Raw genomic sequence first — 225,404 nt, 5'->3', positions numbered from 1 at the left:
CGTCCCGAGCACCTTCGTCGGCAACCACGACGTCACCCGCATCGCGAGCGCGGTGGGGGAGCGCTTCGCCGGTCACGCGGCCGCCGTGCTCTTCACGGTCGCGGGGACGCCGAGCGTGTGGGCCGGCGACGAGTACGGCTGGACCGGGGTCAAGGAGGAGCGCGTGGGCGGGGACGACGCCGTCCGTCCCGAGTTCCCCGCGACGCCGCCGGACGCGGTCGGGATCACGCACGTGCACGAGGCGCTCATCGCCCTGCGCCGCCGCGAACCCTGGCTGCACCGGGCGCACACCGACGTGACCCACCTCACGAACACGGCCGTCGTCCTCCGGACCGCCACCGCGGCCGCCGCCGTCGTGACCGCGCTGAACCTGTCGGACGACCCGGTGACGCTGCCCGCGGCCGATGCGACGCGGGTGGAGGCGGGCGGTGGCGACCTGCGGGACGGGACCATCGGCCTCCCGTCCGGGGGTTGGGCCGTCCTGACCAGGTGAGTGCGCAGGAACGGGTGGGTCCCGGATCAGAACCCACCCGTTCCTGCGCACTCGACCTCGGCCGCGGCGGCCGTGGCGCGGCCGCTACTTGCGCGCGGACGCCGCCCGGCGCTTGTTGAACACGTCGAACGCGACGGCCGCGAGCAGCACCAGGCCCTTGATCAGGGACTGGAACTCCGTGCCGACGCCGAGGATCGACATGCCGTTGTTCAGGATCCCGATGATGAGACCACCGACGATGGCCCCCGGCACGGTGCCGATGCCGCCCGTGACGGCGGCGCCACCGATGAACACGGCGGCGATGGCGTCGAGCTCGAAGCCGTTGCCCGCGCTCGGCGACGCCAGGTTGAGCTGCCCGGTGAAGACCACGCCGGCCAGTGCCGAGATGACCCCCATGTTGACGAAGAGCAGGAACGTGACGCGCTTCGTCTTCACGCCGGACAGCTGCGCCGCCAGGGCGTTGCCACCGATCGCGTAGATGTGCCGGCCGAACACTGCGCTGCGCATCACGAGCGAGTACACGACCACGAGCACACCGAGGATGACGAGCACGATCGGGGTGCCGTTGTAGCTGGCGAGCAGCAGCGCGACGTAGATCACGAGGGCGACGGTGAACGCGAGCTTGGTGATGAACCAGGCGACGGGCTCGTCCTCGAGCTGGTACTTCCGGCGGGTGGCACGACCGCGGAACGCCGTGACGACCAGGATCGCCGCCGCCGCGAAGCCGAGGATCATCGTCAGCGGCTCGTAGCCCGACGACCCGAACGCGGGCAGGAAGCCGGAGCCGAGCGAGCGGAAGCCCTCCGGGAACGGCGAGATCTGCTGGTTCTGCAGCGCGATCTGGGCCGCACCGCGGAACGCGAGCATGCCGGCCAGGGTGACGATGAACGCCGGGATCCCGAAGTACGCGATCCAGAAGCCCTGCCAGGCACCGACGAGCGCGCCGATGACCAGGCAGAGCACGACGGCGACGGGCCACGGCACGTGCCACTGCGTGATCATCACGCCGGCCATCGCGCCGGTGAAGGCGACGACCGACCCGACGGACAGGTCGATGTGGCCGGCGATGATGACCATCACCATGCCGATGGCGAGGATCAGGATGTAGCTGTTCTGGACGATCAGGTTCGAGACGTTGATCGGGGCGAGGGTGATCCCGCCGGTCGTCACCTGGAAGAAGATGACGATGACGATCAGCGCGATGAACAGGCCGATCTGTCGGAGCTGCCCGGTGAGGTAGCCGGCGGCGGACTTAAGCGCGTTCATTGACAGGGGTCTCCCGTTCCTGGGTCATGTACTGCATGAGGACCTCGGGCGTCGCCTCGGAGCGCGGGACGTCCGCCGTGATGCGGCCCTCGGAGAGCGTGTAGATGCGGTCGCAGATGCCGAGGAGCTCGGGGAGTTCGGAGGAGATCACGATGATCCCCTTCCCCTGGTCCGCGAGCGCGTTGATGATCGTGTAGATCTCGTACTTCGCACCGACGTCGATGCCGCGGGTCGGTTCGTCGAGGATGAGGACCTCCGGGTCCGCGTACATCCACTTCGACAGGACGACCTTCTGCTGGTTGCCGCCGGAGAGCTTCCCGGTGACGACGTCGACGTTCGGCGCCTTGATGTTGAGGTCCTTGAGGAACTTCCGCGCGACGGTGGTCTCCTGCGAGCCGTTCACGAACCCCCACTCGGCGAGCTTCCCGAGCGCCGAACCGGAGATGTTCCGCTTGATGTCGTCGAGCAGGTTGAGCCCGTAGCGCTTCCGGTCCTCCGTGGCGTAGGCGATGCCGTGGTCGATCGCCTGGGACACCGTGTGCGTCTTGATCGGCTCGCCGCGCTTGTAGACGGTGCCGGTGATGCCCGTGCCGTACGAGTGCCCGAAGACGCTCATCGCCAGCTCGGTGCGCCCGGCGCCCATCAGGCCCGCGATGCCGACGATCTCGCCGGCGCGCACGTTCAGGTTGGCCTGGTGGATGATCTCGCGGGACGCGTCGAGCGGGTGGTGGACGGTCCAGTCCTCGATCCGCAGGAGCTCCTCGCCGACGTGCGACTCGTGCTCCGGGTAGCGGTTCGACAGGTCGCGACCGACCATGCCCCGGATGATCCGGTCCTCGGAGACGTCGTCCGCGTGCATGTCGAGCGTCTCGATCGTCTTGCCGTCGCGGATGATCGTGACCTTGTCCGCGATCGCCTTGATCTCGTTGAGCTTGTGGCTGATGATGATCGCCGTCATGCCCTCGGCCTGCAGCGACCGGATGAGGTCGAGCAGGTGCGCGGAGTCGTCGTCGTTGAGCGCCGCGGTGGGCTCGTCGAGGATGAGGAGCTTCACCCGCTTCGACAGGGCCTTCGCGATCTCGACGAGCTGCTGCTTGCCGACGCCGATGTCGACGATCTTCGTGATCGGGTTGTCCTTGAGCCCGACCCGGCCGAGCAGCTCGGCGGCGGCCAGGTTCGTCTTGTTCCAGTCGATGAAGCCGCCCTTGGAGCGCTCGTTGCCGAGGAAGATGTTCTCCGCGATCGACAGGTAGGGGCTCAGGGCGAGCTCCTGGTGGATGATCACGACGCCGGAGGCCTCGGAGTCGTTGATGTCCGAGAACGACACGGCTTCGCCGTCGAGGAGGATCTGGCCGTCGAACGTCCCGGCCGGGTAGACCCCGGACAGCACCTTCATGAGCGTGCTCTTGCCGGCGCCGTTCTCGCCGCAGATCGCGTGGACCTGGCCGCGTTCGACCTCGATCGAGACGCCCTGCAGGGCCTTGACCCCGGGGAACGTCTTGGTGATGTCCCGCATCTCGAGGATGGTGTCCGTCACGTGGACCGCCTTCCGTTGTGCGCGCTGCGCGCGCGGGTGGGAGCGGACGGGAGGCTCGGCGCGGTCTGGCACCGAGCCTCCTGTCCGACAGGTGGTCAGGACCTACTTGAGGTCGGCTTCGGTGTAGTAGCCCGAGTCGACGAGGACCTTCTCGTAGTTCTCCTTGGTCACGACCGTCGGCTGGAAGAGGAAGGTCGGGACGACCTTCACCTTGTTGTCGTACGTCGTCGTGTCGTTGACCTTCGGCTTCTTGCCGGAGAGCAGGTCCTCGGCCATCGACGCCGACTTCTCGGCGAGCTGGCGGGTGTCCTTGTAGATCGTCGAGTACTGCTGCCCGGCGATGATCGACTTCACCGATGCCTGCTCGGCGTCCTGACCGGTGATGGTCGGGAGCGGACGGCTGGACGTGCCGTAGCCGGCGCCCTGCAGCGCGGAGATGATGCCGATCGACATGCCGTCGTACGGGGAGAGCACGCCGTTCAGCGTGGTGCCGCCCGAGTACGACTTCGCGATGAGGTTCTGCATGCGGGCCTTGGCGGTCGCCGGGTCCCACTGCAGCGTGGCGGCCTGCGTGAAGCCGTCCTGGCCGGAGCCGATCTTCAGCGTGCCGTCGTCGAGGTACGGCTTGAGGGTCTTCATCGCGCCGTTGAAGAAGAACGTGGCGTTGTTGTCGTCGGGCGAACCGGCGAAGACCTCGATGTTGAACGGACCCTTCTCGCCCGTCTTCTTGCCGTCGGCGTCGAGCACACCGAGGCCGGTGAGCAGGCTGTTCGCCTGGTCCACGCCGACCTTCTCGTTGTCGAACGACACGTAGTAGTCGACGTTCTTGTTGCCGGTCAGCAGGCGGTCGTAGGAGATCACCTTGATGCCGGCCTTGGCGGCGGCGTCGAGCTGGTCGGAGAGCGACCCGCCGTCGATGGACGCGACGATCAGGATCTTCGCGCCCTTCGTGATCATGTTGCTGACCTGCTGGACCTGCTGCGGGATCTTGTTGTCCGCGTACTCGAGGTCGACCTTGTAGCCGGCCTTCTCGAGGTCGGACTTGACCGCGTTGCCGTCCTTGATCCACCGCTCGGAGACCTTGGTGGGCATCGCGACACCGACGAGTGCGCCCTTGTTGTCGCTGCTGCTGCTGCCCCCGTCGTCGGTGGCGGCGCGTCCGCCGGCCGAGCACGCGGCCAGGGAGATGGCGATGCCGAGGGCGGCGACGCCCGCGACGATCCTGCGCTTCATCATCGAAGTACCTCTGTTTCCTCTCGCGTCGACGTCGACGCGCTCGGGTGACCCGGCTGCTCTGCCGGTGTCGGAGATGTGATCGCTCTGAGTGAGCGCTCACATCCTGGGCTTTGTGTACCGCCCTGTCAACTCCACCAGGTCCGTTCATCCGGGGAGTGCGGTTTCCGTGCCGCGCGGTACGGTTGCCCCGTGACGACCACCGCGGCCGCGAACGGCAAGGGGCGCAAGGCCCCGACGATCTTCGACGTCGCCGAACGCGCGGGGGTGTCGCACCAGACCGTGTCCCGCGTGATCAACGGCGACCCGACGGTCCGCGACCACTTCCGGTCCCGCGTCACGACGGCGATCGGGGAGCTCGGGTACCGCCCGCGCGCCGCTGCCAGGGCGCTCGCCGGGGGACGGAGCAAGGCGATCGGGCTCGTCACCGCGGGCGATGCGCTCTACGGTCCGTCGAGCACCGCGATCGGGTTCGAACGCGCCGCTCGGCACGCCGGCTACCACGTGCTCCTGTCCACGCTGCCGGAGGACCCGCGCCCGGGGGACCTCTCCAGCGCGCTCACCTCGCTGCTGGCCCAGGACGTCGCCGCGGTCGTCCTCGTCGCGGCCGACAACCGGGTGCTCGGCGCCCTGGCGTCGCTGACCGTGCCGATCACCGTCCCGGTCGTCGTGTCGAACGCGGTGCAGCGGGACGCGGTGCCGGCGGGGTCCTCCGCCGGCCGTCTGCTGCCCTCGCTGGCCGCGGTCGCGATCGACCAGGCCGCGGGGACGACGCTCGCGATGCAGCACCTCTTCGACCGCGGGCACCGGCGCATCGTGCACATCGCCGGGCCGTCGGTGTCGCAGGAGTCCGAGGTCCGCCGGGCGACCTACACGCGGTTGATGCGTGACGCCGGCCTGGAGCCCGTCGTGCTCGACGGCGACTGGACCCCGCGCAGCGGTTTCGCGGCCGGCCGGTCCATCGACGTCACGGCGGTGGACGCGGTGTTCTGCGGGAACGACCAGATGGCGCTCGGTGCGCTGCACGCGTTCGCGGACGACGGGCTCCGCGTGCCGGACGACATCGCCGTCGTGGGGTTCGACGACATCCCGGAGGCCGAGCACTTCACGCCGCCGCTGACCACCGTGCGCCAGGACTTCATGGCGATGGGCGAGGGCGTGCTCGCCGCCGCGAGGTCCCTCATCGAGGGCGGCCCCGTCGACGAGACGCTCCTGCAGCCGTCCCTGGTGGTGCGCCGCAGCGCGTAGCGCGGGCGTCCCGTTCGTCCCGTCCCGTTCGACGCTGAGATCGCACTTCGTGTCGGGTGCCCGCCAGGACAACCGACACGAAGTGCGATCTCGGCGAGCAGGGCAGGCCGCCCGCCCCGCCCGCGCGCTCAGCCCTTGAGCGCGCCGGACCACAGGCCGGCGACGTAGAACCGCTGCAGGCCGACGTAGAGCGCGATGCACGGGATCATCGCGACGACCGACCCCGCCACGAGGTTCCCGTACGACACCTGCCCGTACGCCCCCGTCTGCAGGTTGAGCAGCGCGACCGGCAGCGTGTACAGCGAGTCCTTCGTGAGGAACGTCAGCGCCCCGAGGAACTCCGTCCACGACGCCAGGAACGCGTACAGCGCTGCCGTCGCCGCACCGGGCAGGAGCAGCGGGCGGAGCACCGACACGACGACCCGGAAGCGGGACGCCCCGTCGACGAACGCAGAGTCCTCGAGCTCGGTCGGGATGGACTCGAACGCGTTCCGCATCACGAACACCCCGAACGGCAGGTTCACCGTCGTGTAGAAGAGCACCAGGCCGAGCAGCGAGTTCGTCAGCCCGAGCGCGTTCATCTCCAGGTACAGCGGGGTCAGGATCGCCTGGAACGGCACCATCATCGTCAGCAGCACCAACCCGAACACGAGCCCGGAGCCGCCGAACCGGAAGCGCGCGAACCCGTACCCGGCCATCGTCGCCAGGACCGCGGTCAGCACGGCCGTGCACACGGAGACGATCACGGAGTTGAGCACGCCGGTGAGCAGGTGCGACGACGACCCGAAGACGGCGGCGAAGTTCTGCCAGCCGAGCTGGAAGAAGGTCGCGGCGTCCGGGGCCGAGGTGATCACGGCCTCGGACTGGAACGCGCGGAGGATCGACCAGATCAGCGGGACGCCGAAGACCAGCGCGGAGCCGATGCCGGCGATGGCGTAGAGGGTGCGCTTGACGGTCGTGTCGCGGGGGTGCTGCACGCTGCCCTGCTGGTGCCGGCGGCGTCGGCCGGGGTCGGTCGTCATCGCTCGGGTGGACGTGTCCGGACCGGGTGCGACCGCACGGGTGGTGGTGGTGCTCATGGCGTCAGTCCTTCTCTCGCAGTGCCCAGAACTGGAACAGGGTGACGGCCGCGATGACGACCACCAGGGCGATCGACTCCGCGGTGGCGGCACCGAGCTGCAGGTTCACGAACCCGCGGTTGTAGATGGCGTTGACGATCGTGGTGGTCTCGGTGCCGGGGCCGCCCTGCGTCAGGATGTAGAACTGGTTGAAGGCGAGCAGCGAGCCGATCACCGAGATGATCACGCTCAGCGCGATGGTCGGACGGATCATCGGCAGCGTGATCAGCCGTTCGGTCTGCCACCAGGACGCGCCCTCGAGCTGCGCGGACTCGTACACCTCGTCCGGGACGCCCTGCATCGCCGACATGAGCAGCACCATGGTCAGGCCGGACACCGCCCAGACGACGAGCACGCAGATGAGCAGTGTCGCGAGCGGGCCGTTGACGAGCCAGGCGGTCGAACCGTCGGTGATGTGCAGCGCCTGCAACACGATGTTGACGGCGCCGGACCCGGGCTGCGCCTCGAGCACGAGCATGAAGCTCAGCGTCGTGAGCCCGACGACGTACGGCAGGAAGAACACCGTCCGCAGCAGTGTCGAACCACGACGTCGGGCGCGCACGAGGACCGCCAGGAAGTACCCGAGCACCAGGATCGGGACGGTGACGATCGCGGTGTAGAGCAGCGTGTAGCCGATCGCGTGCACGAACGTCGGGTCCTGGAACAGCGTCGCGTAGTTCTGCAGGCCGATGAACCGGTACGGCCCGATCAGCGGCCAGTTCGTGAACGAGATGTACAGCGCGAACAGCAGGGGCGCGAGCACGAAGACCGCGACGAACGCGATGGCCGGGGTGACGAGCAGCGCGCCGGCGCGCGGCGGGTGGGTGAGCGAGTTGCGGGACGGTCCGCGGCCGCGCCCGAGTGGACGTCGGCCGACGGCGGAGCGTCGGGCGGAGATGGTCGACATGGCGTGCACCTCACTGTGCAGAGCGGAGCAGGACGGAGCAGGACGAGAGCGGAGCCGGACGCGAGCGAACCGGACGAGAGCGAACCGGACGAGGAAGGAGCCGGACGGAGCCGGACGACGAGCGGGACCCGGTCAGGCCTGGACCTGGTCGAGGATGCGCTGGTAGTCCGACTGCGCCGTCCTCATCGCGCTGGAGACGCCGGCGCCGAACACGGCCTCGCGGAACATCGCGAAGTACGGCGAAGACGGCTGGTTCACGAGCAGGTTGTACGCCAGGGTCTGGGGCGCGTAGCCCTTGTCGATCGCGTCGAGCGGCCCGAACGCCAGCGGGAACTGCTTCCGGTAGGCCGGCGTCGCGGCGTCGGCCCTGGTCGGGAAGTACCCGCCGTTCGGCAGGAGCTGCTGCTGCTGGAGCGAGTTCGCGTACTGCATGAACGCCCATCCGCCCGAGGGGTTCGCGGCGCCGTTCGGGATGCACATGTTGTCGCCGCCGTCGAAGAACGACCGCCGGCCGTCGGCACTCGGGATGAGCACCGTCCGCATCTTCGCGCGCATCGCCTTCGTCGCCGCCGGCACGGCCGCGCCGTACGAGGTCGGCATGATCCCGACCTTCCCCGCACGGAAGTCGGCGCCCCACGTCGTCCCGGCGTCCGAGTAGGTCGCGCGGCTGAGCACGCCGTCCTTCCAGAGCTGCCGGTAGAACTCGAGCATCTGCTGCAGGGCGTCGTTGCCGGTGATGTTCGCCTGCTGCTTGCCGACCTCGCCCGACATCATGTCGACGCCGGTGGCCCACACGTGCGGCTGCGTGACGAACCCGATGATGCCGGCCGCGTTGCCGGAGATCGTCCACCCGTACACGTCGTCGCCGAGCTTCCGCAGCGCCTTCGCGGCGGCGAGCAGGGAGTCGAGGTCCTTCGTCGCGTCGTCGACGTCGAGCCCGGCCCGGTCGAACAGCTCCGTGTTCACGAACAGCTGCGAGTTGTCGGCCAGGTAGGGCAGCCCGTAGAGCCGGTCCCGGTACTCGAGCAGGCGCAGGTGCCCGGTCGAGAGCTCGTCGTAGTAGTCCAGCCCCTTCACGACGTCGGTCAGGTCGGCGAACGCCTCGCGGAAGATGAACAGCTGCGAGTTGATGTCGTCGAGGTCCACGACGTCCGGCGGCTCACCGCCGCGGATCGCGGTCGCGAGCTTCGTCACGTACTGCCCGTCCGGCACCGGGGTCAGCTCGACCTGCAGGTGCGGGTGGCTCTTGTTGAAGCCGGCGACCGCGCTGGTCAGGCCGGCCTGGGTCGCCGACCGGCACCAGACGTGCACGGTGCCGGTCGCGGTCGTCCCGAAGCCGGCGACCTGCGCGTCCACCTTGGGCAGGGTGCCGGAGCACCCCGCCAGGGCGAGGGCCGCCCCGCCGGCGATGCCGCCGACGAGGAACGCTCTGCGGTCCACGGTGTCAGTCCGCGCTCAGCGGGAGCCACACCCGCATCGGGACGGCGCCGCGGTTGGCCCAGGCGTAGTACGGGATCGCGACGGCCGTGACGGACGTGTCGGACGGGAGGCCGGGGTCGGCCCCGCCGTCGGCCGTCGCGTCGTCGACGCTGGTCGCGTCGCGGACGCCACCCGGGCCTCCCGTCCGGGTCGCGGTGTCCAGACGGCGGTACGGCCAGGCCGCCTGCGCGTGTTCCGCCGGCGCGTGCGCCGGCACCCGCAGGGTGACGATCCCGTCCAGGAGGTCGTTCCGGGGTTCTTCGCTGATCGGCGCCGACGCGTCGATCGTCAGGTCGTCGACGGTGAAGCCGTCCTGGTCGGGCTGCTCGACCGCGTAGACGAGGGGCCCACGCTCGATGGCGACCTGCCCTCGGGCGGCGTCGATGCGTGCGTCGGCGACGAAGCGGTGCGGGGTGGTGTCGAAGACGACCTCGACGGTGTCGCCCGCGTGCCACTCGCGGTCGATCGTGTGGAGACTGCCGGCGGACGCGTGCTGCGTGTCGCCGTCGACGGTGATCGTCGTCGTGTCCGACCACGCCGGCACCCGGATGCCCAGGGTGAGGGGGCCGTCCTGGGTCGCCGTGATGCGCACCCGGCCGTCGTGCGGGTACCCCGTCTCCACGGACACCGGACCGAGGTCGGCGGTCGCGTACTGGTGGATCTGCAGGCCGCCGTCGGTCGCGGTGGCGAGGTAGCCGTCCAGGCTCGCGAACGTCCGCATGATGTTCGGCGGGCAGCACGCGCAGTCGAACCAGCCCCGGCGCCCGTGGGCGGGGGAGCGGTTCTCGTCGGCGTGCGCGTGGTCGCGGTGCTGGAGCGGGTTGACGTAGAAGTACTCGGTGCCCGCCAGGCTCACGCCCGGCAGGAACGCGTTGTACAGCAGGCGCTCGACGGCGTCCGCGTACTCGGGCTTCCCGGTGGCGAGCAGCAGTCGCCAGGCCCACTGGACCCCGCCGATCGCGGCACACGTCTCGGCGTACCCGCGGTCCGTCGGGAGCTCGTACGGGTCGCCGAACGCCTCCCAGTCCCAGCGCGCTCCGAGGCCACCGGTGATGAACGCCTTCGTCGCCATCATGTCCGCGAACTGCCGCTCGCTCGCCGCGAGGAGCTCGGCGTCGCCCGTCTCGATCGCGACGTCCACCGCGCCTGCCGCCAGGTAGACGGCACGGACGGCGTGGCCCTCGACGGTCGTGGCCTGGCGGCTCGGGACCCGGTCGGAGAAATACGTCGGCTCGCCGCCCGCCCGCTCGATGATGCCGTGCCCGCGGGCGTCGACGAACCAGTGCGCCAGGTCGAGGTAGGCGCGGGTACCGATCTCCCGGTACAGCTCGACGAGGCCCATCTCGACGACCGGGTGGCCGTCGATGTCCCGGGTCTGGCCCTCCCCGCCGCCGAAGGTCCGGACGAGGTGGTCGGCGTTCTTGACCGCGACGTCGAGCAGGGCCGAGTCGCCCGTCGCCCGGGACTGTGCGACCGCCGCCTGCATGAGGTGGCCGGCGCAGTACATCTCGTGGCTCCACTTGAGGTCCGAGTACCTCGTCCCGTTCCCACGGACTTGCTGCACGGAGTCGATGTAGCCGTCGTCGGCCTGCGCTGCCGCGACGAGCTCGGTGACCTCGCGCTGCAGGTCCCGCAGGTCGTCGGCCGGTTCGCGTCCGAGCTCCCAGGCGACCGCCTCGAGCCACTTGTAGACGTCCGAGTCCATGAAGATCGGGCCGACGACCTCGCCCTCCTCGGTGCCGGCGGCGATGCGGAGGTTCCGGAAGTTGCCGGCCGTCTCGAGCTGGCGGTACCCGTCGCGGATCGCGTCGCGGCCGTTGCGTTCCTGGCGGAGGTGCCAGAAGCCGCCGGTGATCCGGGCCGACCCCTCGGGGAGCGGGCGGAACGCGAGGTGCGCGTCCGCGGTCGGGAGGACCGGAGTCGCGGTGCGCGCCCGGTGCTCGGTCGCGAGCGTGGTGGTCATGTCGTCTCCTGGTGTCGTCGTTGACAGGTCCGCTGGTCACGTCGTGCGGTGTCGCGTCGTGCGGTGTCGCGTCCTTGCGGAAAACGCTTTCTGTGGCGTGACGCTACGACAGGTCCCGGCGGTGCGCAAGAGGTGCTTCCTGAGATGATCGTATGATCGAGGCCTCGTCGACGATCCGGAAAGGGGATTGCCGTGACTCTGGAACGACCCGCGCGGATCACCGACGTGGCGGCGCTCGCCGGGGTGTCGATCGGCACCGCGTCGAAGGCGCTGAACGGCACCGGGCAGTTGCGGGACGCCACGCGTGCGCGGGTCAAGGAAGCGGCCGAGAAGCTCGGGTTCGTCGGGGACGCCAGGGCCCGTGCGCTCTCCTCGGGTCGGACGTACACGGTCGGCATGATCACCACCGACTCGTTCGGGCGGTTCTCGATCCCGGTGCTCCTCGGCGCCGAGGACGTCCTGTCCGCCGGGCAGATGGCCGTGCTGCTGTGCGACACCCGGGACGACCACGTCCGCGAGTCGCACTACCTCCGCTCGCTCGTCGCCCGCGGCGTCGACGGCATCATCGTCACGGGGCGCTCGGCCGACGCCCGGCCGCCCATCGACGTCGCCATCCCGGTCGTCTACGCGTTCACGCCCTCGACCGACCCCGAGGACGTCTCGATCACCGTCGACGACGAGCACGGGGCCGGGCTCGTCGCGTCGCACCTCGTGTCGCTCGGGCGGCAGCAGGTCGCGATCGTGACCGGGCCGGCGCGGCACCGCTCCGCGTCGCGCCGGGTGTCCGGCGCCGCCGAGGTGCTCGGGTCGCGCCTCGTGGTGCCGCCGATGTACGGGGAGTGGTCGGAGCGCTGGGGGCGCCAGGCCACCGACGTGCTGCTCCGGGGGGATGCGCAGGTGGACGCGATCGTCTGCGGGTCGGACCAGATCGCCCGCGGCGTGTGCGACAGGCTGCGTGAGGCCGGTCGCTCCGTGCCCGAGGACGTCGCCGTCACCGGGTTCGACGACTGGGCCGTGATGGCGCTCGCGAGCCGCCCGCCCCTGACGACGGTGGACCTGCGGCTCGAGGAGCTCGGACGGGTCGCTGGCCGGGCGCTGCTCGACCGCATCGAGGGCGCTCCCGCCGCCTCCGCCGTCGTGACCCCGTCCCTCGTCATCCGCGAGAGCACCGCGGGCGCGTAGTGCGCGGCGCGGCGCGGCGCCCTCCCTCCTTCCCGCCCTCCCTCCCTCCCTCCCGAGATGCCGTAATTGCGGCATCTCGGCGCCGGGAACATGTGCTTGGTGGCATCTCGACGAACTTGAGCGGTGAGTTGTGGAACCGCGGGAAGCGCTGGCTGCAGGCTCGGCGATGCTGTGCCGTGGCCGCGCGCTCCGCCCGCGCCACGCCCGCGCGCTGCTGAGATCGCGGTACGTGTCGTCCGCTCGGCGGCGCAAGCGACACCAAGTGCGATCTCAGCGGACGGCGTCGCGGGGCGCGCGGCGTCGCGCGGCGCGCGCCCGCCGCGGGGCGGGGCGCGTTGCGAGAGTGAGCGCTCACGTGGCAGGATGTGAGCGCTCACCCCACGCCGGGTGCACGGACGACGGAGTCTCGGGAGGACAGCATGGGCGAGGACCGCCGACAGGGCATCGCGGAGGGGCGCACGACCCTCGGGATCGAGCTCGGATCGACCCGCATCAAGGCCGTCCTGGTGGACGAGGACCTGGTGCCCGTCGCGAGCGGGTCGCACGAGTGGGAGAACGAGTTCGTCGACGGGCGCTGGACGTACTCCCTCGAGGCCGTCGAGTCCGGCGTCCGCGCCGCCTACGCCGACCTCGTGGCCGACGTGGAAGCGCAGTACGGCCTCCGCCCGACGACCTTCCGAGCGCTCGGGGTGTCCGCGATGATGCACGGGTACCTGGCCTTCGACGCCGCGGGGGAGCTGCTCGTCCCGTTCCGCACCTGGCGCAACACCTCGACCGGGCCCGCGGCCGAACGGCTCTCCGAGGCGTTCGGCTTCAACGTCCCGCTGCGCTGGTCCATCGCGCACCTGTACCAGGCGGTCCTCGACGAGGAGCCCCACGTCGCCGAGGTCGCCGGCATCACCACGCTCGCCGGGTACGTGCACCGGCGCCTGACCGGCCGGAACGTCCTCGGGGTCGGCGACGCGTCCGGAGCGTTCCCGATCGACCCGGCGACCCACGACCACGACGCCGCGATGCTCGCGACCGCCGACGCGCTGCTCGGCCGTCCGGTCCGCCCACTCCTGGCCGAGGTGCTCGTCGCCGGCCAGGACGCCGGCACGCTGACGCCCGAGGGGGCGGCGTGGCTCGACCCGACCGGCACGCTCGAGCCCGGCGTCCCGCTCTGCCCGCCGGAGGGTGACGCCGGCACCGGCATGGTCGCGACGAACGCCGTCGCCCCCCGGACCGGCAACGTGAGCGTCGGGACGAGCATCTTCGCGATGGTCGTCCTCGAGCGTGCGATGGCGACCCCGCACGAGGAGCTCGACGTCGTCACCACCCCCGCCGGGGACGCCGTCGCGATGGTGCACTGCAACAACGGCGCGAGCGAGATCGCCGCGTGGGCCCGGGTGTTCGGCCGCTTCGCCGAGGCGGCGAACGCACGGACCGGCGGTCCCGCGCTCGACACCGACGACGTCTACGCCACGCTGCTCGCCGAGGCCGACCGCGCCGACCCCGACGCCGGCGGCCTGCTGTCCTACAACTACCTGGCCGGCGAACCCGTCACGCACGTCGACGCGGGTCGACCGCTCCTGGTCCGCGGCGCCGGCAGCGACTTCACGCTCGGCAACCTCGTCCGCGCGGAGGTGCAGGGCGCGTTCGCGACCCTGGCGATCGGCATGGACGTGCTCGCGACCGAGGACGTCCGCGTCGACCGGATGACCGCGCACGGCGGACTGTTCCGCACGCCCGGCACCCCGCAACGTCTCCTCGCGGCGGCGCTCCGCGTGCCCGTCGCCCTCGAGGAGACCGCCGGCGAAGGCGGGGCATGGGGGATCGCGGTGCTCGCGGCCTACCTCGGGCACGCCGCCGACACCGACCTGACGACGTACCTCGCGGAGCACGTCTTCGCCGGGGACGCCGTGCACGTCGCCGACCCGGACGAGCGCGACGTCGAGGGATTCCGCGCGTACCTCGAGCGCTTCCGTGCCGGCCTCCCGCTGCAGGCCGCGGCCGTCGCCGCGACCCAGCCGGCGACGGCCGGAACGCGGGCGCCCACGCAGGGCGACCCGACGACGGCCGGAACGCGGCCGCCCACGCAGGGCGACCCGACGACGCAGGCCGAACCCAGCCTCTCCCCACCGGCACGGCCGGATCCCCGCTGGCGCGGTGACCCGGAACCGGCGGCGGGGGCCCAGACCGAGAAGGAGCCGACCCGATGACGGACGCGAGCCACCACGACCCCACCATCCAGGAGGCCGTGGCCACCACCCGCGCGCGCGTCGCGCGCCTGCACGGCGAGCTGGTGCGCTACGGCCTGGTCATCTGGACCGGCGGCAACGTCTCCGAGCGCGTGCCCGGCACCGACCTGTTCGTCATCAAGCCGAGCGGCGTCGCGAGCGAGGACCTGACGCCCGAGAACCAGGTGGTCTGCACGCTCGACGGCGTCCCCGCCGACGGCTGGGGCAACGCCCACGGCCCGAGCTCGGACACCGCGGCGCACGCGTACGTGTACCGGAACATGCCCGAGGTCGGCGGTGTCGTCCACACGCACTCGACGTACGCCACCGCGTGGGCGGCCCGCGCCGAGGAGATCCCCTGCGTGATCACCGCGATGGCCGACGAGTTCGGCGGTCCGATCCCGGTCGGCCCCTTCGCGATCATCGGCGACGACTCGATCGGTCACGGCATCGTCGAGACGCTCACCGGGCACCGCTCCCGGGCCGTCCTCATGCAGAACCACGGCGTGTTCACGATCGGCAAGGACGCGAAGGACGCCGTCAAGGCCGCGGTGATGTGCGAGGACGTCGCGCGCACCGTGCACATCGCCAAGCAAGGCGGCGACCTCGTGCCGATCGCCCCCGAAGACATCGATCGACTCTTCGATCGCTACCAGAACGTCTACGGACAGAACCCCGAAGGAGCCATGCGATGACGCAGGTGGACCCGCAAGCAACGCTCGACAGCTACGAGATCTGGTTCCTCACCGGGTCCCAGGGCCTGTACGGCGAGGAGACGCTGCGCCAGGTCGAGTCGCAGAGCCGCGCCGTGCACGCCGAACTGGCGCCGCACGTGCCCGTGAAGCTGGTGTGGAAGCCGGTGCTCAAGGACGCGGACGGCATCCGTCGCGCCCTGATCGAGGCCAGCGCGGACGACCGGGTCATCGGCGTCACCGCGTGGATGCACACCTTCAGCCCCGCGAAGATGTGGATCGGCGGCCTCAACGCGCTGACGAAGCCGCTCCTGCACCTGCACACGCAGGCGAACGTCGCGCTGCCGTGGGCGGACATCGACTTCGACTTCATGAACCTGAACCAGGCCGCGCACGGCGACCGCGAGTTCGGGTACGCACTGGCGCGCATGGGCGTCCGGCACGCGACCGCCATCGGCCACGTGTCCGACGAGCGCGTGCAGCAGCGCGTCGCGGACTGGAGCCGCGCCGCCGCCGGTGCCGCCGCGATCCGCACGCTCAAGCTCACCCGGTTCGGCGACAACATGCGCTACGTCGCCGTCACCGAGGGCGACAAGACCGAGGCGGAGATCGAGCTCGGCGTGCAGGTGAACACCTGGGCGGTGAACGACCTCGCGGCATCCGTCGCGGCGGCGACCGACGACCAGGTCGACGAGCTCGTCGCCACGTACGAACGCGACTACGACGTGGACCCGTCCTTGCGCCGCGACGGTGGCGACCGACACAGCGCGCTCCGTGACGGCGCCGCCATCGAGCTCGGCCTCCGGGCCCTGCTCGAGCAGAACGACAGCGCCGCGTTCACCACGAACTTCGAGGACCTCGGCGCGCTCAAGCAGCTGCCCGGCCTGGCCGTCCAGCGCCTGATGGCCGATGGCTACGGCTTCGGCGCCGAGGGCGACTGGAAGACCGCGGTGCTGGTCCGCGCGATGAACGTCGCCGGCGCCGGGCTCCCCGGTGGCGCGTCGCTCATGGAGGACTACACCTACGACCTCACCCCGGGTGCGGAGAAGATCCTCGGCGCCCACATGCTCGAGGTCTCGCCCACGCTGACCAGCGCGACGCCGACGCTCGAGATCCACCCGCTCGGCATCGGCGGCAAGGACGACCCGGTGCGCCTGGTCTTCACGGCCGACTCCGGCGAGGCCGTCGTGGTCGCGCTCTCGGACACCCGCGACGGCTTCCGCCTCACCGCGAACGTCGTCGACGTCGTGCCGCCCACCGAGGCGCTCCCGAAGCTGCCGGTCGGCCGCGCCGTCTGGGAGCCGCGTCCGTCGTTCCCCGTCGCCGCCGAGGCCTGGCTGACCGCCGGCGCCGCGCACCACACCGTCATGACGACGGCCGTGGGGCTGCAGGTGGTCGAGGACCTGGCGACGATGCTCGGCACCGAGTTCCTGGTGATCGACGAGCACACGACGTCCCGTGGGTTCCGCGACGAGGTGCGCGGCCAGCAGACGTGGCACCGTCTCGACCGCGGGTTCTGAGGGTCCGTACGATGAGCGACGTGATCGCGACGCAGCGCACCAACTGGGCCGGCAACCTCACCTACCGGGCGTCGTCGCTGGCGCGCCCCACCTCTGTGGCAGAGGTCCAGGAGCTGGTCCGCGTCACGCCGCGCCTGACGGCGCTGGGGTCGACGCACTCGTTCAACGAGATCGCCGACACCGACGCCGTGCAGGTGTCGCTCATCGACATGCCGCAGGTGCTCGAGATCGACACCGCCCGCCGCGTGGTCCGGGTCGCCGCCGGCATGACGCACGCCCAGGTCGCCGCCGGCCTGGAGGCTCGTGGCTGGGCCCTCGGGAACCTCGCGTCCCTGCCGCACATCTCCACGGCCGGGGCCGTCGCCACCGGCACGCACGGCTCCGGTACGCGGAACCCCTCGCTGGCGCAGGCGGTGGTCGGGTCGGACGTGGTCCGGGCGTCCGGTGACGTGGTCCACGTGTCGGCGGACCAGCCCGACACCCGGCTCGACGCCCACCGGGTGGCACTCGGGGCGCTCGGCATCGTGACCGCCGTGGAGCTCGCGATCGAGCCGACGTTCCAGGTCGCCACGACCGTGCACCTCGACCTGCCGTGGGACGCCGTCTTCGCCGAGTTCGACGCGGTGATGTCGTCCGCGTACTCCGTGTCGATGTTCACGTCGTTCGACGACCGCGGAGCGCGTCAGGTCTGGACGAAGCACCGCGTCGACGAACCCGCGCCCTCGGTCGACCTCGTCGCGCTCGGGGCGCGTCGTGCCACGGAAGCCGTGCACCCCGGCGAGAACGACGCCGCCAGTGTCACCGAGCAGGGCGGCGTCCCCGGGCCGTGGTCCGAGCGGCTGCCGCACTTCCGGTCGACGTTCTCGCCCTCGACCGGTGCGGAGATCCAGGCGGAGTACCTGGTCCCCGCAGGGTCTGCGGTCCCGGCGCTCCGGGCGCTGCGGCCGCTCGCCGACCTGTTCGCCCCGATCCTCATCGCCGCCGAGGTCCGCACGATCGCGCCGGACAGCGCGTGGCTCGCCCCGTCGTCGGAGCGGCAGTCGGTCGGCATCCACTTCACCTTCCGGCGGGACGCCGAGGCCGTCGCCGCGGCGGTCGTGCGGATCGAGGACGTGCTCGCGCCGTTCGACCCGCGGCCGCACTGGGGGAAGGTCTCGGCGGCCACGCCGGAGCGGTTGCACGAGGCGTACCCGCACCTGTCGGAGTTCGCTGCGGTGGCCCGGGAACTCGACCCGACGGGTCGGTTCCGCAACCCGTTCCTGGAGCGCGTGCTGTCCTGACGGAGGCGAGCCGGGCCTCCCGTCCGTCGGCGGTGCCTACGGCACCAGGGGCGGGCGGTTGCCGCGCGCCACCTCGCGCGCCGCGAGCGTGCGCATCTCGTCGTGCACCAGTTCCAGGAGCCGGTCTGCCGCGACGAGACCGTCGTGCTGCCGGCGGAGCACCGAGAGCGGCGTGGTGGCGTGCTCGTCGGTCACCGGGATATAGCTGACGCCGTCGAAGGCGTGCAGCGTCGACACGTAGGGCATGAGCGACACGCCGAGGCCGCACGCGATGGACGACAGCATCGCGACGTCGTCGAGGGAGTACGTCCGGATCTGCGGCGAGAACCCGGCGCGTACGCAGGCGCTGACGATGGCGTCGTAGCCCGGGATCCCCTCGTCGCGGTGGAACAGCACGAACGGGTCGTCGCGGAGCTCCACGAGGACGATGCGCTCGCGGGCGGCGAGCGGGTGCGTCGACGGCACGGCGGCGACGAGCGGCTCGTGCGCGACGAACGAGAAGTCGACACCCTCCGGTGCTTCCGAGAGCCGTCCGAACGCGAAGTCCACGCGGTGCTCCAGGACCGCGCGGGTGACGTGGGTGTCGAAGACGCTCATCAGTGAGACGCGGACGTCCGGCATCGCGGCTCGGAGTCGCGGCACGACGCGCGGGACCAGGCCGGCGAAGGTCGACGAGATCGAGGAGACCTTGAGCGGCACCGTCGCGGTCGGTTCGTCCACGACCGAGGCCTCGACCTGCTCGGCGTGGTCGAGCAGCGCCTTCGCCTGCGCGGCGAGGACCCGGCCCTGCGGGGTGAGCTCCGGTGCGCGCCGCTGGCCGCGCTCGAAGAGCGACACCCCGAGCTCTCGTTCGAACCGCGAGACCGACTGACTGAGCGCCGACTGGCTCATGCCGAGCCGGGCGGCGGCGTCCTTGAAGGAGAGGTCCTCGGCGACCGCCGTGAACGCTCGGAGATCGCGCAGTTCCATGACCTGATGGTCGCACGGTAATTCCACGGACTTGCGATACGACGCCGTAAAGGTCGTGTTACTAAATTATTTCCGAACGTTTTTCGGGCGCTTGCGTCGCTTACGGTGATTTTGCCCGCCCCACCCATCCTCCCCAGCACAGGAGTCACCATGCGACGCACCCACTCCAAGGCCGCCGCGGTCGCCGTCATCGCGGCCCTCGCCGTCGGGCTCACGGCCTGCTCCACGACCTCCTCCGCCTCGACGTCCGGATCCTCGAAGGACTACGGGACCCTGACCGCCGGCACGCTGAAGATCGGCACGCTCAGCGACGCCAAGCCCTACGCCTACACCGAGAACGGGAAGCTCACGGGCTTCGAGGTCGACATGGCCACCGCGATCGCGAAGCACATGGACCTCAAGCCGGTGTTCGTGCAGCAGGAGTTCTCCACGCTGCTGCCCGCGGTCGCCGCCGGCTCGCTCGACGTCGCCGCCGCGAGTACGTCGGTCACCGCCGAGCGCAAGAAGTCGGTCGACTTCTCGGACACCTACTTCATCGGGTACATCTCGATCATCACGCCGTCCGGGTCGACGATCACCGAGAAGGCCTCGTCGCTCAAGGGCAAGCGCCTCGGGCTGATGCAGGGCACGCTCGAGGACCAGTACGCCCAGGACCACTTCCCCGGCGTCCAGATCGTCCGCTACCCCGACAACAACGCCGCCAAGGCCGCCATGCAGGCCGGCAGCATCGACGCCGTGTTCCTCGACTACCCGATCGCCCAGGACTTCGTCGACAAGGACGACTCGATCGAGATGCCGGTGAACATCGAGCTGCCGGAGTACCCGGTCGCGATGAGCATGCACAAGGACAAGCCCGCGCTGAAGAAGGGCATCAACAAGGCCATCAAGGAGATCATCGCGTCGGGTGAGTGGCTGAAGATCGAGAAGCAGTACTACCCGGACGCCCCGGTGCCGGACCAGTTCCAGCCGACCGACAAGTAGGCCGCGACCATGGACCAGCTCCAGACACTCCTGCAGTCGTTCTTCAACGTCCCGGACATGCTCGTCGTCGTCCCCGAGATCCTCGGGTACGGGCTCTGGAACACCCTCCTGCTCGCCGCCGCCGCGACCGTCGTCGGCATCGTCATCGGCCTGGGCCTCGCGGCACTCGCCGTGTCCCGCAGCCGTACCCTCCGGGTGCTGTCGGGCATCTACACGGACGTGTTCCGCGGCCTGCCGGCGATCCTCACGATCCTGGTGCTCGGGCAGGGGCTCGCGCCGCTGTTCAACCCGATCACCAAGGGCAACCCGTACCCGCTCGGCATCCTCGCCCTCGGCCTGATCGCCGGCGCCTACATCGGGGAGATCTTCCGGTCCGGCATCCAGAGCATCGACAAGGGCCAGCTCGAGGCGGCCAGGGCGCTCGGCATGGGCTACGGCCCGGCCATGCGGCTGGTCGTCATCCCGCAGGGCATCAGGCGGGTGCTGCCGGCGCTCGTCAACCAGTTCATCGCCATCGTCAAGGACTCGTCGCTGGTGTACTTCCTCGGCCTGGTGACCTCGCAGCGCGAGCTCTTCCGGGTCGGACAAGACGCCGCGGTCACCTACGCGAACCTCTCGCCGCTCGTCACCGCGGGGATCTTCTACCTGCTCATCACGGTGCCCCTCACCCACCTGGTGAACGTCATCGACCGCCGTCTCCGCACCGGCCGCGCCGCGGTCGACGCGAGCGACGAAGGCGGACCCCGGTCCTCGGGGACCCCAGCCACCGCTCCTGCCGGAGCCGTCACGATCGGACAGGACGGATGACCATGACCACGCCCACCAACGGCACGACCACGCCCGGCATCGACACCGGGGTCACCGACCTCGTCGGCGACATCCGGGGCGCCGGACTCGAGCTCCGCGGGATCACCAAGCGCTTCGGTGCCAACGAGGTGCTGCACGGCGTCGACCTCGCCGTCCGACCCGGCCACACCGTCTGCATCATCGGCCCGTCGGGCTCCGGCAAGTCCACGCTGCTGCGCTGCGTCAACCGGCTCGAGGAACCGACCGCCGGCACGATCCTGCTCGACGGCGACGACATGACGACGGGGGACCCGGATCGCCTCAGGAGCCGCGTCGGCATGGTGTTCCAGCACTTCAACCTGTTCCCGCACAAGACGGTCCTCGACAACATCGTCCTGCCGCTCCGGAAGGTGCGCGGACTCGGTGTCGAGGAAGCCAGGGACCGCGCGGTGCGCTCGCTGGCGGACGTCGGACTCGCCCACAAGCGCGACTTCCGCCCGGCGAGCCTCTCCGGCGGCCAGCAGCAGCGCGTCGCGATCGCCAGGGCGTTGGCGATGCGACCGGAGGTGATGCTCTTCGACGAGGCGACCAGTGCCCTCGACCCCGAACTCGTGAAGGAGGTCCTCGACCTGATGACCGGGCTCGCGACCGCCGGCATGACGATGCTCGTCGTCACCCACGAGATGGGATTCGCCCGCCGGGCCGCCGACCACGTCGTCTTCATGGACCAGGGCCGGATCGTCGAACAGGGTGAGGCCGCGACGATGTTCGAACGCCCCGAGTCCGAGCGGCTCGCCGGGTTCCTGTCGAAGGTCCTCTGATGCCGCGCGGACCCCGCGTCGCCGTCGTCGGGACGGGCACCATGGGCGCGATGACGCTCTGGCAGCTCGCTCGGCGCGGGGTCGACGCCGTCGGCTTCGACCGCTGGGCGCCGGGGCACGCCTTCGGCGCGGCCGGCGGCGAGACCCGGCTCTTCCGCAGCGCGTACGCCGAGGGGCCGGAGTACGTCCCGCTCCTCGCCGAGTCGCTCCTGGAGTGGCGAGCGCTCGAAGCGGAGACCGGTCTCGACCTGCTCACGCTCACGCGCGGCCTGATGATCGGTCGGCCGGAGTCCGCCTTCATGCGTGGCGTCGTCGCGTCGGTCACCGAGAACGACCTGCCGCACGAGGTGCTGACCGGCCCGGAGGCTCGTGGCCGGTTCCCCGAGACCGTCATGGACGACGACGAGATCGCCGTCCTCGACGAGCGGTCCGGCGTGATCCGAGCGGAGGTGTCCGTCTCCGCCGCGGCGCGCGCCGCGACCGACCGTGGATCGGTGCTCCGCGTCGGCGACGCGGTGGTCGCGGTGGAGCCGGGGCCCACCGAGGTGACCGTCGTCACGGCGAGCGGGGCGCGCCTCCCGTTCGACCGTGTGGTGGTCGCCGCCGGAGCCTGGTCGAACCACGTCGGGGGCATCGAACTGCCGCGGCTCGACGTCCAGTCGATCGCCGTGCACTGGTACCCGGTCCGCCACCCGGCACGGTTCGCCGCCGACCGGTTCCCGTTCGTGTGCCGCGACGCCGGCCTCGACTTCTGCATCTGGCCGACCACCGACGGGGCGACCGTCAAGGTCGGCCTCGCGGCGGGGCTCGACCACCTCGCGAACGCCGACGACCTCGACCAGCGCATGCCGGACGAGCTCGTCCCCGTCGTCGACGAGTACGTGCGCCGCTACGTGCCGGACGCCGTCCCCGCCGCGGTCCGGCACGCCGTGCAGGTCGACGCCTGGACCGCCGACCACGACTTCATCGTGGACACCGTCGGCGACGACCGCATCGTCGTGCTGGCCGGGTTCTCCGGGCACGGCTTCAAGATGTCGCCCGTGATCGGCCGCGCCGCCGCCGACCTCGCGCTCACCGGGGAGACCGCGCTGCCGGTCGGCCGGTTCCGCGCGGACCGCTTCGCACGGAACCCGACGCTCCGATGACCAGGTTCGACGCGGAGGTCGGTGTCGTCGGCGTCGGCACCATGGGGGCGCAGACGATGTGGCAGCTCGCCAGGCGCGGCGTCTCGGCGATCGGGTTCGAGCAGTTCGCTCCCGGACACGACCGGTCCGGTGCCGGCGGTGAGTCCCGGTTGTTCCGGACCGCGTACCTCGAGGGCAGCCACTACGTCCCGCTCCTGCGCCGGTCCCGCGCCGAGTGGGAGCGACTCGGCGCCGACACGGGCGTGCGGCTGCTCCACATGACCGGCGGCCTGATGATCGGGTCCGACGGATCCGCGTTCCTCGACGCCGTCGGCCGGTCGATCGACGAGCACCGCATCGACCACGAGTTCCTCGACACGGACGCCCTCCGCAGCCGGTACCCGCAGCACGCCGTCCGCACCGGGGACGTCGCGTACCTCGACCACGAGTCGGGGTACCTGCGCCCCGAGGTCGCCGTCGCGCTCGCCGCGTCCGAGGCCGAGCGCCTCGGCGGTGTCGTGCACCGACGGGCCCGCGTGACGGAGATCCGGATGACCGACGCCGCGGTCGAGGTGCACACGGACGAACGCGTGTTCCGGTTCCCCCGCCTCATCGTCTCGGCCGGCGTCTGGACGTCCCAGCTCCTGCCGGGCATCACACCCCTGCACGAGGTCATCCGGATCGTCATGACCTGGTTCCCGACGGCGACGCCGGAGCGCTTCACCGAGGACGTGTTCCCGATCTTCGTCCGCCAGTCCGACGGGTTCGACATCTCCGGCTGGCCCTCGATCGACGGGGCCACCGTCAAGATCGGCCTGAACAACGGGTGGGACCGGGTCGCCGACCCCGACCTCCTCGACCGCACACCCCCGGACGCGTTGTTCGACGAGGTCCGGGACGCGATCCGCACCCTCGTCCCCGGGGTCGTCCCCGAGGTGGTCCGCGCCGGCGTGTACATGGACGGCTACACCGCCGACCACGACGCCTTCGTCGGACCGCTCGGATGGGACGACCGCGTCACCGTCCTCGGCGGCTTCTCCGGACATGGCTTCAAGCTCGCCCCCGCGATGGGCATCGTCGCCGCCGACCTGGCGACGACGGGGCGCACCGACCTGCCCGCCGACTTCCTCGACCCCTCCCGCTTCGCCGTCAACGTCACCGCGGCCGACCGCCTGCGCTTCGGCCGCCGGGTCAGCCGCTGATCCAGCACCCCCTCGAAAGGAACCCCATGGAGACCATCACCACCGACGTCGTCGTCGTCGGACTCGGCGCGTTCGGATCAGCGGCACTGTGGCGTCTCGCCGCACGTGGCGTCGACGTGGTCGGCGTCGACCGGTACGGACTCGGACACCACATGGGCTCCTCGCACGGCGCCACCCGGCTGTTCCGCATCGCCTGCCAGGAGCACCCCGGCCTGACCCCGATCGCGCAGAAGTCCCTCGAGCTCTGGACCGCGCTCGGCGAGACCACCGGCGAGACCTACGTCCGCCAGACCGGCTGCCTGTCGACCGGTGCGCCCTCGTCCCGCCCGGTCTCCGGCGTCACGGCCGCCGCGGCACGCGCCGGTCTCGACGTCACGCACCTCGACCACGACGAGCTGCTCCGCGACTTCCCGCAGTACGGCGGCACCGCCGAGGACACCGTCGGCGTGCTCGACCCCGGAGCCGGCATCTGCTACCCCGAGAAGAACGTCCGTGCGCAGGGCGAAGCGGCGATCGAGCTCGGCGCCCGGGTGTTCACCGACACCCGCGTCACTGCGGTCGAGCTCGTCGACGGCGGGGTGCGCGTCACCACCCCGACCGTCGTGATCGAGGCGGCGCAGGCCGTGGTCGCCGCCGGCGCCTGGAACGGCAAGCTCGTGCCGGGACTACCCCTCCGCCCGCGTCGCACACCGCTGTACTGGTTCAAGCCGAAGGACGACGCGTCCGTGTCGTTCTCCCTCGACGCGTTCCCCGCGTTCATCCACGAACTCCCCGACGGCCGGCACCTCTGGGGGCACGGCTCCGACGAGGACTACCTGGTCAAGATCGGCATGGAGGACTCCGGCGAGAACTTCGCCGACACCGACGCGGACACCGTCGACCGGTACATCCACCCGCGCGACGACATCGAACAGCTCTCGTCGTGGGTCGCGGACGCGTTCCCGGAGATCGACCCGGTGCCGGTCAAGGCGATCCCGTGCATGGTGACGAACTCACCGGACGGGCAGTTCCTGGTCGGACGACCTGCCGGGGACCCGCGCCTCCTCATCGCCGGCGGGGACCACGGGCACGGCTTCAAGCACGCCGCCGGGGTGGGTGAGCTCCTCGCCCAGATCGCCGTGGGGGAGACGCCGTACACCGCCATCGACTTCCTCGACCCGGACCGGTTCGCGAACGGGGCAGCGGTCGACGCAGGGACGGTGCACGCGGGGTCCGTGGCGCCGGTCGGCGTGTGAGCGCGCGACCGGTCGCGCTCGTCACCGGAGCATCGCGAGGCATCGGCCTCGCGATAGCCCGTGACCTGGCGCGCACCCACACCGTGGTCGTCGGAGCCCGGTCGGCGCGGGCGCTCGCCGGTCTCGTCGACGAGCTGCCCGACGTCGTCCCCTTCGTCTGCGACGTGGGCGACGGGGACTCGGTCGCCGCTGCCGTCAGCACGCTCGGGGCTGACCGGCTCGACGTCCTCGTGCACTCCGCGGGCATCGCCGACGAGCGACGGTTCGACACGTTCACGCGCGACGACTGGCGCCGGTCGTTCGAGGTCAACGTGTTCGGTGTCGCCGACCTCACCACGCGGCTGCTCCCGGCACTCCGCGCGGCGCACGGCACGGTCGTGTTCCTCAACTCCGGGTCCGGGATGTTCTCGTACCCGGACGGCGCCGTCTACTCGGGCACGAAGTTCGCGCTCCGCACGATGGCCGACTGCCTGCGGGAGGAGGAGCGCGAGCACGGCGTCCGCGTCGTCTCCGTGCACCCGGGGTTCGTCGACACCGACATGGCGCGGACGATCCGGCGCGAGGCAGGGCGGGAGGGGCCTGACGAGTCGTACGTGCAGCCGGAGACGATCGCCGCCGGGGTCCGGGTCGCCGTCGATGCTCCGCACGAAGCGCAGTTCGAGACGATCTCGATCCGTCCGACGCTGCGCGCCTGAGCGGGCGTCCGCAGAGGCGACCGGGCGGACGGGGCCGAGCCGGGCCTCCCGTCCGGTCCGCCGCCGGCCGCGGTCGGGCCGCGCTAGGTCACCCGGGTGAGCGCCTGCCCGAGGTCGCTCCGGTAGTACAGGACCGCCCGGCCGTACCGTGTCCGGTTGAGCAGGCCGCTGCGCTCGAGCACGCGCAGGTGCTGGTTGACGGCCGACGTCGAGACCCCGAACCGCATCGCGAGGTCCGTCGACGACGCCGGCTCGCCGAGGGCCTGCAGCAGTGCGGCCCTGGTCCCGCCGAGCAGGTCGCGAACAGCGCTCTGGTCCGGGTGCGACGTGGTCGACCACATCGCACCCTGCCCCCGCGCCGGGTACATGATCGTAGGCGGCAGGTCGTCGTCGATCGGGGTGGACGCCCGGACGACGAAGATCGACGGCACCAGGGTCACGCCCTCGCCGAGCACCGGGCGGTCGCGGGCGATCGGGCTGGAGAGCCGGACGTCGAGGTTCCGGCCGTCGAACCGTACGGATTCGGCGAGCCCGCGGAGCACGGAGCCGACGCCCTCGTGCGCTGCGATCCGGCCGCGGTGCGTGATGTCGGACTGCATCACCGCGCGCATCCGGAGCCAGTACGGCGCGAAGCAGAGCCGCCACGCGGTCGCCAACGCGTGCTGCAACCGTTCGACGACGGCGTCGTGGCGCCCGGCGAAGACCGCGGGGACCGTCCCGTGCACACGCTCGAGGTCCCCGTGCAGACGCGCTCTGGAGATCCGACCGAGGGCGACGAGCTCGTCGTCGAACGACGTCAGCGGCGACTCCGGACGCGGGTTCACGAAGTCGGCGACCCAGCGGCGCTCGTCGACCAGCCCGAGCAGGACCTCGTCGTCGAGGAGCGGTCGGACGGCGGCGATGCCGTCGAGCCACGGCCGTTGCAGCGGGTAGCGCTCGGGGTCCCGGAACGCCCGCAGGCCCAGGCCGAGTTCGGAGAGCGGCGAGATGCCGAACCGGATCGTCGAGACGTCGGACGCCTCGAGCTGGTACCGGATCATGAAGCCCGAGGCTACATCGATTCGTCCATGCGCCCGGATCGGCGAGAAAGGGACGGTGAGCACCACCGCAACCCCCGAGGTCCCGATCCGCAGTCTCGTCCAGCAGGACGCGACGCTCCGACGTCTGCTGGTCGTCACCCTCGTGGACACGGTCGGCCGTGGGGCGTTCTTCACCCTGACCTCGCTGTACCTGACGACCATCGTCGGGATCCCCGCGGTGGCCGTCGGTCTCGGGCTCACCGTCGCCGGTGCGGTCGGGGTGGTCAGCTCGCTCGGGTTCGGCCACCTCGCGGACCGCTGGAGCTCGCGGCGGATGCTCGTCGGACTGCACCTCGTGCAGGGACTCGCGCTGGTCGGGTACGTGCTCGTGCGCGACCTGCCGACGCTGGTGGTGACGGCGTCGATCGTGACCCTCGCGCAGCAGGGCGGCTCGTCGGTGCGGTCGGCCGCGATCGGGCGCGCGTTCCCGGGTGGCGAGCGGGTCCGCGTCCGGGCCACCATGCGGACGGTCACGAACATCGGGATCGCCACGGGGACGGCGTTCGCGGCGATCCCGCTCGCCGTCGGGACCGGGGCGGCGTACCGGGTGACCATGGTCGCCGCGGGTGTGCTCTTCGTCGCGTCGGCGTTCATGCTGCTCGGGCTCCCGGCGCTGCGGGTGGACGCGGCGCGGGCCGAGCGGACCGAGACGGGGTCGATCGTCCGGCCGGACCACGGCGGGCAGTCGCCCTACCGGGACCTCCGCTTCCTCGGCGTCACCGCACTGACGGGGGTGTTCGGCATCCAGTTCGGGCTGTTCGAGGTCGCCGTGCCGCTCTGGGTCGTCGGGCACACCGTCGCGCCCGACGTCCTGGTCTCGCCGCTCCTGCTGGTGAACACCGCCGTCGTCATCGCGTTGCAGGTCCGGATGGCCCGCGGAACCGGCACCATCGGAGGCGCCGCGCGGGCGATGCGCCACGCCGGGTGGCTGATGGCCCTGGCCTGCGGGCTCTGGGCGGCCGCCGGCTGGGTGCGGGGCGACGACTGGCTGCCAGCGGCGATCGCCGGAGCGGTGCTCGTCGTCGCCGCGGTCGCGCACTCGCTCGCGGAGATCACGTCGAGTGCGGCGGGGTGGAGCCTGAGCTTCGAGATGGCACCGGCGGACCGGGTCGGGGCGTACCAGGGCGTGTACGGCACCGGGTACGCGGTGGGTGCGATGGTCGCTCCGGCTGTCGTCACGCTCACCGCGATCGACCTCGGGACGCTCGGGTGGGCGGTGCTCGCGGTGGTGTTCCTGTCCTCCGCGCTCGGCACCGCCGCGATCGCCCGTCGTGCCGTTCGCGCACCGGCCTGAGCGACGACGAGGAGTGGCCGCGCCGCTGGCTGCGGCGCGGCCACCCGTGTCACTGGCCCCTGCGGGAGACGTCGTACAGGAACCGGGCGAGGGTCACGAGCAAGCTCGCGATCCCGAACCACGGCACCTGACGCCTGGGCCGGCGCTCGTCGTCGTTCGACATCGAGTACCTCCTGGTGTCGTCGCCGGCGGACACGAGGAGCAGTGGGCCAGGGGTGTGGAGCCGACCGGGGTCGGCTACGCTTGCACCCGAGCGAAGAACTCGGGGGAAGTGTCGTTTCCCCTGGCTTTCCACTCGGAGAGCGAATCGAAGCCCGGGACTGTTCCTGCAGTCCCGGGCTTCACGCATTCGCCCTGGGGCCCACGATCCGGCGGTGTCACCGGTCCCGCTCAGCAGCCTACCGAAACTGCAGTATCAGTCCGGCCGCGGTGGATCGGGAATGCCCGGCCGTAACAGGCGACTTGGATTGTTTCGTCGTGCGTCCTGCCCGTGTGCCCGGTGTCCCCAGCCGGTGCCAGGATGGACGCCGCCACAGCAGCACAGCAGCACAGCAGCACAGCAGCACGGCAGCACACAGCAGCACAGCAGCACAGCAGCACCAACCCACGAGGAGCACCCCCGTCATGAGACGCCCGAAGCGCCTGACCATCACCGCGGCCGTGGCCGCAGCAGCAGCACTGGTCCTGACGGGCTGCTCGGGCGGCGGCGCCTCGGACGACGCCACGAGCGCGACGTCCAAGGGCGGCACGCTGAACATCCTCACGACGGCGACCGCGGTGCACCTGGACCCGGCGACGAGCCAGAACCTCAACATCACGACGCTCGGCCTGGTGCTCCGCCGCCTGACCGCGTGGGACGTCGAGCCGGGCAAGACCGCCAAGGTGGTCCCCGACCTCGCGACGAACACCGGTGACTCGAGCGACGGCGGCAAGACCTGGACGTACCACCTCAAGAAGGGGCTGAAGTTCCAGGACGGCACGGCGATCACCACGAAGGACATCAAGTGGGGCATCGAGCGCTCGTTCGCGCCGACCCTCACGGGTGGCCTGAGCTACCACAAGTCGCTCCTGGTCGGCGGTGACACCTACAAGGGCCCGTTCGACGGCAAGAGCCTCGACAGCATCGAGACCCCCGACGACTCCACGATCGTCTTCAAGCTGAACGCGGCGTACGGCGACTGGCCGTGGCTCGTGTCGATGCCGGCGTTCGCGCCGGTCCCCGATGGTGACGGCACGGACACCGGCGCCTACGACGCCAAGCCGGTCGCGAGCGGCCCGTACCAGGTGCAGTCGAACCAGCAGGGCTCGCAGATCACCCTGGTCCGGAACAAGTCGTGGAGCGCGAAGACCGACTCGGTGCGCACGGCCGGCCCGTCGAAGGTCGTCTTCAAGGAGTCGCAGGACCCCTCGACCGTGACGCAGACCCTGATCGCCGACAACGGCGACGCCAAGAACTCCTTCGGCGCCACCTACCTGGGTGCTGCCGAACTGAACCAGGTGCGCTCGAACCCGTCGGCGCAGGACCGCCTCGCGACCTCGAAGGCCGGCCCCATCCAGTACATGGCGATCAACACCCAGAAGGGGTCGCTCAAGGACCTCAAGGTCCGCCAGGCCCTGCAGTACGCCGTGGACAAGAAGTCCTACCGGATCGCCGCTGGCGGCGCCCTCGCCGGCACGTACGCGTCGACCCTGATCACGCCGGGCATCGCCGGGCGGCAGGACTACGACCTCTACGAAACGAAGGCCACCGGCGACGTCGCCAAGGCCAAGTCGCTCCTGCAGGAGGCCGGCGCGACCGACCTGAAGCTGACGCTCCTGACCCCGAACGACCCCTCGTCGCTCGCCGAGTCCCAGGCGCTGCAGTCCGGCCTGAGGCGTGCCGGCATCACGGTGACCCTGAAGCCGGAGGACTCCGACTCGTTCTACACGGACGCGACGAACGGCAGCGACTACGACCTCGCCCTGTTCGGCTGGCAGCCGGACTTCCCGAGCGCGAACGCCAACATCCAGCCGCTCTACGACTCGTCGCAGATCGGTGACGGCGGCTACAACGTCTCGCAGTACAGCAACCCGGACGTCGACAAGCTGATCGACGAGGCCACGGGCACGGTCGACCAGGACGCGGCGCAGAAGCTGTGGGCGCAGGCGGACAAGAAGATCATGGAAGACGCACCCGTCGTCCCGCTGATCTACGCGAAGCAGTCCTTCCTGGCCGGGTCGAACGTGCAGAACTTCCAGATCGCGGACTTCCCGGCGTACCCGAACTACCTCAAGGTCTCGCTCGGCAAGTGACGGATCCGATCCTGCAGGTCGAGGGGCTCCGCGTCGCGTTCGGTGACGCGGAGCCCGTCGTCCGTGACGTCTCCTTCGACCTGACCCCCGGTCGTGTGCTCGCCCTGGTGGGGGAGTCCGGCTCGGGCAAGTCCGTCAGCGCCATGAGCGTGCTCGGACTGCTGCCGCCGCAGGCCCGTGTCTCGGGCAGCGTGCGGTTCCGCGGTGCCGAGCTCGTCGGGGCGTCGGTGGACGAACTCCGCACGGTCCGGGGTGCGGGCATCGGCGTGGTCTTCCAGGAGCCGATGAACTCCTTCACGCCGGTCCTGTCGATCGGCACGCAGATCGCCGAGGCGGTCCGGGCGCACCCCCGCGGGCTCGACCGAGCCGGGGTGTCCGCACGCATCGACGAGTTGCTGCGGTCCGCTGGCCTCGCCGACCCCGCGCGCATCCGGAAGGCCTACCCGCACGAACTCTCCGGAGGACAGCTCCAGCGCGCGATGATCGCGATGGCGCTCGCCGGTGACCCGGTCGCGCTGATCGCGGACGAGCCGACGACGGCACTCGACGTGACCGTGCAGGCCGGCATCCTCGACCTGCTGCGGACGCTCTGCCGGGAGCGCGACCTGGCGGTCCTGCTCATCACGCACGACATGGGCGTGGTGGCGGACGTCGCGGACGAGGTCCTGGTGATGCGCCGCGGCGAACCCGTCGAACACGGTGCGGTGGACGCGCTGTTCGCAGCGCCGCAGGCCGCGTACACGCGCGCACTCCTGGCAGCCGTTCCCAGCCTGGAGGCTCGGGTTGCCCCCGCCAAGCCGGCAGCGGCTCTGGACGCGGCCGGCTCGCAGGGCCGCGCCTCCGTCGCGGAGGCGACCCCGGCCTCCCGTCCGGTGGTCGCGCGTCTGCGCGACGTGAGCGTCCGCTACGACCGTCGCGGTGCGCCCACCGTCTCCGGCATCGACTTCGAGCTCCGTGCCGGCGCGACCCTCGGGCTCGTGGGGGAGTCCGGTTCCGGCAAGTCCACGATCGGGCGGGCGCTGGCCGGCCTGGTGCCGGTCGTCGGCGGCTCGGTCGAGGTGGACGGCAGCGACCTCCGGACCGCCCGCGGACGACGGCTGCGTGAGATCCGCAGTCGCGTCGGGATCGTCTTCCAGGACCCGGCCTCGTCGCTGAACCCGCGGCAGACCATCGGGTGGAGCATCGCGGAGCCACTGCTCGTGCACGGCTCGTCGCCGGCCGACCGTGCGGTGCGGGTCCGCGACCTGCTCGACGCCGTGCAGCTCGACCCGACCTGGGCCGAACGCTTCCCGCACGAGCTCTCCGGTGGGCAGCGCCAGCGCGTCGCGGTCGCGCGTGCCCTCGCCCTGCGGCCCGCCCTGGTGATCGCCGACGAACCGACGTCGGCACTCGACGTGACCGTGCAGGCCGCCGTGCTCGACCTGCTGTCCGCACTGCAGGACGACTTCGGGTTCGGCATGCTGCTCATCAGCCACGACCTGGCGGTGGTCCGCCAGCTCGCCGACGAGGTCGTCGTGCTGCACGACGGACGCGTCGTCGAACGCGGCGTCACCGAGGCCGTCCTGGACGACCCGCAGGAGGACTACACACGCACGCTGCTCGCCGCCGCTCCCGTGGCCGACCCCGCCCGTCAGGCGTCGCGCCGCGAGGCGTGGCGCGAGCTCGTCGGGGGTGCCTCGTGACCGCGAACGTCGTCGAGCGGCCCGTCGCCGCGTCGGCCGGACGCTCGACCGGCTTCCGCGCGGTCGTCCGGCGCGTGCGTCAGGACCGCTGGGCCGTCGTCTCGGCGATCGTCATCGTGGTCTTCCTGGTCGTCGCGGTGTTCGCCCCGGTGATCGCCGCGATCAGCGGACAGGACCCGTACTCGTACCACATCAACGCACTCAACTCGTTCGGCGCCCCGCGTGGGTCGCTCGGCGGGGTGAGCGGGACGCACTGGTTCGGCGTGGAGCCGCTGACCGGGCGCGACCTGTTCGCCATCGTGACGTACGGTGCGCGGACGTCGCTCGGGATCGGGCTCGCCGCGACCGCGACGTCGATCGTGATCGGCGTGCTCGTCGGCGTCACGACCGGGTTCTTCGGAGGCTGGTACGACCGCGTGGTGTCACGCGTGGTGGACGTCATGTTCGGGTTCCCGTCGCTGGTGTTCATGATCGCGCTGACCGCGATCGTCCCGACGTCGTTCCCGAAGCCGCTGCTCGTCGTCCTGGTCATCGGGTTCTTCGGCTGGCCGTCCGTCGCCCGCGTGATCCGCGGCCAGACGCTGTCGCTGCGTACCAGGAACTACGTCGTCGCCTCCACCGCGCTCGGCGCCGGACGGTGGCACGTGATCCGGACCCAGCTGCTGCCGAACCTCGCCGCGACGATCACGGTCTACGCGACGATCTCCATCCCGTCGATGATCGGCGCCGAGGCCGCGCTGTCGTTCCTGGCGGTCGGCGTCACCCCGCCGACGCCGTCGTGGGGGCGGAGCATCGGCGACGCGATCGGCTGGGTGCAGACCGACCCGATGTACCTCGTGTTCCCCGGTGCCGCGCTGTTCGTCATCACGCTGGCGTTCAACGTCCTCGGCGACGCCCTGCGCGACGCACTCGACCCACGAGGAGGCTCCCGGTGAGCACGCTCCGATTCCTGCTCTTCCGTGTGCTCGGCGCCGTCGTCGTGCTGCTGGTCGTCGCCGCGGTGACCTACGCGCTGTTCATGCTGCTGCCGACGAACCCCGCCAGGGCGATCTGCGACAAGCCGTGCACGCCCGACCGGCTGCGCGAGGTCCAGGCGTTCCTCGGCACCGACAAGCCCTGGATCGCGCAGTTCCTGGCGTACCTCGGCGGCATCTTCACCGGACGGACCTTCGGCAGCGGCGTCTCCGCGATCCAGTGCGCGGCGCCGTGCTTCGGGTACTCGTTCCAGCTGCACGACAGCGTCACCTCGCTCATCGTCACGCGCCTGCCCGTCACCGCCTCGATCGCCGTCGGGGCCGCGGTGCTGTGGCTCGTGGCCGGGGTCGCCGGGGGAGCGGCATCGGCACTCCGCCGCGGCTCGGCGCTCGACCGCACCGTGATGGGCATCGCGGTCGCGGGGGTCTCCGCGCCGTCGTACCTGGTCGGGCTGCTCGGGATCCTGCTGTTCGGGTTCGTCCTCGGGATCCTGCCGACGAGCGGGTACGTGCCCTTCACCGAGGACCCCGTCGGGTGGGTGACGCACCTGGTGCTGCCGTGGTGCGTCCTGGCGTTCATCAGCGCAGCGATCTACGCGCGGCTGACCCGTGGCGAGATGCTCGAGGCGATGTCGCAGGACTTCGTCCGCACGGCCCGCGCGAAGGGCATCCGCGAGCGCCAGGTGATCGTGCGTCACGGGCTCCGGACGGCGATCCTGCCCGTGGTGACGCTGTTCGGGCTCGACCTCGGGTCGCTGCTCGGCGGGGCGGTCATCACCGAGAAGGTGTTCTCGATGCAGGGCCTCGGGGCGCTGCTCATCGACGCGGTGCACACGCTCGACCTGCAGGTCGTCGTCGGGTTCACGCTGTTCTCGGCGTTCCTCGTGGTGACGGCGAACGTCATCGTGGACATCGTCTACGCCTTCGTCGACCCGCGGGTGCGGCGCCGGGCGTAGGTGCGCTTCCCGCGCGCCGTCGCTGAGACTCCCCACACGTTCACCGCCGTTCCCCGCCTGGTTGGCGGGATCGTCCGCGGTGTCCGCAGAACGGAGGACTTGTCGCCCCGGGAGACCGAGGTGAACAGTTCGATCGTGGACAACACCAAGGGGGACCGCGACACGTCGCGGTCGGTCCGTCTCCGGACCAGGAACAGGTTCATCACGATCGCGGTCGCCGCGGTCGCCGTGGTCGCCGCGATCGGGACAGCTGCTCCCGCTCTCGCCGGGCAGCCCGGCCTCAACACGGGCGGAGGGCCGTCCGCGCAGGCGAACAGCGCGATCGCCTACGCCGAGAGCATGTGGAGCACCAGCAACGGTGGCCCGAACTCGAGCACGTACTACGCCCTCGGGGGCAACGGCCCGAGTGCCTGGGACTGCTCGGGACTCGTCTGGAAGGCCTACCTGCAGGCCGGCATCGACCTGTCGAACGGGGCGTCACGCCCGGTCGTCGGTGACGAGTACAACGCGCTGAAGAGCCACCTGGTGGCACGGTCGGCAGCGCAGCCGGGTGACATCCTGTTCTGGACGAGCAACGGCTCCACCAGTGGCAACTTCCTGCACGACGGCATCTACATCGGCAACGGGTACATGGTCGCGGCAGCCGCTCCGGGTGAGGGCGTCAAGGAGCAGACCCTGTGGTCCGAGCCGGGCGAGGAACTCCTCGACGTCGTCGGCCGGCCGACTGGGTCGCTGACCGGCTCCGGGTCCGGCGGCACCACGGTGTCCAACACCTCGTACGTGAGCGCAGCGCAGGTCAACACCGGCAAGCTCTGGAGCATCACCGCGAAGAACGCGGCGACCGCCTACGACGTCGGCGTCGCGGCCGGCACCAGCCCGGCGATGGCGACGCTGCCCGGCGGCAAGTACGTCACGGCGTTCCAAGCGCAGGGCGGGAGCCTCTGGAGCATCACCTCGGACGGTGCGGCGACGTCGTTCCCGGTCGGGATGAAGACCGGGACGAGTCCCTCCATCATCGCGACCGCGGGCGGTGGGTACGTCATCGCGGTCCAGACGAACACCGGCAAGCTGTGGACGATCACGAACACCAAGGCCGCCACGGCGTTCGACATCGGCATGAAGGCCGGGACGAGTCCGTCGATCGCGGCGGTCGGCAGCGGGTACGTCGTCGCGGTACAGACCAGCACGGGTGACCTGTGGAGCGTGACGAACACCAACGCGGCCACCTCGTTCGGGATCGGCATGATGACCGGGACCAGCCCGGCGATCACCGCCACCGCCGGCGGGGGCTACGTCATCGCGGCGCAGACGAACACCGGCGACCTGTGGAGTGTGACGAACACGAAGGCGGCGACGTCGTTCTCGGTCGGCATGAAGGCGGGCACGAGCCCGGCGATCCTGCCGATCTCGAGTGGCGGCTACGTCATCGCGGCGCAGACCAACACCGGGAAGCTCTGGACGATCACCAACGGCAAGGCGGCCACCGCGTTCGACATCGGCATGGCAGCGGGCACGAGCCCGGCCATCGCCTCGGTCGGGAGCGGGTACGTCGTCGCGGTCGAGACGAACACGAACGCACTGTGGACCGTCACGAACGACGACTCCGCGACGGCGTTCTCCGTGGGGATGAAGGCCGGCACGAGCCCGGCGATCCTCGCGCAGTGACGTCGATCTGGTGACGCGCGGCGGGCCGTCCCTCCGGGACGGTCCGCGGCGCGGCCGGCGCGGCCGGCGCGGCGCCGCCGCGCCGCCGCGTCGCCACCGCGGCGCCGATTGGCGCCGCACAACCAAAAGCACCGCGAACCACGGGAATCCGTGGTTCGCGGTGCTTTTGGTTGTGCGAGAGCGCAGCCCGCGCAGCCGCGCAGCCGCGCAGCCGCGCGCCGCGCCCCCGCCCCTCAGAAGTACGTGATCCCGTGCGGCGTCCGCGCCGGCAGCAGCATCGCCCGGAGCAGCACCGGCGCCGCCGGGTCCGCCGCGCGCAGCAGCCCCGCCGCCGCGAGCGTCACCGGCGACACCGACCCGAGCAGCAGCGCCCCGAGGTCCGCCACGTCGAGCGCGACGTCCACCGGCACGTCGGACACCCGCATGACCGTCCCCGCGCCGGACACCACGTCGAGCCGGTACGTCCCCGCCGCGAACCCGAGCGAGTCCGAGACCTCGAGCACGATCGAGCCGTCGACCGCGTACGGCCGCGACCCGAGCGACGCCGCGACGTCGAGCACCCGGAGCCAGACGTGGTCCTCCTCGTGGTCGACGTCGTACGCGCGGTTGTCCCCGAGCGCCGCGACGATCGGGTCGTCCAGCCGCGAGCGGTTGTACTTCACGACGTCGTTGAGGTCGATCGACAGCAGGAACTCCCAGAGCGACAGGTACGCGGCGTCGGTCGCGTACACCAGGTCCACGATCTCGACGGCCGTGTCCGCACCGGACTGCTTGACGCGCCACGTCACGTACCCGTCGACGACGTCGGAGCCCTCCGCCCGGTGCACGGCGGCGCGGACGTCCTTCGCCTTCTCGCCGTCGCCGGTGAACTCGCCGAACACGACCGGCCACGTCCCGGTGTTCCGCACCATCGACCCGGGGGTGCGCTCGTGGAAGCGCGCGAAGACGTCCTTGCCGACGCCGTCCGCGAGCCACGCGAGCGGCACCACGGACACGGTGCCCGACGTCGGCGCCAGGAAGGGGAGCGCCCGGTTCCGGCGGACGCTGACCGCGCGTTCGCGGATCGCGCTGCCGAAGCCGAAGCGGCGGTAGATGGTGCCCTCGGACGCGGTGAGCGATGCCATCGCGTAGCCCGATTCGGCACCGCGGGTGAGCGCGTGCGTCATCATCGCGCGGAGGATGCCACGGCGCCGTTCGGTCGGGCGGACCGTCACGGCGGAGATCGCCTGGGTGTCCACGGCCGACCCGTCACCCCAGCTGAGCGCCTTGCGGAACCAGGTGAACGTGCCGGCGGGCCAGGTCTCGTCGACGGAGCCGGCGAGGGGTTCGCGCACGTACACGCCGAGGAAGGTCTCCTGGTCGGCCACGAAGTACGACGCCATCCTGGCGGCGTTCTCCGGCGACCCGGTGTTCTCGTGGAAGCCCATGGCGACGGCTTCCAGCCAGGCGGCCGTGCGCGCGTCCGGTGCCCCGTCGGCATCGGTGCCCGGGGTGAACTCGCGCAGGTCGAAGCGGTCGGTGAAGTCGTCGTTGATCTGAGCCACGTGCCGACCCTACCGGTGGGGATCGAACGGACGACGCGAACGATTCGGTAACGCCGCCGCCGTCCGGGCACCGACCCTGTCAGGATGCCCGCATGGGGGAACGAACGAGACGCGTGGGGCTGGTGCTGACCGTGCTGACCGCGATGACGCTCGCCGGGTGCGCGGTCCAAGCCGGTCCGGCAGCGCTCGAGACGCCGAGCAGCACCACGAGCAGCGCACCCGTGAGCGCCGGGGACGGTCCGCCGCAGTACTCCCTGAACAAGCGTCACCACGAACGCACCGAGGTCCGCGACGCCGACCGCCCGGCACTCCAGGCCGCGGCGGACACCGTCCTCGACGCCCTCGCCGACGCGCCCCGCCCCGTCACCGAGTCGGCAGCGCGCCAGGCCCTCGCCGATGCCGGTGCACCCGACCCGTGGATCGTCGTGGACCAGGCAACCGGTTCCGTCCGGTTCGAGGCACAGGTCGACCAGCACGGCTGTCTCGTCGGCGGCGTCGACGACGACGGCACCGTCACCGCGGAGCCCGACGGTTTCGTGCTCGACGGCGGTTGCCACGCGCTCGACGGCCACTGACCAGCCCACCCACCAGGCGTGCCGGCTCACCGGGCCGCGTGGCCGGGTCGCAGACCGGACGGGAGGCCCGGCTCGCTCCCGCCCCGCCGGTGGCGGTCCGTCGTCGGCCGGCCCCGGCACTCAGTCCGTCGCGCCTGCTGGTGGGTCGACGAGCAGGCCGACGCGGTCCTCCAGGTAGTCGGCGAGCGGCACGGTCGACCCGGCGGCCGGGGACCAGCGCACGAGCGGCAGGTCGTCCTCGACCAGGAGCACCCCGTCGGCGCCGACGAGCGTGTCGTCGAGCGGGATCGGTGTGGCACCGTGGTTGACGGTGTCCCCGGCGTCGAAGTGTCCGCGGGCCGCGGCGGCCCGGTACGCCCGTCTGGTCTCCGCCGAGACCGACTGGAACTGCGCGCGACCCGGGTCGGTGACGCGCGTGATGGTGCCCATCGCCCACACCCGTCCGCCGGTCTCGATCGAGGACCCGAGGAGCAGCGCGCCGACCCGCCAGACGCGTCCGAGTGACCGGATGGTCGGCTCGCGGCGGATGCCGAGCACGGCCTTCGGCTGCACGTACTCGCCGAGCGCCTCGTCGTGGACGCCGGCGGCTCGCAGCCGTCGTGCCGCGTCGTCGAGCAGCTCGCGGGTCCGCGTCACACCGTCCGTCACGACGCCTGAGCCTAGACCGAGTGCGCTCCACGGTGTCGGCCCCGACCACGGTCGCGAGCACGTCGCCGTCTGGACGCCGACACGATGCCGATCGTCACCATCACCGCTCCGTAGGCCAGCAGGACCCCGGCGACGGTCGGGATGAGCCAGCTGCGCGAGCCGTTGACGAGCTGGTTGACGTAGCCGACCTCGGGGACGCTGTACCAGACCACCCCGCGGACCTGCGCTGCCGTCACCGGCTGCGCGTCGGGGGCGGCGTTGTTGTCGCCCTTGAGCACGAACGTCCGGGAGCCGTCGGACGAGGACGCGATGGAGACGACGCGGTGGCTGATCACCGCCGGCTGCCCGGACACGATCTGGTACGTGACGACGTCGCCGACGCGGATGTCCTCGATCGGCGTCGGGCGCACCACGAGCAGCGTCCCCGGCGGCAGCGTCGGCTCCATCGACTGCGTGAGGACGGTGAGAGGCATCGACCCCGATGCCTTCGGGACGACGATCAGCACGACCGCCAGACCCGCGACGAGCAGCAGGAGACCGGTGCTCGCGCCGAGGACGACCGCGTGCAGGACGGCCCGCCAACCGGTGCGCGGCGCCGGGTCCGGCGACGTGCGCATCAGGCGCCGCATCGGATCGCCGCCCCGTCGTTCTGGGTGAAGAGGGTCACGGGGCCGCTGCCCGCGACGGTGGAGGTCGCGTTCCCAGCGCTGTCGATGACCTTCACGGTGACGGTGACGGTGCCGCTCGTCGCGACGCTCGAGGGGATGTCCTGCGGAGCCAGGGTGATCCGCGCCGAGTAGTCCTGCGCCTTCTGCCCGACCATGGTGGTGCCGACGAACGCTGCGTACCACGTGTCCGTCGGGCGGGACGACGCCGGCCAGGTGACGTCGACGTAGTTCCCGCTGTGGTCCGTGCAGGTGAGCGCAGCTGCCGCCGCGGACGTGTTGAGGTAGAAGCCGCCCTGCAGCACGCCGGAGGTCCACGTGCCCGCGGTGAGCGTGAGGTTGACGTTCACGTTCGTCGTGGTCGACGGCGGCGCGGACGAGGTGGGGGTGCTGCGCGTGCACCAGACGGCGCTGGCCCCGGCTGCGAGCTTCGAGGACATGCTCGGGAGCGACGCCCAGGTGCCGGTGACGGAGCCGCTGCCGACGGCCGCGGAGTCCGTGCACGCAGCGGTCGACACGACCGGCCACGCGACGACGGACACCGCCTGCGCCAGTGCGGTCGAGCTGCCGGAGACGACCGAGACCGTCGTGGAGGTGGTGCCGGCGATCGACCCCGAGTTGGTGAAGGTGACGGGCTTCGTCACCGAGGTCACCGTCGACGAGAACGTCGTCGTGATCGCACTCGTGCCGGTGATCGACGCGGACACCTTGCCGATCGTCACACTCGACGCCGTGGTCGCCGTCGCCGTCCAGAGTGCCCAGGCGGCGCTCGAGCCCCCGGCGACGAACACCGCGGTGAGGAGCGCGGCGAGCAGGACGCGGACCCGGCGGCTCACGGGGCCACCTGCGTCCCGGTCACGGTGAGCGTGAAATCGGTGACGGCGCCGGCGACGCTCTGCGGTGCGTCGGCGTCGAGGACCAGCTCGACGCACCCGACGCCGCGGGCGCCGACGGGGAGCGTGTAGTACCCGGACCCGGTGTCGAAGGCCGCCACGCGGGCGCTGGCGCCCGAGAGCCCGGTCCGGCAGTCCGAGGCGGTCGCAACGACGGACAGCTTCAGGGTCTCCTCGCCGAGCACGGTCGCACTGGAGGCACTGGTCGCGTACGCCACGTTCGTCGCGGTGGTCGCGACCCGCATCGAGAGCGGCACGGTGCCCGTGTTCGCGACGGTGAACGTCCCGGTCACGCCCGTGCCGGGCGCGAGCACGGCGGAGTTCATCGTGGACAGGGCGCCGACGGTGATCGTCGCCGTCCCGGACTTCACGGTCGACGCCGAGGTGTTCGCGGCGCCGTTCCAGAGCGCGTACGTGCCGCCGGTGCCGACCAGCGCGACGACGACCGCGACGACCAGGCCGAGCACGGTGGGCCAGACCCAGCGGGCGCGGCGGGGCGCACGGTGGCGTCCCCTCCTCGTCGCTGTCCCGGTCATGCTCGTTCCCCTGGTCGTCGTGGTCGTGTCGATGTGTCGGCGCGGTGAGCGGATCAGGGACCCACCGCGCCGAGGATCAGGACGGGATCGCGGTCTGCGTCAGCGTGAACGCGAGGGCGCCGACGTTGAGCGTGCCGCCCTGGCCGTTCGTCGCGGAGCTCGGCAGGGCGATCGTGAAGACGACCTTGACGGTCGAGGTCGCCGTCGAGGGCGACACCACGAAGGTGTTCGTGTTCGAGCTGGACTGCACGACGGAGGCGCTGGAGGACGTCACCGCGAGGGTCTTCGTCGTCGCCGCGAGGAGCGCCGAGTCGCCGGTGATGCTCTGGCTGGCGTAGGTCAGGTTCGCCTTGAGGTCCTGCCCGGTCGCACCGATGGTGAGCGTCTGCGTGAACTGGTACGTGTTCCCCGGGACCATCAGCGCGGTCGTCGGGTTGATCGCCGCGGAACGGCCGTTGGTGATGTCGGTCCAGGCGCCGTCGTTGTTGGCGCTCAGGGTCAGGGTGCCCGAGCTGATCGAGGACGCGGCGCTCGACGCACTGGCGTTCCAGAGCGCGAACGTGCCCGCTCCGCCGAGCAGGAGCGCGACGCCGGCGGCGCCGGCGATGGCGCCGGTGACGATCTTGTGCATGGGGGTGTCCGTTTCTGCGCAGGGAGGAGCGCTGAAGGCCACGGGCACGGTGGATCGGGTTTGCGTGCCGGTGGGACGGTGTCATCGACCCCGGGGTTCGAGGGGTCGCGGCTGACCTGTGCCGGGAGTGGATCGCCGGGCTCCGAGGCTCTGAGCGACTCGGGCGGGCTGGATCCGCTCCGGTATCGAAACTACCGGTCCCCCAAAGTGCCGACAAGGGGGAACATGTGATCGCATGGACCCAGTCCGGGGTGATTTTCGTCCTCGACAGTGCGGACACAGTTTGTACCCCGATCGTCTGGGCGGATGCGGTGGAATGCGGTCGGGGCCCATACCGTTGCATCGACCGGAAACGAGGAGGGCCCATGGGCATCGTGCGGTGGCTGTTCGACGCGCAGATCGTCATCGGCGACCAGACCGTGCTCTGGCGCGAGGTGATCGGCAACGTCTTCGGTCTCCTCAGCGCGCTCGGCGGCATGCGCCGGAAGGTCTGGGCGTGGCCGGTCGGCATCGCCGGCAACGCGCTGCTCTTCACGGTCTTCATGGGTGCGCTCTTCGACACCCCGAACCCGGTCAACCTGCTCGGCCAGGCCGGCCGCCAGGTCATGTTCGTCATCGTGAGCACCTACGGCTGGTACCGCTGGACGCACCGACCCGCGGAGTCCGCCAGCGTGATCGACCCGCACTGGGCCTCCTGGCGGACCCGCGTCCTGCTCGTCGTCGCGATGGTGGGCGGCACCGCCGTCCTGACGCCGCTCTTCCGCGCGCTCGGCTCGTACGAGCCGGTGTGGTCCGACGCCTGGATCTTCGTCGGCTCGCTCCTGGCCACCTACGGGATGGCGAAGGGCTGGGTGGAGTTCTGGCTCATCTGGGTGGCCGTCGACCTGGTCGGTGTCCCGCTGCTGTTCTCCGCCGGGTACTACGCGTCGGGCTTGATGTACGTGTTCTACGGCGTCTTCACGCTGACCGGGTTCTTCGTGTGGGCGAAGCAGCGCACGAAGCCCCCGGCCGCGCCGGTCACCGTCGGCTGAGCGTCGCTCGCGTCCGCGCGGCATGATGGGCGCATGACCGACGGCGCCCTCGTGACCGGCCTCCGCGTGTTCCGTGCCCGTCGGCACGAGTTCCTCGATCCGGTGCGGACACGGCGCAGGACCATCGTGTGCGGCTCGGTCGCCGTCCTGGTGGGTACGGTCGCGATCGTCTCGGACGTGCTGACGGGATGGGTCGGCACGCCCCTCCCGCAGACGATCGTCATGGCGGTCGCGTTCGCCGCGGCGATCGGGTGCATCTCCGCGGTGTTCTTCCGGACCGCGCGGGGATCCCAGGCGCAGCGATGGCAACCGTCCCCCGGTGGCTGGCGCCGTTCCGAGCGCATCGGCCAGCAGTTCGCCGCCCGCCCACCGGAGCTCCTGCCAGAGGACCGCGACGACGTCCTCGAGCGGGCGGCCCGGATGGTCGGGCCCGCGATCGCGAGTGTGGACCGGTTGCGGTGGCTCCCCGTCGGGTGGCTCGCGATCTGGGTCGGTGCGCTCGTCAGCGGGTTCGCGACGACGGAGAGCCTCGTCGTCCTGCTCATGCCGCCGGTGTTCCTGCTGCTGCAGGGTGGGACTGCTGCCACCACGGTCTTCTGGCTCGGTCGCGCGGAACTCACGCGCCGCCGTGTCGAGGCCACCCCGCCGTACACGCCGCCGCCGCGCTCCGGCGAGCGGAACACCGAGCCGCGCGGCTCGAAGCTGGCGCTCCCCGACGACTGAGCCGCCCGAGACGCCGCCCACCACCCGAGACGCCGCCCACGGGCCGGAACGCCGCCGAAACTTGCGGCGTCTCGGGCATTTGGCGGCGCCTCGGCGGGAACCCGGTGCCGCCGCACGCTGCACGCCCGAGACGCCGCACTCTGGTCGAGACGCCGCCCGCCGCCTGTGACGCCGCTCACGGGCCGAGACGCCGCCGGAACTTGCGGCGTCTCGGGCACGTGGCGGCGCCTCGGCGGGGGAACAGGGCGCCGCCGCACGGCGCCGCCGCACGCCGCCCGCCGCACGGCCACTGCACCAGCCGGACGGCCCCCGCTCTGGGACGAGACACCCGGGCGTCCGTGCGGTGAGATGGTCCTGTGGAGACCCTCACTGACGACACGATCGTCGACGAACAGACGACCGCGGAGCGCCTCATCCGGGCAGCGATCCGCGCGTACCGCCTGCACCCCTTCAACCAGGTCGACGCCGCCGTGATCGCGGACGTCGCCGGTCTGCCGCTCGACGCCGTCGCCAGGGCCTTCCCCACGTGGGACGCCCTGCTGCTCGTGACGTACGACCGCTGGACGGACCTCCGCGGCTCGACCCGGCTCCGGAAGCCGACGTGCACCATCGACCACGTCCGGATGACCCTCGCCGAGGACGTCGCCGACCCGGGCCTGGTCCGGGTCCTCGCGGGCGTGATCAACATCGCCGGGGCCGACACGACCTTCGCCGGGCTCTTCCGGAAGCGCTACGAGGAGTACGCGTCCGCGCTGACCGCCGGCCTGCAGCGTGACTTCGACCGCGGGGCCGAGGACTTCGTGGTCCCCGCCGACCGTGCCGCGACGCAGCTCCTCGCCCTCTACGAGGGGCTGCAGATCCAGCTCCTGGTCCGCCCGGGCCTCGACGTGCTGGCCGAGTACGACCACGCGGTGCATGCCCTGCGTGAGGGCTGGCGCCGCCGCGAGGTCCCCGCATGGGACCTCGACCTGTTCCCGTCGTCGGCGGTGCCGACGTCGCCGGTCCTCCCGAGCTGACCCGTCGGACGTGATGGTGGCCGCGGGGTCACCACGTGACGGACGGGAGGCACGGTGCCTGCCCGCACCGTGCCTCCCGTCCGTTCCCTGGTCGCGTCCCTACGCGCGCAACCAGGCCGTCCCCACGCCCGCCAGGGCGCCGTCTGCCACCGGCGCCGAGGCGAGCAACAGCTCACCGGCGGGGAGGTCGTAGGGCTCGTCGCCGAACACCGTCACGCTCGTCCAGCCGTTCGGCCGCCGGAACGCCAGGACGTCGTCGCGGCCGGTCTCGAGCCACTCGAGGTGCTCCTCGGACTGCAGCTGCCCGCGCAGGCCGAGTGCCTTCCGGTACAGCGTGAGCGTCGAGTCCGGGTCGCCGTCCTCGGCCTCCACCGAGGACGCACCGAACCAGGCCGGCTGCGGCAGGTGTGCGCCGCCGGCACCGAAGCCGAACGACGGACCCGATCGCGTCCACGGCAGCGGCACACGGCAGCCGTCGCGACCGACGTCGACGCCCGGGTTGCGGAAGAACGCCGGATCCTGACGATCGGCGTCCGGGATGTCGCCGACCTCTTGCAGACCGAGCTCCTCGCCCTGGTACAGGTAGGCGGACCCGGGCAGGGCGAGCTCGAGCAGGGTCGCTGCCTGCGCCCGCCGGAGGCCGAGCGAGCGGTCGAGGGCGTCCTGGGAGCCGCCGGCGAGGAGCCATGCGCCGCCCTGCTTCTCGGACGCGCCGTTCCGGGCGGGCAGGGCGTACCGGGTGGCGTGCCGGACGACGTCGTGGTTGGAGAACACCCACGTCGTCGACGAGCCGGACTGCTCGGCGAGCCCGAGGTTGAACTCGATGATCGTCCGGAACGACGCGGCGTCGAAGTCGGCCTCGAGCAGGTCGAAGTTGAACGCCTGACCGAGGCCGTCGGCGCTGGCGTACCGCGCGCGGCGGTCCGCGGCGACCCAGGCCTCGGCGACGGCGGTGCGCGCCGGGGTGTACTCGTCGAACACCGTCCGCCACTCCGCGTAGATCTCGTGCACGTCGTCGCGGTCCCAGAGCGGGTGGGTGCCGTCCTTCGGCAGTTCGGAGAGCTCGGCCCAGGTCGGCAGTACCTCGCCCAGGTCCTTCGCGAGCCCGTGCGCGACGTCGATGCGGAAGCCGTCGACCCCGCGGTCCGACCAGAAGCGGAGGGTGTGCAGGAAGTCGTCGCGGACCTCGCGGTTCGCCCAGTTCAGGTCGGGCTGCTCCTTCGCGAAGGAGTGCAGGTACCACTGGCCGTCACCCACGGCGGTCCAGGCCGGGCCACCGAAGATCGAGACCCAGTCGGCCGGTGCCTCGGAGCCGTCCGGTCCGGTGCCGTCGCGGAAGACGTACCGGTCGCGGGCGGGGGAGCCCGCCGGGCTCGCGAGTGCCTCGCGGAACCACGCGTGCCGGTCGCTCGTGTGGTTCGGCACGATGTCGACGATCACGCGGATGCCGGCGCCGTGCAGGGCGGACACCATCCCGTCGAAGTCGTCGAGCGTCCCGAGCTTCGGGTCCACGTCGCGGTAGTCGTCCACGTCGTAGCCACCGTCGGCGAGGGCGGACGGGTAGAACGGGCTGAGCCACACCGCCTCGATGCCGAGCGACGCCAGGTACGGCACGCGTTCGGTGACGCCGCGGAGGTCGCCGATCCCATCGCCGTTCGCGTCGGCGAAGGAGCGGGGGTAGATCTGGTAGACGCTCGCCTGGCGCCACCAGGTCTCGTCGGTGCTGGTGGTGGCCGGCTGGTCCAGGATGTCGGTCATGGGGTCCTCTCTGGGGTCTGGTCGGTCACTTGATGGCACCCTGCGTCACACCGGACATCACCCATCGCTGGGTGAGCACGTAGACGATGATCGACGGGGCCATCGCCATGAGGTACGAGGCGAACGACACGTTGTAGTTGTTGCTGAACTGGCTCTGGAAGATCTGCTGCAGCACGGGGAGCGTCTGCAGCGCGGGGTCGGCGGTGATCAGCGCCGGCATCATGTAGTCGTTCCACGACGCCAGGAACGCGAAGATCCCGACGGTCGCGCTCATCGGTGCGAGCAACGGGAACAGCAGGCGCCAGAACACCTGCCCGACGCTCGCGCCGTCGATGCGTGCGCTCTCCTCGAGCTCGCCCGGGATCGACCGGAGGAACGCGGTGAACAGCAGCACGCTGAACGACAGCTGGAACATGACGTGCAGGATCGCGACGCCGAGCGGGTTGTCGAGGCCGACCATGCCGGTGAGTTTCACCTGCGAGAGCGCGAGCACCGGGAACGGCAGGAACATCGCCGCGAGCAGGTAGAAGAACGACCACCGGAACAGCCGGTGCTGCCAGTTGTGCGAGATCGCGTACGCCGCGAACGACGCGAGGAGGATCGTCCCCGTGACCGTGATCGCTGCGACGAACACCGAGACGCCGAAGGCGCGGGGGAAGTCCGTCAGCTCCCAGGCCCGGACGAACCCGTCCATGCTGAACGGCGCCGGCAGCGAGAACGCGTTGCCGTCGAGGGCCTGCGACGTCGTCTTGAACGCCATCACGATCGTGACGTAGAGCGGGACGAAGACCGTCAGCGAGCAGATCGCCAGGATGATCGTCAGCGGCCAGTTCCACCCGCCGGAACTGGCACGGCGGCCGCGGGGTCGGTCGGCGTCGACGGAGCGCATGCTCCCGGTGCGGGTGGTGCCGGGCTGGAGCGGTGCAGGGAGCGTCATGAGAAGAGGGCCTTCCCGCGGCTGAGCCGCAGCTGGACGAGCGCGAGGATGACGGTGATGACGAAGAAGATCGTCGCGTTGGCCATCTGGTACGAGTAGTCACCGCTGTTGAAGCCGTTGAAGATCGACATCGCGACGCTGGTGGTCGACGTGCCGGGACCACCCGCCGTCAGACCGACGATGACGTCGTACGCGTTGAGGAAGTTCTTGAACCCGAGGATCAGGTTGATGACGATGTACCCGGCGGTGAGCGGCATCGTGATCGAGACGAGCTGGCGCCATGACGACGCACCGTCGATCGCCGCCGCCTCGTACACCTCGCCGGGGATCGCGAGGACGCCGGCGATGTAGATGAGGAGCGTCCCGGGGATCGCCTGCCACGTCGTGACGACCACGATCGCGACCCAGGCGAGGTCCGGGTTGGCGAGGATGCTCGTCTCGAGCGGTGCGATCCCGAGCGTCGTCGCGAGGGCGGGCAGGCTGTTCGAGAACAGGAACGAGAACACGTACGCGATGACGATGCCCGAGATGACCATCGGCAGCACGAACACCGCACGGAGTGCGACCTTCGCCCGGATCCGACTCGTCAGCGCGATCGCGAGCAGCAGGGCGAGCGCGTTCACCACGAGCACGGTGACCAGGGAGAACCCCATCGTGAACAGGTAGGCGTGCAGGATCGCGGGGTCGGAGAAGATCGCGAGGTAGTTGGTCAGTCCCGTGAAGCCGAACTCCCCGAACCCGACGGAGTCGGTGAAGCTCAGGACGATGCCCATCACCGCGGGCACCGTGATGGCGAGCGTGAAGACGACCAGGGTCGGCAGCAGGAAGGCGAGGAACACCGGCTGGATGCGGTGTCGACCGGAGCGTGCCGGTCTCGGGGTGCGGGGACTGCCCGTGGTGGAGCCGTCCGGAGCGGTGTCCGGGCTGCCGGGGGCGGATGCGTTCCGGCGGTTGCCGCCGGAGGACGTCGTGGCGATGGCCATGGTGATCGTCTCCTCGGTCGCGGGACCGGGTCAGGCCTTCCGACGCGCGACGCGCGCCCAGTCGGCATCGAGTGTGCGGAGCTGCGGTGCCGGAGCGCCACCGAGGGCGATCGACTGCGCGTAGTTGGCGACGGGGATCTCGGCGGGGACCAGCTGCGACGGGCCGAGGTAGAACGCGGCGTCGTCGTAGTACTGCTGCATGCCCTTCAGGGTCGGGTTCGCCACGGGTGGCGAGTCCCGCCTGGTGCCGAAGCCGTTGTTGTCGGCGTTGTACTTGTCCGCGATCTCGGGCGACATCAGGAACCGCAGGAACTCGCGCGCCGACTCCTGCTTCTTGGACGCCTTCGGGATCCAGAGCGCCAGGTCGACGTTGACGCGGACCTTCAGGTCGTCGGGGTCGTCCGTGGCGGGGAGCGGGAACGTGCCGAGGTCCATGTCGGGGTTCGTCTTCGCGATCTCGATGAGCGCCCACGGCCCCTGCAGGTACATGGCCGACTCGCCCTTGGCGAACGCGAGGTTGCCGTCGCCGTACGCGCGGCTCGCGGCGTTCTTGTTCGACCACTTGGCCAGTTGCGCCATGCGGTCCATCGGCGCCGCGAAGTCCTTCGAGAACGAGACCGGGGAGGACGGGGTGAGCGACGTGCCCTCCTTGTCCAGCGCCGCGAAGGTCTTCCGGATGTCGAGCATCCCGCCCAGGGAGTAGTCGAACATGCCCTGCGCGAGGGTCCAGGTGTCCTTGTACGTGTTGTAGAAGGGCGTGACGTCCGCGGCGAGGAGCTTCTCGCAGACAGCGGTCAGCTCGGTCCACGTCGTCGGGATCTCGATGCCCTGGTCGGCGAAGATCTGCTTGTTGTAGATCACCGACGCCGCGGTCACCGAGTACGGCAGCGCGTTCCGTTCGCCCGGGTAGGACGCCGTCTGCTCCATGAGCGTCCAGAGGTCCGGGTTGATCGCCTTCGCCTCGGCCATGTCGGAGAGGTCGGTCAGGGCGCCGTGCTCCACGAACGACACCATCGCGTAGTTGTAGTTCAGGCATCCGAGGTCCGGGGGCGAGCTCCGGACGAAGTCGGCCGGCAGCGACGACGTCGAGTCACGGATGACCCGGATCTTCGACTGGCTGTCGTGGAACTTCGCGATCACGTCGTCGAAGTACCCGATGACCTCGGGCTTCGAGACGTAGAACGTGATGGTCTCCCGGCCCGCGGACGACGAGCGCATCGGGGCGCATCCGGCGAGTGCCAGACCCGCGCCGACCGCGCCGGTGCCGAGGAGGAAGGACCGGCGACTCAGGGCCGCCCGGGTCGGACCTGCGGTGGTGCGTGCGTGCACGTTGACTCCGTCCAACGGTCTCGGCGCCCTTGCCGTCCCGTCATCCCGACCGCTCCGATGCCGTCGGTGGACTAAATATAGCGAGAATATTTACGAACGCAAGGAACACTGGGCGCGGTATCTTCGCCCAGTGACCATGCCCACCGACCCGCTGCGCCGCTCGAGCCTCGAGACGGTGCTCGACGTCGCGTTCACGGAGCAGGCGTTCACGGCGAGCATGGCGATGGAGCACACCGGACTCACGCGGTCCACCGTGCACGCGGCGTGCGAGGAACTCGTCCGGCTCGGCTGGATCACCGCCCTCGACGACGCCAGGACCGCGGGCGAGTACCGGCTCGGCCGCCCGGCGAAGCGCTACGAACTGCTGCCGACGGCCGGTGTCGTCGTCGGCGTCGACGTCGGGCAGGCACGGGTCGCCGCGGTCGTCGCCGACCTCCGCGGAGCCGTCCTCGCGCACGCCGAGGGGAGCGTCCGGCAGTCCGGCGACGAGGTCGAGGACCGCCGGAGTGCCGTGCGCCGCTGCGTCGCCGAGGCCGTCGACGCCGCCGGGGTGCCGGCCGCACCGGTCCTCGTCACCACGGTCGGGGTCGCCGCACCGGTCGACGCGCACGGGCGGTCGCCACGCGAGGACGACGGGTTCTGGTACCGGATGAACCCCGGCTTCGAGGGGGCACTGGACGGGTACGGCGAGGTGGTCGTGGAGAACGACGCCAACCTCGCGGCCATCGCCGAACGGGCACGCGGCGCCGGCGACTCCTTCGCCGCGCTGATGTCCGGGGAGCGGTTCGGCACCGGGCTGATCGTCGACGGTGTCCTGCTGCGCGGTGCACACGGTGGCGCCGGGGAACTGCGCGTGCTCAACCTCGTCGAGGGCGTCGGCACCCCGGAGGGTCTCGGAGCGGCGTGCCGGACCCTCGCGGCCGAGGCGCTCGCCGCTGGGCGGATCGCCGCCGGGACCGCGCTCGCACGTGCGGCCGAGCACGGCGTGCTCGAGGCTCCGGCCGTCTTCGCCGCGGCCGAGGATGGTGACGCGGTCGCCGCGGGGATCGTCGAGCGGCTGGGTGACCGGCTGGCGAAGGCGTGCATCGTGCTGGCGAGCCTGCTCGACATCGAGCGCGTGTACGTCGCGGGCGCGATCGCCCAGCCGGCCGCGGCCGTCATCGCGCAGGCGAACGCGGCGCTGCGCGGCGGTGCGTTCCGTCCAGTACCGGAGGTCGTCGCGTCGACGCTCGGCGCGGACGTCGTCCTGGTCGGAGCCGCTCAGCGCGCGCTCGACGTGGTGCGCGAGGCACCGTTGGCGCTCAGCCTGCCCGCCGGGACGCGGTGGACACCCGACCTCACCGCCGCCAGGAGAGCACCTGGCGGACGGTGACCTTCGACCCGTACTGGGCGACCGAGTGCCGGAACAGGTACTGCGCGAACCACAGCAGCACGGCCGCGACCGCGAACACCTCGAGGACGCAGATCACCGACTCCACCGGGGACAGCGCACCGACCGCGTTCCGGACCATCGCGGTCACCGGTGTGAAGGTGGGGAAGTACGTGAAGAACGTCGCGACCGGTGACGACGGGTTCGTCATCACGAAGAACGCCGCGTACACCGGGATGATCAGCGAGAAGATCGCCGCCGACTGCAGCGTGGATGCGTCCTTGATCGAGGGGACCGCGGCACCGACGGTCACGAAGAGCGCGGACGCGAGCAGCACGCCGCCGAGCAGCAGCAGGGCGCCGACGAGCATCCGCCACGGGTCGATGACCACGTGTCCGAGTCGGCCGGCGACCAGCGGGACGACGACCACGAGCGAGAGCAGCCCGGGGACCAGGAACACGCCGATCTGCACGAGGCAGACCAGCAGCATGGCGACGACCTTGCCGCGGATGAGGTCCCCGGCGGTCACCGTGGTGAGGATCATCTCCGAGATCCGGTTCTCCTTCTCCTCGACGACCACCGTCACCATGCGGGCCGCGAGCAGGATCACCAGGCCGAAGAACGCTGCCACGTAGACCAGCGGCGGCACGATCGACAGCCACCCCGGCGCGACCTTGCCGTGCGCGTACGCGGTGACGTCGGCGCTCGGCGGGGAGCGGAGGATGCTGACGGCCTCCGGGTCGTCGACGTTCGCGGCCACGCTCTGTTCCAGGACCCGCTGCGCGAGTGCGGAGTACCCGCCGTTCTCGAACAGCCCACGGTCCTTCGCGGTCACCGTGATCGAGTCCGTCGACGGCGACTCCGGGAAGACCACGAGTGCGTCGAGCCTGCCCGCGACGACGTCGGCTCGGTCCCCGGACTCGTCCGTCGACGGCGTCCCGCCCCAGCGTGCCGCGACGGACTCCGAGACCAGGCCGGATCGGTCGACGTAGTGGAACGGCGTCTTCGTGGCCGAGGAGCTCGACACCGCCGAGTCCGTGCCGGCGGCCTGCCCGACCCCGACGAGCAACGACACCACGATGATGACGAACGGGAGCGCCAGGGTGCCGATCCAGAACGCCGGCTTCTTCACCGCGCGGACGAACTCGAACCGGATGACGGTGCCGATGCGGCTCATCGCGTGCCTCCTGCCATGCGTTCGTCGGCGCCGGCGTCGTGGCCGTAGACCTGCACGAAGATCTCGTCGAGGGGGATCCGGCGCATCTCGAAGCCGGTGACGTGCACCCCGGACGAGACCAGGGACGCCAGGATGTCCGAGCCGTCCGCTGCGGCCGTCGTCGCGGGCACGAGGTAGGCGACGTGGCCGTCGTGGCGGGCGAGCTTGTACAGCGGGGACGGCGGCACCGCACCGTCGAGCGCGACCTTGGCGACGGCACCGCCGAAGGTGTCCTGCACCTCGGGGATGGAGCCGTACGCGGCCGCGGTGCCGTCCTTGAGCAGGAGGATCCGGTCGCAGAGCCGCTCGACCTCGTCCATGTGGTGCGTCACGAGGACCACCGTGGCACCGTCCGCCTTGCGCTCGTCGACCAGGTCGAGGAGCAGCCGGCGGTTCACCGGGTCGAGGCCCTTCGTGGGTTCGTCGAGGATGAGCAGGCGGGGCCGGTCCATGATCGTGATCCCGAGCTGCACCTTCTGCTGCTGGCCGCCGGAGAGCTTGTCGACGCGGAGCTTCGCCCGGTCGGCGAGTCCCACGCGCGCGAGGTAGTCCATCGACCAGGCGGTCGCGGCTGGGCGCTTCATGCCGCGGAGCGCCGCGAAGTACGTCATCACGTCGATGACGGACTCCTTCCGGTACAGCCCGCGCTCCTCGGGCAGGTACCCGATCCCGCCGGTGGCCGGCCGGTACGGGTGCCCGTCGATCGTGAGGGTGCCCGCCGTCGGCGTCGTGATGCCGAGCAGCGCACGGATCGTCGTCGTCTTGCCGGACCCGTTGCTGCCGAGCAGCCCGAAGGTCTCGCCGGGGGCGATGTCGAACGAGAGCTCGTCTACCACCGTGCGGTCCCCGAACCGCATCACGAAGTCCTGCACGCTGATGCTCGCCCCGGCCATGGAGCCCCCTTCTCGCACCGCCGACCCTACCGGCCCGCCCTGGACCGATGCGGCGGCCGGGCCGCGCCCGGCCCGGCCCCCGGGCTACCGGGCGAGCGGCACCAGACGCGCCAGCTGCGTGACGTGACCGGGCTCGAGCTCCTCGAGCGACGCGACCCCGAGCAGCCGCATCGTGCGCTCGATCTGCTCGGTGAGGATCTGGATCATCCGGTCCACCCCGGCCTCGCCGCCGGCCATCAGCCCGTACAGGTACGCCCGGCCGACCATCGTGTACCGGGCGCCCAGCGCCACGGCGGCGACGATGTCCGCGCCGGACATGATGCCCGTGTCCAGGTGCACCTCGGTGTCGTTCCCGACCTCGCGCACGACCTGCGGCAGCAGATGGAACGGGACCGGAGCGCGGTCGAGCTGCCGGCCGCCGTGGTTCGACAGCGTGATCCCGTCCACGCCCATGTCCGCCAGCCGCTTGGCGTCCGCCAGGGACTGCACGCCCTTGACGACGACCTTGCCCTTCCACTGCGAGCGGATCCAGGCCAGGTCCTCGTAGGTGACGGTCGGGTCGAACATGTGGTCGAGGAGTTCCCCGACGGTGCCGGACCAGCGGTCGAGCGAGGCGAACGCCAGCGGCTCGGTGGTGAGGAAGTCGAACCACCACCACGGCCGGGGGATCGCGTTGACGATGGTCTTCGCGCCGAGCTGCGGCGGGATCGAGAACCCGTTGCGCTTGTCCCGGAGCCGGGCGCCGGCGACGGGCACGTCCACGGTGACCAGGAGCGTGTCGAAGCCGGCCTTCTCGGCGCGGGACACCAGCGCCATCGACTTCTCGCGGTCCTTCCACATGTACAGCTGGAACCAGTTGCGGCCGTGGGGGTTGGCGTCGCGGACGTCCTCGATCGCCGTGGTCCCCATCGTGGACAGCGCGAACGGGATGCCCGCACGGCCGGCGGCCCGGGCCCCGGCGCGCTCGCCCTCGGTCTGCATCATCCGCGTGAAGCCGGTCGGGGCGATGCCGAACGGGTACGCGACCTGCTGGCCGAGCACCTCCCAGTTCGTCCGCACGGTCGACACGTCGCGGAGGATCGCCGGCGTGAACTCGATGTCCTCGAACGCCTGGCGCGCTCGGGCCAGGGAGATCTCGGCCTCGGCGGCGCCCTCGGTGTAGTCGAACGCGGCCCGCGGGGTCCGGCGGGCGGCGATGTCGCGGAGGTCCCAGATCGTCAGGGCCTGGTCGAGCCGTCGCCGGCGGGCGTTCAGGTCCGGCTTCTTGAACTGCATGAGCGGCGCGAGGTCGCGCACCGTCGGCAGCTGCCGCTTGACCCGTGGCCGTGCGGTCGACGCGCTCCCCGGGCCGGGGAACGGTGCTCCGGTCGCGGGGTCGATGCGCTTGCCGTCGTCGGTGGTGGTCATGCGTGGCTCCTGACGTTCGTCCGGTCGGGGTCGGCGCGCGACGGCGCCGTGGGGGAGTAGCGCACGGGCTCCACGGTCCGCGCGACGATGCTCCGGAGTGCCTCCAGTGAAGCCCCTCCGAGCCCTGCGAGTCCAGCGGCGCGCGCCTGGACGAGCACGTTGCCGAGCGCCGTCCCCTCGACGGGCCCCGCCAGCACGGGCAGCCCGGTGCGGTCGGCGGTGAGCTGGCAGAGCAGCCGGTTCTGGGACCCGCCGCCGACGACGTGGACGACGCGGACGTCCTTGCCGGTCACCTCGGTGATGGTCCGGAGCGTGGTCGCGTACGCCGCCGCCAGCGACTCGAGGATCGACCGGACGTACTCCGCCCGGTTCGCAGGTGCCGAGAGTCCGTGAGCGGTGCACCAGGCGGCGATCCGCGACGGCATGTCGCCCGGCGGCGTGAACGACTCGTCCGCGACGTCGAAGACGGGGACCGGGGCGGTGACGGCCGCGGCGGAGGCGAGCAGGGCCTCCAGGTCGATGCGCTCCCCGCCCCGTTCCCAGGTCCGGACGCTCTCGGAGAGCAGCCACAGACCGGACACGTTCTTGAGGAACCGGACCCGGCCGTCGACGCCGCCCTCGTTGGTGCAGTTCGCGTCGCGCGCCGCGTCCGACAGGACGGGCGCGTCGAGCTCGACGCCGACGAGCGACCAGGTGCCGCTGGAGATGTAGGCGAAGTCGGGCTCGGTCGCGGGGACCGCGGCCACGGCGGAGGCCGTGTCGTGCGACCCGACCAGCGTGACCGGCGCACTGCCGCCGACCAGGTCGGCGACGGCCGGCAGCAGGGGACCGAGTCGGTCACCCGGGTCGCGCAGCGTGGGCAGGAGTCCGGACGGGAGGCCCGCTGCAGCCCGCAACGCCGGATCCCACCCACGGGTGGTCGCGTGCAGTGCCCCCGTCGTCGACGCGTTGGTGCGCTCGGCCGCCTCGACGCCGGTGAGCCAGTACCCGAGCAGGTCCGGGACGAGCAGCGCCCGGTCGGCTCCGCCGAGCGCCGGGTCCGCCGCCCACTGGAACAGGGTGTTGAACGGCAGGTGCTGCAGGCCGTTCCGCGCGTACAGCTCGCGGGCGTCGAGCGCCGCGTGCACCGGTGCCACGCCGTGCTCGTGCCGCTCGTCGCGGTAGGCGTACGGCAGCCCGAGCAGACGGCCGTCGCGGAGGAGTCCGTAGTCGACGGCCCACGAGTCGATCCCGATGCTCGCCAGGTCGGGATGCTGCCCGAACGCGTCGCGCAGCCCGGCGGTCACCTGCCGGTAGAGCTCGACGACGTCCCAGTGCAGGGCCTCGCGGTCGTGCTCGTGGAGCGTCACGGGCCCGTTCGGGAACCGGGCGACGTGCTCCATCCGCACGCCGTCCGTGTCGACGTGCCCGACGATCACCCGGCCGCTCGTGGCGCCGAGGTCGACCGCGGCCACGCTGCCGCTGGTGCGCATGGCCCGCTACCTCAGGAACGCCGCGGCGACGCCGGCGTCGACCGGCACGTGCAGCCCGGTGGTGTGCGAGAAGTCGTCCGTGCAGATCGCGTAGACGGCGTTCGCGACGTTCTCCGGCACGACCTCGCGCTTCAGGATCGTCCGTTGGGCGTAGAACTTGCCGAGGTCCTGTTCCTCGATGCCGTACGTCTTGGCGCGGTTCGCACCCCAGCCGGACGCGAAGATGCCCGAGCCGCGGACGACGCCGTCGGGGTTGATGCCGTTGACACGGACACCGTGTTCCCCGAGCTCGGCCGCCAGCAGCCGGACCTGGTGGGCCTGGTCGGCCTTCGTCGCGGAGTAGGCGATGTTGTTCGGGCCGGCGAACACCGAGTTCTTGCTCGAGATGTACACGATGTCCCCGCCGAGGCCCTGCTCGATGAGCACCTTCGCCGCGGCCTTGGACACCAGGAACGAGCCCTTCGCCATGACGTCGTGCTGCAGGTCCCAGTCCTGCTCGGTGGTCTCGAGCAAGCTCTTGCTGAGGCTCAGTCCGGCGTTGTTCACGACGAGGTCGAGGCCGCCGAAGTGCAGCAGCGTCTGCTGGATCGCCTGGTCGATCGCGGCGGCGTCGGTCACGTTCACCGCGACGCCGACGGCCCGGTCGGTGTCCCCGATCTCGGCGGCGGCGTCCTGCGCCTTGGCGAGGTCGAGGTCGGCGATCACGACGGCAGCACCCTCGGACGCCAGGCGCTTCGCGATCGCCTTGCCGATGCCGCTCGCGGCCCCGGTGACCAGGGCGATCCGCGTGGCGAGCTGCTTCGGGGCGGGCATCCGCTGGAGCTTCGCCTCTTCCAGGGCCCAGTACTCGATGCGGAACTTCTCGGCCTCGTCGATCGGGGCGTAGGTGCTGAGGGACTCCGCGCCGCGCATCACGTTGATGGCGTTGACGAAGAACTCGCCGGCGACCCGGGCGGTCTGGGCGTCCTTGCCGTACGAGAACATCCCGACGCCGGGGACCAGCACGATGAGCGGGTCGGCGCCGCGGATCGCGGGGGACCGCTCGTCGGCGTGGCGGTCGTAGTAGGCCTGGTAGTCCTCGCGGTAGGTCGTGTGCAGCTCGTGCAGGCGCGCGAGCTGGTCCTCGACGGACGCGGTCACCGGCAGGTCGAGGACGAGCGGCTTCACCTTCGTCCGGAGGAAGTGGTCCGGGCAGCTCGTGCCTCGCGCGGCGAGTTCCTCCGCGCGAGCGGACGCCAGGAAGTCCAGGACGACGTCGCTGTCCGTGAAGTGCCCCACCACGGGCTTGTCGTGGCCGGCGATGCCGCGGATCGTCGGGGCGAGCGCGGCCGCACGGGCTCGGCGCTCGTCGGTCGGGAGTGCCTCGAAGCCGGGTCGGACGGGGCCGAACGGCTGTTCCTTCCCGTGCTCGGCGATGAACGCCTCCGCGGTGTCGATGATCCAGCGGGAGTTCGCCTCGGCCTCGGCGCTGGTGTCGCCCCAGGCGGTGATGCCGTGACCGCCGAGGATCGTGCCGATCGCCTCGGGGTGCTCGCGCTTGATCGCGGCGATGTCGAGCCCCAGCTGGAACCCGGGCCGGCGCCACGGAACCCACACGACCTTCCCGCCGAAGATCGTCTCCGTCAGGGCGGGGCCGTCCGCCGCCGTCGCGATCGCGATGCCGGCGTCCGGGTGCAGGTGGTCCACGTGCGGGGCGTCGACCAGGGCGTGCATCGCGGTGTCGATGCTCGGGGCGGCGCCACCCTTGCCGTGCAGGCAGTAGTCGAACGCCGCGACCATCTCGTCCTCGCGCTCGACGCCGGGGTAGACGTCCTGCAGGGCCCGGACACGGTCGACCCGCAGCACGGCGAGGCCCGCCGGGGTGAGCGTGCCGAGGTCGCCCCCGGAGCCCTTCACCCAGAGCAGCTCCACCGGTTCGCCCGTCACCGGGTCGGTGTCGGTGCCCTTCGCCGAGGTGTTCCCGCCGGCGTAGTTCGTGATCCGCGGATCCGAGCCGAGCGCGTTGGAACGTGCGATGAGGGCGCTGATCGTGGTGTCTGCATCGGTGCCGTGCGCTGCGGGGTCCACCCGGGCCTCCAGTCCTGTGGTCATCTGTCTACGCGCCCCAACCGGCCTGGACGCCGCCGACGCGGTCCTCGGCGATCGAGCGCTGGTACCCGGAGTCCAGGTACGCGCGCATCGGGTCGGCCGGCAGGCCGCGGGACGCACGCCAGGCGGCGAGGTCCTTCCGGACGTCCGTCTGGTAGGCGTCCATGAAGATCTCGTTCGCGCCGAGGACGTCGTGCGCCTCCTGCGCCGCGGTGAGTGCGACGCGGTCGAGGAGCAGCGCGCGGGCCGTCATCTCCTGCACGTTGAGGACCGAGCGGATCTGCCCGGGGATCTTGTCCTCGATGTTGTGGCACTGGTCGAGCATGAACGCGACGTCGGGGTTGTCGTAGCCGCCGCCGCGGATGACCTCGACCAGGATGCGGAAGAGCTGGAACGGGTCCGCCGCGCCCACGATGAGGTCGTCGTCGGCGTAGAAGCGCGAGTTGAAGTCGAAGCTGCCGAGCTTGCCGAGGCGCAGGAGCTGCATCACGATGAACTCGATGTTCGTGCCGGGGGCGTGGTGGCCGGTGTCGAGGCAGACCATCGCCTTGTCGCCGAGCGCGCTCGTCTGCACGTAGCTCGTGCCCCAGTCCGGAACGTCCGTGTGGTAGAACGACGGCTCGAAGAACTTGTACTCCAGCACCAGGCGCTGGTCGTCGCCGAGGCGGTCGTAGATCGTCGTCAGGCTGTCGTGCAGGCGGTCCTGGCGGGAGCGCATGTCCTCTTGGCCGGGGTAGTTCGAGCCCTCGGCGAGCCAGATCTTCAGGTCGCGGCTGCCCGTGGCGTCCATCACGTCGATGCAGCGCAGGTGGTGGTCGATCGCCTTCTGCCGGATCGTCTCGTCCACGTGGGTCAGGGCGCCGAACTTGTAGTCGTCGTCCTGGAAGGTGTTCGAGTTCACGGTGCCCAGGCTGACCCCGTGCTCTTCGGCGTGGCGCTTGAGGTCCGCGAAGTCGTCCACGAGGTCCCACGGGATGTGCAGCGCCACGGTCGGGGCGAGGCCCGTGTACCGGTGCACCTGCGCGGCGTCGGCGATCTTCTCGTAGGGGTCGCGGGGGGTGCCCGGCGTGCTGAACACCTTGAAGCGGGTGCCGGAGTTGCCGAACGCCCAGCTCGGCAGCTCGATCGCCTGCCGTGCCAGTTGCTCCGCGATGGAGCCGAAGTCTGCGGATGTCATCGTGTCACTTCCTCGTGGTCGATTGAATCGTTTCATACCGTACTCGGCCGCGCCGCGTCGCGCAAGCGGCGCGGCGGCGCCGCCGCGGCGTGCCGCGTCGCGCAAGCGGCGCGGCGGCGCCGCTGCGCCGCCGCGCCGGGCCCGCTGGTGCGGATCGCCGCCGCACAACCGAAAGCAGTCCGAACCACCCGATCCCGTGGTGCGGACTGCTTTCGGTTGTGCGAACCCGCGCCGCGCGCCGGCGGGCGGGGGCGCGCCGCGCGCCGCGGGCGCGCCCGCGCCGCGCGCCGCGCTCGCGCCCGCGGCGCCTCAGCGCTCCCGGACCGTCGACTGTCGGACGACGAGCTCCGGGGTGAACTCCACGTGCTCGAGCTCGACGTCCTGCCCGTGCTCGACCTGGTTCACCAGGAGCTCGATCGCCCGCCGCCCGAGGTCCTGCGCCGGCTGCCGCACCGAGGTGAGCGGGACGACGGCGGCCTCGGCGAACGCGATGTCGTCGTACCCGACGATCGCGATCTCGTCCGGGACCGCGACCGACCCGCGCATGATGAACGCCTGCTCGAGGCCGACCGCGATGAGGTCGTTCGCCGCGAACACCGCATCCGGGCGTTCAGCGGGGGGTCGCCGCTGGATCTCCTCGCCGATCCTGCGCCCCTCGAGCACGGACAGCGACGAGGTCGGCAGTACCTCGAGCGATGCGCCCCCCGCCGTCGCCGCGGACGATGCTCCTGCGTGTCGGTCCGCCACCTGCCGGATCCCGAACGGCCCGCCGACGAAGGCGATGCGCCGTCGCCCGATCGCGAGCAGGTGTGTCACCGCGATCCGGCCTCCGGCGACGTCGTCCACCGACACCGAGGCGAAGTGCTCGTCGTCGGCACGTCGGTCCACGAGCACCACCGCGGTGCCCTGGTCGCGGAGCCGCGCGAGCCGTGCCAGGTCATCGCCGGCGGGGGAGATCAGGAGCCCGGCGACCCGGCGCTCCTCGAACAGGTCGACGTAGGTCGTCTCACGCTCGGTGGATTCGTCCGAGTTGCCGATCAGGACCGCGAGGCCCTTCGACATCGCGGCGTCCTCCGCTCCACGTGCGACATCGGTGAAGAAGGGGTTGCCGCCGTCGAGCACGATCAACCCGACGGTGGAGCTCCGGCCCGCCCGCAGCTGCCGTGCCGAGTCGTTCCGCACGAAACCGAGTTCGGCGATGGCGTTCTGCACGCGCTCGACCGTCCCAGGGGCGACCTTCTCGGGGCGGTTCAGGACGTTCGACACCGTGCCGAGCGACACGCCCGCGAGTGCTGCGACCTCACGAACGCTCACCGTCATGCGGTCATCCTGGCATCCCGGCGGCTCCGCACGGTGCGAGGCGCGCCCCGGCTGCACGTTCGTTCCCATCGCGCCCGCGCTCGGAAGCGGAATCGCGCGTGGTTGGTCGGAAGAACCGACTGACCACGCGCGTTTCGACTTCCCGCCCGGCTCGGCGCCGCGCGACGCCGCGCGCGCCCCCGTCCGGCGCCGCGCGCCCGCGACCCCGTGCGCGGTCCCCGCGCGGCCCCGCCGCGGCGCACCCTGTACGGAACCTCGCACGATGCGGTATCCTCTTCGCTGCAGCGTTGAAACGATTCACTGACGAAACGGACGAACGGAGGACCAATGGCGGTCCGCATCGGAGCGAGCAACACCACCGGCTGGAGGGCCACCATCTCGGTGGCGATGTCGAACTACATCGAGTCCGGGTCGATCATCGCGATCGCCACGAGCCTGGCGTTCTGGCAGGCGCAGTTCCACATCGGCGACCTCGGTGTCGGCCTGCTCGCCAGCCTGTCCTCGAACGCCTTCGGAGCCGCGGTCGGCGCTGCCATCGGCGGCCCGCTCTGCGACCGGTACGGCCGGAAGTTCATCTACACCTACGACCTGCTGCTCTACATGCTCGGTGTCGTCCTCGCGGTGTTCGCCGGCAACTACGGCATGCTCCTCACCGGCTTCGTCCTGTGCGGCATCGCGGTCGGTGCGGGTGTCCCGGCCAGCTGGACCTACATCGCCGAGCAGGCGCCGGCCGGCAAGCGCGCGGCCCACGTCGGCACCGCGCAGCTGGCATGGTCGATCGGCCCGATGGTCGGCTTCGCGCTCGCCATCGCGGCGGCTCCGCTCGGGCTCCTCGGCAGCCGGCTCATCTTCGCCCACCTGTTCGTCGTCGCCGCCGTCGTGTGGTGGCTGCGCCGCGGTCTCCCGGAGTCGAACATCTGGAAGGACGAGCGCGCCGCCACCGGGAAGGTGAGCTTCTTCCACGGCGTCGGACAGCTCTTCAGCAAGAAGATCAACCTCGTCGCGATGCTGTTCCTGTTCGGCGTCTACGCGATGTGGAACACGGTCGCCGGGCAGGCCGGCATCTTCCAGCCGCGCATCTACGCCGCGACCGGGGTCACGAGCGTGATCGAGCAGGACTCGCTGCAGGTCCTCGTGTGGTTCTGCACCGTGCTGACGACGTACTTCGTGTTCATGCGGTTCGGCGACCGGATCAGCCGACGGGTGCTCTTCGCGATCGGAGCGGCGCTCGCGATCGTCACCTGGGCGGTCCTCATCTACGGCCCGGCGAACCTCGGCACCCTGCTGTTCTTCGCGATCGGGTGGGGGATCTCGTCCGGCATCGGCGCGCAGGCCTTCTACGGCCTCTGGACGAGCGAGCTCTTCGCCACCCGGTACCGGGCCAGCGCGCAGGGCGTCCTGTTCCTCGCGGCCCGGGTGACGGTCGGACTCCTGAGCATGTGGTTCCCCGTGCTCCTCTCCGACATCGGCCTCCGCCCGCTCGGCGGGCTCATCATCGGGCTGCTCGCGGTGTCGTTCCTGGTCGGCACGATCTGGGCCCCGGAGACGCGGGGCAAGACCCTCGAGGAGATCGAGGCCCAGCGCTACGGCACCGTCACCAGCCCGACGGGGACGGTCCGCACCGTCGAGGAGCGCGCGGAGACGTCCCGGTGAGCGGGCCCACGGCCCACCATCGGACGGGAGGCCGGGCTCACGTCACGCGCGTCTGCTTCCGTCTGCAGGTGGCCCAGCAGCACATGGACGCCTACCGGGAGCGGCACGCCACGGTGTGGCCGGCGATGCTCCGGGCGATCGCCGGCGCGGGTCGACGGAACTACTCCCTGTTCCTCGACGACGACGGGCTCCTGATCGGCTACTACGAGACGGACTCGGTGGCCGATGCCGACGCGTCGCTCGCTGCGAGCGAGGTCGCGACCGCGTGGGAGTCGCACATGCAGGACCTCTTCGACGGCGCGACGGGCCGGGCCGACCAGACCGCGAGGATCCTGCCCGAGGTGTTCAACCTCGAGGACCAGCTCGTGGCGGCCGAGGCCCCCGACTGAGCCCCACCCTCCCCCTCGCACCGTGCGAGGGGGAGTCCCCGTGCCCCCTCGCACCGTGCGAGGGGGGAGACCACCGTGCGAGGTTCCGGACAGTGTGCGAGGGACGAGCCCGCGCACCGTGTCCGGAAGCTCGCACACTGCGGTGCGGCGCGGGGCGGCGCGGGGTCAGGACGTGCGGAGCGTGTCGTTCGACGTGGCCGGCACCGGTTCCTCCGGGGTCCAGCCGTACCAGCGGCCGTCGACCTCCGCAGTGATCCGGCCGTCGCCGCACGTCACGAGGCCGGTCGTCGGGAGCGTCTTCGGCAGGAATCCCGCGCGCATCGCCGGCCCGCCGTGTGCACCGTCGACCGGCGTGCACGCGTCGGTGTCGACGCCGCTCGCCGAGGTGAAGCCGATGACGTACCCGGGGTCGCTCGTGTCCAGGCGGACGTCGATGTCCTTCGCGTCCTCCGGCACCCACGAGGGCATGAACCAGGCCACGTCCTCCGAGTTCGCCTTCGAGGGGGCGTCTGCGTAGGTGTCGTAGTGCTGCTGCTGCTGCGGCATCTGCTTCGCGATCACGCTGCACCCCGTGAGGGTGAGCACGACGAGTCCCATGCCGATGACGGCGAGGGCGGAGGTGACGGCGGAGCGTTCGGTTGCGGAGGCGCGTGACGTGGTCATGTACCCATCGTCGTTCTGGGATGTCGACGGTGAAATACGGTTGCCCTCCGGATCCTGGGTGGGGGTGACCCCCGGACCGGGCAGTGCTCGGGATGATCCGGGTACGGTCCTCGCCATGGCAGACGTGACGCACGCGGAGGACCTCGGGATCGACCTGTCCGACGGCGGGCCCCAGCAGCTCTACCGCTGGTTCCTGGCGAGCATGCTCTTCGGCAGGCCGATCCGGCAGCAGCAGGCGGCGGACACGTACCGCGCCCTGATCGAGCACGGGTTCACGAGTCCGCGGAAGTTCGCGGGCGCCGGGCGGGAGGCGCTCCGGAAGGTCCTCGACGAGGGCGGCTACGGGCGCTTCGACTACCAGATGACGGACGCGCTGCACGAGACGATGCACACGCTCGACGCCGACGAGGGGTCGGTGTCGCACCTGGTGACGACGGCGTCGTCCCGGCAGGAGCTCCGCGACCGACTCGGCGAGCTCAAGGGCGTCGGCCCCAAGACGATCGAGATATTCCTCCGGGACATCCCGGACGCGGTCCTGCCGGACTGACGGTCCTGCCCGACTGACGCCGGGCAGGACCGCCCGTCACACGGGGACGGACGCCTCCCACGTGCCGTGCGCGAGGTCGATCGGCGTGGCACCCGGCAGGTCGAGCACCGCCGTCGCCCCGACCGGCACCGTCGCACTGACGGACAGCGTGCCGTCCGAGACGGACCAGTCGATCGACGCCCGGCCGTACGGGGTGTCGAGCGTCGCCCCCGCCGAGGTCAGCCCGCCGCCGGGCCGCGGCGCGAAGCGGATCGCCCGGTACCCGGGTGCGGTGGGTGCGATCCCGGCGACCACGCGGTGCATGAAGTCGGCGACCGACCCCAGCGCGTAGTGGTTGAACGAGGTCATCCCGCCCGAGTTCACCCGTCCGTCCGGCAGCAGGGAGTCCCAGCGCTCCCAGATCGTGGTCGCGCCCTGCGTCAGCGGGTACAGCCACGAGGGGCACGAGTCCTCCAGGAGCATCCCGTACGCGTCGTCGAGGTGCCCGGCCAGCAGCAGCGCGTCGCAGACCACCGGGGTCCCGGCGAACCCGGTCCCGATGCGGTGCCCGTTCTCGCGCACGAGCTCGGCGAGCCGGTCACCGACCGGACCGCTGGCGTCGACGAGCCCGAACACGATCGCGATCGCCGACGACGCCTGCGAGTCGTCGACGACCGTCCCCGAGGGCGTCAGGAACCGCTCCTGCCACGACGCCCTGATCCGAGCAGTGACGGTCTCGTAGTGGGTGGCGTCGTCGGTGTACCCGAGCTCGGCCGCCCAGGACGCGAGCACCGAGGTCGACCGGAACGAGTACGCCGTCGCGAGGCAGTACCGGTCCGCCTTCGCCGCGGCCGCGTCCTCCGGCGGCGCGAGCGGGTCGAGCCAGTCGCCGAACTCGAAGCCGTCCACCCGGACGAGCGCCTCGTCCGAGGTGGCGAGCACCCCGTCCACCCAGGACTTCGCGGACGCCCACTGGTCCTCGAGGAGCCCCCGGTCGCCGAACGCCTGGTAGAGCCCCCACGGCGTCAGCGTCGCCGCGTCGCCCCACACGGCGGCGTGGTGTCCGGCCGGGTCCGAGTCGGGCAGCGTCGGGACGAAGAACGGCACGCCGCCGTCCGGCCGCTGCTCGAGTGCGAGGTCGCGGAGCCACGACCGCAGCACGCCCGAGCAGTCGTAGAGGAACGCCGCGGTGGGCGTGAAGACCTGCAGGTCCCCGGTCCACCCGAGGCGCTCGTCGCGCTGCGGGCAGTCGGTCGGCACGTCGACGAAGTTGCCCCGCATCGACCACACGACGTTCTCGTGCAGCTGCTCGAGCCGCGGGTCGGAGCAGCGGAACCAGCCGGTGCGGCGCATGTCCGAGTGGATGACCTCGGCGACGACGTCACCCGGTTCCAGCGCTGCGGCCGGCCAGCCCTCGAGCTCGGCGTAGCGGAACCCGTGCACGGTGAAGCGCGGCTCCCACGTCCCGGTGCCGTCGTCGTCCGGCCCGGAGTAGTACACGTCGGTGGCCTTCGCGGTGCGCAAGGGGCGGGTCGCGAGCTCGTCGTCCTGCATCACCTCGGCGTGCCGCATCGTGATGCCGAACGGCCCGACCTCCTTGTTGCGGATGCGGAGCCGCCCCGGCAGGTTCTGGCCGAAGTCGAGCTGGATCGCGCCGGCGTCCCAGCGGCGGGACCAGACCGCTTCGCGCTCCTCGGTCACGCGGACCACCGGCCCGTCGAAGGGGACGAGCGCCGCCGCGGGCCGGTCGAGGACCTCGACCGCGTCCCACGCGGCGTCGTCGAACCCGACGGCCTGCCAACCGTCGGGTTCGACCCTGCCGTCCCACTTCTCTCCGTCGTAGAGTCCGGAGAGCAGGATCCCGCCGCGCGACGCGCGCCAGGAGTCATCGGTGCCGAAGGTCTCCGTGGAGCCGTCGGCGTACTCGACGTCGAGCTGGGCGATGAGCGCCAGCCGGTCGCCGTACACGTTGCGGACGCGGTCGTCCCAGGTGATCCGGCCGCGGTACCAGCCGTCACCGAGGCGTGCGCCGATCGCGACGGTCCGCGGCCCGCCGCCGAGCAACCCCGTCGCGTCGTGGACGAGGTAGCGGACCCGGTGGCCGAACGAGGTCCAGCCGGGAGCGAGCTCTGCGTCGCCGACGCGGGCGCCGTCGATCGTGACCTCGTGCAGCCCGAGGCTCGCCACGGCGAGCCGGGCGCGCACGACCTCGCCCGTCAGGGTCACCTCGCGGCGCAGGATCGGGGGCGCCTGGTCGACGCGGGTGTTCTCCCGCCAGGGCGCGGCGACGAACGCGGCGGTCCAGTCGGTGTCGGACAGGAGGCCCGCCTCGACTTCCAGGGGTGCGCTCCACTCGGTCGCGGTGCCGTCCACCCCGATGGCGCGGACCCGCCAGGTGGCGCGTTCGCGGGAGGCCAACGGGGCGAACGGCCACGGGACCAGGACCCCGGAGACGTCGACCTCGGCCACGGTGCCCGCGTCGTCTCCGGCGGAGCGCTGCAGGAGCTCGACCTCGGCGAGGCCCGGTTCCCAGCCGGATGCGGCCTCGGGGACGTGCCAGGAGAGCCGTGGTTCGGCCGCACCGATGCCGAGGGGTTCGCGGACGTGTTCGACGGCGAGTCCCGTCGGGGCGAGCGCTCCCGTGGGAGCCGAGCCGGGCCTCCCGGCCATGTCGGGACCGGCCACCCGCCGGGCCGTGACGATGTCTGTCGTGTCGGTCATGCGTGGTCCTTTCGTCAGTCCTTGATCCCGGACATCGTGATTCGCCCGGGTTGGATTGCATGAACGTCTTCTGCGCTCAGTCCTTGATCCCGGACATCGTGATTCCCTGGATGAACGTCTTCTGGGCGAAGAAGAACAGGACCACGATGGGGATGAGGATGATGGTCGAGACGGCCATCAGCGGGCCGACCGCGGTGTCACCCTGGGCCCCCTGGAAGAACGTCAGGCCGAGCGACAGCGTGTACTGGCTCGACTTCGTGAGGTAGAGGAGCGGCCCGAGCAGGTCGCTCCACGACGCCAGGAACTGGAACAGCATCACCGCTGCCAGCGCCGGCTTGCAGAGCGGCAGGATCACCTGGATGAAGATCCGCAGCTCGCCGGCGCCGTCGATCCTGGCCGCGTCGGACAGGGCCTCCGGGATGCCGAGGAAGAACTGCCGCATCAGGAAGATGAAGAACGGGATGCCGAAGAACGTCGGGACGATGAGCGGCAGGTACGTGCCCGTCCAGCCGATGTCGCGGTAGGCCACGAACAGCGGGACCATCGTGACGTAGAACGGCACCATCATCGTCGCGATGAGGATCGTGAAGATGCCGTTGCGCCACGGCCAGCGGATCTTCGAGACGCCGTAGCCGACCATCGCGCTGGAGAGCGCGGCGCCGATCATCGACGGCACGCAGATCACCAGGGTGTTCCAGAAGTACTGGAGGAGCGGGAACGTGGCGAGCCCGTAGGAGAAGTTGCCCGTCGTGATGGTGTCCGGGAACCACTTCACGGGGAACGCCCCGATGTCCGCCTGGGTCTTGAAGGCCCCGGTCACCATCCAGAACAGCGGCATCAGGAACACGATGCTGAGCACGATGAGGACGGAGTGCTTCGCGATCGACTCGGCGATCTGCGGCCACGTGCGCCGGCGGTGCTGGGGGATCGGCTTGCTCGGGGCGGTGTTCCGCCCCGGCTCGCGGGCGGCCGCTGCGGCGGCGGTCGGGTTCTGGATGGCGGTCATCGCGCCTCACCTCCGTAGTAGACGCGCCGGCCGATGATCCGGTACGCCAGGATCGAGACGGCGGCGATGATGATGAACAGCACCCACCCGACCGCGCTCGAGAATCCGAGTTGGTAGTGGTAGAACGCCGACTGGTACAGGTAGACGCCGGACACCAGGGTCGAGCCGGCTGGATCGCCGTACCCGCCCGTCATCACGAACGCCTGCGTGAAGTACTGGAAGCCGGCGATGAGGCCCGTGATCGTCGCGAAGAGCAGCTGCGGGCTGATGAACGGCAGCGTGACGTTCCGGAACTGCTGCCAGGTGCCGGCTCCGTCGAGGGCGGCCTGCTCGAGGAGGTCCTGCGGGACGCCCTGCAGGCCGGCGAGCAGGATCACCATGAGGTTGCCGACGCCCCAGAGCCCGAAGAGGATCAGGGCGGGCTTGGACCAGTTCGGGTCCGAGAGCCATCCGGGGCCCTGGATGCCGAACAGCCCGAGGACGTTGTTGATCACGCCGTACTGCGGGTTGAGGACGTACGCCCAGATCACGGCGCTCGCGACGATCGGCACGATCGAGGGCACGAAGAAGACCACGCGGTAGAAGCCGAGGCCCTTCACCCGCCAGTTGAGCAGGAGTGCGAGCCCGAGCGCGACCGCGATGCCGAGCGGCACCGAGATCACCGTGATGAACAGCGTGTTGCCGAGGGAGAGCCACCACTGCCCGTCGGCGAACAGCTGGCGGTAGTTGTCCCAGCCGACCCACTGCCGCGCGCCGCCGAGCAGGTTCGCGTTCGTGAAGCTGTTCACGGCGCTGGTGATGATCGGTCCGCCGGTGAAGGCGATGAGCCCGATGATGGCGGGTGCGGTGAAGAAGAGCCCCCACAGGAAGGTCTGGCGCTGCGCACGGGTGCGCGGGATCCAGTGCGTGAACCAGGTGTCCTTGCCGGAGCGGGACCGGGGTGCGCTCGTCGTGATGCTGCGTGTGACGCTCACGGGTGCTCCTTCCGGAACTCGTCGAGGGCCGAGTTGACCTGCGCCGCGACGCTCTTCATCGCACGCTCCGGCGTCGTCTTGCCGTAGATCGCGCTGCTGACGGCGACGTCGAGCGCGGTCGCGTAGGTGCTGGCGACCGGGATGGTCGGGCGGATGTTGCGGGCGGTGAGCAGGCCCTCGCGGTAGATCGCGACGTTCGGGTCCTTGCGGAACTCATCGAGGACCGGGGACTTCGTGTACCCGGGCAAGAGCGTGCCGTACTCGAAGTTCGACTCGGTGCCCTTGTCCGACACCGTCGCGAACTGCAGGAAGTCCCATGCGGCGTCGTGCTCCTGGGACTCCTTCGGGATGAAGAGGTCGTACCCGCCGAGCCACGTGGCCCCGCCGGGCTGGCCGAGCCCCTCGGCGTACGGGAAGAGCGCGGCGCCGAGCTCGACCTTCGCCTTGTCGCCCTGCTTGTAGACGTTCGAGCTGTCGGTCGTGGTCATCGGGGCCATGCCGACGTTGCCGCTGGCGATCGACGGCAGCGTCTGCGACGGCGCCGTGACGGCCAGCTGGCTCGCGCCGCCGACCTTCTTCGCGTAGTCGCACATCCACTGCAGCGCCTGCACGATGTTGTCGTCGTCGGGCGTCGCGACCTGGTTGTCGTCGCTCATGAACTTCCCGCCGAAGGCGAAGCCCATCGTGAACATCGAGTTGCTGAAGCCGTAGTAGTCCCACGGGATGGTGCCGATCCGGGTGACCCGACGCCCGTCCTTCTGCAGGATCGCGTCCGAGAAGCGGTCGAGCTCGTCGATCGTCTTCGGCGGCGTCTCCGGGTCGAGCCCGGCGGCCGCGAAGACCTTCTTGTTCCAGAACAGCGGGAAGTTCACGTCGACCAGGATCGGGTGCGCCCAGATGCCGTCGGTCGCGGTCATCTGCTTCCAGACGGCCGGCGCGTAGTCCGCCTCGCCGAGGCCGGCCTTCGCCATGTAGTCGTCCAGGCGCGTCACGACGCCGTAGCCGGCGAACTGCGGGTACTCCTCTGGCGTGCAGAAGGCGAGGTCGGGCGGGGTGCCGGCGGCGATCGCGGTCTGCAGGCGGATCTGCGTGTTGCCGGACAGCGGGGCGTAGGTCACGCGGACCCCGGTGTGGGACTGGGACTTCTCGTACAGCTCCGCGAGCAGGACCCAGGCGTTGCCGAGCGTGCCGCCCCAGATGTTGTACATCTCGACGACGTGGTCGCGGCCCGCTGCCGGGTCCTTGCTGAGGCGGATGCCCTGCTGGTCGGCAGCGACCGCGCCGCCGGAGATCACGGTGCACCCGGCGAGTCCGACGGTGGCGGTGCCGGCAGCGAGTGCGGCGAGGAACGCCCGTCGGGACACGTCACGTGCCGCGGGCCTGGTGGGCGGGAATGGTGGTCTCGTCATCGAGTACCTCCGGTCGTCGTCGTTGATGATCGGGTGCCGTGGGTGGCGTTCATCGTGCGTGATGAATCGTTTCAGCGGTGTGGCGATGAATATACGCAACCGAGGTCACGCACGCCAGCCTTAATTCAGAATGATGGATGAAGTGGTGTCCGCGCGGTCCCAGTCGACGATCACGGCACCGGCCTCGTAGGTGGCCACCGGGTTCGCGAAGGGCAGCGGCCGCAGCTGTTCGGCGTCGACCAGGCGGAGCCCGGGCAGGTCGGTCAGCAGCCGGGTGATCGCCAGGCGGATCTCGAGCCGTGCGAGCTGCTGGCCGATGCAGCCGTGCGGACCGTGCCCGAAGCCGAGGTGGCCGAACGCGTCCCGGTCCACGTCGAAGCGCTCCGGGTCCTCGAAGTGCCGAGGGTCGCGGTTCGCGCCGACCGGGGACACCGACACGGTCTGCCCCGCGCGGACCCGCACACCCTCGATCTCCAGGTCCTCGGTCGCGGTCCGCGGGAACAGCGTCAGGAACATCGCGCCGGTGCGCATGAACTCCTCGACGGCCGGGGCGACCCATGCCGGGTCCGCTCGGAGTCGCTCGAGCTGGTCGGGGTGGGTCAGGAGCGCGACCGTCGCCGTCGCGATCAGGTACGCGACCGAGTCGTGCCCGGCGCTCATCAGCTGGAACACCAGGCCCTCGACCTCCTCGCGGGAGAACTCCGAGGCGAGCAGGTCGGTGATGACGTCCTCGCCCGGGTCCGCGGCGCGACGGTCGACGACCAGGCGGATGTGGTCGAACCGCTCCTGCGTCGTGGTGCCCAGGACGAAGTGCCGGGAGAACTCGGGGACCAGGTCTTCGGGCACGCCGATCACGCTGCAGTGCGTCCGCGCTGCGATGGGCTGGGCGTACTCGGCGAAGAGGTCGACCGGGCCGCCGGTGTCCCGCAGGTGTGCCAGCTGGCGGTCGACCGACGCGCGCACCTCGGGTTCGCGGCCGCGCACCTGCTTCACCGAGAAGCGGCCGGTCACCCCGCGGCGCATCCGCTGGTGGACGTCGCCGTCGAGGGCCAGGAGGTTCGCGGCGTCGATGGAGCGCCGCGCGGCGGCGTCGAGCGGCGGTGCAGGCGGTGGTGCGAGTGCCGGTGCGGGTCGCGGCGCGAGTGCCGATGCCGGGTCCGGGTCGTGGTCGGGCGCGGCACGCTCGGCGGGGTCGGTCGCCGGTCCTCGTGGCATCCGGTGCGGCATCTGGCTGAACCGCGGGTCGCCGAGCACGGCCCGCGCGGCGTCGTACCGCGTGACGACCAGGCCGACGTGCCCGTCCTGGTACTCGAGCGGTGCGGCGGGGCCGGACTCGCGCCACTCGGCGAAGCGCGGGGACGGGGTCAGTGGGGTGCTGTCGGCTGGGAGCTGGTGGAACGGACATCCGGACACGGTGGCCTCCTGGGGGTTCATGCCTGGACCGGCATGGATCGGACGAGTTCGGTGCGGGCGCTCCGGAACGCCCGTGGGGCGCCCCAGCCCACGATGCCGGTGATCGCGCCGGTGTCGTCGCGCTGGACGAGCACGTCGGCATCGGTGTGCGGGTCGGGCGATCCCGACCAGCGCGACAACGAGGACGCGGGGTCGAAGGTGCCAGCGGCCTGGATCCGGACGCCGTGCACCTCGGACCAGAAGAACGGGGTCGGCGCCGGCGTCGGAGCACTGCCGGCGATCGTCGCCGCGACCGAGAGCGCCTGTTCGACGGCGTTCGTCTGGTGCTCGACGCGGACTGCCCGGCCGGAACGCGGGTCCCGCCAGCGGGCGACGTCCCCGACCGCGTACACGTCCGGCGCGGCACGGCCCTGCTCGTCGCACCGCACACCGTCGGACACGTCGAGCCCGGACCCGGCGAGCCACGAGGTCCGTGGCCGGCCGCCGGTCGCCGCGACGACGAGGTCGGTGACGATGGACCCCCCGTCCCCGAGCGAGACGACGGAGCCGCGCCCCGCGACGCCGTGCCCCGCGACGCCGCGCACACCGGCTGCCGGGCGGACGTCCACGCCGTGGTCCCGGTGCAGGGCGAGCAGCCGATCGGACAGCAGCGTCCCGACGGTCCCGGCCGACAGGCGCCCGCTCCGCCCGACGAACACGACCCGGTGGTCGTCCCGTCGCGCGGCGGACGCGATCTCCGACCCGAGGACACCCGTCCCGACGACCGTCACGTGGCGGGCCGTGGACCAGGCCGCCCGGAGCGCGAGGGCGTCGTCGAGCGTCCGGAGCTGCCGGACGCCCGCGGCACCGGGGAACGACGGTCGCACGGCCTCGACCCCGGTCGCGATGACGAGCACGTCGTACGACAGCACCTCGTGCCCGCGCACGTCGTCCTCGACGGCAACGCGGTGTGCCAGGGGATCGAGTGCCGTCGCCGTGACCCCGGTCCGGAGCGTCACGTCGAGGTCGTGCAGCGCGGCGGCCGTCCGGAGCGTCGCCCGCGAGGGCTCCCACGAGCCGTCGAGTACCTGCTTCGACAGGGGCGGTCGGGCGTAGGGGGCGTGCGGTTCGGCGCCGAGGAGGGTGATCGGCCCGGTGTGCCCTGCGGCACGGAGCCCCTCGGCGCAGGTGACCCCCGCGACCGAGGCGCCGACCACGACGACGTGCACGCTCACTCCTCGATCGTGATCGCGCGCGCCGGGCAGAGGGCCGCCGCGCGCCGGGCCGCGGGCTGCTCCGCCCCCTCCGGCCGCTCGACGAGGAGCTCGACGATGCCGTCGTCGTCCTGGTCGAAGAGCTCGCCGGCGACGAGGGCGCACTGCCCCGCCCCGACGCACGCACTGGTGTCCGCGATGATCCGCATGGTGCCTCCCGTGGCTCCGTCGGCCTGGTGTCGACCGGTGCCACCGACGCTAGGTGGGCACGGGAGCGCGGCACATGGGCTGGCGACGCAGAACATGGACGTTCCGGTCAGCAAGGGCGCGATGTAGCCTCGCGGCATGGACGAGGGCGTCGGGCCCGTGGTGGTCGCGGCGAACTGGTACCGCTTCCGCGCGGGGGAGCGGATCCGGCACGAGCGCGTGCTGAGCGAGTGCTGGCTCTGGGTGCTCGGCGGCACCGGACGGGTGCGCTCGCACGGGGTGTGGTCCACGCTCGCCGCGGGCTCGGTCCTGCGGCTGCCGTGGGACCACGACGTCGAGTACCGTGCCGATGCGCGGTCGCCCTTCCGTCTCGGCACCGTCCACGTCGTGCCGCGGCACGCACGCGGGGTGCCGGTGGTGCCGGCGGTCGCCCACCAGCCCGGCGACCCGCTGTACGCGTCCACGGCGCGCGACGGCGACAGCGGTCGCCCCGAGGTCTCCGGTGCGTCCTCGGCGCGGGCGCGTCGGGTCGCCTCGCTCGGTCGGTACACGGTCGAGCGGTTCGTTGAGGGGCCGTGGGACGAGTCGACGTTCCGCGCGCTCGGCGAGCTGTTCCGCGCGGAGTCGGCACGCGCCGAGTCGACGAACCCGGCACCCCGGGGCGACGGCGGCCCGGCCGCACTCGAACGCATGACCGCGTTCGTCGTGGCACACCTCGACGTGCCGTTCCGCGTCGCGGACGTCGCCGCCGCGGGTGGGTGCAGCGTGTCGACGGCGGGTCGTCTGTTCACGGCGCACCTCGGCACGTCGGTGTCCGGCTGGGTCCGCGGCGCACGGATGCGCGAGGCCGCCGAGCTCCTCCGCACGAGCGGACTCCGTGTCGGCGAGGTCGCCCGGGCCGTCGGCTTCTCCGACCAGCTCTACTTCTCGCGGGTCTTCCGCGCCACCTTCGGGGAGGCGCCGAGCCGGTACGGACGCGGGCAGATCCGCCCTTGACACCGGACGCCCACACCGTGAATCGTTTCAGGCGGTCGGTGCGCCGGTGCACCGCGGCATGGAGGAGCGATGGAGCCCCTGGGCACCACGGACGGACGGATCGACGCGGTCGGCACCGCTGGAGCGGGGGTCCGGTTCGCCTGGACGCCGACCGGACCGCAGGCCGCAGCGCGGGTCGTGGTCCGGGACGGCGACGTCGTCGTCTGGGACTCCGGCCCGGTCGCGACGTCGGAACCGTGGCTGCGATCGCCGAGCGGCGTCCGGTTCGCACCGTGGCGGCGACACACATGGGAGGCCCGGATCGAGTCCGGCGGTCCGCCCACCACCGCGCGCGGTGGGTTCACCCCCGCCCCCACCGACGAGCACGCCTGGCACGGCGCCGAGTGGGTCGCCGCGACCGACGGCGCGCCAACCACGGACGGTGCCAGGAACCGTTCGCGGGACGGCAGCCTCGCCGCTCCCGTGCTCGAGCGGACGATCGGCGCCGGGGCCCCGGTGACGCGTGCGCTCCTCGCCGTCGCCGCCGGCGGGCACGTCGACGTCCGCGTGGACGGGCACCTCGCCACGGACGAGGTCCTCTCGCCGAGCACCACGCACTGGGACCGTCGGGTCCAGGTCGTCCTGCACGACCTGACGGCCGCCTTCGCCGACGGTGCCCGACATGACCTGGGTCTCGAACTCGGCCGCGGCTTCCACGGCATGACCAACGCGAACGTGTGGTCCTGGGAGCGTGCGCCGTGGCACGCCGAGCCGCGCGTCCGGGCAGTGCTGCGACTGGAACGCGCGGACGGGGCGGTGGAGGTGGTGCCCACCGGGCCGGACTGGACCGCGCGACGCGGGACGATCCTCCTGGACGACCTGTACGGAGGAGAGGTCCACGACCTCCGCCGTCGACCCGGCCGGCCGTCCGCCGGACCCGCGCGCCCCGCCGTCGTCGTCCCCGGCCCCGCGGGCCGGCTCGAAGCACGGCTCGAGCAGCCGATCCGGGTCGTCGAGGAGCTCCGGCCGGACGCCGTCGCCGAGGCCGCGCCGGGGGAGTGGGTGGTCGCGTTCCCCCGGGTGGTCGCCGGGTGGGTGCGCCTCCGGTTGCCCGGCGGCGCTGCCGGCACCACGGTGCGGATCCGGTACGGGGAACGCCTCCGCGCCGACGGGCTGCCGAACGCGGACGACGAGAAGCACTACTTCGCGGACGGGTTCCAGACCGACGAGGTGACGCTCGACCAGGACGCGGTGACCTGGGAGCCGCGGTTCTCCTACAAGGGCTTCCGGTACGTCCAGGTGTCCGGCTGGCCCGGTGCCGCTGGTCCGGCGCCGTCGGACGTCGTGGCCTGCGTGGTCCGGACCGACGCCGCCGTCACGAGCACCTTCACGGTCGACGACGACCTGCTGCAGTGGATCCACGACGCCACCGTGCGGACGATGGAGAACAACCTGCACGGGTACCCGACGGACACCCCGAAGTACGAGAAGAACGGGTGGACCGGGGACGCGGCCGTCGGGGCCGACATGTTCCTGACGAACCTCGACGCCGCCGCCGTCCTGACGAAGTGGGTCGGCGACCTCGCGGAGACCACCGCTCCCGGGCACCCGCCGGCGCTGATCGCCCCGAACGCCGGCGTCTTCGGTGTCGACGAGCGGGCGCCCGTGTGGCACGCGGCACTCGTGACGGTGCCGTGGGACCTTTACCGGCACACCGGCGACCCGACCGTGCTCGAGCGGCACGTCGAGACCATCGAGGAGTACGCGCACTTCGAGCTCGCCCGCTCGCCCGGCGGCATCGCGGACACCATCCTCGGCGACTGGGTCGCCCCGGGCACGGACCCCGGTGGCGGCAACCCGCCCGAGGACTCCCGCGTCCCGGCGACCGCGTTCCTGGTGCGGATCCTCGACACGGTCGCCCGGATCGACGACGTGCTCGGGCGGGACGGCGCGTGGGCGGTCGCCGCGGCCGACGATGTCCGCCGCGCCTTCGTGGACGCGTTCCTCGTCGACGGCGTGGTGCGCGGCCCGCGGGACGAGGGCTTCCGGCAGTCGCACCAGGTGCTCGCGCTCGCGTTCGACGTGGTGCGCTCGCCCGCCGACCGGGCCTCGATCGCCGCGTCGCTCGCCGCGGACGTCCGGGCGCGCGGCGACCACCTCGACACCGGGGCGATCGGGACGAAGTGGCTCCTGCCGGTGCTCACGGACGCCGGGTACGCGGACGTCGCACTCGCGGTCGCCCGGCAGACGACGGTGCCGTCGTGGGGTGCGTGGCGGGCGGCCGGCGCGACGTCGACGTTCGAGCACTGGGACCTCGCGGCGCGGTCGCACGGGCACTACTTCCTGGGCACGGCGGACGACTGGCTCACCGGGTACGTCGCCGGGCTGCGGCCCCTGGAGCCCGGGTGGCGGCGGTTCCTCGTCGCGCCGGCGGTGTGCGGGCCCGTGCGGGCGGCGTCCTGCACGGTGCGGACGCCGTACGGCAGTGCCGGGGTGCGGTGGTCGGCGGACGGTGCTGCGGTCTCCGTGACGGTCGACGTGCCGCCGGGGACGACGGCGGCGGTCCGGTTGCCCGAGGGGTCCTCGACGGAGTTCGGTGCCGGGGTGCACACGGTCTGAGCGCGTCGGCCTGAGGTCCGCGGGACGATCCCGGCGGGGGTTGCGCGCTCACGGCGCATCGGCCAGTATGCGAGATGTTGCACGCAGGACACCAGGAGGCCGTTGATGTCCACCATGACGAAGACCCGCACCGTCGCAGCGGTGACCGTCCTCGCCGGAGCCGTGCTGCTCGGCGCGACCCCGGCGCACGCCGACCCGGACGCGCCCGGCTGCACCGTCACCTCGGCGGAGGCGGACCACGTCCACGGGGTCGTCGTGTTCGACCTGCGGTGCGACGAGCCCCGCGACGTCGTCGTCGACGCGACCGCCTGGCACGGCGACGCCGACGACCACGACCTGGTCGATGCGCAGACCGTCTCGAAGCACGTGGCTGCCGGGGAGCAGTGGAGCTCGGCGATCGCGTTCGCGACCGACACGGACCCGTCGACGGACCAGGTCACGGCACAGGTGCTCTCCTGGATCGACCAGGGCGACACCCGCGAACGCCCGGCCGTCCTCGCCACGCTCGCCGGCTGACGCTGCCGGGTCCTGTCCAGGCGGCTGCTGGCGGCCGTGGCTAGCGTGGTCGCCATGCAGACCCCCGCTCCCGGCACGCTCCGCGTCCTGCACCTGTCCGACACCCACCTCACCGGCGACGGCGCCCTGCACCAGGGCACCGTCGACACCACGGCGGCGCTCGACACCCTGCTCGGACGGCTCGACGAGGTCGAGGGAGTCGGCCTCGTCGTCGTCTCCGGGGACGTCTCCGAGGACGGTTCCGCGGAGTCCTACGCGGTCTTCCTCGAGCGCGTCGGGGGCTGGGCGACCCGGCACGGGGCGGCACTCGTCACGGTGCCGGGCAACCACGACCAGCGCGAGGGGTTCCGCCAGGTCCTGGCGAACGGGCACGTCCTCGGCGAGGGCGGCCGCCCCCTGATGCACACGATGGAGTACCACCCGCCGACGGTCCCGGTCTGGGGACAGTCGCTCGTCGCCGGGCGCCGCGTCGTCACCGTCGACACGAGCGTGCCCGGCGCCGGATACGGCGCGCTGAGCGGGGAGACGCTGGACCGCCTCCGGACGGCGCTCGCCGAGGACGCGGGCGCGCCGTACGGGTCGATCGTCGTGCTGCACCACCCGCCCCTGCCCGCGCCGACCGCACTGCACGAGGCGCTCCGGCTGCAGGACCCGGGCGCCCTGGCCGACGTGCTCCGGGACACCGACGTGCGGGTCGTCCTGGCCGGGCACTACCACCACCACTTCGCGGGGAGCATCGGCGGGGTGCCCGTCCTGGTCGCGCCCGGCGTCGCGAACGACACCGACGTGATCGGGCCCCACGGCGCCGAGACGGCCTACGTCGGCACGGGCGCGCTCGTCGTCGACGTCGCCGAGGACGGCTCGCTCTGGTCGACACCCGTCCGCGTCCCCGTCCCCGGATCGGACACGGTGGCCGTGCACCACGACCCCGACGCGGTCGCGGCGATCATCGCCGCGGCCGGCGTGCACTGAAGCCGGCCCTCCGATCGCCGCAGGGCGCGAGGCGGACGCGCACCGAGCCTCCGGACCGATGCAGCGCAGCTTCGCGGGGCGCGAGGCGGACGCGCGCCGAGCCTCCGGACCGATGCAGCGCAGCTGCCGGTACCCCGGACGCGCAGGCAGTTCCGCGGCAGCGCGAGTAGGCCGGTGCAACAACGTCCGAAGGAGTGCGCCATGCGAACCGGCAGTGCAGTGCAGTACGACCGCTACGGCGGATTCGACGTCGTCGAGCTCGTCACCCAGGAACAGCCGAAGCCCGGTCCGGGCGAGGTCGTCGTCGAGGTCTCGGTCGCCGGCCTGAACCACATCGAGCGGTTCCTCCGCGAGGGGCGGCTGCAGGACCACATCGACCTCGAGTTCCCCGCGCACCAGGGTGTCGACTTCGCCGGTGTGGTCCGGGCCCGTGGCGCCGAGGTCCGGGACCTGCACGTCGGCGACGAGGTGATGGGGCACGCACCCCACGGCGGCGCGCACGCGACGTGGGTGACCGTCCCGCGAGGCGCGGTCGTGAAGAAGCCGTCCACCATGACGTTCGAGGTCGCGGGCAGCCTGTACCTCGCCGGGTGCACGGCGCTGTCCGTGGTGCGCTCGCTGAAGCTCGGCCCGGACGACACCGTCGTGGTCAGCGCTGCCGCCGGCGGGGTCGGGCACATCGAGTGCCAGCTCGCCCACGAGGCCGGCGCCACCGTGATCGGCCTCGGGAGCCCGCGCAACCACGACGCCCTGCGGCAGATCGGCACGCTCCCGGTGGCCTACGGCGACGGGGAAGAGGACCGGATCCGGGAGATCGCCGAGGGCCGGCCGATCACCGCCTTCATCGACAACCGCGACGACGGGGAGAACGCCGCTCTGGCCGCCTCCCTCGGCGTCCCGGAACAGCGGTTCGTGTCGAGCGAGGACCGGCGCGACCTGGAGATCCGGTTCCTGCGGGCGCCGGGGGACGACCAGGAGGCGGCCGAGATGCTCACCACGCTCGGGGACCTGGTGCAGCGGCACAAAGTGCAGTTCATCATCTCGGGGTACTACCCGTTCGAGTACATCGTCGACGCCTACGAGGACCTGGCGGAGATGCACTCCCGGGGGAAGGTCGTGGTCGGGATGCAGCCGGTGGAGACCGGCTCGCGCCTGCACTGGTACAAGTCCGAGAAGTCGCGGGACCTGCGGGACCCGGTGCCGAGCGGGACGCCGGCGCGGCCGGAAGCGCAGTAGCGGGACCGCGGAGCCCCGGCGCCCTGCGCCACGGCGGCCGCCCCGTTGCCGTCTAGCTCAGGACGTCCTTCGTCGCGAACCGGCCGTACGCCAGGGTGCCGAACACCGCGACGTAGCCGAGCTGCAGCAGCGCGTTGCTGCCGAACGAGTCGAACGCGATCGGGTCGCGGAGCAGGTCCCCGAACCCGAGCCACTGGTGCGAGAACAGGAACGGGTGCAGCCAGTCCAGTTGCGGCAGCTGGTCGAGCACCTGGGAGGCGCCCGCCAGCACGACCGTCGCGGCCATGGCCCCGACCGGGACGTTCGTCAGCGACGACGCGAACAGCCCGATCGCGGACAGCCCGAGCATCGACAGCGTGACGTAGAGCGCGAGCAGCAGTGCGCGTCCGGCGTACGACCACCCACCGACCTGGGTGCCGGAGAGCAGCGTCACCGGTCCGATCGGGAACAGCACGGCACCGATCGCCGCGCCGACCAGCACGATCAGCAGCGTCGCGGCGAGGCAGAACGCGACGGCGCCGGCGTACTTCACGAGGATGAACCGCAGGCGCCCGGTCGGTGCGACGAGCAGGTACCGGATCGTCCCGTGGCTGGCCTCGCCGGCGACCGTGTCACCGGCGACGACCCCGACCGTGAGCGGCAGGAACAGCGGGATCGACACCGTCAGCGCGGTGAACGACACGAACAGGCCGTTGTTCGTGATGTCGCCGAGGAACGCCGGGCCGCCGGAGTCGTCGCCCGTGGTCAGCCGGACGGCGACCGCGATGAGGATCGGCACCAGGGCGAGTGCCCCGAGCATCGCCCACGTGCGGCGACGGCGGAACACGAGAGCGAGTTCGGAACCGAGCAGCGCGAACGGCCGGGAGCGCACCGTGCGCTCAGGCTGCGACATCGAAGCCCTCCCCGGTGAGCGCGACGAAGAGGTCCTCGAGCGTGCCGCCACCGACGGCGAGCCCACGGACCCGGACATCGGCGCGGACGAGTTCGGTCACGATGGTCTCCGGGAGGAGCTCGGCGGGCAGGTCGGCCTCGAGGGCGTCGGCGCCGCCGTCGTGCCGCGGGGTGAGTCCGAGCCGCATCAGCACCGACCCGGCCTGTCCGAGGTCCGGCGTGCGGACCGTCACGGTGCGTGCGCCGGCCGAGCGGAGGTCGTCGAGGGTGCCCTGCGCGACGAGCTTCCCCGTGCGCATCACCCCGGCGTGCGTGCAGACCTGCTCGATCTCGGCGAGCAGGTGGCTCGACACGAAGACCGTCGTGCCGTCGTCCGCCAGGGACCGGATGAGGTTGCGGACCTCGCGCGTGCCCTGGGGGTCGAGGCCGTTCGTCGGCTCGTCGAGGACCAGCAGGTCGCGCGGCGAGAGCAGCGCGTTCGCGAGCCCCAACCGCTGCTTCATGCCGAGCGAGTACGCGTGGGCCTTCTTGTCCGCCGCGTGCGACAGCCCGACGCGGTCGAGCGCGGACGCGACACGGTCCTTCCGGCTGCGGGGGTCCGACGTCGGATCGGCGGCGTCGAACCGACTGAGGTTCGCCCGCCCGGAGAGGTACGGGTAGAACGCCGGGCCCTCGACCAGGGCCCCGACCCGCGGCAGCACGCTGTGCAGCGCCGACGGCATGGACTCGCCGAGCACCTCGATGGTGCCTCCCGTCGCCGACGACAGCCCGAGCAGCATCCGGATGGTCGTCGTCTTCCCGGATCCGTTCGGCCCGAGGAAGCCGAAGACCGCACCCCTCGGGACGGCGAGGTCGATGCCGTCGACCGCGCGCTGCTTGCGGAAGACCTTCTGGAGGCCGTTGGTGCGGATCGCGAGGTCGCTCGCGGTCACCGGGATGGCCGCGCTGGTCGGGTCGGCCGCCCCGGTCGGGTCGGCTGCCGGTTCGGTCGGGCTCACTTCGCGGCGGCGACCAGGCTGGACACCGGCACGGCGCCCGCGATGACACGGCCGTCGTCCGTCAGGTACACGGACACGAGCGAGGTCTGGATCGCGCGGCCGCCGTCGACGGACTTCGTCAGCTGGTCGAGCAGCGCCGATGCGTCGTCACCGAGGCCGCTCTGGTCGGCGGTGCCTGCGGGCAGTTCGGCGATCGTGGACCAGCCGGAGCCGGTCAGCGTCGGAGCGCCGTCGTGGCCGCCCGCGTGCTGGCCCTTCGCCTGACCGGCGTGGTCGGCGGCGTCCGAGAGGTCCTTCGTCGTCACCGTCGCGCCGGACGGCGGCGTGAAGTCGAACAGCCGGGAGGCGGGGGCGCCGTAGGACAGGCTGGTGAACCGCACCTGGAACGCCGGGTCGGACTGCCCCTTCGCCGCGATCGTGGCGCGGAGCGGCAGCCCGCTCTGCTTGTCGACCGCGAGCTGGACACTGCCCACCAGCGTGCCGGACGACTTCGGCGTCAGGGTGATCTGCCAGGCGCTCTGCCCGGCGACCTTCGTCGTCATCGGCTTCGAGACCGTGGTGCTCGGGCGGATCGCGGCGATCGCCTGCTCCGCGATGTCCGCGGGGGTCGTCGTCCCGCGCTGCAGGGACTCGGCCGTGCCCTTCGGCAGGGTCACGTGCGTGGCCTCGCGCGCCTTCGAGTCCCATGTCCAGACGTCGCTGCCGTTGCGGACCAGGTCCTGTTCGGCGAGCTGTTCGGTGACCTGCACGCGCTGCTTCGTCGCCCCGTCGACGTACACGCGGGCGGTGTGCGACGCGGTGAGGAGGCTGAGCGCGTCGGACGCGTCGCCCTCCAGGGAGGAACCGCCGGACCCCGTCGGGAGCTCGGGCAGCCCGAGGTCACTGGTCTGCGAGAGCTTGCCCGAGTACTGGGCGTCCGAGGACTTCGCGACGCTGGCGATCACATCCGCCGCGGTGGGGTCCGCCCCGGCGATCGGCGTGCTCGCGGCGTTGGCGAGTGCCGGCGCGGCGATGGCCCCGGCGACGACCACCGGTGCGATGACGGCGGGCAGCCATGCGGACTTCTTCATCGGGTTCCCCTCGGTACGGCGTGCGGGTGATCAGCACACTAGGTCGGGCAACCGACAGTCCGCTGTGCACCGAGGCCGCTGTGCACCGACGCCCGGACCGCTCGGGCTACGCCGACGCGTCCACCCCGGCCGGGGCGCTGCCGTCGTAGGAGCAGATCGCGGCGACCTTCTCCGCCGACGCCGACGACGTGTCGAACTCGTACCCGAGCCACTCCTTCGCGAGGCGTCGGGCCAGCTCCACCCCGATCACGCGCTGTCCCATGCAGAGCACCTGCGCGTCGTTCGAGAGCACCGACCGCTCGACGCTGTACGAGTCGTGCGCGGTGACGGCCCGGATGCCGGGGACCTTGTTCGCGCTGATCGCGACACCGAGTCCGGTCCCGCAGATCAGGATCGCCCGGTCTGCCTCGCCTGCGGCGACGAGTCGAGCGGCGTCCACGGCCACGTGCGGGTAGGCGGTGTGCCCGTCGGCGTCGACACCGACGTCCACGACCCCCGAGACGCGGTCGTCGGCGAGCAGGTCGCGCTTGATGATCTCCTTGTAGTCGAACCCGGCATCATCCGAGCCGATCACCAATCGGTACGTCATGCGCCCAGTCTGCGCGGGGCCGGGACATTTGTCCAGCACACAATTTCTGCACCGGGCGGCGCGCTACGATCGCCCCATGTCGGCCGAGACCCCCACCCCGGACGGCGCCCGCAGCCGTTTCCCGCTCGACACCGTCTACCAGGCGGCGCGGATGTACTACCTCGAGGACGCCACGCAGGTCGAGATCGCCTCCCGGCTCGGTGTCTCCCGCCCGACGGTGTCGCGCCTGGTGTCCGAGGCCCGACGCGCCGGACTGGTCCGGATCGAGGTCGTCGACCCGTTCCAGGACGAGACGGTGGCGCTCGCCGAACGGCTGCAGGTCGTGCTCGGCCTCCGGGCGGTGCACCTCGCCGCGGTCACGCACGCCGCGACGCTCGGGGCCGACCTCGCCGCGCCGGTCGCCGCGGCCGTCGAGGGCATGGCGCTCCAACCCGGCGACGCGGTCCTGATGTCCTCCGGCCGCACGGTGTACGACGTCGCGCGCTCCGGGATGCCGCAGCTCCACGGCGTGCAGCTCGTGCCGACGGTGGGTGGGCAGGCGGACCCGATGCCGTGGTTCCAGACGAACGAGATCACCCGGACGGCCGCCGAGCGCTCCGGAGCGATCCCGGCGTTCCTGTTCGCGCAGGCCCTGCCGTCGGGGGCGATGCGCGCGACGCTCGACGAGGACCCGGCGTTCCAGCACGTGATCGGGCTCTGGGGTCGGGCGAAGGGCGCGATCCTCGGCATCGGGGCGCCGATCCCGACACGGGACGCGATGACCCGTGGCATCCCGGTCGAGGACGAAGCGCTCGACCGCGCCGCCGGCGACGTCTGCCTGAACTTCTACGACGCCGACGGCCGCGCGATCGAGTTCGCCGGCAGCGACCGGATGGTGCGGACCTCGCGCGAGGTCCTGTCCGCCGTCCCGCACGTGGTCGGTCTGGCGGTGGGGGAGTCGAAGGTCCCGAGCATCGTCGGGGCGGTCCGCGGCGGCCTGGTCAACGAGCTGGTGACGGACGCCGCGACGGGGCGCGCCCTGCTGGACGCGCTCGCCTGAACCGGCCGCCGCCGATCGCCGGCCCGCCTACACGCGACCGCGCCGCACGTCCCAGAGGTGGTGCACCGGGTCGTGCGCGTAGTAGGTGGCGAGCGTCGCGACCGTGAACGCGCTGCCGTCCGAACGGAACCCGGTGCGCTCGAGCTGGTCGTCGCGGACGTCGTCGAACGCCCGTGCGGCCCGGTGTGCCGCCTCGCCGAGCTCCCGCGCGACCGTCGCCGGGTCCTGCTCGCCGTAGCGTTCCTCGGCCGCGGTCACGTCCTGGTCCCAGTTCGGGAACGTCGGGCCGTCCTCGGCGAGCATGAGCTCCAGGCGCTCGGCCATCTTCCGGTGCACGTCGCGGACGTGGGCGCCGTACTCGAGCGGCGACCAGGTGTGGTCGTCCGGTCGTTCCCGGACGTCGTCGCGAGCGAGTTCCCCCGGCCAGCCGGACGTGTTCGCATCGATGATGCCCGGCACGTCGCGGATCGTCACCGTGCTGCCGTCGTAGCCGCACTCCGGGCACGCCGCCTCGATGACCCAGGTCCAGTTCTTCGTGTCCGGTTCGATCGCCATGACGCGATGGTATGACCTCCCTGCGGCCCAGGAGTGCTCCGGTCGGGCTCACAGAACTCTTGCGACACGGTAGGGGTCGGTCGACTCGTGCCGTGTCGAACTGCCACCGACCAACTGGGCACGGACGCGCGTTCCGTAGGGTGGCAGCATGCGACTGCTGCTCATCCGACACGGCCAGACCCCCGCGAACGTGAACGGCGTCCTCGACGCCGAGGTCCCCGGGCCCGGGCTGACGGAGCTCGGGCAGCAGCAGGCGGCTGCGTTGCCGGAGGCCCTGGCCGACCGTGGCATCGAGAAGCTCTTCGTGTCGAGCATGATCCGGACGCACGTCACGGCGGCACCCCTGGCCGCATCACTCGGGATCGACCCCGTGGTGCTCCCCGGGCTCCGCGAGATCGAGGCCGGCGACCTGCAGGGAGCGCGCGACGCGACCTCCGTGCAGCGGTACCTCGCCGCGTGCTACGCGTGGGCGTCGGGGGAGCGCGAGGCGCGGATGCCCGGCGCGGAGACCGGCGAGGACTTCTTCGACCGCTACGACGACGCGATCCGGCAGATCGAGGACACGGGCGCCTCGGTGGCCGCCGCGTTCAGTCACGGCGCGGCGATCCGGATCTGGTCGGCCGTGACCGCGCAGAACACGCCCAACGACCTCGGCGCGAGCCGGCACCTGGAGAACACCGGTGTCGTGGAGCTCGAGGGATCCAGTGCCGACGGCTGGCGCCTCGTCGACTGGGAGGGTGAGCCGATGGGCGGCGACGACCTCGTCGACCGGACCGCGCAGGACCCGACCGGCGAGCGGTTCTAGCCACGCGCGTGGGCGGGACCGCAGACGGACGGGAGGCCCGGTGCCAGCTGGCACCGGGCCTCCCGTCCGCGCGCGCTCCGCGTGTTGCGACGCGCCAGCGGCGCGCGGCGCCAGCGCCGACCGAGCCTGCGAGGTCGGTCGGAGGACGCGCTACGACGCGTGGGCCGCCGTCGCGGTCAGGGGCACGATCACGCCGTGCGACTCGCGCAGCACGTCGAGGGTGCGCTGGACCTCGTCCGCGCGCTCCTCCGGCGTCCAGCCGAGGACGCCGGCGAGCACGTCCGCGAGCTCGTCGAGCAGGTCGATGGTGACGCCGCCGACGAACGCGAGGTTCGTCCGGCGGAGTACCACGTCCACCAGGTGCACGGCGTGCTCGTGCTGTGCGAAGTACGCGACCTCGGCGCGGGTGAGGGCGGGGTCGGACTCGAGCGGCTCGACCGGGCCGTCCGTCAGGACGTCCACGACCTCGGCCGCGCGGGTGCCGTAGCGCTCGAGCAGCCCCTCGACCAGTCCGGCGTCGAGACCGTCGCGGTGCGACTTGACCCAGAGCGCGCGCTGCGCGTCCGTGGTCGGGAACTCCTTGCCGCCGCCGATCGCCATGCCGGTCGTGTCGACCTTGCGGGCGACGCTGAGCTTCGTGGTGGCCTCGGTCGACAGGTGCGCGGCGAGGGCGCGGAAGGTCGTCCACTTGCCGCCGACGAGCGACAGCACGGTGCTCTTCGGCAGGCCCGCGATCGGGGTGTCCACGATCCGGTAGTCACGGGAGACGAAGCCGGGGGCGGTGTCCTCGTGGCGGGGGAGCGGACGGATGCCGGAGTAGCTGTAGACGATGTGCTCGCGCGTCACGTCGATCTGCGGGAAGACGTGCTTCACGAGGCCGAAGAAGTAGTCGATCTCCTCGTCCGTCGTCGTCACCGGCTTCGACGGGTCGGCGTCGATGTCCGTCGTGCCGATGAGCACCCGGCCCTTGAGCGGGTAGATCAGCACGATGCGGCCGTCGTTGTTCTCGAAGAACAGCTCGCGGCCCTTCGTGGCCTCGAGCAGCTCGTCGTTGTGCACGACGATGTGGGAGCCCTTCGTGCCGCCCATGAACTTCGTCTCGCCGCCGAACGCGCCGTTGGTGAGGTCGGTCCAGGGGCCGGAGGCGTTGATCACGACGTCGGCCGTGAAGACGAACTCGTCGCCGGTCTCGCGGTCGCGGAGCAGGACGCCGCCGTCACGGGTGCCGGCTGCCTCGACGTAGTTCGTCGCACGGGCGGTGCTCTGGGCGTCGGCGCCGGTGCCCGCCGCCAGGCCGTCCTTGAGTACGTCGAGCGCCAGGCGCTCCGGTTCGTGGACGGAGGCGTCGTAGTAGGTGCCGGTGTACTTGAGGTCCTTGTTGAGGGCCGGCATGTCCTCGAGCGCGGCCTTCTTGGTGCGGAAGACGTGCTTCGGGACCGAACCGCCGTCGCGCGAGAAGGAGTCGTAGATCGTCATGCCGATCTTGATGAGCATCGCGCCGCGCTCCTTCGTGGAGCGCTGCTTGTGCGTGAGCATGCGCAGCGGGGCGTTCATGATGCCCGAGAAGGTGGAGAAGATCGGCATCGTCGTCTGCAGCGGCTTGACGTAGTGCGGGGCGATGCGGATCAGGCCGTTGCGCTCCTGCACGCTCTCGCGCACCAGACGGAACTCGCCGTTCTCGAGGTAGCGGATGCCGCCGTGGATCATGTGGCTCGACGCCGCTGAGGCGCCGGAGGCGTAGTCGCCACGCTCGACGAGCGCGACGTCGACGCCCTGCAGGGCGAGGTCGCGGAAGGTGGCGATGCCGTTGATGCCGCCACCGACGATGAGGACCTGTGCGTTCGGGCGCTCGGTGAGGTTCGTCACCGTGCGTCGGGGCTGCGTCGTCTTCGACATGTGCGTACGCGTCGCTTTCTGGGGTCGGTTCGCTGGGTTCGAGATCGATGGTGCTCCTCGGTGAGAGGTCGGGCAACTCGCGTGCACGAACGTGCAGAACACCTGTGGCGGTGTCCGATCGCCGTTCGCCGTGGGCGGTCGGGCTTGCAACGGCCGTGCACGTCCGTGCATGGTTGCTCCATGAGCGATGCCGCCCAACCGATGCGCACGCAGCAGGCCCTCCGAGCCGCGCACCTCTACTACCTGCAGGACCTGACGATGGACGCCATCGCCGACGAGCTCGGGACGTCCCGGTCGTCGGTGTCCCGCCTGCTCAAGCACGCCAGGGACACCGGGCTCGTCGACATCCAGATCCGCTCCCCGCTGGACCAGGCGGCCGCGCTGAGCCGGAACATCCGGGCGCGCTTCGGGGTGCACGCGCACGTCGTCCCGGTGCCGGACCACACGAGCGACGTCGACCGGCTGGAACGGGTCGCGCTGTCCGCCGCACGGATCCTCACGCAGTACATCGAGTCGAACATGGTGATCGGGATCTCCTGGGGCTCGACGGTGAGCGCGGTCAGCCGGTACCTCGTGCCGAAGACCACGCACGGTTCGACGGTGGTGCAGGTGAACGGCGCGGCGAACACCCGCACCACCGGCATCGTCTACGCGTCCGAGATCCTGCGGCGCTTCGGGGAGGCGTACGGGGCGCTCGTGCAGCAGTTCCCGGTTCCGGCGTTCTTCGACGACCCGTCGACCAAGGCGGCCCTGTTCCGGGAGCGCTCGATCCGGCGCGTGCTGGACCTGCACGAGCGCATGGACGTCGTCGTGTTCGGTGTCGGTGCGCCGCAGGCCCCGGTGCCGTCGCACGTGTACTCCGGCGGGTACCTCGACCCCGCCGACCGTGAGGAACTCGCGAAGGCCGAGGTCGTCGGCGACGTCTCGACGGTGTTCTACCGCGCGGACGGGTCGTGGCGCGACATCGGGGTGAACGCGAGGGCCGGCGGACCGGACCTCGACACGATCAAGCGGGCGCCGCGCCGGATCTGCGTGGTGGCCGGGCGGGGCAAGGCGGCGTCGCTCAAGGGTGCGCTGGCGGCCGGGCTGATCACGGACCTGATCCTCGACGAGAGCATCGGGCAGGCGATCCTGCAGAACTGACCGGGTCCGGTCCGGGGGACGCGGATCGTGGGTGGATGTCGGTGGTGCGGGGTACCTTCCCGGACATGGTGCTTCCCACGGACTCCCGTTCGCCCGTCTCACTGGCGCGCACCACACCCGTGTCCCCGTTCCGTGCCGACGAACGACCCGACCGGCGGTGGTCCAGGCGGCTGGCCGGCTCGGACGTCGACCAGGCGCTGGCGTTCTTCTCCGCCGGCTACGACCTCCGGTCCCCGGCCGTCCGGCGCACCTCGTCGCGCAGCGCGTGGAGCTTCGCCGGGGTCGGCGACGAGCGGATGTCCCTGCGGACCGCCCGCTTCGACGTCGACCTGCGCAGTGAGAGCCGAGCGGACGACGAGTTCATGGTCGTCTGGATGCGCTCCGGCACCAGCACCCTGACGTACGGCGGCCAGTCCGTCGACCTGCAGCCGGGCGTCCCGGTCGTCCTGCCGATCGACGACACCTGGGACCTGCACCACCGGGACATCTCGCTCAACATGGTGCAGCTCGACCGGACCTTCCTGAGCTCGCTCGCCGGGGACGCCGACTTCGCCTTCGAACCGATGCAGCGTGCGTCCGGTGACGGGCTCCGCGCCTGGCAGCACGTCGTCCGGTCGTCCTCGGCGACGTGGCTCGACATGGAGCACGTCCTCGGGGACGTCGAACGCCGCGAGATCGCCGAGGCGTTCGGCAGGGCGGCGCTCCGGGCGTTCGCACCCCGGACCGTTTGGCGTGCCTCGGTGCCCGGCACCGGTCCCGAACACGAGCGACTGCGCCGCGCGCTCGAGTTCGTGCACGCCCATGCGAACGAGCCGATCGGCACCCCGGAGATCGCCGCGGCGGCCGGGCTCAGCCCGCGCGGCCTGCAGCAGTCCCTGCGCAGGCACCTCGACCAGACCCCCGGCGACCTGTTGCGGCAGGTCCGGCTCGACGGCGCCCACGCGGACCTCCGTCGGGCCGAGCGAGACGAGGTCTCGGTGGCGGAGATCGCCCGGGCCTGGGGCTTCGGGCACCTCGGCCGGTTCTCGGCCGCGTACCGGTCCCGCTTCGGGGAGCTCCCGAGCGAATCACTCCGCGCCCGGAGCTGACCCACCGAATTCCTTCGCACGATTCGCGCGTGGACCAGCCGGATGTTCGGCTGTAACACGTCGGACACGCACGAGTGGCTGGATGGTGGTCGCCCGCCGCTCGCAGCCCACGAAGGAGTCCGCCATGCTCATCGGCGTCCCCACCGAGATCAAGAACAACGAGTTCCGCGTCGCCGCCACCCCCGCCGGTGTCGCCGAGCTGACGATGCACGGGCACGAGGTGCTCGTGCAGGCGGGAGCCGGTGACGGCTCCTCGTTGCCCGACGCCGAGTACGCCGCTGTCGGGGCGACGATCGTCCCGTCGGCTGCCGAGGTGTGGAGCCGTGCCGAGCTCGTGCTGAAGGTGAAGGAACCGGTCGCGTCCGAGTACGCCGCCATCCGCCCCGGGCAGGTCCTGTTCACCTACCTGCACCTGGCGGCGGACCGCCCGCTGACGTCCGCGCTGATGGACTCCGGTGCGACGGCGATCGCCTACGAGACCGTCCAGCTGCCGGACCGCTCCCTGCCGCTGCTGTCGCCGATGTCCGAGATCGCCGGCCGCCTGTCGGCACAGGTCGGCGCGAACCACCTGATGCGGGCCAACGGTGGTCGCGGGCTGCTGCTCGGCGGCGTCCCCGGCACGCCGAAGGGCCGGGTCGTGGTGATCGGGGGCGGTGTCGCCGGCGAGCACGCCGCGGCCATGGCGCTCGGGCTCGGTGCCGAGGTCACGGTGTTCGACATCAGCCTGCCGCGGCTGCGTGCGCTGGACGCCCGCTTCGACGGACGCATCACGACGCTCCGGTCCTCGTCGCACGCGATCGCCTCGGCCCTGCAGGACGCCGACCTGGTGATCGGGTCCGTGCTGATCCCCGGGGCCTCGGCGCCGAAGCTCGTCACCGACGCCATGGTGGCCGACATGCGCCCGGGTTCGGTGCTCGTCGACATCGCGATCGACCAGGGTGGGTGCTTCGAGGGCTCCCGGCCGACCACCCATGACGACCCGACGTTCCGGGTGCACGACGCCGTCTACTACTGCGTGGCGAACATGCCCGGTGCCGTTCCCCGCACGTCGACGATCGCGCTCACGAACGCGACGCTGCCCTACGCCGTGGCGATCGCGAACCAGGGCTGGGAGGCGGCGCTGGAGTCCGACCCGGCGCTCGCCCGCGGGCTCAACGTGCACGACGGCCACGTGACGAACGAGGCCGTGGCCGCCGCACACGGGCTGACGGCCGCCGCGCGCTGACGGCCGGGCGCGGCTGGCGGGGCTGGGCCGCGCCGGGCGGGGCCGCGCCGGGCGGGGCTGGCCGGGCGGGGTTGGCGGAAGCGACAGCGCGTACACGATTGCGCCGCGCGATCGTGTCCGTGGTGTCGCTTCCGCCACCACGCGGATGATGCACGCGCATCGGGCGACATCCGGTACAGGAATGCGCGGCGCTTTCGGAAGCGCGGTGTCGCTTCCGCCGTAGTCCGGCTGCCGCACGCCGCATGCCGCACGCTCGCAGCGGCCGCCGCTAGCGAACCGTGCGCGGCGCCCGTGCGACCGGCGCGCGGAAGCCCGCGCGCGAGCGCACGACCAGCGTCACCACGACGGCGAGCGCAGCGGCGACGATCGCGGCGACCGCCGTCGGCACCGACACCAGGGGGCCGTCGAGCCGAGCGACCGCGACCCACGCGAGCCCCCACGCGAGCGACACGGCCGGCGCCAGGCGGCCACGGCCGGTGACCGCGAGGAGCACCCCGACCAGCCCGGCGACGAGGGCCACGACGACACCCCAGACGTCCTGCGACAGCCCGAAGCCCCGGAAGCCAGCAGCCGTCAGGACCGCTGCCGTGTTCGCCGCCGTCGCGACGCACACCCACCCGAGGTAGAGCCCGAACGTGCCGTCGGTGACGATCGCCTCGACGACGCCGGAAGGACGCGTGCGCCGCAGGACCACGAACGTCCACGCGAGGACGGCCAGCAGCGCGACGATGATCGGCTCGCTCAGCCAGAGGAAGCCGAACTGCACGGACAGGATCCACGCGGCGTTCAGCAGCAGGGAGAGCGTCGCGGGGACGGCGAGTCGGTCGTGGCGGGCCTGGTCACCGCGGCGGGGCAGGAACTGCCACACGGCGAACGCGATCAGGCCGACGTAGATGACGCTCCAGATGCCGAACGCCGGCCCGTCGGGAGCGATCGCCGTGGACGACGCCGACAGTGCACCGCCCGCGGCGTCCTGGATGGGCGTGCCACCCGCGGCACCGGACCCGATGAACGAGCCCACCACGGCGATGACGGCACTCGCCGCGATCACGATCTTCCGGAACCATCGCATGGTCACTCCCTTCGACGACACGCCTTCGTCAGCATGCTGATGACCTGCACGGTAGACGGCCGGCCGCGCAGGCGTGCAGGGAGGGTCCAGCGAGCGGGGGACATGCCGCACCCGGACCTGCGTAGGTTGGGGTCGTGACCGTCGAGCTCAACACCGCCTACATCGACCGCATCGCACCGATCGCGAGTCCGACGCTCGACGACACCTTCCAGATGATGCAGGACCAGGACGCCAGCGCCTGCGTCGTCCTCTACCAACCCGACGCCGTGGAGCTCGGCGACGTCGCGGTCGCCCTCGGCCTGCACGAGCTCGCCGTCGAGGACTCCGCCGAGGGGCACCAGCGCCCGAAGCTCGAACGCTACGGCTCCACCCTGTTCGCGGTGCTCAAGCCGGCGCTCTACAACGACCAGCGCGAGGAGGTCGAGTTCGGGGAGGTACACGCCTTCGTCGGGGAGGACTTCTTCCTGGCCGTCGTGCAGGCGGACCCGCGCGGCCGGAGCGTCGTCCCCCGGGCGCTCCAGCGGATGAGCGGCAAGCCGGGGCTCGTGACCGCCGGTCCGCAGGCGCAGCTCTGGGCACTGATGGACTCGATCGTCGACGACTACATCCCGGTGATCGAGGGGCTCGAAGAGGACATCAACCAGATCGAGGACCAGCTCTTCGCCGGCGTCGCGGGTGTCTCCCGCCGCATCTACGAGCTCTTCGGCGAGGTCGTGGACTTCCAGCGCGCTGCACGGCCGCTCATCCACATGATCGAGAACATCCACCGCGGTGCCGAGAAGTACCACCTGCCGGTCGAGATGCAGCGGCGCTTCCGCGACGTCCTCGACCACGCGATCCGAACGGTCGAGCGCATCGACACCTTCCGGCAGCTGCTGCAGAACGCGCTGACGGTCGACGCGACCCTCGCGGCGCAGAAGCAGAACGACGACACGAAGAAGATCTCCGGATGGGCGGCGATCCTCTTCGCACCGACCCTCATCGCGGCGATCTACGGCATGAACTTCACGCACATGCCGGAGCTCACCTGGACGTGGGGGTACCCGTTGGCGGTGATCGCGATGATCGCCTTCGCGGCGGCGCTGTTCGTGGTCTTCAAGGTCAAGCGCTGGTTCTGACATACTTACGCGACAAAAGTAAGCCGACCAGGAGCTCCGATGACGCACTCCCTCGTCCACCTGTCCACCGCCGGGGTCTCCCTCGTGCTCGACTGCACCGAGGGACGCCTGCCGTCGGTGGTGCACTGGGGTGCGGCCCTCGGGCCGTTGTCCACCGACGACCTGCAGGCGATCGTCACCGCGGGCCTCGAACCGATCGTGTCGAACGCCGTCGACGAGCCGATCCGGCTCGCGATCCTGCCAGAACCGCACGCCGGCTGGTCGGGCAAGCCCGGGGTGAGCGGACACCGTGACGGTCGGGACTGGTCGCCGAGGTTCACCACGACGAGCATCGACGTCGTCGGAGAAGCCCACGAGACCGAGCCCCACGAGACCGAACCCCACGAGACCGGGACGTCAGGCGGCGCCGCACCCGCCCGCATCGACGCCGGCCCCGCGACCGTCGTCGTCGAGGCGGCCGACGACACCGCGCGCCTCGCCGTCCGCCTGGAGATCGAGCTGCTGCCCTCCGGGCTCGTCCGCACCCGCGCCGCCCTCACGAACACCGGCACCGGCACGTACACCGTCGACGACCTGACCGTCGCGCTCCCGATCCCGACCCGGGCCCGCGAGATCCTGGACTTCGCCGGCCGCTGGGGCAAGGAGCGCACCCCGCAACGCCGCGAGCTCGTCGTCGGCATCCACGAGCGCGAGGGCCGGAAGGGGCGCACCGGAGCCGACGCCGCCACGGTCCTGAGCGTCGGCGTCCCCGGCTTCGGGTTCGCCGACGGGGAGCTCTGGGGCGTGCACACCGCGTGGAGCGGCAACCACCGGCACTTCGCGGAGCGCCTGTTCAACGGCAAGCAGGTCATCGGCGGTGGCGAGCTCCTGCTGCCGGGCGAGGTCCGTCTGGGGACGGGGGAGACGTACGAGGGCCCGTGGCTGTACGGCGCGTACGCGAACGGCCTCGACGAGCAGGCCCGTCGCTTCCACCGGCACCTGCGCAGCCGACCGCAGCACCCGCGGAGCGCCCGCCCGATGACGATCAACGTCTGGGAGGCCGTCTACTTCGACCACGACCTGGCGCGCCTGCAGGACCTCGCCGACCGGTCGGCCCGCCTCGGCGTCGAGCGGTTCGTCCTCGACGACGGCTGGTTCCGGCACCGTCGCGACGACTTCGCCGGCCTCGGCGACTGGTTCGTCGACGAGGGGGTCTGGCCGGACGGGCTGGGGCCGCTCGTCGACCACGTCCGCGACGCCGGCATGCAGTTCGGCCTCTGGTTCGAGCCGGAGATGATCAACGAGGACAGCGACCTGGCCCGGGCGCACCCGGAGTGGATCATGCAGGCGGACGGTCGCCTGCCGGTCCGGTCCCGGCACCAGCAGGTCCTCAACCTGGCGATCCCGGAGGCGTACGAGTACGTCCTCGACCGGATGACCGCGATCATCGACGAGTACCGCATCGACTACGTCAAGTGGGACCACAACCGCGACCTGGTCGAGGCGGGGCACCCGGGCGGCGGGGCGGCCGTGCACGAGCAGACCCTGGCGGCGTACCGGCTGATGGCGGCGCTCAAGGACCGCTTCCCGGGCTTCGAGATCGAGTCGTGCTCGTCGGGCGGCTCCCGCGTGGACCTCGGCGTGATCGAGCACACCGACCGCGTCTGGGTCTCGGACTGCATCGACCCGCTCGAGCGCCAGCAGATGAACCGCTGGACGATGCAGCTGCTGCCGGCGGAGCTCCTCGGCTCGCACATCGCCAGCGGTGTCAACCACACGACGGGACGCTGGCACGACCTGTCGTTCCGCGCGGGCACGGCGCTGTTCGGGCACCTCGGCATCGAGTGGGACCTGTCAACGGCCACCGCGGCCGAGGAGCGCGACCTGGCGGAGTGGATCGTGCTCTACAAGGACACCCGCTGGCTCCTGCACGGCGGCGACCTGGTCCGCGTCGACCAGGCCGACGACACGCTGAACGTCTACGGCGTGGTCGCGCCGGACCGCCGGGAGGCGCTGTTCTTCCTGGCCTCCCTGGCCGCCCCGGAGGTCAGCCTGCGCGGCCGGGTCACGTTCCGCGACCTGGACCCGGACACCCGGTACCGCGTCGACCCGGTGCTCATCGGCAGCGGTGCCGACGGTGTCCGGGCACCGCAGTGGTGGTCCGGCGAACGCGTCTTCACCGGGCGCGTCCTCATGACGGTTGGCCTCGAAGCCCCGGCCACCTCCGCGGAGCGCGTCGTCCCGTTCCGGCTCACCGCGCGCTGATCCCGGCCCACCGACCGACTGGAGGCCCGGGTCGGCGCCGACCCGGGCCTCCAGTCCGTCAGCTGGTCACCATCTCGATCTGGCGACCTCTTGACACCGCTTTCTTTTGTGGCGACACTAAAGCCGTCCGGGGCTGCCACCCGGACGGCAACCACGTTGACGAAGGAGTCACGATGGCCACCGAAACACCCTTGACGGTGCCGGTCCGGCGAAGCCGACCGAGCGCCGGCACCGACACCGCGGCCAGGACCGCCGCGCCACGGAAGCGCCGCCCACGGAACGACCTCTGGCTGGCGCTGGTCTTCATCGCCCCGGCGGCGGTCGGCTTCGCGCTGTTCCTGCTGTGGCCGACGATCCGCGGCATCTACCTCAGCTTCACGTCCTACAACCTGCTCACGCCGCCGGTCTTCACCGGGCTGCAGAACTACGAGCGCCTGGTGCAGGACTCGATCTTCTGGCACTCGATGGCGGTGACGGTCGAGTACGTGCTGCTGAACATCGGGTTCCAGACGGTGCTCGCGCTGTTCATCGCCGTGATGATGCACCGGCTCACGAAGTCGACGTTCGTGCGGGGGATCGTCCTCGCGCCGTACCTGGTGTCGAACGTCGTCGCCGCGCTCATCTGGCTGTGGATCCTCGACACGCAGCTCGGCATCGGCAACGAGGTGCTCTCCGCCATCGGCGTCGGACGCATCCCGTTCCTGCAGAGCGACGTCTGGGGCATCCCGACGATCGCGTTCATCAACGTCTGGCGGAACGTCGGCTACACGGCGCTCCTCATCTTCGCGGGGCTGCAGGCGCTCCCCGAGCAGGTCTACGAGGCCGGCCGCATCGACGGAGCGAGCGAGTGGAAGATGTTCTGGCGCATCACGGTGCCGCTGCTCCGCCCGATCCTGTCCCTCGTGCTCATCATCACGATCATCGGGTCGTTCCAGGTGTTCGACACCGTCGCGGTGACGACACAGGGCGGACCCGCCAACGCCACCAACGTCGTGCAGAACTACATCTACAACCTGGCCTTCGGCCGGTTCCAGTTCGGCTACGCGTCCGCCGTCTCGGTGGCCCTCCTCATCGTCCTCAGCGTCATCACGTTCATCCAGTACCGACTCTCGCGCTCCGGCGAGAGTGACCTGGACTGAGCGGCCGACGGACCCCGAAAGCGACTCGAAGATGACCAGCACACTGCCCCCGGTGGCCGACCCCACGACCACTCGCGCCGTCACCACGCGCGGCGCGAAGCCACCGCGCCCGAAGCCGTCCGTCGGCCGCGTGTTCGCCTGGATCGCGATGATCGCCGTGATCGTCGTGACCCTGTTCCCCTTCTACTGGATCCTCCGCACGGCGCTGTCGTCGAACGGTGCGATCTCCGCCGACCCCACCTCGCTGCTGCCGACCGGGTTCAGCCTGGGCGGGTTCGAGCGGGTCTTCGGCCTGCAGTCCACGAAGGAGGCGCTCGCGCAGGGCGGCTCCGGTGCGGCGATCAACTTCTGGCAGTACCTGCTCAACTCCGTGATCACCGCGACGATGATCACCGTCGGGCAGGTGTTCTTCTCCGCCGGGGCCGCGTACGCCTTCGCCCGGCTGCGGTGGCCGGGGCGCGACAAGGTGTTCGTCGTGTTCCTCGCCGGGCTCATGGTCCCGACGATCTTCACGCTCCTGCCGAACTTCGCGCTCATCAAGTCGCTCGGCCTGGTCGACACCCTGCTCGGGATCTCGCTGCCCTCGATGCTGATGACGCCGTTCGCGGTCTTCTTCCTGCGGCAGTTCTTCCTCGGCATCTCGAGGGAGGTCGAGGAAGCGGCGCTCATCGACGGCGCCGGCAAGGTCCGGGTGTTCTTCCGGCTGATCCTGCCGATGGCCTCGGCAGCGATCGCGACGCTCGCCGTCCTGACGTACATCACCGCGTGGAACGACTACTTCTGGCCGCTGATGGTGTCGTACACCGACAGCTCCCGGGTGCTCACCGTCGCGCTCGGCGTCTTCAAGTCGCAGGCCCCGCAGTCCGGTACCGACTGGTCCGGGTTGATGGCGGCCACGCTCGTCGCGGCGCTCCCGATGATCGTGCTGTTCGGCGTCTTCGCCAAGCGCATCGTCAACTCCATCGGCTTCTCCGGCATCAAGTAGGGACGCTCCCATGACGAACTCCATCACCCGCCGCGCGCTCTTCGCCGGCGGCGCATCCGCCCCGGCCCTCGGTGCCCTCGCCGCGTGCTCCTCGCCCGGCCGCGCGTCGTCCACCGGCGGAGCGACCGGCACCGTGTCGTACTGGCTGTGGGACTCGAACCAGCTGCCGGCGTACCAGGCGGTCGCGAAGGCCTTCGAGCAGCAGAACCCCGGCATCAGGATCGAGATCACGCAGCTCGGCTGGAACGACTACTGGACGAAGCTCACCGCGGGGTTCATCGCCGGGACCGCGCCGGACGTCTTCACCGACCACCTGACGAAGTTCCCGCAGTACGCGGACCTCGACGTGCTGTACGAGCTCGACGAGCTCGAGGCCACCGCGTCCATCCGGGACGCCGACTACCAGTCCGGGCTCGCCGAGCTCTGGAAGGGCCAGGACGGGCACCGCTACGGGTCCCCGAAGGACTGGGACACCATCGCGATGTTCTACGACACCAAGGCGATGGCGAAGGCCGGGGTCACGGCCGAGCAGCTCGCTGCGCTCGAGTGGAACCCCGACGACGGCGGCACGTTCGAGCAGATGCTCGCCCACCTCACGATCGACGGCAAGGGCCGACGCGGCGACGAACCCGGCTTCGACAAGACCGACATCGCGGTCTACGGGATGAGCGCGAACGGCAGCGGCGGCGACGGCTTCGGGCAGACGCAGTGGTCGCCGTTCACCGGGTCGACCGACTGGTTCTACACGAACAGCAACCCGTGGGGGAACAAGTTCCGCTACGACGACGCCGGGTTCCAGAAGACGATCTCCTGGTACTTCGGGCTCGCCGAGAAGGGCTACATGCCGAAGTACGGGGTGTTCTCCACGACGACCGGTCCGGACGTGCAGCTCGGTGCGAAGAAGGTCGCGCTCTCGTTCAACGGCTCGTGGATGATCGGCGCGTACGGCAACCTCGCCGGCATCGACGTCGCCATCGCGCCGACCCCGTCCGGGCCGGTGGGGCACCGCGCGTCGATGTTCAACGGGTTGGGTGACTCGATCACGAAGCAGGCCCGGAACCCGGAGGCCGCGGCGAAGTGGGTCGCGTTCCTGGGCGGGTCGACCGCGCAGCAGATCGTCGGCAGGGCGGGCATCGTGTTCCCGGCACGCCCCGAGGGCACCGCTGCGGCCGTGGCGGCGTTCGAGAAGCAGGGCTTCGACGTGTCCGCGTTCACCCAGCAGGTGGCCGACAAGACCACGTTCCTGTTCCCGGTGACGCGGAACCCCGGCGACATCCAGGCGCTCGTGCAGCCGGCGTTCGACGACATCTACGCGAACGGCAAGCCCGTGAGCACGCTGACCGGGGTCAACGACCAGGTGAACACGCTGTTGCAGCTGACGTAGGCGTGGGCCGCCCCCTCGCACCGTGCGGGGCGAGGGCACGCACTGTGCGAGGTTGCGTACACGGTGCGAGGCGCCGCACCTCGCACCGTGTACGGAACCTCGCACGCTCCGGGCGCGGATCGCACGGTGTGAGGGGCGCGGGGCGGGACGGTCAGGCGCCGAGCGCGTGCATCTGGATGGCGACCGCGGCGGCGCCCCTGGCCCACTCGTTGAAGCGGAAGGGCTGCGCGATCACGGTCGGCGCCGGCGTCGACCAGTGCCGGGCCGCCTCGACCGAGCGGTCGAGCGCGGCCCGGCCGACCTCGGCGACGGTCACGAGCTCGCCGGAGAGCAGGACCACCTCGGGGTCGATCACGTTCACGACGTCCGCGACGAGCAGTCCGAGGGCCTCGGCCGCGGTGTCGACCACGGCGCGGGCAGCGGGTGCGTCGGGGCCGTCGCCGCGCGCCACGTCGAGGAGCTCCGCGGCGGACACCTGACGGCCGAGCGCCGCACTGCCCGCGAGCACGATGGCCCTGGCGCTGATGACGGCGCGGGCACAACCGCGGTGACCGAACTCGCAGCGGAGGTCCGTCGTGCCCGCAGCTCCGCCGAGCCGCTGGTGCCCGATGCTGCCGGCTGCCCCGTGTGCGCCCGCGACGACGGTGCCGCCGACGACCAGGCCGAGACCGATGCCGGCGCCGATGGTCAGCAGCGCGAACGACCGGTGGTCGCGGCCCTCGCCGAACCAGTGCTCGGCGTGCGTGAGCGCCCGGACGTCGTTCTCCACCGTGCAGGGCAACCCCGTGGCGTCGGCGAGGAGTGCGGCGAAGGGGACGTCCTCCCAGCCGAGGAACGGTGCGCGCCGGACCGTCCGTCGGTCCTCGGTCGCACCGCCGAGCGCCACGCAGACGCCCCGCACCCGGTCGTCGGCAGCCGTGATGGCGGCGACGACCTCGGCGACCCGGGCGACCACGGCGCCGACGTCGGTGTCGGTGAGCGGTTCCTCGCGCTCGGTCAGGACCTCGCCGCGGTGGTCGGTCGAGACGGCGAAGAGGCTGTCGCCGGTGAGCTTCACGCCGATGAAGTGGTGGGCGTCCTGGTCGATGTCGAGCGGGATCGACGGGCGACCCGTGACGGTCTGCTGCACGCCCTCGCGCTCGACGAGGATCCCGGCCTCGAGCAGGGGCTTCGTGATCCGGGACAGGCTCGGGCCGGAGAGGCCCAGTCGGGCGGCGAGTTCGGTGCGCGGCCGCGGGCCGGCGCGGAGCACCTCGAGCACGACGGACTGCGCGCTGCCGACGAGCGGCTCCCAGCCGCGCTGAGGTCCTGCGTCGGGCGTCTCGGGCACGTCGCCAGCCTAGGGCGCGGGCGGCGGCGGGCACGGCAGCGCCGTGCGGTGGACACCCCGGTGATCCACAGGGGTCCTCCAGGGGTTCCGCACGGGCGGCACACACGTGCCCGACAGGATCGAGGGCAGTGCGCACCCCGCGCCGATCGGAAGGACATCCCCATGCAGTGCCCCAACGACCAGGCGACCCTCGTGATGTCGGAGCGGTCCGGCATCGAGATCGACTACTGCCCGGAGTGCCGCGGCGTGTGGCTCGACCGCGGTGAGCTCGACAAGATCATCGACCGGGCAGCGCCCACCCCATCGGCCGCTCCGGCTCCGGCGCCGGCCCCCGGACCGCACGCGGTCCCCGGCGTGCCCGCTGCCCCGGCGTACGGGTCGGTCCCGGGCTACTCGCCGGGCATGGCGGTGCCGCGGAACGGCTACGCGTCGCCGGGATCGCCCGGGTCGCCGGGGTCCTGGGACAAGGGACGCCGCGGCGGGTACGGGCAGCCCGGGTACGGGCAGCCCGGGTACGGCCAGCCCGGCCACGGGCAGCAGCCGTACGGCAGGAAGCGCCGCGGGAACTGGCTGAGCGAGCTCTTCGACTGACCGCTCGTCAGCGCTCGCATCGGAGCGCGGCCGGGGCGGGTGCAGCGCGGCCGATAGGGTTTCCGATATGCCGCACACCGCACACACGACCCCGGGCTGGGTGCTGAAGCTCGTCGTCGTCACCGGACTCGTCGGGGTCGCGGGTGGCATCGCCGGGGTCTCGGTGTGGCTCGCCCTGCAGCTCATCCAGTTCGTCGCGTTCGGGTACCCGTTCGCCGGCCACCTCGAGGCCGCCGACGCCCCGTCCGCGCTGAACCGCTTCCTCGCCCTGGTCGCCGCCGGTGTCCTCACCGGGTTCGCCTGGTGGGCCCTCCGCCGGTGGGGCCGCCCGATCGTCTCCGTCCCCGGCGCGGTCAACGGCAAGCGGATGCCGACGCTCGCGACCCTGGCGAACGCCGGTGTCCAGATCCTCGCGGTCGGCCTCGGCGCGTCCATCGGCAAAGAGGTCGCGCCGCGTGAGATCGGCGCCTGGCTCGCCCAGCTCGTCACCGCCCGCGCGGGGTTGTCGAAGCGCGAGACGAAGATCCTCGTGGCGTGCGGCGCCGCCGCCGGCCTCGCCGCAGTGTACGACGTGCCGCTCGGTGGTGCGCTCTTCGCGGTCGAGGTCCTGCTCGGCGAGCTGACCTTCGCCACCGCACTGCCGGCCTTCGCGACGAGCGCCGTCGCGGCCTTCGTCGCGCGCCTGGTGATCCCGGACGAGGTCCTGTACCACGTGCCGGCGATGCACATGTCGCCCTCCCTGCTCGTCTGGGCCGTCGTCGTCGGGCCGGTGCTGGGGTTCGCCGGCGTCGGGTTCGTGAAGCTGACGAACCGGCTGCAGGGCATCGCGCCGAAGGGCTGGCACCTGCTCGTCGTCCTGCCGGTCGTCTTCGCGATGGTCGGGCTCATCGCCGTGCCGTTCCCGGAGATCCTCGGCAACGGCCGGGCACTCGGCGTGCTGGCGATGAACACCTCGGTCGACGACGGCGCGATGCTCGGCTTCGCACCGATCGTGCTGCTCCTGGTGCTCGGCATCATCCGGACGATCACCACGTCGGCGACGATCGGCGCTGGCGCGGTCGGGGGCACCCTGACGCCGTCGATCGCGATCGGGGCGGCCTTCGGTGGTTTCCTGGGCGGCGCGTGGATCCTGCTCTGGCCGGCGGACGGCCCCGGGCTCGCGTCGTTCGCGTTCATCGGCGCGGCGGCGTTCCTCGCGACGACGATGCGGGCGCCCTTCACCGCACTCGTGCTCGTCGTGGAGTTCACCGAGCAGGGGACCGACATCCTCATCCCGTCGCTCCTGGCGGTGTCGGGCTCCGTCGCGGTCGGCTACGTGCTCGCCCGCCGACGCAGTGCCCAGATGGCCTGACCGTCGGACCGGACGTCCGTGGCGGACGCATGCCGGGCCTCCCGGCCAGAGCCGCGCCGAGCGGCCTACGATCGGCCGCACGCGGCGGGGCGACCGGCTCCGCGCCGAACGAGAGGCACGCACATGGCGGGGTTCGACGACATCACGAAGAAGGCGCAGGACTTCCTCAAGGACGGCAAGGTCCAGGACGCCCTGAAGAGCGAGAAGGCCGAGGGCATCAGCGACAAGGTGCTCGACGGCGTCGCCGATGCGGTGAAGAAGGCCACCGGCGGCAAGTTCGACGACAAGATCGACGGTGCCCGCGACTCCGCGGACAAGCACGTCGGGAACGAGTAGCCCGAGCGCACGACGGCCCCGACCCCGCCCAGGGTCGGGGCCGTCGGCTGGACTCCTGGCGGAACAACGGGGACCATGGAGCGGTTGTCCCCGACGACAGCAGGAGGACGGCGCAGTGACAGGAACGAGCGCAGTGACAGGAACGGGCACCGGGGCGGTCGTCGCACCGCACCAGCCACTCACCGAGGACGAGGTCGCGGTGATCAGGCAGGACTTCCCGATCCTGCAGCAGCAGGTGAACGGGCAGCCGCTGGCGTACCTGGACTCCGGAGCCACCGCCGAACGGCCGCGGCAGGTGCTCGACGCCGAACGCCGCTTCCTCGAACACGACAACGCCGCCGTGCACCGCGGTGCGCACACCCTGGCAGCACTGAGCACCGACGCCTACGAGGACGCCCGCGCCACCGTCGCCGGCTTCATCGGCGCCGCGAGCCCGAACGAGGTGGTGTGGACGAGCAACGCCACGGACGCACTCAACCTGGTCGCGTACGGCATCGCCAACGCCAGCCGCGGCCGCGGGGGAGCGGACGCCGAGCGGTTCCGCATCGGACCGGGCGACGAGGTCCTGGTGACCGAGGCCGAGCACCACGCGAACCTCGTCCCCTGGCAGGAACTCGCCATCGCCACCGGAGCGACCCTGCGCTGGGTGCCCGTCGACGACCAGGGGTGCTGGACCGCCGCTGACGCGATCGCGCTCATCTCCGAGCACACGAAGGTCGTCGCGTTCGCCCACGTGTCGAACGTCACGGGCATGATCGCCCCCGTCGCCGAGGTCGTCGGGGCCGCACACGCGCACGGCGCCCTCGTCGTGCTCGACGCCTGCCAGTCCGCGCCGCACCGGCCCGTCGACGTGCAGGAACTCGGCGTCGACTTCGCCGCGTTCTCGGGCCACAAGATGCTCGGCCCGAACGGCATCGGCGTGCTCTGGGGACGGGCCGCGCTCCTCGACGCGCTGCCGCCGTTCCGCACGGGCGGCTCGATGATCACCACCGTGACGATGGAGCACACCGACTTCATGCCCGCACCCGAGCGCTTCGAGGCCGGCACCCAGCCGGTGTCCCAGGCGGTGGCGCTCGCCGAGGCGGTCCGCTACCTGCAGGGCATCGGCATGGAGCGTGTCCGCGCCCACGAGGAGCACCTCGCCCAGCGCATGCTCGACGGCCTCGCCGCCGTCCCGGGCATCGCCGTCGTCGGCCCAGCGGCCGGTGTGCCGCGCTCGGGCCTGGTGTCGTTCGACGTCGACGGCGTGCACGCGCACGACGTCGCGCAGTACCTCGACGCGCAGGGCATCGCCGTGCGCTCCGGGCACCACTGCGCACAGCCGCTGCACCGGCGCCTCGGGCTCACCGCCACGAGCCGCGCCAGCACGTACGTGTACACGACCGAGACGGACGTCGACCGCTTCGTGCAGGCGGTCAGCGAGATCCGCGGGTACTTCGGTGCCGACGGAGCGGCCTCGTGAACGCGCTCGACTCCCTCTACCAGCAGGTCATCCTGGACCACGCGAAGGCCCGGCACGGCGACGGCGAACTGCCCGACGCCGATGCGTCGCACTTCGAGCGGAACCCGACGTGCGGCGACGAGATCACGGTCAGCGTGCGGCTCGAGCCGGGCTCGGACCGGATCGCCGGTCTCGCGTGGCAGGGCGACGGGTGCTCGATCTCGATGGCCTCGGCGTCGGTGCTCACGGACATGGCGGTCGGCCGGACCGTCCCGGAGCTGCTCGCGCTCACCGAGGAGTTCCGCAGGATGATGCGCTCCCGTGGCGTCGGCGAGCCGGACGAGGACGTCCTCGAGGACCTCATCGCCTTCCACGGGGTCTCCAAGTTCGTGATGCGGGTGAAGTGCGGGATGCTCGCGTGGGTGGCTGCGGAAGCCGCCGTTCGCGAGGCGGTAGCGGCCCGCTGACCCGATCCGGAGCCGTACGGTGATCGGATGCGTTCGCTCATCCGCCTCGACGACTGGTCCGCCTCCGACATCGAGCAGGTCTTCGACCTCGCCGACGCGTACCGCGACGGCCGCGGACCCGTCACGTCCGGGTGCGCGGTGCTGTTCTTCCCCGCGTCGAGTCTGCGGACGCGGGTGACGTTCGAGCGCGGAGCGGCGCTGATGGGACTGCAGCCGATCGTGTTCCCGGAGACGACGCTCGACAAGCCCGAGGCGCTCGCCGACGTGGCGGCGTACCTCGACGCGTGGGCCGACGTCGTCATCGCCCGGCACCCGGACCTCGCGGTGCTGGACGGGCTGGCCGCGGTGCCGTCGCTCCCGGTCGTGAACGCCATGACCGACGTCAACCACCCGTGCGAGGTCCTGTCCGACCTGTACGCCCTGCGGCAGGGCGCGGACCTCCGGTCGCTGCGCCTCCTGTTCGTCGGCGCCGACGGGAACATCGCGCGGGCCTGGCACGAGGCGGCACGGGTGCTGGGACTCGATCTGGTGCAGTGTGCTCCCGCGTCGCTCGCCACACCGGGTGCGCGGTCGACGGACGACCTCGAGGTGGCGATCCGCTCGGCCGACGTGGTGCTCACGGACGGTCCGGGCGTGCACGCCGAGGCGCTGGCCCCGTACCGGATCACCGCGGCTCTGCTCGACCGGGCACCGGCGGGCGTCCGGTTCAACCCGTGCCCGCCGTTCCAGCGCGGTCGCGAGGTGGCCGCGGACGCCCTCGAGCACCCGGCGTTCGTGGGGCATGCGTTCAAGGCGTCGCTGCTCCCCGTGCAGCAGGCGGTGATCGCCTTCTGCCTGGGCTTGCGGTAGCGCCGGCGGCAGGTCGCGCCGGGGCCGCCGTCACCGCCCGGCGGCCGTGACGATGTGCGTGACCCCGTACTCCCACGCCCGGTCGATGTCCCCGCCGAGCCGGAACGCCCCGTTCAGCTCCATGCTGATGAACCCCGTCGCCCACGCGGTGAGCAGCCGTGCCGCCTCGAGCGCGTCGGACTCGCCCGCCAGGTCCGCCGCGACCCGGAGGATCGCCGCGCTGGCGGCCGCCTGCACCGCGGTGTCGGCGACCGGCGTGCCCGCCCCGGGGGTCATCACCAGCCGGAACGCCGCCGGCCGCTCCTTCCCGAACGCCCGGTACGTGTCGAGCAGAGCGCGGGCGTCCGTGGTGGCATCCAGGCGCGACGTCAGGTCGACCAGGGTCTGCTCGGCCACGAGCTGCACGAGCCGGTCGCGGCTCTGCACCCGCTTGTACAGCGACGGTGCGCGGACCCCCACCCGGACGGCGACGCCCTGCATCGTCACGCCGGGCAGCCCGTCGTCCTCGAGCAGGTCACGGGCGGCGGCGACGATGGCGTCGAGGGTGGTGCGGTCCGGAGTGGGCATGGCCTGAGTATAGCTATTGACAGTAGCCATGATGGCTATGTAGCGTAGCCATCATGGAACTCACGCCCACCCTCCACCGCATCGGCAACGACGTCGTCTCCGCGTACCTCGTCGCCACACCCGACGGCGTGACCGTCATCGACGCCGGGCTGCCCGGTCACTGGCGCGACCTGGTCGCCGAGCTGCGGTCGATGGGTCGCTCGCTCGACGACGTGCGGGGTGTCGTCCTCACGCACGGCGACTCCGACCACGTCGGGTTCGCCGAACGGCTCCGACGTGAACGCGGTGTGCCGGTGTACGTGCACGCCGACGACGCCGAGCGGGCGAAGGGCGGGCCGAAGCCCAAGGGCGGCAAGCAGCGGATGCGGATCGGCGCGCTCCTCGGGTTCGTCGCGTACTCGCTGCGGAAGGGCGGGGTGCGGCCGGTGTGGCTGCAGGAGGTGGTCGAGGTGCACGACGGTGACACGCTCGACCTGCCGGGTGCCCCGCAGGTGATCGGGATGCCCGGGCACTCGCCGGGGAGCATCGCGGTCTGGGTGCCCTCGGTCGACGCGGTGTTCGTCGGCGACGCCCTCACCACGCGGCACGTGCTGACCGGTGCGGTCGGCCCGGCGCCCGCTCCGTTCACCGACGAGCCGGCCCGGGCGATCGCGTCGCTCCGCGCGCTGCTCCCCACGGGAGCGACCTGGGTGCTGCCGGGGCACGGTGCGCCGTTCCGCGGCGGGGTCGCAGCGGCGGTCGCGGCGGTGGAAGCCGCCGCGAACTGACCGAGCGGGCCGACCCGCGTCTCCGGTTGGATGGGGACATGCGTCAGCCGGGGGAGACCACACAGGATCGACGTCGACGGCGGATCGTCATCGTGCTGACCGTCGTCGCGGTCGTCCTGTGGGCCGTCGCCGTCGGGCTCGCGACGCTCGTGCTCGTGCTCATCGGGCGTCTGCCGGGCTCTGACCCGGACCGGACGGCGCGGGGGCTGGTCATCGCGGCCGGCGCCTTCACGTCGTTCGCGATCCCGGCCGTCGGGGCGACGATCGGGGCCGTCAGCGCCCGCATGGCACGAGCGCGGGACGCCGACATGTGAGGGTCCGGGCGACGACGGACCCCGATCTCGACGATCAGCCGATCCGCCGACGCTGGACCAGGAGCGCGGCGCCGAACGCGACGAGCAGGATGCCGGCGCACCAGGCGAGCGCGATCCAGAGGTCCGCGTGCGGGGACTGCCCGGCGAACAGTGCCCGGATCGAGTCCACGATGGACGTCACCGGTTGGTGCTCCGCGAACCAGCGGACCGGACCCGGCATGGTGTCCGTCGGGACGAAGGCCGAGCTGATGAACGGCAGGAAGACCAGCGGGTACGAGAACGCGCTCGCCCCGTCGACCGACCGCGCCGACAGGCCCGCCACGACCGCGATCCAGGTGAGTGCCAGCGTGAAGAGCACCAGGATGCCGAGCACACCGAGCCACGCGCCGACGCCGGCGCTGCTCCGGAAGCCCATGACCAGGGCGACCCCGACCACCACGGTCACCGAGACCAGGTTCGCGACGAGCGAGGTCAGGACGTGCGCCCAGAGCGACGCCGCGCGGACGATCGGCATGGACCGGAAGCGCTCGTCGATGCCCGACTGCAGGTCGAGGAACAGCCGGTACGAGGTGTACGCGACGCCGGACGCGACCGTGATGAGCAGGATCCCGGGCAGCAGGTAGTCGACGTACGAGGTGCTGCCCGTGTCGATCGCGCCGCCGAAGACGTACACGAACAGGAGCAGGAAGGCGATGGGCATCACGGCGGTCGTGATGATCGTGTCCGGGCTCCGCCAGACGTGCTTGAGGGAGCGGCCGGTCAGGACGGCGGTGTCGTGGATCGGGTGGGTGGACATCAGGCGACCTCCTCCTGGTGCGGCGCGGTGGTGGCTTCTCCGTGTGGTGCAGCCGTGGCTGGGCCGTGACCGATGACGGCGAGGAAGACGTCCTCGAGCGTGGGACGCTTCTCGACGTACTCGACCCGTGCGGGCGGCAGCAGGCGTCGCAGTTCGGCGAGGGTGCCGTCGGCGATGATCCGGCCCTCGTGCAGGATCGCGATGCGGTCCGCGAGGTGCTCGGCCTCGTCGAGGTACTGCGTGGTGAGCAGGACCGTGGTGCCGCTCGCTGCCAGTGCGCGGACGGCATCCCAGACCTCGAGCCGGGCCTCGGGATCGAGTCCGGTGGTCGGCTCGTCGAGGAACACCACCTGCGGATCGCCGATGAGGCTCATCGCGATGTCGAGTCGACGGCGCATGCCGCCCGAGTAGGTCCCCGCCCGACGCGAGCCGGCCTCGGTCAACGAGAACCGTTCCAGGAGCTCGTCGGCGATGCGGCCGGCGTGCGGGAGGTGCCGGAGCCGGGCGACGAGGACGAGGTTCTCGCGGCCCGTGAGCACCTCGTCCACGGCCGCGAACTGTCCGGTGAGGCTGATCGCCTCGCGGACCGCGCCCGGTTCGGCGGCGACGTCGTGCCCCGCGACGGTGGCCGAGCCGCCCGTGGCCTCGGCGAGGGTCGCGAGGATGCGGATCGCGGTGGTCTTGCCCGCGCCGTTCGAGCCGAGCAGGGCTGAGACGGTGCCGGCCTCGACGTCGAGGTCGACGCCGCGGAGGACGTGCAGGTCGCCGAAGGAATTCGTGAGCCCCCGGACCCGGATGGCGTCCGTCACGACGGCTCACCTCCTCGAGGAGCGTCCGCCCGGTCTGCCTCGTCGATCGCGGTGACCAGGCGCTGCTGCTCCTTGCTCAACCACGAGCCGAGGCCGTAGTTCGCCTTGAAGTCCTCGGCGAAGGCGATCGGGTCCTCGCCGACGACGGTGCGGACGCTCGTGCCGTCCGCGGCGCTCTGCTCGAACAGGTCCGCGAGGTCGTCGAGCATGCGCATGAGCTGGTCGCCGTCGCTCGGGCCCGTGTACATGAGGTACCGCTCGATGCCGTCGACGGCGGTGCGGTGGCTCGTCGGCAGGGTCGCCGTCCGGGCCTTGTACGCCCGCCAGCGCTTCTTGTCGCCGATGAGCTTGGTGGTGATGTCGGAGATCGAGATGGCCATGGTCAGTCCTGTCCGTTCGTGCTGGTCGCGTTGTGCAGGTGCTCGAGGCGGTCGGCGAGGAAGGTCCACGCCGACCAGAAGTCGTCGAGCTGTCCCCGGCCGCGGGCGTTCAGGGTGAACACCTTCCGCGGCGGCCCCTTCTCGGAGGGGACCTTCTCGACGTCGACGAGGCCGCGCTGCTCGATGCGGACGAGCAGGGCGTAGACGGTGCCCTCGGCGATGTCGGTGAAGCCCTGCTCCCGGAGCGAGGCGGTGATCTCGTACCCGTGGGCCGGACGGCCGACGAGCACGGCGAGGACGATCCCCTCGAGGATGCCCTTGAGCATCTCCGTCTCCTGCTTGGCCATGGTGCCTCCCGGTCGGTGTGGTACTCAATGTTGCTGACTACCGGTAGATAGTAACACTGAGTACCGCGAGCGCAAGCGTGGCCGCCGGGGTCGGGGGACCATGATGGGACCGTTCCGCACGAGGGGATCGACCAGGACTGGTTGCGGGCCGTCGTGCAGGGTCTCGGTGGGTCCGTCGACCGCGTCGTGCCGTTGCGCGGCGGTGCGGTGAACCACACCTACCTGGTGGAACGGGCGGGTGCTGACGCCGTCGTCCTGCGGTTCCCGGTCGACCCGCTCCGCGCGGACGAGTACCCGGTCGAGTCGTGGGCCGCGGGGGAGGCGGGACGCATCGGCATCCCGGTCGCGGCACCGCTCGCGCACGGGACCGAACGCGGGGTGCCGTTCGCCGTGTCCGAGTACGTGACGCCGGACGAGCGTGTGATCGACCACCCCTGGACGTGGCTCGGCACCTTCGCCCGTGCCGTCGCGGCGATCCCGCTCCGCGATGCGCCGCCGTCCCTGTACTCGCGGTTCGGCGCGGACCTGCCGCGTGCCTGGTCAGCACACGTCGACTACAACGTCCGCGCACTCGGGGACGACGATCGGCTCCTCCGTGACGGCTCGTACACGGAGCCCGAGCGACTGCGCGATCGCCTCGGCTCGTTGCGGGGCGGCGCGGACGAGTTCGGACTCGCGCACGGTGACCTCGCGCCGCGCAACCTGCTCTCCCGAGGTCCCGATCAGCCGCCCGTGCTCATCGACTGGGGAGCCGCCGAGACCGGACCGTCACCCTGGACCGACGCCAGACGGGTCTTCGAGTGGGCGTTCGTCGACGGGTTGATCAGCCTCCAGGAGCACGACGAGTTCGCTGCCGCCGCGGGGTTGGCCTCGAGCGCCGACCACCGGCGTCTCGCCGTGATGACGGAACTGCACCTGCTGGACGTGACTCGATGGGCGCTCGACAAGCGGCCGGACCTGTACTCCGAGTACCGGGATCGCTGCCGAGCCGGCCTCGAGCGGATCCGGCAGGCCGTCGGGTAGCCGACCAGGACGCGCCTCGGGTGGGCGGTCGAGGCTCCCGGTTCCCACGCCGCCGGGAGGTCCGGTGACCTACGAGGAGCGCGCCGGGTCCTCGGCGCGCCCAGGTGCGCGCTCCGGCACGCGCTCCGGCACGCGCTCCGGTGCGCCGAGGGTCCGGGTCCAGATCGTCGTGACGATCGCGGCGGCCTGGTCGAGACCGGTGCCCGATCGCGAGGCGTCGTAGAACACCCGCTCCGTCATGCCGACCAGGGCCGCCACCAGCGCGCTCGTGTCCTGGCCGTGCTCGTCGACGGCGTCGGCGAGCATCGCGGTGACGCTCCGGACGGTCTCGTCCCGCGCGTCGGACCACAGGTGGTCGATGCCGGGGACCGTGGGCGAGAGCTCGACGGCGGCGCGCATGACGGCGCCGTGCCGGTCCCAGAGGTCGCGGGTCAGGTCGATCGCACTGAGCAGCGCCTGGTGCGGGGAGTCCGGCAGCGCATTGCGGCGGGTGGCCACGGCACCCCGGAGCTCGACGGTGACGCGCTGGACCAGGGCAGCGAGGACGTCGTTCTTCGATCGGAAGTAGAAGTAGAGCGCGCCCCGGGTCAGGCCCGCGGCGGTGGCGATGGTCTCGACGGTCATGGCGTCCGCCCCGAGCTCGGCGAGCTGCTGTTCCGCCTCGTCGAGGATCTTCCGCTCTCGCATCTCACCCTTGGACGGCGCCACGACGCGCCGGCCGTTCTCGTCGTACACGTAGGGAGCCATGCGGTGAGCCTACGACGTCGGTAAAAATCAACACTGCGTTGACTTTTGCAGACGCAGCGTCGATCCTGGTTGCATGACGAAGAACTTCTTGATCACCGGTGTCAGTTCGGGCTTCGGCCGGGCGTTCGCCGAGCGGGCCCTCGCAGCCGGCCACACCGTCGTCGGCACGGTCCGGCGCGACGACGACGCCGAGGCGTTCGAGGCACTCTCCGACGACGGCCGTGCACGCGCGGTCCTCCTGGACGTGACCGCCGACGATGCGGTGCTCGCCGCGGTCCGCGCGGTCGAAGAACGGCTCGGCGCGATCGACGTCCTCATCGCGAACGCGGGCTACGGTCACGAAGGCGTGCTCGAGGAGTCACCGATGCACGAGCTCCGTCGGCAGTTCGACGTGAACGTCTTCGGTGCCGTCGCCGTCATCAAGGCCGTCCTGCCGGGGATGCGAGCCCGGCGGAGCGGCCACGTCCTCGGCGTCACGTCCATGGGTGGTCTCATGACCGTGCCCGGGCTGGGGTACTACTGCGGCAGCAAGTTCGCCCTCGAAGCGATCCTCGAGACGCTCGGGAAAGATGTCTCCTCGTTCGGGATCCACGTCACGGCGATCGCTCCCGGTTCGTTCCGCACCGACTGGGCCGGGCGGTCCATGGTCCGCACCGAGCGCTCCATCGATGACTACGACGAGCTCATGGACCCGATCCGCGCGAACCGGGAAGCGGCAGACGGCAACCAGCTCGGGGACCCCGGGAAGGCTGCCGAGGTCGTGCTCGAGGTCATCGAGAGCGACGCGCCCCCTGCACACCTGCTCCTGGGGTCCGACGCGGTGCGGCTGGTGACGGCGGGACGGCAGGCCGTCACGGACGAGATCACGGCATGGGCCGCCGTGTCGCGGTCGACGGACCTCCCGGAGGGTGCCCAGATCGGATGAAGTGGGTCGTCGCGCCGCACGGCACCCCTCGCGCTCGCCGTGGTGCTCCTTCTCGCCGTCACGGTTCGTCACCTTGCGTGACCCTCCGAGCATCGGTCCGTAGCGTCGCGATCGTGACGGACTCGACGAACCCGACCCCGACGACCCCGCGGCAGATCCGCTTCAACGCGTTCGACATGAACTGCGTGGCGCACCAGTCCTCGGGCCTCTGGCGGCACCCCCGGGACCGCTCGCGGAACTACCGCGACCTGACGTACTGGACCGACCTGGCGAAGACGCTCGAGCGCGGGGCGTTCGACGGGATCTTCATCGCGGACGTCCTCGGCACGTACGACGTGTACGGGGGCTCGAACGAGGCCGCCCTGCGCACGGGGTCGCAGGTCCCGGTGAACGACCCGATCCTGCTGGTGTCCGCGATGGCATCGGTCACGGAGCACCTCGGCTTCGGGATCACGGCGGGGACGGCGTACGAGCACCCCTACCCGTTCGCTCGGCGGGTCTCGACGCTCGACCACCTCACGAAGGGCCGCGTCGGCTGGAACGTCGTGACCGGGTACCTGCCGAGCGCGGCACGGAACATGGGCCAGACGGACCAGCTGAGCCACGACGACCGGTACGACGTCGCCGACGAGTACCTCGAGGTCCTCTACAAGCTGTGGGAGGGCTCGTGGGAGGACGACGCCGTCGTGCTCGACAAGGAGAACGGCGTCTTCACGGACCCGGCGAAGGTGCACCCGATCGAGCACCACGGCAAGCACTTCGACGTGCCGGGGATCCACCTGTCGGAGCCGTCGGTGCAGCGCACGCCGGTGATCTACCAGGCGGGCGCGTCGCCGCGGGGCGTCGCCTTCGCGGCCGAGCACGCCGAGGCCGTCTTCGTCGGGGCGCCGACGCTGCCGCAGCTCGCGGCGACGGTGACGAAGATCCGCGACGCACTCGAGGCAGCCGGGCGCGACCGGTACGCGGCGAAGATCTACACGCTGCTCACGATCATCACCGACGCGACGGACGAGCTGGCGCAGGCGAAGTACGAGGACTACCTCTCCTACGCGTCGGAGCTCGGCGCGCTGGTCCTCAACTCCGGGTGGATGGGCGTCGACCTGTCGCAGTGGGATCTCGACGAGCCGCTCGGAGACGTGGAGTCGAACGCGATCCAGTCGGCGGCGGCGAACATCTCGGCGGCGACGGGGGAGGACGGGTCGGCGTGGACGATCCGCGACCTCGCGCGGCACACGGCGATCGGCGGACTCGGACCGGTGGCGGTGGGCGGCGGCGCCACGATCGCCGCGCAGCTGCAGGAGATCCAGGAGCACACGGACGTCGACGGCTTCAACCTGGCGTACGCGGTGACGCCCGGCACGTGGGAGGACGTCATCGAGTTCGTGGTCCCGGAGCTCCGCGCCCGCGGGGTATACCCGGACGGCTACGAGACCGGGTCGCTCCGGCACAAGCTCCACGGACGCGGGGACCGGCTGCCGGTGGAGCACCGCGGTGCCGACTACCGGATCGGCACCGACTCGGTCGTAGGCTGACCGGGTGATCGAGTCGTCCGTGGTCGTGCGTCCCGCCGCCCCGGACGAGGTCACCGCCTGCATCGACCTGTGGGCGGCCGCGGTCGCAGCGCGCGACGGGATCCCCGAGCACCCGGCGACACGGGCTCGGGCGCAGGAGAAGTTCACGGCGCCCCGGGTCGCGTGCCTGGTGGTGATCGGCCCGGACGGGAGCCTCGACGGCTTCGTGCTCGTCACCGCGCCGGGGACCGGACGGCCGACCGACCCGGACGATGCCGCGTACCTGTCCCTGCTGGCGGTGCGGCCGGGGCTCCAGGCGCGCGGCGTCGGTCGGGTTCTGCTGACGGCGGCGGTGGACGCTGCGCGGGAGGCCGGGCACGCCGGTGTCGCGCTGCACGTGCTCGCCGACAACCACCGCGCCGTGCGGCTGTACGAGGCCGGCGGCTTCGTCCCCACCGGTACGGAGTTCCCGCACGCGATCACGGGCGTGGCGACGCGGACGTACGTCCGGCGCCCCGCTGCGGAGCGGTGACCGGGCGCGTGGGGTGACCGGACGCGCGGGGGTGACCGGGCGCGTTCCTTCCCATCTCGGGCGCGTTACGAAGTCGAATCGCGCGTAGCGGGTCGGAACTTTCGACCTCCTACGCGCGATTCGACTCACCACACCCGGAACCCACCCACCCAGCCCACCCACCCAGCCCAGCCACCCACCCCACCCACCAACCCCCACCCACCAACCCCCACCCACCAACCCCCACCCAGCATCGTGCGGTTGCGCGATGCCGCACGTCTCCGCCAGCGAGTTCCGGCGCGCCACCACCCGGTGTCAGCATGTGCGCAGCCTCGACACAGGGAGCCGGGGACGAGAAGGGGTCCGACATGTACAGAGCCGCACTGACCGCCGTGGCAGCGGTCGCGCTCATCGTGGGAGGAGCACTGCCCGCGCAGGCCGCACCAGCGGCCGCGACGCCGGGCGCTCCGACCAGCGTCAAGGTCACCGGCGTCGGCGGCGACGCCGACGTCACCTGGGGTGCACCGCGCTCCGGGGCCAAGGTCACGGGCTGGCGCGTCACGATCTCACCCGCCGAGCAGCAGCCCACCCACGGGGTCGACCGGCTCCGGGCCTCGGCGCGGACGGACCACTTCGGCGCCCTCACGGCACGGACGACGTACTCGTTCGCCGTGCGCGCGGTCGGCGCGAAGGGCCTCGGCCCGGCGGTCACCGTGCGGCACACCGCCACCGGGACCACGACCGACCCGACCGTGCAGTCCCTCTTCGCACTGAACGCGGCCGGCGCCGTCGTCCGCTTCCCCGCGAGCGGCACCGGCACCCCCACGACGATCGCGGCGAAGGGCGCCGGCTACACCGCCGACGACCGTGGCGACGTGTTCGTCCCGTCCGCGGATCTGAAGTCCATCGTGATGTACCCGGCCGACGGCGGCGCGGCGAAGACCGTCGCGACCGGACTGCACCTGACAGCGGACCTGCGATCCGACGTCCCCGGGAACCTGTACTGGGTCGACTCGGTGTCGGGTTCGATCGTGAAGCTGCCGGTGACCGGTGGCGCGGCGAAGCCCCTCGTCGGGTTCAGCGCCCCGACCACGTCGTCGCAACGCGCGTGGGCGGTCGGCCGGGACGGCACGGTCGCGACGCAGGCCGGCGACGCCAGCACGCTCGTCGTGAACACGGCCTCGCCGGCCGGCACGGTGACCTCCCGCACGCTGACGTACGCGGGCGGCAACGACACGCTCGGCTACCCGTCCGCAGCGCTCGTCGACGGGCACGGTGACGTGTACCTCAACGAGCGGTCGCCGGGTGGCGCCGGGTACTGGGGCTGGTACGTCCTGAAGCCGGGGGCCACGGTGCAGCAGCACGTCGGCACGCACCTCGCCTTCGAGTACGCCGCGACGAACTCCGGGACGTTCTCGCTCCTGCAGTCCGCCGAGTGGTGCACGAGCCCGGCGGAGTACGGCACCCCCGGCGGATGCGCGATCGACCGGAGCGTCCCGGACGTGCTCGTCCTCGGCGTGGACGGGTCCTCGAAGTCCGTGCCGGTCTCCGGGATCACGGCGGGTTCCCGCGGCGCGAACACCGGCGCAGCCACCGAGTCCGGTGACGTGTACATCGACATCGACCAGGCCCCGACTGCCGGGCTCTGGCGGGTGCCGGCGGCCGGCGGCGCCGCGCAGCAGGTCTCGGCAGCGCAGTTCACGCGCCTGCTGGTGATGTGATCGTCACCCCGTGACGGACGGGAGGCCCGGTGCCAGCTGGCACCGGGCCTCCCGTCCGTCGTGTCGTCAGCCCAGGGCCGCGGTGGCGTCGCGCAGTTCGGCGAGCGCAGCGAGCGTGTGTCGGGCGAGCCCGTCGTCGTCGTCCCGCGCCGCGCCGGACCAGCGGTCGAAGCCCTGCTTGAACGCGAGCACGCCGATCTCGCTCGCCAACCGCGCGGGTGCCTCGGCGACGCCCCTGGCGACGAGTGCGGTCGTCATCGCCGCGGCCATCCCGACGCTCTTCAGTGCGTCGCGTTCCTGGAGTTCGGCGCTCGCGGCCACGGCGGCCCTGAGGCGCGGTCCGAGTTCGCGGTTCACGGGCCCCATCTCGCCGGAGGCCCGCTCGAGCCCGGCGGCGACGGCGTCGAGCGGGGTGGTGCCCTCCGGGGCGTCGGCGATGCCCTGCGCGAGGAGGCGGCTCAGGGTCTCCTGGCCGGCCACGAGGAGTTCGCGCTTGTCCGGGAAGTGCCGGAAGAAGGTGCTCTTCGTCACGCCGGCGCGCTCGGCGATCTGCGTGACGGTGGTGTCGTCGTAGCCCTGCTCGGAGAACAGGTCGACGGCGGCCAGGACGAGCCGCTCGCGTGCACCGGGTTCCCATCGCGCCATGACGACCATCCTAGGCGATGGGACAAGAGTGCCATCACGGGCGTATGGTGATGGGACAAGAGTGCCATCACGGACGTACAGTGACGGCACAACAGTCCCATCATCTGAGGAGTCCCCATGCACGTCTTCGTCACCGGCGGCACCGGCACCATCGGCACGGCCGTCGTCGCCGAACTCATCGCGGCCGGCCACCGCGTCTCGGCACTCGCACGCTCCGACCGGTCCGCTGCCGCGCTCACCGCGGCGGGCGCGGTACCCGTCCCCGGTGCGCTCTCGGACCTCGACGTCCTGCGGGCCGGCGCCCGCGACGCCGACGGCGTGGTCAGCCTGGCGTTCTCGAACGACTTCAGCTCGCCGGAGGCGCTGTCGCGGGCGATCGACGAGGAGTCCGCGGCGATGGCGGCCCTGGGCGAGGAGCTCGTCGGGACGGACCGGCCGTTCGTCATGGTGTCCGGCACGCCGTGGATCACCGGGCGCCCGTCGGTGGAGACGGACCCGCTGCCGCTCGAGGGGCCCGTCGCCGGGCGCGCGCGCTCGACCGGCACCGCCCTGGCACTGGCCGACCGCGGTGTGCGCTCGTCCGCGATCCGCCTGCCGCGGACCGTGCACGCCGACGGTGCCGGGGGCTTCGCCGGCATCCTCACCGAGACGGCCAGGCAGAGCGGGGTCGCGGGCTACCCGGGTGACGGGGAGCAGCGGTGGCCGGCCGTGCACGCGCGGGACGCCGCCGTGCTGTTCCGGCTCGCGCTCGAGGGGGCACCGGCGGGGACGGTCTGGCACGCGGTCGCGGACGAGGGCGACCGGGTCCGGGACATCGCGGCGGTGATCGGCCGGCGGCTCGGTCTGCCGGTCGAACGCGTGGCGGACGAGACGTTCGGCCCGTTCGCGCCGATCTTCGCGGCCGACCAGCCCTCGTCGAGCGCGTACACGCGCCGGACCCTGGGGTGGGAGCCGGTGCACCCGAGCCTGCTGGCGGACCTGGAGCACGTGCAGCCCTGATCTCGGACCGACCGTGGAACGCGCGTTCCGGGCGCTGCCTGGAACGTGCGTTTCAGTGAGGGTGGTGTGACACACGGTCGTTACACGAGGGAAACGGCCGAGGCGAACGGGGTCCGTAGCTTTCTCGACAAGCAAGCACCGCCCCGCTTCCCACTCCCATCGGAGGACGCCATGGCTACCGAGATCGCGACCCCTGTCGCAACGCCCCACGCCCCCGTCACGCCCGACGCCCCCGCGGGCGCCGGCGTCATCAAGCCCGGGTACGACCCGGCCCTCACCAACGAGGACCTCGCTCCGCTCCGCAAGCAGTCCTGGACGAGCTACAACATCTTCGCGTTCTGGATGTCCGACGTGCACTCGGTCGGCGGGTACGTCACCGCCGGGTCGCTCTTCGCCCTCGGGATCGCCAGCTGGCAGGTGCTCGTCGCGCTGGTCGTGGGCATCCTCGTCGTGCAGGTGTTCGCCAACCTGGTCGCGAAGCCGTCGCAGCGCACCGGGGTGCCGTACCCGGTGATCAACCGTGCGGTGTTCGGCGTGCTCGGGGCGAACGTGCCCGCGATCATCCGCGGCCTGATCGCGATGGCCTGGTACGGCGTGCAGACCTTCCTCGCCGCGCAGTCGCTCAACATCATCTTCCTCAAGTTCATCCCCGCGTCGGCCGGGCTGCTGGAGCACTCGTTCCTCGGCCTGTCGGCACTCGGCTGGATCTCCTACGCGATCCTCTGGGTGGCGCAGGCGGCCCTGTTCTCGATGGGCATGGAGGCGATCAAGAAGTTCATCGACTGGGCCGGTCCCGCCGTCTACGTCGTGATGATCGCGCTCGCGATCTACCTGGTGAGCAAGGCCGGCATCGGGAACATCTCGCTCGACCTGTCCGCGGGGGAGCCGCTGTCGTTCGGCGCGTCGATCCCGGTGATGCTCTCCGCTATCGCCATCGTCGTCAGCTACTTCTCCGGCCCGATGCTGAACTTCGGCGACTTCTCGCGGTACGGCAAGTCCTTCGCGGCGGTGAAGCGCGGGAACATGTGGGGCCTGCCGGTCAACTTCCTGTTCTTCTCGATCCTCACGGTGCTGTGCGCCAGTGCGACCGTCCCGGTCTTCGGCAAGCTCATCACCGACCCGATCGAGACGGTGCAGGCGATCGACGCGCCGTTCGCGATCCTGCTCGGCGGGCTGACGTTCGTCACGGCGACCGTCGGCATCAACATCGTCGCGAACTTCATCAGCCCGGCGTTCGACTTCTCGAACGTCGCCCCGCGGAAGATCAGCTGGCGGATGGGCGGCATGATCGCCGCCGTCGGCTCCGTGCTCCTCACCCCGTGGAACTGGTACGGCAACGACCAGGCGATCCTCTACACGCTCGGCATCCTGGGCGCGCTCATCGGCCCGCTGTTCGGCATCCTCATCGCCGGCTACTACCTGGTCTCGAAGCAGCGCGTCGCGGTCGACGACATGTACACGAAGGACACCGGGGCCCGGTACTGGTACCGCCGCGGGTTCAACCCGAACGCGATCTGGACGCTGGTCGGGACCGGTGTGGTCTCGGTGGCGAGCGCGGTGCTGCCGCCGGCCCTCGGGATCCTGCCCGGCCTGAACAACTACAGCTGGTTCATCGGTTGCGGCCTCGGACTCCTCGTCTTCTGGGGGCTCGAGCGGACCCGCCCGAGCATGCCGGTGCTCGACGCGGACGACCCCACGGTCGACGACGGCGCCGCCCTCGGTCGCGCCTGAGCGCTGACGCCGCGGCCCGTCCTCCACAGGCGGGTCGCGGCGTCCGTCCGTCCACAGTCCGGCTCTCCGGCCTGGAGGCCCGGCTCGGCCCCGCCACGATGGTCACGTCCGCCTCGTCCCGTGTCCGTGTTCCACCTGCTCCACCCGTTCCACCCGTTCCACCTGTTCCATCTGTTCCACCGGAAGGACCCCGATGCGCATCCGCGTCGTCAATCCCAACACCACCGCCTCGATGACCCGCTCGATCGGCGTCGCCGCGTCGGCCGTCGCCGGCGTCGGCACCACGATCGAGGCGGTGAACCCGACGATGGGGCCGGCCTCGATCGAGAGCCACTACGAAGAGGCCCTGGCGGTCCCCGGTCTCCTCGAACAGATCGCACTCGGCGAGCAAGAGGGCGTCGACGCGTACGTCGTGGCCTGCTTCGGTGACCCGGGGCTCGACGCCGCGCGGGAACTCGCGACCGGCCCGGTGGTCGGGATCGCCGAGGCCGGCTTCCACGCCGCGGCGATGCTCGGCCGCCGCTTCGGGGTCGTCACGACCCTGGCCCGCACGACCGGCCGGGCGCACGAGCTCGCGGAACGCTACGGCTTCGCCCCGCTCGTCACTGAGATCCGCGCGTGCGAGGTCCCGGTGCTCGAGCTCGACGACCCGTCGTCCGGGGCACGCGCGCTCGTCATCCAGGAGTGCCGCGCCGTCATCGCGGGCGGCGCCGATGCCGTCGTCCTCGGGTGCGCCGGGATGGCGGACTTCTGCGCCGAGGTGTCCCGGGCGATCGGTGCGCCCGTCGTCGACGGGGTGTCCGCCGCGACGGTGCTCGCGGAGTCGCTCGTGCGGCTCGGCCTCACGACCGGCAAGCGCGGTGAGTACGCGGCCCCGCCGGCCAAGGCGATGTCCGGCGTACTGGCACCGTTCGAGCGCGCCGCCGGGGTGGACGCATGACCGTGTTCCGCGCCCGACAGGCCTGGATCGACGGGGCGCTCCGACCGGCCACCGTCGTGGTGCGCGACGGCCGTGTGGCCGAGGTCCTGGCCCTCGACGCGGCGGTCCCGGACCCGGACGAACAGGTCGTGCCGGACGGCCACGTGCTGCTCCCCGGGCTCGTCGACACCCACGTGCACGTCAACGAACCCGGCCGCACCGAGTGGGAGGGCTTCGCCTCCGCCACCCGGGCTGCGGCGCTCGGCGGCGTGACGACCATCGTCGACATGCCGCTCAACTCGATCCCCGCGACGACCACCCCACAGGCCCTCGCGGTCAAGCGGTCCAGCGCCGAGGGCCGGGTCGCGGTCGACGTCGGCTTCTGGGGTGGGGCGGTCCCGGACGTCCTCGGGTCACTCGACGCCCTGCACGAGCGGGGGGTGTTCGGGTTCAAGTGCTTCACGGCACCGTCCGGCGTGGACGAGTTCCCGCACCTCGACGCCGCGCAGCTCCGGCTCGCGATCGCCGAGGTCGCCGCGATCGACGCGCTCCTCATCGTGCACGCCGAGGACCCGGAGCACCTGGTGGCCCACGACGGGCTCGGCAGTCACTACGCGGACTTCCTCGCCACCCGCCCGGCCGCGGCCGAGCGGTCCGCCATCGCCCAGGTCATCGACGGCGCGCGGGCGACCGGCGCGCGCGTGCACGTCCTGCACCTCTCCGACGCCGGCGCACTCGGGATGATCCGCGCGGCGAAGGACGACGGCGTGCGGATCACCGTGGAGACCTGCCCGCACTACCTCGCGTTCGAGGCCGACGGCGTCCCGGACGGCGCGACCGAGTTCAAGTGCTGCCCGCCGATCCGCGACGACGCCAACCGCGACGCGCTCTGGCAGGGGCTGGTCGACGGCACGATCGACATGGTCGTCTCGGACCACTCGCCGTCCACCGCGGACCTGAAGGTCGACGACTGGGGTCTCGCCTGGGGCGGGATCGCCGGACTCCAGGTCGGCTTCCGTGCCGTCTGGACCGAGGCGTCGCGACGCGGCATCCCGCTCGAGGTCGTCCTGCCGTGGTTCACGACCGGGCCCGCGGCGCTCGCCGGCTTCACGGATCGCGGCCGGATCGCGCCGGGCGCGCTCGCCCACCTCACCGTGTTCGACCCTGCGGCCACGTCCGTCATCGCGGTGTCCGGACTGGCGCACAAGAACGCGGTCTCGGCGTTCGCCGGCCTGGAGGCGACCGGTCGCATCACGGAGACGTGGTTGCGCGGGCAGCGGATCACCGCCGAGGCCGACGGCGTCACGACGGTCTCGGTGACGGCAGGGGAGCTGGTCACCCGTGGCTGACCACCTCGGCTCGACGCCGGACGACGTGCTCTGGGGGCGGCTGCCGTCCCGCGCGGACGCACCCGCGCTGACCCTCGACCCCGGCGCCGTCGTGACGGTCGACACCGTCTCGCACGAGGGGATCCTCGCCGACCAGGGGTCGGACCCGGTGGGGTTCTTCGGTCGGCACGGTGTGGAGCCGACCGCGGTGCTGGCGGACGCCGTCGACATCGCTCGCACGCTCCGCCGCGACCCGGCCGACGGACCGCACGTGGTCTCCCGGCCGATCGCGGTCGCGGGTGCCGAACCCGGGGACGTGGTGTCCGTGACGGTCCTCGACGCCGTGCCGCGTGTGCCGTACGGCGTCGTCTCGAACCGGCACGGACGCGGCGCCCTGCCCGGTGAGCTGCCACGGGCGCAGGAGTCGGTGTCGGTGTTCGCCGACGTCGTCACGCGCGACGGCGTCGACCACGGACGGCTGCCCGTCGTCGAGGGCGGTCCGCGCACGATCACGTTCCCGCTCGCTCCGTTCCCGGGCATCGTCGGGGTGACACCGGACTCCGACGTCCGTGCGCACTCCGTGCCGCCGGGACCGCATGGCGGCAACGTCGACATCGCCCTGCTCACCGCCGGGGCGACCCTGCACCTGCCCGTGTTCGTGCCGGGCGCGGGCGTCTACGTCGGCGACCCGCACTTCGCCCAGGGCGACGGCGAGGTCGCGCTCACGGCGCTGGAGGCATCGCTCCGCCTGACCCTGCGACTCGACCTGGTGCCCCGGGCGGTGGCGCTGCGGCGCTTCGGCGAACTCGTCGGGCCGATCGCGGAGACCACCGACCACCTCGTGCCGACGGGCATGCACGAGGACCTCGACGAGGCCGTTCGGCGCTGCGTCCGTGCTGCCATCGCGCTGCTCCGGGCGCGGTGGGGCGTCGACGAGCACATCGCCTACGCCTACCTCAGCGCCGCGACCGACTTCCGCATCTCCCAGGTGGTCGACCTGGTCTGCGGGGCCCACGCCACCGTGCGCAAGGCGGACTTCGCAGCGGTCGGGACGGTGGGGTCGTGATGCTCGTCGGGCAGTGGCCGGACGGCCTGGAGCAGGCGTTCGCGGCGTACGAGGCCGCCCTGATGGCCGACGACACCGACGCCCTCGACGCACTGTTCGAACCCGGGCCGGGGACGCTCCGCGGTGACGACGCCGGACTCCTCCGCGGGCACGACCGGATCAGTGCGTTCCGCAGCGGCCGAGGCGGCGTCGCCCGGCGGACCATCACCGCGGTCGACGTCCAGCAGCTGACGCCGGACGCCGTGCTCGTCGTGGGGGAGTCACGGTTCACGGGCGGCGGCCGCGGCCTGCAGACACAGCTCTGGTGCCGCACCGAGGGCACCTGGCGGATCCGCACGGCCCACGTCACCGGCCGGCCGAAGGCGTTCGACCGGTCGATCTGGCGGGTCGTCGGCGACCCCCTCGTGCACGGTGCCGTCGACGGTCCGCTCGCAGGGGTCCGGGTGGCCGTGAAGGACCTGTTCGCCGTCGCCGGGCACGTCGTCGGTGCCGGCAACCCGACGTGGGAGCGCTCGGCACCGGTGTCGGCGCGGTCGGCTCCGGCCGTGCAGGTGCTCCTCGACGCGGGTGCCGTCGTCACCGGCATCGCCCGCACCGACGAGTTCGCGTACGCGCTCGCCGGGCGGAACGCCCACTTCGGCTCGCCGCCGAACGGGGCGGACCCGTCGCGGATCGGCGGCGGGTCGACCTCGGGCTCGGCGTCGGCCGTCGCGCTCGGGCAGGCCGACCTCGGCCTCGGGACCGACACTGCGGGGAGCCTCCGGGTGCCGTCGTCGTACCAGGGGCTGTGGGGGCTCCGGACGACCCACGACGCCGTCCCACGCGACGGGGTGCTGCCGCTCGCGCAGTCGTTCGACACCGTCGGGTGGATCGCCCGGTCGTCGTCGGTGCTGGCCGCTGCCGCCGCACTCTCGCTGCCCGGGGCCTGCACCGCGGTCGACGACGGGGAACTCCTGGTCAGCGACGCCCTGCTCGCCGCCGCCGAGCCGGGGACCCGCACCGCCTTCGACGAGTGGCTCCAGCGGCACGGACGGCCCGTTCGGCACATCGACCTGCCGGCGCTCGACGACCTCGCGGAGACGCTCCGGGTCGTCCAGGCGGCCGAGGCCTGGCGGAACGACGGCGCCTGGGTCCAGGCCCACCCCGGTGCCCTCGGCGACGACGTCGCCTCCCGGTTCGCCGCAGCCGCGACGATCACGACGCACGCCGAGGTGTCGGCGCGGGCGCGTTTGGCGGACCTGCGCACCCTGGTGCGTGCGGCGATCGGCGGCGGCGTGCTGTGCCTCCCGACGGTGCCGGGCCCGGCGCCGGGGCGGACCGCATCCAGCGACACCGTCCTGCGCACCCGTGCGGCCACCCTGCGGATGACGGCCGTCGCAGGCGTCGGCGGCCTGCCCGCCGTCAGCGCGCCGCTGCTCACCGTCGACGGCGCGCCTGTCGGTATCGGCCTGATCGGACCGGCCGGCTCGGACCGGGCGATCGTCGAGCTCGCCGAAACACTGTCGTAACGATCGTTTCGATACGATCGATCACGGAACGGAGATACCAATGCACCCGGTGAACCCACCCGCTCGACTCCTCATGGGCCCCGGCCCGATCAACGCCGACCCCCGCGTGCTGCGGGCCCTGTCGACGCCGCTCGTCGGGCAGTACGACCCCTGGATGACCGGCGCGATGAACGAGACGCAGGCGCTGTACCGCCAGGTGTTCGGCACCACCAACGACGCCACCGTGCTCGTCGACGGCACCTCCCGTGCCGGCATCGAAGCGGCGCTCGTGTCGCTGCTCGCCCCGGGTGACCGCGTGCTCGTGCCGGTGTTCGGCCGCTTCGGGCACCTGCTCGCGGAGATCGCCGGCCGCGCCGGAGCCGAAGTCCACACCATCGAGACCGAGTGGGGACGGGTGTTCCCCACCTCCGCGATCCAGGACGCGATCGTCCGCGTCCGACCGAAGCTGCTCGCGATCGTGCAGGGTGACACCTCCACGACGATGAACCAGCCGCTCGACGAACTCGGCGCGATCTGCGAGCGGCACGGCGTGCTGTTCTACACGGACGCCACGGCGACGATCGGCGGCAACCCGCTCGAGGTCGACGCCTGGGGGATCGACGCCGTCAGCGCCGGGCTGCAGAAGTGCCTCGGCGGACCGTCCGGCAGCGCACCGCTGACCCTGTCCCCGCGCGCGGTGTCCGTGCTGGACGAGCGTCGCAGCGTCGAGGCCGGCATCCGCGAGCCCGGGGACGACGTGTCCGACGATCCGATCCGCTCCAACTACCTCGACCTCGCGATGATCCTGGACTACTGGGGGCCGCGACGGCTCAACCACCACACCGAAGCGGCGTCGATGCTCTACGCCGCGAACGAGTGCGCCCGGATCCTGCTCGACGAAGGCCGCGCCGCAGTGGTCGCCCGACACGAACTGGCCGGCCGGGCGATGCTCGCCGGGGTGCAGGGGCTCGGACTGCAGGTGTTCGGTGACGTCGGACACAAGATGCACAACGTCGTCGCGGTCACGATCCCGTCCGAGGTCTCCGGGGACGCCGTCCGCGGGTCCCTGCTCGAGGACCACGGCATCGAGATCGGGACGTCGTTCGGGCCGCTGCACGGCAAGGTCTGGCGGATCGGGACGATGGGCTACAACGCCCGCAAGGACGCCGTCGTGACGACGCTCGCCGCGCTCGAGCAGTCGCTGCGTCGCGGGGGGTTCGCGGTACCGCAGGGCGGTGGCGTGGACGCTGCGCTCGACGTCTACGCCGCCGCCGCGCCCGTCGCGCCCGCTGCACCCGTCGCACCCGCTGCGCTCGACGCGACTGGTGCGGCGGCTGCGCCCGGTCCGCTGGTGCGCTCGTGAGCGCCGCGACGCTCGCCGCCTCGGCGACCGCCCGGCAGCAGGCATCGACGATCGTGGGGTGGTGCGACGAACTCGCCACCGTGAGCGCGACACCGGGCCACCTGACCCGCGTCTACCTCTCCCCGGAGCACGCCCGCGTGAACACGATCGTCGCGCGCTGGATGCAGGACGCCGGGATGACCACCTGGCAGGACGACGCCGGCAACCTGCACGGCAGCGTCCCCGGATCCACGCCGGACGCCCCGGTGCTCCTCATCGGCTCGCACCTCGACACCGTGGTGGACGCCGGCCGCTACGACGGGATCGTGGGGGTGCTCATGGGCATCGCGACCGTCGCCCGGCTCGCCGCCAGCACCCCGCTGCCGTTCGGCATCCAGGTGATCGCGTTCTCCGACGAAGAAGGCACCCGCTTCGGCAAGGCGCTCCTCGGGTCGTCGGCGGTCGCCGGGGTCTGGGACGACGCCTGGTGGGAGCTCGTCGACGAGGACGGCACCACCCTCCGCCAGGCCTTCACCGACTTCGGGCTCGACCCGGCCCGGGTCACCGACGCCGCGGTCGACCCGTCGCGGCTCGTCGGCTACCTCGAGGCGCACATCGAGCAGGGGCCGTACCTCGAAGCCGCGGACCAGGCCCTCGGCGTCGTGACGAGCATCGCCAGCGCACGGCGCTTCACGGTCGAGGCCGTCGGCGAAGCCCGGCACGCCGGCGGTACCCCGTACGACCGACGCCACGACGCACTCCTGGCCGCGGCAGAGGCAGCGCTCGCCGTCGAACGCATCTGCCGGGCATCGCAGCACGTCGGCACGGTCGGCACGGTCGGCACCCTGACCGTCGAGCCCGGAGCGGTGAACGTCGTCCCCGGCCTCGCGCGGTTCTCGGTGGACCTCCGCGGCGAGTTCGACGACGGCCGCGACCGGGTGTGGGACGAGATCACGAAGGCGTTCGCGCTGATCGGCGAACGTCGCGGCGTGAGCGTCGAACCGACCGAGGTGCACCGGGCGCCAGCGGTGTTCTGCGCACCCCGGCTGATGGACGCGGTCCGCGCCGGGATCGTCGCCACCGGTGAGCAGCAGCCGCTGGAGCTCTTCTCCCGTGCCGGCCACGACGCCATGTCGCTCGGACTCGTGACCGACGTCGCGATGCTCTTCCTGCGCAACCCGGATGGCATCAGCCACCACCCGGACGAGTTCGTCTCCGAGGATGACATCGCCCTCGGACTCGACGCGCTCGCCGCAGCGGTGCTGCACCTGGCGGCCGACCCCGCGTTCGAGCCGACGCCGTGACCGCCGCCCAGCCCGATGTCTGCGGGCGCATCGACGCCGTGTGGGAGCAGCTCTCGCCGGCCGAGCGCCGCGTGGCCGCGATGGTCCGGCACGACCCGGAGCTCCTGCTCGTCGGCACCTCGGCGCAGCTCGCGGCCGAGTCGGGCACCTCGAAGGCCACGGTGTCGCGGTTGGTCCGCTCCCTCGGCTTCCAGGACGCCGCAGAGGTCCGGCAGGAACTCATGTCGGCCCGTGGCACGGGGCTGCCCTGGGCCGCGGAGGACGCCGCCCACGTCGACCAGCGAGCCGTGGAGTCGCGGAACCTCGACGCGGCGTTCGCCTCGCTCGCACGCGCCGAACGACCACGACTTGCCCGCCGCATCATGCGCGCGCAGCGGGTGCTCGTCTTCGGTGAACGCGGTGCGCACCCGATCGCCCTGCAGCTCCGCGCGCAGCTGGCACAGGTCCGGCCCGACGTCCGGGTGGGGCCGGCGCCTGGGCAGCGCCTCGGGGAAGAGGTGGCCGACCTCGACCGCCGGGACCTCGTCGTCGTGGTCACCGTCCGACGGCACGCGGCGGGGATCGACCGGCTCGTGCGGCACTGCGTGGCGTCCGGCGCGGACGTCGTCGTGATCGGCGACCCGACGGCCGCGGTCATCGCGGCCCCGGCGGCGACGACGATCCTGTGCCCGGTGGACTCACCGTCCGCGTTCGACTCGCTCGCGGCGCTGTTCGCGGTCGTCGCGGCGATCGCGAACGACGTCTACGAGGCCTCCGGGCCCGCGGGGCGTTCCCGGGTCGACGCGGTCGCTGCCGCCTACGACGCGCTCGGCGAGCTCGCCGCTCCCTGAGCCGCGAGGCGCGCGCCTCGCGCTTGCGCCCGCCGCGCCGCGCCGCACAACCGAAAGCACTTCGCACCACGCAATTGCGTGGTGCGAAGTGCTTTCGGTTGTGCGACGGGTCATCGGGCGCGCCGCCGCCCGCCTACGCGCAGTTGGCCCGGCGCAGCTCGGCGGCCAACGCCCGGTTCCGTGCCTCGAGCACGCGGGGCATGTACCGCGCGAGCACCAGGACCTCGGCGAGCCGCCCGAGCGGACCGAACGGCGCGCGGAACGTGACCTCGTCGACCATCCGCGTGCCCGGACCAGACGGCTCGAACCGGTGCTCGTGGTGGAAGTGGGCGAACGGACCACGGACCTGTTCGTCGACGAACCGGTGTGGGGCCTCCACCGCGGTGACCTTGCTCGTCAGCCGCCAGACCACCCCGAGGTGCCGTGCGCGGAACGTGACCGTCTCGCCCAGGCCGATCGTCCCCGAGACCGTGCCGGCCACGGCGCGTTCGCCGGTCGCGGCGAGCGACCGCTCGTGGGCGCCGATGTCGAGCGACAGCGCGAAGGCCTCGGCCGGGGGCGCGTCGAGCAGCGTGACGAGGCGGAACGACACGGTCATGGGGCCATTCTCCCGCCGGCGGTACGGTCGATGCCATGACGTTTCCGTTCCCGGTGATCGACGGCCACAACGACCTGCCCTGGGAGCGCCGTGCGTCGCACGACTCCGGGGTCGAGGACATCGACACCGAGGCCGGCTCGCTGCACACCGACCTCCCGAAACTGCGGGCCGGCGGGGTCGTCGGGCAGTTCTGGTCGGTGTTCGTGCCCGCGGACGAGCCGGACCCGGTCCGCACGACGCTGCAGCAGATCGACGTCGCACACCGGCTGATCGAGCGGTACCCGGACGACCTCGCGCTCGCCCGCACGGCCGCCGAGGTCCGTGCCGCCGTCGCGGAGGGCCGCATCGCGTCGCTGCTCGGTGCGGAGGGCGGGCACTCAATCGGCGACGACCTCGCGGTGCTGCGCGACCTCGCCCGCCTCGGCGTGCGCTACATGACCCTGACGCACAACGACGACACCCCGTGGGCGGACTCCGCGACGGGTGCTCGGGCGCACGGCGGCCTGACCGACCGCGGACGGCAGATCGTCGCCGAGATGGAGCGGATCGGCATGCTCGTCGACCTCTCGCACACCGCGCCGACGACCATGCGCGACACGCTCGACGTCGCCACGCAACCGGTGCTCTTCAGCCACTCCTCGACCATCGCCGTCGACGACCACCCGCGGAACGTGCCGGACGACGTGCTCGCTCGCCTCGGCGACAACGGCGGCGTCGTGATGATCACGTTCGTGCCCAAGTTCGTGTCGCGCGCCTGGGCCGACTGGGAGGAATCGGGTTCGGTGGGCGAGGGACCGCTCGTCACCGTGTCCGACGTCGCCGACCACGTCGAGCACGCGCGTGCGGTCGCCGGCGTCCGGCACATCGGACTCGGCGGCGACTACGACGGCACGCCGGTGCTGCCGCCGGACCTCCGGGACGTCTCGCGGTACCCCGTGCTCGCCGCGGAGCTCGAGCGCCGGGGCTGGGGCGCCCCGGACCTCGAGGCCCTCGCGAGCGGCAACGTGCTCCGCGTGCTCGAGGCCACCGACGAACGGTTCGCCCGGACCGCGCTGGTGCGCTAGCCGCGGCGGGGTCCGGTCCGTCGGAAGCGACACCGGGCGGGGAGATGCGGCGCGCGAACGCGGGCGTGCTGTCGCGTTCGTCCACGGATCCGGTGGCTAGGATCGGGCGCACACCGCGCCTCCGGAGAAGGGTCGCGGACGTGACCCGAGTGAGGACGGAACCGATGACCGGCACCATCTACGACAACATCTCGCAGGCGTTCGGCAACACCCCGTTGGTGCGGCTGAACCGGCTGCCCGCCGACGGCGGCGCCGAGGTGCTCGCGAAGCTCGAGTTCTACAACCCCGGCGCCAGCGTGAAGGACCGGCTCGGCGTCGCGATCATCGACGCGGCAGAGGAGTCCGGCGAGCTGAAGCCGGGCGGCACCATCGTCGAGGGCTCGTCGGGCAACACGGGCATCGCGCTCGCCCTGGTCGGCGCCGCCCGGGGGTACCACGTCGTCATCACGATGCCCGAGACGATGAGCGTCGAGCGCCGTGCCGTGATGCGTGCCTACGGCGCGGAGATCGTCCTCACGCCCGGGGCCGAGGGCATGAAGGGCGCCGTGTCGAAGGCCGCGTCCATCGTCGACGAGACGCCGGGAGCGATCCTCGCGCACCAGTTCGAGACCGCGGCGAACGCGGCGATCCACCGGAAGACCACGGCGGAGGAGATCCTCCGCGACACCGAGGGACACGTCGACGTGTTCGTCGCGGGTGTCGGCACGGGTGGCACGATCACGGGCGTCGGGCAGGTGCTCAAGGAGCGTGTCCCCGGCGTGCAGATCGTCGCGGTCGAGCCGAAGGACTCGCCGCTGCTCACCGAGGGCAAGGCCGGCCCGCACAAGATCGCCGGCATCGGCGCGAACTTCATCCCGGAGGTCCTCGACCAGTCCGTGATCGACGAGGTGTTCGACGTCGAGCTCGACGACGCCCTCCGCGTGGCCCGCGCACTGGCGACCGACGAGGGCATCCTCGCGGGGATCTCCTCCGGCGCGATCATCCACGCGGCGCTCGAGATCGCCGCCCGGCCCGAGAACGCCGGCAAGCGCGTCGTCGCCATCGTCTGCGACACCGGCGAGCGCTACCTGTCCACCGTGCTGTTCGAGGGACTCACTGCGTGACCCCTCGCCGCCGAGGCGTGCTGCGGACCATCCGGGAGGACCTCGCCGCAGCACGCCGTGGGGACCCCGCTGCCCGCGGAGACCTCGAGAACGCCGTCGTCTACTCCGGACTGCACGCCATCTGGGCGTACCGGGTCGCACACCGGCTGTGGATCGCGCGTGACCTGCCCGGGTCCCGGTTCGCCGCCCGGGTCGTGGCGCAGGCCGCCCGAGCGCTGACCGGCATCGAGATCCACCCCGGAGCCCGCATCGGCCGGCGCTTCTTCATCGACCACGGCATGGGCGTCGTCATCGGCGAGACCGCGGTGGTCGGGGACGACGTCCTCGTGTTCCACGGTGTGACGCTCGGCGGACGCGGTGGTGCGCACGGACCGGGTGCGAAGCGGCACCCGACCGTGGGGGACCGGGTGGTGCTCGGTGCCGGGTCCTCCCTGATCGGGGCGATCACCGTCGGGCACGACTCCGTCGTCGGGGCGAACACGGTCGTCACGAAGGACGTCCCGGCGGGGTCGGTCGTGACCGGGGTCGCCGGGACGGCGCGGCCGCGGTCCGGTGGCGAGGGCGTGCCCTCGCTCTGACGCACGCGCGGCAGCGGCAGCGCGCGGCGGCGGCGGCGGCAGCGCGCGGCGGCGGCAGCGCGCGGCGGCGGCGGCGGCAGCGCGCGGCGGCGGCAGCGCGCGGCAGCGGCAGCGCGCGGCAGCGGCAGCCGCGCGCGTCAGCTCTTCTCGCAGGCGATCCCGTCGGCGTCGGCGTCGAGCTTCTTGTTCGCGTTGTAGAGCGCGTCGTCCTTCTTCACGGTGCCCTTGAAGGCGCGGTGCGTGACCTTGCCACCGGAGCGGACGGTGTTGTCCTTCGTGGACTTCTTCGCGATGCCGCCGGAGTACACCTTGTGCACCGCGTCGCAGTTCTTGTAGGTGGTCGTCGCGGCCTCGGCCGACACCGCGGTGCCGACGGAGACGGTGGTGGCGAGGACGATCGCGGTCGCCGCGATGCCGATGGTCCGGATGATGCGCATGGTTCCCCCACGGGTGTTCCGTGCCACGTCGGGTACGTGGCAGGCCGATCGTAACGATCCCTCGGGTCGATGTGCCGTCCCCAGTCCAGGGGAGCCTGCCGTCCGGTCCGGAGGTGCGGCGTCGGACGTCTGCGGCATGCTGGGTGCATGGACGGCGATGCACTGCACGAGGCCGCGGCCCGCACGGCGCTCGCGCTGCCGGCGACCGAGGAGACCCAGCCCTTCGGCGAGGGCGCCTTCGTCTACAAGGTCGTCGGCAAGATGTTCGTGATGACGTCGGAGCTCCGCGGCGTGCCCATCGTCAACCTCAAGTGCGCGCCCCCGCACGGTGCGGCGCTCGTGCGTGACCACGAGGAGATCACCCCGGGCTGGCACATGAACAAGCGCCACTGGATCACGCTGTCGCCGGGGGCCGGCATCGACGAGACCCTGGTCGAGGACCTCGTGGCGAACGCCTACGACCTCGTGGTCGCCGGGCGGCCACGGGCGAAGCGGCCCATCGACCCGACCCGGGGCCGCGACCGGGCCTGACGTCCCGCCGCGACCACGACCGTCCCGCACCCGCGACGGGCACCGCCGCGTCTGCCAGTCTGGGGGCATGCTCTGGCGCACCGACAGGATGATCCTCGACGCGGCGACCGCCGCGGCCGCACGACTCCCGGGAGACGGGGCGCACGGGGGAACGCACACCGTCGCCGCCGCGGCGATCGACCTCTCCGGACGCGTCCACACCGCGGCGAACGTCTTCCACTTCACCGGTGGGCCGTGCGCCGAACTCGCGGTGCTCGGTGCCGCGGCAGCCGTCTCCGACGACCCGGTGATGGCGATCGTCGCGGTCGGGGACGGCGGCCGCGGAGTGCTCGCACCGTGCGGTCGCTGCCGGCAGGTGCTGCTCGACCTGCACCCGCACGTCCTGGTCCTGGTGCCCGCGCCGGACGTCGACGGCGCCGGGCACGGCGAGCCCGAGGGCGTCCCGGTCCGCAGCCTGCTGCCCCGTGCCTACGCGTGGCCGGACCGTCCGGCCCCGCGCATCGTGCGGTTCAACGGTCGCTACCGTGACGACGTCCTGGCCGGCCGGAAGACCGCGACGATCCGCCACGACGACCCGCTGGGCACGGGGCCGACGACGTTCGTGTTCGAGGACGAGCACGCCGAGGGGTTCACGACCGTCGGTGCGGTGATCGAGTCGGTCGTCCGGAAGCGCGTCGACGCGATCGACGCCGACGACGCCCGGGACGAGCACGTCGGCTCCGTCGCCGACCTGCGCGCTGGACTGCGGTCGCACTACCCGGCGCTGCGGGACGACGACGTCGTCGACGTCGCCCGGTTCCGGACCGTGCGCTGAACCCGCCCGACGCTCACACCCCGGCGCGCGCCAACACCTTCGTGACCTCGCGCAGGACCTTCGGCGCCAGCGGACGCCCACCGGCCCCGGGTGCGGACGCGTCCAGCACGGCCTGTGCCTGCGTCGGCGTCAGCCCGGCGAACACGTCCCCGATGGTCACGCCGTGCTCCGGCCGGGACAGGACCTGGATTGTGTCGCCCGCGGCCACCGGCCCGGACTTCACGACCCGGAAGTAGGCACCGGGGCGCCCTTCCTCGGTGAACCGCTTGACCCACTTGTCCACGCCGATGCGGCGGGCGAAGGTGCCGCAGGGGATCCGCGGGATGGTGACCTCGAGCTCGAGGGTGGCCCCGACCCGCCAGCGTTCCCCGGTGACGGCGCCGGTGACGTCGACGCCGGTGGTCCGGAGGTTCTCCCCGAAGAGCCCGGCGGGCACCGGACGGTCGAGCACCGCGGCGAAGTGTGCGGCGTCCTCGTCGGCGTAGGCGTAGACGGCCTGGTCCTCACCGCCGTGGTGCTTGCGGTCCGCCTGCACGTCGGCGTACAGGCCGAGCGGCCGCACCCGCACGGGTCCGTCGACGGGGCGCTTGTCGATCGCGGTGATCCCGATCGTGCCCGAGTCCGGGAGCAGGCGGTCGACGCGGCAGACGGCGGTGACGAACGACATGGTCCCACCCTGCCACCAGGCATCACGCAACCGCGACCGGTAGAAGGAAACCGTGCAACACCCACCGAACCGGACGCCACTGGCGGAACTCGACGACGGCGTCCTCGCCGGTCGGTCCGCCGACGGCGACGTCCGTGCCTTCGAGGTCCTGATCCGTCGGCACACCCCGCTCCTCCGCGCCTACGCACGCCGTACCCTCGGGTCGACCGACGAGCTCGACGACGTCGTCCAGGAGACCTTCATCACGGCCTGGAACCGGCTCGACTCGCTCGAGGACCGCGCCCACGTGAAGGCCTGGCTGATGCGGATCCTCAGCCGGAAGTGCCTCGACCGGATCCGTGCCCGCCGTGACCACGACGACGTCACCGAGCTCGAGGTCGCCGCGCCCGACGACGGCGCACCCGAACGGGTCGCCGAGGCCCGTGACCGCGAGCACGCGGTCGAGCTCGCCCTCGCGGCCCTGCCGGAGGCGCAGCGACGCTGCTGGCTGATGAAGGAAGTGCTGGAGTACCGGTACGAGGAGATCGCCGAGGAGCTCGACGTGCCGCTCTCGACCGTCCGCGGATTGCTGTCCCGCGCCAGGAAGAACATGATCCGACTGATGGAGGGATGGCGATGACCGACGCACCCGAGAACGTGGTCCTCTCGGCACTCGAACCCGAAGACCTCGACGGTCACACGATCGACGAGCTCGCCGACTACCTGGACGCCGGGATGCAGCCGGCAGACCCGGGCATCGACGGCTCGCCGGCCTGCCAGAACGCCCTCGCGGCGATCATCCGGCTCCGGCAGGCGTCGCTCGGTTCGCTCGAAGCCGCCGCGCGGGACGAAGCCCCCGCGGACGACTCCTGGATCGGCGGGGTCCTGGCGAACATCTCGCTCGAGGCCCGGTCCGGCCGCGACGTCCCGCTCCGCGCCGAGTCCGAGACCGAGCACCCGGTGATGACCGAGGGTGCGATCCGCTCCCTGGTCCGCCGCGCCGGTGACGCGGTGCCCGGCATCGTCGTCGCACGGTGCTCGATCGACGGCGACGTGACCGAGCTCGCGGCACCGGTGCGGGTCGCGGTCGAGGTCGCGATCGTCGCCGGACCCTCCATCCCCGCGACGGCCGACCTGGTCCGGGCAGCCGTCGCCTCGGCGCTCCGTGAACAGACGGACCTGGTCGTCGAGGCGATCGACGTGCTGGTCCGTGACCTCATCGTCGGACACCAGCCGACGGACACCACCACCGAGACCGCCGAGGAGACGGGCGCATGAGCGACATCGAGCAGGCACCAGCACTCGTCGCCGTCGAGGCGGCGGTGCTCGCGGTCCCCGGCGTCGCCGAGGTGTACCGGGCGCGGCCGACGCTCCAGAGCACGGTGACCGCGGTCCGGCAGGCGGCCGGGTCCGCGCGCGTCGTCCTGGACGGTGACGTCCTGCGCATCGTCATCGGGACCGACGGCGTCCTGCCGGCCCCGCAGGTCGCGCGCGCGGTCCACCACGCGGTGCTCGCGGAGTGCGACCGCCACGGTCTCACCCTGGCCCGGGTCGACGTCCGCATCGCCCGGGTGGGCTGACACCGACACCGACACTCACGCAGACCGCGAACGCGGGTGGGTGGCCGGCCACGTGACGGACTGGAGGCCCGGTGCCAGCTGGCACCGGGCCTCCAGTCCGTCACGGGGTGGGCCGCAGGGCCGCGACCTCCAGCACCACGACGATCGCCACGACCAGCAGTGCGGTCGCCACGAGCGACAGCGCGGGCACCGCGATGCTCGCGAGGATCGCGAGCGTCAGCACCACGACGACGACGTTCCACCGGGTGGACAGCGACGGGCGGAGCGCGAGCGCCCAGATCGACGCCACGAACAGCGCGACCGGCACCGCCACGGTTGCCGCGACGGACGCGTGGGACAGGTCCGCCTCGCCGGCGTCGGCGCTGACGGCGACCTCGATGCCCGCCGGCAGTGCCGCAGCCGCTGCGAAGACGAAGTAGTGGCCGTACCCGAACACCAGCGCGCTCGCCAGCCCGCGGATGTGCTCGTGCTGCTCGCGGGAGAAGTAGATCCACCACAGCCCGGCGACGATCACGAGCCCGCAGGCGGCGAGGACGAGCAGCGGTCCGAGGTGCTCGGCGTCCCGCAAGCCGTCGATGACCGCGCTGGCTGAGGCGACGAGCCCCTCACCGAGGACGATGAGCGTGAACAGGGAGTAGCGCTCGGCGATGTGGTGCCGGTGCCACGGCGTGGTCTCCGCGCGGGACTCCGACCAGATCGGGACGAGGACCTCGAGGAGCACGAGCACCGGCGCGACGAACAGCTGCCAGTGCGCGGGCAGGAACAGCATCGCGACCCAGAACACCTGGACGACGGTGATGCCGACCACGTAGTGCAGCGCGGTCGACCGGTAGCGCGGGGACGACGCGGCGACGCGGATCCACTGGCCGACGAGCGCCAGCCGCATCACCACGTACCCGATCACGACGATGGTGAACGAGCCGTCCTGCATCGCCGGTCCGACCCCGGCGGCGAGCACGAGCACGCCCGCCATCTGGACGAACGTCATCACCCGGTAGAGCCAGTCGTCGATGTCGAACGACGTGGCGAACCAGGAGAAGTTCAGCCAGGCCCACCAGATCGAGAAGAACACCATCGCGAACGACAGGATCGCTGAGCTGACCTGTCCCTCCGACTCGATCTCGTGCAGGTTCGTCGCGGCGAACCCGACGGCGACGACGAACACCAGGTCGAAGAGCAGCTCGAGGGGGCTGGCGGCGCGGTGCCCCTCCGCGGGGTCGCGCGGTCCCATGCGGCGGAGTCCGATCGTCGTCACTGTGCATGACTACACGAGAACGGGGCCCCTGGGGAAACCCAGGAGCCCCGTCGCGATGCGTGCTCAGTAGAAGTTGGTGGCCTGCGAGTGCGCCCAGGCCGAGCACGGCGTGCCGTACGCGTCCTTGATGTACTGGAGACCCCAGGTCACCTGGGTCGTCGCGTTGGTCTTCCAGTCGGCCGCGATGGTGGCCATCTTCGACCCGGGGAGCGCCTGCGGGATGCCGGTCGCGCCCGAGGCGTTGTACGCCTGGTAGTCCCAGCCGGACTCCTTGGTCCAGAGGCTGTCGAGGCACTGGAACTGGTCGGCGCCCCAGCCGTACCGCGACGCGGCGAGGGAGCTCGCGGTCGCCTTGGCCCCGGCGGGGGTGTTCGCGGCCGCCTGGGCCTTCGCCTTCGCGGCCGCCGCGGCTGCTGCCTCGGCAGCGTCCGCCTTCGCCTTCGCTGCTGCGGCCGCTGCTGCTGCGGCGGCGTCGGCGTCGTGCTTGTCCTGGTCGGCGCTCGCCTGGGCGACGTCCTGCGTGGTGTCGACCGTGGACTCGATCCGTGCGCTGAGCGCTCCGCCGGAGAGCTTCGTGTAGCCGGACAGTGAGCTGATCCGCTGCTCGAGCGCCGTCGTGTCGGTCTTGTCGTTGGCGTCCTGGACGACGGTCTTCGCGGTCTCGATCGTCGCGGCGGCCTGCGCACGGTCGAGTGCGGTGCCGCTGAGGCCCGGCGTCGGGGTGGCGGTCGGCATGCCGATGGCCTCGCCGATCGCGGGCTGGGTGCCGACGGTCAGCGCGCCGCCGGCGATCGCGAGCACCGCGGCGCCGCCGGCGATGAGCACGCCGCGCTTCCGGAGTGTCCGGCGCATCCGGCGGCCCGGGGAGTCCAGTGCCGCGCGGCGGGTGGTGGTGGTGTCGGTCGGGAGTTCGGGGTTGTGTCCTGTCATCGATTCCGGTTGTCGGGCGGTTCGTTCGTGCGCGCTGCGTCGTCGCGAGGGGGCATGGGTGAGCCGGGGGAGACCGGACGGTGGTGTGGGGCCCGTCCGTCGCCGGTGCGCAGCCGTGTGGGGCGGCTGCCGCGGTGGCGAAGCGGCAACGATGACGACCCTGCCTGGACAGGTCGTGCACGAACACTGGCAGAACCGTCCGTCCACCCCCGGGTGGCGTGTCGGTAACGGTTCGGTAACGCCCGGCTCAGCCGGCCGAGCTGGGGTTCTCCTGGGAGGTGTGACCCTGCGCCACGCGCTCGAGTGCCTCGAGGGCGCCGGCGATCGCCGCGACGTCCGCGGCGGGGAGTTCCTCGATGAGCTCGGCGACGATCCCGGTGCGCTGGGAACGGGCCTGTTCGACGGCCGCGATGCCCTCGGGGGTGGCGCTCACCATGAACGCCCGGCCGTCCCGCGGGTCGGCCTCGCGCGCGATGAAGCCGCGCTGCTCGAGCTCCGTCAGGATGCGGGTCATCGTCGGTTTCGTCACGACCTCGAGGCGGGACAGGTCGCCCGGGCGCAGGGGTCCTTCGCGCTGGATGGTGGCGAGTGCGGAGACGATGCCGTAGCCGAGCGAGGCCGAGTCGGTCCGCGCTCGTCGGTTGATGCGTCCGACCGCCGCGGCGAGCCGGGCTGCGATCTCGGTGCGGTCCTGCTGCCGAGGGCTCATCTGCTGCTTTCGGGTTCGGGTTCGTGCGGTCCTGGCGATGGTAGCGCGGCGCTTCCTGTACCGATGCTCAGTGCAACAGCAAGGACACGCCTCGGTGTCAGTGCTTCTCGCCGGGGAGCTGGTGGATCGCCTCGGTCGCGAGCTCCGCCGCGATGTTGTCGCCGTTCTCCGTCGCGGTCCGGAGCCGCTTGAAGTCCGCCGTCATCTGGTCCCAGTCGACCAGCTCGTCCAGGTTCGGCAGGCGCAGGCGGAACGCCAGGCCGTCCATCGTGTCCGCGCACACCCGGCGGAGGTTGTCGTTGCCGCACTCGTCGACGTACAGCGCGAAGACCCCGAGGGCGTCCTTGTTCACGCCGCTGACGTCGTGCGACTCGAACTCCTTGATGGTCTTGTCGAGCGCCGACAGGATCTTCTTGCGGGACGCGGCACCGAGACGGGGCACCGCGAGGCGGACGACCCCGCCGAAGAGCACCCCGAGGGTCTGGAGCGCCTCGATCACCTCGGTCGGCTGCGGCGTGGTGACCCGCGTGTAGCGGTTCGGTGCCATCTCGATCAGGCCGGCGCGGGCGAGCTGGCTGAGGGCTTCACGGATGGGGGTCCGGGAGACGCCGAGCCATGCGATGAGTTCCTCGTCGTTGAGTCGCTCGCCGGGCTCCAGGGTGCCGTCCATGATCGCCTCGTGGATCTTCTGGCGGACGGTGTCGCGGAGCAGCTGGTGTTCGGTCGGGGCGCTGCTGGGGACCGGCATGTCGTTTCCTTCGAGTTCAGGAGTCCGGCGGCCCGACGAGTGGTCGGTGCGGACGCATCGGTCACGATACCTGATATGCGAACGGCGTTCCGGTCGGCTCAGCGTGTGTCGTGTTCCGCTGCCGGCCACCACCGGTCGAGCACCGCCCGGAAGGGTCCAGGGTCGGCTGCGACGGCCGCGAACAGGGTCATGGAGGACCGCAGCTTCAGCGCGTCGACCCCGCCCATCAGGGCATCGACCGAGCGCGCGGGAGCGGTCGCGGCGGCATCGGCGACCTCGAGCAGGCGGGGGCCGAGGACCGGGTCGGCGAGGTAGGCGCGGGCCTCGTCGTCGCTCCGGATGGCGTACCGCTCGGACATCGCGCTCCTCCCGAGCCCGTCGCGCTGCGGGAAGACGAACCACATCCAGTGCGAGGTCTTCCGGCCGCGGCGCAGCTCGGCGAGCGCGACCTCGTGCACGCCCTCCTGGGCGCGGACGAACCGGGCGAGGTCGAAGGGGTCGGAACTCACCGGACCACCTCGCCCCACGCGTAGCGGACCGTCGTGCCGTCCAGGACCAGGAGCGAGTCGGGGTGCCGGTCGAGCAGCCCGGGCAGGCCGACGGCGTCGGGCAGGTCTCCGTCGAGTCGTTCGAGCCGTGCGCTCCGGAGCGTCAGCGGGTCGTGCTGGCGCTGCCAGAACACGGTCTGCGACAGGTACCTGGCGTGGATGCCGGCCCGGGTGGTGAGGTCGGCGGCCAGCGGCGAGTCGTCGACGGGCCCGGCCACGACCCGGACGGAGGCGGCATGCCGGGCAGGCACCGAGCCTCCGGACCGGTCGGACCGGACCACCGGCGCCCGCAACCCGCTCCGGTGTCGCACCGACCGGTACGTCAGGGTGTCCCCGCGGCGCCTCGCTCGCGCGTGCGAGAACGTGTACGGCACCCCGAGCAGCGCGTGCGCCGCCACGATCGCCGGAACGTTCCCGGTGTCGACCGTCCGGTAGACGACCCCGTGCCGTCCGGCGTCGTCCACCGTCAGGATCTCGACCGTGACCTCGGTCATCGTGCCGAGCCGGCCGGACGGCGGGAACGGCGGGACCCGCGTCTCGCGGAAGACGTACGCCGACAGCCCGGCCCAGGCGCTGCCGTCGACGACGTCCGGGCGGGTGCCGCGGGGGACCAGGTCGGCGAGCGCCCCGGGGTCGTGGCGCCAGTGCGCGAAGACGACGTCGTCCCACGCGTGCACGGTCACGGGGCGGTGCAGCAGCGGCACCGCGGCCCGGTCCCGCGCGGCGGCGGTCATCCCCGGGGTGCGTGCCGACCGACGCGCAGGGCCCACGCGACGAGCGGTGCCTGCAGCGGGAGGCGCAGCACCGAGACGATGCGCATGGTCCGGGTGGAGCGGGGGCTGTCGAGCAGGTCGCGCGCCATCTTGAGGTTCGCCGGGAACACCGCGACGAACAGCGCTGCTGCCGCCATCCCGGCCGCACGCCGGGTCGCCGGGACCACCAGGCCGGTCGCGATGCCGAGCTCGGCGACGCCGGACGCCAGGGTCGTGACCCGCGGCGGCAGGCCAGCCGGGACGATGCGGTCGTAGCCGCGCGGACGGAGGAAGTGCGTGACGCCGGCGCCGCCCAGGATGACGGCGAGCACGCCCGCCGTCCTGGTGGCGCGCCTGGCGCGTTCGGAGCGTCGTCCCATGCACCCACCGTGGCACGGGAGACCACGACGGTTCCCAGGTCGCGGCCGGGTTCCGGGCTCAGGTCAGCGCGGTCGCGATCAGGTCCAGGAGCACGGAGGCGACGTCGGCCTTGGTGCCGGAGGCCTCGCGGACGACCTCGCCGCCGGGGACGAGCACCTCGATGGCGTTCTCCTCGCGCTCGAACCCCTCGGACCAGCCGACCCGGTTCACCACGAGCAGGTCGGCCGGCTTCCGGGCGATCTTGGCGCGGCCGAGCTCGATCCGGGCGTCCCGGTCCGGTTCGGTCTCGGCGGCGAACCCCACGACGACCTGCCCGGTGCGACGCGCGGCGACGAGGTTCGCGAGCACGTCCGGGTTCCGCACGAGCTCGAGCGTCATCCGCTCGCCCTGCGCGTCCTTCTTGAGCTTCTCGCCGAGCACCTCGGCGGGGCGGTAGTCGGCGACCGCCGCGGTCATCACGACGACGTCAGCCTGGGCTGCGGCTGCGTGCATGGCGTCCGCGAGCTCGAGTGCGGAGCCGACCGGGACCACGCGCGCGTCGAGGTCCGCCGTGAGGCCGCCGTCCACGTTCGCGGCGACGAGCGTCACGTCGGCGCCGCGGGCGGCCGCAGCCGCTGCGATCGCGATGCCCTGGCGGCCGCTCGAGCGGTTGCCGACGAAGCGGACGGGGTCGAAGGGCTCGCGGGTACCACCGGCACTGACGACGACGCGGACGCCGTCCAGGTCGCCCTGCTCCCCGCGGGCGCCGGCCCCGCGGTTGCCGGCACCGTCCGACGGGAGGCCGTGCTCGGCTCCGTCGGTCGGGCGTGCGTCCGCCGTGCGGTCGAGCACCGACAGGGCAGCCGCCACGATCGCGTCGGGTTCCGACATCCGCCCGATGCCGGCGTCGTCGCCGGTGAGCGCACCGACCTCGGGGCCGACGAACGCCACACCGCGGGACCGCAGCGTGGCGACGTTCGCCCGGGTCGCGGGGTGCTCCCACATCTGCGGGTGCATCGCCGGGGCGACGAGGACGGGGGCCTCGGTCGCCAGGAGCGTCGTGCCGAGCAGGTCACCGGCCAGGCCGGCCGCCATCCGGGCGAGCGAGTCGGCGGTGGCGGGGGCGACGACCACCAGGTCCGCGCGGCGGCCGAGCGAGACGTGCCGGACCTCGGCGACCTCCTCGAAGACACTCGTGGTGACGGGGTTCCGGCTCAACGCCTCGAGGGTCGGCAGCCCGACGAACCGCAGGGCGCCCTCGGTCGGGACGACGTGCACGTCGTGGCCGGCCTTCACGAACTCGCGGACGACCTGCACGGCCTTGTACGCCGCGATCCCTCCGGTGATGCCGACGACGATGGTCCTGCGCGCTGCGGGTGCTCCGTTCACGCCCGCCACGCTACCCGGGCGGCCGCTCGCGTCGCTGCTCGTCGTGCGCTCGGCGGATCCGTTCGTCGTGCGGTCGGCGGACCCGCTCGTCGAGCGCCCCACGCACCGTGCGCTCGGCGCACCCGCTCGGCGCACCGTGCGAGGATCGACGCCATGTGCACCGTCGTCGTCCGTGTCGAACCCGGTTCGGCGTGGCCGGTCACCATGCTCGCGATGCGGGACGAGTCCCCGGACCGCCCCTGGGACCCGCCGGCCGCCTGGTGGCCCGACCGCGACCCGACCCTGCGGGGCGTCCGCGACCGCGAGGCCGGCGGCGCCTGGCTCGCCGCCTCGGACCAGGGCGGGCTCGCCGTCGTGCTGAACCGCTGGGAGGACGTCCCCGCCACCGACGGCACCTGGACCACCCGGGGTGTGCTGCCCCTCGACGCCGTGGCGGACGGCGCGCTGCCCGGTCACGACGGCATGGTGCCGACCACGCGTGCGTTCAACCTGGTCCGGGCGACGGCGTCCGGCGCCTCGGTCGTGACGTGGGACGGCACCGAGGTCCGCACCGTCGAGCTCGGCCCCGGGGTGCACATGGTCACGCACGGCGAGCCGGACGACCCCGCGGCACCGCGCATCGGCCGGTGGCTCGGGCCCTTCCGGGCCGCCGCGGCGCCGAGCGGCCCGCCGGAACTGGCCCCGTTCGACGAACTCCGTGCCGCCGATGCGGGGACGGACCCCGGCGACGGCTGGAGCCCGTGGTTCCAGGTGCTCGCCGAGTCCGCGGCGCTGCCCGCGGACGACGCGGACGCCATCCTGCGCGACGCGGTCGAGCCCGAGGGGCACTTCGCGACGCTCTCGATCGTGGCCGCAGCGGTCGGGCCGGGCCGTACGGTCCTGCAGCACGCGCGGCTCGCGGACCCGGGCGACATCGACGGCAGCGTCGAGCTCCACCACGCCTGACGCCGCGCGCGGCGAGCCCGCAGTGTGCGAGCTTCCGGACACGGTGCCCGCCCGCGCGGCCCGCACCGTGTCCGGAACCTCGCACACTGCGGAGTCGACCTCGCACGGTGCGGGGACCGCACGGTGCGGGGCCGCCCCGCGCCGCGTCACGCGGGCAAGTGCGTCCCCGTGAGGTCCTCCGCGACCGCCCACAGGCTCCGCGCCAGGTCCGCGCTCCGCGCCGACCGCGGGATCGACGCCGTCGTCGCCGGCCCGACGATGCCGAACGGCCCGGACGGCCCGTAGTACGCGCCTCCCGTGGCGCCCGGCCCGACCGCGGCGTACAGGATCGGCTCGCTGCCCTGCTCGACACCCTGCGTGAAGGGCCACGCACGCTGACTCGAGGCGACCGGCTTCGACCGCCCGAGCGACCGCCCCGCCGACTGCAGGTTCGTCCGCGTGTAGCCCGGGTGCGCGGCGGTGGACACGAGCGGCCAGTCGAGCTCGACCGAGAGCGTGTGCAGGTGCAGCGCCAGGAGCAGGTCCGCGAGCTTCGACTGCGCGTAGGCCCGCCACGGGGAGTACCCGCGCGTCCACTGCAGGTCGTCGAACCGGATCCGCCCGGGGACGGCCGCGATGCTCGACATCGTCGCGACGCGGGGTGCCGACGCACGGAGCAGCGCCGGCGCCAGCAGGTTCGTCAGGGCGAAGGGGCCGAGGTAGTTCGTCCCGAACTGCAGCTCGGACCCGTCGACGGTCTCGAACCGCTCGGGAGGCGCCATCACGCCGGCGTTGTTCACGAGCACGTCGAGCGGACGGTCGTCCGACACGATGCCCGCAGCGAACCGTCGGACGCTCGACAGGTCCGCCAGGTCGAGCTCGCGCACCTCGACGTCGGCGTGCGGGAACGACCGGCGGATCTCGCTCGCGGCCTCCTCGCCCTTCGACGGCGTCCGGACGGCGAGCACGACGGACGCGCCGGCTTCGGCCAGGCGCGTCGCGGTCTCCTTGCCGGTGCCGCTGTTCGCTCCGGTGACGACGATGCGGCGTCCGGTCTGGTCAGGGATCTTCGGCATGCGCGAGACCGTACACGCGGGCCCTGACTGTGCTAGATTCATGCAAACGCATTTACTTGGAGGTCGCCATGAGCAACGCATTCGGCACCGGTCGTCCGTCGGACGTCCCGCCGCCCGCTCCCGACCGCGTCGGGCCGGTCCAGCTCGGCCTCGACACCTTCGGTGACGTCACCGACCACCTCGACGGCTCGACCCGCACGCACGCGGAGAGCATCCGGAACGTCATCGACGAGGCCGTCCTGGCGGACCAGGTCGGCATCGACTTCATCGGCATCGGCGAGCACCACCGCGTCGACTACGCCGTCAGCGCGCCCGAGGTCGTCCTCGCCGCGATCGCCGCCCGGACGGAGCGCATCCGGATGGGCTCGGCCGTGACGGTGCTCTCCTCGGACGACCCGGTCCGCGTGTACGAACGCTTCGCCACGGTCGACGCCATCTCGAACGGTCGCGCCGAGGTCATCCTGGGCCGCGGCTCCTTCACCGAGTCGTTCCCGCTCTTCGGCTACGACCTGTCCGACTACGAGGTCCTGTTCGAGGAGAAGCTGCAGCTCTGGGCGGCGCTCCGCGGGGGCGACCCCGTCACGTGGAGCGGCACCAAGCGTGCGGCCCTGACCGACCAGGACGTCTTCCCGAAGCTCGAGCACGGCCCCATCCCGACCTGGGTCGGCGTCGGCGGCTCGCCGCAGTCCGTGATCCGGGCGGCCTCGTACGGGATGCCCCTGTTCCTCGCGATCATCGGCGGGCAGCCCGCCCAGTTCGCGCCGTTCTCGCGGCTCTACCGTCAGGCGCTGACCCAGCTCGACCTCCCGCAGCAGCCGATCGCGATGCACTCGCCCGGGTTCGTCGCGGCCACCGACGAGGAAGCGGCCGAGCGCTACTGGCCGTACCACAAGGACGTCACCGACCGGCTCGGCCGGGAGCGCGGCTGGCCGCCCCTGGACCTCGGGCAGTACCAGGCCGGGCTCTCCGCCGGTGGATCGCTGTACGTCGGTTCGCCGGAGACGGTCGCACGGAAGATCGCCCGCAACATGCGGATCCTCGGCGTCACCCGGTTCGACATGCGCTACGCCACGGGGCGCCTGCCGCACGAGGACATGATGCGCTCGATCGAGCTGTACGGCACCGCGGTCGCGCCGCGGGTCCGGGAGCTCCTGGCGGAGCCCGTCCCCGTCCCGTAGGCGGCGGTCCGGCACGGGGCCGCGTCGCGCCGGACGGGAGGCCGGGGTCGCGCCCGCCTCGCGGGCTCACGGGAGCGCCGCGTACCGTCTCCGGCATGCCGTCGCGCCCCAGCACCGTCGAACGCCGTTTCCGTGGCCGCATCATGGGCGTCGGCACGACGTCGGGCGTGCGACTCGTCATCGGGATGTGGGAACGCTCCCCGTTCGGTGCGTTCACGGACGTCTTCGTGGAGCTGGCCGACGGGTCGAGCGTGTTGCTCGCCCCCGACGAGATCGTCGCCGCCTACGTCTCCGGCACCTACCGCTTCGACGCCGTCGACGTCGTGCCCGTCAGCGCCCGCCGTACCGCGACCGGCCTCGAGCTCGACGCCGGACAGCTCCGCGCCACGATCGACGTCGGCACGATCTCGCCGCTCGGGCGCGTGCTCCGCATCGTCCCGAAGCGCATCGCCCGCGACCCGCGGTGGCTCCGCGCGATCGACCCGGTCGCCCGGCTCGTCGCGCCCGGTGCCGGCACCGCCGGGTCCGCAGGGGGCGGCCGACGCGAGTACTACGGCGTGACCGGGGCGCACGACGTCACCGGCGTCCGCGGGACCTGGGCGGGGGAGCCCCTCGGGGCCTTGGCGCCGCTCGACCCGCCCGTGCGGTTCGGCTTCGCGTCGATGCCGCGCATCCCGCAGGTCGTCGACGTCGAGACGACGATCCACGAACCCGCCTGACCCGCACCACCGAGCCCACGCCGGGCGTCCCCGGTACCGCGCACGCCGAGCGCACGCCGGACGCGCCCAGGTCCGAGGGGCAGACTGGCCGGAACGGTACGGCCCCGGGTCTGCCCGGCAACGTCGCGGTGGATGTGGGGCGCACGATGCGAAGGAGCACCATGACCGACACGCAGGCGGACCAGCGCGCCGCCATCTCCGACATCGTCCACGGGGCCCACACGGCCCTCCTGACCACGGTCAGTGAGGACGGCTCCCTGCACGCACGTCCCCTCGCGGTGCAGGACAAGACCTTCCACGGCACCCTGCGGTTCCTCGTGCAGGACGGCAGCGAGAAGGTCGACGACATCGCCAGGAACCCGCACGTCAACGTCGCGATCGAGTCGCAGGGCGGCTACCTGTCCATCGCCGGCACCGCGACCGTGACGCAGGACGACTCCGTCATCGACGAGCTGTGGTCGCCCTTCGCCGAGGCGTGGTTCCCGGACGGCCGGGACGACCCGAGCATCCGGCTGCTCACCGTCGAGGGGGACTCGGTCGAGTACTGGACCCAGGACACCGGCCCCGTCGGGAGCCTCGTGCAGACGATGAAGGCCGCGCTCGGCAAGGAGTCCCAGCCGGACATCGGCTCCCATGGGACGGTCGAGCTCTAGCGACACACCGCCCAGACCACGAGACGCCCCCGAGTACCCGAGACGCCGCCGGATCCGGCGGCGTCTCGGCATGTCGGGGGCGTCTCGGCCCGTCAGCGGCGCGTCAGGGCGGGCCGAGCAGCCACAGCACCGCGACGAGGACCGGCTGGCCGGCGAGCGCGCACGTGACGAGCGTCCAGCGCATCCAGGGCTTCGCGACGAGCTCGGGCGACCCGAGCAGCGGCGCGAGCGGCATCAGCAGCCGGGGCGTCGACGCCATCGGCAGCGACACCGCGAAGACGTAGAGCGCGTACGCCCCGGAGAACACGAGCGTGGTGAGCCCGAGCTTCCGGGTCGACCGGCGCAGCAGCCAGATCGGGTAGCCGACGAGCAGCCCGACGACGATGAGCACCCCGCCGACACCGAGCCACTTCGCGGTGGTCAGGAACCACGGCGACAGCGGCACGAAGTCCACGCGGCCGATGAAGTTCACCCACCACGACATCTCCGTCGCCAAGTAGGCGTCGGAGCGGCCCGTCACGTGCGACGCGATCACCGGCCACGCGAGCCCGGCGACGACCATGACGACCCCGGACGCCACGACCTTGGCCTGCTCGCGGAGCGGGAACCCCTCGAGCACGCGGGAGCCGCCGCGGCGCAGCTGGATCCACCGCACCAGGGCGACCACGCCGAGGGTCAGGGGCAGCGCGAGCGCCCCGGGCCGGGTGAACGCGGCGGCGACCCCGAGCACGGTGAGCAGCCCGTACCGCCGGTGCTCGAGCGCCAGGAGCGCACCGAACACGAGCGCCAGGAACATGCTCTCGGCGTACCCGACCTGCAGCAGGAACGACAGCGGGCCGCACGTGAAAAAGAACACCGCCCACATGGCGGCCGTGTTCCCGGCGCGCTCGCGGACCAGTCGGTGCAGCAGGAACGCGGCGACGAGCCCGGCGCCGAGCGCGATCGCGGGTGCGGCGACCTCGAAGGTCATGCCGGTCCAAACGGTCACGAACCGGATGGTGAACGGGAACGCCGGCAGGAACGCCCACGCGTTCTGCGCCACGTGTCCGACGGCGTCGAGCGGCAGCGTCGTCGGGTACCCGTGCAACGAGATCTGTTCGTAGTACTGGCCGTCCCACGCGGTCAGGAACCGGAGGAACCCGTGGTCGTTGGTCCAGATCGCGTTCTCCGGCAGCGCGCGCCCGGCGAGCGGGTACACGAGTGCGAGCCAGAGCGTCGAGACCATCCGGCCGCCGAACCAGACGAGGACGACGGCGGCCCATGCGGGGAGACTCGTGACCGAGTCGATCGCCCGGCGACGGCCGGACGCGATCGACTGCGTGAGGGTTCCGTCGGGCGGCACGCCACGACGATAGTCACGATGGCTGGGTGACGCACGTCGTGCACCGGTCTGGAGGCCGTACTCGCGTTGTGCAGTGCGGAAAGCGACCGTCGCGTGGCCGGCCCGCCGAGCCGGGCTCGCCCTAGCCTGGAGGCACCCGTCCACCGTCCCACCAGGAGGAGCCACCGTGCCGAAGACCGCCATCGTGACCGAGAACGCCCCGAAGCCCGCGGGCCCCTACAGCCAGGGGATCGTCGCGAACGGCTTCCTCTACACCGCCGGGTTCGGCCCGCAGGACCCCGCAACGGGTGCGATCGCCGACGACGTCGCCGGACAGACCGCCCAGGTGCTGGCGAACGTCGCGGCCGTCCTCGCCGAGCACGGCGCGACCCTCGACGACGTCGTGAAGTCGACCGTGCACCTCGAACACTCGGACCGCGACTTCCCGGCCTTCAACGAGGAGTACGCCAAGCACTTCACCGCGCCGTACCCGGTGCGCACCACCGTGCAGTCGCACCTGGCGGGCATCCTCGTCGAGATCGACGTCGTCGCGGTGCTGCCGACCGCCTGAGCGAAGCCTCAGTGCCCCCGGTCAGGACGCTCTGCGGAGCCCCTGGCCGGGGGTCTCCTGCGTCAGGGCGCCGTCCCGCAGCACGGGGACGCCCGCGACCACGACGTCGTCGATGCCCTCGGCGAGCCGCATCGGCTGGGCGTACGTCGACCGTGCGGCCACGCGTACCGGGTCGACCACGACGAGGTCCGCGACCGCCCCGGCCTCGACGGTCCCGCGCCTACCGAGCCGGTACCGCTCCACCGCCGTGGCCGCGAGGCTCCGCTGCGCCTGGGCCCACCCCAGACGCCCCGGGACCGCGTACTCCTCGAGGTACCGCGCGAACGTGCCGTAGGCGCGCGGGTGCGGGTGCGTGCCGACGAAGATGCCGTCCGAGCCCGCGGTGTGGCCGGGCAGGCGGAACAGCGGGGTCAGGTCGTCCGCGGTCCGTGGCTGCGGGACGCGCATCACCACGGTGACCTGGAGCGCCGAGTCCACCAGGACGTCGAGCGCGAGGTCGACCGGGTCGGTGCCGGTCAGCGCCGCGGCCTCGGCGAGGGTGCGGCCCTGCAGCGCGTGGAACTCCGGCGCAGGCACGTGCGACAGCGTGATCTGCTCCGCCCACCCGGTGCCGAGGTCCGCGCGACCGAGGACCCGGTCGAGCACCGCTCCGCGGACCCGGGTGCGGCCGTCGACGTCCGCGACCGCCGCGGCGAGGTCGCCCGTGCCCGGCCGCGCCAGGTCGGCGGGCAGCAGCAGCATCGACAGGATCGTGCACCCGCGGGAGTACGGGTACGCGTCGAACGACATCGAGGCTCCGGCGCGTTCGAGGTCGGCGAGGGCCTCGATCGCGAGCGCGACCGGCGCGTGCAGGTGCGACACGTGCGCCCGCACCCCGGACGCCAGGACGATCTCCGCGATCTCATCGAGCCCGGCGCGCACGTTCGCCTCGTAGCCGCCCCGCATGTGCGACACGTACAGCGCGTCCGCGTCGGCGACCTCGATGCACAGGGCGGCGAGTTCGGCGGTGTCGGCGTGGAGCCCGGGGACGTAGTCGAGCCCGGTCGCGAGCCCGACGGCACCCGCCTGGAGCCCGTCGCGCACCATCGTCCGCATCGCCCGGCGCTCCTGCGGCGTCACCGGACCAGGGTCGTCCCCGTGCACCTCGTGCCGGACGGTCCCGGCGGGGACGAGCGTCGCCACGTTCAGCGGCGTCGTGCCGTCGTACGTGGCGAGGAGCCCGCCGATGCCACTGCCGTCGTACCGCGGGTGCGGGCCGTCGATCGCGGCGAAGTACGTGTCCGCGAAGGCACCGCCACCCGGAGCCGGTCCGACGCCGTCCTGCCCGGTGACGATCGTGGTGACGCCCTGGCGGAGGAGCGCGAGCTGGACCTCTGGCTCGAAGACGAGCGACCCGGCGTGCGAGTGCGCGTCCACGAACCCGGGCAGCACGAGGCGCTCGCCGCAGTCGACGACCGTGGCACCGGCCGGCGCGGCGATGTCCGGCTCGACCCGGACGATGCGGTCGCCCTCGACGAGGACGTCCGCGCGCTCGACGTCGGAGCCGGTCGCCACACCGACGACGGACCCACCGCGGAGGAGGACGGTCATCGGTGCACCGCGGCGACGAGTCGGTCGGCGCGGGACCGGAGGGCGTCGAGGTCGCCGGAGGTCAGCGCGTCGCCGACGAGCGGCGAACCGAGCCCGACGGCCACGGCGCCGGCGTCGAGGTAGTCGCAGGCGTCGTCCACACCGATGCCGCCCGTGGGGATCACGTCGACGAAGTCCAGCGGGGCGAGCACCTGCTGCAGGAACGCCGGGCCGCCGAGCTGTGCCGCCGGGAACACCTTCACCGCACGGGCACCCAGCTGCCATGCGCGGACGATCTCGGTCGGGGTCGCCGCTCCCGGGTACCACCCCAGGCCGCGCTCGTGGGCACGCTCCCCGATGGCCGCGTCCGTGTGCGGGCTGACGGCGAAGGTGGCACCGACGGCCGCCGCTTCGTCGAGCTGCCGGGTGTCGAGCACGGTGCCGACGCCGACCGTCGCCGCCGTGCCGTACTCCGCCGTGGCCCACGCGATGCCCTCGCGCCACCGCGGGGTGTTCGTGGTGATCTCGATCGCCCGGACGCCGGCCTCGACCAGCGTGCGGATGACGCCCTCGACGTGCTCGCCCGTCCCGCCGCGGAGGATGGCGATGGCGGGCCCGGCCTCGTGGCGGTGCCGTGTGGGCTCGGTGGTGGTCGCGGTGTCGGTCATCGTGTCGTTCTCCATCGTGGTCATCGGTCGACGCGGTCGTGGACGGCGTGGTCGATCCCGGTCGCGTCGACCAGGCCGAGCGCCGCGGGGTCCGGCCGGCGCCAGTCGCCGTCGACCGTGCAGGCGAGGGCTCCGGCGTCGGCGGCGAGGTCGAGCGCGGTGGCGGGGGAGGCCCCGCCGAGGTCGGCGGCGAGCCAGGCCGCGACGAACGCGTCTCCCGCGCCGACCGGGTCGACGACCGCGACCGGGCTGGCGTGGCGCCGGTACAGCGTGCCGTCGATCGAGGCGACGGCGCCGCGGGACCCGAGCTTCACGACCGCGCGGCCGTTCGCCAGCGCCGCGAGCTCGTGGGCCAGTGTCGCTTCGTCGTGGTCGCGTTCCGGGCGTCCGAGGACCAACCGGGCTTCGTCGTCGCCGGCGAACACCACGGCGGCGTGGGCCGCGACGGCCCGGTAGTGGGAGCGGCCGGTGTCGTCGTCGACGAGCTTCGGCCGGTGGTTGACGTCGAACGACACCGGGACGCCGGCGTCGTCGGCGCGGACGACCGCGGCGTGCACGGTCTCCCGCGCGGTGTCCGAGAGCGCGAGGGTGATGCCGGTGAGGTGCAGGAGCGCGGCACGTTCGACGAGGCCGGACGGCACGTCGGCCGGGGTCAGGGCGGCACCGGCGGAACCGCGGCGGTGGTACGTGACCCGGGTGCGGCCGCCGTCGAGCCGTTCCTTCATCATGATGCCGGTCGAACGGTCGGGGTCACGCACGGGGACGACGTCGACCCCCTCGGCGGCGACGTCCGCGAGCACGCGGTCCCCGGCGGGGTCGGCACCGACCCGGCCGATCCAGGTCGCGTCGACGCCGGCGCGGGCCAGCCCGATCGCGACGTTGCTCTCCGCGCCGCCGGTGTCGACGCCCATCGCGTCGAGGTCGGTCACGGCACCGCGCCCGGCGAGCAGGAGCATCGTCTCGCCGAAGGTCAGGACGCCGGTCACCGGGCACCCCTGGCGAGGGCGAGCTGCGCCGAGGACGAGCCGAGGGCGACGGAGATCTCGAGCGCGGTCCGGACGACACCGCCCCCGAGGTCGCGGACGGCCGAGGCCTTGAACCGGGAGGCGAGCCCGGAGATGCTCATCGCGCCGACGACCTGGTTCGCGTGGTCGAGCACCGGGGCGGCGACGCACCGGATGTCGGGCTCGTTCTCACGGTCGTCGATGCCGTACCCGCGCTCCCGCGTCCGGCTGATCTCCTGGCGCCAGCGGTCGTCGTCCGTGATGGAGTGCTCGGTCATCGCCGCAGCGGGGTGAGCGAGCACCCGGTCGAGCAGGTCCGGCTCGCCGAACGCCACCATCGCCTTGCCGGACGCGGTGTTCCGCATCGGCAGGCGGTTCCCGATCCGGGAGCCCATCCGTACCGTGCCGCGGGTCTCGACCTTGTCGACGTAGACGATGTCGGTGCCGTCGGGCACGACGAGGTGGCACGTCAGGCCGGTCTGCTCGGCCGTGCGCCGGAGGAAGGGTGCGGCGGCGGCGCGGAGGTCGATGCCCTCGAGGTAGCTCTGCCCGAGCAGCAGCGACCCGAGCCCGAGCGTGAACCCGGCATCGGCGGTGCGGCGCAGCAGGTCGTTCTCGAGCATCGGCGCGGTCAGTCGCAGCACGGTCGACTTCGAGGTGCCGAGCGCGGTGCTGAGCGCCGTCAGGCTGACCGAGGGGTCGCCGTTCCGGGTGCGGTCGGCGACCAGGTCGAGGATCGCGAGGCCGCGGCGGAGGGACAGCGCCGCGTTCCGGGCCGGCAGCTCCGGTGCTTCGGCGGTGCGCATCAGAACCATGTCGCGATCGTCTCGAGCACGGTGTCGTCGTCGTCGACGACGTGTACCTGTCGCCACTTGTCGAACACCGTGCACGGGTGCGAGATGCCGAACACGACGACGTCGCCCGGCGTCAGCCGGACCCCCGTCGCCAGCGCGAGGTAGCAGTGCTGGTCGTCCAGGCGGGTGACGGTGACCGACCCGGGTGCCGGGACGCTCTGCGGGGCGTGAGCCGAGCCTCCTGTCCGGATCTGCCGCACCACGGGGAGACCCTCGTCGAAGGAGATGTCACGCTTGCCGACCGCCACCAGGGCCAGGCCGGGCTCGGGGCAGGACGTGACCCGCCCCCACACCGCGATCGCGGGGCGGAGCGCGCCCTCTGCCGGATGGCGGTGGAAGGGCGTGCGCGCCTCGTAGAAGCCGTCGTCGTGGGTGAGGTACGCGCCGGAGCGGAGCAGGACGTCCAGGTCGTCCGGGCGGGCCGCGACGGCGTCCGTGACGGCGTCGAACCAGGCGCTGCCGCCCATGCTGAGGAGTGCACGGTCGCCCGCGACGAGGGGCCGGACGCTCCCGGCGATCGCCAGGACCCCGGCGACGTACGCGCGTGCCTCGTCCACACCGGGCAGGCCGCCCTCGTAGCCGGAGACACCGCGGAGGGTCAGACCGGCGTCGACGGCCTGCTGCGCCAGGTCCGAGGCGGTCGCGGCGTCGCGGACCCCGGTGCGACCGCCGGGGAACCCGACCTCGACGAGCACGTGGAGCTGTCCCTCGACGGACTCCGACGCCGCTGCCGCCGCGGTGATGCCCGCGGCCGAGTCGACGTAGCAGAGCACGTCCGAGTCCGGGTCGACGGTGCGCCGGGACGCGAGCCAGGCGAGGCCGGCGGGGTCGAGGACCTCGTTCGCGACGAGGACGTGGTGGATGCCGTGCTCCCACGCGACCATGGCCTGCTGGACGGACGCGACCGTGACACCCCAGGCGCCCGCGTCGATCTGCCGTGCCGCCAGGTCTGGTGACATGTGCGTCTTCATGTGCGGGGCGAACAGGAGTCCGTGCCGCTCGACGTACGCCTGCATCACCGCGGTGTTGTTGACCAGCGCGGATTCACGGAGCGTCATCACCGGCAGGTGCGCTGCGTCGAGCACGTGGTGCGGCGTGCGGGCGCCCGGGGCCCATGCGCCCTTGGTGCTGACGGTGGCGGGGGTGGTCGGCATCGATCCTCCTTCGACGGGGTCCACGCTGCTGCACGGACGATCGTCCGGACAACGCTGTCCGTCCCACCGTTCCACATTGCAGAACGGACCGCACGACGCTGGGCATAGCATCCGTGGTGACATGACGACGACGACGACATCGGCCAGACGACGGACGGGCAGCACGGCGGTGGCCGTGCTGGTGGCGGGCACCTTCTTCATGGAGCTCCTCGACGGGACCATCCTGGCCACCGCGGCCCCGGCGATGGGGCGCGACCTCGGCGTCGACTCCGCGGCGATCGGCATCGCGATCACCGCCTACCTGGTGACGCTCGCGGTGTTCATCCCGGTGAGCGGGTGGCTGACCGACCGGGTCGGGTCCCGCACGGTGTTCGCCGGCGCGATCGCGGTGTTCACGATCGCCTCCGGGCTGTGCGCCGCGTCCAACGGACTCGTCGACCTGACGATCTGGCGCATCGTGCAGGGCATCGGCGGCGCGCTGATGGTCCCCGTCGGCCGGCTCGTGGTGCTCCGGAGCGCCGGGAAGGACCAGCTCGTCACCGCGATCGCGATCCTCACCTGGCCGGCGCTCGCGGCCCCGATCATCGCGCCGTTCATCGGCGGGGTGCTCGTCGACACCCTGTCCTGGCACTGGATCTTCCTGATCAACATCCCGCTCGGCGTCCTGGCGCTCGTGGCCGCACTGGTGCTCGTCCCGCAGGAGCGTGCGCCGCAGCGCGTGCCGTTCGACTGGCGCGGCTCGTTGCTGGCGTGCTTCGGGCTCGGCGCGCTCGTCGTGATGGCGTCCCTGCTCGCGCTCGACACCGTGCCCGTCGTCCCGGCGATCCTCGCGGGCGTCGTCGGGGCCATCTGCACGTGGTTGGCGATCCGGCACTTCCGGCGGGCGCCGCACCCGATCATGGGGCTCGACGCGTTCCGTCTCGAGACCTTCCGGGTGTCCCACGCCGGCGGCAGCCTGTTCCGGCTCGCGGTGTCCGCCGTGCCGTTCGTGCTGCCGCTGCTGTTCCAGGACGCGTGGGGGTGGACGGCGCTCGAGGCGGGGTCCGCCGTCCTGTGGGTCTTCGTCGGCAACCTCGGCATCAAGCCGGCGACGACCCCGTTCCTCCGCTGGTTCGGGTACCGGCCGGTCATCGTCGTGTCCGCCGCCGTCGCCGCGGCCACCGTCGTCGCGATGGCGTTCCTCACGCCGGCGACGCCGTTCTGGGTCCTCGCCGTGCTGCTCGCGGTGAGTGGTGCCGCGCGCTCGGTCGGGTTCACGGCGTACAACACCATCGCCTTCGCGGACGTCGAGCAGGCCGACATGACCCCGGCGAACACGCTGTCCTCCACGCTGCAGCAGACCGCGGCCGGGTTCGGGGTCGCGGTCGCCGCGGTCGTCATCCGCGCGGCCGCCGGCCTCGGGGGATCGGGGCCGTACGCGGTCGCGTTCTGGGTGATCGCGGTGCTGCTCGTCGTCGCGTGCGTCGAGGGGATCGTGATGAGCCGCACCGCCGGCGACACCATCCGCCCGGCGCGGCGGGTCCGGACGTGATCGTTCGTGTCCGCGTCACGCGCACGAAACCAGCCAGGCGCTACAGTCTCAGCAACTGCTTGCGGACGCCGAGTACCGTTGCCGCGGCAGACTGAGCGGGACGCAGGGACCCGGCTCCGGAAGGAAGGCAGCATGCCCGTGCCAGACCAACAGGGGACCATCCCGATGGACACCGACGTCCAGCCCACCACCATCCGCGTGGTCAGCTACAACCTGCGTGAGCACGCGGCGAACGGCGAGCTCGCCGCGCTCGCCGAGGCATCGGACGCCGACGTCCTGTGCGTCCAGGAGTGCGACAGCAACGACCTCGCGCCGTCCGTCGGGGGACTGACCCTCGCGGCGTCGACCAAGGCGAACCGCCTGGGTCTCGCGATCTACAAGCGCGACGACCGCTTCGAGGTGCAGGACTTCAGCATCCACTCGCTGCAGAAGTCGTTGCACGACCGGGTGCTCGCACCTGCGCACGAGCGGCTCATCGCGATGCACCTGCACGACAAGCAGGCGTCGACCGACGTCATCGTGGCGTCCTTCCACGCCTCGCCGCTGACCGCGACGAACTCGCTACGGCGCAAGCAGATCGAGGCCGCGCACCAGTTCGTGCGCGACCTGTCGAGCGAGGCCCCGGCGATCATGGTCGGCGACTTCAACTACCCGTGGTTCCAGACGAACCTGCGCCGGAAGATCGAGTCGCACGGCTTCGCGCTCTCGCTCTCCGACCAGCCCACGTACCTGCGCTACCGCAAGTTCACCGGGCACTTCGACTTCGCCACGAGCGTCGGGCTGCACATCGCCGGGGTCGAGACGCTGCCGGCGGGCATCTCGGACCACCGGCCGATCCTGGTGCGGGCGCACTACGAGGCGCCGGGCGCCGCGGCCGCCGACAGCGTCGCCGCCGACAGCGCCGCGTGACGCGCGGGGGCGCGCGCGTCACGCCCCGTCCCGCCCCCGCCTCGTCCCGCCCCCGTTGAGGTTCCGTAATCACGGCATCTCGCGCCGCCGCACGGTCGGTCTGCGGAACCTCGCCGAACCTGAGCGGTGAGTCGTGGCATCTGGGGATCCGCCTGACACGCCGCCTCACCCCGCCGCACCCCGCCCCACCCCTGGACCCGCAGACGGCCGGGAACGCACGAGGGCCCGAGCTGGGAGCGCGGGCCCTCGCACGGACGGGAGGCTCGGGTCACCGACCCGGTCAGCACGCGTCCCCGACGTGGCCGGGTCAGCGGCGGAGCGTCGCCCGGGCCAAGCGGTTCCCGATGAACTGGCCGAGTTGCACGATGACCACGATCGCGGCCACCGAGACGTACACGATCCACCAGTCGTAGCGCTGCGACCCGTACGTGATCGCGTACTCGCCGAGGCCACCGCCGCCGACGAGCGCACCCTGCGCGGTCATGTCCACGATGCCGATGAAGATGAACGTGTACCCGAGGATGAGCGGCCCGAGGCCCTCCGGGATGAGCACGGTCAGCAGGATCGAGACCGGGTGCGCTCCCGATGCCCGCGCGGCCTCGACCACGCCCGGGTCCACCGCCAGCAGGTTCTGCTCCACGATGCGGGCGACCGCGAACGCCGCCGCCAGCGAGATCGCGAACGTCACGGCCGGGACGCCGATCGTCGTCTGCACCACCACGCGCGAGAGCGGGGCGATCGCGGCGAGGAAGATCACGAACGGGATCGGGCGGACGATGTTCACGAGCAGGTTGATCACCGTGTACGCCGTGCGGCTGCCGAGCAGGTTGCCCGGTCGCGTGGCGTACAGCGCCAGGCCGAGCGCCAGGCCGATGAGACCCGCGATGACCAGGGACACGAGCGACATCACGATCGTGTCGCGCACCGAGGACAGGAAGACGTCGAACGTGTCGATCACGCTCTGGAAGGAGTTGTTCACGCGCCTGCCTCCTCGTCGGTGGTGACCCCGCCGGAGCGGAGTGCGGAGACCGCGGAGTCGATGCCGGGCCCGGTCAGCTCGTACGTCAGCGACCCGATCCGGCGCTCCCGGATCTCGCCGACGCCGCCGTAGACGAGCTCGGCGGTGACACCGGCGTCCCGGAAGACCTGGTCGATGCGGTTCTGCAGCCCGGCCTCGTCCGTGATCTGCACGGTGACGAGCCGGCCGGGGTGACGCTCCCGCAGCCGGGCCAGCGTCTCGGCCGACGGCCGGTCGTGCAGCGCCGTCCGGACGAACCGCTTCGTCGCCTGGTTGGTCGGTGTCGAGAACACGTCGTAGACGTCGCCGACCTCGACAACGCGGCCCTGCTCCATCACGGCGACCCGGTCCGCGATCTGCCGGACGGCGTCCATCTCGTGCGTGATGACGATGATCGTGACGCCGAGCTCCCGGTTGACGCGGCGCAGCAGTCCGAGCACCTCGGACGTCGTCTCCGGGTCGAGCGCGCTCGTCGCCTCGTCGGCGAGGAGCAGCTCCGGGTTCGATGCCAGCGCCCTGGCGATGCCGACGCGCTGCTTCTGCCCGCCGGAGAGCTGCTCGGGGTAGGCGTACGCCCGGTCGAGCAGCCCGACGAAGTCGAGCAGCTCGGCGACGCGGCGGTCACGTTCCTCCTTCGGGACACCGGCGACCTTGAGCGGGTACGCCACGTTGCCGGCGATCGTGCGGGACCGGAACAGGTTGAACTGCTGGAAGATCATCCCGATGCGGCGACGCGCCAGACGGCGATCCCGCTCGGGGATCGCCGTCAGCTCCTGGCCCGCCACCGTCACCGTGCCTGACGTGGGCAGCTCGAGGGCGTTGACCAGGCGGACCAGGGTGGACTTGCCGGCACCGGAGTACCCGATGACGCCCAGGACCTCACCCTGCTCGACGTCGAGGGACACGTCCTCGACGGCGACCACGGTCTCGCCGGTGTCGGCGCGGCGGTAGCTCTTCGAGACGCCGCGGAGTTCGACGAGGGCAGCCACTACTCCGTTGCCGCCTTCGCGTCCTTCTCGACCGCCGCGAGCTCCTTCTGCAGGGACGCAGCGCTCTCGTCGCTCGGGACGGCGTCGGGGTAGTCCTTCGCGAAGACCTTCTGCACGGCGTCGTCCTGGAACAGCTTCGCCAGGTCGAGGTAGGTCTTGTCGGTCTTGTCGGCGTCACGCACCGCGAAGACGTTCACGTACGGGGCGGCCGAGGCGCTCTTCGGGTCGTCCTGGAAGATCGCGTCCTTGGTGTCGAGCCCGGCCGAGGTGGCGTAGTTCACGTTGACGATCGCGCCCTCGACGGAACCCTGCTGCAGCGCGTTCGCGGTCTGCGAGGCGTCGAGCGTCTGCACGTCGACCTTGTGCGAGGTGATGTCCGAGACGGTCGAGAAGGCGTTGCCGCCGTCCTTGAGCTCGAGCAGGTCGGCTGCCTGCAGGACCAGGAGCGCACGCGCCTCGTTGATCGCGTCGTTCGGGATCGCGACCTTGGCGCCGTTGCTGAAGTCCTTCACGTCGGAGACCTTCGTGGAGTACAGCGGCAGCGGGTAGACGGCCGTCGCGCCGATCGGCTGCAGGTCGTCGTCCGAGGTGACGTTGTAGTTCGCCAGGTACTGGATGTGCTGGAACTGGTTGATGTCGATCTGCTTGTCCTTGAGCGCAGGGTTCGGCAGCGAGTAGTCCGAGAAGTTCTGGAGCTTCACGGTGACGTTGAGCTGCGACTTTGCGAGCTTCACGTACGTGTTCCAGTACGGCAGCGACTTGTCCGACACACCGATCGTGACCGTCTTCGGCGCGTTCCCCGAGGACGCTGCGTTCGAGTCGTCACCGCCGGAGCGGACCGCGACGGCGACGACGGCGATGATGATGGCGACGACGACGATCGCCGCGGCGACGATCCAGCCGATCGGGCGCTTGCGCTTCGGCTTGTCGGGCAGTGCGGGTGCGGTCATGGGGTGCTCCTCGTGGGGCGGGGCCTCGCGGGCCGTGCAGTGGGGGTCACACGCTCGTGGACTGACACGAGTGTGACGGCCAGGGCGGGCACGGGCGACTTCCGTTCCGCCGTGTTACATCGGCGGGCAGACTCGAGGTGTGCGGAGCATCGAACTGACCCTCGACGAGCCCTCGGACGCGGCGGTCCGGACGCTCTGGCAGACACTGGTCGCCGCGGAGCTGCCGAGCCTCGGGCACGCGGGCACGAACGACCCGCACGTGACGCTCGCCGCGGGGGAGACCCTGCCGGTCCCCACCGACGTCGCCGCGGCCCTGCCCACGGAGCTCCGCGTCGCCGGCGTCCTGCTCTTCCCCGCCGGGCCCGGTCGGCACGTGCTCGGCCTCGGCGTGGTCGTCGACGAGCCCCTGGCCCGCTTCCACCGGACCGTCCACGGTGTCGCCCCGGGCTCACTCGACCCGTCGCTGCCGGGCCGGTGGGCACCCCACGTCACCCTCGCGCGCCGCATCCGGGACGTCGACCTGCCCGCGGCCCTCCGCGCCCTCACGGCGGACGGCCCGATCCCCGAGGTGCTCACCGTCGGCGGACTCCGGCACTGGGACGGGCAGGCGAAGGCGGTCACCCGCCTGGCGTGAGCGGCGGGGCGGGGCCGACCCGGGCCTCCCGTCCGGTGGGTGGCTCGGGACGCGTCGGACGGGAGGCCCGGGTCAGGTCCGCAAGGACCGCTCGCCGAAGGCGGACGCGAACGTCCGGTCCGGGTCGGCCCGGGCCACCAGCGCGCGGAACGCGGGTAGGCGCGGGTACAGCTCGGCGACGGCGTCCGGGCCGAGGGAGCTCATCTTGCCCCAGTGCGGGCGGGCGCCGAGGGGTGCGAGGCGGGCCTCGAGGTCGGGCAGGAGTGCCGCGACCTGCTCGGGGTGCTTCTTCCAGGTGAAGGCGATGCAGAAGACGTCCTCGCCCTGGGTCGGGCTGAGCCAGAGGTCGTCGGCCGCCATCGTGCGGAGCTCGGCGACGTGCAGGTGCGGCTGGATGCGGTCGGCCAGGCCGCGCAGGGCGTCGAGCGCTGCCGCGGCGTGGCGGAGCGGGACGAAGTGCTCGCTCTGGACCTCGGAGCCGTGCGAGGGGACGGAGCCGATGGGGAAGTGCGGCAGCCGGTCCCACCACGGGCCGAGCGAGCCGTCGCGGGCGGTGCGGGAGGCGTCGCCCGGGGTCCCGGGGAGCCGTGGTGCGCCGACGAGGTCGTCCGGCACGTGCTCGGCGCGGCTCTTCACGAGGACCTCGCTGATCTCGTCGCCGAACCGGGTGTACGAGCAGACGGAGTAGCCGGCCGCGTGGATCTCGGCCGCGTGGTCGAGGAACGTGCGCCACGGGAACGGGCCGTACGAGTCCTGGCGCATCAGGTACGCGGGCTCGACGTCGAGGGTGACGCGGGTCACGATGCCGAGCAGGCCGAGGTGCAGGATGCTGCCGGCACCGTCCGGGTCGTCGCGGTGGACCGTGCGGGTCGTGCCGTCGGGGCCGAGCAGCTCGAGGGCGCGGACGGCGGTGCTGAGCGAGCCGAGGGTGGTGCCGGAGCCGTGGGTGCCGGTCGCGACGGCGCCGCCGACCGAGATGTGCGGCAGCGAGCCCATGTTGTGCAGGGCGAGGCCGGCGGCGTCGATGTCGGGTGCGACCACGCCGTAGCGGGTACCGGCGCCGAGCGTCACGGTGGGCGTGCCGTTCCGCTCGATCACCAGGTCGGTCGGGATCGCGGTGAGGTCGAGCAGCACGCCGGGGCCGTCGGCGACGTCGTTGAACGAGTGGCGGGTGCCGAGGCCGTGGACGCGGCGCTCCCGCGCGACGATCTCGGCCGCCTGGTCCAGGGAGGTCGGGCGTTCGACGCGCTCCGCCGTGTACGTCACCGTGCCGGACCAGTTGAGCTCGCTCGTCGTCGACCGCATGCGCCCACGATGCCACGCGCACCCGTGGGTGCGGCCGCGCGGGGCCGCCGCGCGGCCGCGCGGGGCGCCGCGCGCCCGCGGCGGCGCGCGGCGCTGCCGCGCGCGCTGCCGCCCTCACCGATGGTGCGGAGTGCCTCCGCACAACCGAAACCAGCGCGCACCACGGAAGACCGTGGTGCGCGCTGGTTTCGGTTGTGCGAGCGCGGCGAGCGCGCGCCGCGCCGCGCCGCCGCGGCGCCGCCGCGGCGCTAGTGCGCGGCCGGGGGCGTCGGCGCGCCCTCGGGGGTGACGGGCTTCCGCACGAACGCGGCCGTCAGGATCCCGAACAGGGAGATGATCCCGCCGACCAGGAACGCCGTCTTCACGCCGGAGGCCGTCGACTCGGCCAGGCCGTCGGCGCCGGAGCCCGCCGTGGCCGTCGCTGCGCCGATGGTCAGGAGCGTGATGAACAGTGCCGTCCCGGCAGCGCCGGCGAGCTGCTGGGCCGTCCCGAGCACCGCGCTGCCGTGCGAGTAGAGCTTCGGGGGCAGGCCGCCGAGCGCCGCGGTGAACAGCGGCGTGAAGGTCAGGGCGAGTCCGATGCTCAGGACGACGTGCGCCCCGAGGACGAACCACACGCTCGTGTCCGTGCCGACGGTGGACAGCGCCCACATCACGACGCTGATGATGATCGTGCCCGGGATGAGGAGCACCCGCGGACCACGGCGGTCGTAGATCCGGCCGACGATCGGGGAGAGCAGTCCCATCAGCAGGCCACCGGGGAGCAGCAGCAGGCCGACGTTCAGGACGGCGAGCCCGAGGACGCGCTCCAGGTAGATCGGCAGCAGGATCAGCGTGCCGAGCATCACCAGGAAGCTCAGGCCCATCCCCACGATCGGGACGGTGAAGCCCTTCGTCCGGAACGTCCGCAGGTCGAGCAGTGCACGGTCGGTGCGCTGCAGCCGCGTCTGCCGCAGGATGAACAGCGTCAGCGCGACGGCGCCGACCACCAGGGCCGTGACCGGGACGACGGGGCCGGTGGTGGCGATCTCGCCGATGCTCGACAGGCCGTAGACGATCCCGCCGAACGCGAAGGCCGACAGGACCACGGAGAACACGTCGAGCGGGGCCTTGCGCGGGGTGCCGACGTTCCGGACCTTCACCATGCCGAGGACCAGCGCGGCGAGCGCGATCGGCAGCACGAACCCGAAGAGCCAGCGCCACGAGAACGCGTTGAGGATCAGCCCCGAGATCGTCGGGCCGATGGCGGGCGCGACCGAGATGACGATCGAGATGTTGCCCATCACCCGACCGCGGTGCGCGGGCTCGATGAGGGTGAGGACGGTCGTCATGAGCAGCGGCATCATGATCGCCGTGCCGCTGGCCTGCACGATGCGGCCGAGGAGCAGCATCGTGAACCCGGGCGCGAGCAGCGCGATCAGGGTGCCGGCGGAGAACAGGCTCATCGCCCAGACGAACACCGGGCGGGTGTTGAAGCGCTGCAGCAGGAACCCGGTGATCGGGATGACGACGGCCATCGTCAGCAGGAACCCGGTGGTGAGCCACTGCCCGGTCGCCGCGCTGATGTCGAGGTCGTCCATGAGCCGCGGCAGCGCGACACCCATGATCGTCTCGTTGAGGATGACGACGAAGGCCGACACCAGCAGCAGGCCGATCACCAGTCGGTCGTCGGCCGCGGAGCGCACCGGCTGCGACCCGCTGCCGTGCTGCGGGACGGCGCCCGTGCGCGGGGCGGCGTCGGTGGCGTGGTCGGTCATGGGAGCTCCGAACGAGGGTGGGTTGGCGGGGACGAACGGTGCAGCACCTGAACGAACTCGATTATTCCGCGCCGCACCGACATCGCCGGATGAACGCTCAGTGCAGGATGTCGAACGTCTCGGCGTCGCCGTGCGGCACGACGGGCCGGGTCGTGACCTCGGTCACGGTCGCCGTCGGCGGTCCACTGCGGAGCATCTCGACGAGGGCGTCCACCGCGGGTGACGGCCCCTCCGCCTCGACCTCCACCGTGCCGTCGAACAGGTTCCGCGCGTACCCCGCGAGTTCCAGCCCGTCGGCCTTGCGTGCCGTCCAGTAGCGGAACCCGACCCCCTGGACGGTCCCCGTCACGACGGCGTGCACCCTGGTCACCGTTGTCATGCCGCCACCGTATGCCTGGCGGGTTTCTGGGTGATCACCGGAGTTTTTCGGGACGGAGACGGTTTGTTTCGGCAACGTGTCGGCGTCCGGGCCGTGCGGTGATACAGTCATCAGAACCCGAACACTTCGAGTCAGACTGACCTGAACCAGGACCGAACCCCATGGCAGACGACATCCGCGTCGCGGTCTCCACCGTGATCGTCGCGCTGCGCCCGCACCCCGACACCGGGGCGCCCGCGCTGTGGATGCCCCTGGTCCGCCGCACGGCCGAACCGCACGAGGGATCGTGGGCGCTCCCCGGTGGCTGGGTCCGACCCGAGGAGGGCCTCGAGGACTCGGCGGCCGCCCGGCTCCGCGAGACGACGAACGTGCAACCGCGGTACCTGGAGCAGCTCTACGCGTTCGGCGACGTCGACCGTTCCCCGACCCGGGTCGTCTCGATCGTGTACTGGGCGCTCGTCCGCCCGGACGAAGCGAGCTCGGTGCCGGAGGACTGGAACGTCCGCTGGTTCCTCGCCGACGAGCACCCGCCCCTGGCGTTCGACCACGACCGCATCGCCGAGTACGCCCTGTGGCGGCTCCGCAACAAGATGTCGTACTCCCGCATCGCCCAGGCGTTCCTCGGCGAGCGGTTCACCCTCGCCGAACTCCGCGCGGTCTACGAGGCCGTGCTCGGCCGCACCCTCGACCCGGCGAACTTCCGCCGGCAGGTGGCGCAGTCCGACGCGGTGATCGCCACCGACGAGACCACGAGCGGGGACCGGCACCGTCCGGCCCGGCTGTACCGCTCGAACCCCGACCTGGCCTACGCGGACAACGGCCCGCTGCAGCAGGGCACGAAGCCGAAGAACCGATAGGAACGCCCGGTGTCCATCGCAACCACCATCGAACTCATCTCCAACGGCAAGGCCCACGGCAGCACCTGCACGCCGGACCTCGCGATGCCGACGTGGGACTTCGACGCCCGCCCCGGCTACGGCCCCGGCTCGTCGATGTCCGACGTCATCCCGACGAGCGCCCCGCGCCAGGGCGTCATCCCGGACGAGTACAAGACCGCCCCGGTCGAGGAACTGCACGAGCGCATCGAGCGGGCGAAGGCGACCCTGGGGGACCGGGTCGTGGTGCTCGGGCACTTCTACCAGCGCGACGAGGTGGTCCGGCACGCCGACTTCCTCGGCGACTCGTTCCAGCTCGCCAACGCCGCCCTGACGAAGCCCGACGCCGAGGCGATCGTGTTCTGCGGCGTGCACTTCATGGCGGAGACGGCCGACGTCCTCGCCCGCGACGACCAGCGCGTCATCCTCCCGAACCTGGCGGCCGGCTGCTCGATGGCGGACATGGCGGACATCGACAGCGTCGAGGCGGCCTGGGCGGAGCTCGAGGCGGTGTACGGCACCGAGCCCGACGCCGACGGCCGCGTCCCGGTCATCCCGGTCACGTACATGAACTCCGCCGCCGACCTCAAGGCGTTCTGCGGACGGCACGGCGGCATCGTCTGCACCAGCTCGAACGCCGCGACCGTCCTCGAGTGGGCGTTCGAGCGCGGGCAGCGCGTCCTCTTCTTCCCGGACCAGCACCTCGGCCGGAACACCGCGAAGGCGATGGGCATCAGCACCGACCTGATGCCGATGTGGAACCCGCGGCTCCCCGGCGGCGGCAACACCGCGGCCGAGCTCCTGGCCGCGAAGGTCGTCCTGTGGCACGGCTTCTGCTCGGTGCACCGCCGCTTCACGGTGGACCAGATCGAGCAGGCCCGGCGCGACCACCCCGGCGTCCAGGTGATCGTCCACCCGGAGTGCCCGATGGCCGTCGTCGACGCCGCGGACGCCGCCGGCAGCACGGACCTGATCCGCAAGACCGTGGCCGCGGCGACCGAGCCGACCACGTTCGCGATCGGCACCGAGATCAACATGGTCAACCGGCTGGCCGCCGAGTACCCGCAGCACACGATCTTCTGCCTGGACCCGGTCGTCTGCCCGTGCTCGACGATGTACCGGATCCACCCCGGCTACCTCGCGTGGGTGCTCGAGGCACTCGTCGACGGCGAGGTCCTCAACGAGATCGTCGTCCCCGACGACGTCAAGTCCGACGCCAAGGTCGCGCTCGAGCGGATGCTCGCGGCGAAGCCCCGCTGACCCGGGCGACCCGAGCACGACGCCCCGCTGACCCGGGCGCCCCCCGAGCAGGACGCCCCGCGCAACCCCGAGCAGACAGGCCCCACCATGCACGTCGTCATCGTCGGCTCCGGCATCGCCGGACTCACCGCCGCGATCCGCGCGAGCGCCCGCCACGACGTCACCCTCGTGACCAAGGGCGCGCTGGCCGACGCGGCGACGAGCCACGCCCAGGGCGGCATCGCCGTCGCGCTCGGAGCCGACGACACCGCCTCCCTGCACCAGGCCGACACGCACACGGCGGCCGCCGGCAGCGCCGACGCGCGCGCGGTCGAGGTGCTCTGCACCGACGGCCCGGCGCGGGTCCGGGACCTCCTGGCGCTCGGCGTGCCGTTCGACCGCACGGACGACCCGGCGAGCCTCGACCGGTACGGCGACGACCTCGCCCGCGGACGCGAGGCCGCGCACGGGCGCTGGCGGGTGGTGCACGCGGCCGGTGACGCCACCGGGGCGGCCATCGAGCAGACGCTCATCGCCGCCCTGCACCGGCAGCACGTGACCATCCTGGAGCGCACGTGCCTCACCGAGCTGGTGCTCCGCGACGGTGCGGTCGTGGGGATCGACGTCCTGGACCTGCTCGGCGAACCGCGGCGGATCGCCGCAGACGCCGTCGTCCTGGCGTCAGGGGGAGCCGGCCACCTCTACCGCGAGACGACGAACCCGCTCGTCGCGACGGGGGACGGCGCCGCGGCGGCGTGGCGCGCCGGAGCCGTCCTCGCCGACGTCGAGTTCATCCAGTTCCACCCGACGCGCCTGGCCGTCCCCGGCGGGGGCCTCGTCTCCGAGGCGGTCCGCGGCGAGGGCGCCGTCCTCCGCGACGCCCGCGGTCGCCGCTTCATGACCGCCGTGCACCCGGACGCCGAACTCGCCCCGCGGGACGTCGTCGCCCGCGGCATCGCCGCCGCGCTCCGCGACACCGGCGAGGTCCTCCTCGACGCGACCGCACTCCCCGCCGGCTTCCTCGCCGCACGGTTCCCCGGCCTCACCCGTGCCACGCGGGCCGCCGGGTTCGACTGGACCCGCGACGGCGTCCCCGTCGCCCCGGCAGCCCACTACTTCATGGGCGGCGTCGCCACCGACGCCGAGGGACGCACGAGCATCCCTGGCCTGTCCGCCGTCGGCGAGGCCGCCTGCACCGGCGTCCACGGCGCCAACCGACTCGCCTCCAACTCCCTCCTCGAGGGACTGGTCTTCGCGGTCCGCGCAGCGGACGCGCTCGGCGCACCGCGACCCGGCCTGCTCCGTCTCCGCGGCGACGCGACGCTCCCCGTCACCACGGTGCCGACCGTGGCGGGGTCGCCCCGGGCCTCCCGTCCGGCGATCGGTACGGACCACCGGACGGGAGGCCCGACCCACCCCGCCAGGACCGCCGACGTCCGGCAGACGGTCCAGCGGGTCATGACCGACCACGTCGGTCTGCTGCGCGACGCGGACGGACTGGCGGCCGCACGGCGCGAACTCGACACGCTGGCGGTCGGGGCACCCGCGACCGTGCGCGCACACGAGGACCGCGCGCTCCTCGACCTCGGACGGCTCGTCGCCCGCGCCGCGGAGGCGCGCACCGAGTCCCGCGGCGCCCATGCCCGCACCGACCACCCCGACACCGACCCGGACGCCCCCGCGTCGTCCGCGTGGGTCGCCGCGCCGGCGACCGCGCCCGTCCCCCTCCCCGAGGAAGCACTCGCATGACCATCGACCCCGGCTCCATCCCCCCGCACGCACTCCGCCGCGTCGTCGAGACCGCACTCGAGGAGGACGCCCCCTGGGGCGACGTCACGAGCGAGACCCTCATCCCGGCCGACGCCACGGCGACCGCGACGCTCGGCGCCCGCGAGCCCGGCGTCCTCAGCGGTGGCGCGGTCGTCGTCGCCGTGATGCACGCCGTCGACCCCGCGATCGACGTGGTGGCGCACGTCGCCGACGGCACCGCGTTCGCGCCCGGCGACGTGCTCGCCACGGTGACCGGCCCGGCCCGGGCGGTGCTGCGTGCCGAGCGGGTGGCGCTCAACCTCGTGCAGCGGATGTCCGGGATCGCGACCGCGACCTCCCGCTACGTCGCCGCCGTCGCCGGGACCGGGGCGCGCATCGTCGACACCCGGAAGACCACGCCGGGGCTCCGCGCGCTCGAGCGCTACGCGGTGCGCTGCGGCGGCGGTCAGAACCACCGGACGTCGCTGTCCGACGCCGTCCTGGCGAAGGACAACCACCTGGCGGTGCTGCTCGCCAGCGGGATCGGCATCGGCACGGCGATCCTCGGTGCGCGGCAGCGACTCGGGCACACGGTGCACCTCGAGGTCGAGGTGGACCGCATCGACCAGATCGAGCCGGTCGTGGCCGCCGGGGTCGACACGATCATGCTCGACAACTTCACGCCGGCGATGCTGACCGAGGGCGTGGCGATCGTCGGCGGGCGCGCGCTCGTCGAGGCGTCGGGCGGGGTCTCGCTGGAGACGGTCGCCGCGATCGCCGCCACCGGGGTCGACGTCATCTCGGTCGGCGCGTTGACGCACTCGGCAGGTGCGCTCGACCTGGGGCTCGACATCGACGTCGCGGTCCCGTCGTCGTCCGCGCCGTCGGTCTGACCCGTGTTCTACCTGGACCGTGCCGCCACCACGCCCGTCCGCCGCGAGGTGCTCGAGGCCATGTGGCCGTGGCTGACCGGTGGGTTCGGGAACCCCTCGTCGACGCACGGGATCGGCGACCAGGCGGCCCGCGGGCTGTCGGCTGCACGCGAGCAGGTCGCGTCGGTGCTCGGCTCCCGTCCGGCGGAGGTCGTCTTCACCGCGGGCGGCACCGAGGGGGCGAACACCGCGGTGAAGGGCATCGCGCTCGCCGCACCGCGGGGGCGCCACGTCGTCACGAGTGCGATCGAGCACGAGGCGGTGCTGGCGAGCTGCGCATACCTGGAGCGCTTCCACGGGTTCGACGTGACCGTCCTGCCGGTGTCCCCGGACGGCCGTGTCGACCCGGCGGTGCTCAGCGACGCGCTCCGGCCGGACACCACCCTGGTGTCCATCGCGCACGCCGACAACGAGATCGGCACCGTCCAGGACGTCCCGGCGCTGGCGGCCGTCGCGCACGGGGTCGGTGCCCGGTTCCACACCGACGCGGTGCAGTCCGCTCCGTGGCTGCCGATCGGCCTGGACCTGCTCGGCGTCGACGCCCTGACGTTCTCCGGGCACAAGCTCGGCGCGCCGAAGGGCACCGGCGTCCTGGCGATCCGGTCGGGCGTGCCGATGGAGCCGCTCGTGCACGGCGGGGGACAGGAGCGCGGGCGGCGGTCGGGGACGGAGGACGTCGCGGGAGCGGTCGCGGTGTCGACCGCACTGGCGCTGTCGGCGGTGTCCCGGCAGGAGTCGGCAGCGGTGGCGACCGCGACGCGGGACGCGATCGTCGCCGGGGTGCTCGCGGGCGTTCCGGGCGCGGTGCTCAGCGGTTCCGCGGACCACCGGCTGCCGGGGCACGCGTCGTTCTGCTTCCCCGCGGTCCCCGGTGTCGCCGGTGCTCCACGCGTCCCCGCGGTGAACGGGGAGACCGTGCTGCTGGAGCTCGAGCAGCGCGACGTCGTCTCGTCCTCGGGGAGCGCCTGCGCCGCCGGCAGCACCGAGGCCTCCCACGTGCTCACGGCGCTCGGCCTGTCCGACGAGGTCGCCAGGAGCGCCGTCCGGCTCACGTTCGACGCGACGCTGCCGATGGCGGACGTCCCGCTCGTCGTGGGTGCCGTGGTGGACGCCGTCGCGACCGTCCGCGCGCTCGCCTGAGCCGCGACCAGGGGTGTACTAGACGTTCTACTCCATCTCTGGGTACGTGTCCCCCCTTTTGCGGACAACCGTTCTGCGTCAGAGTGTTCACATGGCAAACGCGATGACGACTCGAGTCCCCCGGGAGGACCGCTTCCGGGCGGTCCAGCTCCTGCCGGCACCCGCGACCGTCCTCGCGCTCGCCGTGGCAGCCGGACACGACGTCGGCTCGGCGCCCCTCGGTGTGATCGCCGTGGTCGGCGCGCTCGCGACCATCGGGAGTGCCCTGCTCCCGATGATCTGCCCGGCCGCTGCACGACGGTCCATGCCGGCTCCGAACGAGTCGGAACGGTACCGAGAGGACACCGAACACCTCTGAGGACCCGCGCCGCCCGGCTCCGTTCCCCTGCGGGAGCCGGTCGGCGCGATGAACCGGACGCACCCCTGAACCAGCGTCCGGAGCGGGCCGCGACGATCCCTGTCGTCGAGGTCTGCTGCACCCCGTGACCCGCCGTGGGTCAAGGGCGTCGTCTCCCTGAACGACGTCCCGTTCCCCCTCGAACCCACGGCGGGTCCGGGTGCACCTTCGCCGAGCCGCGCGTGGTGCGCCTGCCGGTACCGTGTGGACGTGCCCTCCTACCGCGTCACGCTCGCCATCGGCGCACTCGCTCCCGGGACCGCCCCCGACGCCGTCCTGCCCGCGGCGGCCCGGCTCGTCGCCGAGCTCGCGGTCGTCGAGGCGCAGGACGTCCGGCTGCTCCGCGGTGTGCCGTGCGCGGTCGTCCGCTACGAGGCCGCGGAGGACGAGCTCGCCGTGGCCGTCGCCCGGCACGCCGTCGCGGGGCTCGCGGGGACGGTCGAGGTCCGCTCGGACCGGGTCACCCGGCGCGACGGGGCGCGGTGGACCCCGATCGCCTGACGCCGGAGCCCTTGGCCGTCCCGGCGCTCGGCACCGGCCACACGTAGTCCAGGTCGTCCGGCACGTCCGGGAACAGCGGCAGGTAGTGCTCCCGGTCCTTCTGCACGAGCTTCGACCGGTGCGACCGGTGCACGGCCTCGTCGGTGTTCCACGCCGGCACCGGGTAGTCGCCGCGCTCGTACGCCGCCATGTCCTCCGGGGAGCGCCCGAGGTCGGCGAGGGTCTTCGCCAGGCACGTGTCGACGTGTCCGCGCTCGAGCCACACCCCGCAGGTGGCGTCCTGGTAGGCCATCAACGCCGGTCGGTACCCGCGCCACATCGCCACGACCGGGTGGTGCTGCCACCCGTAGTCCGGCAGGATCAGCGCGCGCATGACCTGCAGGGTCTCGACGCGCTGCTTCCCGAGCCGGCGGTCGTCGAGGGACTCGGCGGAGGCGCGGAAGTCGGCGTACGGCAGGAACGTCTGCATGCGGCGAACGGTACGCGGGCACGCCTGGGGCGACACATGTCGTCACAACCGAGCGGGGTCTCCCGGGGGCGTGTGAGCATCGAACGCATGAGCGGAGAACTCGTCGTCGGCGTCAGCGGCAGCCCATCGGACCCGTCGCGCACCTCGACCCTGGTGGCCGCGACCGTCGCACGACTCGGTGAGGAGATCGAGGACGCGCGGACCCTGACCGTGGAGATCGGACCGCTGGTGGCCGACCTCGGCGCGGCGTCGGACCGCTCGGCCATGTCGCCGACCACGGTCGCCGCGCTCGAGGCCGTCGAGGCCGCCGACGTGCTCGTCGTGGGGAGCCCTGCGTTCCGGGCCGCCTACTCCGGGGCGTTCAAGCTCTTCTTCGACTGGATCGGGCAGTACGACCTCGTCGACACCCCCGTGCTGCTGACGGCCACGGGCGGCAGCGACCGGCACGCGCTGCTCGTCGAGCACCAGATGCGGCCGCTCTTCGGCTTCTTCCAGTCCACGACGCTGCCCATCGGGGTCTTCGGCAACGAGCGCGACTTCACCAAGCGCGAGGGCGGCTACGACATCACGAACGTCGACCTGGAGCTCCGCATCGACCAGGCCGTCCGGCGGGCGCTGCCGATCATCCGCGGCGGGTTCGTCACGGCCGCGGCCGCCGACGTCCCCCGCCCCGCCGACTTCTAGGGGCGAGCGCCCGAGGGATCGGTCCGCGGGGTCGGTCCGCGGGGTCAGTCAGCGGGGACCGCGACCACCTGGCCGGAGGTCGCGGCTCGCCGTGCCGCGTCGAGCACGTCGACCACGTGCACGGCGTCGTCGACCGTGACCGGCACCGGACCGGAACCCCGGACGGCCCGGGCGAACCGCTCGTAGTAGTCGGTGTACGAACTCTGCGCCGAGGGGACCTCGACGGTGCCGGACCCGGTGGTCAGCGCGCCGCCGGCCGGCTCGATGCCCCAGCCCGCGCGATCGTCCGCGGGGGAGCGCCCGGCGACGGCCGCCTGCGCCTGCACGTCGGTGCTCGTCGCCTCGTACGTCCCGTCGACCCCGTCCACCCGGAGCCGGCGTGCGGCGAGGTACCCCGCCTTGTTCGACGTCAGCCGCGACACCACACCCGAGCGGTGCGTCGCCTCGAGCGTGAAGCCCGCGTCGATCGCACCGTCCTGGTCGCGGCCGAGCGCACGGGCGTCGCGCATGTCGAGCGACGCCCACACCGACGCGATCGGCCCGAAGAGCGACACGGCCTGGTCGACCAGGTGCGACCCGATGTCGGAGAGCACGCCGCCACCGACGCCGGTCGCGATGCCGTCCCGCTCGACCAGGTCGAAGCGCGACTCGAACCGCAGCACCTCGCCGAGCGCGCCGCCGTCCAGGAGGCCCCGGAGCGTCACGAGGTCGGTGTCCCACCGGCGGTTGTGGAACGGTGCGACCGGGACACCGGCGTCCAGCGCGGCCGTCCTGACCTCGCGGGCGGTGGCGGGGTCGGGCGCGAACGGCTTGTCCGCGACGACGGCGACCCCGGCCGCGACGGCCTCGAGCACGAGGTCCCGTCGGGTCGACGGGGGCGTGGTGATCACGACGGCGTCGACCCCGGCCCTGATCAGGGCCGTGAGCGAGTCGTACACCGGCACGTCCGGCAGGTCGGTGGCGAGCTGCGCGCGCTTGTCCGCGGAGCGGGCGACGACGCCGACCAGGTCGACGCCGGAGGCGTCCTGGACGAACGGCCGGTGGAACGCGCGTCCACCGATGCCGTAGCCGACGAGACCGATGCGTACTTTGTCCATACATACGAACGTAGCCCACCACCGGGCCGGGGGCTCGTGTCGGAACCGCGCCGGGCCTCCCGTCCGCCCTGCCGCACCGCTGCCAGCGCGAGACGAGCGCGAGACGCCGTGCGTCAGTCCTGCAGGGCCGCCACGTGCGCCACCGCCAGGCGGTAGCCGTCGGCGCCCGCGCCGGCGATGACCGCGGTCGCCGCCGTGGCGACGTGGTCGGTGTGCCGGAACGGCTCGCGCTTCCACGTGTTGGAGAGGTGCACCTCGACGACCGGGACGGACAGTGCCTCGACGGCGTCGTGCAGCGCGACCGAGGTGTGTGCGTACGCCGCGGGGTTGATCACGACGCCGACGAAGTCGTCGAGTGCCTCGTGCAGCCACTCGACGAGCTCGCCCTCGCGGTTGGTCTGCCGGAAGTCCGCGTCGAGTCCGTGCACGGCCGCCTCGGTGTGCACGACGGCCTCGATCTCGGCGAGCGTCACGGTGCCGTACTGCTCCGGGTCGCGCCGGCCGAGGATGTCGAGGTTCGGGCCGTTGAGGACGAGGATGCGCGGCTGCTCGGTCATGTCCAGAGCCTACCGGCGCGCTTTCTGGCGTCCCCCGGTTCGCATGACACATGCCATGGCTATGTGAACGGTCACAATAGGCCACTGCGCGGATCGGAGCAAAAGTTACAAAGCGGTACTACTCGGGTAACGTCCCCCGTTGGATCTGCGCAGACGCGGGTCCACAGCACATCGACGTGGAGTCAACAAATGGTTCTCGCTGCAGCGAACAACGGGATCCAGCTCAACCTGGGCTGGGTCGACTACCTGATGATCATCGTGTACTTCGCGGTGGTCATCGGGATCGGGTTCACCGCCCGGAAGCAGGTCCGGACGAGCATGGACTTCTTCCTCTCGGGCCGGTCCATGCCCGCGTGGATCACGGGGCTCGCCTTCGTGTCCGCCAACCTCGGCGCGACCGAGATCCTCGGCATGGCCGCCAACGGTGCCCAGATCGGCATGGCGACCCTGCACTACTACCTCGTCGGCGCCGTGCCGGCGATGGTGTTCCTCGGGCTCGTGATGATGCCCTTCTACTACGGCTCGAAGGTGCGGTCGGTGCCGGAGTTCATGCTCCGCCGCTTCGGCAAGGCCCCGCACCTGGTGAACTCGATCGCGTTCGCGGTGTCGAACGTGCTCATCGCCGGCATCAACCTCTACGCGATGGCGATCGTCATCGAGGCGATGCTCGGCTGGCCCGAGTGGATCGCGATCATCGTCTCCGCGGGCTTCGTGCTCGTCTACATCACCCTCGGCGGGCTCTCCAGCGCGATCTACAACGAGGTCATGCAGTTCTTCGTGATCATCGCCGGGCTCGTCCCGCTGACGATCGTCGGTCTGCACCGTGTCGGCGGCTGGAGCGGCCTGAAGTCCGCGATCGTCGAGACGCAGGGCGTGCAGCACCTGCAGGCGTGGGCCGGCACCGGGTTCGGCGACGTCACGAACCCGATCGGTGCGAACTGGCTCGCCATCGTGCTCGGTCTCGGCTTCGTGCTCGGCTTCGGCTACTGGACGACCAACTTCACCGAGGTGCAGCGCGCCTTCTCCGCGAAGAACATGTCCGCGGCCCGTCGCACCCCGCTCATCGCAGCGATCCCGAAGCTCTTCATCCCGGCGATCGTCGTCATCCCCGGCCTCATCGCGGCCGCCGTCGTGGGCAACCAGTTCGCCGACGGCACGCTGACCTACAACGACGCGATCCCGAAGCTCATCCAGATGTACCTGCCGACCGGCGTCCTGGGCGTCGCGGTGACCGGGCTCCTCGCGAGCTTCATGGCCGGCATGGCCGCGAACGTGTCGTCGTTCAACACGGTGTTCACGTACGACATCTGGCAGCGCTACGTGAAGCCGAACATGCCGGACGCGCACTACCTGCAGACCGGCCGCTGGGTCACCGTCGTCGGCGTCGTCGTCGGCATCGCGACCGCGTTCATCGCCGCGCAGGCGCAGAACATCATGACGTACATGCAGACGCTGTTCTCGTTCTTCAACGCGCCGCTGTTCGCCGTGTTCATCCTGGGTCTGCTCTGGAAGCGGATGACCACGCAGGGCGCGCTCTGGGGCTACATCCTGGGCATCGTCACGCCGACCATCACGTGGATCGCCTACCTGGTGAACCCGAAGCTGTTCGCGACCGGCACCGCCGAGACCCTCTACGGCGCGATCATCTCGTTCGTGACGGTGCTCGTCGTCGGGTTCGTCGTGTCGATGTTCACGAAGCCGAAGGCCGAGAAGGACCTCTCCGGGCTGGTCTACGGCATCGGCAAGATCGACCTGCACGGTGACTCCGTGGCGACCGACACCGCCTGGTACCGCTCGCCGGCGCTCCTCGGCACGATCGCCCTCGTGCTCTGCGTCGTCCTCTACCTGCCGTTCCTCTGATCCGAAGGACACCACACATCATGAGTGACACCACCAGCTCCATGACGGACGAGCAGAAGGCCGCCCTCGTCCGGTCCACCCGCCGACTCGACCTGCGCCGCATCCTCGGCGGCCTGTTCGTGCTCTACGGCGTCATCACCACGATCGTCGGCATCGTCAACTGGGACTCCGACCCGGTGAAGACCGGCGGCATCCACATCAACCTCTGGGTCGGGCTCTCGATGCTCGCCGGCGGGCTCCTCTTCTTCCTCTGGGACCGGCTCGCGCCCGTCCCGGCGGAGGACATCATCGGCCAGGCCGAGGCGGAGGAGCACCAGAAGGCGGCGGGCGAGGGCCGCGACCTGGCCTGAGTGCAGCCCGTCTCCCGTCCGTCGTCCCCACCGGCGGCGGACGGGAGGCCCGGGTCGGTTCCGCCACGGAACGGTTGCGTTCCGCGGGTGGTCGCGCCAGGTTGGTCACGACGAAAGGACCACTCATGCCGACCATGGTCTTCATCAACCTCCCCGTCGCCGACCTCGAGCGTTCGACGGCGTTCTACGAGGCGCTCGGGTACTCGATCAACCCGCAGTTCAGCGACGAGACCGCCGCGTGCGTCGTGATCAGCGACACGGTCTACGTCATGGTCCTGACGCACGAGAAGTTCGCGCAGTTCACCGACAAGCCGGTCTCGGACGGGTCGACGATCGAGGTGATCAACTCCCTCACCGCGGACTCGAAGCAGGACGTCCACCGCATCGTGGACGCAGCGCTGGCGGCCGGCGGCACCGAGGACCGGCCGGAGATGGACCTCGGCTTCATGTACCAGCGGAGCTACGTGGACCCGGACGGGCACCGGTGGGAGCACGTGTGGATGGACCCGCAGGCGGCACAGGACGGCCCGCCGGCCGCGTGACGGTGGTGGCCGGTAGCATTTCGGCATGAACCACCAGGGGGAACCGCAGCCGTCCGTACCAACGCAACCCGTGCCAACGCAACCCGTGCCGACGCAGCCCGTGCCGACGGGGGCGATCCTGGCGTTCGTGCTCGTCGCGCTCGCGGGGGCGTGGGCGGTCGCGCTGCCGCTCTGGCTCTCCGGACGCGGACTCGGCACCCCGTTCGCGACGCTCCTCATCGTCGGGATGATGTTCACCCCGCTCGTCTCCGCCGCGCTCGTGCTCCTGGTGCTCGGACGGCGCCGACCCCGCCCGGTGCTCCGCTTCCTCGGGGTCTGGCCGATCCGCCCGGTCGGCCGGACGATCTGGACCACGGTGGCCGCCTACCTCGGTGGGCTGTTCCTGCCCGTGGTGGCGCTCGTCGTCGCCGCGGTCGCCGGCTGGTTCCCCGTCGACCTGGTCGGGTTCGGCGGGTTCCACGACGTCCTGCAGGCCCAGGGGCTCCGGAGCCTGCCGATGCCGATCGGCGTCCTCGTCACGCTGCAGCTCGTACAGCTGCCGTTCGTCGCCTGCTGCAACGCCGTCGTCACCATCGGTGAGGAGATCGGCTGGCGCGGCTTCCTCGTCCCCGCGCTCCAGCGCTTCGGCACGTGGCCCGCACTCGTCGGCTCCGGTGCCGTGTGGGGGCTCTGGCACGCGCCGATCATCCTGCTCGGGTACAACTTCGGCCGGACGGACTGGCTCGGTGTCGTGTCCATGGTGGTCGCGTGCGTGCTGCTCGGCATCGTGCTCGGGTGGCTGCGGCTCCGGACTGGCTCGGTGTGGCCGGCGGTGTTCGCGCACGCCGGGGTCAACGGGGCCGCTGGCGTCGGGGCGGTGGTCGCCGCCTCAGGCGTGGACGTCTCGAGCGTCCTGCGGAGTCCCCTCGGCGTGGCGGGGTGGATCGTCCTCGCGGTCGTGATCGCCGTGCTCGTGCTCACCGGTGCGATCCGGCGCCGGGGCGAACTCGCTCCGCCGCCGGAGCGGGCCGCTGCCCCGGCGCAGCCGACCGTCACACCGGCCGACTGAGGAAGTACCGCCGCACCGCGTCGCCGTACGGCGTCGGGGTCCCGCTCCAGTCGCTGATCAGCGCGGAGCCGCCGTACTGGCCGCCATCGGGGCAGCCCGTCGTGCCGAAGTTCCAGAACGCGTACCCGTCCCCGCCGTTGGCGTCCATCCACCGCATGAACGCCAGCGGCATGGTGGTCGAGCAGTCGTTCACGCCGATCTCCTCCGCGACCATCGGCATCTTCGCCGCGACCGGGCCGAAGCGCGCGGACCAGCACGACGCCGTGACGCAGCTCTTGAAGTTGTAGAGGTGCTGTCCGGCGACCAGGGCCTTCGCCGGGTCCGTCGGCATCGCGCTCAGGAGCGGCGCCATGTCGTGCCCCCAGTCGAGTCCGTTCACGATGATCGGTTGCTTCGCGCCGGTCGCCCGGATGGTGTCCACGAGCTGCTGGTAGCCGGCGGCCTGCCACCCCTCCGGCATCGCGCAGCCGTTGCGCCAGCACGACACGGAGATGTCGTGCGGCTCGTTGAACGGTTCGTAGAGCACGGCCGGGCTCGCCGCGAACCGGCTCGCGACCGAGGTCCAGAACGGCAGCGAGTAGGTCGTGTTCGCCATCTCCTTCTGCTGCTCGCCCCAGATCGCCGACGGCCCGGTGAAGTGCAGGTCGAGGATCGACCGGATCCCGTTCGCCGCCAGACGGTCGACGTAGTCCTGGATCGCCGCACGGTAGGGCTCACCGGTCGACTGCGGGGCCCAGTCGATGCCGAGCCAGCAGTGCTCGTTGAGCGGGATCCGGACGGTGTTCACGTTCCACGAGCGGAGCAGGTCGATGGACGCCTGATCCGTCGGGCCGGAGAACACGCCGCCGCCCTGCTGGCACTCGTACTCGGTGCCGGACCGGTTCACGCCGCGGAGCTTCACGGCCTTCCCGGCCGGGTCGACCATGACATTCCCCGTGACCCGGAGCGGCTTCACGGGGGTCGCCGGGGTGGTGGCCGCCGCGGCGGTCGCGGAGGGGATCAGGACCCCCGCGACGATGGACATGACGGTGAGTCCGGCCGCGATGCCGCGCCGGACGATGGGTGATCGCCTCATCCGGTCAGCGTGCTCCGGAAGTGGCGGCCCGGTTCCGCTCGGTACCCCCAGGGGGTATGGTGAGGACATGGACCAGCGCGACGACCACGAGGACCGGAACACGATCGTCCAGGACGCCCACGATGAACACGCGGGGCACGCACACGCGCACCACGACGAACACGCGGGCCACGACCACGCCCACCACGACGGGCACGATCACGGCGCCGGTGCGGATCACGGCGGCCACGACCACATGCACCACGGGCACGGCGGCCACGGCGACCACGCGGCGATGTTCCGCGACCGGTTCTGGTGGAGCCTCGTCCTGGCGGTCCCCGTCGTCGCGTTCAGCACGATGTTCGCGGACATCCTGCACTATCCGCTTCCCGATGCCACCTGGGCGGGCTGGGTCTCCCCGGTGCTCGGCACGGTGCTCTTCCTCTACGGCGGTTGGCCCTTCCTGACCGGCGGCTGGTCCGAGGCCCGGACGAAGCACCCCGGGATGATGCTGCTGATCGGGATGGCGATCGTCGTGGCGTTCGTCGCGTCGTGGATCACCAGCCTCGGGCTCTTCGGGCTCGACCTCAACTTCTGGTGGGAGCTCGCGCTCCTCATCGTGATCATGCTGCTCGGCCACTGGATCGAGATGCGGGCCATGGGCGTCGCGTCGAGTGCCCTGGACGCGCTGGCGGCGCTGCTCCCCGACGAGGCCGAGGTGATCGACGACGGCGGTGCCGTGTCCCGGGTACCGGTGTCGAGCCTCCAGGTCGGCCAGACCGTCGTGGTCCGACCCGGCGGACGCGTCCCCGCTGACGGCGCGGTCGTCGACGGCCGCGCGCAGGTCGACGAGTCGATGATCACGGGGGAGTCGGTCGCCGTCGAGCGTGCCGAGGGCGACCGCGTCGTCGCGGGCACGGTGGCGACCGACAGCTCGATCCGCGTCCGGATCACCGCGACCGGCGACGACACCGCGCTCTCCGGGATCCAGCGGATGGTGGCCGAGGCGCAGGCGTCCTCCTCCAGGACGCAGGTCCTCGCCGACCGCGCAGCCGCGCTCCTCTTCTACTTCGCCACCGGTGCGGCGATCATCACCTTCGTCGTGTGGCTCCTGCTCGGCAGCCCCACCGAGGCGATCACCCGCACGGTGACGGTGCTGATCATCGCCTGCCCGCACGCCCTCGGCCTCGCGATCCCGCTCGTCGTGGCGATCTCGACCGAACGTGCCGCGAAGGCCGGCATCCTGGTGAAGGACCGACTGGCCCTCGAGCGGATGCGCGGCATCGACACCGTCGTGTTCGACAAGACCGGCACCCTGACGACCGGATCGCCCGAGGTCGTGGAAGCGATCGGCGACGACGGGGTCCTCGGACTCGCGGCGGCCGCCGAGCGGGACAGCGAGCACCCGGTCGCCCGGGCGATCGTCGGCGCCGCGGCGGACCGCGGCGTCACGGTGCCGGCGGACGTCAGCGACACCGGGTCCGTGCCGGGTCGTGGCGTCAGTGCGACCGTGGCCGGCCGGCGGGTCGAGGTCGGTGGGCCCGCGATGCTCCGCGAGAGCGGTGCGACCATGCCGTCCGCGTTCGCCGAGCGGGTCGACGGGTGGCGTGCGGACGGGGCAGCGGTCATCGTCGCGGTGGTCGACGGCACGGTGCAGGCCGCCTTCGCAGTGCGCGACGCGGTGCGCCCGGAGTCGGCGGAGGCCGTCCGAGCCCTGCACGACCGCGGGATCCGGGTGGCCATGGTCACCGGGGACGCGCAGCAGGTCGCCGACGCCGTCGCCCGGGAACTCGGCATCGACGAGGTCCGTGCCGAGGTCCTGCCCGAGGACAAGGACGGCGAGGTCGCGCGGCTGCAGGAGTCCGGGGCCGTCGTCGCGATGGTCGGCGACGGTGTGAACGACGCGCCCGCCCTGGCCCGTGCGGACGTCGGCATCGCGATCGGTGCCGGGACCGACGTGGCGGTGCAGAGCGCCGGCGTCGTGCTCGCGTCGAACGACCCGCGCCGGGTGCTCACCGTGATCGACCTGTCGCGGGCGACCTACCGGAAGATGGTGCAGAACCTGGTCTGGGCGACCGGTTACAACGTGCTCTCCGTGCCCCTGGCCGCCGGGGTGCTCGCCGGCGTCGGGTTCGTGCTGTCGCCCGCCGTCGGTGCGGTGCTCATGAGCCTGTCGACCGTGATCGTCAGCCTGAACGCCCAGCTCCTCCGCCGCTTCCGCGCCTGACGCGCGCGCCGGGGCTCGTGCGCGAGGGTCCGGGCGGCCCCGACCCCCGGTGAGATCGCACTAAGTGTCCGGTCCGTCGGGGACGATCTGACACGAAGTCCGATCTCACCGGGCCGGGTGGGACGCGGGTGGGACGCGGGTGGGCCGGGTGGAACCTCGCGCGTCGGTGGGGGACGGCAGGATGGGACCGTGAGTGAACTGGTGACCGGGGACGACGGGCTCGCCCGACCCGTGTGGGCATCGACCGACCCGATGCTGCGCGAGTACTACGACACCGAGTGGGGGATGCCGGTGCGGGACGAGCGGGGCGTGTTCGAACGGCTCTCGCTGGAGGCGTTCCAGTCCGGGCTCTCCTGGCGGACCATCCTGGCCAAGCGTCCGGCGTTCCGCGCGGCGTTCGCGGACTTCGACCCGGACACCGTCGCCGGCTTCGGGGAGGACGACGTCGCCCGGCTGATGGCCGACGCCGGCATCGTGCGGAACCGGGCGAAGATCCTGGCGACGATCACCAACGCCACCGCGACCGTCGCACTGCGGGACGACGGTGGGCTCGCCGACTTCGTGTGGTCCTTCCGCCCGGCCGTCACCCCGGAGCCGGTGACGTACGCCGACGTCCCGACGACGAGCGACGAGTCCGTTGCGCTGTCGAAGGCGCTCCGGAAGCGCGGGTTCGCGTTCGTCGGCCCGACGACGATGTACGCGTTGATGGAGGCGCTCGGCATCGTCGACACCCACCTGGTCGGCAGCCACCGCCGAGGCACGTCGGGCGTCTGGGCGTAGCGTCGCGCCCATGACCAACGAGCACCCGGACCCGCGGACGACCCCGAACCCCCGCGTCACCCCGGTCACCCCGGTCGACGCCGAGCACGTCGAGGTCCCGATCGACGTCCAGGTGCCGGAGCCGGACGCCCTCGCCGAGGACGCCACCGTCCCGGAACACGACCCGGCAGAGGTCCGGATCGCGTTCCTGCTCTTCCCGGACGTCACGCAGCTGGACCTGACCGGTCCGGCGCAGGTGCTCAGCCGCGTTCCCGGGGCCCGCGTGCAGTACGTCGCCGCGACGCTCGACCCGGTCCCGACCGACTGCGGGTTCTCGATCGTGCCGACCGCGACCTTCGCCGACGCCGACCCCGCGGACGTGCTCGTCGTGCCGGGCGGCGACGGTGCCTTCGACGCGATGCTCGACCCGGCGGTGATCGACTTCGTCCGGCGTGAGGCCGAGCGTGCGACCTGGGTGACGTCGGTGTGCACGGGGGCGTTCGTCCTCGGTGCGGCCGGACTCCTCGCGGGGAAGCGCGCGACGACCCACTGGGCGTCGAAGCCGATGCTCGAGGCGTTCGGTGCGACGCCGGTGGACGAGCGCATCGTCGACGACGGATCGATCGTCACCGCGGCCGGCGTGAGTGCCGGCATCGACATGGCGCTCTGGTTCGCGGCGGAGCTCGCCGGGCGACCGGCAGCGGAGCGGATCCAGCTGTACATCGAGTACGACCCGCAGCCGCCGTTCGACGCGGGGTCCGCCGAGCGCGCGGACGCCAGGGTCGTCGCCGAGGCACGTGCCGCGGCCGAGGACGCCCGCGGCGAGCGGGTCGCGCGAGCGGCGGCGGCGATCATCCGCTGACCGCGCGGGCGCGTCAGTCCAGCGGCAGCTTCATCTGCACGGCCGTGACGCCGTACCCGAGCCGCTCGTAGAGCTCCTGCGCTCCGGCGTTGTACCCGAAGACGTTCAGCCCGATGCTCGTCGCGCCCTCGTCCTTCGCGACCCGGTGTCCGGCTTCGAGCGCCCGGCGTGCGTGGCCCTGCCGCCGGTGGGCCTCGTCGATCTCGACGTTGAACACCCACCAGTCGGGGCTGTCCGGTGCGAACGGTCCGATCCAGAGGTACCCGACGACGGTGTCCGCGTCGTCGACGACGTCCCAGACGTGGTGGCCGTCGAGCGGGGTCCCGCCCGGGAACCACGTGTCGAGGGACCGCTGCTTGTTGGCCTCGGCCTGCTCGCGGGTCTCGCCGGCGAGCATCCGGGACTCCACGTACTCGGCCATCGTGGTGTCGAGCCAGCCGGGCAGCCGATCGGCCGGCATCGTGACGAGCCGGGTGTCGGTCACCGGTTGCCCTTCGAACCGCGGCTCGGCTTGCCCCGCATCTTCCCGCGCCCCGGCTTCGGGCTCTTGCCGCTGTTGGAGCCCTTGCCCGACCCGGACTTCGCGCCACCGGGGGACTTCGCCTTGGCCTTGCCGCCGCCGCCGCCTGCGCCGGAGCCACCGCCGGCCCCGCCCCCGCCCTTCGAGCCGGACGTCCCGGCGGACCCGGACCGACCACGCGACGACGGTGCGCCGTCGTCGCCATCGCGACCAGGGCCTCCGGTCTGGCGTGAACTGTTGGCCGTCCTGCCACGCACCACGCCGATGAACTCCTCCGTCCGGGCGGACGCGTCCTCGTCCCGCCAGACCAGCGCGACGCGGGTGCCGGGGGAGTCGGCGAGGGGCCGCGCGACGAGGTCCTTGCGGCTGGCCTTCCGGAACAGTGACTGGGGGAGGACGACCACGCCGACGTTCGCCTCGACGAGGTCGAGCGCGCCGTCCACGTCGGCGGGGACCGGACCGGCGTCGATGACGTGCACGTCCGCCAGGTCCGCCGCCGTCAGCTCCGACGACCCCGCCAGCGCGGAGTCCTTCGGGGTCGCCACGACCGCGGTCTCGGTCCAGAGCGGGATCGCGTTGTGCGCCTCGGAGACGGGGACCCGCGCGAAGACCATGTCGACGTCGCCGGCCAGGGCGTCGTCGACGTCGTCCTGGCCGATCGGGCGGAGCAGGAGCTCGACGGAGGGGAAGCGGTCGCGCCACACCCTGGCCCACTTGGCCGGGGACACCCCGGGCACGAAGGCGATGGTCAGTGCCGCGGTCATGCAACCGAGCATAGGGGCCGTACTCTGGTCACCATGGCGCAGGAACAGACGATGAAGCCCGAGACGGCCGCGAAGAAGCTCGGGATCCTCCTGTCGGCCGCTCCGGAGTCCTTCCGCGACGCGCCCGTCACCCGGACCGCGTTCGAGGAACTGCGGACCCAGCCGCCGGCGTGGCTCGAGGACCTCCGCCGCGACGGCCCGCACCCGCGACCCGTCGTCGCGCAGAAGCTCGGCGTGTCGATCTCCGGTCTGAGCCGCTCCGGCATCGAGGAGCCCCTGACCACCGCCCAGATCAAGGACCTGCTCGTCGAGAAGCCCGAGTGGCTCGTGCAGGAGCGCGCCACGCAGGCCGCCGTGCACGCGGAGAACGCCCGCGTGAAGCAGGAGCGCGCCGCGAAGGCCGCCGCCCGCGCCGAGGGCTGACCCGCCCGCCCCATCCACCCCGGACCCACCCAGGACCGCCCGTGCACGAGACCGTCGCCGACGCCATGCTCGTCGTGCCGCAGTTCGCGTCGGTGTGCTGCATCGTCGGCGATCGGTACCGACCGCGCCCCGGGGTGATCGTCCCCGCCGCCGTGATGCTCGTCGCGATGGTGATGCCCGTCGTGCACGCCGGAGCCTCGTGGACGCTCATGGCGGCGACCGTGCTGTTGCTCCTGGCACCGCTGCCCGTGATGCGCCGTCGTCGCGCCGACGGTCGACGTGCCGAGCCGATGGACGTGCACCGGGCGCTGTCCTCGGTCGTGATGGCCGGGATGCTGCTGATGGGGCACGCGACCGGGCTGGCCGACGCGCACGCCGGGCACGGCGTCGCGCTGATGGCGGTGCTCGGCGGGGGCGTGATCGGGTACTGCGCGTTCAGCGGGTGGCTGCTCCGGTACGAGTGGGCGCGCGAGGACCGGCGGGCGGTGCGCAGCGGCGAGGTCTTCGCGATGACGGTCGCCGTCATCGGCATGACGCTGGCGATGTAGGGCAGCGCCGGACCGCGGGCCGCTGTCGACGATCGCCTGCGCGGTGGATGTCCGACGCCCGCCGACGAACGGTCGGTCACCCGACCGACCGACGCCCGCGCGCTACGGTGGTGCGGTGACCGACCGTCCTGTCCGCCGCCCCGACCCGGCCCCGCGCCTCGACGAGGTCGACGAGCGCATCCTCTGGACGCTCGCGGCCGACGCGCGGATGCCGAACAACCGGCTCGCCGCCGCGGTCGGCATCGCGCCGTCGACCTGCCTGGCACGCGTGCGGGCGCTCGAGGACGCCGGCGTGATCCGGGGCTACCGCGCCGACGTCGACGTCGCGCGGCTCGGGTTCTCGATCGAGGCGATGGTCTCCGTCCGCGTGCACGCCGCCGCCCGCCACGAGCTCCGGGAGTTCGCCAAGCGGCTGCTCCGGGTGCCCGTCGTGCTCGACGTGTCGTTCCTGGCGGGTGACAAGGACTTCCTCGTGCACATCGCGTGCACGTCGACCGAGCAGCTCCGGGACTTCGTCGCGGACGAGCTCAGCGGTGACCCCTCCGTGGCGACGACGCAGACGAACATCGTGTTCGAGCGGCTCGTGGCGGACCGGGAACGGCAGGCACGGTCCTACGACGAGCTGCGACGATGGCGCGCCTCGAACCGCCCGAAACCACCAGAGACGGCCTGACGCGCCGGACCAACACCGGAGCGCGCCGGACGAGCGCTCGCGTCAGCGCGTGCGCGTCATCGGGACGTGCGGGATCCCGTCCTCGAGGAACTCGTCACCCGAGCGCACGAACCCGAACCGGCCGTACCACTGCTCGAGGTGCGCCTGCGCGTCGACCCGCACCACGGCGGAGCGCGTCTCGGCGATCGCCGCCTGCATCAGGCTCGCAGCGAGTCCGGCACCACGCGCGTGCGCGGCGGTCGCGACCCGGCCGATGCGTTCGGTGCCGTCCGGCTCGCGGAGGAGCCGCAGCGTGGCGTCCACCGACCCCTCGCCGGCCCAGAACTGGACGGTACCGGGCTCCAGGTCGCGGCCGTCGATGTCCGGGTACGCGCACTCCTGCTCGACGACGAAGACGTCCTGACGAAGCCGGAGGACCTCGTGCAGGGTGACGACGTCGAGGTTGCGAGTGGGGGCGCTGAAGATCGAGGGCATGCCGCGGATTCCTGACGGTTTCGTGAGAGAGCTGGTGCGCGAACGCCCCGAGAGGCGTACCGTGCCGGTCAACCACTCTACGTGCGCAGCCAGATCAGGAGGTGAGCGCATGGACAAGCCGTTGCGCGCACCCTGGCGCGCTGCGATCCGGTACGCCCTCATGGGCACCGGGGTGAGCGCCGCCGCTGTGCTGCTCTCGCTCACGTTCGGCGCGCAGACCGCGTCCGCCGCCGAAGCGCCCGGCCAGTCGGCGCCCTCTGCGTCGCACGGACTCGTCGGCGGACTGGTGCAGGGGCTCGGTGACACGGTCCACGGAGTCGCCGGTGGCGTCGGCCAGGTCGTCGGCGGCGTCGTCGACCCCGTGCGCGAGGCCGTGCGGCCCGCACCGCCTGCACCCGCGGCACCGGCTCCGGCAGCCCCGGCCCCGGCAGCCCCTCCGGCAGCCCCGTCCGCACCAGCCGCACCCGCCCCCGCAGCGCCCGCGACATCGCCTGCCCCTGCCCCTGCCCCTGCCCCTGCGCCGGCCCCAGCTCCGGCTTCCCAGCCGTCGAGCGCAGCGCCGGCTGCCCCCGCCGCAGCACCGTCCGCTCCGGCCCCCGACTCCGCGGCCCAGCCCGCGGAACCGGCCCCGGCCGCAGCACCGACCACCCCCGCGACGCCCGCCGACGCGCCGGAGGCGAGCCCGGCCTCCAGTCCGTTGCTCGGCACCGTCGCAACCGTGCTCCGCCCCGTCACCGGGACCGTCCAGGGGCTCACCGCAGCCCGTCCGGTCACGACGGTGGTGAGCACGCTCGACCACGTGGTCGGAGCGCTGCCGGTCGTCGGGACCGTCCTGGGGGACGACACCCTCGGCACCGTGATCGCACCCGTCACCGGGTTGGTGGACGACGCCCTCGGTGGCGTCGGGACCGTCGGGGGGAGCGTCCCAGGAGTCGTCGACGGGTCGTCGCCGCCTCCGGTCGTGACCCTGCCTGGAGGCTCGACACCCCTCCCACAGACACCCGCGCCCCCGGTAGGGAGCGGCTCCGGTACCGTGCTCGGCTCCGGTACGCCCGGTACGGCCGACGCCGTGACGGCCGGGCCCACGCAGGCGCCGGCTGCCGCCGGCGCCCCGGTCGCAGCGGTCCCGCAGACGACGGTCGTCGCTCCCGCAGCCGGTCCGTCCGTCGCCGCGCCGGAGTCGGCGTCGCTCGGCGGCGCGGCGCTGCTGTTCCCGGACGGTCGTACCCCTGCAGACTCGCCGTTCGGCGGTGGCTCCGGCTCCGGACTCGCCGGCAGCACCACGTCCGTCGGCTCGGCCGGCGCTGGTGCAGTCGGCACCGTCGGCGTCAGTGCCGACCAGGACCCCCTCGCCGCGGGGACACGCGGCACCATCGCCGACGACGCCGTTCCCGCGTCCGTCGTCGGCGAGCACGACGTCGCTCCTGACTGAGATCGGTGCACCTGCCCGCACGGCAGGAAGAGCACCACCGGCCGCGACCGCGGTCGGGAACATCTCGATCAGGAGTGATGACCATGAACAAGTACGTCTCCAGAGGGCTGTGGTTCGCCCTCTTCGTCGGTGGCCTGACGCTCGGGGGTGCTGCTGCGGCGAACGCGGCGACGACCTCCGGGGCGGACGGCGCCGTGTCCGGGACCCAGGTGGCGCCGTCCGTCGACGCACCCGTGTCCGTCGCCGGCAACGCGCTCGGACTGCTCGGCGACGCCGTGTCGTCGGTCGTCCCGACGCCCGCCGCGCCTGCGGCACCTGCCGCTGCTGCGCCTGCTGCACCTGCCGCTCCCACGGCTGCTCCGACCACGTCGGGGTCGGACGGGGTCGGGTCGGGGACCCAGGTGGTCCCGGACGTGAGTGCGCCCGTCTCCGTCGGGGGCAACGCGATCGCCGTGGGTGGTGACGCGGTGTCGTCAGCGCCTGCTGCTGCGCCGGCCGCTCCCGCTGCAGCGCCTGCCGCTCCGGCTGCAGCGCCTGCTGCGCCGGCCACGTCGGGGTCGGACGGGATCGCTTCGGGGGCCCAGGTCGCCGGTGCCGTGACCGCGCCGGTCGATGTGTCCGAGAACGCCGTGTCCCTGGCCGGTGACGCCGTGGCGACGCACACCGCTCCGGCAGCGGCAGCGCCCGCCTCGCCAGCGCCGGCCGCTCCCGCAGCTCCGGTTGCCGGTGCTCCGACGACCTCCGGGTCGGACGGCATCGGCTCGGGGACGCAGGTCGTCCCCGCGATCGAGGTCCCGATCACCGTCTCCGGCAACGGGATCGGTCTCGTCGGTGACGGCAGCTCGACGGGCTCGTCGGCTGCTGCTGTTCCTGCTGGTTCGTCGACGGGTTCTGCGACGACGGACGGTGCGGATGGTGTCGCTTCTGGCACGCAGGTGTCGCCGGTGGTCTCGATCCCGGTGACGATCGGTGGCAACGGGATCGGTCTCCTCGGTGACGGGACCAGCACCGGTACCACGGCGACGGTCCCGGCGACGGGGACGTCGACGGGCACGACGGGCAGCACGTCCGGCGACGGAGGTCTCCTCTCCGGCACCCAGATCGTGCCGGTGATCGGTCTGCCGATCACGATCGGCGGGAACGGCATCGGCATCATCGGTGACGGCACCAGCACGGGGACCACGACCCCCGGCGGCGGCACGACCCCCGGCGACGGCACCGACCCCGGTGACGGCACCGACCCCGGTGACGGCACGACCCCCGGTGACGGCACGACGCCGGGCGACGGTGGCTCGACCCCCGGTGACACCACGACCCCGATCGGCGACGGCGGCTCCGGCTCGATCGTCACCGCGGACGTCGTGACCACCGCGGGTACGACCGGCGTCACCGCGACCACGGCAGTCGCCACGCCGGTGTCGAGCGTCGCAGCCCGTCCGGCGGCGACCGCGGCGACGACCACGCCCGCCGGGCTCGCGTACACCGGAGCGACCTCGCCGGTCCTGCCCGCGGCGTTCGCACTGCTGCTGCTCCTCGCCGGCGCCGGGACGCTCGTCCTCCGGCACCGTCGCTGAGCACGGTCCTCGCTGAGGGGCGCCGGTCCGCCGGTGCCCCTCACACCCGTGCCTGGGAAGGAGCAGGGCGGTACCTGGGTGCCGTCGATGGCGATGCTGTGCACAGCGGAAGGGCTCCGGCAGGTGCCCGGGAGCCGCAGGGCAGGACGATGAACCCGTGTTCACCGAACTCCTCCGTCTGCCGATCGTCTCCCCGGCCGTCCTCGTCCCGGTCGACCTCGTCGCGGGGCTGCTCACGCTGTGGGCGCTCGTCGGCAGCCGGCGGGGGTTCCTCGCTCGAGCCGTCGCACTGGGCGTCGGCGCTGCGGTGGGACTCGTCGCCATGTGGTGGTTCGGTGACGTCCAGGACGACTTCGGCGTGGACTTCACCCCGGTCACGCGGATGTGGATCGCGTTCGCCGCCGCGGCGCTCGCGCTCGGCGTCGTCGTCGTGGTGCAGACCGTGCGGAGCCGGCGCGCGACGAGCGGCACCGCAGCGGACCAGCGTGTGACGAGCGGCACCGCAGCGGGCCGGCGCGGGACGGACCCGGTTCCACGGAAGGCCCTCCGGCGCCGCCTGTCCACGGCCGTCGGCGCTGCCGCCGTCGTGGCGCTCGCCGCCGGCCTCGGCGTGAACGTGGACTTCGGCGCCTACCGGACCATCGCGCAGGTCGTCACGACGAACCCCTACCCGTCGGGGACGCTCGGCCACGAGCACGGCGCCGGCGACGACGCGCAGACCGTCGACGCCGCGAACTGGACGGCTCCGGCGGACATGCCCCGCCACGGCCGCACCGTGTCCGTGCGGATCCCGGGGACGGTGTCGCACTTCCGCGCCCGGAAGGCCGTCGTGTGGTTGCCGCCGGCAGCGCTGACCGCCGACCCGCCCACGCTCCCCGTGCTGATCGCGCTCTCCGGCCAGCCGGGGCAGCCCGCCGACATGTTCCAGTCCGGCGACCTGGGCCGGTACCTTGGCGCGTATGCCGCTGCACACCGGGGTCTCGCGCCGATCGTCGTCGCGCCCGACCAGCTCGGCGCCCCCGGCCGGAACCCGATGTGCGTGGACTCCCGCCGCCTCGGACGCAGCGCGACGTACGTCATGACGGACACGGTGGACTGGGTCGAGCGACACCTCGACGTGGCGTCGGCACCGACGGGCTGGGGCATCACCGGGTTCTCGGAGGGCGCGACCTGCGCCATGCAGTTCTCCACCGCGCACCCCGACGTGTTCGGCACCGTCCTCGCGATCTCGAGCGAGCTCGCACCGCGGAACGGCTCGGAGCGCCACACGGTCGAGGTCGGGTTCGACGGCTCCGAGGCGGCGTACCGTGCCGCGGCACCCGTGGCGTCCATGCGGCGGCACGGCCCCTACCGCCACCACCTCACCGTGTTCGGGTTCGGGCAGGACGACGCGCCGTACCGGGCGTCGACCACGCTCCTGCGTGCCGCGGCCGAGCGCTCCGGGATGCAGACGTCGCTCATCGTGTCACCGGGGTCGGCGCACGACTGGAACACGGTGCGGTACGTGCTCGCACACGGGCTGCCACCGGTGCTCGCCCACCTCGGGCTCCCCGCCACGGCCGGCACGCTGTGACGGACCGCATCCCGGCCGGCGCCACGATCGCCCGCACCCTCCGCCGGTACCCCGTCACCGCCGTCGTCCTCGCCCTCGTCGTCGCCACGTCCGCCGTGGGCATCGCGATGCGCGTGGCCCACGCGACGAACGGCACCGAGTCCTTCGGCCCCCTCCGGGTCTTCGCCGCATCGACCGGTGCGGCCGCCCTCCTGCTCACGCTCGCCGGCGTCGTGGTGCTGGTCGGTGCGTCCGAGCGCCTGATGGGCTCGTGGCGGACCGCCGTCGCGTTCGTCCTGACGACGGTCGTCGGCACCGGCCTCGGTGCGCTGAGCGCCTTCGTCGACCTCGACGGCCGGGACGCCCTGCCGCTGCTCCTCGGCCGGGCGACGAGCTTCGACCCGTGGACGGCGGTCGTCGGGACGATCGCGACCGCGAGCGCCTTCGCCGGCCCGCTGTGGCGCCGCCGGATCCGCGTGAACACCCTGGCGGTCGTCGCCGCGCTCTTCCTCTACGCCGGACACGCCTCCGACCTGTACGCGGTGCTCGCAGCGGCCGCGGGCTGGGCGCTCGGAGAACTGCTCCGGCGGACCCCGAAGCGCACCGGCTGGACGCGGAGCTCGCACCGGGAGACCCGCGTGCTCCTCGGCACGGCCGTGCTCGTCTCGGCGATCGGCCCGGTCATCGCCCTGGTCTCCCGCGCCCGTGTCGGGCTGCTCGCGCCGCTCGCCGCGGTCGTCGGAGCGGGCCCGGTGACCCCGGTGTCCGGGTGCACCCCCGACACGGCCGGAGCGGTGGCGAGGACGTCCGACGAGTGCCTCCGCGGGCTGCTCGCCTACCGTGCGACGGACCCGTGGACGCTCCTCCTCGCGATCCCACCGCTCCTGGTCCTCGTCGTCGGCGGCCTCGGGCTCTTCCGGGGCAGCCGCTTCGCGGTGTGGCTCGTGGTGGTCGTCGACACCGTCACGGCCATCGCGGCCGCGGTGACGTACGGCGCGGTGCACGGCCGGGCGCACGCGGTCGAGGACCAGTTCCTGGTCACCCTCTCGATCGTCGCGTCCGTCGCCGTGCCCCTCGCGACCGCCGTCGTCCTCGTCGCGCTCCGCAGGTCCTTCACGGTGCTCCCCACACGGCGCCGGGTGGCCGGGTTCACCGTGGTGGTGCTCGTCGCGGCCGGCGTGCTCGTGTCGGTGATGCTCGTCGTCGCCGATGCCGCCCCGATCCGGGTGGACGACCCGTGGCGCATCGTCGTCGCCGCGCTCGGGCCCATCGCACCGGTCACGTTCTGGGAACGCCTGCCCACGTTCGACCCCGGACTCCGCCTCACCCTGGGCATCGCCGGCCCGCTGCTCTGGCTCGTCGTCGCGATCGCCGCGGTCCGGCCGACGGGCGCCGCGCCGGCCGACACCGACGCGGACGGGACCCGCGCCGGCCGCGACCGGGCCCGCGCACTCCTCATCGCCGGCGGCGGGGACACGTTCGGCTGGATGACGACCTGGCGCGGCAACGCGTACTGGTTCGCCGAGGACGGCCGAGCCGGGATCGCGTACCGCCGGAACGGGACGGTCGCCGTGACACTCGGCGGCCCGTTCGGGTACGGCGACGCCCGTGAGCCCGCGCTCGCCGGGTTCGCCCGGTACTGCGACGACAACGGGTGGACGCCGGTGTTCTACGGTGTCGACGAGTCGGTCGCGACGCCGCTCCGGGCCCTCGGCTGGGGAACGCTGCCGGTCGCCGAGGACGCCGACTTCGACCCCCGTGACTGGACGACGAGCGGGAAGCAGAAGCAGGACGTCCGCACCGCGGTGAACCGCGCCGCCCGCGAGGGCACCACCGCGACCTGGGGGAGCTGGCACGAGCTGCCCGCATCGACGACCCGGCAGATCGAGGCGATCTCGGAAGCGTGGGTCGCCGAGCGCGAACTCCCCGAGATGGGCTTCACGCTCGGCGGCGTCGACGAGATGCGCGACCCCGCGGTCCGGACGCTCGTGGCCCAGGACGCCGCCGGCACGGTCCTCGCCGTCACGAGCTGGCTGCCCTCCCACCGCGAGGGACGCGTCGTCGGGTGGACGCTCGACGTGATGCGCCGGACGAGCACGGCTCCGAACGGCGTCATGGAGTTCCTCGTCGCGAGCGCGGCCGACCGGATGCGCAACGACGGGATCGAGCGGCTCAGCCTCTCGGCAGCGCCGCTCGCGCAGGCCCCCGAGGCGCGCGCGGTCGACACGGCCGCCCCGGCCGACGGCGTGCAGAACCTGCTCGACCTGGTCGGGGGCGTCCTCGAGCCGGTCTACGGGTTCCGTTCGCTGCTGCGGTTCAAGCGGAAGTTCGGCCCCGAGCTCCACCCGCTCGTGCTCGCCTACCCGGACCCCGTCGCGCTGCCGGCGATCGGCGTCGCGGTGGTCCGTGCGTACCTGCCGGACCTCTCGCTCCGACAGGCGGTCGCCCTCGCGCGCGGTCGGGGCTGATGACGGCCCGTGACCCGCTGCGGTGCCGCTGTCGCACGGCTGGGGTATCGTTCCGGGTACGCAAGCGCTCCGGGGTCGGTGCAAGTCCGAACCGGTGGTGACAGTCCACGAGCGTCGGACGGGTGAACTCCCGGCCGGTGCTGACCCGGTGGAAATCCGGGACCGACGGTGAAAGTCCGGATGGGAGGCGCGCTGGCGGAAGGCACGACCGTACCCGGCGATCCGACACGGATCCCGGACCGGGCGTTCCTCCCGCTCTGCCGACGACCGTCGTGCACACCCGGAGTCCCGTAGAAAGGGCACCAGTGTTCACCGGCATCATCGAGGAACTCGGCACCGTCACCGCCGTCGACCACCGCGGCGACTCCGTCGCGCTCACCATCCGCGGCCCGCTCGTGGTCGCCGACGCGCAGCACGGCGACTCGATCGCGACGAGCGGCGTGTGCCTCACCGTCGTCGAGCAGACCCCGGAGACCTTCACCGCCTTCGTCATGAAGCAGACGCTCGACATGAGCGCGCACGGCGCGCTCCGCGTCGGGGACCCGGTGAACCTCGAGCGTGCGGCCTCCGTCGGCGACCGTCTCGGCGGCCACATCGTCCAGGGGCACGTCGACGGCACCGCGACGGTGCTCGAGACCGTGGACGGCGACGGCTGGCGACGCGTGCGCTTCGCCCTGACGCCGGAACTCAGCCCGCTCGTCGTGGACAAGGGGTCGGTCGCGCTCGACGGCGTCTCGCTGACGGTCAGCGCCGTCTCCACCGAGACGACCGCGCCGTCGGACGCCTGGTTCGAGGTCAACCTCATCCCGGAGACCCTCGCCGCGACGACGCTCGGTGACCGCGTCCCCGGCGACCGGGTCAACGTCGAGACCGACGTCCTCGCACGGCACGTCCGCCGGATGCTGCGGCTCGACGCCGCAGCGTCGAAAGTCAGTCTGGAGGCCCGGTGATGGTCACCGAGACATCGCACGTCAGCGACACGGAGACCCCGGCGCCGGGGCCCGCTCCGGCGCGCGTCGCCGGTCTCGCGACCATCGACGACGCCGTCGCCGCCATCGCTGCCGGGCGCCCCGTGATCGTCGCCGATGACGAGGACCGCGAGAACGAGGGCGACGTGATCCTCGCGGCGGAACTCGCGTCACCGGAGTGGATCGCCTGGACCGTCGCGCACTCGTCCGGGTTCATCTGCGCCCCGGTCAGCGCCGCGATCGCCGACGCCCTCGACCTGCCGCCCATGGTCGAGACCAACGAGGACCCCCGCGGCACCGCCTACACGGTCACCGTCGACGCCGCAGCCGGCATCACGACGGGCATCAGCGCGCACGACCGTGCCCACACGCTCCGGGTGCTCGCCGACCCGACCTCGGTCCGCTCGGACCTGCACCGTCCCGGGCACGTCGTGCCGCTGCGCGCGCGTGCCGGCGGCGTCCGGGAACGCGCCGGGCACACCGAAGCCGCGATCGAACTCGTCACGGCCGCCGGGCTCCGTCCGGCCGCCGCGATCTGCGAGATCGTCGACGAGGACGGCAGCATGATGCGCCTGCCGCGGCTCGTCGAACTCGGGGCACGCGCCGGCGTGCCCGTCATCACCATCGCCGCACTCGTCGACTGGCTCGACGCGGCAGACCGGGCGGCGACCGACGTCGCGCCCACGGAAGGAACAGCACGATGAGCGGAGCAGGCGCGGCGGACCGCGACCACGTCGACGGCACCGGGATCCGGGTGGCGATCGTCGCCGGGCAGTGGCACGACACGATCGCGGCGGGGCTCCTCGCCGGGGCCCAGCGGGAGGTCGAGCGGCTCGGCGCCGAGGCGACCGTGCTCCCGGTCCCCGGCAGCTTCGAACTGCCGGTCGTCGCGAAGACGGCGCTCGAGAACGGGTTCGACGCCGCCGTCGCGCTCGGCGTGATCATCCGCGGGGGCACGCCGCACTTCGAGTACGTGTCCGACGCCGCCACGAGCGGGCTCACCCGCGTGGCGATCGAGACCGGCAAGCCCGTCGGCTTCGGCGTGCTCACCCTCGACGACGAGCAGCAGGGCATCGACCGCGCCGGCCTGCCCGGTTCGAAGGAGGACAAGGGCGCCGAGGCCGTGCACGCGGCGATCGCGACCGCCGTGGTGCTGCGGAGCCTGCGGGCGGCGACCGTTCCCGCCTGACCCGCACCGGGCCTCCCGGCGGCCTGCGCGTCCGCGCACGTCGCGAGGCGACCACATGCGCAAACGGGCCCCGCACCGATGAGGTGCGGGGCCCGTTTGCCGAGCGGACTGGTTACCGCTTGCCGAACACGTGGATCGGCAGGAAGAACGAGATGCACATGAGCAGCACGCCGCCCATGAACACGAAGGCCTGGCCCGAGCTCACCTGGAACGCGACGCCGAACAGGTACATCGACACCAGCAGGAGCAGGATCGAGAAAACAGCGGCGATGACGCGGCCCACAGTGGTACCTCCGGAATCAGGCGGGTGGATCGGACCCAGTCTATCCCCAGGCAGGGGTGTGCTGGTTCACGCCGCGGGCTTCGAGGACACGAGCCGGTCCACGACGACCAGGAGCGCTTCCATGTCGACGGTCGCGCGGTCCGGGCGGACGTCGCTCGCGGCCCCGAGCGAGGCGGCGTGGTACAGGCCGTCGCCCATCAGCTTGATCGCCTGCGCGGTGGGGGCGTCGCCGAGCGCGTCGACCAGGGTCGCGAGCCACGCGTTCTCGGTCTCGTCGAGGGTGCGACCCGCTTCCTCGTAGCCGGCCTGCTGCAGGCGGCTGGCGGCGAGGAGCGCCAGGTCGAGCTCGCTGCCGACGAACTGGCAGTTGCGCACGAAGTAGCGGGCGGGGCCGTCCTCGGCGTCCCGCATCCGCTCCACGTCGATCGCGGAGAGGTCGGCCAGACGGTCGCAGAGTCCCTCGACCAGGGCCGCCTTCGACCCGAAGTGGTAGAGCAGCCCGCCCTTGGACACACCCGCTCGTGCGGCGACGGCGTCGAGGGTGGCGGTGCGCTCGCCCTCTTCGCACACGATGGCGACGAAGCTGTCGAGGACGCGGTCGCGAGCACTGGCCATAGGGGGAGTCTAGGGAGTCGTGGGCGGCGGGACGGAACTGCCCCGCCGCCCACGCGCTCAGCCCTTCAGCGCGCCGGCTGCGATGTTGGCGATGAAGTGCCGCGAACCGATGATGAACACCCCGATCAGCGGGAAGACGCTGATCACCGCCCCGGCCGTCACCGCGCCGAGGTCGGTGGCGTTCACCGAGCTCAGCCCCGCGAGGGCGACCTGGAGCGTCTGCCCCTTCGGGTCGATGAGCACGATGAGGGGCCAGACGTAGTCGTTCCAGGCGGTGATGAACGTGAAGATCCCGAGGAACGCCAGCCCACCGCGGAGCATCGGCACCGCGATCGACCACCAGGTCCGGAAGAACCCGGCTCCGTCCACCCGCGCCGAGTCGATGATCTCGTTCGGGATCGACCCGGTCGCGAACTGCCGGAGCAGGAAGATGCCGAACGCGTTCGCCGCTCCCGGCACGATGAGCGCCTGGAGCCCGCCGATCCACCCGAGGTGCGACATGAGCACGAAGCTCGGCACCAGGGAGAGGCTGCCCGGGACCAGGAACGTCGCGAGCATCACGGTGAAGAGCGACCGCTTGAACGGGAACTCGTACTTCGCGAACGCGAAGGCCGCGAGCGAGTCGAACACCATCACGAGGACGGCGGTGCTGCCCGCGACGATCACCGTGTTCAGCAGCGCGCGGAGCATGTCGACGTTCGCGAACACCGAGGCCACGTTCGCCATCGCGTTGCTGCCGAACCACATCGACGGCGGGTAGCCGAAGATCTCCGCGTTCGTCGAGGTCGACATGACGAGCAGCCAGTAGAACGGGAAGATCGACAGCACCACGCCGACGACCAGGCAGACGTGCGTGACGAGCGTCCCGGCCCAGCCCCGGCGGAAGCCGTGCCGGTGGTCGTCGCCGGCCGCCCCGGGACGGCCGAGCGCGGCGGCGGTGTTCGTTGTCGTGGTCGTCGGCTGGGTCGCGGTCATGCGTCGACCCCCTTCGTGGTCGAGCGGACGGTGCGGACGGTGCGTGCGGTGCGGAGCCGTCTCGGTGTCTTCAGGCCGTCGCGTTCACTGAGCAGGCGCCAGTTGATGATCGCGAAGACCACCGAGAAGATGAACAGCACCCAGGCGATCGCCGACCCGTACCCGAAGTCGAACTGGTTGAACGCCTGCTCGTACTGGTAGAGCACGATCGTCATGCCGGCCTCGTCCGGACCACCGACCGAGCCCCCGTTGAACAGGATCTGCGGCTCGGTGAAGAGCCCGAGCCCGCCGATGGTCGACGTGATGAGCGTGAACAGGATCACCGGCCGCAGCATCGGGACGGTGATGCGCGAGAAGATCTGCCAGGTGTTCGCACCGTCGACCTTCGCGGCGTCGTAGAGCTCCGTCGGGATCGACTGCAGCCCGGCGAGGTAGATGATCGCGTTGTACCCGGTCCACCGCCAGATCACCATCACCGAGATCGTGACCTTGATGCCCCAGTACGACGACAGCCAGCCGACGGGATCGGCCCCGAGCGTCCGCAGTGCGGCGTTCACCAGGCCGAACCCGTCCGAGAACACCGACCCGAACACGATCGCCATCGCGACCATGCTCGTGACGTTCGGGATGAAGAACGCGACGCGGTAGAAGCCCTTCGCGCGGATGTTCCCGTGCAGCAGGAACGCCAGGACGAGCGCCAGGAAGAGCATCGGGATCGTCGACATGACCCAGATCAGGAAGGTGTTCGCGACGGCGTTCCAGAACCGCGGGTCACCGAGCAGGTACTCGTACTGCGCGAACCCGACCCACGCCGGCGCTCCGATACCGTCCCAGTCCGTGAAGGACAACACGATCGAGAACACGATCGGGAACAGCCCGAACACCAGGAACAACACGTAGAACGGTGCGATCGCGACGTACTGCGGCCAGAACCGCCGGAGACCGAAGCGCTTCCCGGACGCGGCGGTGGTGATCGACGAGGTGGGCGTCCCCACGACGGCCGGGATGCTCGTCGTGGGCGGGGCCTGCTTGGTGCTCATGCGCCGACCCCCCCGCTTCTCGAGCACGCGGTTGGTCTGGTCGACGGCGTCGCGCCAGGCCCGGTCCGGGTCCTTGCCGGCGGCCTCGACGTTCGTGATCTCGGTCGCGAAGGCGCCGATGAACCGCTCGTTGTTCGAGATGTAGGTCACCGGCACGTCCATGGCGGTGTCGCTGAAGAACCCGAGCGGGTCCTGGTCCCCGAAGAAGTCCCCGGGGTTGCGCATCAACCCGTTCTCGAACGACGACGGCGTCGACGGGAACAGCTGGATGTCGTTGTACGTGTGGGACTGCACCTCCGGGGACGTGATCCACTGCGCGAAGGCCACGGCGGCGGCCGGGTCCTTCGACGTCTTCGGGACGGCGAGGAACGAGCCACCGCTGTTGCCCGGCCGCTCCGGCTGCCGCGCGATCCGCCACTTCCCGGACGAGTCCGGCGCCGTGTCGTGGATCACCTGGGTCCACCAGGCGCCCTCGATCTGTCCCGCAACGCGGCCGGACACCCACCCGGCGTTCTGGTCGGTCCCGGACTGCAGGTTCCCGGTCACGCCGGACCGCGCGCACGCGACGGCGTTCTCCCACGCCTTCCGGATGCTGCTGTCGTCCCGCTCGAACACCGGCTGGTCGTCGCGGTCGAAGTACCGGGTGGGGCTGGCGTAGACGTACTGGTTGAACAGCTGGTTCGCCGTGATCACCGTCGCGACGTCCGCCTTCTTGCGGAGCGTCGAACCGAACGTCCGGAAGTCGTCCCATGTGGTGATCGACGCGGACACCTCGTCCGGGTCGGTCGGCAACCCGGCCTTCGCCAGGACGTCCTGCCGGTAGAAGAACGCGGTGGGGCCGGTGTCGACCGGCCAGAAGCACTGCCGGCCGCTCGGGGTGGTGCCGAGGGCGCGCTTCCAGTCGTAGTACTCGCCCTTCTTCGCCGCACCCCCGTGCTCGTCGAAGTCGGTGAACAGGTCCTCGTCGGGGAAGTACAGCCAGCAGTTCGAGTTGACCATGAGCACGTCCGGGATGAACGCGTTGCCCGCCAGTGCCGTGCGGAACTTCGTGTCGTACGACGCCCCGCCGATCAGGTCGGGCCGCAGGCGCATCGGCCGGTGCCCGTCGATCCCGGCGGCGGCCTGCCCGAGGAACTCCGGATCCAGGGACCGGTTCCAGTACCAGAGGACCAGCTCGTCCGGGTCCTTCGAGATGGCGGTGCCGGTGGAACACCCGGCGAGGAGGGCGGCGGCGCCGAGGGCACCTGCGCCGGCGAGGAACCCCCGCCGACTGAGACGGATCGATGGCGTTGCTGTCACTTCTGGACCTGCTCTCGTCGTTGAGATCGGTTGCCGTGAACGCTCGACCGTGAACGCTCACGAAGTGGGTCAGAGCATGCTCTGCCCGACACGCCGTGTCAAGCAACGATTCCGTTGCGGCACCGGGCTGAGCGCGTTACCGTCGTCGTGACCGTGAAGGTTCACGAGACGAACAGGATCCGCATGTCAGCGCAGACCGCGACCACCGCAGGCACCCCGACCGGCGCCGCCCACGACACCCCCGGCTGGGCCGTCCTCGGGCCGGGCAGCATCGCCCGCCGGTTCCTCTCCCAGCTGCCGGCGAGCACCGCCGGGGCGACCCTGGTCGCCGCGGGGAGCTCGTCCGTTGAACGCGCGCAGGCGTTCGCGGACGACGCCGTCGAGCACGGCTTCACCGACGTCGCCGCGCGCACCTACGACGAGGTCCTGGCCGACCCGGACGTCGACGCCGTGTACGTCTCGACCGTGCACACCGGTCACGCGCACCTCGTCCTCGCCGCGCTCGCCGCCGGCAAGGCCGTGCTCTGCGAGAAGCCCCTGTCGCCGAACCACGGCACGTCGATGGCGCTCGCCGATGCCGCACGACAGGCGGGCCTCCCGCTCGTCGAGGCGTACATGTACCGCTTCCACCCGCAGACCGCGGCGCTGCTCGACGTCGTCCGCCAGGGCGCGATCGGGGACGTGACGCACATCGACGCCTCGTTCGCGTTCCGCGCCGGCTCCCGGACCGGGCGGCTGTTCGACGTCGACACGGCCGGCGGCGGCATCCTCGACGTCGGCGGCTACCCGGTGACCATGGCAGCGGCGATCGTGCAGGCGGCCACCGGTGTCGCCGTCGCCGAGCCGACCGAGCTCACCGCGACCGGGACCCTCGGGCCGACCGGTGTCGACGAGTGGACGACCGCGACGCTGACGTACCGGGGCGGCATCACCGCCGACGTCCGGACGGGCGTCCGCGTGCAGGACGACAACGCCGTCACCGTGTACGGCACCAGCGGCAAGGTGACCCTCACGGATCCGTGGACCCTCGGCGAGGACCCGACGATCGAGGTCCGCACCGTCGACGAGGACCCGCGCACGCTGTCCTTCGCTGGCGCGAAGCCCTACGCGCTCGAGGCCGACGCCACCACCGCCGCCCTGGCCGCCGGTCGGGTGGACGTGCCCGAGTACACGCTCGACGAGTCGCTCGCCACCGCCCGCACGCTCGACAGGTGGCGTGCGGCGATCGGCCTGCGCTACCCGTTCGAGGCCGAGACCGCCGACATCCCCACGGTCAGCGGTCGCCCGCTCACCGTCCAGGACGGCAACCCCATGCGGTTCGGCGAGGTCCCCGGCGTCGGCAAGCGGATGTCCCGCCTGGTGATGGGCGTCGACAACCAGCCCGACCTGGCGCACGCCAGCGCGATCTTCGACCTGTTCGTCGAGCAGGGCGGCAACGTCTTCGACACCGGCTACATCTACGGCGGCGGCGTCCTCGAGGGCCGGCTCGGCAAGTGGATCCAGAACCGCGGCATCCGTGAGGACGTGGTCGTCATCACCAAGGGCGCACACACCCCGTACTGCGACCCGGAGTCCCTCAGTCGGCAGCTGCTCGAGAGCCTCGAGCGTCAGGGCACCGACTACGCGGACATCTACATGATGCACCGCGACAACGAGGACATCCCGGTGGGGGAGTTCGTCGACGTCCTCGACGAACACCGTCGCGCCGGCCGGATCCGCGTGTACGGCGGCTCGAACTGGAGCCTCGCCCGGTTCGACGAGGCGAACGCCTACGCCCGCGCCAACGGCAAGCACGAGTTCGAGGTCCTCAGCAACCACTTCGGCCTGGCCGAGGCGTACGACGTCCCGTGGGCGGGGTGCCGTCACGTCACGGACGCGGCGTCGAAGGCCTGGCTCGAGGAACGCCAGGTGCCGCTGCTGCCCTGGTCCTCGCAGGCCCGTGGCTTCTTCACCGGGCGGGCGACGCCGGAGGACACCAGCGACGCCGAGCTCGTGCGCTGCTACTACTCCGACGACAACTTCGAGCGGCTGCGCCGGGCGTCCGAGCTCGGTGCACGGTTCGGCGTCCCCGCGACGGCGATCGCCCTGGCCTACGTCCTCAACCAGCCGTTCCCGACGTTCCCGCTCTTCGGACCGCGTACGATCGCGGAAGCCCGTTCCTCGATGACGGGCCTCTCCGTCGAACTCACTCCGGAACAGGTGGCATGGCTGGACCTCCGCGACTGACCGACGCCACCCACCCCGGTGACCCCGGCGGCCGGGCGACGATCATCGACGTCGCCACGGCCGCCGGGGTGTCCCGGCAGACCGTCACCCGGGCGATGAACGGGATGACGGGCATCAGCGCCGCGACGAAGGAACGGGTGCTCGCCGTCGCGGAACAGCTCCGCTACCGGCCGTCCCGGTTCGGGCGTGGCCTGGTCACCGGCGGCGACCACCAGCTCGGACTCGTCGTCAACGACCTCCGGAACCCCTACACGCCGCAGCTCGCCGCCTCGGTGTTCCAGCTCGCCGCCGAGCAGGGCTGGAACGTCATGCTCGCCGACGTCGACCTGGCGAGCGACCCCGATCGCATGGTCACCGCGCTCGGCGCGCAGACGGACGTCGTGATCGGGTACTTCGGGTCCCGCCGCGAGCGCTGGAACGAGCAGCTCGGCACCGTTCCCATGGTCGAGCTCGACCCCTCCTCGGACCCGCCGACCGCCGCCGTGTGGATCGACCCCGCTGACGGGATCGAGGCCCTCGCCGACCACCTCGTCACCACCGGGGTCCGCCACCCCGTCGTCCTGGACAACTCGTCGCCCGAGCACACGAGCGTGCGCGGCGTGCTCATGACGGACGCCCTGCGCCGTCGCGGCTACCTGCCGGACCTGGTGCACGCGCCGCACGGCACCGCCGAGTGCGGGGCCGAGGAGACCGCCCGGATCCTCGCACGCAGGGGGCGGCTCGACGCGATCCTGGCCTTCAACGACGTGATGGCGCTCGGCGTGCTGCAGGCCTGCCGTCGCGCCGGCGTCGACGTGCCGGGCGATGTCCGGGTCGTCGGCGTCGACGGGCTCCCGCTCGGCGCACTGGTCTCGCCGCCGCTCACCACGCTGGCCGTCGACCTCGACGAGGTCGCCCGCGAGGCCCTCGACCTCGCCCTCGGCATGCTCGCCGGCGAGCTCCCGCGGCACGGCGCAGCCGTGCAGCGCACGGTCCGCCACCGTCTGCTGCTGCGCGAGTCCGCCTAGCAGCCCGCCCCCGGCGGGGGTGCCGGAACGCGGACGGGAGGCTCGGTGCCAGCTGGCACCGAGCCTCCCGTCCGTTGCTTGTTGCGTTTGCAACGTTACCCGTCCAGACGGTACAGTAGACGGGTCCCGCCGGGCCGCGTGACGACTTCCGCGCCCGTCGCTCTTCCTCGAAGTCCGTGGAGCACCACCATGTCCGCACTCCTCACCAGTCCCGTCGCCACCCGTGTCACCACGAGTCGAGCGCGACGGTTCCTGGCGCTCGCGGTCCTGATGCTGCCCGTGCTCCTCATCTCCGTCGACAACACGATCCTGAGCTTCGCGCTGCCGTCGATCTCCCGTGCGCTCGACCCGGACGCCACCACCCAGCTCTGGATCGTGGACGCGTACCCGCTGGTCCTCGCCGGGCTGCTGGTCGTGATGGGGAGCATCGGCGACCGCATCGGGCGTCGGAAGATCCTGGTCATCGGGGCCACCGGCTTCGCGCTGCTGTCGGTCGCGGCCGCGTTCGCCACCGACGCCTGGATGCTCGTCGCCGCGCGCATCGCGATGGGCGTGTTCGGGGCGATGCTGATGCCGGCGACCCTGTCGATCATCCGGAACGTGTTCCCGGACGCGGGGGAGCGTCGGATGGCGCTCGCGGTCTGGTCGACCATGTTCGCCGCGGGCAACGCGCTCGGCCCGCTCGTCGGTGGGGCGCTCCTCGCGCACTTCCACTGGGGGAGCGTGTTCCTCGTCGCGGTGCCGATCCTGGTGCTGATGCTCGTGGGCGTGCCGTTCTGCGTGCCGGAGTCCCGGGACCGCAACCCCGGCCCTGTCGACGTCCCGAGCATGCTGCTCTCGCTCGGCACCCTCGCGCCGATCGCCTGGGCGATCAAGTCGATCGTGCACCCGGAGGAGCGCGGCCTCGCGATCGCGATGGTCGCCGTCGGTGTGCTCTGCGGCGTGGCGTTCGTGCGCCGGCAGCTCCGCACCCGCACCCCGATGCTCGACCTGCGGCTGTTCCGCAGCACGGCGTTCACGGGCAGCGTGCTCATGAACATGGCGGCGATGTTCTCGCTGACCGGGTTCCTGTTCTTCATCGCGCAGCACCTGCAGCTCGTCGCCGGGCTCGACCCGTTCACCTCGGGCGTCGTGCTCATCCCCGGGTCGGTGCTCACCATCGTCGCCGGGCTCGTCGTCGTGCCGATCGTGGCCAGGGTCGCACCGCGCTGGGTCGTGGCCGTCGCCCTGCTGTTCTCGGCGGCCGCGTACGGGATGGTCGCGGTCCTCGGTCACCACGCCTCGATCGTCGCGCTGGCGTTCGCGTTCGTGCTGCTCGGCATCGGGATCGGCGCGTCCGAGACGGTCACGAACGACCTCATCATCTCGACGGCCCCGGCGGACAAGGCCGGCGCTGCCTCCGCGGTGTCCGAGACGGCGTACGAGATCGGTGCGGTGCTCGGCACGGCGGTGCTCGGGACGATCCTGGCGACCGCGTACCGCGCCCACGTGTCGGTGCCGAGCGGGCTGTCGTCGACGGCGCACACCGCGGCGCAGGAAACGCTCGGCGGTGCCGTGTCCGCGGCGTCGTCGCTCGGCGGGTCGGCCGGGCAGGCGCTGCTCGAGTCGGCGCGGGCGGCGTTCGACTCCGGCGTGACGATCACGTCCGGCGTCGCCGCGGTGCTCATGGTCGTCGCCGCTGCCGGCGCCGTCGTGATGCTCCGGCGGCGCTGAGCGCGCTGCGCCGCGCGGTGCGCTGCGGCGCACGGCGCTGCGCGCCGGTTGGCAGTGTGCGAGGTTCCGGACACTGTGCCCCGCCGCCGGCCTCGCACCGTGTCCGGAACCTCGCACACTGCGGGGCCCCGCGCGGGCACCCTCGCACCGTGCGATGCGTCATCGGGCGTCATCCGGCACGCCCGGGATGGGTCGAACCTGGGAATCGTTGACCTCAACATAGGTTGAGGTCCTACGTTGGGACATGGCCGCGAGGACCGCGACCGATCCCACTCCCGAACGAGGAACGACCACGACTCCCATGCCCGAAGCAGCACCGGCCACCATCGCGGACGCGTACAAGGCGGCCTTCCGCGGGCACCCCGCCGGCGTCGCCGTCATCACCGCCGAGGGACCGGACGGCCCGACCGGGCTCACGGCATCGAGCGTGGCGAGCGTCGCGATCGACCCGCCCGTCCTGGTCTTCTCCCTCTCCACGAACTCCGGGTCCGCCGGCACGATCCTCGGAGCGCCGCTGTTCGTGGTGCACCTCATGGACTCGCACGGCGTCGCACTCGCGAAGCGGTTCGCGTCCACCGGCAGCCCCGCAGCCGACGACCCGATCTGGGGCACGCTGCCGTCGGGGGACCGCTACCTGCCGTCCGCCGCGTCCGCTCTGCGCTGCCGACCGCTCTCGACGACGCCGATCGGCAGCTCGACCGTGGTCGTCGCCGAGGTCCTGGACATCGTCCTCGGCTCCGAACGGGGCGAGCCGCTGGTCTACCACAACCGGGAATTCCACTCCCTCACCGATCGTTCCCGGCTCTCGTGAGCCGCGGAGCACCATCCGCCAATCCACTGATCGAAAGGAACTCACATGGCTGAGTACACCCTGCCGGAGCTGCCGTACGACTACGCCGCACTCGAGCCGCACATCAGCGGCAAGATCATGCAGCTGCACCACGACAAGCACCACCAGACCTACGTGACGGGTGCGAACACCGCGCTCGAGCAGCTCGCCGAGGCCCGCGAGTCGGGCAGCCTGGCCAACGTGAACAAGCTCGAGAAGGACCTCGCGTTCAACCTCGGTGGCCACGTCAACCACTCGATCTTCTGGACCAACCTCGGCCCGGACACGAAGGTCCCGGAGGGCGAGCTCGCCGCCGCGATCGACGAGTTCTTCGGCTCGTTCGAGAAGTTCCAGGCCCAGTTCACCGCCGTCGCCACGGGCATCCAGGGCTCCGGCTGGTCCGTCCTGGCCTGGGACACCGTCGGCCAGAAGCTCACGACCTTCCAGCTCTTCGACCAGCAGGCCAACGTGCCGTTCGGTCTCGTGCCGATCTTCATGCTCGACATGTGGGAGCACGCGTTCTACCTCGACTACCTCAACGTCAAGGCGGACTACGTCAAGGCCGTGTGGAACATCGTGGACTGGGAGAACGTCGCCGCTCGCTTCGCGAACGCCAAGTCGCAGTCGTTCGTCACGCTCTGACCTGACCTGACCTGACGGATGGGAGGCCCGGTGCCAGCTGGCACCGGGCCTCCCGTCCGTTCGCGCTGCCGGAGGCGCCGCTCCGTGCCGGAGGCGCCGCTCTCTGCTCGAGACGCCGCGGATTCCGGCGGTGTCTCGAGCAGCCCGAGGTGTCTCGCGCAGATCCGGCCGCCGCCAGCCGCCGCCGCCCGCCGCCGCCAGCCCGCCGCCGCCCGCCGCCGCCGCCCGCCGCGCCGCCGCCGCGCCGCCGCCGCCTCAGACCGCGGCGAAGTCCGCGCCCGAGACCAGCCGGTCGGCCACCGCGCGCAGCGCCGCATCGATGTCGGTGTGCTCGCGGTCCATGATGGTGCCCCACTGCGCACCCCGGGCCGCGAGCACCGCTCCGCGCGCCGCACGCTCCCCGTCGCGTTCGCCGTATCCGTGGGCCGTGCACCACGCCGTGATCGCCTCGACCTGCGCGCGGTGGAACCGGTGCTCCCGGTCGCGCCCGTCGAGCGACTCCACCGAGCCGAGCTCGAACGTCAGCCGCGCGGCGAGGGAGCGCTCCGGGTCCTCGAGTCCGCCGAACACCGCGACGAGGTACTCCGCGAGGGTGATGTCGTCCGCCTCCGGGTCGAGCGTGGCGGCCGTGGTGCTCCGGGCGAGGTGGTCGACCACCGCTTCGATGAGGGCCTCGCGGGTGCCGAAGTGGTAGACGATCGGGTACGCGCTGGTGCCGAGGACGCGGCCGAGGCTGCGCACCGAGACGTCTTCGAGCTTGGTGTCCTGCAGGTGCTGGGCCACCTTGGCGACGATGGCCGGCTTCAGGGTCGGATCGGGCTTGCGGGGCATGGGATCTCCGGCCGTGCGATGGAACAGGACACAATCATGAAACATGTTACCGGCAGAGTCCGACATCGTGCTAAAAGTTGTCATTGCAGCCGCGATCTGAAGAGGGACGCAGGAAGTGGAGATTTTCTCGTGTTCACGTAGACTGGCGCCGATGTCCCTGTCCTCCGCGCGCTCCGTGCCCCCGTCCCGTCCCGCGGGGGCTCCCGGCGGACGCGGGGTCGCGGGCCGCCGTCGCGGCCTCGGGAAGCGCTTCCTGGTGGTCGGCGACGTGATGGACGGCGTGCTCGTGCACACCCGCGCCACCGGGCCGGGCGACCACGACCCGGCGGCCACCATCCGGCACCGCCCTGCCGGCGCCGCGGGGAACACCGCGACCTGGCTGGGCTGGCTCGGCGCCGAGGTCGACCTGGTCGGCCGGGTCGGTGTCGACGACGTCTACCGGCACGCCCGCGCGCTCGAGGACGCCGGCGTCCGTCCGCACATCCACCACGACGCCGGCACCTCCACCGGGGTCGTCGTGTCGGTCCGGAACGCCCGTGCACGGACGTCGATGTCCGACGGCGCCGCGAGCGCGCTCGTCACGGCGGGCGACGTGCCGGACGAGCTCGTCGCACGCGCCGACATCGTGCACCTGACCGGTGAGGCGATGCTCGGTTCCGGCGGGGTCGAACGGCTCGCGGCACTCGTCTCCAGGGCGCGGTCGGGCTCGGCGCGCGTGTCCTTCGACCCGTCGTCGGCCGCGGTGGTCCGAGCCACGGGCGGGTCGGCGTTCCTCGAGGCGATCGCAGGGGTCGACCTCCTCGTCCCGGGTGCGGCCGAGGCCCTCGCGCTCACCGGGGCCGCCGACGTGGTCGAGGCCACGCGGATCCTCAGCCACTCGGTACCGCTCGTCGTCGTCACCCTCGGGCACGAGGGCGTCCTGGTCGGGCGGCCGGGCCGGTCACCGCAGCGCGTCCCCGCGACGGCAGCGACGGTCGTCGACACGATCGGCGCTGGAGACGCCTTCGCCGCGGGGTTCATCCGGGCATGGGCGACGGACCCGGTCCGTGTGGGTGCCGCCGCTCGTGAAGGTGCCAGGGTCGCCGCACGCGCGCTCGGGTTCGTCGGCGGTCGCCCGCCGGTCTGACGCCGCGCGGTGTCAGCCCTCGAGCTCGACGGGCTCCGGCGTGCAGACGAGCGTCTGGACGCGCCCCGACGCGAGCGGCGCGAGCCGGATCTCGACGCGGAGCCGTCCGGCGGTGCCGGGCAGCCACCAGCGGAGGTGCGTCGGCGACACGGAGGTCTCGGCGACGGGCGCCGCACCGAGATCGGCGCCGACGGCGGCTGCCGCGTCCGCGATCGCCGCGCGGCGGCGCTCGTAGGGGACGTCCATGGCCACGTTCGGTGTGCAGATCGCGTCCGCCAGGTCGTCACGCCACTCGGCCAGGAGGCTCGACACGGCACCCTGCGCGGCTCGCGTCTCGGGGAGCACACGGACCGGCGCGGGTCGGGTCGGGACGTCGGCCGCCAGCAGGAGGTCGTGCGCCGCCTCGGTCGCGACGGAGACCTTGGCCTGCGTCGCGTTCTCGAACGCCACGACGCCGAGGCCCGAGCGGACCGACCACCGCATGTGCGCCGAGAAGCCCGGGTAGCCGCCCGAGTGCGAGACGATCGGCCCGTGCAGGGCGTCCTGCTCCACGAACAACCCGAAGCCGTAGCCGACCGGACGGCCGGAACCGGGCACAGCGGTCGGGACGACCCGCATCGCCTGCTGCATGAGTCGGCGGTCCGCGGGGGAGACTGGCCCGTCCTCGGCCGTGGCGCCGGGCGCGCGGAGCGGTGCGAACGCCGAGGACAGGTGCCGTGCCCACCGAGCGAGGTCGGTGACGGTGGAGAACAGCCCGCCGATCGGCGAGAACGCCCCGGGCCCGCTCAGCGGCAGGGGCTCCCAGGCGCCGTCGAACGGGCGTGCGCCGGTCACGACGAACCCGCGGGCGTCGGCGGCGGCGAAGACCGTGTCGTCGAGGCCGAGCGGCGCGAGGACCACGTCCTGGGCGACCTCGACGAAAGGGCGCCCGGCGACCACTGCGACGGCACGCCCGAGCAGCGCGTACCCGAGGTTGGAGTACGCGAAGCCGGTGCCGGGGACGGAGTCGAACAGCAGCCCGGCACGGAGCACGTCGTCGAGTTCGTCGTCGGAGATGGGTTCCTGGCGGTCGCCCCACGGATCGTCGGTGGGGAAGCCCGCGGACATGGTCAGGAGCATCCGGAGCGTCGGGGTCGGCGAGTCCGGCGTCGGCAGCGCCACGTCGGCGAACGCCGGGACGAAGTCCGTGATCGGCGCGTCGAGGGCGACCCGGCCGTCGGCGACGAGCGACAGGAGCGTGGCCGCGGTGACGCTCTTCGTGCACGAGGCGATCCGGTAGACGGTGTACGCGTCGGGCACACGGCCGTCACCACGGTCGCCGTGCCCACCGGACGCCACGAGTCCGTCGGCGTCGAACACGCCCCAGACCGAACTCGGGGCGACACCGCGCTCGACACGCTCCCGGAAGAGCCCGTCGATCCGCGCGATGGTCTCCGGGGCGGTGGTGGTCATGCGTTGCGCATCCTGTCGTAGGCGTCGAGGGCTCGTTGGCGGGTCTCGCGGAGGTCGACCATCGGCTCGGGCCGGTCCTCGTCGGCGGGCACCCACCGCCGGACGTACTCGCGGTGCTTGTCGAAGCGTTCGAGCTGCCGGTCGGGGTTGAACACGCGGAAGTACGGCGCTGCGTCGAACCCGGAGCCCGCGACCCACTGCCAGTTGCCCGGGTTGTTCGCCGCGTCGGCGTCCACGAGGGTGTCCCAGAACCACTGCTCGCCGACGCGCCAGTCCACGAGCAGGTTCTTCACGAGGAAGCTCGCCGCGGCCAGGCGGACGCGGTTGTGCATGGCTCCGGAGCTCCAGAGCTCCCGCATGCCAGCGTCGACCAGGTCGAAGCCGGTGCGGCCCTGGTACCAGCGCTGCAGTTCGTCTTCGGACGGCGTCCGCCAGGGGAAGGCGTCGAACTCACGACGGACGTTCACGGTCGCGAGGTGCTCCGAGTGGAAGTACTCGTTCCAGTTGAACTCGCGCCAGGCGAGCTGGCGGAGGAACGCGGGGGCCTGCTGCCGCTGGTGCGGTTCGAGCCTCCCGTGGAGGCGGTGCCACACCTGGTACGGGCTGATCTCGCCCCAGCGCAGGTGCGGGGAGAGGTCGCTCGTCGCGGCCATCGCGGGCTCGTCGCGCTGGTCGTAGTCCTCGAGTGCGTTGTCGACGAAGTCCTCGAGGAGCTTCGCGGCGCCGCGCTCACCGGGATCCCAGGCGTCACGGAGACCGCCCGCCCAGTCCGGCGCGGTGGGCAGCAGGGACCAGTCCGCGAGGTCGTCGCTCGCCACGGTGGTCGACGACGGCAGGTCCCGTGGCTTCGGGAGCGGGTGACGGGGCTCGGGCATCGACTGCGCGGCGCGCCAGAACGGCGTGAAGACCTTGTACGGCTCGCCGGAACCGTTGAGGACCGTCCACGGTTCCCAGAGCAGGGTCGCCGCGAAGCTGTGCGCCTCGGTGCCGGCGTCGGTCAGCGAGGACTTGATCCCGGCGTCGATCGCACGCTCGACCGAGCCGTACCGGCGGTTCCAGAACACGGCGTCCGCGCCGGTGTCGGCGACGAGCCGCGCGATGACGTCCGCGGCGGGCCCACGGCGCAGGACGAGCCGGGACCCGCGGCGGCGCAGGTCGGCGTCGAGCGAGGTGAGCGACTGGTGCAGCCACCAGTGCGCCGCCGCCCCGAGCGGACGGATGCCCTCGCTCTCCTCGTCGAGGACGTAGACCACCGTGAGGTCGCCGCCGTGGTCGATCCCCGCACGGAGCGCCGGGTTGTCGGCGAGCCGGAGGTCGTCCCGGAGCCAGACGAGCGCGCCGGTCACACGGGGGCCGGGTCGGAGTGGACGGTGACCGTGCGACGCACCGGCGGGACGTCGGCCGCGGCGACCCGGAGCTTCGTGCAGAGCTCGGTCAGCGTCCGCAGTTCTCCGTCGCTGAGACCGGCGCCGACCTGGGCGGCGATGCTCGCGGCGTGCTGGACGGCGACGGCGCGGTAGACGTCGAACCCGTGCGCGGTCAACGCGACGATCACCCCGCGGGCGTCGGTCGGGTCCGGTTGCTTCTCGACGATGCCACGCGACGCGAGTCGGTCGACGAGGCGGCTGACGCTCGGCTGCGTGAGGAGGAGGTGGCCGGTGAGGTCGCGCATCCGGCAGCGCCGACCGGGCTGGGTGGAGAGGTTGAAGCAGACGTCGTACTCGTTGAACGAGATCTCCCCGCCGGGGAACTCCGTGTTCAGGTTCCGCATCACCGTGACCTGCGCCCGGAACAGGGCTTCCCAGGCACCGACCGCGACCGCCTTCTCGCTGCGGTGGGCGTCGGTCCGGGCACCGTCGGTGCCGCGCGCCTCGTCGTTCACGGTTGAGCTCCCTCTGGTCCGGTGGTCCTCCACCCTACCGAGGGGATCGGACACCGACGCCGAGGAACGCGCGTGCCGGACGCCGCCGTCGGTGCGCCGGACACGGACGAGGGCCGGTCGCTCAGCGAGCGACCGGCCCTCTCCCTTGCACCAAGAGTGTCCTGCAATCACATTCCGCAGCCGGTGCCACAGCAAACACCGTCTGCACCACTGACTGTATAACGAACGGATAACGGGCGCCAGCCGTAGTTGGCGACGTTCGCTGCGAGTTCACCAAGAGGCCGGCATGCGCGGCCTGTGGCGCTCAGAACAGGTCGGGCGACGGGGTCGAGGCGTACCGGACGGCGACGTCGGCGTGCCGGTCGAAGCGGTACCCGACGCCGCGTACGGTGCGGACGATCTCCTCGAAGGCGCCGAGCTTCGAACGGAGCCGTCGCACGTGCACGTCGATGGTGCGCTCGTTCGGGGTCTCGTCCTCGCCGTCGGACCAGAGGCCGTCGATGATGGCGGTGCGGTCGACCGTGCGGCCCTCGCGGAGGACGAGGAACTGCAGGAGCTCGAACTCCTTGTAGGTCAGGGGCGCTGCCTCACCGTCGAGCGTCACGCGCTTCCGGGAGATGTCGATGACGACGCCGGTCTCCTCGGGCTCGGGCTTCTCGGCCTGCTTGCGGGCGGCGACGGCGGAGCGGTCCTGCAGCGCGAGGCGGACGACGTCGACGTCACGACCGCCGGAGCCCTCGGCGGCGACGGCCACGGCCGCGTACGTCTCGGCGGAGGGGACCAGCTGCGCGGTGAGTGCCTTCAGCTGCTCGACCACGGCGGCGAGCGTCGTGCCGGCGGCAGCGGCCTTCTCCTCGTCGATGCCGACGTAGAGCGCGAAGCCACGGGCCTCGGTGCCCTCGGGCAGGTTGCGGTTGCGCTGCGGCGCGACGACCGGGCTGGTCGGGATCTCGGTGCGCTCGGGCTGCACGGCACGGGCGGGTGCGGCGTCGCGGCGGGGCCGGATCGGGGTCACGGCGCCGAGGTCGATCGGGGCGGGAGCAGCGGTGCGGAGGCTGGTGCGGGGCTGGGCGATGGTGAGCGACATGGTGGTTCTCCGGGCGATGTGGTCGCGGCTGCTCTCGCAGTGCGGCCGGTGTCGAATGCGTCGGCCCGGGTACGGTGACGTGCCGTCGGTGTGTACCGACGTGCCCTGCGGTCCTGCTGGGGACCGGGGCTGACCCGGGGGAGCGGGGAACGACCTCGTGACGTGACGTGCGCGTCGTCGGTGGTCGTCACCCGGGGATCACGCGCTCGCGACGGGGGTGGTGTCGCGGGGGATCCGGCTGGAACGGGTGCCGATCAGGCACACATTCGACAACGCATGACGGCCATCGCCGGCATCATCGTGCCGGCGGTCCCCACTGCCCCCGAACGGGAGCACGCCTCGGAGAGGACGCGGGACACGGTTGCAGTCATGACGACGAGTATCCGCGGTATACCAAGCCGCTGTCAACCGTCCGCCCGGACGGTCGCCAGCGCGACGGTGTTATTCGGCCAGTCCGTACAGACGGTCGCCGGCGTCACCGAGACCCGGCACGATGTAGCCGTTCTCGTCGAGGCGCTCGTCGAGTGCGCCGAGGACGATGGTGACGTCACGGTCGCCGACCGCTTCCTCGACGGCCTTGAGGCCCTCGGGTGCCCCCAGGATGCACACGCACGTGACGTCCTCGGCACCGCGGTCGAACAGGAAGTCGATCGCCGCGGCCAGGGTTCCCCCGGTCGCGAGCATCGGGTCGAGCACGAAGCACTGGCGGTTCGAGAGATCGTCGGGCAGGCGCTCGGCGTAGGTCTGCGGCTCGAGGGTCTCCTCGTTGCGCGCCATGCCGAGGAACCCGACCTCTGCGGTGGGGACGAGCTTGACCATGCCCTCGAGCATGCCGAGCCCCGCGCGGAGGATCGGGACGACGAGCGGACGGGGCTTCGCGATGGAGACGCCCATCGTCTGCGCGACCGGCGTCGAGATCGGCGTCGCGGTGACCCGGACGTTGCGCGTTGCCTCGTACGCGAGGAGCGTGACGAGCTCCTCGGTCAGTGCCCGGAACGTGGGGGAGGGTGTGGTCCGGTCGCGGAGCACCGAGAGCTTGTGGGTGATGAGCGGGTGGTCGGCGACGTGGACTCGCATAGGGTCGAGCGTACCGTGCCGCGTGCCCACCAGTGGTCGCGGGCAGGACCGAGCAGAACGGAGGACCCGTGGACGCAGCACGCTCGACGGACCCCGCCGGCCGGCCGTGGGTGTCAGCGATGGAACGCGCGCTCGACGAAGCCCGGGCCTGCCTGGCGACCGGCGACGTCCCCGTCGGCGCGGTGGTCCTGGACGAGGACGGGCACGTGGTCGCCGTCGGGCGGAACGAGCGCGAGGCGACGCAGGACCCCACCGCGCACGCCGAGGTCCTGGCGCTCCGGGCCGCTGCGGCCGTCACGGGGGACTGGCACCTCGAGCGGCACACGATCGTCGTCACGCTCGAGCCGTGCCCGATGTGCGCCGGCGCGATCCTCGCCGCGCGGGTGCCGCGGATCGTCTTCGGCGCGTGGGACCCGAAGGCCGGTGCCTCCGGCAGCGTCTACGACATCGCGCGGGACCGTCGCCTGCCGCACCGGTCCGAGGTGGTCGCGGGCGTGCTCGATCCCGAGTGCGCCGCCCTGCTCGACGACTTCTTCGCGGAGCGGCGCTGACCGACACCGCAGTCGGAGCGGCGCTGACCGACCCCGCAGCCGCGTCCGGCGCCGACCGACACCGCAGCCACGCCGACGCAGCGGCCGGCTAGTCCGCCGCCCGGATCACGATCGCCTCGGTCGGCGGCCGCGGCCCGGTGCGCAGCACGTCCGGCTCGACGTAGATCACCCGGGCGATCGGGACGGCCGCCCGCACCCGCTGCTCGACGGTGTCGATGCCCGCGGCCACGTCCCCGAGCCGTCGGTCCCCGTCGACGGCGACCTTCACCCCGACCATGAGCTCGTCGGGGCCGAGGTAGAGCGTCTTGATGTGGATGATCGACTCGACCTCGGGCCCGTCGAGCACCGCGGCCTTGATCTTCGCGACGTCCGCGGCGGTCGCGCCCTCGCCGACGAGCAGGCTCTTCGTCTCGATGCCGAGGACGAGCGCCACCGCGATGAGCAGGATCGCGATCAGGATCGTGCCGAGCGCGTCGAAGAGGCCGTTGCCGGTGATCACGGTCAGGCCGACGCCGAACAGTGCGAAGACCAGGCCGAGCAGCGCCGCGGTGTCCTCGAGCATGACGACCGGGAGCTCCGGCGCCTTGGCCCGGCGGACGAACTGCACCCAGGACATCGAGCCCTTGTGCGGCCGGGCCTCGCCGAGCGCGGTGCGGAGGGACAGCCCCTCCAGCACGATCGCGATCACGAGCACCGCGACCGGCAGCCACCAGTTCTCGAGGGGGTGCGGGTGCTGCAGCTTCTCGATGCCCTCGTACAGGGAGAACACGCCACCGACGGAGAACAGCACGATCGAGACGACGAACGCGTACACGTAGCGCTCACGGCCGTAGCCGAACGGGTGTTCCTCGTCCGCGGCACGTCGGGCGCGTCGTCCGCCGAGGAGCAGCAGGAGCTGGTTCGCCGAGTCAGCGAGCGAGTGCACCCCCTCCGCGAGCATCGACGCCGATCCGCTGATCGCCGCGGCGATGAACTTCACGATCGCGATGCCGACGTTCGCGCCGAGTGCGGCGAGGATGGCCCGGTTGCCTCCGGAAGCGCTCACTGTGACCCCTGTCTCCTGATCTGCTGCACGATCCTACGGGCACGCCCGTCGGTAGGGTCGGGCCATGACGATCGAACTGCCCCGCACCGCCCTCGTCGGCGTCGGATCCATGTCCGGCGCGGTCCTCGACGGGCTCCTCGCCGCCGGACTCGACCCCGCGACCGTGGTCATCACGACGAAGTCCGAGTCGTCGGCCGCCGCCCACCGGGAGCGCGGGCTTGACGCGCACGCGAGCGACACCGAGCCGGACGCGAACCGTGTGGCGGTCCGCGGTGCCGGCGTGGTCGTCCTCGGGGTGAAGCCGTTCGCGATCGGTGACGTCCTCGACGAGATCGCCGGGGACCTGGCACCCGGCACGGTCCTGGTGAGCGTCGCCGTCGGGATCACGACCGCCGCGATGGAGGCCAGGGTGCCCGACACGGTCCGCGTGGTGCGCGCCCTGCCGAACACGCCGATCGGCGTCGGCCACGGCGTGACCGGCATCAGCGGCGGTGCTTCGGCGGACGCCGAGGCGGTCGCGCTCGCATCCAGCCTGTTCGACGTGTCGGGCGCCGTGATCGAGGTCCCCGAGGACAAGCTCGACGCCCTCTCCGCGGTGTCCGGCTCCGGCCCGGCGTACGTCTTCCTGGTGATCGAGGAGTGGCAGCGTGCTGCCGAGGCGCTCGGCTTCACCCACGAGCAGGCCGAGACGATGGTGCAGGGCACCGTCCGCGGTGCGGTCGAGCTGCTCGAGCGGTCCGGCAAGGAACCGGCCGACCTCCGGCGCGCCGTGACGAGCCCGAAGGGCACGACCGAGCGTGCGGTCGCCGTCCTGCAGGAGGCGGACCTGGCGGACACCCTGCGGCGTGCCGCCGACGCGGCGATCGCGCGTGCCGAGGAACTGTCGCGGCTCTAGCCGCGAGCAGACGACGGACGGGAGGCCCGGTGCCAGCTGGCACCGGGCCTCCAGTCCGTGATCTGGTCGCCTGCAGCGCAGGCGGGTGCTCATTCCAGCGCGGCGAAGCGCTCCAGGGCCGTCGTCGAGCCGGACACGATGATCACGTCGTGCTCACCGATCACGCTGTCCGGCGTGGCCGGCACGAAGGCCTCGCCCGGCGGCTTGATGCCGAGCACGGTGAGCCCGAAGCGGGTGCGGATGGCGGTCGTGCCGAGGTCCTTGCCGCGGACCGCACGCGGCGGGAACATCTTGACCACCGCGAAGTCGTCGTCGAACTCGATGAAGTCGAGCATCCGCCCGGAGACCAGGTGCGCCGTGCGCTCGCCTGCCTCGCGCTCCGGGTACACGACGTGGTTCGCGCCGATGCGCGACAGGATCGTGCCGTGCGAGCGGCTGATCGCCTTCGCCCAGATCTGCGGGATGCCGAGGTCGACGAGGTTCGCGGTGATGAGGACGCTCGACTCCAGGTCGCTGCCGGTCCCCACGACCGCGATCGGGAAGTCCTGCGCGCCGATCTGCCGCAGCGCGTCGATGTCCGTGGCGTCGGCCTGCACCGCGTGCGTGACGCGGTCCGACCACTTCTGGACGAGCCCGGCGTCGGTGTCCACGACGAGGACCTCCCGGTCCTGCCGTTCGAGCTGCCCTGCGGTGGCGGCGCCGAAGCGGCCGAGACCGATGACGAGCACCGGGGCGTCGTGGCTGACGGCACCGAACGGGTGCTGCGGGCGGGTTCGGTCAGCCAACGATCGGCCTCTCCTCGGGACGGCGGAACAGTTGCCGGCTCTGGCTGGCGGCCAGGGCTGCGGCGATGGTCACTGTACCGACACGACCCAGGAACATCGTCGCCGCGAGGACGTACTTGCCGGACTCGGGCAGCTCCGCGGAGACCCCGGAGGACAGGCCGCACGTGGCGAAGGCGGAGATCACCTCGAACAGCACCCGGTCCAGCGACTCGTGCGTGATCTGCAGCAGCACGACCGTGGCGACGGCGACGATCGTGGCGCCCCAGAGCACGACGGCAACGGCGACGCGGAGCACGTCGCTCGGGATCCGGCGCCCGAACGCCTCCATGCTCTGCCGGCCGCGCGCCTCGGCGACGGCCGCGAGGAACAGGACCGCGAGCGTCGTGACCTTGATGCCGCCGGCGGTCGATGCCGAACCGCCGCCGATGAACATGAGCATGTCGGTGACGAGCAGGCTCGATCCGTTGAGCTGGTCGAAGTCGACGAGCGAGAAGCCGCCCGACCGGGTCATGGTGGACAGGAAGAGCGCCTGGAACGCGGTCCGGCCGGCGCCTTCCTCGCCGAAGGTCGTGGGGTTCGAGGCCTCGAGGGCGACGTAGACGATCGCGCCGCCGACGAGCAGCACGGCGCTGGTGGCCAGGGTGAGCTTGACGTGGATCGGCCACTTCCGCGGCGTGCGGAGCTGCTTCGTGAGCGCGCGGATCACCGGGAAGCCGATGGAGCCGGCGACGACGCCGACCATGAGCAGGGAGAGGAACCAGTAGTCGTGCGCGAACGGGTCGAGGCCGCTGGCGTTCGGCGCGAAGCCGGTGTTCGTGAAGGCCATCGCGGCGTAGTAGAACGAGTCGCCGACCGCGCTCCAGAACGGGATGCCGGCGATGAGCACGGACGGCAGGAGCAGCAGTCCGAGCACGATCTCGATCGACAGGGTGCTCACCGCGACGGTGGCGAGCAGCGTGCCGACCTCGCCGAGCCGGACGGCCTGTCCCTCCGGCACCGCGCCGTGGTGGGTGCGGAGCGGGTTCGAGTCGCCGGCCGCCATGAGCTTCGCGCGGAGTCCGAGCTTCCTGGTCACGAACAGGCCGAGGATCGAGGCGAACGTCAGGACGCCGACCGCGCCGATCTGGGTCCCGATCACGACAAGGGTCTTGCCGAACACCGACCAGTGCGTCGCCATGTCGACGGTGGCGAGCCCCGTGACGCAGACCACCGACGCGGCGGTGAACAGCGAGTCCGCGAAGTGGGTCGAGCGGCCGTCCGCTGCGGCCATCGGCGTCATGAACAGCGCCGTGAACACGAAGATGAGGGCGACGAACACCAGGATCGCCAGGCGTGACGGCGACGAGCGCAGCACGGTGGAGATCCGTGACACGCGTCTGCGGGAAGCGCTCGTCGAGACGGTCGGCGGCTCCGTGCGGTCGAGCATCGTATGCCTCCGAGGACATGGGCGGGACGCATCGCATGGTACATCCGTGCCGGGCCGGTTAGCCTTTCCCCATGGCCGACATCTTCAGCGTGGTCGCCGACCCGACGCGGCGGGAACTCCTCGGCGCGCTCCTGTCCGCGTACGGCGCCGATGCCACCGGCGGGGAGCTCAGCGTCGGTCAGCTCGTCGAGAAGCTCGGGGTGAGTCAGCCCACCGTGTCGAAGCACCTCCGCGTGCTCCGCGACATCGGCCTCGTGACCTCGCGCGAAGAAGGACAGCACCGCTACTACCGGCTCGACCCGGAACCCCTCCTGCACATCGAGGAGTGGGTGGTCCCGTTCACCGGGGCGGTCGACGCCGACGGCACCCCGGCGACCACCGCGTGGACGCCGGACGGGCAGCCCGTCTCCGTCCGTCGGAACGGCGTCGCGGGCAAGGCCACGGTCGAGGTCGGGACCGAGCTCGGTCGCGTCATGGCCGAGGCGTCGCACCGCGCCACAGCAGCGTTCTCCGGGGCGCAGCAGGGCTGGGAACGGGTCGTCGAGAGCTCGCGTCGGCGCTTCACCAAACGCGCTGACGAGGACTGACACAAGGTCCTGGACACCGGGCCTCACCCGCCTCTACAGTTACCAGAGACCACTCAGGTCACACCAACCTCCGCGTTCGGTCGAGCGCGTGCCCCGAAGGCGGATCATGACCGGCAGTTTCGACGACGTGCGCTTCCTCACCGTCGCTGAGGTGGCGGAGATGATGCGCGTCTCGAAGATGACCGTCTACCGCATGGTGCACGCCGGGGAGCTCCCCGCGATCCGGTTCGGTCGCTCCTTCCGCGTCCCGGAGTCGGCCGTCGCCGAGGTCCTGCGCGGCGGCATCGCCGACGTCGGCTGAGTCCGCCGCCTGAGCGCCCGTTCGACATCACAGCGGCCCTCCGGTAGGATCGGGCAGGTTGATTTTCCGCGGCTTCATCGGCCCGGTGTCCGTACATCAGCATCAGTCCGAGCGAGGTCCACATGGGTTCTGTCATCAAGAAGCGTCGCAAGCGCATGGCGAAGAAGAAGCACCGCAAGCTCCTTCGCAAGACGCGCCACCAGCGTCGCAACAAGAAGTAGGTCGCGAGACCTACCGCAGAAGCCCCGGTTCGCCGGGGCTTTCGTGTTCCCCGGGGGTCCTCGCCGTCGGGCTACGCTTGACCCATGCCAGCCGTGACGCTCCTCACCAAGCCCGGATGCCACCTCTGCGACGACGCCCGCCCGATCGTGGAGCGGGTGGTCGCGGCCCATCCGGGCGTGACGCTCACGGAGCGCTCGATCCTCGACGACGACGCGCTCCGGCTCGAGTACGCCGAGGACATCCCCGTCGTGCTCGTGGACGGCCGCGTGCACAGCAACTGGCGTGTCGACGAGGACCGTCTCGTCCGCGCCCTCGAGAAGGCAGGAGCCTCCGCATGATCCAGCACGTCGTCTCCTGGTCCCTCCGGGAGGACCTCGACCGCGCCGAGTCGATCGACCGCATCCGGTCGCTGCTGCACGGGCTGGTCGGGGTCGTGCCCTCGATCCGGACCCTGCAGGTCGTCGAGAACGTCGCCTACCCGGACAAGAACCACGACGTCGCGGTCGTCGCGACCTTCGACGACCTCGCCGGCCTCGACGAGTACCAGGTGCACCCGGACCACCAGGCCGCCGCTGCCGAGATCCGCGGCCTCGTCACGGGGCGGGCCGCCATCGACTGGGAGAGCTGAGCCGAGCCTCCCGTCCGGGGCGCTGCGCGCTGCGGCGCTGGCGCGCTGGCGCGCTTCGGCGCCGCACCACGAAAGCCGGCTCGAACCACGGAAGTCCGTGGTTCGAGCCGGCTTTGGTTGTGCGGGTGCGGTCCGCGCCGCGGGCGGCCGTCGCGCGCCTCGGCGGCGGCCGCCGCGCGCCCCTACGGGGTCAGGCGCGTCGGGCCGCGGAACAGATACGTGACCTCGCGGATGGACGGCTCGCCGAGCATGAGCATCAGCACACGCGCCAGACCCATCCCGAACCCACCGTGCGGCGGGACGCCGTAGCGGAAGAAGTCCAGATACCAGCCGAGCTCGGCCGGGTCCAGGCCCTTCTCCTCGGCCTGGGCGGTGAGCACGTCGACGCGGTGCTCGCGCTGCGCGCCCGTGGAGATCTCCGCGCCGTTGAAGAGCAGGTCGTAGCTGTTCGTGAGGGTCGGGTCGTCGGCGTGGCGCATGTGGTAGTACGGCCGGATCGAGGCGTCGTAGTCCGTGACGAACACGAACTCCGCCCCGTGGTGCTCCTTCGCCCAGGCGGACACGCGGCGCTCGCCCTCGGGGTCCAGGTCACCGTCGGCGCGGACGGCGTCGTGGCCGCTGTCGGCGACGATCTTCCGTGCCTCGGCCAGGGTGACGCGGGGGAACGGCGTCGACGGGACCTGCAGCTCGAAGCCGAAGACCTCTTCGATGTCCTTGCCGTACTTCTCCTTGACCGCGGTGATGCCCGCGACCAGGACCTCTTCGTGCATGGCCATGACGTCCTCGTGGGACTCGATCCACGAGAACTCGGCGTCGACGCTGGTGAACTCGGTCGCGTGGCGCGACGTGAACGACGGGTCGGCGCGGAATGCGTCGGCGATCTCGAACACGGCGCCGAAGCCGGCCGGCTGCGCCATCTGCTTGAAGTTCTGCGGCGACTGCGCCAGGTATGCGGTGGTCTCGAAGTACTCGAGCTGGAAGAGCTCGGCACGGGACTCCGACGCCGAGGCCATCAGCTTCGGGGTGTGGATCTCGATGTAGTCGCGCTCGACCCAGTAGGTGCGGAACGCGTGCTCCAGGGTCGTCTGGATGCGGAAGATCAGGTTCTGCTTGCGGTTGCGCAGGTCGATGAAGCGCCAGTCGAGGCGCTTGTCGAGCGAGGAGTCGTCGGCGATCGGGGTCTCCGGGATCGCGGCGCTGACGACCGTCAGCTCGCCGACCTTCACCTCGAGGCCGCCGAGCTTGACGCGCTCGTCGTGCTTGAGCGTGCCGGTGACGTGGATGAAGGAGCCGTGTGCCAGGCCCGAGATCGCCTCGGTCGTGACGAGGGCCGCAGCCGACGCGTCGTCGCCCTCGGTGGCATCTCGCGTGGCGGGGTTCACGAGCTGGACGGCGCCGGTCTCGTCGCGGAGGACGACGAACTGCACCTTCTTCTGATCGCGGACGGTCTCGACCCATCCGGCCACGGAAACGGGACCGTCGGGCAGGGCGGCGAGGTCGCTGATGCGGGTGCGTTCGATCACGGTCGTCGAGTCTACCGGGCTGTCGGTTCTGCACAGCCCGGTTGCGTCCGACGGTTCTCCACGGACCCCGCCTGGAGGCCCGGCTCGGCTCCGTCGCGTCCGTCGCGTCCGTCGCGTGGGGCGTCAGGGGAGCGACGCGCGGAGGGCGCCGAGCGTGCCGATGAACTCCTCGGCCATGCCCGCCCGCTCGACGAGCTTCGCGTGGCGGGCCCGCGCGTCCTCCAGGAAGGCATCGAGGCGCGCTGCGCGTGCGGCCGTGTCGTCCGCATCACTGCCGGGGAGCCCGTCGACGATGCCGATCAGGTCACCCATCTCGTCGAGTGAGAACCCGAGGGGCTTCATCCGGCGGATCACGAGCAGTCGCTCCAGGTCGCGTTCGGTGTACACGCGGAAACCGCCCGCGGTGCGGCCGCTCGGCGCCAGCAGCCCGACCTCGTCGTAGTGCCGGATGGTGCGGAGCGACATGCCGGCGCGCTCGGCGAGCTCACCGATGTGCATCGTCCCGGCGTCGTGCTGCTCGTCGTGGTCTTCGTCGTGCTCGGTCATCGTCGTCAACCCTACCCTCACGTGAGGGTAGGGTTGTCGGCGATGACGACCCTCACCCACGCGCCGACAGCCCCGAGCGTCCTGTCCGCACTCCGCTCTCCCCGACTCCTCACGCGCGAGGTCCTGGCGGGCATCGTCACCGCGCTCGCCCTCATCCCGGAGGCGATCTCGTTCTCGGTGGTCGCCGGCGTCGACCCGGCGGTCGGACTGTTCTCGAGCGTCGTCATCGCCGTGGTGATCGCGATCGTCGGCGGCCGGCCCGCCATGGTGTCGGCGGCCGCCGGCTCGGTCGCCCTGGTGATCGCGCCGCTGGTCCGTGACCACGGGATCGCCTACCTCGTCCCGACGATCGTGCTCGGCGGCGTCATCCAGCTCGTCCTCGGGTTCCTCGGCGTCGCCCGGTTGATGCGCTTCATCCCGCGCGGCGTGAACGTCGCCTTCGTGAACGCGCTCGCGATCCTGATCTTCACGGCGCAGCTCCCGAACCTGTTCGGGCACGACGTCCCGCTGGTGGTGTGGCCCCTCACCGCACTCGGCGTCGCGATCATCGTCGGGTTCCCGTTCCTCACCAGGGCGGTCCCGGCGCCGCTCATCGCGGTCGTCGTCATCACCGCCATCACGATCGTCTTCAGCGTCGCGGTCCCGACCGTCGGCGACGAGGGTGCGCTGCCCACGGCACTGCCGGGGTTCAACGGGATCACGGTCCCGATCTCCTTCGAGACGCTCACGATCATCGCCCCGTACGCGTTCGGCATGGCGATCGTCGGGCTCATCGAGACGCTCCTCACCGCGCAGCTCGTCGACGCCATCACCGAGACCAGGTCGAGCGGGTGGCGCGAGTCGTGGGGTCAGGGCATCGCGAACATCGCGTCCGCGTTCTTCGGCGGGACGGGCGGTTGCGCGATGATCGGTCAGACGGTCATCAACGTCAAGACCGCGGGCGCCCGCACCCGGATCTCGACCTTCGTCGCCGGCGCCTCGGTGCTCGTGCTGACCATCGCGCTGCACGACGTCGTCGCCCGGATCCCGATGGCCGCACTCACCGCCGTGATGCTCATGGTGTGCGTCGCGACGTTCGACTGGCACAGCATCCGCCCGCGGACCCTCGGCCGGATGCCGCTGGGGGAGACCGCCGTCATGGTCATCACGGTGGTGGTCGTCGTCGCCACGAACAACCTCGCGACGGGCGTGCTCGTCGGGGTCGTGGTCGCCGCGCTGGTGTTCGCACGCCGGGTCGCGCACGTGGTCGAGGTGGTGCGCGAGCCCGTGGACGAGCGGACCGTGCGGTACCGGGTCCGCGGCGCACTGTTCTTCGCGTCCTCGAACGACCTCGTCACCCGGTTCTCCTACGCCGAGGACCCCGAGCACGTCGTCATCGACATGTCCGACGCGCACGTGTTCGACGCGAGCACGGTGGCCGCACTCGACGGGGTCGAGCAGCGGTTCGCCAAGCACGGGTCGAGCGTCGAGGTGGTGAACCTGGACACGGGGTCGATCGCGCTGCACGGCAGGCTGTCCGGACACCTCGGCTGAACGGTCCCGAAGCCGTCAATCGCCTGTGTGGGCAGTGGGAACAGCTGCGCGACCTAGACTGGAACCCATGCCCGCGACCCGAATCCACCTCGTGCGGCACGGCGAGGTACACAACCCGGACCGTGTGCTCTACGGACGACTCCCGGGCTTCGGACTGAGCGAACTCGGTCACCGGATGGCCGAGGCGTCCGCCACCGCGTGGAAGGACGCCGGCGTCGACGTCCGCCGGATCGTGGCGTCGCCGCTCCAGCGCACCCAGGAGTCCGCGGCGCCGTGGTCCGCCGCGTACGGGCTCGACGTCGCACTCGACGAACGACTCATCGAACCGACGAACCGCTACGAGGGGCAGCCGCCCGGGTTCACGAAGCGCTCGATCCGGAAGCCGGCGGAGTGGCCGTGGATCGCGAACCCGTGGCGGCCGAGCTGGGGCGAGGCCTACGAGTCGATCGCCAACCGCATGCTCGCCGCCGTCACCACCGCGTGGGAGAGCGTCGACGACGGTGACGTCGTCCTCGTCAGCCACCAGCTGCCGATCTGGATGGTGCACCGGCGCCTGTCGGGGGAGCCGCTCTGGCACGACCCGCGCAAGCGCCGCTGCGACCTCTCGAGCATCACCACGCTGGAGCGTGTGCCCGCCACCGCGGGCGGCCGGTTCACCGAGGTCGGGTACGCCGACCCGGCGCTGGCACTCCGCGGCACCGCCATCGACGAAGGAGCAGTGTGATCGTCCGCAGTCTCAAGAAGCGGTTCGTCGCGGTCGGGGCGCTCGCCGTCGTCGCCGCGATCGCCCTCACGGGGTGCTCCGGGGGCAGTGACTCGCTGTCGAAGCAGTACGGCAGCGGCACGACGCAGAACTACATCTCCGGCGACGGCGCGGTGACCGAGGTCGCGGCCGACAAGCGCACCGACGCCGTCGACTTCTCCGCGAAGACCTCCGACGGGGACACCGTCTCGGCGAAGGCCCTGCGCGGCAAGGTCGTCGTCCTGAACTTCTGGTACGCCAGCTGCCCGCCGTGCCGTGCCGAGGCGAAGTACCTCAACAAGGTGCAGGCGGAGTACGCCGACAAGAACGTCCAGTTCATCGGCGTGAACGTCCGCGACCAGGCCGCCACCGCCGCCGCGTTCGAGCGCACGTTCGGGGTCGAGTACCCGACGGTGCTCGACGCCGACAAGGGCACCATGCAGCTCGCGCTCTCCGGGCAGATCGCGCCCAACGCGGTCCCGGCCACGATCGTCCTCGACACGAAGGGCCGGGTCGCGGCGCGCGTCCTCGGCGCGGTCGACGGCACGAGCATCCTCGAGACCCTGGTGGGCGACGAGCTCGACGGCGGCAAGGCCTCCTGACCCCGTGAACAGCAACCCCTTCTCCGACGCGATCCTCAGCGGTCAGATGTACGTGGCTCTGCCCGTCGCACTGCTCGCCGGGCTCGTGTCGTTCCTCTCGCCGTGCGTGCTGCCGCTGGTCCCGGGGTACCTCGGGTACGTCAGCGGCGTCGCCGACGGCGGGTCGAGGTCGCGCGGACGCGTCGTCCTCGGGGTGCTGCTCTTCGTCCTCGGCTTCACCGCGGTGTTCGTGGCGTACACGACGGTGTTCGGTGCGCTCGGGTTCTGGCTGGTCCGCTGGCGTGACCTCATCACCCAGGTCCTCGGCGTCGTGGTCGTCCTGATGGGCCTCGTGTTCATCGGGCGCTTCACCTTCCTGCAGCGCACGCTGAAGCCGTCGTGGACCCCCGCGACCGGGCTCGTCGGCGCGCCGCTCCTCGGCATCGTGTTCGGCCTCGGCTGGACCCCCTGCCTCGGCCCGACCCTCGCCGCGATCAACCTGCTCAGCGTGCAGTCAGGCAGCGCCTGGCAGGGCATGTGGCTCGGGGTCGCGTACTGCCTCGGTCTCGGCATCCCGTTCCTGCTCGTCGCGCTCGGAGCCGGGTGGGCAGCAGGAGCGATCCGCGCCGTGAAGCTCCACATGCGCATCGTCAACATCATCGGAGGAGCGATCCTGATCGTCATCGGTCTGCTCATGGTCACCGGCATCTGGTCGGCCGTCATGTCGAGCATCGGGGCGGTGATCCAGAGCTATGTCCCGGCAGTCTGACACCGACGACAGCCGGCTCGAGAACGGCACAGCGTCCGACCCGATGCGCCCGTCCGACCACGTGGACGGTGCCGGCCCCGGCGATGGCGGCGTGAACCAGCCGAAGCTCGGCTTCGTCGGGTACGTCCGCTACTTCTGGCGTCAGCTGACGAGCATGCGCACCGCGCTCTTCCTGCTGATGATGCTGGCCCTCGCGGCGATCCCGGGGTCGCTCGTCCCGCAGCGCACCGCGGACCCGAACGGTGTCGTCCAGTACAAGGCCGACCACGCGACGCTCTACCCGATCCTGGACAAGCTGCAGGTCTTCGACACCTACACCTCGGTGTGGTTCTCGGCCATCTACCTGCTGCTCTTCGTCTCCCTCATCGGCTGCATCATCCCGCGCACGCGGCACCACTGGCAGGCACTCCGCACCCGCCCGCCGAAGACCCCGGCCCGGCTGTCGCGACTCGCGGGGTTCCGCACCGTGGCCGTGGAGCCGGACACCATGGCGGACGGTGCCGTCGAGACGGACGCGACCAGTGGCCTCCCGTCCGCCGAACGCGCGGTGACGCGCGCCATGGCGCTGCTGAAGCGCTCCGGGTACCGCGTCGAGCGGTTCGGCGACTCGGTGAGCGCCGAGCGCGGCTACCTGCGCGAGACCGGCAACCTGGTCTTCCACGCGGCGCTCGTCGGGGTCCTCGTGGCGGTCGGCATCGGCGGCGGGTTCGGCTACACGGGCCAGCGTCTGCTGGTCGAGGGCCAGACCTTCTCGAACGTGCTGGGGTCGTACGACTCGTTCAACCCGGGCCGCTGGTTCCAGCAGACCGACCTCAAGGGCTACAACCTGACGCTCGACAAGTTCGTCACCAAGTACGAGGAGCGGAACCTCAACGCCCTCGGCCAGGCCACGGACTACTCCGCCACCGTGACGAGCAAGGAGAAGGGCGGCGAGTCGAAGACCAGCCGCCTCGGCGTCAACGAGCCGCTGTCGATCGGCGGTACGAACGTGTACCTCCTCGGCAACGGGTACGCGATGCAGGTCACGATCCGCGACGGCGACGGCAACGTGGCGTTCAAGGACGTCGTGCCGTTCCTGCCCGCGGACGCGAACTACACGTCGACCGGCGTCATCAAGGTGCCGGACGCGTCGCCGGACCAGCTCGGCATGGTCGGGTTCTTCTACCCGACGGCGGTCAAGCAGACCACCGGCGCGTACGCCTCGACCTACCCGGACACCGAGAACCCGCTGCTGACGCTGCAGGTGTACGAGGGCGACCTCGGCCTGGACGACGGCGTCCCGCGCAGCGTGTACCAGCTCGACACCAAGGGGCTGACGCAGATCGCCGGCACCAAGGCCGAGGCGAAGAGCATCGAGCTGAAGCCCGGGCAGACCAAGACACTGCCGAAGGGCGCCGGGTCGATCACCTTCGACGGCGTCAAGCGCTACGTCTCCCTCGACGTCCACCACGACCCGTCGCAGCTGTTCGTCGGCGGGTTCGCGATCCTCAGCGTCCTCGGGCTGCTGACGTCGCTGTTCGTCCCGCGCCGTCGCGTGTGGGTGAAGGTCGTGCCCCGCAAGGGCGCCGAGCACGGCGAGTACGACCTCGAGTACGCGGGGCTCGCCCGCGGCGAGGACCCCAATCTCGAACGAGCCGTCGCGGACATCGCCACGCGGCACGTGTCGGACCTCGGAGTTAGGATGCCCTCGTGAACGACATGACGACGAACCTCGCGACCTACTCGGTCGTGCTCACGTACTCGGCCATGGCCGTCTACGTGATCGCGTTCATCGCGTTCGCGCTGGACATGGCCAAGCGCGCGGGAGAGGTCACCGTCTCCGCCACCGACGCCGCGGCTCCCGCGGTGGAACGGCAGGCGAAGACCGTGGCCACCGTGCAGGGCGGCACCGTCGTGCTCGAGCGGGTCGAAGCCCCCGCGAAGACCGGTTCCGGTCGTCGCGGGTCGCGGTTCGAACGCGTCGGCATGGCGATGACGATCCTCGCGCTCGTGCTGCACATCGGCTCGATCGTGCTCCGGGGCATCGCGGCCGACCGCGTGCCGTGGGGCAACATGTTCGAGTTCTCGCTGACGGGCACCGGCCTGATCATCGCGATCTTCCTGCTCGTGCAGCTCTGGCAGAACCTCAAGTTCCTCGGGGTGTTCATCACCGGCCTGACGCTGATCCTGCTCGGCATCGCGACGGTGAACTACTACGTGCCCGTCGTGCCGCTGCAGCCCGCGCTGCAGTCGTACTGGCTCGTCATCCACGTCTTCGTCGCCATCGCCGGCACCGGGTTCTTCGCGCTCGGCGCCGGGCTCGCGGTGTCGCAGCTCGTCCAGACCTACCGTCTCGGCCACTCCGGCGCTGCCAAGAAGCTCCGCTTCATGGAGACCCTGCCGGACGCCGACCGCCTCGAGGTCCTGACCTACCGCGTGCTGCTCGTCGGCTTCGTGCTCTGGACCTTCACGCTCATCGCCGGTGCCATCTGGGCCGAGCGTGCGTGGGGTCGCTACTGGGGCTGGGACACCAAGGAAGTCTGGACGTTCATCATCTGGGTCGTCTACGCGGGCTACATCCACGCCCGTGCGACCCGTGGCTGGCGTGGAGCGCGGTCGTCCTGGCTGGCCCTGATCGGCTTCGCCGCGGTGATGTTCAACTTCTCCGTCGTCAACGTGTTCTTCAAGGGGCTGCACAGCTACTCCGGTCTGTGAGCAGCTGAGTTCCACCGGCCTGGAGGCGCGGGGGGGGGGCGGCCCCCCCCCCCCCCCCCGCGGGTGCCCGGGTATCCCCCCCGGGGGGGCCCCCCCCCCGGGGGGCGCCC

General features: G+C 71.9%; 220 protein-coding genes and 1 riboswitch (1 of these 221 running past the window's edge). Of the genes, 125 read left to right on the top strand and 95 right to left on the bottom strand.

Going from position 1 to position 225,404, the window contains the following annotated elements; translation table 11 throughout:
• Positions 1-493 carry the 3' portion of an alpha-amylase family glycosyl hydrolase gene (locus tag ACIPJY_RS13695; RefSeq protein ID WP_400462324.1) on the top strand. The gene continues 788 nt to the left of window position 1, outside the view, so 493 of the gene's 1,281 nt are visible here — the last part of the coding sequence; its start codon lies off the left edge, out of view; the stop codon is at positions 491-493.
• 84 nt (positions 494-577) lie between these two features.
• Here the strand turns inward: ACIPJY_RS13695 and mmsB are convergent, their stop codons facing one another.
• The 3 genes from mmsB to chvE form a co-directional block, all read right to left on the bottom strand.
• Positions 578-1,759, bottom strand: coding sequence for a multiple monosaccharide ABC transporter permease (gene mmsB / locus ACIPJY_RS13690; RefSeq protein ID WP_400461469.1), 1,182 nt, complete (start codon positions 1,757-1,759; stop codon positions 578-580).
• Positions 1,746-3,296 carry a multiple monosaccharide ABC transporter ATP-binding protein gene (mmsA, locus tag ACIPJY_RS13685; protein WP_400461472.1) on the bottom strand — a complete coding sequence of 517 codons (1,551 nt, stop codon included), beginning with the start codon at positions 3,294-3,296 and terminating at the stop codon, positions 1,746-1,748. Before mmsA ends, mmsB begins: the two co-directional genes overlap by 14 nt.
• A gap of 102 nt (positions 3,297-3,398) precedes the next feature.
• Complete coding sequence (gene chvE / locus ACIPJY_RS13680; RefSeq protein ID WP_400461475.1) at positions 3,399-4,532, bottom strand: multiple monosaccharide ABC transporter substrate-binding protein; 1,134 nt, start codon at positions 4,530-4,532, stop codon at positions 3,399-3,401.
• 189 nt (positions 4,533-4,721) lie between these two features.
• Here chvE and ACIPJY_RS13675 point away from each other — a divergent pair, with 189 nt between their 5' ends.
• Positions 4,722-5,777 (top strand): substrate-binding domain-containing protein, encoded by a 1,056-nt coding sequence (locus ACIPJY_RS13675; RefSeq protein WP_400461478.1) that lies wholly within the window; start codon positions 4,722-4,724, stop codon positions 5,775-5,777.
• A gap of 128 nt (positions 5,778-5,905) precedes the next feature.
• Here ACIPJY_RS13675 and ACIPJY_RS13670 read toward each other — a convergent pair whose 3' ends face one another.
• The 4 genes from ACIPJY_RS13670 to ACIPJY_RS13655 all read right to left on the bottom strand — a co-directional run bounded on the left by ACIPJY_RS13670 (position 5,906) and on the right by ACIPJY_RS13655 (position 11,244).
• Positions 5,906-6,856 (bottom strand): carbohydrate ABC transporter permease, encoded by a 951-nt coding sequence (locus ACIPJY_RS13670; RefSeq protein ID WP_400461481.1) that lies wholly within the window; start codon positions 6,854-6,856, stop codon positions 5,906-5,908.
• A 4-nt stretch (positions 6,857-6,860) separates the two neighbouring features.
• Positions 6,861-7,802, bottom strand: coding sequence for a carbohydrate ABC transporter permease (locus ACIPJY_RS13665; RefSeq protein WP_123655695.1), 942 nt, complete (start codon positions 7,800-7,802; stop codon positions 6,861-6,863).
• Positions 7,803-7,934: 132 nt separating this feature from the next.
• Entirely contained in the window at positions 7,935-9,242 is a 1,308-nt protein-coding gene (locus ACIPJY_RS13660; RefSeq protein ID WP_400461484.1) for an ABC transporter substrate-binding protein, read from the bottom strand.
• A gap of 4 nt (positions 9,243-9,246) precedes the next feature.
• Positions 9,247-11,244, bottom strand: coding sequence for a glycoside hydrolase family 127 protein (locus ACIPJY_RS13655; protein ID WP_400461487.1), 1,998 nt, complete (start codon positions 11,242-11,244; stop codon positions 9,247-9,249).
• A 192-nt stretch (positions 11,245-11,436) separates the two neighbouring features.
• Between ACIPJY_RS13655 and ACIPJY_RS13650 the strand changes: the two genes are divergently transcribed.
• The 5 genes from ACIPJY_RS13650 (at position 11,437) to ACIPJY_RS13630 (ending at position 18,137) form a co-directional block, all read left to right on the top strand.
• Positions 11,437-12,426 carry a LacI family DNA-binding transcriptional regulator gene (locus tag ACIPJY_RS13650; protein ID WP_400461490.1) on the top strand — a complete coding sequence of 330 codons (990 nt, stop codon included), beginning with the start codon at positions 11,437-11,439 and terminating at the stop codon, positions 12,424-12,426.
• Between the two features lie 419 nt (positions 12,427-12,845).
• Positions 12,846-14,627 carry a xylulokinase gene (locus ACIPJY_RS13645; RefSeq protein WP_400461493.1) on the top strand — a complete coding sequence of 594 codons (1,782 nt, stop codon included), beginning with the start codon at positions 12,846-12,848 and terminating at the stop codon, positions 14,625-14,627.
• Positions 14,624-15,340, top strand: coding sequence for an L-ribulose-5-phosphate 4-epimerase (locus tag ACIPJY_RS13640; RefSeq protein WP_400461496.1), 717 nt, complete (start codon positions 14,624-14,626; stop codon positions 15,338-15,340). The genes ACIPJY_RS13645 and ACIPJY_RS13640 overlap by 4 nt, the downstream gene beginning before the upstream one ends.
• Complete coding sequence (araA, locus tag ACIPJY_RS13635; protein WP_400461499.1) at positions 15,337-16,857, top strand: L-arabinose isomerase; 1,521 nt, start codon at positions 15,337-15,339, stop codon at positions 16,855-16,857. Before ACIPJY_RS13640 ends, araA begins: the two co-directional genes overlap by 4 nt.
• A gap of 11 nt (positions 16,858-16,868) precedes the next feature.
• Complete coding sequence (locus ACIPJY_RS13630; RefSeq protein WP_400461502.1) at positions 16,869-18,137, top strand: D-arabinono-1,4-lactone oxidase; 1,269 nt, start codon at positions 16,869-16,871, stop codon at positions 18,135-18,137.
• 36 nt (positions 18,138-18,173) lie between these two features.
• Here the strand turns inward: ACIPJY_RS13630 and ACIPJY_RS13625 are convergent, their stop codons facing one another.
• The gene (locus tag ACIPJY_RS13625) at positions 18,174-19,106 is read right to left on the bottom strand and encodes a LysR family transcriptional regulator (RefSeq protein WP_400461505.1); all 933 of its coding nucleotides are present in this window, start codon (positions 19,104-19,106) and stop codon (positions 18,174-18,176) included.
• Between the two features lie 150 nt (positions 19,107-19,256).
• Between ACIPJY_RS13625 and ACIPJY_RS13620 the strand changes: the two genes are divergently transcribed.
• The 7 genes from ACIPJY_RS13620 to ACIPJY_RS13590 are packed head-to-tail and all read left to right on the top strand — an operon-like array spanning position 19,257 to position 25,950.
• On the top strand, positions 19,257-20,087 hold the full coding sequence (locus ACIPJY_RS13620; protein WP_400461508.1) for an ABC transporter substrate-binding protein: 831 nt from the start codon (positions 19,257-19,259) through the stop codon (positions 20,085-20,087).
• A gap of 9 nt (positions 20,088-20,096) precedes the next feature.
• Positions 20,097-20,894 carry an amino acid ABC transporter permease gene (locus ACIPJY_RS13615; protein WP_400461511.1) on the top strand — a complete coding sequence of 266 codons (798 nt, stop codon included), beginning with the start codon at positions 20,097-20,099 and terminating at the stop codon, positions 20,892-20,894.
• Positions 20,891-21,694, top strand: coding sequence for an amino acid ABC transporter ATP-binding protein (locus ACIPJY_RS13610; protein ID WP_400461513.1), 804 nt, complete (start codon positions 20,891-20,893; stop codon positions 21,692-21,694). Before ACIPJY_RS13615 ends, ACIPJY_RS13610 begins: the two co-directional genes overlap by 4 nt.
• Entirely contained in the window at positions 21,694-22,839 is a 1,146-nt protein-coding gene (solA, locus tag ACIPJY_RS13605; RefSeq protein WP_400461516.1) for an N-methyl-L-tryptophan oxidase, read from the top strand. Before ACIPJY_RS13610 ends, solA (ACIPJY_RS13605) begins: the two co-directional genes overlap by 1 nt.
• Positions 22,836-24,020: an N-methyl-L-tryptophan oxidase gene (solA, locus tag ACIPJY_RS13600; RefSeq protein WP_400461518.1), complete on the top strand. Its 1,185-nt coding sequence runs from the start codon at positions 22,836-22,838 to the stop codon at positions 24,018-24,020. The genes solA (ACIPJY_RS13605) and solA (ACIPJY_RS13600) overlap by 4 nt, the downstream gene beginning before the upstream one ends.
• A gap of 26 nt (positions 24,021-24,046) precedes the next feature.
• Positions 24,047-25,255, top strand: a complete 1,209-nt coding sequence (solA, locus tag ACIPJY_RS13595) for an N-methyl-L-tryptophan oxidase (protein ID WP_400461520.1) — start codon at positions 24,047-24,049, stop codon at positions 25,253-25,255.
• Positions 25,252-25,950 (top strand): SDR family oxidoreductase, encoded by a 699-nt coding sequence (locus tag ACIPJY_RS13590; RefSeq protein WP_400461523.1) that lies wholly within the window; start codon positions 25,252-25,254, stop codon positions 25,948-25,950. Before solA (ACIPJY_RS13595) ends, ACIPJY_RS13590 begins: the two co-directional genes overlap by 4 nt.
• An 83-nt stretch (positions 25,951-26,033) precedes the next feature.
• Here ACIPJY_RS13590 and ACIPJY_RS13585 read toward each other — a convergent pair whose 3' ends face one another.
• A complete protein-coding gene (locus tag ACIPJY_RS13585; protein WP_400461526.1) occupies positions 26,034-26,990 on the bottom strand; it encodes a helix-turn-helix domain-containing protein in 957 nt (318 codons plus the stop codon).
• Between the two features lie 55 nt (positions 26,991-27,045).
• On the opposite strand from ACIPJY_RS13585, the gene ACIPJY_RS13580 reads away from it, so the two are divergent.
• The 6 genes from ACIPJY_RS13580 to ACIPJY_RS13555 all read left to right on the top strand — a co-directional run bounded on the left by ACIPJY_RS13580 (position 27,046) and on the right by ACIPJY_RS13555 (position 35,892).
• Positions 27,046-28,323 (top strand): MFS transporter, encoded by a 1,278-nt coding sequence (locus ACIPJY_RS13580; protein ID WP_400461529.1) that lies wholly within the window; start codon positions 27,046-27,048, stop codon positions 28,321-28,323.
• 624 nt (positions 28,324-28,947) lie between these two features.
• Positions 28,948-30,615: an ABC transporter substrate-binding protein gene (locus ACIPJY_RS13575; RefSeq protein WP_400461532.1), complete on the top strand. Its 1,668-nt coding sequence runs from the start codon at positions 28,948-28,950 to the stop codon at positions 30,613-30,615.
• A complete protein-coding gene (locus tag ACIPJY_RS13570) occupies positions 30,612-32,297 on the top strand; it encodes a dipeptide ABC transporter ATP-binding protein (RefSeq protein ID WP_400461535.1) in 1,686 nt (561 codons plus the stop codon). The genes ACIPJY_RS13575 and ACIPJY_RS13570 overlap by 4 nt, the downstream gene beginning before the upstream one ends.
• The gene (locus ACIPJY_RS13565; protein ID WP_400461538.1) at positions 32,294-33,232 is read left to right on the top strand and encodes an ABC transporter permease; all 939 of its coding nucleotides are present in this window, start codon (positions 32,294-32,296) and stop codon (positions 33,230-33,232) included. The genes ACIPJY_RS13570 and ACIPJY_RS13565 overlap by 4 nt, the downstream gene beginning before the upstream one ends.
• Complete coding sequence (locus ACIPJY_RS13560) at positions 33,229-34,227, top strand: ABC transporter permease (protein ID WP_400461541.1); 999 nt, start codon at positions 33,229-33,231, stop codon at positions 34,225-34,227. The genes ACIPJY_RS13565 and ACIPJY_RS13560 overlap by 4 nt, the downstream gene beginning before the upstream one ends.
• Before the next feature lie 135 nt (positions 34,228-34,362).
• Positions 34,363-35,892, top strand: a complete 1,530-nt coding sequence (locus ACIPJY_RS13555; protein WP_400461544.1) for a C40 family peptidase — start codon at positions 34,363-34,365, stop codon at positions 35,890-35,892.
• Positions 35,893-36,125: 233 nt separating this feature from the next.
• Here the strand turns inward: ACIPJY_RS13555 and ACIPJY_RS13550 are convergent, their stop codons facing one another.
• Entirely contained in the window at positions 36,126-37,436 is a 1,311-nt protein-coding gene (locus ACIPJY_RS13550; RefSeq protein ID WP_400461546.1) for a GNAT family N-acetyltransferase, read from the bottom strand.
• A gap of 92 nt (positions 37,437-37,528) precedes the next feature.
• On the opposite strand from ACIPJY_RS13550, the gene ACIPJY_RS13545 reads away from it, so the two are divergent.
• Positions 37,529-38,011, top strand: a complete 483-nt coding sequence (locus ACIPJY_RS13545) for a hypothetical protein (protein WP_400461548.1) — start codon at positions 37,529-37,531, stop codon at positions 38,009-38,011.
• 120 nt (positions 38,012-38,131) lie between these two features.
• Here ACIPJY_RS13545 and ACIPJY_RS13540 read toward each other — a convergent pair whose 3' ends face one another.
• From ACIPJY_RS13540 to ACIPJY_RS13520, 5 genes are all read right to left on the bottom strand, one after another.
• Positions 38,132-38,659 (bottom strand): hypothetical protein, encoded by a 528-nt coding sequence (locus ACIPJY_RS13540; RefSeq protein WP_400461550.1) that lies wholly within the window; start codon positions 38,657-38,659, stop codon positions 38,132-38,134.
• A gap of 11 nt (positions 38,660-38,670) precedes the next feature.
• Positions 38,671-39,276 carry a signal peptidase I gene (locus ACIPJY_RS13535; protein WP_400461553.1) on the bottom strand — a complete coding sequence of 202 codons (606 nt, stop codon included), beginning with the start codon at positions 39,274-39,276 and terminating at the stop codon, positions 38,671-38,673.
• Positions 39,276-40,160 carry a hypothetical protein gene (locus tag ACIPJY_RS13530; protein WP_400461556.1) on the bottom strand — a complete coding sequence of 295 codons (885 nt, stop codon included), beginning with the start codon at positions 40,158-40,160 and terminating at the stop codon, positions 39,276-39,278. Before ACIPJY_RS13530 ends, ACIPJY_RS13535 begins: the two co-directional genes overlap by 1 nt.
• Complete coding sequence (locus tag ACIPJY_RS13525) at positions 40,157-40,753, bottom strand: TasA family protein (RefSeq protein ID WP_400461559.1); 597 nt, start codon at positions 40,751-40,753, stop codon at positions 40,157-40,159. Before ACIPJY_RS13525 ends, ACIPJY_RS13530 begins: the two co-directional genes overlap by 4 nt.
• 76 nt (positions 40,754-40,829) lie before the next feature.
• Positions 40,830-41,384: an alternate-type signal peptide domain-containing protein gene (locus ACIPJY_RS13520; protein ID WP_400461562.1), complete on the bottom strand. Its 555-nt coding sequence runs from the start codon at positions 41,382-41,384 to the stop codon at positions 40,830-40,832.
• A 365-nt stretch (positions 41,385-41,749) separates the two neighbouring features.
• Here ACIPJY_RS13520 and pnuC point away from each other — a divergent pair, with 365 nt between their 5' ends.
• The 3 genes from pnuC to ACIPJY_RS13505 all read left to right on the top strand — a co-directional run bounded on the left by pnuC (position 41,750) and on the right by ACIPJY_RS13505 (position 44,154).
• Positions 41,750-42,415: a nicotinamide riboside transporter PnuC gene (gene pnuC / locus ACIPJY_RS13515; protein WP_400461565.1), complete on the top strand. Its 666-nt coding sequence runs from the start codon at positions 41,750-41,752 to the stop codon at positions 42,413-42,415.
• Between the two features lie 33 nt (positions 42,416-42,448).
• Complete coding sequence (locus tag ACIPJY_RS13510) at positions 42,449-43,138, top strand: hypothetical protein (RefSeq protein ID WP_400461568.1); 690 nt, start codon at positions 42,449-42,451, stop codon at positions 43,136-43,138.
• Between the two features lie 356 nt (positions 43,139-43,494).
• Positions 43,495-44,154 (top strand): hypothetical protein, encoded by a 660-nt coding sequence (locus tag ACIPJY_RS13505; protein WP_400461571.1) that lies wholly within the window; start codon positions 43,495-43,497, stop codon positions 44,152-44,154.
• Between the two features lie 99 nt (positions 44,155-44,253).
• Here the strand turns inward: ACIPJY_RS13505 and ACIPJY_RS13500 are convergent, their stop codons facing one another.
• The 4 genes from ACIPJY_RS13500 to ACIPJY_RS13485 are packed head-to-tail and all read right to left on the bottom strand — an operon-like array spanning position 44,254 to position 49,161.
• Entirely contained in the window at positions 44,254-45,912 is a 1,659-nt protein-coding gene (locus ACIPJY_RS13500) for a glycoside hydrolase family 13 protein (RefSeq protein ID WP_400461574.1), read from the bottom strand.
• Between the two features lie 25 nt (positions 45,913-45,937).
• A complete protein-coding gene (locus ACIPJY_RS13495; RefSeq protein WP_400461577.1) occupies positions 45,938-46,849 on the bottom strand; it encodes a carbohydrate ABC transporter permease in 912 nt (303 codons plus the stop codon).
• A complete protein-coding gene (locus tag ACIPJY_RS13490; RefSeq protein ID WP_400461580.1) occupies positions 46,846-47,832 on the bottom strand; it encodes a carbohydrate ABC transporter permease in 987 nt (328 codons plus the stop codon). Before ACIPJY_RS13490 ends, ACIPJY_RS13495 begins: the two co-directional genes overlap by 4 nt.
• A gap of 30 nt (positions 47,833-47,862) precedes the next feature.
• On the bottom strand, positions 47,863-49,161 hold the full coding sequence (locus ACIPJY_RS13485) for an ABC transporter substrate-binding protein (RefSeq protein ID WP_400461583.1): 1,299 nt from the start codon (positions 49,159-49,161) through the stop codon (positions 47,863-47,865).
• Positions 49,162-49,297: 136 nt separating this feature from the next.
• Here ACIPJY_RS13485 and ACIPJY_RS13480 point away from each other — a divergent pair, with 136 nt between their 5' ends.
• The gene (locus tag ACIPJY_RS13480) at positions 49,298-50,533 is read left to right on the top strand and encodes an ROK family protein (RefSeq protein ID WP_400462327.1); all 1,236 of its coding nucleotides are present in this window, start codon (positions 49,298-49,300) and stop codon (positions 50,531-50,533) included.
• On the opposite strand, the gene ACIPJY_RS13475 is transcribed toward ACIPJY_RS13480, so the two are convergent.
• From ACIPJY_RS13475 to ACIPJY_RS13445, 7 genes are all read right to left on the bottom strand, one after another.
• Positions 50,499-51,707: an ABC transporter permease gene (locus tag ACIPJY_RS13475; protein WP_400461586.1), complete on the bottom strand. Its 1,209-nt coding sequence runs from the start codon at positions 51,705-51,707 to the stop codon at positions 50,499-50,501. The genes ACIPJY_RS13480 and ACIPJY_RS13475 overlap by 35 nt on opposite strands.
• Positions 51,704-52,639 carry an ABC transporter ATP-binding protein gene (locus tag ACIPJY_RS13470; RefSeq protein WP_400461589.1) on the bottom strand — a complete coding sequence of 312 codons (936 nt, stop codon included), beginning with the start codon at positions 52,637-52,639 and terminating at the stop codon, positions 51,704-51,706. The genes ACIPJY_RS13475 and ACIPJY_RS13470 overlap by 4 nt, the downstream gene beginning before the upstream one ends.
• A gap of 84 nt (positions 52,640-52,723) precedes the next feature.
• On the bottom strand, positions 52,724-53,914 hold the full coding sequence (locus tag ACIPJY_RS13465; RefSeq protein ID WP_400462330.1) for an alpha-hydroxy-acid oxidizing protein: 1,191 nt from the start codon (positions 53,912-53,914) through the stop codon (positions 52,724-52,726).
• Positions 53,915-54,042: 128 nt separating this feature from the next.
• Complete coding sequence (locus tag ACIPJY_RS13460) at positions 54,043-55,518, bottom strand: rhamnulokinase family protein (RefSeq protein WP_400461591.1); 1,476 nt, start codon at positions 55,516-55,518, stop codon at positions 54,043-54,045.
• A 6-nt stretch (positions 55,519-55,524) separates the two neighbouring features.
• Positions 55,525-57,609, bottom strand: coding sequence for a bifunctional aldolase/short-chain dehydrogenase (locus tag ACIPJY_RS13455; protein ID WP_400461594.1), 2,085 nt, complete (start codon positions 57,607-57,609; stop codon positions 55,525-55,527).
• Between the two features lie 4 nt (positions 57,610-57,613).
• Positions 57,614-58,783: an L-rhamnose isomerase gene (gene rhaI / locus ACIPJY_RS13450; protein ID WP_400461597.1), complete on the bottom strand. Its 1,170-nt coding sequence runs from the start codon at positions 58,781-58,783 to the stop codon at positions 57,614-57,616.
• A gap of 309 nt (positions 58,784-59,092) precedes the next feature.
• Positions 59,093-60,103 (bottom strand): LacI family DNA-binding transcriptional regulator, encoded by a 1,011-nt coding sequence (locus ACIPJY_RS13445; protein WP_400461600.1) that lies wholly within the window; start codon positions 60,101-60,103, stop codon positions 59,093-59,095.
• Positions 60,104-60,430: 327 nt separating this feature from the next.
• Between ACIPJY_RS13445 and ACIPJY_RS13440 the strand changes: the two genes are divergently transcribed.
• Positions 60,431-61,756 carry an MFS transporter gene (locus ACIPJY_RS13440; protein ID WP_400461603.1) on the top strand — a complete coding sequence of 442 codons (1,326 nt, stop codon included), beginning with the start codon at positions 60,431-60,433 and terminating at the stop codon, positions 61,754-61,756.
• Positions 61,753-62,145 carry an L-rhamnose mutarotase gene (locus ACIPJY_RS13435; protein ID WP_400461606.1) on the top strand — a complete coding sequence of 131 codons (393 nt, stop codon included), beginning with the start codon at positions 61,753-61,755 and terminating at the stop codon, positions 62,143-62,145. Before ACIPJY_RS13440 ends, ACIPJY_RS13435 begins: the two co-directional genes overlap by 4 nt.
• 165 nt (positions 62,146-62,310) lie before the next feature.
• Here ACIPJY_RS13435 and ACIPJY_RS13430 read toward each other — a convergent pair whose 3' ends face one another.
• Positions 62,311-62,808, bottom strand: coding sequence for a hypothetical protein (locus tag ACIPJY_RS13430; protein ID WP_400461609.1), 498 nt, complete (start codon positions 62,806-62,808; stop codon positions 62,311-62,313).
• A 115-nt stretch (positions 62,809-62,923) separates the two neighbouring features.
• Between ACIPJY_RS13430 and ACIPJY_RS13425 the strand changes: the two genes are divergently transcribed.
• Positions 62,924-63,355, top strand: coding sequence for a hypothetical protein (locus ACIPJY_RS13425; RefSeq protein ID WP_400461612.1), 432 nt, complete (start codon positions 62,924-62,926; stop codon positions 63,353-63,355).
• Positions 63,356-63,391: 36 nt separating this feature from the next.
• Here ACIPJY_RS13425 and ACIPJY_RS13420 read toward each other — a convergent pair whose 3' ends face one another.
• From ACIPJY_RS13420 to ACIPJY_RS13390, 7 genes are all read right to left on the bottom strand, one after another.
• Complete coding sequence (locus ACIPJY_RS13420) at positions 63,392-66,055, bottom strand: glycoside hydrolase family 78 protein (protein WP_400461615.1); 2,664 nt, start codon at positions 66,053-66,055, stop codon at positions 63,392-63,394.
• A gap of 76 nt (positions 66,056-66,131) precedes the next feature.
• On the bottom strand, positions 66,132-67,061 hold the full coding sequence (locus ACIPJY_RS13415) for a carbohydrate ABC transporter permease (protein ID WP_400461618.1): 930 nt from the start codon (positions 67,059-67,061) through the stop codon (positions 66,132-66,134).
• On the bottom strand, positions 67,058-68,035 hold the full coding sequence (locus tag ACIPJY_RS13410) for a carbohydrate ABC transporter permease (protein ID WP_400461621.1): 978 nt from the start codon (positions 68,033-68,035) through the stop codon (positions 67,058-67,060). Before ACIPJY_RS13410 ends, ACIPJY_RS13415 begins: the two co-directional genes overlap by 4 nt.
• Positions 68,032-69,444 carry an extracellular solute-binding protein gene (locus ACIPJY_RS13405; protein ID WP_400461624.1) on the bottom strand — a complete coding sequence of 471 codons (1,413 nt, stop codon included), beginning with the start codon at positions 69,442-69,444 and terminating at the stop codon, positions 68,032-68,034. Before ACIPJY_RS13405 ends, ACIPJY_RS13410 begins: the two co-directional genes overlap by 4 nt.
• Before the next feature lie 120 nt (positions 69,445-69,564).
• The gene (locus tag ACIPJY_RS13400) at positions 69,565-70,857 is read right to left on the bottom strand and encodes a cytochrome P450 (protein ID WP_400461627.1); all 1,293 of its coding nucleotides are present in this window, start codon (positions 70,855-70,857) and stop codon (positions 69,565-69,567) included.
• A gap of 17 nt (positions 70,858-70,874) precedes the next feature.
• On the bottom strand, positions 70,875-72,071 hold the full coding sequence (locus tag ACIPJY_RS13395) for an NAD(P)/FAD-dependent oxidoreductase (RefSeq protein ID WP_400461630.1): 1,197 nt from the start codon (positions 72,069-72,071) through the stop codon (positions 70,875-70,877).
• Positions 72,068-72,259 (bottom strand): ferredoxin, encoded by a 192-nt coding sequence (locus ACIPJY_RS13390; protein WP_400461633.1) that lies wholly within the window; start codon positions 72,257-72,259, stop codon positions 72,068-72,070. The genes ACIPJY_RS13395 and ACIPJY_RS13390 overlap by 4 nt, the downstream gene beginning before the upstream one ends.
• A gap of 136 nt (positions 72,260-72,395) precedes the next feature.
• Here ACIPJY_RS13390 and ACIPJY_RS13385 point away from each other — a divergent pair, with 136 nt between their 5' ends.
• The 5 genes from ACIPJY_RS13385 to ACIPJY_RS13365 all read left to right on the top strand — a co-directional run bounded on the left by ACIPJY_RS13385 (position 72,396) and on the right by ACIPJY_RS13365 (position 78,575).
• Complete coding sequence (locus tag ACIPJY_RS13385) at positions 72,396-73,253, top strand: helix-turn-helix transcriptional regulator (RefSeq protein WP_400461636.1); 858 nt, start codon at positions 72,396-72,398, stop codon at positions 73,251-73,253.
• Positions 73,254-73,322: 69 nt separating this feature from the next.
• Positions 73,323-75,851: a family 78 glycoside hydrolase catalytic domain gene (locus ACIPJY_RS13380; RefSeq protein WP_400461639.1), complete on the top strand. Its 2,529-nt coding sequence runs from the start codon at positions 73,323-73,325 to the stop codon at positions 75,849-75,851.
• Positions 75,852-75,956: 105 nt separating this feature from the next.
• Positions 75,957-76,367, top strand: coding sequence for a hypothetical protein (locus tag ACIPJY_RS13375; RefSeq protein WP_400461642.1), 411 nt, complete (start codon positions 75,957-75,959; stop codon positions 76,365-76,367).
• A gap of 54 nt (positions 76,368-76,421) precedes the next feature.
• On the top strand, positions 76,422-77,339 hold the full coding sequence (locus ACIPJY_RS13370) for a metallophosphoesterase (protein WP_400461645.1): 918 nt from the start codon (positions 76,422-76,424) through the stop codon (positions 77,337-77,339).
• Between the two features lie 201 nt (positions 77,340-77,540).
• Positions 77,541-78,575 carry an NADP-dependent oxidoreductase gene (locus ACIPJY_RS13365; RefSeq protein WP_400461648.1) on the top strand — a complete coding sequence of 345 codons (1,035 nt, stop codon included), beginning with the start codon at positions 77,541-77,543 and terminating at the stop codon, positions 78,573-78,575.
• Positions 78,576-78,627: 52 nt separating this feature from the next.
• On the opposite strand, the gene ACIPJY_RS13360 is transcribed toward ACIPJY_RS13365, so the two are convergent.
• The 4 genes from ACIPJY_RS13360 to ACIPJY_RS13345 form a co-directional block, all read right to left on the bottom strand.
• Positions 78,628-79,467 (bottom strand): ABC transporter permease, encoded by an 840-nt coding sequence (locus tag ACIPJY_RS13360; RefSeq protein ID WP_400461651.1) that lies wholly within the window; start codon positions 79,465-79,467, stop codon positions 78,628-78,630.
• Positions 79,454-80,404 carry an ABC transporter ATP-binding protein gene (locus tag ACIPJY_RS13355; protein WP_400462333.1) on the bottom strand — a complete coding sequence of 317 codons (951 nt, stop codon included), beginning with the start codon at positions 80,402-80,404 and terminating at the stop codon, positions 79,454-79,456. Before ACIPJY_RS13355 ends, ACIPJY_RS13360 begins: the two co-directional genes overlap by 14 nt.
• 56 nt (positions 80,405-80,460) lie before the next feature.
• Positions 80,461-81,534: an outer membrane lipoprotein carrier protein LolA gene (locus tag ACIPJY_RS13350; RefSeq protein ID WP_400461654.1), complete on the bottom strand. Its 1,074-nt coding sequence runs from the start codon at positions 81,532-81,534 to the stop codon at positions 80,461-80,463.
• A gap of 106 nt (positions 81,535-81,640) precedes the next feature.
• The gene (locus ACIPJY_RS13345; RefSeq protein WP_400461657.1) at positions 81,641-82,123 is read right to left on the bottom strand and encodes a ribose-5-phosphate isomerase; all 483 of its coding nucleotides are present in this window, start codon (positions 82,121-82,123) and stop codon (positions 81,641-81,643) included.
• A gap of 76 nt (positions 82,124-82,199) precedes the next feature.
• On the opposite strand from ACIPJY_RS13345, the gene ACIPJY_RS13340 reads away from it, so the two are divergent.
• Positions 82,200-83,162: a sugar-binding transcriptional regulator gene (locus tag ACIPJY_RS13340; RefSeq protein ID WP_400461660.1), complete on the top strand. Its 963-nt coding sequence runs from the start codon at positions 82,200-82,202 to the stop codon at positions 83,160-83,162.
• Positions 83,163-83,189: 27 nt separating this feature from the next.
• Here ACIPJY_RS13340 and ACIPJY_RS13335 read toward each other — a convergent pair whose 3' ends face one another.
• Complete coding sequence (locus tag ACIPJY_RS13335; RefSeq protein ID WP_400461663.1) at positions 83,190-83,717, bottom strand: DinB family protein; 528 nt, start codon at positions 83,715-83,717, stop codon at positions 83,190-83,192.
• A gap of 148 nt (positions 83,718-83,865) precedes the next feature.
• Here ACIPJY_RS13335 and ACIPJY_RS13330 point away from each other — a divergent pair, with 148 nt between their 5' ends.
• Entirely contained in the window at positions 83,866-84,522 is a 657-nt protein-coding gene (locus ACIPJY_RS13330) for a histidine phosphatase family protein (RefSeq protein ID WP_400461666.1), read from the top strand.
• 150 nt (positions 84,523-84,672) lie between these two features.
• Here the strand turns inward: ACIPJY_RS13330 and ACIPJY_RS13325 are convergent, their stop codons facing one another.
• Complete coding sequence (locus ACIPJY_RS13325) at positions 84,673-86,418, bottom strand: FAD-dependent oxidoreductase (RefSeq protein WP_400461668.1); 1,746 nt, start codon at positions 86,416-86,418, stop codon at positions 84,673-84,675.
• 180 nt (positions 86,419-86,598) lie between these two features.
• On the opposite strand from ACIPJY_RS13325, the gene ACIPJY_RS13320 reads away from it, so the two are divergent.
• From ACIPJY_RS13320 to ald, 3 genes are all read left to right on the top strand, one after another.
• Entirely contained in the window at positions 86,599-87,561 is a 963-nt protein-coding gene (locus ACIPJY_RS13320) for a sugar-binding transcriptional regulator (protein ID WP_400461670.1), read from the top strand.
• Positions 87,562-87,626: 65 nt separating this feature from the next.
• Positions 87,627-88,649, top strand: a complete 1,023-nt coding sequence (locus tag ACIPJY_RS13315) for a helix-turn-helix domain-containing protein (protein WP_400461672.1) — start codon at positions 87,627-87,629, stop codon at positions 88,647-88,649.
• A 124-nt stretch (positions 88,650-88,773) separates the two neighbouring features.
• Positions 88,774-89,874, top strand: a complete 1,101-nt coding sequence (gene ald / locus ACIPJY_RS13310) for an alanine dehydrogenase (protein ID WP_400462334.1) — start codon at positions 88,774-88,776, stop codon at positions 89,872-89,874.
• Positions 89,875-90,142: 268 nt separating this feature from the next.
• On the opposite strand, the gene ACIPJY_RS13305 is transcribed toward ald, so the two are convergent.
• Entirely contained in the window at positions 90,143-90,946 is an 804-nt protein-coding gene (locus ACIPJY_RS13305) for a tryptophan-rich sensory protein (protein WP_400461675.1), read from the bottom strand.
• 134 nt (positions 90,947-91,080) lie between these two features.
• On the opposite strand from ACIPJY_RS13305, the gene ACIPJY_RS13300 reads away from it, so the two are divergent.
• The 5 genes from ACIPJY_RS13300 (at position 91,081) to ACIPJY_RS13280 (ending at position 97,816) form a co-directional block, all read left to right on the top strand.
• Positions 91,081-92,064 carry a magnesium and cobalt transport protein CorA gene (locus ACIPJY_RS13300; protein ID WP_400461677.1) on the top strand — a complete coding sequence of 328 codons (984 nt, stop codon included), beginning with the start codon at positions 91,081-91,083 and terminating at the stop codon, positions 92,062-92,064.
• A gap of 39 nt (positions 92,065-92,103) precedes the next feature.
• A complete protein-coding gene (locus tag ACIPJY_RS13295; RefSeq protein ID WP_400461680.1) occupies positions 92,104-94,308 on the top strand; it encodes an alpha-galactosidase in 2,205 nt (734 codons plus the stop codon).
• Between the two features lie 173 nt (positions 94,309-94,481).
• Positions 94,482-95,447, top strand: coding sequence for a carbohydrate ABC transporter permease (locus ACIPJY_RS13290; protein ID WP_400461683.1), 966 nt, complete (start codon positions 94,482-94,484; stop codon positions 95,445-95,447).
• Between the two features lie 31 nt (positions 95,448-95,478).
• On the top strand, positions 95,479-96,432 hold the full coding sequence (locus ACIPJY_RS13285; protein WP_400461686.1) for a carbohydrate ABC transporter permease: 954 nt from the start codon (positions 95,479-95,481) through the stop codon (positions 96,430-96,432).
• Positions 96,433-96,442: 10 nt separating this feature from the next.
• Entirely contained in the window at positions 96,443-97,816 is a 1,374-nt protein-coding gene (locus ACIPJY_RS13280) for an ABC transporter substrate-binding protein (protein WP_400461689.1), read from the top strand.
• Positions 97,817-97,967: 151 nt separating this feature from the next.
• Here the strand turns inward: ACIPJY_RS13280 and ACIPJY_RS13275 are convergent, their stop codons facing one another.
• Positions 97,968-99,146 carry an ROK family protein gene (locus ACIPJY_RS13275; protein WP_400461691.1) on the bottom strand — a complete coding sequence of 393 codons (1,179 nt, stop codon included), beginning with the start codon at positions 99,144-99,146 and terminating at the stop codon, positions 97,968-97,970.
• A 162-nt stretch (positions 99,147-99,308) separates the two neighbouring features.
• Between ACIPJY_RS13275 and ACIPJY_RS13270 the strand changes: the two genes are divergently transcribed.
• The 6 genes from ACIPJY_RS13270 (at position 99,309) to ACIPJY_RS13245 (ending at position 104,181) form a co-directional block, all read left to right on the top strand.
• Positions 99,309-99,737 carry a zf-TFIIB domain-containing protein gene (locus tag ACIPJY_RS13270; protein ID WP_400461692.1) on the top strand — a complete coding sequence of 143 codons (429 nt, stop codon included), beginning with the start codon at positions 99,309-99,311 and terminating at the stop codon, positions 99,735-99,737.
• A 67-nt stretch (positions 99,738-99,804) separates the two neighbouring features.
• The gene (locus ACIPJY_RS13265) at positions 99,805-101,088 is read left to right on the top strand and encodes a chloride channel protein (protein ID WP_400461695.1); all 1,284 of its coding nucleotides are present in this window, start codon (positions 99,805-99,807) and stop codon (positions 101,086-101,088) included.
• Between the two features lie 123 nt (positions 101,089-101,211).
• On the top strand, positions 101,212-101,424 hold the full coding sequence (locus tag ACIPJY_RS13260) for an Rv0909 family putative TA system antitoxin (RefSeq protein WP_123655625.1): 213 nt from the start codon (positions 101,212-101,214) through the stop codon (positions 101,422-101,424).
• Positions 101,425-101,557: 133 nt separating this feature from the next.
• Complete coding sequence (locus ACIPJY_RS13255; protein WP_400461698.1) at positions 101,558-102,886, top strand: aminotransferase class V-fold PLP-dependent enzyme; 1,329 nt, start codon at positions 101,558-101,560, stop codon at positions 102,884-102,886.
• Positions 102,883-103,332, top strand: a complete 450-nt coding sequence (sufU, locus tag ACIPJY_RS13250) for a Fe-S cluster assembly sulfur transfer protein SufU (protein WP_400461701.1) — start codon at positions 102,883-102,885, stop codon at positions 103,330-103,332. The genes ACIPJY_RS13255 and sufU overlap by 4 nt, the downstream gene beginning before the upstream one ends.
• A gap of 27 nt (positions 103,333-103,359) precedes the next feature.
• Complete coding sequence (locus ACIPJY_RS13245) at positions 103,360-104,181, top strand: ornithine carbamoyltransferase (protein ID WP_400461703.1); 822 nt, start codon at positions 103,360-103,362, stop codon at positions 104,179-104,181.
• A gap of 30 nt (positions 104,182-104,211) precedes the next feature.
• On the opposite strand, the gene ACIPJY_RS13240 is transcribed toward ACIPJY_RS13245, so the two are convergent.
• Complete coding sequence (locus tag ACIPJY_RS13240) at positions 104,212-104,748, bottom strand: WHG domain-containing protein (RefSeq protein ID WP_400461706.1); 537 nt, start codon at positions 104,746-104,748, stop codon at positions 104,212-104,214.
• Positions 104,749-104,801: 53 nt separating this feature from the next.
• On the opposite strand from ACIPJY_RS13240, the gene ACIPJY_RS13235 reads away from it, so the two are divergent.
• Positions 104,802-105,515: an MBL fold metallo-hydrolase gene (locus tag ACIPJY_RS13235; RefSeq protein WP_400461709.1), complete on the top strand. Its 714-nt coding sequence runs from the start codon at positions 104,802-104,804 to the stop codon at positions 105,513-105,515.
• A gap of 38 nt (positions 105,516-105,553) precedes the next feature.
• Positions 105,554-105,829: a hypothetical protein gene (locus tag ACIPJY_RS13230; RefSeq protein ID WP_400461712.1), complete on the top strand. Its 276-nt coding sequence runs from the start codon at positions 105,554-105,556 to the stop codon at positions 105,827-105,829.
• Between the two features lie 34 nt (positions 105,830-105,863).
• Here the strand turns inward: ACIPJY_RS13230 and ACIPJY_RS13225 are convergent, their stop codons facing one another.
• From ACIPJY_RS13225 to ACIPJY_RS13210, 4 genes are read right to left on the bottom strand one after another with little or no spacing between them, the layout of a single operon-like run.
• A complete protein-coding gene (locus ACIPJY_RS13225) occupies positions 105,864-106,625 on the bottom strand; it encodes an ABC transporter permease (protein ID WP_400461715.1) in 762 nt (253 codons plus the stop codon).
• Positions 106,625-107,434 (bottom strand): ABC transporter ATP-binding protein, encoded by an 810-nt coding sequence (locus ACIPJY_RS13220; protein ID WP_400461718.1) that lies wholly within the window; start codon positions 107,432-107,434, stop codon positions 106,625-106,627. Before ACIPJY_RS13220 ends, ACIPJY_RS13225 begins: the two co-directional genes overlap by 1 nt.
• The gene (locus ACIPJY_RS13215; RefSeq protein ID WP_400461721.1) at positions 107,431-107,814 is read right to left on the bottom strand and encodes a DUF1048 domain-containing protein; all 384 of its coding nucleotides are present in this window, start codon (positions 107,812-107,814) and stop codon (positions 107,431-107,433) included. The genes ACIPJY_RS13220 and ACIPJY_RS13215 overlap by 4 nt, the downstream gene beginning before the upstream one ends.
• A gap of 2 nt (positions 107,815-107,816) precedes the next feature.
• Positions 107,817-108,161 (bottom strand): PadR family transcriptional regulator, encoded by a 345-nt coding sequence (locus ACIPJY_RS13210; RefSeq protein ID WP_400461724.1) that lies wholly within the window; start codon positions 108,159-108,161, stop codon positions 107,817-107,819.
• Between the two features lie 141 nt (positions 108,162-108,302).
• On the opposite strand from ACIPJY_RS13210, the gene ACIPJY_RS13205 reads away from it, so the two are divergent.
• Positions 108,303-109,184, top strand: coding sequence for a phosphotransferase family protein (locus tag ACIPJY_RS13205; protein ID WP_400461726.1), 882 nt, complete (start codon positions 108,303-108,305; stop codon positions 109,182-109,184).
• Positions 109,185-109,253: 69 nt separating this feature from the next.
• Here the strand turns inward: ACIPJY_RS13205 and ACIPJY_RS13200 are convergent, their stop codons facing one another.
• Complete coding sequence (locus ACIPJY_RS13200) at positions 109,254-109,931, bottom strand: TetR/AcrR family transcriptional regulator (RefSeq protein WP_400461729.1); 678 nt, start codon at positions 109,929-109,931, stop codon at positions 109,254-109,256.
• A gap of 73 nt (positions 109,932-110,004) precedes the next feature.
• Here ACIPJY_RS13200 and ACIPJY_RS13195 point away from each other — a divergent pair, with 73 nt between their 5' ends.
• The 4 genes from ACIPJY_RS13195 (at position 110,005) to ACIPJY_RS13180 (ending at position 114,599) form a co-directional block, all read left to right on the top strand.
• Positions 110,005-110,856, top strand: a complete 852-nt coding sequence (locus ACIPJY_RS13195) for an oxidoreductase (RefSeq protein ID WP_400461731.1) — start codon at positions 110,005-110,007, stop codon at positions 110,854-110,856.
• A 113-nt stretch (positions 110,857-110,969) separates the two neighbouring features.
• Complete coding sequence (locus tag ACIPJY_RS13190; protein WP_400461734.1) at positions 110,970-112,388, top strand: LLM class flavin-dependent oxidoreductase; 1,419 nt, start codon at positions 110,970-110,972, stop codon at positions 112,386-112,388.
• Positions 112,389-112,392: 4 nt separating this feature from the next.
• Complete coding sequence (locus ACIPJY_RS13185) at positions 112,393-112,899, top strand: GNAT family N-acetyltransferase (RefSeq protein WP_400461737.1); 507 nt, start codon at positions 112,393-112,395, stop codon at positions 112,897-112,899.
• A gap of 347 nt (positions 112,900-113,246) precedes the next feature.
• Positions 113,247-114,599 (top strand): fibronectin type III domain-containing protein, encoded by a 1,353-nt coding sequence (locus tag ACIPJY_RS13180; protein ID WP_400461740.1) that lies wholly within the window; start codon positions 113,247-113,249, stop codon positions 114,597-114,599.
• A 66-nt stretch (positions 114,600-114,665) separates the two neighbouring features.
• Here the strand turns inward: ACIPJY_RS13180 and ACIPJY_RS13175 are convergent, their stop codons facing one another.
• The gene (locus ACIPJY_RS13175) at positions 114,666-115,244 is read right to left on the bottom strand and encodes a TetR/AcrR family transcriptional regulator (RefSeq protein ID WP_400461743.1); all 579 of its coding nucleotides are present in this window, start codon (positions 115,242-115,244) and stop codon (positions 114,666-114,668) included.
• A gap of 117 nt (positions 115,245-115,361) precedes the next feature.
• Between ACIPJY_RS13175 and ACIPJY_RS13170 the strand changes: the two genes are divergently transcribed.
• From ACIPJY_RS13170 to ACIPJY_RS13130, 9 genes are all read left to right on the top strand, one after another.
• Positions 115,362-116,243: an SDR family oxidoreductase gene (locus tag ACIPJY_RS13170; RefSeq protein WP_400461745.1), complete on the top strand. Its 882-nt coding sequence runs from the start codon at positions 115,362-115,364 to the stop codon at positions 116,241-116,243.
• 171 nt (positions 116,244-116,414) lie between these two features.
• Positions 116,415-117,974 (top strand): NCS1 family nucleobase:cation symporter-1, encoded by a 1,560-nt coding sequence (locus ACIPJY_RS13165; RefSeq protein ID WP_400461748.1) that lies wholly within the window; start codon positions 116,415-116,417, stop codon positions 117,972-117,974.
• A 193-nt stretch (positions 117,975-118,167) separates the two neighbouring features.
• Positions 118,168-118,914 carry an aspartate/glutamate racemase family protein gene (locus tag ACIPJY_RS13160; protein WP_400461751.1) on the top strand — a complete coding sequence of 249 codons (747 nt, stop codon included), beginning with the start codon at positions 118,168-118,170 and terminating at the stop codon, positions 118,912-118,914.
• A complete protein-coding gene (gene allB, locus ACIPJY_RS13155; protein WP_400461754.1) occupies positions 118,911-120,242 on the top strand; it encodes an allantoinase AllB in 1,332 nt (443 codons plus the stop codon). The genes ACIPJY_RS13160 and allB overlap by 4 nt, the downstream gene beginning before the upstream one ends.
• On the top strand, positions 120,235-121,287 hold the full coding sequence (locus tag ACIPJY_RS13150) for an acetamidase/formamidase family protein (RefSeq protein WP_400461757.1): 1,053 nt from the start codon (positions 120,235-120,237) through the stop codon (positions 121,285-121,287). The genes allB and ACIPJY_RS13150 overlap by 8 nt, the downstream gene beginning before the upstream one ends.
• The gene (locus tag ACIPJY_RS13145; protein ID WP_400462337.1) at positions 121,287-122,795 is read left to right on the top strand and encodes an AtzH-like domain-containing protein; all 1,509 of its coding nucleotides are present in this window, start codon (positions 121,287-121,289) and stop codon (positions 122,793-122,795) included. The genes ACIPJY_RS13150 and ACIPJY_RS13145 overlap by 1 nt, the downstream gene beginning before the upstream one ends.
• 40 nt (positions 122,796-122,835) lie before the next feature.
• Positions 122,836-124,137, top strand: coding sequence for a pyridoxal-phosphate-dependent aminotransferase family protein (locus ACIPJY_RS13140; protein ID WP_400461760.1), 1,302 nt, complete (start codon positions 122,836-122,838; stop codon positions 124,135-124,137).
• Complete coding sequence (locus ACIPJY_RS13135; RefSeq protein ID WP_400461763.1) at positions 124,134-125,420, top strand: allantoate amidohydrolase; 1,287 nt, start codon at positions 124,134-124,136, stop codon at positions 125,418-125,420. Before ACIPJY_RS13140 ends, ACIPJY_RS13135 begins: the two co-directional genes overlap by 4 nt.
• Complete coding sequence (locus ACIPJY_RS13130; RefSeq protein WP_400461766.1) at positions 125,417-126,250, top strand: MurR/RpiR family transcriptional regulator; 834 nt, start codon at positions 125,417-125,419, stop codon at positions 126,248-126,250. The genes ACIPJY_RS13135 and ACIPJY_RS13130 overlap by 4 nt, the downstream gene beginning before the upstream one ends.
• A 133-nt stretch (positions 126,251-126,383) precedes the next feature.
• Here ACIPJY_RS13130 and ACIPJY_RS13125 read toward each other — a convergent pair whose 3' ends face one another.
• Positions 126,384-126,848 carry an SRPBCC family protein gene (locus tag ACIPJY_RS13125; protein ID WP_400461769.1) on the bottom strand — a complete coding sequence of 155 codons (465 nt, stop codon included), beginning with the start codon at positions 126,846-126,848 and terminating at the stop codon, positions 126,384-126,386.
• Positions 126,849-126,883: 35 nt separating this feature from the next.
• Between ACIPJY_RS13125 and ACIPJY_RS13120 the strand changes: the two genes are divergently transcribed.
• From ACIPJY_RS13120 to epsC, 3 genes are all read left to right on the top strand, one after another.
• Positions 126,884-127,912: a dipeptidase gene (locus ACIPJY_RS13120; RefSeq protein WP_400461772.1), complete on the top strand. Its 1,029-nt coding sequence runs from the start codon at positions 126,884-126,886 to the stop codon at positions 127,910-127,912.
• A 164-nt stretch (positions 127,913-128,076) separates the two neighbouring features.
• Positions 128,077-129,015 carry a cysteine synthase A gene (gene cysK, locus ACIPJY_RS13115; RefSeq protein WP_400461775.1) on the top strand — a complete coding sequence of 313 codons (939 nt, stop codon included), beginning with the start codon at positions 128,077-128,079 and terminating at the stop codon, positions 129,013-129,015.
• A complete protein-coding gene (gene epsC, locus ACIPJY_RS13110) occupies positions 129,012-129,593 on the top strand; it encodes a serine O-acetyltransferase EpsC (protein WP_400461778.1) in 582 nt (193 codons plus the stop codon). The genes cysK and epsC overlap by 4 nt, the downstream gene beginning before the upstream one ends.
• Positions 129,594-129,730: 137 nt before the next feature.
• Here epsC and ACIPJY_RS13105 read toward each other — a convergent pair whose 3' ends face one another.
• A complete protein-coding gene (locus tag ACIPJY_RS13105; RefSeq protein ID WP_400461781.1) occupies positions 129,731-130,030 on the bottom strand; it encodes an excalibur calcium-binding domain-containing protein in 300 nt (99 codons plus the stop codon).
• A gap of 147 nt (positions 130,031-130,177) precedes the next feature.
• Here ACIPJY_RS13105 and ACIPJY_RS13100 point away from each other — a divergent pair, with 147 nt between their 5' ends.
• Together ACIPJY_RS13100 and ACIPJY_RS13095 are read left to right on the top strand one after the other, a co-directional pair.
• Complete coding sequence (locus tag ACIPJY_RS13100) at positions 130,178-130,561, top strand: MmcQ/YjbR family DNA-binding protein (RefSeq protein WP_400461783.1); 384 nt, start codon at positions 130,178-130,180, stop codon at positions 130,559-130,561.
• A 67-nt stretch (positions 130,562-130,628) separates the two neighbouring features.
• Positions 130,629-131,375, top strand: a complete 747-nt coding sequence (locus ACIPJY_RS13095; RefSeq protein ID WP_400461786.1) for an ASCH domain-containing protein — start codon at positions 130,629-130,631, stop codon at positions 131,373-131,375.
• A 13-nt stretch (positions 131,376-131,388) separates the two neighbouring features.
• On the opposite strand, the gene ACIPJY_RS13090 is transcribed toward ACIPJY_RS13095, so the two are convergent.
• Positions 131,389-132,042 (bottom strand): MOSC domain-containing protein, encoded by a 654-nt coding sequence (locus ACIPJY_RS13090; protein ID WP_400461789.1) that lies wholly within the window; start codon positions 132,040-132,042, stop codon positions 131,389-131,391.
• 52 nt (positions 132,043-132,094) lie between these two features.
• Here ACIPJY_RS13090 and ACIPJY_RS13085 point away from each other — a divergent pair, with 52 nt between their 5' ends.
• From ACIPJY_RS13085 to ACIPJY_RS13075, 3 genes are read left to right on the top strand one after another with little or no spacing between them, the layout of a single operon-like run.
• Positions 132,095-132,661, top strand: a complete 567-nt coding sequence (locus tag ACIPJY_RS13085; protein WP_400461792.1) for an RNA polymerase sigma factor — start codon at positions 132,095-132,097, stop codon at positions 132,659-132,661.
• Positions 132,658-133,299, top strand: coding sequence for a hypothetical protein (locus tag ACIPJY_RS13080; protein ID WP_400461795.1), 642 nt, complete (start codon positions 132,658-132,660; stop codon positions 133,297-133,299). The genes ACIPJY_RS13085 and ACIPJY_RS13080 overlap by 4 nt, the downstream gene beginning before the upstream one ends.
• Positions 133,296-133,601, top strand: coding sequence for a hypothetical protein (locus tag ACIPJY_RS13075; protein WP_400461798.1), 306 nt, complete (start codon positions 133,296-133,298; stop codon positions 133,599-133,601). Before ACIPJY_RS13080 ends, ACIPJY_RS13075 begins: the two co-directional genes overlap by 4 nt.
• 100 nt (positions 133,602-133,701) lie before the next feature.
• On the opposite strand, the gene ACIPJY_RS13070 is transcribed toward ACIPJY_RS13075, so the two are convergent.
• The 8 genes from ACIPJY_RS13070 to ACIPJY_RS13035 form a co-directional block, all read right to left on the bottom strand.
• Positions 133,702-134,856 (bottom strand): low temperature requirement protein A, encoded by a 1,155-nt coding sequence (locus tag ACIPJY_RS13070; RefSeq protein ID WP_400461801.1) that lies wholly within the window; start codon positions 134,854-134,856, stop codon positions 133,702-133,704.
• A gap of 63 nt (positions 134,857-134,919) precedes the next feature.
• Complete coding sequence (locus tag ACIPJY_RS13065; protein ID WP_400461804.1) at positions 134,920-135,786, bottom strand: hypothetical protein; 867 nt, start codon at positions 135,784-135,786, stop codon at positions 134,920-134,922.
• Positions 135,787-136,033: 247 nt separating this feature from the next.
• Positions 136,034-136,495, bottom strand: a complete 462-nt coding sequence (locus tag ACIPJY_RS13060) for a MarR family winged helix-turn-helix transcriptional regulator (protein WP_400461807.1) — start codon at positions 136,493-136,495, stop codon at positions 136,034-136,036.
• 97 nt (positions 136,496-136,592) lie between these two features.
• Positions 136,593-137,243 carry a GntR family transcriptional regulator gene (locus ACIPJY_RS13055; RefSeq protein WP_400461810.1) on the bottom strand — a complete coding sequence of 217 codons (651 nt, stop codon included), beginning with the start codon at positions 137,241-137,243 and terminating at the stop codon, positions 136,593-136,595.
• Between the two features lie 98 nt (positions 137,244-137,341).
• Complete coding sequence (locus tag ACIPJY_RS13050) at positions 137,342-137,752, bottom strand: DUF1810 domain-containing protein (protein ID WP_400461813.1); 411 nt, start codon at positions 137,750-137,752, stop codon at positions 137,342-137,344.
• Positions 137,749-138,525 carry a YqjF family protein gene (locus ACIPJY_RS13045; protein WP_400461815.1) on the bottom strand — a complete coding sequence of 259 codons (777 nt, stop codon included), beginning with the start codon at positions 138,523-138,525 and terminating at the stop codon, positions 137,749-137,751. The genes ACIPJY_RS13050 and ACIPJY_RS13045 overlap by 4 nt, the downstream gene beginning before the upstream one ends.
• Positions 138,522-138,923, bottom strand: coding sequence for a hypothetical protein (locus ACIPJY_RS13040; RefSeq protein ID WP_400461818.1), 402 nt, complete (start codon positions 138,921-138,923; stop codon positions 138,522-138,524). The genes ACIPJY_RS13045 and ACIPJY_RS13040 overlap by 4 nt, the downstream gene beginning before the upstream one ends.
• Positions 138,924-138,981: 58 nt before the next feature.
• A complete protein-coding gene (locus tag ACIPJY_RS13035) occupies positions 138,982-140,292 on the bottom strand; it encodes a bifunctional phosphopantothenoylcysteine decarboxylase/phosphopantothenate synthase (RefSeq protein WP_400461821.1) in 1,311 nt (436 codons plus the stop codon).
• Positions 140,293-140,445: 153 nt separating this feature from the next.
• Between ACIPJY_RS13035 and ACIPJY_RS13030 the strand changes: the two genes are divergently transcribed.
• Entirely contained in the window at positions 140,446-141,237 is a 792-nt protein-coding gene (locus ACIPJY_RS13030) for an NRDE family protein (RefSeq protein ID WP_400461824.1), read from the top strand.
• A 146-nt stretch (positions 141,238-141,383) separates the two neighbouring features.
• Here the strand turns inward: ACIPJY_RS13030 and ACIPJY_RS13025 are convergent, their stop codons facing one another.
• Positions 141,384-142,292 (bottom strand): SDR family oxidoreductase, encoded by a 909-nt coding sequence (locus ACIPJY_RS13025; RefSeq protein WP_400461826.1) that lies wholly within the window; start codon positions 142,290-142,292, stop codon positions 141,384-141,386.
• 68 nt (positions 142,293-142,360) lie between these two features.
• Between ACIPJY_RS13025 and ACIPJY_RS13020 the strand changes: the two genes are divergently transcribed.
• The 3 genes from ACIPJY_RS13020 to ACIPJY_RS13010 all read left to right on the top strand — a co-directional run bounded on the left by ACIPJY_RS13020 (position 142,361) and on the right by ACIPJY_RS13010 (position 144,842).
• Positions 142,361-143,470 carry an LLM class flavin-dependent oxidoreductase gene (locus tag ACIPJY_RS13020; protein WP_400461829.1) on the top strand — a complete coding sequence of 370 codons (1,110 nt, stop codon included), beginning with the start codon at positions 142,361-142,363 and terminating at the stop codon, positions 143,468-143,470.
• A gap of 95 nt (positions 143,471-143,565) precedes the next feature.
• A complete protein-coding gene (locus ACIPJY_RS13015; RefSeq protein ID WP_400461832.1) occupies positions 143,566-144,189 on the top strand; it encodes a hypothetical protein in 624 nt (207 codons plus the stop codon).
• A 161-nt stretch (positions 144,190-144,350) separates the two neighbouring features.
• Positions 144,351-144,842 carry a pyridoxamine 5'-phosphate oxidase family protein gene (locus ACIPJY_RS13010; protein WP_400461834.1) on the top strand — a complete coding sequence of 164 codons (492 nt, stop codon included), beginning with the start codon at positions 144,351-144,353 and terminating at the stop codon, positions 144,840-144,842.
• Between the two features lie 103 nt (positions 144,843-144,945).
• Here the strand turns inward: ACIPJY_RS13010 and ACIPJY_RS13005 are convergent, their stop codons facing one another.
• Positions 144,946-146,184 (bottom strand): hypothetical protein, encoded by a 1,239-nt coding sequence (locus ACIPJY_RS13005; protein WP_400461837.1) that lies wholly within the window; start codon positions 146,182-146,184, stop codon positions 144,946-144,948.
• A 166-nt stretch (positions 146,185-146,350) separates the two neighbouring features.
• Between ACIPJY_RS13005 and ACIPJY_RS13000 the strand changes: the two genes are divergently transcribed.
• The gene (locus tag ACIPJY_RS13000; RefSeq protein ID WP_400461840.1) at positions 146,351-146,734 is read left to right on the top strand and encodes a RidA family protein; all 384 of its coding nucleotides are present in this window, start codon (positions 146,351-146,353) and stop codon (positions 146,732-146,734) included.
• 21 nt (positions 146,735-146,755) lie between these two features.
• Here ACIPJY_RS13000 and ACIPJY_RS12995 read toward each other — a convergent pair whose 3' ends face one another.
• The 5 genes from ACIPJY_RS12995 to ACIPJY_RS12975 are packed head-to-tail and all read right to left on the bottom strand — an operon-like array spanning position 146,756 to position 151,983.
• Entirely contained in the window at positions 146,756-148,324 is a 1,569-nt protein-coding gene (locus tag ACIPJY_RS12995) for an amidohydrolase family protein (RefSeq protein ID WP_400461843.1), read from the bottom strand.
• On the bottom strand, positions 148,321-148,995 hold the full coding sequence (locus ACIPJY_RS12990) for a bifunctional 4-hydroxy-2-oxoglutarate aldolase/2-dehydro-3-deoxy-phosphogluconate aldolase (RefSeq protein ID WP_400461845.1): 675 nt from the start codon (positions 148,993-148,995) through the stop codon (positions 148,321-148,323). Before ACIPJY_RS12990 ends, ACIPJY_RS12995 begins: the two co-directional genes overlap by 4 nt.
• Entirely contained in the window at positions 148,992-149,957 is a 966-nt protein-coding gene (locus ACIPJY_RS12985) for a sugar kinase (protein WP_400461847.1), read from the bottom strand. Before ACIPJY_RS12985 ends, ACIPJY_RS12990 begins: the two co-directional genes overlap by 4 nt.
• Positions 149,954-150,790 (bottom strand): IclR family transcriptional regulator, encoded by an 837-nt coding sequence (locus ACIPJY_RS12980; protein ID WP_400461850.1) that lies wholly within the window; start codon positions 150,788-150,790, stop codon positions 149,954-149,956. Before ACIPJY_RS12980 ends, ACIPJY_RS12985 begins: the two co-directional genes overlap by 4 nt.
• A complete protein-coding gene (locus ACIPJY_RS12975) occupies positions 150,781-151,983 on the bottom strand; it encodes an alanine racemase (protein ID WP_400461853.1) in 1,203 nt (400 codons plus the stop codon). Before ACIPJY_RS12975 ends, ACIPJY_RS12980 begins: the two co-directional genes overlap by 10 nt.
• A 121-nt stretch (positions 151,984-152,104) precedes the next feature.
• Between ACIPJY_RS12975 and ACIPJY_RS12970 the strand changes: the two genes are divergently transcribed.
• Together ACIPJY_RS12970 and ACIPJY_RS12965 are read left to right on the top strand one after the other, a co-directional pair.
• Positions 152,105-153,514, top strand: coding sequence for an MFS transporter (locus ACIPJY_RS12970; RefSeq protein ID WP_400461855.1), 1,410 nt, complete (start codon positions 152,105-152,107; stop codon positions 153,512-153,514).
• Positions 153,515-153,646: 132 nt separating this feature from the next.
• The gene (locus ACIPJY_RS12965) at positions 153,647-154,423 is read left to right on the top strand and encodes an endonuclease/exonuclease/phosphatase family protein (RefSeq protein ID WP_400461858.1); all 777 of its coding nucleotides are present in this window, start codon (positions 153,647-153,649) and stop codon (positions 154,421-154,423) included.
• Between the two features lie 307 nt (positions 154,424-154,730).
• Here the strand turns inward: ACIPJY_RS12965 and ACIPJY_RS12960 are convergent, their stop codons facing one another.
• Genes ACIPJY_RS12960 through ACIPJY_RS12950 form a run of 3 tightly spaced genes read right to left on the bottom strand, consistent with a single transcriptional unit; the run spans position 154,731 to position 157,380 of the window.
• Positions 154,731-155,402: a methionine ABC transporter permease gene (locus ACIPJY_RS12960; RefSeq protein ID WP_243698244.1), complete on the bottom strand. Its 672-nt coding sequence runs from the start codon at positions 155,400-155,402 to the stop codon at positions 154,731-154,733.
• The gene (locus ACIPJY_RS12955) at positions 155,399-156,430 is read right to left on the bottom strand and encodes a methionine ABC transporter ATP-binding protein (protein ID WP_400461862.1); all 1,032 of its coding nucleotides are present in this window, start codon (positions 156,428-156,430) and stop codon (positions 155,399-155,401) included. The genes ACIPJY_RS12960 and ACIPJY_RS12955 overlap by 4 nt, the downstream gene beginning before the upstream one ends.
• Positions 156,430-157,380 (bottom strand): MetQ/NlpA family ABC transporter substrate-binding protein, encoded by a 951-nt coding sequence (locus tag ACIPJY_RS12950; RefSeq protein ID WP_400461864.1) that lies wholly within the window; start codon positions 157,378-157,380, stop codon positions 156,430-156,432. The genes ACIPJY_RS12955 and ACIPJY_RS12950 overlap by 1 nt, the downstream gene beginning before the upstream one ends.
• Positions 157,381-157,519: 139 nt before the next feature.
• On the opposite strand from ACIPJY_RS12950, the gene ACIPJY_RS12945 reads away from it, so the two are divergent.
• The gene (locus ACIPJY_RS12945) at positions 157,520-158,014 is read left to right on the top strand and encodes a 2'-5' RNA ligase family protein (RefSeq protein WP_400461867.1); all 495 of its coding nucleotides are present in this window, start codon (positions 157,520-157,522) and stop codon (positions 158,012-158,014) included.
• Between the two features lie 72 nt (positions 158,015-158,086).
• Here the strand turns inward: ACIPJY_RS12945 and ACIPJY_RS12940 are convergent, their stop codons facing one another.
• The 3 genes from ACIPJY_RS12940 to ACIPJY_RS12930 all read right to left on the bottom strand — a co-directional run bounded on the left by ACIPJY_RS12940 (position 158,087) and on the right by ACIPJY_RS12930 (position 161,455).
• Positions 158,087-159,319, bottom strand: a complete 1,233-nt coding sequence (locus ACIPJY_RS12940; protein ID WP_400461870.1) for a D-arabinono-1,4-lactone oxidase — start codon at positions 159,317-159,319, stop codon at positions 158,087-158,089.
• A gap of 248 nt (positions 159,320-159,567) precedes the next feature.
• Positions 159,568-161,076: an MDR family MFS transporter gene (locus ACIPJY_RS12935; protein ID WP_400461873.1), complete on the bottom strand. Its 1,509-nt coding sequence runs from the start codon at positions 161,074-161,076 to the stop codon at positions 159,568-159,570.
• Between the two features lie 97 nt (positions 161,077-161,173).
• Complete coding sequence (locus tag ACIPJY_RS12930; RefSeq protein ID WP_400461876.1) at positions 161,174-161,455, bottom strand: acylphosphatase; 282 nt, start codon at positions 161,453-161,455, stop codon at positions 161,174-161,176.
• A gap of 161 nt (positions 161,456-161,616) precedes the next feature.
• On the opposite strand from ACIPJY_RS12930, the gene ACIPJY_RS12925 reads away from it, so the two are divergent.
• The 7 genes from ACIPJY_RS12925 to ACIPJY_RS12895 all read left to right on the top strand — a co-directional run bounded on the left by ACIPJY_RS12925 (position 161,617) and on the right by ACIPJY_RS12895 (position 168,288).
• The gene (locus ACIPJY_RS12925) at positions 161,617-162,312 is read left to right on the top strand and encodes an NUDIX hydrolase (RefSeq protein WP_400461879.1); all 696 of its coding nucleotides are present in this window, start codon (positions 161,617-161,619) and stop codon (positions 162,310-162,312) included.
• Between the two features lie 9 nt (positions 162,313-162,321).
• On the top strand, positions 162,322-163,590 hold the full coding sequence (gene nadA, locus ACIPJY_RS12920; RefSeq protein ID WP_400461882.1) for a quinolinate synthase NadA: 1,269 nt from the start codon (positions 162,322-162,324) through the stop codon (positions 163,588-163,590).
• An 87-nt stretch (positions 163,591-163,677) separates the two neighbouring features.
• Complete coding sequence (locus ACIPJY_RS12915; RefSeq protein ID WP_400461885.1) at positions 163,678-165,318, top strand: L-aspartate oxidase; 1,641 nt, start codon at positions 163,678-163,680, stop codon at positions 165,316-165,318.
• The gene (nadC, locus tag ACIPJY_RS12910) at positions 165,315-166,211 is read left to right on the top strand and encodes a carboxylating nicotinate-nucleotide diphosphorylase (RefSeq protein ID WP_400461888.1); all 897 of its coding nucleotides are present in this window, start codon (positions 165,315-165,317) and stop codon (positions 166,209-166,211) included. The genes ACIPJY_RS12915 and nadC overlap by 4 nt, the downstream gene beginning before the upstream one ends.
• 3 nt (positions 166,212-166,214) lie before the next feature.
• Positions 166,215-167,390: a cysteine desulfurase family protein gene (locus ACIPJY_RS12905; protein ID WP_400461891.1), complete on the top strand. Its 1,176-nt coding sequence runs from the start codon at positions 166,215-166,217 to the stop codon at positions 167,388-167,390.
• A gap of 103 nt (positions 167,391-167,493) precedes the next feature.
• Positions 167,494-167,748 carry a hypothetical protein gene (locus tag ACIPJY_RS12900; RefSeq protein WP_400461894.1) on the top strand — a complete coding sequence of 85 codons (255 nt, stop codon included), beginning with the start codon at positions 167,494-167,496 and terminating at the stop codon, positions 167,746-167,748.
• 249 nt (positions 167,749-167,997) lie between these two features.
• Positions 167,998-168,288: a hypothetical protein gene (locus ACIPJY_RS12895; protein ID WP_400461897.1), complete on the top strand. Its 291-nt coding sequence runs from the start codon at positions 167,998-168,000 to the stop codon at positions 168,286-168,288.
• Here ACIPJY_RS12895 and ACIPJY_RS12890 read toward each other — a convergent pair.
• On the bottom strand, positions 168,248-168,757 hold the full coding sequence (locus ACIPJY_RS12890) for an MSMEG_6728 family protein (protein WP_400461899.1): 510 nt from the start codon (positions 168,755-168,757) through the stop codon (positions 168,248-168,250). The two genes, ACIPJY_RS12895 and ACIPJY_RS12890, sit on opposite strands and share 41 nt — an antisense overlap.
• An 87-nt stretch (positions 168,758-168,844) precedes the next feature.
• Between ACIPJY_RS12890 and ACIPJY_RS12885 the strand changes: the two genes are divergently transcribed.
• On the top strand, positions 168,845-169,441 hold the full coding sequence (locus ACIPJY_RS12885) for an NAD(P)H-dependent oxidoreductase (RefSeq protein WP_400461901.1): 597 nt from the start codon (positions 168,845-168,847) through the stop codon (positions 169,439-169,441).
• 44 nt (positions 169,442-169,485) lie between these two features.
• Here ACIPJY_RS12885 and ACIPJY_RS12880 read toward each other — a convergent pair whose 3' ends face one another.
• Entirely contained in the window at positions 169,486-170,538 is a 1,053-nt protein-coding gene (locus tag ACIPJY_RS12880; protein WP_400461904.1) for a Gfo/Idh/MocA family oxidoreductase, read from the bottom strand.
• A gap of 113 nt (positions 170,539-170,651) precedes the next feature.
• Positions 170,652-171,095 (bottom strand): type II 3-dehydroquinate dehydratase, encoded by a 444-nt coding sequence (gene aroQ, locus ACIPJY_RS12875; protein WP_400461907.1) that lies wholly within the window; start codon positions 171,093-171,095, stop codon positions 170,652-170,654.
• A gap of 189 nt (positions 171,096-171,284) precedes the next feature.
• Between aroQ and ACIPJY_RS12870 the strand changes: the two genes are divergently transcribed.
• The 4 genes from ACIPJY_RS12870 to ACIPJY_RS12855 all read left to right on the top strand — a co-directional run bounded on the left by ACIPJY_RS12870 (position 171,285) and on the right by ACIPJY_RS12855 (position 174,895).
• Positions 171,285-172,955, top strand: coding sequence for a sodium:solute symporter family protein (locus ACIPJY_RS12870; protein ID WP_400461910.1), 1,671 nt, complete (start codon positions 171,285-171,287; stop codon positions 172,953-172,955).
• Positions 172,956-172,975: 20 nt separating this feature from the next.
• Entirely contained in the window at positions 172,976-173,305 is a 330-nt protein-coding gene (locus ACIPJY_RS12865; RefSeq protein ID WP_400461913.1) for a hypothetical protein, read from the top strand.
• 125 nt (positions 173,306-173,430) lie between these two features.
• The gene (locus tag ACIPJY_RS12860; RefSeq protein WP_400461916.1) at positions 173,431-173,847 is read left to right on the top strand and encodes a VOC family protein; all 417 of its coding nucleotides are present in this window, start codon (positions 173,431-173,433) and stop codon (positions 173,845-173,847) included.
• 70 nt (positions 173,848-173,917) lie between these two features.
• Positions 173,918-174,895 (top strand): lysostaphin resistance A-like protein, encoded by a 978-nt coding sequence (locus ACIPJY_RS12855; RefSeq protein WP_400461919.1) that lies wholly within the window; start codon positions 173,918-173,920, stop codon positions 174,893-174,895.
• Here the strand turns inward: ACIPJY_RS12855 and ACIPJY_RS12850 are convergent.
• Positions 174,879-175,970 (bottom strand): glycoside hydrolase family 5 protein, encoded by a 1,092-nt coding sequence (locus tag ACIPJY_RS12850; RefSeq protein WP_400461922.1) that lies wholly within the window; start codon positions 175,968-175,970, stop codon positions 174,879-174,881. The genes ACIPJY_RS12855 and ACIPJY_RS12850 overlap by 17 nt on opposite strands.
• Positions 175,971-176,037: 67 nt before the next feature.
• Here ACIPJY_RS12850 and ACIPJY_RS12845 point away from each other — a divergent pair, with 67 nt between their 5' ends.
• From ACIPJY_RS12845 to ACIPJY_RS12835, 3 genes are all read left to right on the top strand, one after another.
• Positions 176,038-178,176 carry a copper-translocating P-type ATPase gene (locus tag ACIPJY_RS12845; protein WP_400461925.1) on the top strand — a complete coding sequence of 713 codons (2,139 nt, stop codon included), beginning with the start codon at positions 176,038-176,040 and terminating at the stop codon, positions 178,174-178,176.
• Positions 178,177-178,365: 189 nt separating this feature from the next.
• Positions 178,366-178,956 carry a DNA-3-methyladenine glycosylase I gene (locus tag ACIPJY_RS12840; RefSeq protein ID WP_400461928.1) on the top strand — a complete coding sequence of 197 codons (591 nt, stop codon included), beginning with the start codon at positions 178,366-178,368 and terminating at the stop codon, positions 178,954-178,956.
• A 10-nt stretch (positions 178,957-178,966) separates the two neighbouring features.
• Positions 178,967-179,797, top strand: a complete 831-nt coding sequence (locus ACIPJY_RS12835) for a DJ-1/PfpI family protein (RefSeq protein ID WP_400461931.1) — start codon at positions 178,967-178,969, stop codon at positions 179,795-179,797.
• A 13-nt stretch (positions 179,798-179,810) separates the two neighbouring features.
• On the opposite strand, the gene ACIPJY_RS12830 is transcribed toward ACIPJY_RS12835, so the two are convergent.
• Positions 179,811-180,281 (bottom strand): GNAT family N-acetyltransferase, encoded by a 471-nt coding sequence (locus tag ACIPJY_RS12830; protein WP_400461934.1) that lies wholly within the window; start codon positions 180,279-180,281, stop codon positions 179,811-179,813.
• Positions 180,278-181,081 carry a LysR family transcriptional regulator substrate-binding protein gene (locus ACIPJY_RS12825; RefSeq protein WP_400461937.1) on the bottom strand — a complete coding sequence of 268 codons (804 nt, stop codon included), beginning with the start codon at positions 181,079-181,081 and terminating at the stop codon, positions 180,278-180,280. Before ACIPJY_RS12825 ends, ACIPJY_RS12830 begins: the two co-directional genes overlap by 4 nt.
• A gap of 33 nt (positions 181,082-181,114) precedes the next feature.
• On the opposite strand from ACIPJY_RS12825, the gene ACIPJY_RS12820 reads away from it, so the two are divergent.
• From ACIPJY_RS12820 to ACIPJY_RS12810, 3 genes are all read left to right on the top strand, one after another.
• On the top strand, positions 181,115-181,504 hold the full coding sequence (locus ACIPJY_RS12820) for a DUF5997 family protein (protein WP_400461940.1): 390 nt from the start codon (positions 181,115-181,117) through the stop codon (positions 181,502-181,504).
• Positions 181,505-181,545: 41 nt separating this feature from the next.
• Positions 181,546-182,052, top strand: a complete 507-nt coding sequence (locus ACIPJY_RS12815) for a hypothetical protein (protein ID WP_400461943.1) — start codon at positions 181,546-181,548, stop codon at positions 182,050-182,052.
• A gap of 115 nt (positions 182,053-182,167) precedes the next feature.
• Complete coding sequence (locus tag ACIPJY_RS12810) at positions 182,168-182,725, top strand: Lrp/AsnC family transcriptional regulator (RefSeq protein ID WP_400461946.1); 558 nt, start codon at positions 182,168-182,170, stop codon at positions 182,723-182,725.
• A 42-nt stretch (positions 182,726-182,767) separates the two neighbouring features.
• On the opposite strand, the gene ACIPJY_RS12805 is transcribed toward ACIPJY_RS12810, so the two are convergent.
• On the bottom strand, positions 182,768-183,199 hold the full coding sequence (locus ACIPJY_RS12805) for a GNAT family N-acetyltransferase (RefSeq protein WP_400461949.1): 432 nt from the start codon (positions 183,197-183,199) through the stop codon (positions 182,768-182,770).
• A 109-nt stretch (positions 183,200-183,308) separates the two neighbouring features.
• On the opposite strand from ACIPJY_RS12805, the gene ACIPJY_RS12800 reads away from it, so the two are divergent.
• The 7 genes from ACIPJY_RS12800 (at position 183,309) to ribH (ending at position 192,382) form a co-directional block, all read left to right on the top strand.
• Positions 183,309-184,631, top strand: coding sequence for a hypothetical protein (locus ACIPJY_RS12800; RefSeq protein ID WP_400461951.1), 1,323 nt, complete (start codon positions 183,309-183,311; stop codon positions 184,629-184,631).
• An 83-nt stretch (positions 184,632-184,714) separates the two neighbouring features.
• On the top strand, positions 184,715-186,205 hold the full coding sequence (locus ACIPJY_RS12795; RefSeq protein ID WP_400468192.1) for a hypothetical protein: 1,491 nt from the start codon (positions 184,715-184,717) through the stop codon (positions 186,203-186,205).
• Positions 186,206-186,362: 157 nt separating this feature from the next.
• Positions 186,363-187,778, top strand: coding sequence for an alpha/beta hydrolase (locus tag ACIPJY_RS12790; protein WP_400461954.1), 1,416 nt, complete (start codon positions 186,363-186,365; stop codon positions 187,776-187,778).
• Positions 187,775-190,225: a bifunctional lysylphosphatidylglycerol flippase/synthetase MprF gene (locus tag ACIPJY_RS12785; RefSeq protein ID WP_400461956.1), complete on the top strand. Its 2,451-nt coding sequence runs from the start codon at positions 187,775-187,777 to the stop codon at positions 190,223-190,225. Before ACIPJY_RS12790 ends, ACIPJY_RS12785 begins: the two co-directional genes overlap by 4 nt.
• A gap of 61 nt (positions 190,226-190,286) precedes the next feature.
• Positions 190,287-190,421: riboswitch (FMN riboswitch) on the top strand.
• Between the two features lie 109 nt (positions 190,422-190,530).
• Positions 190,531-191,175, top strand: a complete 645-nt coding sequence (locus tag ACIPJY_RS12780; protein ID WP_400461959.1) for a riboflavin synthase — start codon at positions 190,531-190,533, stop codon at positions 191,173-191,175.
• Entirely contained in the window at positions 191,175-191,897 is a 723-nt protein-coding gene (ribB, locus tag ACIPJY_RS12775) for a 3,4-dihydroxy-2-butanone-4-phosphate synthase (protein ID WP_400461962.1), read from the top strand. The genes ACIPJY_RS12780 and ribB overlap by 1 nt, the downstream gene beginning before the upstream one ends.
• Positions 191,894-192,382 carry a 6,7-dimethyl-8-ribityllumazine synthase gene (gene ribH / locus ACIPJY_RS12770; protein ID WP_400461965.1) on the top strand — a complete coding sequence of 163 codons (489 nt, stop codon included), beginning with the start codon at positions 191,894-191,896 and terminating at the stop codon, positions 192,380-192,382. Before ribB ends, ribH begins: the two co-directional genes overlap by 4 nt.
• Positions 192,383-192,494: 112 nt before the next feature.
• Here ribH and ACIPJY_RS12765 read toward each other — a convergent pair whose 3' ends face one another.
• From ACIPJY_RS12765 to ACIPJY_RS12750, 4 genes are all read right to left on the bottom strand, one after another.
• On the bottom strand, positions 192,495-192,665 hold the full coding sequence (locus ACIPJY_RS12765; RefSeq protein ID WP_400461968.1) for a hypothetical protein: 171 nt from the start codon (positions 192,663-192,665) through the stop codon (positions 192,495-192,497).
• Positions 192,666-192,731: 66 nt separating this feature from the next.
• On the bottom strand, positions 192,732-193,280 hold the full coding sequence (locus ACIPJY_RS12760; protein ID WP_400461971.1) for a TetR/AcrR family transcriptional regulator: 549 nt from the start codon (positions 193,278-193,280) through the stop codon (positions 192,732-192,734).
• 57 nt (positions 193,281-193,337) lie between these two features.
• Positions 193,338-194,255: a carbohydrate ABC transporter permease gene (locus ACIPJY_RS12755; protein ID WP_400461974.1), complete on the bottom strand. Its 918-nt coding sequence runs from the start codon at positions 194,253-194,255 to the stop codon at positions 193,338-193,340.
• Positions 194,252-196,594 (bottom strand): extracellular solute-binding protein, encoded by a 2,343-nt coding sequence (locus ACIPJY_RS12750; RefSeq protein ID WP_400461977.1) that lies wholly within the window; start codon positions 196,592-196,594, stop codon positions 194,252-194,254. Before ACIPJY_RS12750 ends, ACIPJY_RS12755 begins: the two co-directional genes overlap by 4 nt.
• Positions 196,595-196,777: 183 nt before the next feature.
• Between ACIPJY_RS12750 and ACIPJY_RS12745 the strand changes: the two genes are divergently transcribed.
• The 5 genes from ACIPJY_RS12745 (at position 196,778) to ACIPJY_RS12725 (ending at position 203,011) form a co-directional block, all read left to right on the top strand.
• Positions 196,778-198,820, top strand: a complete 2,043-nt coding sequence (locus ACIPJY_RS12745; RefSeq protein ID WP_400461979.1) for an aldo/keto reductase — start codon at positions 196,778-196,780, stop codon at positions 198,818-198,820.
• On the top strand, positions 198,799-199,827 hold the full coding sequence (locus ACIPJY_RS12740) for a LacI family DNA-binding transcriptional regulator (protein ID WP_400461982.1): 1,029 nt from the start codon (positions 198,799-198,801) through the stop codon (positions 199,825-199,827). Before ACIPJY_RS12745 ends, ACIPJY_RS12740 begins: the two co-directional genes overlap by 22 nt.
• 189 nt (positions 199,828-200,016) lie before the next feature.
• Complete coding sequence (locus ACIPJY_RS12735; protein WP_400461985.1) at positions 200,017-201,540, top strand: MFS transporter; 1,524 nt, start codon at positions 200,017-200,019, stop codon at positions 201,538-201,540.
• Between the two features lie 301 nt (positions 201,541-201,841).
• The gene (locus ACIPJY_RS12730; RefSeq protein ID WP_400461987.1) at positions 201,842-202,351 is read left to right on the top strand and encodes a flavin reductase family protein; all 510 of its coding nucleotides are present in this window, start codon (positions 201,842-201,844) and stop codon (positions 202,349-202,351) included.
• Positions 202,352-202,396: 45 nt separating this feature from the next.
• On the top strand, positions 202,397-203,011 hold the full coding sequence (locus ACIPJY_RS12725; RefSeq protein ID WP_400461990.1) for a superoxide dismutase: 615 nt from the start codon (positions 202,397-202,399) through the stop codon (positions 203,009-203,011).
• Between the two features lie 255 nt (positions 203,012-203,266).
• Here ACIPJY_RS12725 and ACIPJY_RS12720 read toward each other — a convergent pair whose 3' ends face one another.
• On the bottom strand, positions 203,267-203,842 hold the full coding sequence (locus tag ACIPJY_RS12720; RefSeq protein ID WP_400461993.1) for a hypothetical protein: 576 nt from the start codon (positions 203,840-203,842) through the stop codon (positions 203,267-203,269).
• A gap of 151 nt (positions 203,843-203,993) precedes the next feature.
• On the opposite strand from ACIPJY_RS12720, the gene ACIPJY_RS12715 reads away from it, so the two are divergent.
• Positions 203,994-204,968, top strand: coding sequence for a carbohydrate kinase family protein (locus ACIPJY_RS12715; RefSeq protein ID WP_400461996.1), 975 nt, complete (start codon positions 203,994-203,996; stop codon positions 204,966-204,968).
• A gap of 12 nt (positions 204,969-204,980) precedes the next feature.
• Here the strand turns inward: ACIPJY_RS12715 and ACIPJY_RS12710 are convergent, their stop codons facing one another.
• The 5 genes from ACIPJY_RS12710 to upp all read right to left on the bottom strand — a co-directional run bounded on the left by ACIPJY_RS12710 (position 204,981) and on the right by upp (position 210,466).
• Positions 204,981-206,420 carry a serine hydrolase domain-containing protein gene (locus ACIPJY_RS12710; RefSeq protein WP_400461998.1) on the bottom strand — a complete coding sequence of 480 codons (1,440 nt, stop codon included), beginning with the start codon at positions 206,418-206,420 and terminating at the stop codon, positions 204,981-204,983.
• Entirely contained in the window at positions 206,417-207,766 is a 1,350-nt protein-coding gene (locus ACIPJY_RS12705; protein ID WP_400462001.1) for a cryptochrome/photolyase family protein, read from the bottom strand. Before ACIPJY_RS12705 ends, ACIPJY_RS12710 begins: the two co-directional genes overlap by 4 nt.
• Positions 207,763-208,302, bottom strand: coding sequence for a MarR family winged helix-turn-helix transcriptional regulator (locus tag ACIPJY_RS12700; protein ID WP_400462004.1), 540 nt, complete (start codon positions 208,300-208,302; stop codon positions 207,763-207,765). The genes ACIPJY_RS12705 and ACIPJY_RS12700 overlap by 4 nt, the downstream gene beginning before the upstream one ends.
• Positions 208,303-208,606: 304 nt before the next feature.
• Complete coding sequence (locus ACIPJY_RS12695; protein WP_400462007.1) at positions 208,607-209,389, bottom strand: winged helix-turn-helix domain-containing protein; 783 nt, start codon at positions 209,387-209,389, stop codon at positions 208,607-208,609.
• Between the two features lie 441 nt (positions 209,390-209,830).
• Positions 209,831-210,466: a uracil phosphoribosyltransferase gene (gene upp, locus ACIPJY_RS12690; protein WP_123655519.1), complete on the bottom strand. Its 636-nt coding sequence runs from the start codon at positions 210,464-210,466 to the stop codon at positions 209,831-209,833.
• A gap of 119 nt (positions 210,467-210,585) precedes the next feature.
• On the opposite strand from upp, the gene ACIPJY_RS12685 reads away from it, so the two are divergent.
• The gene (locus ACIPJY_RS12685) at positions 210,586-211,017 is read left to right on the top strand and encodes a nucleoside deaminase (RefSeq protein ID WP_400462339.1); all 432 of its coding nucleotides are present in this window, start codon (positions 210,586-210,588) and stop codon (positions 211,015-211,017) included.
• A gap of 88 nt (positions 211,018-211,105) precedes the next feature.
• On the opposite strand, the gene ACIPJY_RS12680 is transcribed toward ACIPJY_RS12685, so the two are convergent.
• Positions 211,106-212,062, bottom strand: a complete 957-nt coding sequence (locus ACIPJY_RS12680) for a cation diffusion facilitator family transporter (RefSeq protein WP_400462010.1) — start codon at positions 212,060-212,062, stop codon at positions 211,106-211,108.
• Between the two features lie 64 nt (positions 212,063-212,126).
• Here ACIPJY_RS12680 and proC point away from each other — a divergent pair, with 64 nt between their 5' ends.
• Positions 212,127-212,957 carry a pyrroline-5-carboxylate reductase gene (proC, locus tag ACIPJY_RS12675; RefSeq protein WP_400462013.1) on the top strand — a complete coding sequence of 277 codons (831 nt, stop codon included), beginning with the start codon at positions 212,127-212,129 and terminating at the stop codon, positions 212,955-212,957.
• A gap of 89 nt (positions 212,958-213,046) precedes the next feature.
• Here the strand turns inward: proC and ACIPJY_RS12670 are convergent, their stop codons facing one another.
• A complete protein-coding gene (locus ACIPJY_RS12670; protein WP_185017394.1) occupies positions 213,047-213,742 on the bottom strand; it encodes a TrkA family potassium uptake protein in 696 nt (231 codons plus the stop codon).
• The gene (locus ACIPJY_RS12665) at positions 213,735-215,168 is read right to left on the bottom strand and encodes a TrkH family potassium uptake protein (RefSeq protein ID WP_400462017.1); all 1,434 of its coding nucleotides are present in this window, start codon (positions 215,166-215,168) and stop codon (positions 213,735-213,737) included. The genes ACIPJY_RS12670 and ACIPJY_RS12665 overlap by 8 nt, the downstream gene beginning before the upstream one ends.
• 71 nt (positions 215,169-215,239) lie before the next feature.
• On the opposite strand from ACIPJY_RS12665, the gene ACIPJY_RS12660 reads away from it, so the two are divergent.
• From ACIPJY_RS12660 to ACIPJY_RS12640, 5 genes are all read left to right on the top strand, one after another.
• Entirely contained in the window at positions 215,240-215,755 is a 516-nt protein-coding gene (locus ACIPJY_RS12660; protein WP_400462020.1) for an ArsR/SmtB family transcription factor, read from the top strand.
• A 106-nt stretch (positions 215,756-215,861) separates the two neighbouring features.
• Complete coding sequence (locus ACIPJY_RS12655) at positions 215,862-216,056, top strand: helix-turn-helix domain-containing protein (protein ID WP_111080648.1); 195 nt, start codon at positions 215,862-215,864, stop codon at positions 216,054-216,056.
• 122 nt (positions 216,057-216,178) lie between these two features.
• Positions 216,179-216,277, top strand: a complete 99-nt coding sequence (locus ACIPJY_RS12650; RefSeq protein ID WP_003792170.1) for a 30S ribosomal protein bS22 — start codon at positions 216,179-216,181, stop codon at positions 216,275-216,277.
• A gap of 84 nt (positions 216,278-216,361) precedes the next feature.
• A complete protein-coding gene (locus ACIPJY_RS12645; protein WP_123655514.1) occupies positions 216,362-216,616 on the top strand; it encodes a glutaredoxin family protein in 255 nt (84 codons plus the stop codon).
• On the top strand, positions 216,613-216,906 hold the full coding sequence (locus ACIPJY_RS12640; RefSeq protein WP_400462024.1) for a Dabb family protein: 294 nt from the start codon (positions 216,613-216,615) through the stop codon (positions 216,904-216,906). Before ACIPJY_RS12645 ends, ACIPJY_RS12640 begins: the two co-directional genes overlap by 4 nt.
• Positions 216,907-217,088: 182 nt before the next feature.
• Here the strand turns inward: ACIPJY_RS12640 and aspS are convergent, their stop codons facing one another.
• Both aspS and ACIPJY_RS12630 read right to left on the bottom strand, forming a co-directional pair.
• A complete protein-coding gene (aspS, locus tag ACIPJY_RS12635; RefSeq protein ID WP_400462027.1) occupies positions 217,089-218,429 on the bottom strand; it encodes an aspartate--tRNA(Asn) ligase in 1,341 nt (446 codons plus the stop codon).
• A gap of 123 nt (positions 218,430-218,552) precedes the next feature.
• Positions 218,553-218,975, bottom strand: coding sequence for a MerR family transcriptional regulator (locus ACIPJY_RS12630; RefSeq protein ID WP_400462030.1), 423 nt, complete (start codon positions 218,973-218,975; stop codon positions 218,553-218,555).
• Positions 218,976-219,017: 42 nt separating this feature from the next.
• Between ACIPJY_RS12630 and ACIPJY_RS12625 the strand changes: the two genes are divergently transcribed.
• The 6 genes from ACIPJY_RS12625 (at position 219,018) to ccsB (ending at position 225,294) form a co-directional block, all read left to right on the top strand.
• On the top strand, positions 219,018-220,508 hold the full coding sequence (locus ACIPJY_RS12625; RefSeq protein ID WP_400462033.1) for a SulP family inorganic anion transporter: 1,491 nt from the start codon (positions 219,018-219,020) through the stop codon (positions 220,506-220,508).
• Positions 220,509-220,575: 67 nt separating this feature from the next.
• The gene (locus ACIPJY_RS12620; RefSeq protein WP_400462036.1) at positions 220,576-221,232 is read left to right on the top strand and encodes a histidine phosphatase family protein; all 657 of its coding nucleotides are present in this window, start codon (positions 220,576-220,578) and stop codon (positions 221,230-221,232) included.
• Entirely contained in the window at positions 221,229-221,852 is a 624-nt protein-coding gene (locus tag ACIPJY_RS12615) for a TlpA family protein disulfide reductase (protein WP_400462039.1), read from the top strand. The genes ACIPJY_RS12620 and ACIPJY_RS12615 overlap by 4 nt, the downstream gene beginning before the upstream one ends.
• Before the next feature lie 46 nt (positions 221,853-221,898).
• Positions 221,899-222,600 (top strand): cytochrome c biogenesis CcdA family protein, encoded by a 702-nt coding sequence (locus tag ACIPJY_RS12610; RefSeq protein ID WP_400462342.1) that lies wholly within the window; start codon positions 221,899-221,901, stop codon positions 222,598-222,600.
• 43 nt (positions 222,601-222,643) lie between these two features.
• The gene (locus tag ACIPJY_RS12605) at positions 222,644-224,293 is read left to right on the top strand and encodes a cytochrome c biogenesis protein ResB (protein WP_400462345.1); all 1,650 of its coding nucleotides are present in this window, start codon (positions 222,644-222,646) and stop codon (positions 224,291-224,293) included.
• Positions 224,294-224,298: 5 nt separating this feature from the next.
• Entirely contained in the window at positions 224,299-225,294 is a 996-nt protein-coding gene (gene ccsB / locus ACIPJY_RS12600; RefSeq protein WP_400462348.1) for a c-type cytochrome biogenesis protein CcsB, read from the top strand.
• Positions 225,295-225,404: the final 110 nt, after the last annotated feature.

The sequence above is a fragment of the Curtobacterium sp. NPDC090223 genome (assembly GCF_044746585.1).
Lineage (GTDB): Bacteria > Actinomycetota > Actinomycetes > Actinomycetales > Microbacteriaceae > Curtobacterium.
Note: the sequence above shows the minus strand (reverse complement) of the source record. Positions and strands in the feature narration are given on the sequence as shown.

Coding starts and splice junctions, on each gene's coding strand:
- ACIPJY_RS13065 (WP_400461804.1), bottom strand. CDS start 135,786: ATGACAGGACACAACCCCGAACTCCCGACCGACACCACCACCACCCGC.
- ACIPJY_RS13175 (WP_400461743.1), bottom strand. CDS start 115,244: ATGGCGCGATGGGAACCCGGTGCACGCGAGCGGCTCGTCCTGGCCGCC.
- ACIPJY_RS13640 (WP_400461496.1), top strand. CDS start 14,624: ATGACGGACGCGAGCCACCACGACCCCACCATCCAGGAGGCCGTGGCC.
- ACIPJY_RS12645 (WP_123655514.1), top strand. CDS start 216,362: ATGCCAGCCGTGACGCTCCTCACCAAGCCCGGATGCCACCTCTGCGAC.
- ACIPJY_RS13165 (WP_400461748.1), top strand. CDS start 116,415: ATGGCTACCGAGATCGCGACCCCTGTCGCAACGCCCCACGCCCCCGTC.
- ACIPJY_RS12835 (WP_400461931.1), top strand. CDS start 178,967: ATGACCAACGAGCACCCGGACCCGCGGACGACCCCGAACCCCCGCGTC.
- ACIPJY_RS13120 (WP_400461772.1), top strand. CDS start 126,884: ATGACGTTTCCGTTCCCGGTGATCGACGGCCACAACGACCTGCCCTGG.
- ACIPJY_RS13320 (WP_400461670.1), top strand. CDS start 86,599: ATGAGCGATGCCGCCCAACCGATGCGCACGCAGCAGGCCCTCCGAGCC.
- chvE (WP_400461475.1), bottom strand. CDS start 4,532: ATGATGAAGCGCAGGATCGTCGCGGGCGTCGCCGCCCTCGGCATCGCC.
- ACIPJY_RS12795 (WP_400468192.1), top strand. CDS start 184,715: ATGAACAAGTACGTCTCCAGAGGGCTGTGGTTCGCCCTCTTCGTCGGT.
- ACIPJY_RS12610 (WP_400462342.1), top strand. CDS start 221,899: ATGTACGTGGCTCTGCCCGTCGCACTGCTCGCCGGGCTCGTGTCGTTC.
- ACIPJY_RS13585 (WP_400461526.1), bottom strand. CDS start 26,990: ATGATCCGGTACCAGCTCGAGGCGTCCGACGTCTCGACGATCCGGTTC.
- ACIPJY_RS12685 (WP_400462339.1), top strand. CDS start 210,586: ATGGAACGCGCGCTCGACGAAGCCCGGGCCTGCCTGGCGACCGGCGAC.
- ACIPJY_RS13295 (WP_400461680.1), top strand. CDS start 92,104: ATGACGCACTCCCTCGTCCACCTGTCCACCGCCGGGGTCTCCCTCGTG.
- ACIPJY_RS12865 (WP_400461913.1), top strand. CDS start 172,976: ATGAGTGACACCACCAGCTCCATGACGGACGAGCAGAAGGCCGCCCTC.
- ACIPJY_RS13045 (WP_400461815.1), bottom strand. CDS start 138,525: ATGACCGCCGCCGCGCGGGACCGGGCCGCGGTGCCGCTGCTGCACCGC.
- ACIPJY_RS12850 (WP_400461922.1), bottom strand. CDS start 175,970: ATGAGGCGATCACCCATCGTCCGGCGCGGCATCGCGGCCGGACTCACC.
- ACIPJY_RS13575 (WP_400461532.1), top strand. CDS start 28,948: ATGAGACGCCCGAAGCGCCTGACCATCACCGCGGCCGTGGCCGCAGCA.
- ACIPJY_RS13180 (WP_400461740.1), top strand. CDS start 113,247: ATGTACAGAGCCGCACTGACCGCCGTGGCAGCGGTCGCGCTCATCGTG.
- ACIPJY_RS13280 (WP_400461689.1), top strand. CDS start 96,443: ATGACGAACTCCATCACCCGCCGCGCGCTCTTCGCCGGCGGCGCATCC.
- ACIPJY_RS12930 (WP_400461876.1), bottom strand. CDS start 161,455: ATGACAACGGTGACCAGGGTGCACGCCGTCGTGACGGGGACCGTCCAG.
- ACIPJY_RS12800 (WP_400461951.1), top strand. CDS start 183,309: ATGGACAAGCCGTTGCGCGCACCCTGGCGCGCTGCGATCCGGTACGCC.
- ACIPJY_RS12695 (WP_400462007.1), bottom strand. CDS start 209,389: ATGTCGCTCACCATCGCCCAGCCCCGCACCAGCCTCCGCACCGCTGCT.
- ACIPJY_RS13405 (WP_400461624.1), bottom strand. CDS start 69,444: ATGACGAGACCACCATTCCCGCCCACCAGGCCCGCGGCACGTGACGTG.
- ACIPJY_RS13670 (WP_400461481.1), bottom strand. CDS start 6,856: ATGAGCACCACCACCACCCGTGCGGTCGCACCCGGTCCGGACACGTCC.
- ACIPJY_RS13060 (WP_400461807.1), bottom strand. CDS start 136,495: ATGAGCCCTCGGCAGCAGGACCGCACCGAGATCGCAGCCCGGCTCGCC.
- ACIPJY_RS13665 (WP_123655695.1), bottom strand. CDS start 7,802: ATGTCGACCATCTCCGCCCGACGCTCCGCCGTCGGCCGACGTCCACTC.
- ACIPJY_RS13245 (WP_400461703.1), top strand. CDS start 103,360: ATGCGTTCGCTCATCCGCCTCGACGACTGGTCCGCCTCCGACATCGAG.
- ACIPJY_RS13645 (WP_400461493.1), top strand. CDS start 12,846: ATGGGCGAGGACCGCCGACAGGGCATCGCGGAGGGGCGCACGACCCTC.
- ACIPJY_RS13210 (WP_400461724.1), bottom strand. CDS start 108,161: ATGGCCAAGCAGGAGACGGAGATGCTCAAGGGCATCCTCGAGGGGATC.
- ACIPJY_RS12650 (WP_003792170.1), top strand. CDS start 216,179: ATGGGTTCTGTCATCAAGAAGCGTCGCAAGCGCATGGCGAAGAAGAAG.
- ACIPJY_RS13270 (WP_400461692.1), top strand. CDS start 99,309: ATGCAGTGCCCCAACGACCAGGCGACCCTCGTGATGTCGGAGCGGTCC.
- solA (WP_400461520.1), top strand. CDS start 24,047: ATGGAGACCATCACCACCGACGTCGTCGTCGTCGGACTCGGCGCGTTC.
- ACIPJY_RS13335 (WP_400461663.1), bottom strand. CDS start 83,717: ATGGCGATCGAACCGGACACGAAGAACTGGACCTGGGTCATCGAGGCG.
- ACIPJY_RS13345 (WP_400461657.1), bottom strand. CDS start 82,123: ATGACGTACCGATTGGTGATCGGCTCGGATGATGCCGGGTTCGACTAC.
- ACIPJY_RS13625 (WP_400461505.1), bottom strand. CDS start 19,106: ATGGAACTGCGCGATCTCCGAGCGTTCACGGCGGTCGCCGAGGACCTC.
- ACIPJY_RS13020 (WP_400461829.1), top strand. CDS start 142,361: ATGAGCAACGCATTCGGCACCGGTCGTCCGTCGGACGTCCCGCCGCCC.
- ACIPJY_RS12735 (WP_400461985.1), top strand. CDS start 200,017: ATGTCCGCACTCCTCACCAGTCCCGTCGCCACCCGTGTCACCACGAGT.
- ACIPJY_RS12880 (WP_400461904.1), bottom strand. CDS start 170,538: ATGGACAAAGTACGCATCGGTCTCGTCGGCTACGGCATCGGTGGACGC.
- ACIPJY_RS13380 (WP_400461639.1), top strand. CDS start 73,323: ATGGAGCCCCTGGGCACCACGGACGGACGGATCGACGCGGTCGGCACC.
- ACIPJY_RS13655 (WP_400461487.1), bottom strand. CDS start 11,244: ATGACCACCACGCTCGCGACCGAGCACCGGGCGCGCACCGCGACTCCG.
- ACIPJY_RS13470 (WP_400461589.1), bottom strand. CDS start 52,639: ATGGCCGGGGCGAGCATCAGCGTGCAGGACTTCGTGATGCGGTTCGGG.
- ccsB (WP_400462348.1), top strand. CDS start 224,299: ATGACGACGAACCTCGCGACCTACTCGGTCGTGCTCACGTACTCGGCC.
- ACIPJY_RS12655 (WP_111080648.1), top strand. CDS start 215,862: ATGACCGGCAGTTTCGACGACGTGCGCTTCCTCACCGTCGCTGAGGTG.
- ACIPJY_RS13230 (WP_400461712.1), top strand. CDS start 105,554: ATGCGTCAGCCGGGGGAGACCACACAGGATCGACGTCGACGGCGGATC.
- proC (WP_400462013.1), top strand. CDS start 212,127: ATGACGATCGAACTGCCCCGCACCGCCCTCGTCGGCGTCGGATCCATG.
- ACIPJY_RS13630 (WP_400461502.1), top strand. CDS start 16,869: ATGAGCGACGTGATCGCGACGCAGCGCACCAACTGGGCCGGCAACCTC.
- ACIPJY_RS13430 (WP_400461609.1), bottom strand. CDS start 62,808: ATGACCACGTCACGCGCCTCCGCAACCGAACGCTCCGCCGTCACCTCC.
- ACIPJY_RS12845 (WP_400461925.1), top strand. CDS start 176,038: ATGGACCAGCGCGACGACCACGAGGACCGGAACACGATCGTCCAGGAC.
- ACIPJY_RS13030 (WP_400461824.1), top strand. CDS start 140,446: ATGTGCACCGTCGTCGTCCGTGTCGAACCCGGTTCGGCGTGGCCGGTC.
- ACIPJY_RS13285 (WP_400461686.1), top strand. CDS start 95,479: ATGACCAGCACACTGCCCCCGGTGGCCGACCCCACGACCACTCGCGCC.
- ACIPJY_RS12940 (WP_400461870.1), bottom strand. CDS start 159,319: ATGCGGTCGACGACGAGCGAGCTCAACTGGTCCGGCACGGTGACGTAC.
- ACIPJY_RS12660 (WP_400462020.1), top strand. CDS start 215,240: ATGGCCGACATCTTCAGCGTGGTCGCCGACCCGACGCGGCGGGAACTC.
- ACIPJY_RS13340 (WP_400461660.1), top strand. CDS start 82,200: ATGTCGGCCGAGACCCCCACCCCGGACGGCGCCCGCAGCCGTTTCCCG.
- ACIPJY_RS12740 (WP_400461982.1), top strand. CDS start 198,799: ATGGCTGGACCTCCGCGACTGACCGACGCCACCCACCCCGGTGACCCC.
- ACIPJY_RS13370 (WP_400461645.1), top strand. CDS start 76,422: ATGCAGACCCCCGCTCCCGGCACGCTCCGCGTCCTGCACCTGTCCGAC.
- ACIPJY_RS13305 (WP_400461675.1), bottom strand. CDS start 90,946: ATGCGATGGTTCCGGAAGATCGTGATCGCGGCGAGTGCCGTCATCGCC.
- ACIPJY_RS13385 (WP_400461636.1), top strand. CDS start 72,396: ATGGACGAGGGCGTCGGGCCCGTGGTGGTCGCGGCGAACTGGTACCGC.
- ACIPJY_RS13460 (WP_400461591.1), bottom strand. CDS start 55,518: ATGCGCACCAGCGGCAGCGTGGCCGCGGTCGACCTCGGCGCCACGAGC.
- ACIPJY_RS13620 (WP_400461508.1), top strand. CDS start 19,257: ATGCGACGCACCCACTCCAAGGCCGCCGCGGTCGCCGTCATCGCGGCC.
- ACIPJY_RS12640 (WP_400462024.1), top strand. CDS start 216,613: ATGATCCAGCACGTCGTCTCCTGGTCCCTCCGGGAGGACCTCGACCGC.
- ACIPJY_RS12630 (WP_400462030.1), bottom strand. CDS start 218,975: ATGACCGAGCACGACGAAGACCACGACGAGCAGCACGACGCCGGGACG.
- ACIPJY_RS13125 (WP_400461769.1), bottom strand. CDS start 126,848: ATGACCGTGTCGTTCCGCCTCGTCACGCTGCTCGACGCGCCCCCGGCC.
- ACIPJY_RS13055 (WP_400461810.1), bottom strand. CDS start 137,243: ATGCCGGTCCCCAGCAGCGCCCCGACCGAACACCAGCTGCTCCGCGAC.
- ACIPJY_RS12665 (WP_400462017.1), bottom strand. CDS start 215,168: ATGCTCGACCGCACGGAGCCGCCGACCGTCTCGACGAGCGCTTCCCGC.
- ACIPJY_RS13610 (WP_400461513.1), top strand. CDS start 20,891: ATGACCATGACCACGCCCACCAACGGCACGACCACGCCCGGCATCGAC.
- ACIPJY_RS12605 (WP_400462345.1), top strand. CDS start 222,644: ATGCGCCCGTCCGACCACGTGGACGGTGCCGGCCCCGGCGATGGCGGC.
- ACIPJY_RS12890 (WP_400461899.1), bottom strand. CDS start 168,757: ATGCAGACGTTCCTGCCGTACGCCGACTTCCGCGCCTCCGCCGAGTCC.
- ACIPJY_RS13240 (WP_400461706.1), bottom strand. CDS start 104,748: ATGCCCACTCCGGACCGCACCACCCTCGACGCCATCGTCGCCGCCGCC.
- ACIPJY_RS12915 (WP_400461885.1), top strand. CDS start 163,678: ATGCACGTCGTCATCGTCGGCTCCGGCATCGCCGGACTCACCGCCGCG.
- ACIPJY_RS12900 (WP_400461894.1), top strand. CDS start 167,494: ATGACGACTCGAGTCCCCCGGGAGGACCGCTTCCGGGCGGTCCAGCTC.
- solA (WP_400461518.1), top strand. CDS start 22,836: ATGACCAGGTTCGACGCGGAGGTCGGTGTCGTCGGCGTCGGCACCATG.
- ACIPJY_RS13090 (WP_400461789.1), bottom strand. CDS start 132,042: ATGTCGTTCGTCACCGCCGTCTGCCGCGTCGACCGCCTGCTCCCGGAC.
- ACIPJY_RS12885 (WP_400461901.1), top strand. CDS start 168,845: ATGAGCGGAGAACTCGTCGTCGGCGTCAGCGGCAGCCCATCGGACCCG.
- ACIPJY_RS13100 (WP_400461783.1), top strand. CDS start 130,178: ATGGACGGCGATGCACTGCACGAGGCCGCGGCCCGCACGGCGCTCGCG.
- ACIPJY_RS13160 (WP_400461751.1), top strand. CDS start 118,168: ATGCGCATCCGCGTCGTCAATCCCAACACCACCGCCTCGATGACCCGC.
- ACIPJY_RS13200 (WP_400461729.1), bottom strand. CDS start 109,931: ATGGCTCCCTACGTGTACGACGAGAACGGCCGGCGCGTCGTGGCGCCG.
- ACIPJY_RS13195 (WP_400461731.1), top strand. CDS start 110,005: ATGACGAAGAACTTCTTGATCACCGGTGTCAGTTCGGGCTTCGGCCGG.
- ACIPJY_RS12980 (WP_400461850.1), bottom strand. CDS start 150,790: ATGGTTCTGATGCGCACCGCCGAAGCACCGGAGCTGCCGGCCCGGAAC.
- ACIPJY_RS13440 (WP_400461603.1), top strand. CDS start 60,431: ATGGCGGTCCGCATCGGAGCGAGCAACACCACCGGCTGGAGGGCCACC.
- ACIPJY_RS13425 (WP_400461612.1), top strand. CDS start 62,924: ATGGCAGACGTGACGCACGCGGAGGACCTCGGGATCGACCTGTCCGAC.
- ACIPJY_RS12825 (WP_400461937.1), bottom strand. CDS start 181,081: ATGACCGCGGCACTGACCATCGCCTTCGTGCCCGGGGTGTCCCCGGCC.
- ACIPJY_RS12935 (WP_400461873.1), bottom strand. CDS start 161,076: ATGACCGACCACGCCACCGACGCCGCCCCGCGCACGGGCGCCGTCCCG.
- ACIPJY_RS13330 (WP_400461666.1), top strand. CDS start 83,866: ATGCGACTGCTGCTCATCCGACACGGCCAGACCCCCGCGAACGTGAAC.
- ACIPJY_RS12730 (WP_400461987.1), top strand. CDS start 201,842: ATGCCCGAAGCAGCACCGGCCACCATCGCGGACGCGTACAAGGCGGCC.
- ald (WP_400462334.1), top strand. CDS start 88,774: ATGCTCATCGGCGTCCCCACCGAGATCAAGAACAACGAGTTCCGCGTC.
- ACIPJY_RS12725 (WP_400461990.1), top strand. CDS start 202,397: ATGGCTGAGTACACCCTGCCGGAGCTGCCGTACGACTACGCCGCACTC.
- ACIPJY_RS13095 (WP_400461786.1), top strand. CDS start 130,629: ATGCTCTGGCGCACCGACAGGATGATCCTCGACGCGGCGACCGCCGCG.
- ACIPJY_RS13535 (WP_400461553.1), bottom strand. CDS start 39,276: ATGCGCACGTCGCCGGACCCGGCGCCGCGCACCGGTTGGCGGGCCGTC.
- ACIPJY_RS13140 (WP_400461760.1), top strand. CDS start 122,836: ATGCACCCGGTGAACCCACCCGCTCGACTCCTCATGGGCCCCGGCCCG.
- ACIPJY_RS13365 (WP_400461648.1), top strand. CDS start 77,541: ATGCGAACCGGCAGTGCAGTGCAGTACGACCGCTACGGCGGATTCGAC.
- ACIPJY_RS13290 (WP_400461683.1), top strand. CDS start 94,482: ATGGCCACCGAAACACCCTTGACGGTGCCGGTCCGGCGAAGCCGACCG.
- ACIPJY_RS13315 (WP_400461672.1), top strand. CDS start 87,627: ATGGTGCTTCCCACGGACTCCCGTTCGCCCGTCTCACTGGCGCGCACC.
- cysK (WP_400461775.1), top strand. CDS start 128,077: ATGACCGGCACCATCTACGACAACATCTCGCAGGCGTTCGGCAACACC.
- araA (WP_400461499.1), top strand. CDS start 15,337: ATGACGCAGGTGGACCCGCAAGCAACGCTCGACAGCTACGAGATCTGG.
- ACIPJY_RS12715 (WP_400461996.1), top strand. CDS start 203,994: ATGTCCCTGTCCTCCGCGCGCTCCGTGCCCCCGTCCCGTCCCGCGGGG.
- ACIPJY_RS12745 (WP_400461979.1), top strand. CDS start 196,778: ATGTCAGCGCAGACCGCGACCACCGCAGGCACCCCGACCGGCGCCGCC.
- solA (WP_400461516.1), top strand. CDS start 21,694: ATGCCGCGCGGACCCCGCGTCGCCGTCGTCGGGACGGGCACCATGGGC.
- ACIPJY_RS13420 (WP_400461615.1), bottom strand. CDS start 66,055: ATGACCGACACGACAGACATCGTCACGGCCCGGCGGGTGGCCGGTCCC.
- ACIPJY_RS13510 (WP_400461568.1), top strand. CDS start 42,449: ATGACCGACGGCGCCCTCGTGACCGGCCTCCGCGTGTTCCGTGCCCGT.
- ACIPJY_RS13235 (WP_400461709.1), top strand. CDS start 104,802: ATGGAACTCACGCCCACCCTCCACCGCATCGGCAACGACGTCGTCTCC.
- ACIPJY_RS13010 (WP_400461834.1), top strand. CDS start 144,351: ATGACCGACACGCAGGCGGACCAGCGCGCCGCCATCTCCGACATCGTC.
- ACIPJY_RS12950 (WP_400461864.1), bottom strand. CDS start 157,380: ATGACCGCACCCGCACTGCCCGACAAGCCGAAGCGCAAGCGCCCGATC.
- ACIPJY_RS13075 (WP_400461798.1), top strand. CDS start 133,296: ATGAGCGACATCGAGCAGGCACCAGCACTCGTCGCCGTCGAGGCGGCG.
- ACIPJY_RS12710 (WP_400461998.1), bottom strand. CDS start 206,420: ATGACCACCACCGCCCCGGAGACCATCGCGCGGATCGACGGGCTCTTC.
- ACIPJY_RS13325 (WP_400461668.1), bottom strand. CDS start 86,418: ATGTCGAAGACGACGCAGCCCCGACGCACGGTGACGAACCTCACCGAG.
- ACIPJY_RS13390 (WP_400461633.1), bottom strand. CDS start 72,259: ATGCGGATCATCGCGGACACCAGTGCGTGCGTCGGGGCGGGGCAGTGC.
- upp (WP_123655519.1), bottom strand. CDS start 210,466: ATGCGAGTCCACGTCGCCGACCACCCGCTCATCACCCACAAGCTCTCG.
- ACIPJY_RS13455 (WP_400461594.1), bottom strand. CDS start 57,609: ATGACCACAGGACTGGAGGCCCGGGTGGACCCCGCAGCGCACGGCACC.
- ACIPJY_RS12625 (WP_400462033.1), top strand. CDS start 219,018: ATGACGACCCTCACCCACGCGCCGACAGCCCCGAGCGTCCTGTCCGCA.
- mmsB (WP_400461469.1), bottom strand. CDS start 1,759: ATGAACGCGCTTAAGTCCGCCGCCGGCTACCTCACCGGGCAGCTCCGA.
- ACIPJY_RS12860 (WP_400461916.1), top strand. CDS start 173,431: ATGCCGACCATGGTCTTCATCAACCTCCCCGTCGCCGACCTCGAGCGT.
- ACIPJY_RS13520 (WP_400461562.1), bottom strand. CDS start 41,384: ATGCACAAGATCGTCACCGGCGCCATCGCCGGCGCCGCCGGCGTCGCG.
- ACIPJY_RS13445 (WP_400461600.1), bottom strand. CDS start 60,103: ATGACGGTGAGCGTTCGTGAGGTCGCAGCACTCGCGGGCGTGTCGCTC.
- ribB (WP_400461962.1), top strand. CDS start 191,175: ATGGTCACCGAGACATCGCACGTCAGCGACACGGAGACCCCGGCGCCG.
- ACIPJY_RS13615 (WP_400461511.1), top strand. CDS start 20,097: ATGGACCAGCTCCAGACACTCCTGCAGTCGTTCTTCAACGTCCCGGAC.
- ACIPJY_RS13040 (WP_400461818.1), bottom strand. CDS start 138,923: ATGGGACGACGCTCCGAACGCGCCAGGCGCGCCACCAGGACGGCGGGC.
- ACIPJY_RS13215 (WP_400461721.1), bottom strand. CDS start 107,814: ATGGCCATCTCGATCTCCGACATCACCACCAAGCTCATCGGCGACAAG.
- ACIPJY_RS12970 (WP_400461855.1), top strand. CDS start 152,105: ATGACGACGACGACGACATCGGCCAGACGACGGACGGGCAGCACGGCG.
- ACIPJY_RS13015 (WP_400461832.1), top strand. CDS start 143,566: ATGCCGTCGCGCCCCAGCACCGTCGAACGCCGTTTCCGTGGCCGCATC.
- ACIPJY_RS13105 (WP_400461781.1), bottom strand. CDS start 130,030: ATGCGCATCATCCGGACCATCGGCATCGCGGCGACCGCGATCGTCCTC.
- nadC (WP_400461888.1), top strand. CDS start 165,315: ATGACCATCGACCCCGGCTCCATCCCCCCGCACGCACTCCGCCGCGTC.
- ACIPJY_RS13350 (WP_400461654.1), bottom strand. CDS start 81,534: ATGAAGAAGTCCGCATGGCTGCCCGCCGTCATCGCACCGGTGGTCGTC.
- ACIPJY_RS13475 (WP_400461586.1), bottom strand. CDS start 51,707: ATGAGCCGCATCGGCACCGTCATCCGGTTCGAGTTCGTCCGCGCGGTG.
- ACIPJY_RS13480 (WP_400462327.1), top strand. CDS start 49,298: ATGCCCACCGACCCGCTGCGCCGCTCGAGCCTCGAGACGGTGCTCGAC.
- ACIPJY_RS13145 (WP_400462337.1), top strand. CDS start 121,287: ATGCTCGTCGGGCAGTGGCCGGACGGCCTGGAGCAGGCGTTCGCGGCG.
- ACIPJY_RS13080 (WP_400461795.1), top strand. CDS start 132,658: ATGACCGACGCACCCGAGAACGTGGTCCTCTCGGCACTCGAACCCGAA.
- ACIPJY_RS13415 (WP_400461618.1), bottom strand. CDS start 67,061: ATGACCGCCATCCAGAACCCGACCGCCGCCGCAGCGGCCGCCCGCGAG.
- ACIPJY_RS12760 (WP_400461971.1), bottom strand. CDS start 193,280: ATGGCCAGTGCTCGCGACCGCGTCCTCGACAGCTTCGTCGCCATCGTG.
- rhaI (WP_400461597.1), bottom strand. CDS start 58,783: ATGACATCCGCAGACTTCGGCTCCATCGCGGAGCAACTGGCACGGCAG.
- ACIPJY_RS12620 (WP_400462036.1), top strand. CDS start 220,576: ATGCCCGCGACCCGAATCCACCTCGTGCGGCACGGCGAGGTACACAAC.
- ACIPJY_RS12990 (WP_400461845.1), bottom strand. CDS start 148,995: ATGACCACGATGGAGAACGACACGATGACCGACACCGCGACCACCACC.
- ACIPJY_RS13225 (WP_400461715.1), bottom strand. CDS start 106,625: ATGTCCACCCACCCGATCCACGACACCGCCGTCCTGACCGGCCGCTCC.
- pnuC (WP_400461565.1), top strand. CDS start 41,750: ATGGGCATCGTGCGGTGGCTGTTCGACGCGCAGATCGTCATCGGCGAC.
- ACIPJY_RS13025 (WP_400461826.1), bottom strand. CDS start 142,292: ATGCCGAAGATCCCTGACCAGACCGGACGCCGCATCGTCGTCACCGGA.
- ACIPJY_RS12720 (WP_400461993.1), bottom strand. CDS start 203,842: ATGCCCCGCAAGCCCGATCCGACCCTGAAGCCGGCCATCGTCGCCAAG.
- ACIPJY_RS12870 (WP_400461910.1), top strand. CDS start 171,285: ATGGTTCTCGCTGCAGCGAACAACGGGATCCAGCTCAACCTGGGCTGG.
- ACIPJY_RS13495 (WP_400461577.1), bottom strand. CDS start 46,849: ATGACGCTCCCTGCACCGCTCCAGCCCGGCACCACCCGCACCGGGAGC.
- ACIPJY_RS13490 (WP_400461580.1), bottom strand. CDS start 47,832: ATGGCCATCGCCACGACGTCCTCCGGCGGCAACCGCCGGAACGCATCC.
- aroQ (WP_400461907.1), bottom strand. CDS start 171,095: ATGACCGAGCAGCCGCGCATCCTCGTCCTCAACGGCCCGAACCTCGAC.
- ACIPJY_RS13375 (WP_400461642.1), top strand. CDS start 75,957: ATGTCCACCATGACGAAGACCCGCACCGTCGCAGCGGTGACCGTCCTC.
- ACIPJY_RS13545 (WP_400461548.1), top strand. CDS start 37,529: ATGGGGGAACGAACGAGACGCGTGGGGCTGGTGCTGACCGTGCTGACC.
- ACIPJY_RS12820 (WP_400461940.1), top strand. CDS start 181,115: ATGGCGCAGGAACAGACGATGAAGCCCGAGACGGCCGCGAAGAAGCTC.
- ACIPJY_RS12965 (WP_400461858.1), top strand. CDS start 153,647: ATGCCCGTGCCAGACCAACAGGGGACCATCCCGATGGACACCGACGTC.
- ACIPJY_RS12995 (WP_400461843.1), bottom strand. CDS start 148,324: ATGACCGTCCTCCTCCGCGGTGGGTCCGTCGTCGGTGTGGCGACCGGC.
- ribH (WP_400461965.1), top strand. CDS start 191,894: ATGAGCGGAGCAGGCGCGGCGGACCGCGACCACGTCGACGGCACCGGG.
- ACIPJY_RS12925 (WP_400461879.1), top strand. CDS start 161,617: ATGGCAGACGACATCCGCGTCGCGGTCTCCACCGTGATCGTCGCGCTG.
- allB (WP_400461754.1), top strand. CDS start 118,911: ATGACCGTGTTCCGCGCCCGACAGGCCTGGATCGACGGGGCGCTCCGA.
- ACIPJY_RS13500 (WP_400461574.1), bottom strand. CDS start 45,912: ATGACCGACATCCTGGACCAGCCGGCCACCACCAGCACCGACGAGACC.
- ACIPJY_RS12975 (WP_400461853.1), bottom strand. CDS start 151,983: ATGCCGACCACCCCCGCCACCGTCAGCACCAAGGGCGCATGGGCCCCG.
- ACIPJY_RS13525 (WP_400461559.1), bottom strand. CDS start 40,753: ATGACCGGGACAGCGACGAGGAGGGGACGCCACCGTGCGCCCCGCCGC.
- ACIPJY_RS13170 (WP_400461745.1), top strand. CDS start 115,362: ATGCACGTCTTCGTCACCGGCGGCACCGGCACCATCGGCACGGCCGTC.
- ACIPJY_RS13465 (WP_400462330.1), bottom strand. CDS start 53,914: ATGCAGTTCAAGAAGCCGGACCTGAACGCCCGCCGGCGACGGCTCGAC.
- ACIPJY_RS13360 (WP_400461651.1), bottom strand. CDS start 79,467: ATGTCGCAGCCTGAGCGCACGGTGCGCTCCCGGCCGTTCGCGCTGCTC.
- ACIPJY_RS13265 (WP_400461695.1), top strand. CDS start 99,805: ATGCCGCACACCGCACACACGACCCCGGGCTGGGTGCTGAAGCTCGTC.
- ACIPJY_RS12755 (WP_400461974.1), bottom strand. CDS start 194,255: ATGACCGCGACCCAGCCGACGACCACGACAACGAACACCGCCGCCGCG.
- ACIPJY_RS12805 (WP_400461949.1), bottom strand. CDS start 183,199: ATGCCCTCGATCTTCAGCGCCCCCACTCGCAACCTCGACGTCGTCACC.
- ACIPJY_RS13260 (WP_123655625.1), top strand. CDS start 101,212: ATGGCGGGGTTCGACGACATCACGAAGAAGGCGCAGGACTTCCTCAAG.